This is a genomic window from Streptomyces sp. NPDC052910, assembly GCF_055585605.1.
Genome location: NZ_JBVJJR010000007.1, coordinates 1 through 227,284, shown reverse-complemented (window position 1 = coordinate 227,284; position 227,284 = coordinate 1). Strand labels below are relative to the sequence as shown.

At 72.4% G+C, this 227,284-nt stretch carries 191 protein-coding genes, 7 tRNA genes, 1 other RNA gene and 5 pseudogenes (1 of these 204 cut by a window edge); 99 read left to right on the top strand and 105 right to left on the bottom strand.

All coding sequences use genetic code 11. The features are described 5' to 3' along the window. Window positions 1-685, top strand: partial view of a metallophosphoesterase gene (locus ACZ6X9_RS25040; protein WP_469780236.1) — the 3' portion only. 245 nt of this gene lie to the left of the window's left edge; the window shows 685 of its 930 coding nt (coding positions 246-930); the start codon falls outside the window, past its left edge; its stop codon occupies window positions 683-685. A gap of 207 nt (window positions 686-892) precedes the next feature. Continuing rightward, a tRNA-Pro gene (locus tag ACZ6X9_RS25035) sits at window positions 893-966 on the top strand. A gap of 118 nt (window positions 967-1,084) precedes the next feature. Here ACZ6X9_RS25035 and ACZ6X9_RS25030 read toward each other — a convergent pair. The 12 genes from ACZ6X9_RS25030 to ACZ6X9_RS24975 form a co-directional block, all read right to left on the bottom strand. Further along, window positions 1,085-2,596 carry a LacI family DNA-binding transcriptional regulator gene (locus ACZ6X9_RS25030; RefSeq protein WP_469780235.1) on the bottom strand — a complete coding sequence of 504 codons (1,512 nt, stop codon included), beginning with the start codon at window positions 2,594-2,596 and terminating at the stop codon, window positions 1,085-1,087. 363 nt (window positions 2,597-2,959) lie between these two features. Beyond that, window positions 2,960-3,832, bottom strand: coding sequence for an AAA family ATPase (locus tag ACZ6X9_RS25025; RefSeq protein ID WP_469780234.1), 873 nt, complete (start codon window positions 3,830-3,832; stop codon window positions 2,960-2,962). 126 nt (window positions 3,833-3,958) lie between these two features. Beyond that, a complete protein-coding gene (locus ACZ6X9_RS25020) occupies window positions 3,959-4,846 on the bottom strand; it encodes a bifunctional DNA primase/polymerase (protein ID WP_469780233.1) in 888 nt (295 codons plus the stop codon). Window positions 4,847-4,937: 91 nt separating this feature from the next. Then, the gene (locus tag ACZ6X9_RS25015) at window positions 4,938-5,282 is read right to left on the bottom strand and encodes a hypothetical protein (RefSeq protein WP_469780232.1); all 345 of its coding nucleotides are present in this window, start codon (window positions 5,280-5,282) and stop codon (window positions 4,938-4,940) included. Further along, window positions 5,279-5,899 (bottom strand): hypothetical protein, encoded by a 621-nt coding sequence (locus ACZ6X9_RS25010; RefSeq protein WP_469780231.1) that lies wholly within the window; start codon window positions 5,897-5,899, stop codon window positions 5,279-5,281. Before ACZ6X9_RS25010 ends, ACZ6X9_RS25015 begins: the two co-directional genes overlap by 4 nt. Before the next feature lie 93 nt (window positions 5,900-5,992). Next, window positions 5,993-6,229, bottom strand: a complete 237-nt coding sequence (locus ACZ6X9_RS25005; RefSeq protein ID WP_351503556.1) for a hypothetical protein — start codon at window positions 6,227-6,229, stop codon at window positions 5,993-5,995. A gap of 25 nt (window positions 6,230-6,254) precedes the next feature. Then, window positions 6,255-6,449 carry a hypothetical protein gene (locus tag ACZ6X9_RS25000; RefSeq protein ID WP_469780230.1) on the bottom strand — a complete coding sequence of 65 codons (195 nt, stop codon included), beginning with the start codon at window positions 6,447-6,449 and terminating at the stop codon, window positions 6,255-6,257. 17 nt (window positions 6,450-6,466) lie between these two features. Then, on the bottom strand, window positions 6,467-6,718 hold the full coding sequence (locus tag ACZ6X9_RS24995) for a hypothetical protein (protein WP_469780229.1): 252 nt from the start codon (window positions 6,716-6,718) through the stop codon (window positions 6,467-6,469). Window positions 6,719-6,857: 139 nt separating this feature from the next. Next, window positions 6,858-8,936: a cell division protein FtsK gene (locus tag ACZ6X9_RS24990; RefSeq protein ID WP_469780366.1), complete on the bottom strand. Its 2,079-nt coding sequence runs from the start codon at window positions 8,934-8,936 to the stop codon at window positions 6,858-6,860. A 134-nt stretch (window positions 8,937-9,070) separates the two neighbouring features. Then, window positions 9,071-10,333, bottom strand: a complete 1,263-nt coding sequence (locus tag ACZ6X9_RS24985; protein WP_469780228.1) for a hypothetical protein — start codon at window positions 10,331-10,333, stop codon at window positions 9,071-9,073. Beyond that, window positions 10,303-10,590 carry a hypothetical protein gene (locus ACZ6X9_RS24980; protein WP_469780227.1) on the bottom strand — a complete coding sequence of 96 codons (288 nt, stop codon included), beginning with the start codon at window positions 10,588-10,590 and terminating at the stop codon, window positions 10,303-10,305. Before ACZ6X9_RS24980 ends, ACZ6X9_RS24985 begins: the two co-directional genes overlap by 31 nt. A 91-nt stretch (window positions 10,591-10,681) precedes the next feature. Then, the gene (locus tag ACZ6X9_RS24975; protein WP_469780226.1) at window positions 10,682-11,065 is read right to left on the bottom strand and encodes a hypothetical protein; all 384 of its coding nucleotides are present in this window, start codon (window positions 11,063-11,065) and stop codon (window positions 10,682-10,684) included. Between the two features lie 329 nt (window positions 11,066-11,394). On the opposite strand from ACZ6X9_RS24975, the gene ACZ6X9_RS24970 reads away from it, so the two are divergent. Next, window positions 11,395-12,183, top strand: coding sequence for a GntR family transcriptional regulator (locus ACZ6X9_RS24970; RefSeq protein WP_469780225.1), 789 nt, complete (start codon window positions 11,395-11,397; stop codon window positions 12,181-12,183). Beyond that, window positions 12,177-12,944, top strand: a complete 768-nt coding sequence (locus tag ACZ6X9_RS24965) for a glycosyltransferase family 2 protein (protein WP_469780224.1) — start codon at window positions 12,177-12,179, stop codon at window positions 12,942-12,944. The genes ACZ6X9_RS24970 and ACZ6X9_RS24965 overlap by 7 nt, the downstream gene beginning before the upstream one ends. Here ACZ6X9_RS24965 and ACZ6X9_RS24960 read toward each other — a convergent pair. Beyond that, the gene (locus ACZ6X9_RS24960) at window positions 12,934-13,674 is read right to left on the bottom strand and encodes a GntR family transcriptional regulator (protein ID WP_469780223.1); all 741 of its coding nucleotides are present in this window, start codon (window positions 13,672-13,674) and stop codon (window positions 12,934-12,936) included. The two genes, ACZ6X9_RS24965 and ACZ6X9_RS24960, sit on opposite strands and share 11 nt — an antisense overlap. Window positions 13,675-13,754: 80 nt before the next feature. Between ACZ6X9_RS24960 and ACZ6X9_RS24955 the strand changes: the two genes are divergently transcribed. The 9 genes from ACZ6X9_RS24955 (at window position 13,755) to ACZ6X9_RS24915 (ending at window position 19,732) form a co-directional block, all read left to right on the top strand. Continuing rightward, on the top strand, window positions 13,755-14,042 hold the full coding sequence (locus ACZ6X9_RS24955) for a hypothetical protein (RefSeq protein ID WP_469780222.1): 288 nt from the start codon (window positions 13,755-13,757) through the stop codon (window positions 14,040-14,042). 417 nt (window positions 14,043-14,459) lie between these two features. After that, window positions 14,460-14,666 (top strand): hypothetical protein, encoded by a 207-nt coding sequence (locus tag ACZ6X9_RS24950; RefSeq protein WP_469780221.1) that lies wholly within the window; start codon window positions 14,460-14,462, stop codon window positions 14,664-14,666. Then, the gene (locus tag ACZ6X9_RS24945; RefSeq protein ID WP_469780220.1) at window positions 14,663-15,439 is read left to right on the top strand and encodes a GntR family transcriptional regulator; all 777 of its coding nucleotides are present in this window, start codon (window positions 14,663-14,665) and stop codon (window positions 15,437-15,439) included. Before ACZ6X9_RS24950 ends, ACZ6X9_RS24945 begins: the two co-directional genes overlap by 4 nt. Next, on the top strand, window positions 15,408-16,013 hold the full coding sequence (locus ACZ6X9_RS24940) for a hypothetical protein (RefSeq protein ID WP_469780219.1): 606 nt from the start codon (window positions 15,408-15,410) through the stop codon (window positions 16,011-16,013). Before ACZ6X9_RS24945 ends, ACZ6X9_RS24940 begins: the two co-directional genes overlap by 32 nt. A gap of 408 nt (window positions 16,014-16,421) precedes the next feature. Continuing rightward, a complete protein-coding gene (locus tag ACZ6X9_RS24935; protein WP_469780218.1) occupies window positions 16,422-17,198 on the top strand; it encodes an FkbM family methyltransferase in 777 nt (258 codons plus the stop codon). Window positions 17,199-17,370: 172 nt separating this feature from the next. Further along, a complete protein-coding gene (locus ACZ6X9_RS24930) occupies window positions 17,371-17,742 on the top strand; it encodes a hypothetical protein (RefSeq protein WP_469780217.1) in 372 nt (123 codons plus the stop codon). 7 nt (window positions 17,743-17,749) lie between these two features. Beyond that, window positions 17,750-18,739, top strand: a complete 990-nt coding sequence (locus ACZ6X9_RS24925) for a hypothetical protein (RefSeq protein ID WP_469780216.1) — start codon at window positions 17,750-17,752, stop codon at window positions 18,737-18,739. Further along, window positions 18,736-18,954: a hypothetical protein gene (locus ACZ6X9_RS24920; RefSeq protein WP_469780215.1), complete on the top strand. Its 219-nt coding sequence runs from the start codon at window positions 18,736-18,738 to the stop codon at window positions 18,952-18,954. The genes ACZ6X9_RS24925 and ACZ6X9_RS24920 overlap by 4 nt, the downstream gene beginning before the upstream one ends. A gap of 223 nt (window positions 18,955-19,177) precedes the next feature. Beyond that, complete coding sequence (locus tag ACZ6X9_RS24915; RefSeq protein ID WP_469780214.1) at window positions 19,178-19,732, top strand: hypothetical protein; 555 nt, start codon at window positions 19,178-19,180, stop codon at window positions 19,730-19,732. A 767-nt stretch (window positions 19,733-20,499) separates the two neighbouring features. Here the strand turns inward: ACZ6X9_RS24915 and ACZ6X9_RS24910 are convergent. Continuing rightward, a complete protein-coding gene (locus tag ACZ6X9_RS24910) occupies window positions 20,500-21,441 on the bottom strand; it encodes an NADP-dependent oxidoreductase (protein WP_469780213.1) in 942 nt (313 codons plus the stop codon). 158 nt (window positions 21,442-21,599) lie between these two features. Here ACZ6X9_RS24910 and ACZ6X9_RS24905 point away from each other — a divergent pair, with 158 nt between their 5' ends. Then, entirely contained in the window at window positions 21,600-22,601 is a 1,002-nt protein-coding gene (locus tag ACZ6X9_RS24905; protein WP_469780212.1) for a GlxA family transcriptional regulator, read from the top strand. Between the two features lie 232 nt (window positions 22,602-22,833). On the opposite strand, the gene ACZ6X9_RS24900 is transcribed toward ACZ6X9_RS24905, so the two are convergent. Beyond that, complete coding sequence (locus ACZ6X9_RS24900) at window positions 22,834-23,289, bottom strand: MarR family winged helix-turn-helix transcriptional regulator (RefSeq protein ID WP_469780211.1); 456 nt, start codon at window positions 23,287-23,289, stop codon at window positions 22,834-22,836. A gap of 96 nt (window positions 23,290-23,385) precedes the next feature. Between ACZ6X9_RS24900 and ACZ6X9_RS24895 the strand changes: the two genes are divergently transcribed. Together ACZ6X9_RS24895 and ACZ6X9_RS24890 are read left to right on the top strand one after the other, a co-directional pair. After that, on the top strand, window positions 23,386-23,904 hold the full coding sequence (locus ACZ6X9_RS24895; RefSeq protein WP_469780210.1) for a phenolic acid decarboxylase: 519 nt from the start codon (window positions 23,386-23,388) through the stop codon (window positions 23,902-23,904). A 349-nt stretch (window positions 23,905-24,253) separates the two neighbouring features. Next, window positions 24,254-26,074, top strand: coding sequence for a S9 family peptidase (locus ACZ6X9_RS24890; RefSeq protein ID WP_469780365.1), 1,821 nt, complete (start codon window positions 24,254-24,256; stop codon window positions 26,072-26,074). Between the two features lie 43 nt (window positions 26,075-26,117). Here the strand turns inward: ACZ6X9_RS24890 and ACZ6X9_RS24885 are convergent, their stop codons facing one another. The 10 genes from ACZ6X9_RS24885 to ffs all read right to left on the bottom strand — a co-directional run bounded on the left by ACZ6X9_RS24885 (window position 26,118) and on the right by ffs (window position 39,435). After that, complete coding sequence (locus ACZ6X9_RS24885) at window positions 26,118-27,098, bottom strand: SURF1 family protein (RefSeq protein WP_469780209.1); 981 nt, start codon at window positions 27,096-27,098, stop codon at window positions 26,118-26,120. Between the two features lie 237 nt (window positions 27,099-27,335). Next, window positions 27,336-28,694 (bottom strand): hypothetical protein, encoded by a 1,359-nt coding sequence (locus tag ACZ6X9_RS24880; RefSeq protein ID WP_469780208.1) that lies wholly within the window; start codon window positions 28,692-28,694, stop codon window positions 27,336-27,338. Further along, entirely contained in the window at window positions 28,691-29,302 is a 612-nt protein-coding gene (locus tag ACZ6X9_RS24875) for a SigE family RNA polymerase sigma factor (protein WP_469780364.1), read from the bottom strand. Before ACZ6X9_RS24875 ends, ACZ6X9_RS24880 begins: the two co-directional genes overlap by 4 nt. Window positions 29,303-30,426: 1,124 nt before the next feature. After that, window positions 30,427-31,698, bottom strand: a complete 1,272-nt coding sequence (locus ACZ6X9_RS24870) for an aspartate kinase (RefSeq protein WP_152263168.1) — start codon at window positions 31,696-31,698, stop codon at window positions 30,427-30,429. 232 nt (window positions 31,699-31,930) lie between these two features. Next, window positions 31,931-32,185, bottom strand: a complete 255-nt coding sequence (locus ACZ6X9_RS24865; RefSeq protein ID WP_469780207.1) for a hypothetical protein — start codon at window positions 32,183-32,185, stop codon at window positions 31,931-31,933. A gap of 2,202 nt (window positions 32,186-34,387) precedes the next feature. Beyond that, window positions 34,388-35,044: a DUF5063 domain-containing protein gene (locus tag ACZ6X9_RS24860; protein ID WP_469780206.1), complete on the bottom strand. Its 657-nt coding sequence runs from the start codon at window positions 35,042-35,044 to the stop codon at window positions 34,388-34,390. Continuing rightward, a complete protein-coding gene (gene recR, locus ACZ6X9_RS24855) occupies window positions 35,037-35,636 on the bottom strand; it encodes a recombination mediator RecR (RefSeq protein ID WP_469780205.1) in 600 nt (199 codons plus the stop codon). The genes ACZ6X9_RS24860 and recR overlap by 8 nt, the downstream gene beginning before the upstream one ends. Window positions 35,637-35,981: 345 nt before the next feature. After that, window positions 35,982-36,320 (bottom strand): YbaB/EbfC family nucleoid-associated protein, encoded by a 339-nt coding sequence (locus ACZ6X9_RS24850; RefSeq protein WP_469780204.1) that lies wholly within the window; start codon window positions 36,318-36,320, stop codon window positions 35,982-35,984. Window positions 36,321-36,746: 426 nt separating this feature from the next. Beyond that, entirely contained in the window at window positions 36,747-39,221 is a 2,475-nt protein-coding gene (locus ACZ6X9_RS24845) for a DNA polymerase III subunit gamma and tau (RefSeq protein ID WP_469780203.1), read from the bottom strand. A 119-nt stretch (window positions 39,222-39,340) separates the two neighbouring features. Next, an RNA gene (gene ffs / locus ACZ6X9_RS24840) (signal recognition particle sRNA small type) lies at window positions 39,341-39,435 on the bottom strand. Window positions 39,436-39,568: 133 nt separating this feature from the next. Here ffs and ACZ6X9_RS24835 point away from each other — a divergent pair. Further along, window positions 39,569-39,656, top strand: a tRNA-Ser gene (locus tag ACZ6X9_RS24835). 419 nt (window positions 39,657-40,075) lie between these two features. Then, on the top strand, window positions 40,076-41,044 hold the full coding sequence (locus ACZ6X9_RS24830; protein ID WP_469780363.1) for a PP2C family protein-serine/threonine phosphatase: 969 nt from the start codon (window positions 40,076-40,078) through the stop codon (window positions 41,042-41,044). A 420-nt stretch (window positions 41,045-41,464) separates the two neighbouring features. Here ACZ6X9_RS24830 and ACZ6X9_RS24825 read toward each other — a convergent pair whose 3' ends face one another. The 3 genes from ACZ6X9_RS24825 to ACZ6X9_RS24815 form a co-directional block, all read right to left on the bottom strand. Then, entirely contained in the window at window positions 41,465-43,501 is a 2,037-nt protein-coding gene (locus ACZ6X9_RS24825) for a M6 family metalloprotease domain-containing protein (RefSeq protein WP_469780202.1), read from the bottom strand. 357 nt (window positions 43,502-43,858) lie between these two features. Next, window positions 43,859-44,707 carry a MerR family transcriptional regulator gene (locus tag ACZ6X9_RS24820; RefSeq protein ID WP_469780201.1) on the bottom strand — a complete coding sequence of 283 codons (849 nt, stop codon included), beginning with the start codon at window positions 44,705-44,707 and terminating at the stop codon, window positions 43,859-43,861. Window positions 44,708-44,899: 192 nt separating this feature from the next. Beyond that, window positions 44,900-46,336, bottom strand: coding sequence for a serine hydrolase domain-containing protein (locus tag ACZ6X9_RS24815; protein ID WP_469780200.1), 1,437 nt, complete (start codon window positions 46,334-46,336; stop codon window positions 44,900-44,902). A gap of 162 nt (window positions 46,337-46,498) precedes the next feature. Here ACZ6X9_RS24815 and ACZ6X9_RS24810 point away from each other — a divergent pair, with 162 nt between their 5' ends. The 3 genes from ACZ6X9_RS24810 to ACZ6X9_RS24800 all read left to right on the top strand — a co-directional run bounded on the left by ACZ6X9_RS24810 (window position 46,499) and on the right by ACZ6X9_RS24800 (window position 51,757). Beyond that, window positions 46,499-47,323: a TetR/AcrR family transcriptional regulator C-terminal domain-containing protein gene (locus ACZ6X9_RS24810; protein WP_469780199.1), complete on the top strand. Its 825-nt coding sequence runs from the start codon at window positions 46,499-46,501 to the stop codon at window positions 47,321-47,323. A gap of 1,525 nt (window positions 47,324-48,848) precedes the next feature. After that, window positions 48,849-48,971: a hypothetical protein gene (locus ACZ6X9_RS24805; RefSeq protein ID WP_469780198.1), complete on the top strand. Its 123-nt coding sequence runs from the start codon at window positions 48,849-48,851 to the stop codon at window positions 48,969-48,971. Window positions 48,972-49,393: 422 nt separating this feature from the next. After that, entirely contained in the window at window positions 49,394-51,757 is a 2,364-nt protein-coding gene (locus tag ACZ6X9_RS24800; protein ID WP_469780362.1) for a HelD family protein, read from the top strand. Window positions 51,758-52,040: 283 nt separating this feature from the next. Here ACZ6X9_RS24800 and ACZ6X9_RS24795 read toward each other — a convergent pair whose 3' ends face one another. Continuing rightward, window positions 52,041-52,916, bottom strand: coding sequence for an alpha/beta fold hydrolase (locus ACZ6X9_RS24795; protein WP_469780197.1), 876 nt, complete (start codon window positions 52,914-52,916; stop codon window positions 52,041-52,043). 241 nt (window positions 52,917-53,157) lie between these two features. On the opposite strand from ACZ6X9_RS24795, the gene ACZ6X9_RS24790 reads away from it, so the two are divergent. The 4 genes from ACZ6X9_RS24790 (at window position 53,158) to ACZ6X9_RS24775 (ending at window position 55,920) form a co-directional block, all read left to right on the top strand. Beyond that, window positions 53,158-53,910 (top strand): SDR family NAD(P)-dependent oxidoreductase, encoded by a 753-nt coding sequence (locus ACZ6X9_RS24790; protein ID WP_469780196.1) that lies wholly within the window; start codon window positions 53,158-53,160, stop codon window positions 53,908-53,910. A gap of 126 nt (window positions 53,911-54,036) precedes the next feature. Then, window positions 54,037-54,681, top strand: coding sequence for an HhH-GPD-type base excision DNA repair protein (locus ACZ6X9_RS24785; RefSeq protein WP_469780195.1), 645 nt, complete (start codon window positions 54,037-54,039; stop codon window positions 54,679-54,681). 93 nt (window positions 54,682-54,774) lie between these two features. Further along, window positions 54,775-55,071, top strand: a complete 297-nt coding sequence (locus tag ACZ6X9_RS24780; RefSeq protein ID WP_003986294.1) for a type II toxin-antitoxin system VapB family antitoxin — start codon at window positions 54,775-54,777, stop codon at window positions 55,069-55,071. A gap of 174 nt (window positions 55,072-55,245) precedes the next feature. Then, complete coding sequence (locus tag ACZ6X9_RS24775; RefSeq protein WP_469780194.1) at window positions 55,246-55,920, top strand: LytR C-terminal domain-containing protein; 675 nt, start codon at window positions 55,246-55,248, stop codon at window positions 55,918-55,920. A 127-nt stretch (window positions 55,921-56,047) separates the two neighbouring features. On the opposite strand, the gene upp is transcribed toward ACZ6X9_RS24775, so the two are convergent. Beyond that, window positions 56,048-56,683: a uracil phosphoribosyltransferase gene (gene upp / locus ACZ6X9_RS24770; protein WP_469780193.1), complete on the bottom strand. Its 636-nt coding sequence runs from the start codon at window positions 56,681-56,683 to the stop codon at window positions 56,048-56,050. Between the two features lie 897 nt (window positions 56,684-57,580). On the opposite strand from upp, the gene ACZ6X9_RS24765 reads away from it, so the two are divergent. From ACZ6X9_RS24765 to ACZ6X9_RS24755, 3 genes are all read left to right on the top strand, one after another. Continuing rightward, window positions 57,581-58,111, top strand: a complete 531-nt coding sequence (locus tag ACZ6X9_RS24765; RefSeq protein WP_469780192.1) for a tRNA adenosine deaminase-associated protein — start codon at window positions 57,581-57,583, stop codon at window positions 58,109-58,111. A 46-nt stretch (window positions 58,112-58,157) separates the two neighbouring features. Continuing rightward, window positions 58,158-58,652 carry a tRNA adenosine(34) deaminase TadA gene (gene tadA, locus ACZ6X9_RS24760; RefSeq protein WP_469780191.1) on the top strand — a complete coding sequence of 165 codons (495 nt, stop codon included), beginning with the start codon at window positions 58,158-58,160 and terminating at the stop codon, window positions 58,650-58,652. Between the two features lie 68 nt (window positions 58,653-58,720). Continuing rightward, window positions 58,721-58,807 (top strand) — tRNA-Ser (locus ACZ6X9_RS24755). 395 nt (window positions 58,808-59,202) lie between these two features. Here the strand turns inward: ACZ6X9_RS24755 and ACZ6X9_RS24750 are convergent. The 8 genes from ACZ6X9_RS24750 to ACZ6X9_RS24715 form a co-directional block, all read right to left on the bottom strand. Continuing rightward, on the bottom strand, window positions 59,203-60,084 hold the full coding sequence (locus ACZ6X9_RS24750) for an ABC transporter permease (protein ID WP_469780190.1): 882 nt from the start codon (window positions 60,082-60,084) through the stop codon (window positions 59,203-59,205). Continuing rightward, window positions 60,081-61,064 (bottom strand): ATP-binding cassette domain-containing protein, encoded by a 984-nt coding sequence (locus ACZ6X9_RS24745; RefSeq protein ID WP_469780189.1) that lies wholly within the window; start codon window positions 61,062-61,064, stop codon window positions 60,081-60,083. The genes ACZ6X9_RS24750 and ACZ6X9_RS24745 overlap by 4 nt, the downstream gene beginning before the upstream one ends. Then, entirely contained in the window at window positions 61,061-61,495 is a 435-nt protein-coding gene (locus tag ACZ6X9_RS24740; protein WP_469780188.1) for a lasso peptide biosynthesis B2 protein, read from the bottom strand. The genes ACZ6X9_RS24745 and ACZ6X9_RS24740 overlap by 4 nt, the downstream gene beginning before the upstream one ends. After that, window positions 61,492-61,752, bottom strand: a complete 261-nt coding sequence (locus tag ACZ6X9_RS24735; RefSeq protein ID WP_361885507.1) for a lasso peptide biosynthesis PqqD family chaperone — start codon at window positions 61,750-61,752, stop codon at window positions 61,492-61,494. Before ACZ6X9_RS24735 ends, ACZ6X9_RS24740 begins: the two co-directional genes overlap by 4 nt. Continuing rightward, window positions 61,749-63,575, bottom strand: coding sequence for an asparagine synthase-related protein (locus ACZ6X9_RS24730; protein ID WP_469780187.1), 1,827 nt, complete (start codon window positions 63,573-63,575; stop codon window positions 61,749-61,751). The genes ACZ6X9_RS24735 and ACZ6X9_RS24730 overlap by 4 nt, the downstream gene beginning before the upstream one ends. 112 nt (window positions 63,576-63,687) lie before the next feature. Then, window positions 63,688-63,819 carry a lasso RiPP family leader peptide-containing protein gene (locus tag ACZ6X9_RS24725; protein WP_469780186.1) on the bottom strand — a complete coding sequence of 44 codons (132 nt, stop codon included), beginning with the start codon at window positions 63,817-63,819 and terminating at the stop codon, window positions 63,688-63,690. Window positions 63,820-64,005: 186 nt separating this feature from the next. Further along, window positions 64,006-64,779 carry an ABC transporter permease gene (locus tag ACZ6X9_RS24720; protein ID WP_469780185.1) on the bottom strand — a complete coding sequence of 258 codons (774 nt, stop codon included), beginning with the start codon at window positions 64,777-64,779 and terminating at the stop codon, window positions 64,006-64,008. Beyond that, window positions 64,776-65,705, bottom strand: coding sequence for an ATP-binding cassette domain-containing protein (locus tag ACZ6X9_RS24715; protein WP_469780184.1), 930 nt, complete (start codon window positions 65,703-65,705; stop codon window positions 64,776-64,778). The genes ACZ6X9_RS24720 and ACZ6X9_RS24715 overlap by 4 nt, the downstream gene beginning before the upstream one ends. A gap of 164 nt (window positions 65,706-65,869) precedes the next feature. Between ACZ6X9_RS24715 and ACZ6X9_RS24710 the strand changes: the two genes are divergently transcribed. Next, a complete protein-coding gene (locus ACZ6X9_RS24710; protein ID WP_469780183.1) occupies window positions 65,870-67,087 on the top strand; it encodes a sensor histidine kinase in 1,218 nt (405 codons plus the stop codon). 66 nt (window positions 67,088-67,153) lie between these two features. Then, complete coding sequence (locus ACZ6X9_RS24705; protein ID WP_469780361.1) at window positions 67,154-67,828, top strand: response regulator; 675 nt, start codon at window positions 67,154-67,156, stop codon at window positions 67,826-67,828. On the opposite strand, the gene ACZ6X9_RS24700 is transcribed toward ACZ6X9_RS24705, so the two are convergent. From ACZ6X9_RS24700 to ACZ6X9_RS24675, 6 genes are all read right to left on the bottom strand, one after another. Further along, entirely contained in the window at window positions 67,806-68,489 is a 684-nt protein-coding gene (locus ACZ6X9_RS24700; RefSeq protein ID WP_469780182.1) for a response regulator transcription factor, read from the bottom strand. The genes ACZ6X9_RS24705 and ACZ6X9_RS24700 overlap by 23 nt on opposite strands. Window positions 68,490-69,484: 995 nt before the next feature. Beyond that, entirely contained in the window at window positions 69,485-70,282 is a 798-nt protein-coding gene (locus ACZ6X9_RS24695; RefSeq protein ID WP_469780181.1) for an ABC transporter permease, read from the bottom strand. Next, window positions 70,279-71,292, bottom strand: coding sequence for an ATP-binding cassette domain-containing protein (locus ACZ6X9_RS24690; protein WP_469780180.1), 1,014 nt, complete (start codon window positions 71,290-71,292; stop codon window positions 70,279-70,281). Before ACZ6X9_RS24690 ends, ACZ6X9_RS24695 begins: the two co-directional genes overlap by 4 nt. 217 nt (window positions 71,293-71,509) lie before the next feature. Then, window positions 71,510-72,346: a DUF4097 family beta strand repeat-containing protein gene (locus ACZ6X9_RS24685; RefSeq protein WP_469780179.1), complete on the bottom strand. Its 837-nt coding sequence runs from the start codon at window positions 72,344-72,346 to the stop codon at window positions 71,510-71,512. Window positions 72,347-72,555: 209 nt separating this feature from the next. Then, window positions 72,556-73,101 (bottom strand): hypothetical protein, encoded by a 546-nt coding sequence (locus tag ACZ6X9_RS24680; protein ID WP_469780178.1) that lies wholly within the window; start codon window positions 73,099-73,101, stop codon window positions 72,556-72,558. 347 nt (window positions 73,102-73,448) lie between these two features. Then, on the bottom strand, window positions 73,449-74,264 hold the full coding sequence (locus ACZ6X9_RS24675) for an STAS domain-containing protein (RefSeq protein WP_469780177.1): 816 nt from the start codon (window positions 74,262-74,264) through the stop codon (window positions 73,449-73,451). An 862-nt stretch (window positions 74,265-75,126) separates the two neighbouring features. Here ACZ6X9_RS24675 and ACZ6X9_RS24670 point away from each other — a divergent pair. The 4 genes from ACZ6X9_RS24670 to ACZ6X9_RS24655 all read left to right on the top strand — a co-directional run bounded on the left by ACZ6X9_RS24670 (window position 75,127) and on the right by ACZ6X9_RS24655 (window position 78,014). Then, the gene (locus ACZ6X9_RS24670; RefSeq protein ID WP_469780176.1) at window positions 75,127-75,291 is read left to right on the top strand and encodes a hypothetical protein; all 165 of its coding nucleotides are present in this window, start codon (window positions 75,127-75,129) and stop codon (window positions 75,289-75,291) included. Between the two features lie 79 nt (window positions 75,292-75,370). Then, the gene (locus ACZ6X9_RS24665) at window positions 75,371-75,664 is read left to right on the top strand and encodes a Dabb family protein (protein WP_469780175.1); all 294 of its coding nucleotides are present in this window, start codon (window positions 75,371-75,373) and stop codon (window positions 75,662-75,664) included. A gap of 439 nt (window positions 75,665-76,103) precedes the next feature. Beyond that, complete coding sequence (locus tag ACZ6X9_RS24660) at window positions 76,104-76,982, top strand: RNA polymerase sigma factor SigF (RefSeq protein WP_469780360.1); 879 nt, start codon at window positions 76,104-76,106, stop codon at window positions 76,980-76,982. Between the two features lie 198 nt (window positions 76,983-77,180). Beyond that, a complete protein-coding gene (locus tag ACZ6X9_RS24655) occupies window positions 77,181-78,014 on the top strand; it encodes an RNA polymerase sigma factor SigF (RefSeq protein WP_004943124.1) in 834 nt (277 codons plus the stop codon). A gap of 555 nt (window positions 78,015-78,569) precedes the next feature. Here ACZ6X9_RS24655 and ACZ6X9_RS24650 read toward each other — a convergent pair. Beyond that, window positions 78,570-78,791: a hypothetical protein gene (locus ACZ6X9_RS24650; RefSeq protein WP_469780174.1), complete on the bottom strand. Its 222-nt coding sequence runs from the start codon at window positions 78,789-78,791 to the stop codon at window positions 78,570-78,572. 262 nt (window positions 78,792-79,053) lie between these two features. Here ACZ6X9_RS24650 and ACZ6X9_RS24645 point away from each other — a divergent pair, with 262 nt between their 5' ends. After that, window positions 79,054-79,557, top strand: a complete 504-nt coding sequence (locus tag ACZ6X9_RS24645; RefSeq protein WP_469780173.1) for a MarR family winged helix-turn-helix transcriptional regulator — start codon at window positions 79,054-79,056, stop codon at window positions 79,555-79,557. 105 nt (window positions 79,558-79,662) lie between these two features. Further along, a pseudogene (locus ACZ6X9_RS24640) lies at window positions 79,663-81,225 on the top strand (MDR family MFS transporter); the annotation flags it as partial. Window positions 81,226-81,689: 464 nt separating this feature from the next. On the opposite strand, the gene ACZ6X9_RS24635 reads toward ACZ6X9_RS24640, so the two are convergent. The 6 genes and pseudogenes from ACZ6X9_RS24635 to ACZ6X9_RS24610 form a co-directional block, all read right to left on the bottom strand. Then, on the bottom strand, window positions 81,690-82,490 hold the full coding sequence (locus tag ACZ6X9_RS24635; RefSeq protein WP_469780359.1) for a TetR/AcrR family transcriptional regulator: 801 nt from the start codon (window positions 82,488-82,490) through the stop codon (window positions 81,690-81,692). A 40-nt stretch (window positions 82,491-82,530) separates the two neighbouring features. Continuing rightward, a complete protein-coding gene (locus ACZ6X9_RS24630) occupies window positions 82,531-84,108 on the bottom strand; it encodes an MFS transporter (RefSeq protein ID WP_469780172.1) in 1,578 nt (525 codons plus the stop codon). A 246-nt stretch (window positions 84,109-84,354) separates the two neighbouring features. After that, window positions 84,355-84,663: pseudogene (locus tag ACZ6X9_RS24625) on the bottom strand (winged helix-turn-helix domain-containing protein); the annotation flags it as partial. A gap of 237 nt (window positions 84,664-84,900) precedes the next feature. Continuing rightward, a tRNA-Met gene (locus ACZ6X9_RS24620) sits at window positions 84,901-84,974 on the bottom strand. 47 nt (window positions 84,975-85,021) lie between these two features. Next, window positions 85,022-85,094: transfer RNA gene (locus ACZ6X9_RS24615), tRNA-Arg, on the bottom strand. Between the two features lie 324 nt (window positions 85,095-85,418). After that, window positions 85,419-85,509: transfer RNA gene (locus tag ACZ6X9_RS24610), tRNA-Ser, on the bottom strand. A gap of 208 nt (window positions 85,510-85,717) precedes the next feature. Here ACZ6X9_RS24610 and ACZ6X9_RS24605 point away from each other — a divergent pair. Together ACZ6X9_RS24605 and ACZ6X9_RS24600 are read left to right on the top strand one after the other, a co-directional pair. After that, window positions 85,718-86,629 (top strand): SSI family serine proteinase inhibitor, encoded by a 912-nt coding sequence (locus ACZ6X9_RS24605; RefSeq protein ID WP_469780171.1) that lies wholly within the window; start codon window positions 85,718-85,720, stop codon window positions 86,627-86,629. Window positions 86,630-86,919: 290 nt separating this feature from the next. Continuing rightward, a complete protein-coding gene (locus ACZ6X9_RS24600; protein ID WP_469780170.1) occupies window positions 86,920-91,821 on the top strand; it encodes a PAS domain-containing protein in 4,902 nt (1,633 codons plus the stop codon). Between the two features lie 42 nt (window positions 91,822-91,863). Here the strand turns inward: ACZ6X9_RS24600 and ACZ6X9_RS24595 are convergent, their stop codons facing one another. The 5 genes from ACZ6X9_RS24595 to ACZ6X9_RS24575 form a co-directional block, all read right to left on the bottom strand. Next, window positions 91,864-92,115, bottom strand: a complete 252-nt coding sequence (locus ACZ6X9_RS24595; protein ID WP_469780169.1) for a hypothetical protein — start codon at window positions 92,113-92,115, stop codon at window positions 91,864-91,866. A 449-nt stretch (window positions 92,116-92,564) separates the two neighbouring features. Continuing rightward, on the bottom strand, window positions 92,565-94,235 hold the full coding sequence (locus tag ACZ6X9_RS24590) for a long-chain fatty acid--CoA ligase (protein ID WP_469780168.1): 1,671 nt from the start codon (window positions 94,233-94,235) through the stop codon (window positions 92,565-92,567). A gap of 399 nt (window positions 94,236-94,634) precedes the next feature. Further along, window positions 94,635-95,165, bottom strand: a complete 531-nt coding sequence (locus ACZ6X9_RS24585) for a SigE family RNA polymerase sigma factor (RefSeq protein WP_469780167.1) — start codon at window positions 95,163-95,165, stop codon at window positions 94,635-94,637. 589 nt (window positions 95,166-95,754) lie between these two features. After that, a complete protein-coding gene (locus ACZ6X9_RS24580) occupies window positions 95,755-96,591 on the bottom strand; it encodes a glycoside hydrolase domain-containing protein (protein ID WP_469780166.1) in 837 nt (278 codons plus the stop codon). A 626-nt stretch (window positions 96,592-97,217) separates the two neighbouring features. After that, window positions 97,218-97,544 carry a hypothetical protein gene (locus ACZ6X9_RS24575; RefSeq protein WP_469780165.1) on the bottom strand — a complete coding sequence of 109 codons (327 nt, stop codon included), beginning with the start codon at window positions 97,542-97,544 and terminating at the stop codon, window positions 97,218-97,220. Between the two features lie 750 nt (window positions 97,545-98,294). On the opposite strand from ACZ6X9_RS24575, the gene ACZ6X9_RS24570 reads away from it, so the two are divergent. Continuing rightward, window positions 98,295-98,963 (top strand): GGDEF domain-containing protein, encoded by a 669-nt coding sequence (locus tag ACZ6X9_RS24570; RefSeq protein WP_469780164.1) that lies wholly within the window; start codon window positions 98,295-98,297, stop codon window positions 98,961-98,963. Window positions 98,964-99,051: 88 nt separating this feature from the next. Here the strand turns inward: ACZ6X9_RS24570 and ACZ6X9_RS24565 are convergent, their stop codons facing one another. Further along, the gene (locus ACZ6X9_RS24565) at window positions 99,052-99,555 is read right to left on the bottom strand and encodes a carboxymuconolactone decarboxylase family protein (protein ID WP_469780358.1); all 504 of its coding nucleotides are present in this window, start codon (window positions 99,553-99,555) and stop codon (window positions 99,052-99,054) included. 245 nt (window positions 99,556-99,800) lie between these two features. On the opposite strand from ACZ6X9_RS24565, the gene ACZ6X9_RS24560 reads away from it, so the two are divergent. After that, window positions 99,801-100,742, top strand: a complete 942-nt coding sequence (locus tag ACZ6X9_RS24560; RefSeq protein ID WP_469780163.1) for an FG-GAP repeat domain-containing protein — start codon at window positions 99,801-99,803, stop codon at window positions 100,740-100,742. A 153-nt stretch (window positions 100,743-100,895) separates the two neighbouring features. Here the strand turns inward: ACZ6X9_RS24560 and ACZ6X9_RS24555 are convergent. Then, window positions 100,896-100,982, bottom strand: a tRNA-Ser gene (locus ACZ6X9_RS24555). A gap of 95 nt (window positions 100,983-101,077) precedes the next feature. After that, the gene (locus tag ACZ6X9_RS24550; RefSeq protein WP_469780162.1) at window positions 101,078-102,643 is read right to left on the bottom strand and encodes a S1C family serine protease; all 1,566 of its coding nucleotides are present in this window, start codon (window positions 102,641-102,643) and stop codon (window positions 101,078-101,080) included. A gap of 358 nt (window positions 102,644-103,001) precedes the next feature. Here ACZ6X9_RS24550 and ACZ6X9_RS24545 point away from each other — a divergent pair, with 358 nt between their 5' ends. Both ACZ6X9_RS24545 and ACZ6X9_RS24540 read left to right on the top strand, forming a co-directional pair. After that, a complete protein-coding gene (locus ACZ6X9_RS24545) occupies window positions 103,002-103,850 on the top strand; it encodes a glycerophosphodiester phosphodiesterase (RefSeq protein ID WP_469780161.1) in 849 nt (282 codons plus the stop codon). A gap of 243 nt (window positions 103,851-104,093) precedes the next feature. Then, window positions 104,094-104,748 (top strand): annotated as a pseudogene (locus tag ACZ6X9_RS24540) (ATP-binding protein). A 268-nt stretch (window positions 104,749-105,016) separates the two neighbouring features. Here the strand turns inward: ACZ6X9_RS24540 and ACZ6X9_RS24535 are convergent. From ACZ6X9_RS24535 to ACZ6X9_RS24525, 3 genes are all read right to left on the bottom strand, one after another. Continuing rightward, complete coding sequence (locus tag ACZ6X9_RS24535; RefSeq protein ID WP_469780160.1) at window positions 105,017-105,985, bottom strand: DUF5926 family protein; 969 nt, start codon at window positions 105,983-105,985, stop codon at window positions 105,017-105,019. A 2,167-nt stretch (window positions 105,986-108,152) separates the two neighbouring features. After that, entirely contained in the window at window positions 108,153-108,854 is a 702-nt protein-coding gene (locus ACZ6X9_RS24530) for a hypothetical protein (RefSeq protein WP_469780159.1), read from the bottom strand. Between the two features lie 479 nt (window positions 108,855-109,333). Next, window positions 109,334-110,113 (bottom strand): bifunctional DNA primase/polymerase, encoded by a 780-nt coding sequence (locus ACZ6X9_RS24525; protein ID WP_469780158.1) that lies wholly within the window; start codon window positions 110,111-110,113, stop codon window positions 109,334-109,336. A gap of 773 nt (window positions 110,114-110,886) precedes the next feature. Between ACZ6X9_RS24525 and ACZ6X9_RS24520 the strand changes: the two genes are divergently transcribed. Further along, window positions 110,887-112,974, top strand: coding sequence for a PP2C family protein-serine/threonine phosphatase (locus tag ACZ6X9_RS24520; RefSeq protein ID WP_469780157.1), 2,088 nt, complete (start codon window positions 110,887-110,889; stop codon window positions 112,972-112,974). Window positions 112,975-113,085: 111 nt separating this feature from the next. Then, complete coding sequence (locus tag ACZ6X9_RS24515; RefSeq protein ID WP_469780156.1) at window positions 113,086-114,540, top strand: aminopeptidase P family protein; 1,455 nt, start codon at window positions 113,086-113,088, stop codon at window positions 114,538-114,540. Window positions 114,541-114,727: 187 nt separating this feature from the next. Here the strand turns inward: ACZ6X9_RS24515 and ACZ6X9_RS24510 are convergent, their stop codons facing one another. The 3 genes from ACZ6X9_RS24510 to ACZ6X9_RS24500 form a co-directional block, all read right to left on the bottom strand. Further along, a complete protein-coding gene (locus ACZ6X9_RS24510) occupies window positions 114,728-115,156 on the bottom strand; it encodes an RNHCP domain-containing protein (protein WP_469780155.1) in 429 nt (142 codons plus the stop codon). Window positions 115,157-115,181: 25 nt separating this feature from the next. Next, the gene (locus ACZ6X9_RS24505; protein ID WP_469780154.1) at window positions 115,182-115,583 is read right to left on the bottom strand and encodes an RNHCP domain-containing protein; all 402 of its coding nucleotides are present in this window, start codon (window positions 115,581-115,583) and stop codon (window positions 115,182-115,184) included. 434 nt (window positions 115,584-116,017) lie between these two features. Continuing rightward, window positions 116,018-116,497 (bottom strand): ATP-binding protein, encoded by a 480-nt coding sequence (locus tag ACZ6X9_RS24500; RefSeq protein WP_469780153.1) that lies wholly within the window; start codon window positions 116,495-116,497, stop codon window positions 116,018-116,020. Between the two features lie 177 nt (window positions 116,498-116,674). On the opposite strand from ACZ6X9_RS24500, the gene ACZ6X9_RS24495 reads away from it, so the two are divergent. The 9 genes from ACZ6X9_RS24495 to ACZ6X9_RS24455 all read left to right on the top strand — a co-directional run bounded on the left by ACZ6X9_RS24495 (window position 116,675) and on the right by ACZ6X9_RS24455 (window position 126,630). Beyond that, window positions 116,675-117,466, top strand: coding sequence for a hypothetical protein (locus ACZ6X9_RS24495; protein WP_469780152.1), 792 nt, complete (start codon window positions 116,675-116,677; stop codon window positions 117,464-117,466). Window positions 117,467-117,564: 98 nt separating this feature from the next. After that, window positions 117,565-118,317, top strand: coding sequence for a YcnI family copper-binding membrane protein (locus ACZ6X9_RS24490; protein ID WP_469780151.1), 753 nt, complete (start codon window positions 117,565-117,567; stop codon window positions 118,315-118,317). Window positions 118,318-118,397: 80 nt separating this feature from the next. Beyond that, window positions 118,398-119,060, top strand: coding sequence for an SCO family protein (locus ACZ6X9_RS24485; RefSeq protein WP_469780150.1), 663 nt, complete (start codon window positions 118,398-118,400; stop codon window positions 119,058-119,060). Further along, complete coding sequence (locus ACZ6X9_RS24480) at window positions 119,060-119,524, top strand: copper chaperone PCu(A)C (RefSeq protein ID WP_469780149.1); 465 nt, start codon at window positions 119,060-119,062, stop codon at window positions 119,522-119,524. Before ACZ6X9_RS24485 ends, ACZ6X9_RS24480 begins: the two co-directional genes overlap by 1 nt. A gap of 6 nt (window positions 119,525-119,530) precedes the next feature. After that, a complete protein-coding gene (locus tag ACZ6X9_RS24475) occupies window positions 119,531-121,420 on the top strand; it encodes a copper resistance CopC family protein (RefSeq protein ID WP_469780148.1) in 1,890 nt (629 codons plus the stop codon). Then, window positions 121,413-122,771: an iron uptake transporter deferrochelatase/peroxidase subunit gene (efeB, locus tag ACZ6X9_RS24470; protein ID WP_469780147.1), complete on the top strand. Its 1,359-nt coding sequence runs from the start codon at window positions 121,413-121,415 to the stop codon at window positions 122,769-122,771. The genes ACZ6X9_RS24475 and efeB overlap by 8 nt, the downstream gene beginning before the upstream one ends. A 191-nt stretch (window positions 122,772-122,962) precedes the next feature. Continuing rightward, the gene (gene pheA / locus ACZ6X9_RS24465) at window positions 122,963-123,910 is read left to right on the top strand and encodes a prephenate dehydratase (protein ID WP_469780357.1); all 948 of its coding nucleotides are present in this window, start codon (window positions 122,963-122,965) and stop codon (window positions 123,908-123,910) included. A 633-nt stretch (window positions 123,911-124,543) separates the two neighbouring features. Continuing rightward, window positions 124,544-125,821: a serine--tRNA ligase gene (serS, locus tag ACZ6X9_RS24460; RefSeq protein ID WP_469780146.1), complete on the top strand. Its 1,278-nt coding sequence runs from the start codon at window positions 124,544-124,546 to the stop codon at window positions 125,819-125,821. Beyond that, on the top strand, window positions 125,818-126,630 hold the full coding sequence (locus ACZ6X9_RS24455; protein ID WP_469780145.1) for an HAD family hydrolase: 813 nt from the start codon (window positions 125,818-125,820) through the stop codon (window positions 126,628-126,630). Before serS ends, ACZ6X9_RS24455 begins: the two co-directional genes overlap by 4 nt. Before the next feature lie 122 nt (window positions 126,631-126,752). Here ACZ6X9_RS24455 and ACZ6X9_RS24450 read toward each other — a convergent pair whose 3' ends face one another. Further along, on the bottom strand, window positions 126,753-127,496 hold the full coding sequence (locus ACZ6X9_RS24450) for a rhomboid-like protein (protein ID WP_469780144.1): 744 nt from the start codon (window positions 127,494-127,496) through the stop codon (window positions 126,753-126,755). Between the two features lie 177 nt (window positions 127,497-127,673). Here ACZ6X9_RS24450 and ACZ6X9_RS24445 point away from each other — a divergent pair, with 177 nt between their 5' ends. After that, complete coding sequence (locus ACZ6X9_RS24445) at window positions 127,674-128,027, top strand: DUF6247 family protein (protein WP_469780143.1); 354 nt, start codon at window positions 127,674-127,676, stop codon at window positions 128,025-128,027. A gap of 77 nt (window positions 128,028-128,104) precedes the next feature. Continuing rightward, window positions 128,105-128,296: a hypothetical protein gene (locus ACZ6X9_RS24440; RefSeq protein ID WP_469780142.1), complete on the top strand. Its 192-nt coding sequence runs from the start codon at window positions 128,105-128,107 to the stop codon at window positions 128,294-128,296. A 104-nt stretch (window positions 128,297-128,400) separates the two neighbouring features. Here the strand turns inward: ACZ6X9_RS24440 and ACZ6X9_RS24435 are convergent, their stop codons facing one another. Further along, window positions 128,401-129,933, bottom strand: coding sequence for an MFS transporter (locus tag ACZ6X9_RS24435; RefSeq protein WP_469780141.1), 1,533 nt, complete (start codon window positions 129,931-129,933; stop codon window positions 128,401-128,403). 317 nt (window positions 129,934-130,250) lie between these two features. On the opposite strand from ACZ6X9_RS24435, the gene ACZ6X9_RS24430 reads away from it, so the two are divergent. The 5 genes from ACZ6X9_RS24430 to ACZ6X9_RS24410 all read left to right on the top strand — a co-directional run bounded on the left by ACZ6X9_RS24430 (window position 130,251) and on the right by ACZ6X9_RS24410 (window position 137,061). Continuing rightward, a complete protein-coding gene (locus ACZ6X9_RS24430) occupies window positions 130,251-130,823 on the top strand; it encodes an NADPH-dependent FMN reductase (protein WP_469780140.1) in 573 nt (190 codons plus the stop codon). Between the two features lie 153 nt (window positions 130,824-130,976). Further along, window positions 130,977-133,703: a helix-turn-helix transcriptional regulator gene (locus tag ACZ6X9_RS24425; RefSeq protein WP_469780139.1), complete on the top strand. Its 2,727-nt coding sequence runs from the start codon at window positions 130,977-130,979 to the stop codon at window positions 133,701-133,703. 219 nt (window positions 133,704-133,922) lie between these two features. Then, window positions 133,923-134,639, top strand: a complete 717-nt coding sequence (locus ACZ6X9_RS24420; RefSeq protein WP_469780138.1) for a FadR/GntR family transcriptional regulator — start codon at window positions 133,923-133,925, stop codon at window positions 134,637-134,639. 161 nt (window positions 134,640-134,800) lie between these two features. Continuing rightward, window positions 134,801-136,063 (top strand): CynX/NimT family MFS transporter, encoded by a 1,263-nt coding sequence (locus ACZ6X9_RS24415; RefSeq protein WP_469780137.1) that lies wholly within the window; start codon window positions 134,801-134,803, stop codon window positions 136,061-136,063. Between the two features lie 50 nt (window positions 136,064-136,113). After that, window positions 136,114-137,061 carry an aminoglycoside phosphotransferase family protein gene (locus ACZ6X9_RS24410; RefSeq protein ID WP_469780136.1) on the top strand — a complete coding sequence of 316 codons (948 nt, stop codon included), beginning with the start codon at window positions 136,114-136,116 and terminating at the stop codon, window positions 137,059-137,061. 221 nt (window positions 137,062-137,282) lie between these two features. On the opposite strand, the gene ACZ6X9_RS24405 is transcribed toward ACZ6X9_RS24410, so the two are convergent. Genes ACZ6X9_RS24405 through ACZ6X9_RS24390 form a run of 4 tightly spaced genes read right to left on the bottom strand, consistent with a single transcriptional unit; the run spans window position 137,283 to window position 140,856 of the window. Continuing rightward, on the bottom strand, window positions 137,283-138,002 hold the full coding sequence (locus ACZ6X9_RS24405) for an ABC transporter permease subunit (protein ID WP_469780356.1): 720 nt from the start codon (window positions 138,000-138,002) through the stop codon (window positions 137,283-137,285). A gap of 34 nt (window positions 138,003-138,036) precedes the next feature. Beyond that, window positions 138,037-138,948 (bottom strand): ABC transporter ATP-binding protein, encoded by a 912-nt coding sequence (locus ACZ6X9_RS24400; protein ID WP_469780135.1) that lies wholly within the window; start codon window positions 138,946-138,948, stop codon window positions 138,037-138,039. After that, entirely contained in the window at window positions 138,945-139,844 is a 900-nt protein-coding gene (locus tag ACZ6X9_RS24395) for an ABC transporter permease subunit (protein WP_469780134.1), read from the bottom strand. Before ACZ6X9_RS24395 ends, ACZ6X9_RS24400 begins: the two co-directional genes overlap by 4 nt. Continuing rightward, window positions 139,834-140,856, bottom strand: a complete 1,023-nt coding sequence (locus ACZ6X9_RS24390) for an ABC transporter ATP-binding protein (RefSeq protein WP_469780355.1) — start codon at window positions 140,854-140,856, stop codon at window positions 139,834-139,836. The genes ACZ6X9_RS24395 and ACZ6X9_RS24390 overlap by 11 nt, the downstream gene beginning before the upstream one ends. A 114-nt stretch (window positions 140,857-140,970) precedes the next feature. On the opposite strand from ACZ6X9_RS24390, the pseudogene ACZ6X9_RS24385 reads away from it, so the two are divergent. From ACZ6X9_RS24385 to ACZ6X9_RS24365, 5 genes and pseudogenes are all read left to right on the top strand, one after another. Beyond that, a pseudogene (locus ACZ6X9_RS24385) lies at window positions 140,971-141,480 on the top strand (MarR family transcriptional regulator); the annotation flags it as partial. A 102-nt stretch (window positions 141,481-141,582) separates the two neighbouring features. Then, a complete protein-coding gene (locus ACZ6X9_RS24380) occupies window positions 141,583-142,464 on the top strand; it encodes a M24 family metallopeptidase (protein ID WP_469780133.1) in 882 nt (293 codons plus the stop codon). Further along, complete coding sequence (locus tag ACZ6X9_RS24375; RefSeq protein ID WP_469780132.1) at window positions 142,461-144,269, top strand: SDR family oxidoreductase; 1,809 nt, start codon at window positions 142,461-142,463, stop codon at window positions 144,267-144,269. Before ACZ6X9_RS24380 ends, ACZ6X9_RS24375 begins: the two co-directional genes overlap by 4 nt. A gap of 239 nt (window positions 144,270-144,508) precedes the next feature. Next, on the top strand, window positions 144,509-145,414 hold the full coding sequence (locus ACZ6X9_RS24370) for a metal-dependent hydrolase (RefSeq protein ID WP_469780131.1): 906 nt from the start codon (window positions 144,509-144,511) through the stop codon (window positions 145,412-145,414). A gap of 91 nt (window positions 145,415-145,505) precedes the next feature. Beyond that, window positions 145,506-146,516, top strand: a complete 1,011-nt coding sequence (locus ACZ6X9_RS24365) for a MerR family transcriptional regulator (RefSeq protein WP_469780130.1) — start codon at window positions 145,506-145,508, stop codon at window positions 146,514-146,516. Window positions 146,517-146,570: 54 nt separating this feature from the next. Here ACZ6X9_RS24365 and pspAB read toward each other — a convergent pair whose 3' ends face one another. Both pspAB and htpX read right to left on the bottom strand, forming a co-directional pair. After that, window positions 146,571-147,155, bottom strand: coding sequence for a PspA-associated protein PspAB (gene pspAB, locus ACZ6X9_RS24360; RefSeq protein ID WP_469780129.1), 585 nt, complete (start codon window positions 147,153-147,155; stop codon window positions 146,571-146,573). 1 nt (window position 147,156) lies between these two features. Next, complete coding sequence (gene htpX / locus ACZ6X9_RS24355) at window positions 147,157-148,065, bottom strand: zinc metalloprotease HtpX (protein WP_469780128.1); 909 nt, start codon at window positions 148,063-148,065, stop codon at window positions 147,157-147,159. A 175-nt stretch (window positions 148,066-148,240) separates the two neighbouring features. Between htpX and ACZ6X9_RS24350 the strand changes: the two genes are divergently transcribed. Both ACZ6X9_RS24350 and ACZ6X9_RS24345 read left to right on the top strand, forming a co-directional pair. After that, window positions 148,241-149,158, top strand: a complete 918-nt coding sequence (locus ACZ6X9_RS24350) for an LLM class flavin-dependent oxidoreductase (RefSeq protein ID WP_469780127.1) — start codon at window positions 148,241-148,243, stop codon at window positions 149,156-149,158. Between the two features lie 75 nt (window positions 149,159-149,233). Continuing rightward, a complete protein-coding gene (locus ACZ6X9_RS24345; RefSeq protein WP_469780126.1) occupies window positions 149,234-150,133 on the top strand; it encodes an HAD family hydrolase in 900 nt (299 codons plus the stop codon). Window positions 150,134-150,305: 172 nt separating this feature from the next. On the opposite strand, the gene ACZ6X9_RS24340 is transcribed toward ACZ6X9_RS24345, so the two are convergent. The 6 genes and pseudogenes from ACZ6X9_RS24340 to hisC all read right to left on the bottom strand — a co-directional run bounded on the left by ACZ6X9_RS24340 (window position 150,306) and on the right by hisC (window position 162,182). After that, window positions 150,306-151,445, bottom strand: a complete 1,140-nt coding sequence (locus ACZ6X9_RS24340; protein ID WP_469780125.1) for a M23 family metallopeptidase — start codon at window positions 151,443-151,445, stop codon at window positions 150,306-150,308. A 592-nt stretch (window positions 151,446-152,037) separates the two neighbouring features. Next, a complete protein-coding gene (locus ACZ6X9_RS24335) occupies window positions 152,038-153,744 on the bottom strand; it encodes a GAF domain-containing sensor histidine kinase (RefSeq protein WP_469780124.1) in 1,707 nt (568 codons plus the stop codon). Window positions 153,745-153,951: 207 nt separating this feature from the next. Beyond that, window positions 153,952-157,833 (bottom strand): annotated as a pseudogene (gene cydD / locus ACZ6X9_RS24330) (thiol reductant ABC exporter subunit CydD); the annotation flags it as partial. A gap of 72 nt (window positions 157,834-157,905) precedes the next feature. Further along, on the bottom strand, window positions 157,906-158,907 hold the full coding sequence (gene cydB / locus ACZ6X9_RS24325) for a cytochrome d ubiquinol oxidase subunit II (RefSeq protein WP_469780123.1): 1,002 nt from the start codon (window positions 158,905-158,907) through the stop codon (window positions 157,906-157,908). A gap of 28 nt (window positions 158,908-158,935) precedes the next feature. Beyond that, complete coding sequence (locus tag ACZ6X9_RS24320; RefSeq protein ID WP_469780122.1) at window positions 158,936-160,558, bottom strand: cytochrome ubiquinol oxidase subunit I; 1,623 nt, start codon at window positions 160,556-160,558, stop codon at window positions 158,936-158,938. A 538-nt stretch (window positions 160,559-161,096) separates the two neighbouring features. Beyond that, window positions 161,097-162,182, bottom strand: coding sequence for a histidinol-phosphate transaminase (gene hisC, locus ACZ6X9_RS24315; RefSeq protein ID WP_469780121.1), 1,086 nt, complete (start codon window positions 162,180-162,182; stop codon window positions 161,097-161,099). A gap of 440 nt (window positions 162,183-162,622) precedes the next feature. Between hisC and ACZ6X9_RS24310 the strand changes: the two genes are divergently transcribed. From ACZ6X9_RS24310 to ACZ6X9_RS24300, 3 genes are all read left to right on the top strand, one after another. Then, window positions 162,623-163,735 (top strand): LacI family DNA-binding transcriptional regulator, encoded by a 1,113-nt coding sequence (locus tag ACZ6X9_RS24310; RefSeq protein WP_469780120.1) that lies wholly within the window; start codon window positions 162,623-162,625, stop codon window positions 163,733-163,735. Window positions 163,736-164,111: 376 nt separating this feature from the next. After that, window positions 164,112-165,308 (top strand): metallophosphoesterase, encoded by a 1,197-nt coding sequence (locus ACZ6X9_RS24305; protein WP_469780119.1) that lies wholly within the window; start codon window positions 164,112-164,114, stop codon window positions 165,306-165,308. Between the two features lie 179 nt (window positions 165,309-165,487). Next, window positions 165,488-166,408: a hypothetical protein gene (locus ACZ6X9_RS24300; protein WP_469780118.1), complete on the top strand. Its 921-nt coding sequence runs from the start codon at window positions 165,488-165,490 to the stop codon at window positions 166,406-166,408. A gap of 171 nt (window positions 166,409-166,579) precedes the next feature. On the opposite strand, the gene thiC is transcribed toward ACZ6X9_RS24300, so the two are convergent. Continuing rightward, complete coding sequence (thiC, locus tag ACZ6X9_RS24295) at window positions 166,580-168,445, bottom strand: phosphomethylpyrimidine synthase ThiC (RefSeq protein WP_469780117.1); 1,866 nt, start codon at window positions 168,443-168,445, stop codon at window positions 166,580-166,582. A gap of 190 nt (window positions 168,446-168,635) precedes the next feature. Between thiC and ACZ6X9_RS24290 the strand changes: the two genes are divergently transcribed. From ACZ6X9_RS24290 to ACZ6X9_RS24280, 3 genes are all read left to right on the top strand, one after another. Beyond that, a complete protein-coding gene (locus tag ACZ6X9_RS24290) occupies window positions 168,636-170,234 on the top strand; it encodes a YibE/F family protein (RefSeq protein ID WP_469780116.1) in 1,599 nt (532 codons plus the stop codon). Window positions 170,235-170,273: 39 nt separating this feature from the next. Beyond that, complete coding sequence (locus ACZ6X9_RS24285) at window positions 170,274-170,474, top strand: hypothetical protein (protein ID WP_469780115.1); 201 nt, start codon at window positions 170,274-170,276, stop codon at window positions 170,472-170,474. A 193-nt stretch (window positions 170,475-170,667) separates the two neighbouring features. Next, window positions 170,668-172,389: an SPFH domain-containing protein gene (locus ACZ6X9_RS24280; RefSeq protein ID WP_469780354.1), complete on the top strand. Its 1,722-nt coding sequence runs from the start codon at window positions 170,668-170,670 to the stop codon at window positions 172,387-172,389. On the opposite strand, the gene ACZ6X9_RS24275 is transcribed toward ACZ6X9_RS24280, so the two are convergent. The 3 genes from ACZ6X9_RS24275 to ACZ6X9_RS24265 form a co-directional block, all read right to left on the bottom strand. Further along, on the bottom strand, window positions 172,386-172,832 hold the full coding sequence (locus ACZ6X9_RS24275; RefSeq protein WP_004948386.1) for an SsgA family sporulation/cell division regulator: 447 nt from the start codon (window positions 172,830-172,832) through the stop codon (window positions 172,386-172,388). The genes ACZ6X9_RS24280 and ACZ6X9_RS24275 overlap by 4 nt on opposite strands. A gap of 527 nt (window positions 172,833-173,359) precedes the next feature. After that, window positions 173,360-173,581, bottom strand: coding sequence for a DUF5326 family protein (locus ACZ6X9_RS24270; protein WP_469780114.1), 222 nt, complete (start codon window positions 173,579-173,581; stop codon window positions 173,360-173,362). 569 nt (window positions 173,582-174,150) lie between these two features. Beyond that, window positions 174,151-174,468 (bottom strand): cupin domain-containing protein, encoded by a 318-nt coding sequence (locus ACZ6X9_RS24265; RefSeq protein WP_469780113.1) that lies wholly within the window; start codon window positions 174,466-174,468, stop codon window positions 174,151-174,153. Window positions 174,469-174,549: 81 nt separating this feature from the next. Here ACZ6X9_RS24265 and ACZ6X9_RS24260 point away from each other — a divergent pair, with 81 nt between their 5' ends. Next, window positions 174,550-174,930: a phage holin family protein gene (locus ACZ6X9_RS24260; RefSeq protein WP_469780112.1), complete on the top strand. Its 381-nt coding sequence runs from the start codon at window positions 174,550-174,552 to the stop codon at window positions 174,928-174,930. Between the two features lie 139 nt (window positions 174,931-175,069). Here ACZ6X9_RS24260 and ACZ6X9_RS24255 read toward each other — a convergent pair whose 3' ends face one another. Then, complete coding sequence (locus ACZ6X9_RS24255) at window positions 175,070-175,336, bottom strand: transposase family protein (protein WP_469780111.1); 267 nt, start codon at window positions 175,334-175,336, stop codon at window positions 175,070-175,072. Window positions 175,337-175,834: 498 nt separating this feature from the next. Between ACZ6X9_RS24255 and ACZ6X9_RS24250 the strand changes: the two genes are divergently transcribed. Continuing rightward, window positions 175,835-176,731, top strand: a complete 897-nt coding sequence (locus tag ACZ6X9_RS24250; protein ID WP_469780110.1) for a LysR family transcriptional regulator — start codon at window positions 175,835-175,837, stop codon at window positions 176,729-176,731. 42 nt (window positions 176,732-176,773) lie between these two features. Beyond that, window positions 176,774-177,334 (top strand): NUDIX domain-containing protein, encoded by a 561-nt coding sequence (locus ACZ6X9_RS24245; RefSeq protein WP_469780109.1) that lies wholly within the window; start codon window positions 176,774-176,776, stop codon window positions 177,332-177,334. A 194-nt stretch (window positions 177,335-177,528) separates the two neighbouring features. Here ACZ6X9_RS24245 and ACZ6X9_RS24240 read toward each other — a convergent pair whose 3' ends face one another. Together ACZ6X9_RS24240 and ACZ6X9_RS24235 are read right to left on the bottom strand one after the other, a co-directional pair. Further along, entirely contained in the window at window positions 177,529-178,305 is a 777-nt protein-coding gene (locus tag ACZ6X9_RS24240; protein ID WP_469780108.1) for a pyridoxamine 5'-phosphate oxidase family protein, read from the bottom strand. A gap of 77 nt (window positions 178,306-178,382) precedes the next feature. Further along, window positions 178,383-179,954, bottom strand: coding sequence for a globin domain-containing protein (locus tag ACZ6X9_RS24235; RefSeq protein ID WP_469780107.1), 1,572 nt, complete (start codon window positions 179,952-179,954; stop codon window positions 178,383-178,385). 255 nt (window positions 179,955-180,209) lie between these two features. Between ACZ6X9_RS24235 and ACZ6X9_RS24230 the strand changes: the two genes are divergently transcribed. Further along, on the top strand, window positions 180,210-180,758 hold the full coding sequence (locus ACZ6X9_RS24230; RefSeq protein ID WP_469780106.1) for a hypothetical protein: 549 nt from the start codon (window positions 180,210-180,212) through the stop codon (window positions 180,756-180,758). 430 nt (window positions 180,759-181,188) lie between these two features. On the opposite strand, the gene ACZ6X9_RS24225 is transcribed toward ACZ6X9_RS24230, so the two are convergent. Further along, a complete protein-coding gene (locus ACZ6X9_RS24225; protein ID WP_469780105.1) occupies window positions 181,189-181,827 on the bottom strand; it encodes an HAD family hydrolase in 639 nt (212 codons plus the stop codon). Between the two features lie 83 nt (window positions 181,828-181,910). Further along, a complete protein-coding gene (locus ACZ6X9_RS24220; RefSeq protein ID WP_469780104.1) occupies window positions 181,911-183,230 on the bottom strand; it encodes an MFS transporter in 1,320 nt (439 codons plus the stop codon). Between the two features lie 452 nt (window positions 183,231-183,682). On the opposite strand from ACZ6X9_RS24220, the gene ACZ6X9_RS24215 reads away from it, so the two are divergent. Further along, complete coding sequence (locus ACZ6X9_RS24215) at window positions 183,683-184,144, top strand: MarR family winged helix-turn-helix transcriptional regulator (RefSeq protein ID WP_469780103.1); 462 nt, start codon at window positions 183,683-183,685, stop codon at window positions 184,142-184,144. Window positions 184,145-184,174: 30 nt separating this feature from the next. Beyond that, window positions 184,175-184,627 carry a GNAT family N-acetyltransferase gene (locus ACZ6X9_RS24210; protein WP_469780102.1) on the top strand — a complete coding sequence of 151 codons (453 nt, stop codon included), beginning with the start codon at window positions 184,175-184,177 and terminating at the stop codon, window positions 184,625-184,627. 166 nt (window positions 184,628-184,793) lie between these two features. Here the strand turns inward: ACZ6X9_RS24210 and ACZ6X9_RS24205 are convergent, their stop codons facing one another. Further along, window positions 184,794-185,567, bottom strand: coding sequence for a TetR/AcrR family transcriptional regulator (locus ACZ6X9_RS24205; protein ID WP_469780101.1), 774 nt, complete (start codon window positions 185,565-185,567; stop codon window positions 184,794-184,796). 210 nt (window positions 185,568-185,777) lie between these two features. Between ACZ6X9_RS24205 and ACZ6X9_RS24200 the strand changes: the two genes are divergently transcribed. Next, window positions 185,778-186,128, top strand: coding sequence for an AfsR/SARP family transcriptional regulator (locus tag ACZ6X9_RS24200; protein WP_469780100.1), 351 nt, complete (start codon window positions 185,778-185,780; stop codon window positions 186,126-186,128). Window positions 186,129-186,388: 260 nt separating this feature from the next. Here the strand turns inward: ACZ6X9_RS24200 and ACZ6X9_RS24195 are convergent, their stop codons facing one another. After that, on the bottom strand, window positions 186,389-187,516 hold the full coding sequence (locus ACZ6X9_RS24195; protein WP_469780099.1) for a pyridoxal-phosphate-dependent aminotransferase family protein: 1,128 nt from the start codon (window positions 187,514-187,516) through the stop codon (window positions 186,389-186,391). 531 nt (window positions 187,517-188,047) lie between these two features. Beyond that, window positions 188,048-189,505, bottom strand: coding sequence for a serine hydrolase domain-containing protein (locus ACZ6X9_RS24190; RefSeq protein ID WP_469780098.1), 1,458 nt, complete (start codon window positions 189,503-189,505; stop codon window positions 188,048-188,050). A gap of 156 nt (window positions 189,506-189,661) precedes the next feature. Between ACZ6X9_RS24190 and ACZ6X9_RS24185 the strand changes: the two genes are divergently transcribed. Both ACZ6X9_RS24185 and ACZ6X9_RS24180 read left to right on the top strand, forming a co-directional pair. Beyond that, window positions 189,662-190,126, top strand: a complete 465-nt coding sequence (locus ACZ6X9_RS24185; RefSeq protein WP_469780097.1) for a MerR family transcriptional regulator — start codon at window positions 189,662-189,664, stop codon at window positions 190,124-190,126. An 89-nt stretch (window positions 190,127-190,215) separates the two neighbouring features. Beyond that, entirely contained in the window at window positions 190,216-190,611 is a 396-nt protein-coding gene (locus ACZ6X9_RS24180) for a thioredoxin family protein (RefSeq protein ID WP_469780096.1), read from the top strand. Between the two features lie 150 nt (window positions 190,612-190,761). Here ACZ6X9_RS24180 and ACZ6X9_RS24175 read toward each other — a convergent pair whose 3' ends face one another. Together ACZ6X9_RS24175 and ACZ6X9_RS24170 are read right to left on the bottom strand one after the other, a co-directional pair. Continuing rightward, the gene (locus ACZ6X9_RS24175; RefSeq protein ID WP_469780095.1) at window positions 190,762-191,928 is read right to left on the bottom strand and encodes a DNA polymerase III subunit beta family protein; all 1,167 of its coding nucleotides are present in this window, start codon (window positions 191,926-191,928) and stop codon (window positions 190,762-190,764) included. A gap of 137 nt (window positions 191,929-192,065) precedes the next feature. Beyond that, a complete protein-coding gene (locus ACZ6X9_RS24170) occupies window positions 192,066-192,566 on the bottom strand; it encodes a MarR family winged helix-turn-helix transcriptional regulator (RefSeq protein ID WP_469780094.1) in 501 nt (166 codons plus the stop codon). A gap of 87 nt (window positions 192,567-192,653) precedes the next feature. Here ACZ6X9_RS24170 and ACZ6X9_RS24165 point away from each other — a divergent pair, with 87 nt between their 5' ends. After that, window positions 192,654-193,541 carry an EamA family transporter gene (locus ACZ6X9_RS24165; protein ID WP_469780093.1) on the top strand — a complete coding sequence of 296 codons (888 nt, stop codon included), beginning with the start codon at window positions 192,654-192,656 and terminating at the stop codon, window positions 193,539-193,541. A gap of 63 nt (window positions 193,542-193,604) precedes the next feature. Further along, window positions 193,605-194,249 carry an NAD(P)-dependent oxidoreductase gene (locus tag ACZ6X9_RS24160; RefSeq protein ID WP_469780092.1) on the top strand — a complete coding sequence of 215 codons (645 nt, stop codon included), beginning with the start codon at window positions 193,605-193,607 and terminating at the stop codon, window positions 194,247-194,249. 133 nt (window positions 194,250-194,382) lie between these two features. Here ACZ6X9_RS24160 and ACZ6X9_RS24155 read toward each other — a convergent pair whose 3' ends face one another. Both ACZ6X9_RS24155 and ACZ6X9_RS24150 read right to left on the bottom strand, forming a co-directional pair. Next, entirely contained in the window at window positions 194,383-195,168 is a 786-nt protein-coding gene (locus ACZ6X9_RS24155) for an oxidoreductase (RefSeq protein ID WP_469780091.1), read from the bottom strand. Between the two features lie 213 nt (window positions 195,169-195,381). After that, window positions 195,382-195,960: a TetR/AcrR family transcriptional regulator gene (locus ACZ6X9_RS24150; RefSeq protein ID WP_469780090.1), complete on the bottom strand. Its 579-nt coding sequence runs from the start codon at window positions 195,958-195,960 to the stop codon at window positions 195,382-195,384. 411 nt (window positions 195,961-196,371) lie between these two features. Here ACZ6X9_RS24150 and ACZ6X9_RS24145 point away from each other — a divergent pair, with 411 nt between their 5' ends. Next, a complete protein-coding gene (locus tag ACZ6X9_RS24145) occupies window positions 196,372-198,021 on the top strand; it encodes a TlrC/CarA/OleB/SrmB family ABC-F type ribosomal protection protein (RefSeq protein ID WP_469780089.1) in 1,650 nt (549 codons plus the stop codon). 233 nt (window positions 198,022-198,254) lie between these two features. Here ACZ6X9_RS24145 and ACZ6X9_RS24140 read toward each other — a convergent pair whose 3' ends face one another. Both ACZ6X9_RS24140 and dnaB read right to left on the bottom strand, forming a co-directional pair. Further along, window positions 198,255-198,689: a VOC family protein gene (locus ACZ6X9_RS24140; protein WP_469780088.1), complete on the bottom strand. Its 435-nt coding sequence runs from the start codon at window positions 198,687-198,689 to the stop codon at window positions 198,255-198,257. Between the two features lie 61 nt (window positions 198,690-198,750). Then, window positions 198,751-200,247, bottom strand: a complete 1,497-nt coding sequence (gene dnaB, locus ACZ6X9_RS24135) for a replicative DNA helicase (protein ID WP_469780087.1) — start codon at window positions 200,245-200,247, stop codon at window positions 198,751-198,753. A gap of 505 nt (window positions 200,248-200,752) precedes the next feature. Between dnaB and ACZ6X9_RS24130 the strand changes: the two genes are divergently transcribed. Beyond that, complete coding sequence (locus ACZ6X9_RS24130) at window positions 200,753-202,093, top strand: MATE family efflux transporter (RefSeq protein ID WP_469780086.1); 1,341 nt, start codon at window positions 200,753-200,755, stop codon at window positions 202,091-202,093. A gap of 98 nt (window positions 202,094-202,191) precedes the next feature. On the opposite strand, the gene rplI is transcribed toward ACZ6X9_RS24130, so the two are convergent. From rplI to rpsF, 4 genes are all read right to left on the bottom strand, one after another. Continuing rightward, on the bottom strand, window positions 202,192-202,638 hold the full coding sequence (gene rplI / locus ACZ6X9_RS24125; RefSeq protein ID WP_185940371.1) for a 50S ribosomal protein L9: 447 nt from the start codon (window positions 202,636-202,638) through the stop codon (window positions 202,192-202,194). Window positions 202,639-202,656: 18 nt separating this feature from the next. Continuing rightward, window positions 202,657-202,893: a 30S ribosomal protein S18 gene (gene rpsR, locus ACZ6X9_RS24120; protein ID WP_004950692.1), complete on the bottom strand. Its 237-nt coding sequence runs from the start codon at window positions 202,891-202,893 to the stop codon at window positions 202,657-202,659. Between the two features lie 100 nt (window positions 202,894-202,993). Then, complete coding sequence (locus tag ACZ6X9_RS24115; protein WP_185940370.1) at window positions 202,994-203,578, bottom strand: single-stranded DNA-binding protein; 585 nt, start codon at window positions 203,576-203,578, stop codon at window positions 202,994-202,996. 81 nt (window positions 203,579-203,659) lie between these two features. Next, the gene (gene rpsF, locus ACZ6X9_RS24110; RefSeq protein ID WP_004950685.1) at window positions 203,660-203,950 is read right to left on the bottom strand and encodes a 30S ribosomal protein S6; all 291 of its coding nucleotides are present in this window, start codon (window positions 203,948-203,950) and stop codon (window positions 203,660-203,662) included. Window positions 203,951-204,253: 303 nt separating this feature from the next. On the opposite strand from rpsF, the gene ACZ6X9_RS24105 reads away from it, so the two are divergent. The 3 genes from ACZ6X9_RS24105 (at window position 204,254) to ACZ6X9_RS24095 (ending at window position 206,889) form a co-directional block, all read left to right on the top strand. After that, window positions 204,254-204,592 (top strand): hypothetical protein, encoded by a 339-nt coding sequence (locus ACZ6X9_RS24105; protein WP_469780085.1) that lies wholly within the window; start codon window positions 204,254-204,256, stop codon window positions 204,590-204,592. Between the two features lie 101 nt (window positions 204,593-204,693). After that, window positions 204,694-205,812, top strand: coding sequence for a lipid II:glycine glycyltransferase FemX (locus ACZ6X9_RS24100; RefSeq protein WP_469780084.1), 1,119 nt, complete (start codon window positions 204,694-204,696; stop codon window positions 205,810-205,812). A 45-nt stretch (window positions 205,813-205,857) separates the two neighbouring features. Then, on the top strand, window positions 205,858-206,889 hold the full coding sequence (locus ACZ6X9_RS24095; RefSeq protein ID WP_469780083.1) for an alanine racemase: 1,032 nt from the start codon (window positions 205,858-205,860) through the stop codon (window positions 206,887-206,889). A 46-nt stretch (window positions 206,890-206,935) separates the two neighbouring features. Here the strand turns inward: ACZ6X9_RS24095 and ACZ6X9_RS24090 are convergent, their stop codons facing one another. Both ACZ6X9_RS24090 and ACZ6X9_RS24085 read right to left on the bottom strand, forming a co-directional pair. Next, a complete protein-coding gene (locus ACZ6X9_RS24090; protein WP_469780082.1) occupies window positions 206,936-208,426 on the bottom strand; it encodes a glycosyltransferase family 87 protein in 1,491 nt (496 codons plus the stop codon). Between the two features lie 147 nt (window positions 208,427-208,573). Then, on the bottom strand, window positions 208,574-211,228 hold the full coding sequence (locus ACZ6X9_RS24085) for a transglycosylase domain-containing protein (RefSeq protein ID WP_469780081.1): 2,655 nt from the start codon (window positions 211,226-211,228) through the stop codon (window positions 208,574-208,576). A 385-nt stretch (window positions 211,229-211,613) separates the two neighbouring features. Here ACZ6X9_RS24085 and ACZ6X9_RS24080 point away from each other — a divergent pair, with 385 nt between their 5' ends. The 3 genes from ACZ6X9_RS24080 (at window position 211,614) to ACZ6X9_RS24070 (ending at window position 214,795) form a co-directional block, all read left to right on the top strand. Then, window positions 211,614-212,207: a PadR family transcriptional regulator gene (locus ACZ6X9_RS24080; RefSeq protein WP_223768171.1), complete on the top strand. Its 594-nt coding sequence runs from the start codon at window positions 211,614-211,616 to the stop codon at window positions 212,205-212,207. Window positions 212,208-212,256: 49 nt separating this feature from the next. Continuing rightward, entirely contained in the window at window positions 212,257-213,339 is a 1,083-nt protein-coding gene (locus ACZ6X9_RS24075; protein WP_469780080.1) for an inositol-3-phosphate synthase, read from the top strand. Window positions 213,340-213,451: 112 nt separating this feature from the next. Beyond that, on the top strand, window positions 213,452-214,795 hold the full coding sequence (locus ACZ6X9_RS24070) for an MFS transporter (protein WP_469780079.1): 1,344 nt from the start codon (window positions 213,452-213,454) through the stop codon (window positions 214,793-214,795). A gap of 19 nt (window positions 214,796-214,814) precedes the next feature. Here ACZ6X9_RS24070 and ACZ6X9_RS24065 read toward each other — a convergent pair whose 3' ends face one another. Continuing rightward, on the bottom strand, window positions 214,815-216,284 hold the full coding sequence (locus tag ACZ6X9_RS24065; RefSeq protein ID WP_469780078.1) for a CCA tRNA nucleotidyltransferase: 1,470 nt from the start codon (window positions 216,282-216,284) through the stop codon (window positions 214,815-214,817). Between the two features lie 208 nt (window positions 216,285-216,492). Between ACZ6X9_RS24065 and ACZ6X9_RS24060 the strand changes: the two genes are divergently transcribed. The 7 genes from ACZ6X9_RS24060 to trxA all read left to right on the top strand — a co-directional run bounded on the left by ACZ6X9_RS24060 (window position 216,493) and on the right by trxA (window position 226,172). After that, entirely contained in the window at window positions 216,493-218,832 is a 2,340-nt protein-coding gene (locus tag ACZ6X9_RS24060; protein ID WP_469780077.1) for a DUF6049 family protein, read from the top strand. Window positions 218,833-218,878: 46 nt separating this feature from the next. Continuing rightward, window positions 218,879-221,134 (top strand): murein biosynthesis integral membrane protein MurJ, encoded by a 2,256-nt coding sequence (murJ, locus tag ACZ6X9_RS24055; RefSeq protein WP_469780076.1) that lies wholly within the window; start codon window positions 218,879-218,881, stop codon window positions 221,132-221,134. 109 nt (window positions 221,135-221,243) lie between these two features. Then, complete coding sequence (locus tag ACZ6X9_RS24050) at window positions 221,244-222,950, top strand: protein kinase family protein (RefSeq protein WP_469780075.1); 1,707 nt, start codon at window positions 221,244-221,246, stop codon at window positions 222,948-222,950. Window positions 222,951-223,045: 95 nt separating this feature from the next. Beyond that, window positions 223,046-223,759, top strand: a complete 714-nt coding sequence (sigM, locus tag ACZ6X9_RS24045) for an RNA polymerase sigma factor SigM (RefSeq protein WP_469780074.1) — start codon at window positions 223,046-223,048, stop codon at window positions 223,757-223,759. After that, window positions 223,756-224,712 carry an anti-sigma factor gene (locus ACZ6X9_RS24040; RefSeq protein WP_469780073.1) on the top strand — a complete coding sequence of 319 codons (957 nt, stop codon included), beginning with the start codon at window positions 223,756-223,758 and terminating at the stop codon, window positions 224,710-224,712. The genes sigM and ACZ6X9_RS24040 overlap by 4 nt, the downstream gene beginning before the upstream one ends. Before the next feature lie 118 nt (window positions 224,713-224,830). Beyond that, window positions 224,831-225,799 carry a thioredoxin-disulfide reductase gene (gene trxB / locus ACZ6X9_RS24035; RefSeq protein ID WP_469780072.1) on the top strand — a complete coding sequence of 323 codons (969 nt, stop codon included), beginning with the start codon at window positions 224,831-224,833 and terminating at the stop codon, window positions 225,797-225,799. A 43-nt stretch (window positions 225,800-225,842) separates the two neighbouring features. Continuing rightward, on the top strand, window positions 225,843-226,172 hold the full coding sequence (gene trxA / locus ACZ6X9_RS24030) for a thioredoxin (protein WP_469780071.1): 330 nt from the start codon (window positions 225,843-225,845) through the stop codon (window positions 226,170-226,172). A gap of 72 nt (window positions 226,173-226,244) precedes the next feature. On the opposite strand, the gene ACZ6X9_RS24025 is transcribed toward trxA, so the two are convergent. Then, entirely contained in the window at window positions 226,245-226,862 is a 618-nt protein-coding gene (locus ACZ6X9_RS24025) for a GNAT family N-acetyltransferase (RefSeq protein WP_469780070.1), read from the bottom strand. Between the last annotated feature and the right edge of the window lie 422 nt (window positions 226,863-227,284).

The following is a 227,284-nucleotide window of genomic DNA, read 5'->3' as shown; positions in this document are numbered from 1 at the left end:
CGGTGACAACCTCTCCGACCCGGAGGGTGTCCCCGAGACCCTGGACGCGCTGGGGCCGCTGATGCAGTTCCCCGGCGCCTACGTCTTCGGTTCGAACGACTACTACGGTCCCAAGCTGCGGAACCCGGCCCGCTACCTCTTCGAGAAGGCCAGCGGGCGGCACGGCCTCAACGGCAACGCCCCGGCCGTCGGCGTGATCCACAACCCCTGGGAGGGGCTGCGGGACGCCTTCGACAAGGCCGGCTGGGTCAACCTCACCAACACCCGGGGCCACCTGAAGATCGGCAGCAACGAGATCGCGCTCACCGGGCTCGACGACCCGCACATCAAGCGCGACCGGTACGACGCCGTGCAAGGCGGCCCGGTCGAGGACGCCGACTTCTCCCTCGCCGTCGTGCACGCGCCCTACCTGCGCGTTCTCGACGCCTTCACGGCCGACGGCTACCCCCTGATCCTCGCCGGCCACACCCACGGCGGCCAGCTCTGCATCCCCTTCTACGGGGCCCTGGTCACCAACTGCGACATCGACACCGACCGGGTCAAGGGCCTCTCCACCCACCGCGCAGGCGGCCACCGCTCGTACCTCCACGTCTCGGCCGGCTGCGGCACCAACCGCTACACCCCCGTCCGCTTCGCCTGCCCCCCCGAGGCCACCCTCCTCACCCTCACCCCCCGCGACGCCTGACCGCACCCCCGCCGGGGCCGCCCGCCAAGACCGGCGGCCCCTCGGCCCCTCCTCCCACGTACACCCCCACCCCTGCCTCGCCCCTGTCCCATCCCGGCCCCTCACCTGCGCCTCCCGCCTGCGCCTCCCAGCCGCACCCCCGGGCACCTCCCCAAGAACCGGATTTCGTCTCCCGGCTCCCGTCCGCTAAAGTAGAGCTCGTTGCAGCGGGGTGTAGCGCAGCTTGGCAGCGCGCTTCGTTCGGGACGAAGAGGTCGTGGGTTCAAATCCCGCCACCCCGACTTGGTTGCACCAGGTCAAGGCCCTGATCTTCTCTGAAGATCAGGGCCTTGACTCGTTTTGCAGATCGTCCGGGAGAACTCCGGGAGAAGATCTTGGTTCTCGCCTTCGGCGCCTCCCTTACGGCCGGGACCGGAGCAGCCGATCAAGAACTCCCACGGGAGAGCGGGGGTTCATGGCCCGCCGCGCGTCGAGTGATGAGTGCCACAGTCGCGTAAGTCCCTCGCACAGTCGCCGCCGCATCTCGGGCGTGACGTGGGTGTAGCGGGCCGAGACCGAGCCGTCGATGTGGCCCATTCGCTCGTCGGCCAGCGCCTTCTCCGTGTTCAGGAGCCCCTTGTCCTCCATCCACGTCCGGTGCGCGTGCCGGAGACCATGCGGAGTGAGGCCCTTGGCGATCGGTACCCAGCACGCTTCCGCACGAGCCGCGGCTCCTCGGCCTCGCGCCGGCACCCCCGGCCAGGGTTCCGCGAGCAAGGGAACCGGCCGTCCCTCCTGGGGCGCCTTCCTCGGGTACCAGCCGTCCGCGGCCGGGCGGAACAGCCACGTTGCGAAGCCGTTCCGACGCCAGTGAGCCGCGTGTCCGTCCGGCACGCCGCCGCGGATGAACCCGAGATCGACGATCGCCTGCTCCACCCGAACCCGAGTCGGCTCGGCGACCCGGTCCGGACGGTTCAGCACGTTGGACACCGTGCCCGCGGACACGCCCGCCCGCCTGGCGACGTCCACCAGCCTCGCCCCGGAGACACCGTTACGGGCCACACCCTGCCCTCGGAAGACGTACACCCTGTTGTGGCACTGGCAAGGCTGAGGATTGGTGGCCGCTACGTGATCCAGCACCAGGCCCGAAAGCCACCTCGGGACATCGATGTCCCGGTAGCTGTCGTCCTTCGGCGGGCACCGCACCAGCTCCCCCGTGTCGAGCTCGTATAGCTGCCATTCGATTCGGATCGACTCCAGACGCACGAACTCCGGCTCAAGGCCGACGATCTCGCCCCACCGCTTCCCCGTATACGACTTGAGGACGGTGGCGACGAACTCGTCGTCCCTGCCCGAGAGCAGCGCAGCCCGTTCGGCCACCAGCAGGGCACCCAGCGGATCCGTCACGACCTTCTCCGGCCCACGGTCCCATCCTCGGCCGGCGCGCTTTCCGCGGCCCCTCCTCCTCGCTGCCGGGTTGGAGGTGATGAGTTTCTCCTCCACCGCGTCCTCAAGAATGAGGTGCAAGGTAGCGCGCCAGGTCTTCACGCTCGACGCTGCGTAGAGGGCGCGCTCAGCCTTCTCCCACGCGCTGACGTGCGACCGCTGGATATCCGCGAGCGCCTTCTCCTCAAAGGTGGGGAGCAGGTGCTCCTCGATGTGGTGTCGGTAGTTCTGCATTGTGGAAGCGGCGAGGTCCTGCTCGGCGTACCAGCGGCTCGCGTACTCGGCGAACGTGATCCGACCCGCCGCCGGATCCCGCCAGAGGCCCCCTTGCACCTTCGCCTCTTCGAGATTCGCGGCCTTCTCCGCGTCCCGCCTGGTCTCGTATTTGATCGTGTTTCCGGCAGCATCCGACACGGTCCCGTACTTGCCTGGCGCGATCTTGAAGCGCCCACGCCAGTACGTTCCACGCTTCTCAGCGAACCCCACTACTGGCCCCCGTCTCCGCCGACGAGACGGCCGACGCCCGCTCACCGCGTCCGCGACGAGGGGGTCGGGCGCGAAGCCGGACTACAGAGGGCGCCGGCTCTCGCCGCACCTTGGAGACTCGTGTCGCTCCCACGGGAGCCGTCTCCTGGGTGACGAGAGGCCGCTCCTCGAAGGTCTGAAGGATCGCCTCGTACTGCTCAGCAGTGAAGCGGTAGGCGCCGCCCGCCCGCGTGAAAGGAACACGGCGCCTCCGGGCCTGCTCCTTCACCCACCATTCCGAGCACCCCAGAGCCTCTGCGACCTCCGAGGGCCGGTAGAGGTGAGGCAGCGGGACAGCAGTGACACTGTGACGGCTGTGACTCGTCACGCCTGCCCCCCGTTCTCACTGGGAGCGGCGTAGCCGCCGGCGTCTCGGATCAGTTGGACGTCGTTGGCCATCCGGGAGCAGGTCTGCCGGACGAGGGCCGGGTCGAGGCCGATGCCCTCGGCGATCTGCTTGGGTTTGGCGCCCGGGTGGTCGCGGACGTAGCGGAGGACGGTGGCGCGGGTGTCGCCGATGGTGTGGGCGGCGGCGGGGCCTTCGAGGAGCTGCCAGGCGCCGGCTTCGGCGTGGAAGCGGAGGGCGTACTCGGCCTCGTCGACGTCACGGCCGGTGACGTGGAGGACGCCGTCGGCCTGGCCGCGAGAGCGCTTGAGAACGAGGGTGGCGTCGGCGGCGCCCGCCAGGCCGTTGGTGCCTGAGACCTCGGCGAGGAAGTCGTCCGAGCCGGCCTTGCGGACGTGGTGGACCAGGACCACGGCGATGCCGTAGTGGTCCGCGATCCGCTTGGCGTGACCGACCGCGGCGTAGTCGGCGTCATACGCCGAGGTCCCCGGGGCGGACGGGCCGCGCATCTTCGCGAAGACGTCCACGATCACCATCCGGGCGTCCGGGTTGCGCTCCACCCACTGGGCGATGGCCTCGTTGCCGCCCTGCGGGAGGGACGGGCAGGAGGTGGCCAGCGTCAGCGCGGCCGGCGCCGGCTCGCCGCCGAGGATCTTCCGCATGCGCGTCTGGAGCCGGCGTGGGGTGTCCTCCAGGGCGAGATAGAGCACCGGGCCGCCCTCCACCGGCACGGTGTCCATCGCCTGGCCGCCGGCGGCGACGGAGAGGGCCAGGCCGAGGGACAGCCAGGACTTGCCGACCTTCGGCGGACCGGCGAGGAGGTTCACGCCCTCGGAGATGATCCCGGGCACCGCCCAGCGCGGCTCGGGGAACTCGCCGCCATCAACTCGTCGGCGGTCCAGGCGGTGCGGATGCGCTGCTGGGCGGGTTGGAGGGGCTGAGGCTCCGCGTGGGTGGAGTAGAGGTGTGGCTGGGGTTCAGTCATGCCGCCCTCCGCGCCACGGTTCGCGGGCGGCGGCCTTCAGGCCCGACGCGATCGTGCGCCGGGCCTCGCGGTCGCCCTGGCCGACGCGGAGCGCGGCCACCACCAGCCACTCGGTCACGTCGGCGGCGCTCAGTTCTCCCCCGGCCACGAGCTGCCCGAGGGCGACGGCCGCGAGGTAGAGGGCGTTGTTGTGGCCGTGCGCCGGGGAGTTGGCGACCTTGGCTAGCTCCCCGTTCACGGCCGCCTTGAGGTAGCCACTGCGGCGGTCGGAGCCGAGCGTCACGGTCACGGGCTCCTGCGGGGGCAGGCTCGCCGGTCGGAGCAGGTCGAGCAGCCAGCAGGGCAGCGGGGCCAGGTCGACGTCGACGACGCGGGTGTACGGCTTGCCGTTGACGATGCTGCCGGCGCCGACGACGCAGCCGCCCGCCGCTCGCGTGTCGATCTTCCATCCGAGCGCGCCCGCGGTGTTGCGCAGCTCGACGCCCTGCGGCGCGGCGAAGTAGAGGTGGGTTCCCCCGCCGGCCGTCCGGACGGTGTGAGTGTCGGTCGGGAACGGCTGCCCGTGCTCCGCCGCGAGGTGGGACAGCGCGTCCGCCCCGGTGGTCACCTTCGACGGCGTTCCGGCGGGCGGCAGGTCCTGGCCGTGCTTGGGCACGTCCAGGTCGATCACGACCAGCTTCGACGGGCCGGTGGCGATGCCGACGTTGAAGGGGGACGCGGTCCACCAGCGGGAGATACGCGTGACGTCGGTCGTCGCCCGCCGCTCCCACGCTCGCACCGCCGGACACTTGCCGCCGTGCCGGAGCGGGAAGACCTTCCAGCCGCGCTCGGCCGCCGCAAGGGCGGCGTCCAGCAGCGGATGGAGGCTGTTCTGAGGCATGCTGGTGACACCTCCTGTGTCGTGGTTGGGATGGGAGGCCGGGGCAGCGGGCGTCCTTGACCCGTCGACCGCTGCCCCGGGATTCGCAGACCTACGAACGGCTCCAGGCCAGGTAGGCGTGGCGGACGTACTCCCTGTGGTCGTCTGCGGTGACCAGTTCGAAGCCCCTCGGACTCAGCCCCTCGTGCGTGGCGTCGTAGCGCACCAACTGGAGCGCCACGTCGGCGGCGGCCTCGATCGCCGGCGCCGCCACCTCCGGGGCGTAGTTCGCCGCCTCCTTGATCGCGATGCGGTCGAACACGGCGGCCTTGCGGAGCCAGAACTCGCGGTCCGACTCCGGGGTCCGCTGCCTGGCCACCCAGCCGACCTCGGCGATGATGCTGGGGGCGTCCGCGTACGCCGTGGCGGGGTCGGGGGTGGACGCTTCCGTGGTCACCAGATCTCCTCGTCGTTCCTGCTCGTGGTCATGAGGGCGAAGTGGAGGGCGCTCTCGGCCTGCTCGCCGAACGCGTACGCGGCGTCGGCGAGCCCCACCGCGAACTCGTCCGCCCCGCAGCGCGGCTCCGCCCGAGCCGCGTCGGCCTCGTCCTGGCGCTGGAGGAGCACGCGACGCAGCTCGACGAGGCGGGGGCCGCCGTTCCACCCGCCCAGGAGGCCGGTCGGGTCGGGCAGCCCAGTGGCCGGCAGCGCGTACTGGTTCTTCTCGCGCTGGAGTTCGGCGCGGTGCGGGCGCTCGCCCCGGAGTACGGCCAGCGCCGCCGCAGCCGCACCATGGGCGTAGGCGAGGGCGGTGTTCTCGTACAGCCGCTTCGTGCAGTTCTCCAACTGCCGGTACACGTCGGCCAGCTCGCACACCGCGGCGTCGTGCGGGCGGAAGAAGGGCGCCCCGGGGACGTTCAGCTCACCGTTGACGGGGAGCAAGCGGTGCGGGTCGACGCCCCAGGCGGCGACGCGGGCCGCGTCGTTGGCCATGCGCAGCTCCCTAGCCGCCGCGCCGAGGGCGAAGACGCTCTCGGTCAGGCTCTGGAACCAGGCAACAGCAGGCTTGGTCACGAATGGTCCTCCCTGCTCGTTCGGGCCGGGCTGTCCGGTCCTCCGCACGGCCTCACCTCCGGCGGAGGGGAGTTGAGGCCGCACGGGGGGCCGTCAGCGGAGGGCGTACCGGCTGGTGTCGCCCTCGCCGGCCGCGTCCAGCAGGGCGCGGAGGTCGCCGCCGACCGCGGCGAGGCGGTGCTCGATCGCCTGCCAGGACTCGGGGTCGATGGCCATCAGGGCGGCGATGGCGACCGGCCCCTTACCGCGTTCGAGGGCGCTGAGGACGTCGCGGAGTTCCGCGGCGGCCATCAAGGAAATGCGGGGGACGGTGGTCCGGCACTCGCACATGGGCGTCTCCTTGTCGGTTGGTCGGTCACTTGCCGAAGTCGCGGACCGCGCCGCTCAGGGCGGTCATGATCTGGTCGATGGAGCCGGCCGCGCCGGTCCGGGAGAGGTAGAAGCCGAAGAGGGCGGCCACCACGGCGGCGCCGATGCCCAGGGCCTTGAAGCGGAGGAGCAGGGCCAGGAGCACGCCGAACAGCGCGAGGGCCGAGATCGACACGAACACGGTGGGCTCCTTCGGAGTCAGCGGGTGCCGTCGCGGTGGACCCGCGAGGCGAGGTTGTAGAGGTGGCGGCCGAAGCGGACGCGCTTGCCGTGGCCGCGGCAGCGGCGGCAGTCGCGACCGCGGGAGATCCGGCCGCGGCGGTTCTTGCGAACCTGGAAGCCGAAGCCGCGGCACTTCCGGCAGGCGCCGAGGGGGCTGACGGCGCAGAGCGCGGCGTAGCACAGCGTGATGAGGAGCAAGGCGGGTATAGCGGAGAGGGCGGAGCTCATCAGGGGCCTCCCGGGCCGGTTCACGGACGTGCTCAGGGAGGGCCGCTAACCGCTAGCGGCCAGGTCACAGCAGCTTCTGGGTGCTAGCGGGGCCGCTAACGTTAGCGGGGTGCACTGCTAGCGCCGGCGGCCCCGGTGGTCATCCCGCTTCCTGCCTTCCGTCACGGTCGGCGACGGTTTCGACGATGTCGGCCCGGACGATGCCGCGCCGGTTGACGACCTTGCCGTTAAGGCGCCGGCCGATCTGCACGGTCTCGATCCCGAAGGGCTTGAGCGCGGCGGTCAGTTGCTCAGCCGCCCAGCCGGCGTAGACGTCGGGCCGCAGCTCCTCCAGGCGGCCGACGACCGTCTCGTTCCAGACCTTCGGCTCGTTCGCGGGGACGACGGCGAGGATGTCGCGGAGCAGGTCGAATGAGGTGACGGCTTCGGCGACGGGGTCCGCGCCGAGGGCGTGGCCGGTGAGGGTGCCCGCCGCTTCCCGCAGCGCGTACGCGCGGGCCACCACCACGTCGGCCGCCGGGGCGTCGACGTACGCCGCGCCGACGATCCGGGCGTCGGCACCCTCGCCGACGAAGTAGTGGATGCCCTTGTCACCCCACGCGAACATCGTCGCCCGGACGCCCCGCTTGTACGTGGAGGTGCCCAGCACCATGTCGTTCTCCATCTGCCCCATGACCTTGAGGCACCACCGGTTGGAGGCGTTCGCCGAGATGCCGGTGGGCAGGGACCGCGCGTCGGGCCGCTGGGTGGCGAGGAGGAGGGTGATGCCGAGGGCGGGTCCGCGCTTCGTCAGGTCGGTGCAGATCTCCTCGAACTCCTTGCCGTGCTTGGGGTGCTCGAACCACACCTGGCACTCGTCGGCGCCGATCACGATCGGGTGCAGGCCCAGGGACTTGTTGTCGGCGAGCTCGCTGGTGACCTTGGACTCGGGGCAGAGGTCCCGCGGCAGGTTGCGGATCACCTTCGCCCGGCGGCGCAGTTCCTCCCGGACGCCGCGGAGCACGGCCAGGGCATAGTCGATGTCCTCGTCCTCGTCGCCGGCGCGATAGCTGTGGGCGACGCGCTCCAGAGGGCCGAGGTCGCCGGTTCCCTTGAGGTCGAAGGCGTGCAGGGTGGCGCGCGGGTCCAGGGCGGCGACGAGCAGGAGCAGCCGGAGGAGGAACGTCTTTCCCATGCGCGGGATGGCGCCGACGATCCCCGAGATGTACATGAGGGTGACGTCGACCCAACGGCCGCGCTGGTCCGTGCCGTAGGGAGCCGGCTTGAACAGGTCGACGGCGCCGCCCTTCAGCAGCGGCCACGCCGGCTTCTTGGCCTTCGACATGTCCTGGTCGCCGACCCATAGCACGAGCCGGCCGGTGTGCTCCTCCGGAACGGCTTCGGGCCAGACGCAGCCGAGCGGCCGGCGGAGACCCGACGCGAGCCGGTCGCGGCGGTCGATCACGTCCGTGACGGTCACGCCGTACGGCAGGTCGCCCTCGGCCCGCCAGCCGGGGCCGTCCCGCGTGATGGGGGCCGTGAAGACGAAGCCGTCCTGGCCCTTGCTCTGCGCCTGGCCGATGGCGGAAATGCCCAGAGCGCCGAGGGCCCGCAGGACGATGTCGCTGGTGAGCTTCTGCGTCTTCGGCGTCTCCACGGCGCGAGTGATCACCGGGGCGTCCGCCGGGGTGCCGAAGTGGCCGAGCGCCAGCGCCAGGGCGCCGAGGGAGACGGCCTGGACCCAGCCGGGAGCCAGCACGTACAAGGCCAGCGCGGTCCCGAGACCGACGAGCGAGGCCAGGACGGCGACGAGCGTCCGCAGCCGCACCCGGCCGTCCCGCTGCCGGCAGAGCTTGAGGTACTCGCCGACGTCCTCCCGCCGCACCGCGGCGAGCCGGACCGGCTCCCCTTCGGCGTCGGACACCCACCGCATCGCCCCGCCGACGAAGCGGGCGGCGCCGCGCGGGGCCTGCAGGGTGAGGCGCGCGGCGTACACCGGGGAGCGCCACAGGTGGTACGCGGTGACGTGACCGTAGTGGCCGGCGGCCCAGGTCGCGGCGGTCTTCAGCTCCGCCCGGTCGCGCATCCACGACGGGACGATCGGGCGGCGCTTGGCGCCGGTGATCCGTGCCATGAAGCCGGGGGCCGCCGGGGCCGGACCGTCGACCATGACCGTGGTGTCGGGGTCCTGCGTGACCGCCTGGGAGCGGGCGGCGCGGACGTCGTTGAGGTGGTGCACCGTTCCCTCGTCGCCGGTGCGCTGGTCTCGACCGTCGTCCTTCTCGTGTCGCACTGACAGTCCTTCCTTGTGGGGCCCGGCGCAGCCCGTCAAAGGGCATGGCAGGACCGGGGTTTCCGCGTGCAGGAGGGGAATCAGGAATCGGCCGCGTCGGGCAGGGCTTCCCCTTGGCCGTTCACCAGGGCGAGCTGTCCGGCGCCCGGCCGCCGCCCGCGCTCGGTGTCGAGCTTCACGAAGACGCCGTGCACGTAGCTGGGCGCGCGGGTGGCCCGCTTGGCCGTCTCGCGGACGCTGAGGCCGGCGGCCCAACCGTTCTCGATGACCGCTTGAGCGTCGGCGGTGCTCAACTTCGCGGCCGGCTCGTCTCCCTCGGGACCTACGGGGTGTTCAGGTGAACGGTCCGGGCTGTTCACCCTCTGGCCTGCGGAGACTTCGGTGGTGCGGAGCAGATGCGGGTACCCCTGCCGGCGGATCGCTTCCGTCGCCTGGCGCATCTGGTCGCGCACCTGGGTGGCCAGGGCGGACGCGGCGGGGTCCGGCGCGGAGTCGGCCCACGGCGAGGGGAGTTCGACGGTGGCCAGCCCCGCCGCGTGCCGCCGGGCGGCGAGCTGTTCGAGCAGTCGGCGCCGCTGTTCGGCGTCGATGCCCACGGACGCCCGCGCCACCGCCACCGCGAGCCGCCGGTTGAGCCGCCGGCCGCGCCGCGTCGCGCGCTTCTCCGGTGCCGTGTCGGCCAGGCGGGCGGCGAGTGCGACCGCCCGGGCGGTGGCCCGGTCGCGGGTGATCTGCGCCGCGTCGCGGTTCCGCTCGGCGACACCGAGGTGCGAGAGGAGCCGTTCCCGAAGTTCCTTGCCCAGCACGGCGACAAGACCGTGTGACTTCGCTTCCGGGCGGCGGTGGCGGAGCTCGATACCCATCGCCAGGTGCCACAGCATCGCGGCCATGACCGGCCCGACGAAGGCCCGTACGGTCCCGCCGACCGCGCCGGATTCGGCGTACGCCGGGATGACCTGCACGCCGGTGATCACCCAGACGAGCAGTCCGGGGGCGCCGGGCGCTCGCGTCGGCCCGTTCAGGTTCTGCCGGGCCATGAGCGCGGTGGCGAAGAGGGCGAGTTCCGCGGCCGCGAACATCGCCGCCCGCTCGGTCGCGCTCCCCATGTCGAGGTAGTCGGCGGCGAACCGCCAGCTGGTGTCGGCGCTGTAGGCCGTGCAGCCGGCGGCGGCCAGCGCGGCCACGACCACGGCGGCCGAACCGCGCTTCCGGCCGGCTCGCCGACCGCGCAGCCCCCGCCACATCAGCCAGACGGCCGGGACGGCGGCCGCGGAGCCGACGGCGGGTGCCCAAGAGGGCAAGGACGCGATCATCACGCCGCCCTCTTGGCCCAGTTCGGCCACGCGTCGATCTTCACCCTCCACAGCGCGGTGCTGTTGAGGTGGGCTGCGTACAAGGCGTCCTCCGCCGCGACCTCGTCCGTCTCACCCAGCTCCAGGAGCTCCGTGAGGACGGCCTCGGCCACCGCCAGGCGGGCCGCCCGCTCCTCGGCGGTCTCGCCCGGGGTCCCGTGGAAGAGCTCCCTGAAACCGCCCGGAAACGGCTGGCGCCGGACCCGTAAAACCTCGTTGACCTGCTGGTCTTCTACGTACGAACGCATCGTCTCTCCTGCGCCGTCGGTGGTGGGATGGAGAGCCAGGCGGTGAGCCTCCGTTGACCCGTCGATCACCGCGCCGGCCCGAGTTGGGCTGTCAGACGCGGAACCGCCGGGGCCGCACGAGGCGGCGCGTGAACCCGTAGAGGTACGACACGGCCATGTAGCCGCCGAGGCTCGTCAGGCCGACGACGAGCCAGTCCGCGCCGAGCCCGCGGACGGTGTTGCCGCCGAGGTAGGCGACGAGCAGGGCGAGCGTGAAGACGGCCACGGCCACCACGGCGCGCCCGGTCGTCATCGGCTCGGACCGGCGGGCCACCATCTCGACGTCGTTCGGCTCGACGAGCCGGACGCCGCCGGTGACCTGCAGGGCAACGAGGTTGCCGGTCGGCTGGGCGGCGATGCCGGTCACCGTGCCGAGCGTCATGCTGCCGCGGTCGCGGACCACGTCACCGATCGAGAGCTTGATCGCGCGCTTCATCTGGGTCCCCCCATGGGATCAGAAGCCGGAGACCGGAGGGCGGTATGTGCCGCACCGGTGCGGTTCCACTGCGGCTCACCGGCCGGAAGGCCAGGAGACGCGCCCCTCCGTCGCCGCCGCTGGTGGCGGGCCCGAAGGGGATCACTCGTCGCCCTGATGCGCGCGCCGGTAGGCAGTCGTCACCAAGGGCCGAGCAACTCATCAGGAGGTCCTGAGGAGAACTCCTCTTTATGAGTTGCGTTGACTATGGCGGACGTCTCCCGACTCGTCAAGACCTCTTGATGACTCGTATGCTGAGGGCCATCGCACGACGGGATGGGTGAGCACCAATGGCCAAGGCGTACGAGCGCATCGCGGACGACCTCCGCCAGTCCATCCGCGCAGGTGAACTCGCCCCCGGCGACCGGCTCCCCTCCGAGGCCAAACTCGCCGAGCGCTACCGCCGGAGTGTCCCGACCGTCCGGGACGCCCTCCGGCTCCTCCAGGCCGAGGGACTGATCGACAAGGAGCACGGCCGGGGCAACTTCGTCCGGCGTCCGCGCACGTTGGTGCAGCGTTCGAACCTGCGCCACCAGTGGGAGAAGGACCGAGTCCGCGAGCCGGAGGAGAAGCGCGCGGAGACCGGAGCCACCGAGCACGACACCGGTCTGGAACTCCCCGACCTGGAGTTCCACGCGGCGTACAAGGAGATCCCGGCCGACGAGGAGCTCGCGGAGGCGTTCGGCGTTCCCGAGGAGACAACTCTCCTGGAACGCACCTACCGCACCCGTTACCGGGCCGAGAGCGCCCCTTTCACCCTCGTGACCTCCTACCTCGTCCGCGACATGGTGGCGGCGAACCCGGCCCTGCTGGACGCGGAGAACGAGCCCTGGCCGGGCGGCACCCAAAGCCAGTTGTTCACGGTGGGCATCGAGCTCGGGCGCATGGAGGAACGCGTCACGGCCCGCCCCCCGACCGCGGAGGAGGCGGAGGAACTCGATCTTCCGCCCGGGACCGCCGTCCTGGTCCTCCGGAAGACGTCGATCGACATCGACGACCGCCCCGTGGAGATCTCCGACGTCGTCCTGCCCGGCGACCGCACGGAAATGCTCTTCACCACTCCCCTGGAAAGGTGGTGACCGCCGTGCGCCGGCTCGTCATCATTACGGCCGTCCACGAACCCGCCGCTCCCTACCTGGCGGATGCCTACAAGTCGCTGTGTGCGCAGGAACTCCCGGACGGTTGGGAGTGGCACTGGGTGATCCAGGAGGACGGCACGAGCGACGCGGTGGCCCCGCACATACCGGACGACCCTCGCGTCACCTTCAAGCAGGGCCGGCCGGGCGGCCCGGGCGTCGCCCGGATGATGGCCCTGGCGCACGCGGACGGCGAGTACGTCAAGGTGCTCGACGCCGACGACCAGTTGACGCCGGGCGCTCTCGCCCGCGACCTGGCCGTCCTCGAAGGCGACCCCACCCTCGGGTGGACGACGTCCCGCGTGCTGGATCTGCTCCCCGACGGCTCGACGTTCGGCTTCGACCAGGACCCGGACGAGGGGCCGATCGAGCGCGGTGAAGTGCTGGAACACTGGCAGGCGCACAGCTACCGGGCCCAGGTCCACCCGGCGACCCTGTTCATCCGCCATGATCTGCTGCTGGCCCTCGGCGGCTGGATGGCGCTGCCGGCGTCCGAGGACACCGGGCTCCTGCTCGCCCTCAACAGCGTGGCCCGCGGCTACTTCACGCGGGAGGTCGGCCTTCTGTACCGCAAGTGGCCCGGACAGGCGACGAGCCAGGCGACCCACACCGACGCCGGCGAACGCGACGCCCGCATGGCCGTCATCGAGGCACGCGCCCGGGCCCTGTCGTACTCGAACTGGCGCTACCCCGCTACGGGTTGACCGGCACCTCGTACACGATCTCACCGATCGACACCGGGACGACGATGTCGGCGGTTTCCACCGGCCGACCGTCGTCGCCGTAGTACGTCCGCCGGACGCGGGTGACGAGCGCTCCCCGTTGCACGCCGAGGAGGTTCGCCTCCTCGGCGGTGGCCTGCCCCGCCTGCACCGCTTCCTCGGCGTGGCTGACGGTGACCCCGATCTCGGCCATGCGGGCGACCACGCCTTTGCCCGCCAGCGGCCCACCCTCGGGCAGCACGACGATTGTGGCACCGGTGAGGCTGTAGGGCTCCCAACTGGTCATGAGCTGAGCGGGCCGGCCGTCGACCATGAACTCGTAGGTGGTGCGCACGCACAACTCGGCGACGTCGATCGCCAAGCGGGCCGCGATGTGGGCGGGCACCGGTAGCTTCGCCTCGCTCTGGCTTTCCCACGTGACCCGTGGGCCGAGCCCGAACACGTCGCCGGGCTTTCCGCCCCGCCAGCACGAGCGCAGTAGACGCGCTCGCTCCCGCGGCTTCGCCACGTACGTGCCCGAACCCGCGCGCCCCTCCAGAACGCCCTGGGAGATCAGGAGTTCCTGCGCCCGGCGGACGACATTCTCGCCGACACCGCATTCCTGGGCAATCTGGGCGCGGGACGGAAGACGCGCCCCGGGCGTCCACTCCTGATCCGCGATGCGCTGCCGAAGCACGTCGGCGATGCGGAGGTAAGGCGGCTGCTCACGCATGTTGGAAATCTAGTCCACTAGCTCTAATCTAGTTAACTAACATCACGCCGTGTAACACCGCTGTGACGGAGGACCGCCTTGTGCCCTCACCCGAAGCTCGTGCCGAAGCGCTCGTACGCCGCTTCGCCGCAGCCGGCCTCACACCTCGCAAGAGGGACCGCGGCAACCACACGCTCATCGAGATAAAGGTCCCGGACTCGGCGTCGCGCTCGCGCCAGTCCTGGCAGGAACTTCTGACGCTGCTCGGAACGGCCGACTGGTTCGGCCTCGCCAGCAGCCGACGCGGCCTCGTCGCCTGGGCCGCCGTCCGCAAACCCCCCCGCCCCGCGGCCAACACCGCCCGGGGCTCCCACCGCGATCAGCCATAAGGAGCTGACAGGTGCTCGAACGACTTCGCGCCGCCTACGGGCGGACGCGGCAACGGCTGTTACCGCCGTCCAGCGCCGCCGGGACCCCGGGCCACCGCCGGGTCGGTCCGGCAGAGGAACGGGCAAACACTCCGGCGGGCCGTCCGCCGCGAGAAACGGCTCAAGGTGCGCCCGCCCCCACGCGGCCCTGCACGCGAGAGGCCGTACTCGCCCGCCCCATGTTGCCCGCCATGCTCGGCTGCGCTCAGCCCCGGCTGAAGCGCTACCCGGGCACGCTGCTGGCGGCCCGGTGCGACAACGCGCCGGAGGCATACCGATGATGCCGCCCGATCAGCGACCGGCTGCCTCGCCCCACCGCTTCTTCGACTGCGCGCCCCGCTTTCACGGCCAGACGCGGAGCGACGAGGGAGGCGGCGCGTGAACACCGTGTACACCCTCCTCGAAGTCACCGCGGCGACGGTACGGCGCGGGGACCTCATAGAAATCGGTAGCAAGCAGTTCAAGGTGCGGAACCTTGTCGACGTGCCGGGTGGCGGCAGGCGCGCCTACTTCGGCTCCGGCGAAGCCTTCGTCTTCCGCCGGGGGACCCGGCTGTTCGCGATGCGCGCCTTGAGGAAGTGGTGACGTTGACCCTTCGCTATCAGCAAGTCGTCGACGAGCTGCGTCACCGCATCAGCTCCGGTACGTACAAGCTCGGTGAACGTCTCCCCTCGGAGGACGCCCTCGCCGCCGCCTTTGACGTCGGCAGGCCCACCCTTCGGGACGCGTTGGAGGTACTCCAGGCCGAGGGCCTCCTGAAGAAGCGCCACGGCAGCGGCACCTACGTGACCCGCCCGATGGCGCCCGTCCGGTACTCCCCCGGCGGCCACACAGGGCAGGCACACGCCGGCACGCACAGCGTGCTCCGCACGACCATCAGCGTCACCCACATCAAGGCCACCACGGAGCTGTCAGCCCTCTTGGGCGTCTCAGCCGGAGCCCCGGTAGCCAGGTACCGGTACCTCAACCGCGAGGGCGAGATCCCGCACAGCGTGGCCCACGTCTACATACCCCAGTCCGTGGCGGACAGAGACCTTCGGGAGATCCGGGTGGTCCGCTCCCCGTGGGGCGAGGACGTCCGGCGGCTCCTCGCCAGGGCCGGAGTGCGCGTGGAGACCAGCGCACAGCGCTTGACGGCCCGCCTCGCGACGGCGGAAGAAGCCAACCTTTTGCAGATCACCATCAGGACGCCGGTCCTGTTCATCGAACGTGTCTCCACCGACGCCACGGGCCGGGTGGTGGAGGCCGCGCACCTGGTGCTCCGCGGCGAACGGTCCGAGGCCCTGTTCACCGCGCCCGTGCCCAGCCCGGATGAGGAGGCGACCGATGACGGAACCCGCGATGTCGATGCCGATTAGGGCCGACTCACCGAGGGACCACGGCGCCGGGGCCGAACTCCGTCTGCTGCCCTGGGCCGGCTTTTCGAACAAGCCTCTTTACCTGGTAGGAGGCGGCCACGCCAGCTTCCTCGGTCGTATGGCCGACATGGTCGAGGAGGAGCAACTCGCCTTGGCGGACACCCTGCTGAGTCACGTGGAGGAGATCACCAACGACCCCGATGAGGCACCGGAGGGGATGCACTGCATCGTCAACCCCTTGGCAACGGCGTTGCGCGACGTCCTCCGGGTGGCCGTCAGCAGGGGCGTCCGCCTCACTGCGGCCCGAGCGCAAGGAGGACCCGAGAGAAGGCCGACGCTCCTCCCCCCGGATGACGAACGCTGGGAGGTGACGGCCAGCGCCGCGGGCCCCGACCGCTTCCAGGGCACATGTGAGGACTGCGGCGAGAAGCAGCCGGGGAGCACCCCGAGCGCCAGGCGGGCCCACACCTGGTTCGTGCGGCACGCCGAATCGACGGGTGACAGCACCTTCACGGTGACGGCATCCGAGTCCTTCACCCTCGGCCCCGTGACTCACAGATCACCAGACAGGTAGATAGCACGGACCAAGAAGGACGGGCGGGCCGACTCCACACGGAGCCGGCCCGCTCGGCTTGTGCGGTGGTGCACACGGTGTTGGGGCACGTAAGCCGCCTGGTGATCCATGCCTCTTGCACCGACCGGCCCCTGTCTCCGGACGGCTCCGCACCGTACGGTCGCGCACATGGGCCCTTCCTTAGGAACGCGCTGTCCACCGTCCGAGACCCACCTGATTCCACCGCCGTGGCGTGCCTTGCTGGCAGCAGCCCGCTGCTATGTGCGGTACGGCCCGGGCACCGTGCTGAAGCGAGCGCTCCTGCGGGAATGGCTCGACGTCGGACTCCGTCAAAACCCGGCCGCGGCCAAGACGGTCACCACCCGGTACGGGTTTCGCGTCCGAATCCGTACGACGGAAGACCTCATCATGAGGTCGCTCTACACGTCGGGATGCTGGGAGCCGGTCATCTCCGCCTTCATCGCTTCACGGCTGAAGCCGGGCGACGGCTTCCTCGATATCGGAGCGAACCTCGGCTACTACACCGTCATGGCCTCACGACTCGTCGGCCCGGACGGCACCGTGGTGGCCATCGAACCGGCGCCGGCTCTCCACGCCGAACTCCAGGCGAACACCGCCCTGAACCACTGCGAGAACGTCCGTACCGTCCGCGCTGCCGTCACCGCTTCTCGGGGCGACGTGATCCTCTACGTCCCCCACACGGGCAACCTCGGCGCCACGACCATGGTCAAGCCGAACCACCACGAACGCCGGCTGACCGTCCCCGGTCTCCCCCTGGCGGACGCCGTCTCAACCGCGGAGCTCCAACAGGCCCGGATCATCAAGGTAGACGTGGAGGGAGCCGAGGGCACGGTACTGGACGGCCTCGCCGAACTCCTGCACCTCCAACGGCCGGACTGCGAGATCGTCGTCGAACTCAGCCCGGCCCGCCTGGCGGCCGGCGGTCGAACGGTCGACGAGGTCCTGGCCCCGTTCCTCCACCACGGCCTGCATCCGTACCGCCTGGTGAACTCGTACATGCCCGAGGACTACCCGATGATGCTGCGCCTGCCGCCCGCCCCTGTCCGGATCCGGGGCCCGATCACGACCCAGACGGACGTCGTTCTGTCCCGCGTCGACAACGACAACCTCGCCCTGTCACGGGCCCGTGGAGCACTGACGGTGCGTCGTCTGACGTCCAACTAACAAGTCGGCCCCCCTGAGTACACCGGTCCGACCGCAGGTTAAGGATCCGTATGAGGGAACGGATCCGTTCCTGACCTTAACGAGCATCTCAGTACGGTCAACTGTGGTGTACACGCACCTCAGAACGGAAAGCTTGCAGCGGAAGCAGTATACGGGAGAGAGGTAGATACGCATGTCAGTTTCCGGCAGATCACCGGACTTGGCGGTCCACGCCGACGACCTCGGCAGGATCGGCCACGAGGCTTTCATCCTGCAAGAACGTCTCCGTAAAGCCGGGGATGTAGGCCGTGGCACCGAAGGCGGTGGCTCGACCCACTCTGCGGCCGGAGAGCTGAAGCGGCACAATTTCGCCATTGGCGACGCCCTGACCACCACACTCCACAAATGGGAGTCACAGGTGACCAGCTTGCGCCAAGCGTGCGCAACGATATCCGACCACCTGGACTTCTCGGCCACTTCGAGCACCGAAGAAGACGCCAAGCTGGCCCACTCATTCGGCGGGCGACCGGCAACTGGCTCCGACATTTTGAAGTACTTCAAGTAGGTGCTCCGTGGGAAAGCTGACATACGCAGACGTCACCGGAGTCAGGCTGGACAGCCTGAATCGCGCAGTTTCGGACTGGAAGGAAATCGCCAATCAACTGAGCGAGGTGGCACGAGCCGCACGTGATGGCATGCTCAGGGAAGCGGAGAGAGCCAAGTGGGCCGGCGTGAACTCTGACGTCACAAGAGAAGTGATACGAAAGACAGTCAAGGAATTCGACGACGCTCACGTCGAAGCGACGAGCATCTGCAACTGTCTGGAACAGGCATATACCGATCTCGCTGCTGTCCGCGAGAGCATCCTCGGTGCCGTTGAGGCCGCGAAGAAGACCGTCGTGGTCATAGACAACCGCGACGGTACGGTCAGATGCGAGTTCCCCATGTGCACTGCCGGGGACGCCCAGCCAAGCCCAGCGGACCGGGAAGGCAAGCAACGGCTGGAAGATTTCATCAACGAACTTCTCTCCCAGGCGCGGGACATCGACGAAGGAGCATCGCAGGCTCTCAGAAAGAGCCACGGAGGCGAAGCTCACAACTTCGGCCACGTCAAATACGAATCGCTTGACGATGTCAGGAAAGAACAGAAAGACCGCAGAGTGTCTCTCGACATCGACGACGCGCCCAAGCAGTTCGGCGGCGGCACCCTGAAACCTGCGGCAGAGTTCCTCAGCTATCGGTCTTGGATGAACAGCGCGGATTCGGCGCTGCACGGCGACTTCGGCAAGGCGTGGGATTACTTTTTGGGAGGCGCGCCATCCGCTGCAGGGGGAGAGGCCAGCAAGGGGATGGAAAAGTACAAGGGGGGAGGGGGAAGGCACAGAAAACCATCCCCCATGAACCGGCTGGGGCGGGTAGGAGGCAAAGTATTCGGTTTTCCCGTCGCTCTAGTGGCGACCGGGATCGATTTCTATTACACCCCGCCGGGAGGAAACAAGGAGAAGGGTGACACCCGGGTAGTCGCACCACGGGAACCCGGGCGCGTGGAGTACAAGCCATGACCAAGCATCAGAGTCAGGGCCCTCGCCGGAGACCCGGAAACCTGTCATCACGCATGCTCATCCTCGGGATCTGCGCTTCCGTCGGCGGCATTGCGGGTTCGGTCCGTGCCATCGGCCGAGGCGACGGAGTGCTCGTCGTCCTGGCGCTGATGGCTGTCGGCTTGTTGGGGGCTGGCCTCGCGGTCGCTTACGTCATGGACTACGCAAAGCGGTGACCACCCAAGGCGGACGGGCTCAATCCCCGTGTACGGTCCGGCGCCTTGATGGCTGAAACAGCAGAGGTGTCACAGCAGTCACACCGTCACGCTCCTGCACATCGAGCGACGGTCGACCACCAACCCCTGCAGTGTTTCAGCCATTTGGCACGCTCCGATCCGTTTGCTCCGCCCGGCCTGCAATCCTCAAAGTCGTCAGAACGACTTGGGGAGGGCCGGCCCGGTGGAGAACAGCGAGCAACTGGTGACAATCGCTGCCGTGCTCCTGGGCGCGGTGACCACCCACCTGGCCAACCACAGAATGGAGAAGCAGCGGCACCGCCAGACCCTCCAGACCCGCTGGGACGCCAAGAAGCTGGACGCCTACGCGCACTACATCGACCAGATGCGCGCCTGCATCTTCATAGCGGTGCACCTCTACCACCACCGCGAGGGGATACGCCCCAGTGATCAGTCCGAGCCGGAGATCAGAGCAGAGATGTCCGAGGCCGGCCGCCTCCGCGGCCGAGCCTTCGAACGCGTCATGCTCCTGGGCGGCGACGTCGTCGTCGAAGCGGCCCACGACCTCAACGCCATCGCCCTCAAAATCGACTGGCAGGCCACAGGCGAAACCACCGGCACCCTGGAAGAGTGGCGCGCACTCCACCGGGCCACCTTCAAGGCCATCAACGCCTTTCACGAAGCAGCCCGCAAAGACCTCGGCGTCCAAGGCCGCGTCACCGGCGACAGCCACCCGGAGCGAGACCTGCTGCTACCGCCCACCCGCAGAGGAGAATGACCCATGAAGTGCCTCGCTGACCAACTGCCGGTGCGACCGAACCCAAAATGCCTGCGATGACCGCTTTGCCGGAATCTCAACTAGTGAGTAAAAACTGGCCCCTCGTCCGCTAAACCCGCAGGTGGCGGCCTGTGGTCCCCGCGCACGCGGGGGTGGTCCCAAAGAGTTCTTCACCTATCAGCCTACGTTTCTGTGGTCCCCGCGCACGCGGGGGTGGTCCCTCGTGAGGCAACCCCAGGCAGGTACGTCCCCCGTGGTCCCCGCGCACGCGGGGGTGGTCCCCGGGTGCTGCCCGGCCAAGTCGCCGATCACCGGTGGTCCCCGCGGTTCGCCCGCCTCTACGAGATCAACCGGGTGGTCCCCGCGCACGCGGGGGTGGTCCCAACAGCCGCCCGTACCTGCGCGGTGTCCACAAGTGGTCCCCGCGCACGCGGGGTGACCCCAGAGCCCCACCACCGAAATGTTGGGAGAATCCTGGGAGAGGATCTACCTCACCGCACCCAATTAGGCCAAGCCAAAACACCCCAGCCCGAGTCTCTGAGCTGCGCTGCACGCCACACCCCTGGATCCTCTGCTGCCCGAACCTCGTTCGGGACGAAGAGGTCGTGGGTTCAAATCCCGCCACCCCGACTTGGTTGCACCAGGTCAGAGGCCTGATCCACTTAGTGGATCAGGCCTCTGCCAGTTGTGCGTGGTGCCTGTGTGATTACGGAGGTTCCACGCGGGAGAACTCCCTTACCCGTCGCCGGACAGGTACCCGTCTCCGGTCAGGAAGTGACGGTGAGGACAATCTTGCCGGTGGTGTGACCGGCCTCACCTATCCTGTGCGCCTCGGCGGCTTCCTCCAAGGGGAAGACCTTGTCGATGACTACGCGCAGCCGCCCGTCTTCCACCAGGGAGGCGATCTCCCGCAGCGCCGCGTGGTCCGGCTCGACAAGCATGAACACCGCTCGCACGCCGGCTGCTTCGGCTTCCCGGTAGGGGAAGGTGTCGTCGAGGGGCAGGAGCGAGACGAGCGTGCCGCCCGGGCGCAGCGTGCGTAGGGACCGGGTCCAGTTGGAGCCTCCGACGGGGTCCAGGACGATGTCGACGTCGCGGAGCGTCTCGGTGAAGTCCCGGGTGCGGTAGTCGATCAGTTCGTCGGCGCCCAGCGAGTACAGCAACTCGTGTTTGGCGGCGCCGGCGGTGCCGATGACGTACGCCCCGCGGGCCTTGGCGATCTGCACGGCCAGGTGGCCGACTCCTCCTGCGGCCGCGTTGACCAGCACTCGCCGGCCGGGCCGGACGTCCGCGGTGTCGACCAGGGCCTGCCAAGCGGTCAGCGCCGCCAAGGGCAGAGCGCCGGCCTGGACGTGGGTGAGGCCTTGGGGACGCGGGGCGAAGTGCCGGGCCGGAGCGGCGACATACTCGGCGTAGGCCCCCGCCGGGTGCGGGAACCGCGGCATCCCGAACACCTCGTCACCGGGCCGGAAGAGGGTCACACCGTCGCCGACGGCCTCGACCACCCCGGCGACGTCGAAGCCGAGCGTGAACGGTGGCCTGGCACCGTCGGCGAACACGCCCCGCGCGCGGGTCTTCCAGTCCGCCGGGTTCACGCCCGCCGCGTGCACCCGGACCAGGATCTCGCCCCGGCCCGGCACCGGCCGTGGCATCCGAACGAGCCTGAGGACGTCCGGGCCGCCGGCGGCGTCCTGAGAGAGGGCTCGCATGGTCGCGGAGGGAGAGGTCGGATGCATGAGGGCGTTGCTCTTTTCAGCAGTGGGCTTCTTGTGAGGGGTGCGCCGGTCTTCCCGGGCCGCCCTCAGCCTCCCCGGCCGGCCCACCTCCGAGTAGTGGCCCGATGGTCATGAAGTGAAAGAATCGGGCCATGCACCGCGTCGGCGTTCTGGCCCTGGACGGCGTCGTCCCCTTCGAGCTCGGCATCCCGGCCCGGATCTTCGGCGCCGCCCGTGACGCCACGGGCAACCGGCTTTACTCCGTGGCCACCTGCAGTGTGGACGGCCAACCCGTCCGGGCGGAGGCCGATTACCGGCTCGCCGTCTCCCACGATGCGCACTTGCTGGCCACGGTCGACACCGTCGTCATCCCGCCCTCCCACGCACTGGGCCCCATCCGTGAAGAGGGGCGTCTGCCCGCCCCGCTGCGCGAGGCGCTGACCGCCATCCGGCCGGGAACCCGAATCGTGGCGATTTGCACCGGTGCGTACGTGCTGGCCGCTGCCGGGCTGCTCGACGGCCGCCCCGCCACCACACACTGGCGCGAGGCCGACCGCCTGCAGCGCATGTTCACCTCCGTACGCATCGACCCCGACGTCCTCTTTGTCGACGACGGTGAGATTCTCACCTCCGCCGGGGTGGCCGCCGGCATCGACCTGTGCCTGCACATCGTCCGCCGCGACCACGGCAGCGACGTCGCCAACGAGGTCGGCCGCTCCTGCGTCGTACCGCCCTGGCGTGACGGCGGTCAGGCCCAGTACATCCGGCGCCCCGTGCCCGCCCCCTCCACCCACAGCACCTCCCCCACTCAGGCATGGGCCATGGAGCGTCTTGCCGACCCCCTCACGCTGGCCGACATGGCCACCCACGCCAACGTCAGCGTGCGGACCTTCACCCGCCGGTTCCGCGACGAGGTCGGCACCAGCCCCGGTAAGTGGCTCGTCCGGCAGCGCGTCGACCTGGCCCGGCGCCTGTTGGAGACCACCGACTGGCCCGTCGACCTGATCGCGGAACGGGTCGGATTCGGCACCGGCGTCTCCCTACGCCGGCACCTTCACGCCGCCGTCGGCGTCACGCCCCAGGCGTACCGCCGCACCTTCCGTCCCCCGCTCGGCGGCGGATCGGCACGGGAGCGGCGCGCACCTCAAGGGTGACCTCGCACTGTCCATGGCACCGCCGGTCTCCGGGCAGCCCCGTGCGCCGGCGCCGGAAGCACACCTCGTGCTCTCCCGGCCCGCGCGGGCGGCGTTCGCGAATGCCGTCCGACGGGCTTCCGGTTCGGCCACTACCTCCGTACCGCGTGACGCGCCGCAGCTCACCACGCTGACCCATTCGGACCGGGCACGAGTCGCGGACGTCCGGACCGCCCGGACCTCCCGGAACCCTTCAGGCCCGGCGGCGGTCGGGCCCGTCCTGCCGTTCCAGGATGACCAGCAGGTCGGTCAGGGCGGGCAGGGCTTCGTCGATGGCCTGGCGGCGAGTCGGCGGCAGAGCGTCGAGGGCCCGGCGCAGGGCCGCGGTGCTGGTGCGGTCGTAGCGGTCCAGCATGTCGAGTGCGCGTGGGGTGGCGGACAGGTGGACCGTGCGCAGATCGGTGGCGGACGGGGTGCGCTCGACCAGTTCCGCGGTGGTCATGGTGCGGACGAGGTTGCTGATCGTGGAGGGCGCGGCGCGTAGGCGTACGGCAGCCTCCCGAGGGGTGATGCCGCCCGTTTCGGCGAGTACGCGCAGCAGCTCGATCTGCGCTTCCGGAAGGTCGGGGAGCCCTTCCGAGCGGCGGGTGCGCAGCACGGCGCGGCGCAGGGGGCCGAGCAGGCGCCCGAGCTCTGTCGCGGTGTCCATGTCTCCCATTGTGCCGTGACACCTGTTTTGCATCAAACATGTTTTGTTGCAAAATGAAGTTGTCCACTTCGTTCGCAACTCCCTTGGAGGCAGATCATGGGCACTCTCAGTGACCTCATTCCGGCGCAGGACCTCTCCGGGATCGTCGGCCACCGCTTCGTCTACACGTATGCCAACGGCTGGCAGTACGAGATGTACGTGAAGAACGACCACACCATCGACTACCGCATTCACAGCGGTCACGTCGGCGGCCGCTGGGTGAAGGACCAGGAAGTCGACCTCGTTCAGCTCGACGAGGACAGCTACAAGGTCTCCTGGACGGAGCCCACCGGCACCTCGGTCGCCGTCAATGTCATGCCGGGCAAGCGTCGCCTGCACGGCGTGATCTTCTTCCCGGACTGGATCCGGCAGCACGGCGAACGGACCGTCTGCTTCCAGAACGACCACTTGGACGAGATGCGCGCCTACCGCGACGCCGGGCCGACCTACCCCATCTACGTCGTCCCGGAGTTCGCCCGCATCACCCTGTTCGAGTACGTCGGCGCGGACGACGACTCGGTCGTCTCGGTGGCACCTGGTGATCTTCCGGAGGGCTGGACCGAGCGCGTCGGCTGACCGGCCGGCGCCCCGACACGGCCGGCGGCGACCCTCGCCCGAGGTTCGGCAGCCACCACTCCTTCCCCGTACGGGAGTTGAGCGAAGCGAGGGTCTCATCAGGCCCGGCCGGGCCCCATGTCGTCGGTGTCTCGTCCATGCCCCCACTATGAGTCGCACCACTGACAGCCCGCGGCGAAACACCCCACAAACGGCCGCATCGGAAGGACAATCACCCGCCAGGGGCACGGAGTTATGCACAAGCGGGAGGTTGTCCACAGACTCGGTGCCGTCCGGGCCGGATGTCGGTGGTTCGGCGCAGAATGGGGTCATGACTGAGAGCAACGGGGCCCTGCGGGGCGACGAGTCCATGCCCGACTGGGAAAAGCGCTTCCGGGCGCCCCGCACGGGGCTGCCCGGATGGGCGGAAGAGGCACCCGACCGCTCGCTGTTCACGTCCAACGCGACAGGCACCTACGAGGTGTACGCGTGGGACCGGGCGAGCGGCGAGCAGCGGCAGGTGACGGACCGCCCCAACGGCACCACGGGCGGGGTACTGACACCGGACGGCGAGTGGATCTGGTGGTTCTCGGACACGGACGGCGACGAGTTCGGCGTCTGGATGCGGCAGCCCTTCCACGGCGGCGCGGACGAGCCGGCGGTGCCCGGCCTGGAGCCCTCCTACCCGAACGGCCTGGCCCTGGGCCGGGACGGCACGGCGGTGATCGGCCGGTCCACCGACAAGTCCGGCTCGTCGGTCCACGTGGCGCGGCCGGGCGCCGGGCCGATGGAGATCTACCGGCACGACGAGTCGGCCGTGGTCGCCGGGCTCTCGTACGACAGCACCCTGATCGCGGTCGAGCACACCGAGCACGGCGACGCCATGCACTCGGCGGTCCGGATCCTCCGCCTGGACGGCACGACCGTGGCCGAGCTGGACGACACCCAGGGCGGCACCCAGGAGCTCGGGCTGTCGGTGACGGGCTTCTCTCCCGTCCCCGGCGACTCCCGGCTGCTCCTCGGGCACCAGCGGCGCGGCCGGTGGGAGCCCCTCCTGTGGGACGCGGTCACCGGGGAGGAGACGGTGATATCCCTCGACCTCCCGGGCGACCTGGAGGCCGACTGGTACCCCGACGGTTCGGCCCTGCTCATCGAGCACAGCCACCACGCGCGCAGCGAGCTGTGGCGCTACGACCTGACGGACGGCTCCCTGAGCCGCCTGGAGACCCCCTCGGGCACGGTGTCCGGTGCCATGGCACGCCCCGACGGATCGGTCGAGTTCCTCTGGTCCTCGGCGGAGAAGCCTCCCGTGGTCCGTTCGACGGCGGGGCACGTGGTGCTGGAGGCGCCGTCCGGGGCGAACGGTGTGATCCGGGCGCCCGAGTCGGTCCCGGTGGAGGACATATGGGTGGACGGGCCCGGCGGCAGGGTGCACGCCCTGTTGCAGAAGCCGGCGGGCGAGGGCCCCTTCCCGACGGTCTTCGAGATCCACGGCGGACCCACCTGGCACGACAGCGACGCCTTCGCCGCGGGCCCGGCGGCCTGGGTCGACCACGGCTTCGCGGTCGTCCGGGTGAACTACCGCGGCTCCACCGGCTACGGCCGGGCGTGGACGGACGCGCTCAAGCACCGCGTCGGGCTGATCGAGCTGGAGGACATCGCCGCCGTCCGCGAGCACGTCGTCGCCTCCGGGCTCGCCGATCCGGAGAAGCTGGTGCTGTCGGGTGGCTCGTGGGGCGGGTACCTGACGCTGCTGGGGGTGGGCACGCAGCCGGACGCCTGGACGGTGGGCCTCGCCGCCGTTCCCGTCGCGGACTACGTCACCGCGTACGAGGACGAGATGGAAGCGCTGAAGGCCCTCGACCGCACCCTCCTGGGCGGTACCCCCGAGGAGGTGCCGGAGCGCTTCGCCGCCTCGTCGCCCCTCACCTACGTGGACGCGGTCCGGGCGCCGGTCTACATCTCGGCCGGGGTGAACGACCCCCGCTGCCCCATACGCCAGGTGGAGAACTACGTGCGGCGGCTGGAGGAGCGCGGTCACCCGCACGAGGTGTACCGGTACGACGCCGGCCACGGCTCGCTGGTCGTGGAGGAGCGGATCAAGCAGGTCCGGCTGGAGATCGCTTTCGCGGAGCGCCACCTGGGGCTGCGGGACGACCGTCCGGAGCACCGGAGTCCCGCTCCGGCGTGACGCCCGACAAGGGCAGCGGCGGGGACGCCTCCGGCGGCGGTTCCTACTCCGGCGCCGAATCCTGTTCGGCAGCGGAGCCCCGCCCGGTCGCCGGGATCCGGACGGCCGCCTGGGTTCGAACGGCCGCCGGGGCCTGGCCGACGGCGGGTCGGCCGGCCGCGGGTCGGCCGGCCTCGGGTTCCTTCCCGGCCGCAGACGGCTGAACGGCCACCGGAGCCGGAGCCGGGACGGTGGCACCGACCGGGCCCGGGTCCGGTGCGAGGCCCAGTGCCGCGTCCCGCGCGGCCTCGACCTCGCGCCGGAACAGCCGGAACCACATGAAGAGCACGAAGCCTACGAAGACGAACCACTCACCGGTGTAACCGAGGTTCTGAAACGCCTTGAGGTCCAGGCCTGTGTTGGGCGCGGCGGCCGGGGGCACCGGGGTCAGCGGAGCCGGTGCGTCCGTCGCCGTGATCCAGGCGTCGTACACCGGGTAAGGAAGGAGGTTGACCAGTGAGGCCGCGCTGATCACGCCCAACTGGCCGGTGGGCAGGCCGCCGGTGCGAACGCCCTTCGACGTCGCGCTCTCCGACGACTGGAGCGCGCCGGCGACGGTGACCCGGCCGGGCGGCGGGGCGGGCACCTTGGCCGTGTCGGCCTTGGAACCGGCGTCGCCGGACACCCAGCCCCGGACCACGGGCAGCGCCTTGCCGTCGTCGGTGCGCAGCGGCGTCAGGACGTAGAAGCCCTTGCGTTCGTCGAGGTCCCGGTCGGGCACGAGGAGCTGGTGCTCGGTGTCATAGCGGCCGGTGGCGCTGGCCTTGCGCCCCGAAGTCTCCGTCGTCACCGGCAGCAGGTCGCGCAACGGCGTGGCGGCGGCGCGGCGCGCCTCGTCGGCCTGGGTCTGCTGTTCGTGGTGCGAGTCGACGCGGGTCTCGAAGCGACCGAGCTGCCAACTGCCCATGAAGAGGCAGAAGGGGATGGCCAGCACGGCGAAGACGTTGATCCCCCACCAGCGAGGAGTCAGCAGGAACCGGTACACGCCCCCACGGTACGGGGAACGCGGAGCGTGACGGCAGGCGGCCCTGGGATTGGGCGCGCCCCTCGGGCCGGCTCGGGGCCTGCGCCGCCGGGGCCGCGCGAGCCGGGCTACGTGGACGGGGGCCTACGTATGCGGGCCGGAACGGGACACGCGGGCGGCGCCTACGCGGGCCGGGCCTACGCGGACGGGACCTGCCCAGGCCGGGTCTACGCGGACGGGACCTACCCCGGGCCGGGCCTACGCGGGCGGGGTCGCGGCCGGGAGGGGGCCCGTGTGGTAGACGGTCCCGGCGCACGCGTCGGGGATCCGGGCCTCCGCCGCGGCCGGATCGCCGGCCACCGGGATGTTGGTGAGGGTGACGCTGCCTGTCGGCGCCGGCGGGGCGGGCGACTCGGACGGCACGACGGCGGGTGAGGAGGGTGCCGGTGCGGTGGTGGTGGTAGGCGCTTCGGCGACTCGTCCGGTGGCCTTGGTGGGGGCTCCGGCGGCGGGAGGCGAGGTGGGTGCGCTGCCGCCGGACTTGGTACAGCCCGACGTTCCGCCGGCCGCGGCCGGGACCCAGGCGAACTTCACCTCATAGGCCTGTCCCGGCCGGAGGAGCACCGCGCGGGGTGCCCGCTCCGGGTCGGGGAGGCCGGCCGCCGGATCCCCGGTGGTGTGGTCCACGACGGAGATGCGCGCCTTCTGCGTGCCGCTTCCCGCCTGCGCGACGAGCTCTCCGGCACCCGTGACCGCGCAGGAGGCGTGCGAGACGTTGACGATGCGGAACGCGCCGTAGACCCGGCCCGCGGCGTCGGCGGTACCGACTTCCCCGGAGCCCTTGCCGAGCTGGGCACGGTCACAGGTGGGAGCGGCGGCGCTGAGCGTGACACCGGGGGTCGGAGAGGAGCTGCCGACGGTGTCGCTGGGGCGGTTCGGTTCCCGGCTCGTCCGTGCGGTGCCGCTGTCGCCACCGCTCGGCTGTTCGACGCGGTGTTCGCCACGGGCGGCCGTGCCGCCCCCGGGCCGTTCGGGGTCGGCGGGGTCGGCGGCACGTGTCGTGTCCCCGACCGTTTCTTCGGCGTGCCGGTGGCTGTTGGCGGCGTTGGCGGGGCGGTCGTCGGAGCCGGTGACCCCGACGGTGTCGGCGACGTGCATCAGGGCGGGCACCGCCGCTCCCAGCAACACCACCGCCGCCACGACACCGCCCAGCGCCTGGCGCCGACGAGTACGTCGGGCGGGTACGGCGCGATGGAGGTGCTCCAGCGCGCCGTCGGAAGGTGTGAGGTTCTCGACGGCGCCCCGCAGCATGCGGCGCAGCGCCTGTTCGTCCAGGGGCTGCGTCTGTTCGTCCAGGGGCCGCGTCTCTTCGTCCAGGGGCTGCGCACCAGGGGGCTGCCCGCAGGGAGGTCGCCCGCCTCGTGTGCCGTGTGGCGGTATGGGGCGTGGCTGCGCGTCGTGCGGCCGTATGTCTTGATACTGCTCGTTCACGTGCTGCTGTTCGTCCGGGTGATGCTGATCGTTCTGGTGCTGCTGATCGCTTTGATGCTGCTGCTCGTTTTGGTGCTGGCGGTGCTGGTCGTTCTGGTGCTGGTCGCCCGGGTTGGGGTGGTTCATGCCGGAGCCTCCATGGCGACACGGAGCGCGGCGATGCCTCGTGAGCCGTATGCCTTGACCGAGCCGAGCGAGAGGCCCAGCACCTCGGCCACCTGGGCCTCGGTCATGTCGGCGAAGTACCGCAGCACGAGTACCTCGCGCTGCCGGCGCTGCAGGCCGCGCATCGCCTTGATCAACTGGTCTCGCTCGAGCTGTTCGTACGCCCCCTCCTCGGCGCTCGCCATGTCGGGCATCGGCTTGGAGAGCAGCTTCAGCCCCAGGATGCGGCGGCGCAGCGCGGAGCGGGACAGGTTGACGACGGTCTGCCGCAGGTAGGCCAGGGTCTTTTCCGGATCGCGGACCCGGTTGCGGGCGGAATGCACGCGGATGAAAGCTTCCTGCACGACGTCCTCACAGGAGGCTGTGTCATCCAGGAGCAGGGCGGCCAGGCCGAGCAGTGACCGGTAGTGCGCCCGGTACGTCTCGGTGAGGTGATCGACGGTGGTGCCGACGGCCGTCGTGTCATTCATCGCCGTGTCAGTGCTCGGCGCGAGAGTCTGCCACGTCGCTTCCCGACGGTCTCCGACGCTCGGCCCGACGCCCTCCAGAGGTGCCGTGGCGTGCGGCAACGCGGCCGGCGGCGCGTGGTCCGCGATGGTCCGGATCTCGCCGGTCCGCGTGTCGACGGCCTGGCCCCGAGTGGGCTGGGTCGGGACGCGGGCCGTCGTCCGCTCCGCCGCGGGAGCCGGGGCTGCGGCAGAGGCGGGAGTGGGCTCCGAGTCCGGAGTGGCGGGCGCCGCGTCCGGAGAGGCCGACGTGGGAGGCCAGGGGGCGATCACCGGCATACCGCCCGCAGCACGCGTACGCGAGCGCGCTGCGACGCTTGCGCGCCTCGGGACCGTTGCGATGCTGATGACCTCTGCCACGCCTGTTGGACACGCTTCCCCCCACCAGGGTTGTACGCGCTCGGCCCCCCGGCCGCCGACGTGCCACGGACCGCCGCGCCGTGTGCCGCCATGCGTACCAGCCCTCCTCATGCCGCGAAACGCCCTGGTGCCCGGCTTCCTTGAGCGAAGGCGGCAGGCGAGCCCCCGCCGGAACACCGGTTCTGGCGCCGCTCCCGTGCCACCGTCGGTCAGGGACGGCGGGGAGCACACGGAACGGTGAGCACCTGCTCGGACGGGACGTCCGCGCAGTTCAAGGGGCCCGGACCAATGGCTTGATCACAGAACCTTCACACGTTCCCCAGTATTGCGGAGCACCCGTCCCCGCCGCCACGAGTTCGGCGATCCGGGGGCGGTGGGATACGGACCCGGTGCCACCGGACGCGCTCGCCGACCTTGTTCTCCGCCGGCCTCCACGCCGTCGACCTCCATGCCGTCGACCTCGCACCATCGGCTTCCACGCCGTCGGCCTCCACGCCGTCGGCCGGGGTAATGCCCATCGGCGGCGGGCCGGTTGGCACCGCCCACTGAGTCGGGCACGACGGACGAGCGCATCGTCACCCCGCGAGCCGCGCCCACGGTTGGTGCGGCCCGGCGATCGGTGTCACCCCGGCCACACGAAGCCGAGGCGACACCGATCGGACACCAGTGCCGATCAGACACCAATGCCGATCCGAAACCGACGCCGGTCAGGAACCGACGCCGGTCAAAGGCGGTCGCCGGCCCGAACCGGTGCCTGCCCGGAGACCACAGCCCCCAAGCGGACCAAGCGGCTCAAGCGGACCGACAGGACCAATCGAACCGACCGCTCAGCGTCCGGTCCCGCCGTACACGACCGCCTCGTCCGTGTCGCTGTCCAGACCGAACGCGGTGTGGACGGCCCGGACGGCCTCGTTCACGTCGTCGGCGCGCGTGACGACCGAGATGCGGATCTCGGAGGTCGAGATGAGCTCGATGTTCACGCCCGCGTTGGACAGCGCCTCGAAGAAGGCCGCCGTGACCCCCGGGTTGGTCTTCATGCCCGCGCCGACCAGCGAGATCTTGGCGATCTGGTCGTCGTACCGCAGGTGCTCGAAACCGACGCGGCCCTTGGTCTTCTCCAGCGCCTCGATCGCCTTGCGGCCCTCGGCCTTCGGCAGGGTGAAGGAGATGTCCGTCAGACCGGTGGCCGCCGCCGAGACGTTCTGCACCACCATGTCGATGTTGATCTCGGCGTCCGCGATGGCGCGGAAGATCGTCGCGGCCTCGCCCGGCTTGTCGGGCACCCCGACGACCGTGACCTTCGCCTCGGACGTGTCGTGTGCGACACCCGAGATGATCGCCTGCTCCACCGGCTGACCTCCTGGAGGCTCGTTGCTCACCCATGTGCCCTTGAGCCCCGAGAAGGACGACCGCACATGGATCGGGATGTTGTATCGGCGCGCGTACTCCACGCAGCGGTGCAGCAGCACCTTGGAACCGGAGCTCGCCAGCTCCAGCATGTCCTCGAACGAGATCCACTCGATCTTGCGCGCCTTCTTCACCACGCGCGGATCGGCGGTGAACACCCCGTCGACGTCCGTGTAGATCTCGCAGACCTCGGCGTCCAGCGCGGCGGCGAGGGCGACGGCGGTGGTGTCCGAACCGCCCCGGCCCAGCGTCGTGATGTCCTTCTTGTCCTGGGACACGCCCTGGAAGCCGGCCACGATCGCGATGTTGCCCGCGTCGACCGACTGCTGGATGCGCCCGGGCGTGACATCGATGATGCGCGCCTTGTTGTGGACCGAGTCCGTGATGACCCCGGCCTGACTGCCCGTGAACGACTGCGCCTCATGGCCGAGCGTTTTGATCGCCATGGCCAGCAGCGCCATGGAGATGCGCTCTCCGGCGGTCAGCAGCATGTCGAACTCTCGCCCGGCAGGGATCGGCGATACCTGCTCGGCGAGGTCGATCAGCTCATCCGTCGTGTCACCCATCGCGGAAACCACGACGACGACCTGGTGGCCGTTCTTCTTGGCTTCCACGATTCGCTTGGCAACCCGCTTGATGCCTTCGGCATCGGCAACGGAGGAGCCTCCGTACTTCTGCACGACAAGGCCCACGTGCGCTCCTCGCAGCTCTGTGTAATGCGGTCGGCTCAGTCTAACGAGCGGCGGGATCGCGCCCCCGGGGAGCCGCATGCTGAGACGTCAGCGACGGATTTCCGGCACGGTTCCGGGTGTGCCCGTAAGGGGCGCGGGAATTTCCGGAGAGCCCCTTACGGGAACTCCAGGGCGCCCCTTACGGAAAAACGGGAGCTTTTGCGGTGGGTGGCCCGTCACGGGCGTGGTTCTTCTACGAGCGTCTGCCGGTGGCGGCGCGGCCCGGTCCGGTGCGCCTGGAACGGAACTCGGAACGTGCCCGCACCACGCCCTGCCGGATGTGAGCCATCAGGTCGTCGAAGTCGTCGGGCAGCGGCTCGGTTTCCTCCGGTGCGCTGGGCGGGGACGCGCACGTCGCGCAGAGACCGTTGCCCGACTCGGTGGCCGCGTCGGTGCCGTGACAGTCGGCACAGGCGGTGTGGCTCCGGACGACGATCTCGGAGGCCAAGGGCAGCGGTGATGACGCGGTTGGGGATGACGACGCGGATGGGCGTGACGACGCGGATGAGGGTGTCGGCGGGGATGGGCGTGAGGGCGGGGGTGGGAGTGGGGCCGGTGGCGGGGGTTGGAGTGGGAGCGGCCGGAACGGGATGGGCGGCATCTTGCTCTCCAGCCGTTTCCGCAGCAGAGCGGCCGGGTTGTAGACCTCAGGCGGCAGTCCGGTCGTCAGGGCCGCCAGCAGTTGCTCCTTGGACACCTGGCGCTCCAGCCATTCGGTGGCAAGGGGTTCGAGGGCGGAGCAGTCGGCGGCGGACAGGGTCAGGCGCGGGTCCCGAATCCCGAGGGAGGCGAGGGCGCGGTACGCGCGGGAAGGGCGTGATGCGCGGGATGGGTAGGGCGGATGAGGTGGTTGGGGCGGTTGCGAGCAGCCGGGTGGATGGGCGGGGCGGCGAGGGGCGGGGGGTACGGGTTCGGTGTCCCCTACGGGCGTTGCCGCGCCTACGGGGTCGGGCTCCCCTAGGGGGTGGGACTCCCGTACGGCTCCGCAGTTCCCGGCCCCGGATTCCTCTACGGGCCCGAAGCGCCCTACGCTCCCGAACTCCCATCCGACCCCGGAGTCCCCTATGGCCCCGAACTCCCCTCCAGGGCCGGAGTCCCCTACGGCCCCGGAGTCCCCTACGGGTTCCGCACCCGAAACGGAGTCCGCACCCGTTACGCATTCCGCACCCGGTACGGGAGCCCCGCCCGAAACGGGCAGCGCGGCCCCTACAGCATCAGCAACCCCTACGAGATCAGCGTCCCCTACAGAATCACCACCCCCTACGGGAGCCTCACCCCACGCAAGTGCCGTTCCCCGTACGGACTCTCGGAGCGCGTACGGGTCGCGTACGGCCTCCCACGCGCCCCCGTCGGGCAACAAGCCCTCTGCCACACGCTCCCACCACTCGGGCGACCGCGGGGTTCGAGAGAAGAAGGTGCAGGTGACCCAGCGCGAGCCGTGTTCACCGATCACCTGCATCCGCTTGCTGATCAGGTGCCCGGCGGCGACAAGGTTCCTCAGCGCCGTACGACACGCGGCCTGGCCGTAGTTCGGCAGCCACTTGGCCAGGGTTTTCGCGTCCATCGCCGCGCCCTCGGGGAGGCGGTCGACGAACGCCGCGATCGACGCCTCGCGGGCCGGCAGGTGCGTGAAGTCGGCGGGCGCGGGCGGGAGCTGGTCCGGTGCCTGACGTTTCCCGAACCCCTGGTTGGCCATGGGGTATGCGGGGGCGGGTACCACGGCACTAGCATGGGCCGTAACCACAGATCGAATCTCCTCGATCTCGTTGGCCAGACCCCGGACCCGGTGTTGGCGCACCGACCGGGGTCGTTTCTTGTCCCGAACGCTAGAGGGTACTCACCCACCGCCGCAAGCCGATCACCACGCGTCACCTTCCCTGTGGTATACGCGCGTTGCCGCGCGGACGCGCCCGCAGGAGGGGCGGGTGGGCGGGAAAACAACATCCCACCGCCCATTCATCAAAAAGAGAGCTCGGGTCTCGGAGCTCGGAACTCCGAAGCTTGAGCTCCAGGCGGCAGTCGGACAAATCGGGGCCCGTCGCCGAGCGCAATTCCCGCGCTTCAAGCCTGCCTTGAACTTCGAGCTCCGAGCCCCGGCTCCCCTCCGTCCGGCAACGGCCAGACACAGCGGACCCATCCGTCGAGTTGGGCGGCGAAGTCCGCGGCCGAGGTGAACTTCGGGGTGGGAAGACTTCCGTAATCCCCCTCTTCCAGGCTCGCGCAGAAATAGATGTCCGCCGAGGCGCCGCGGAACAGGACGACCTGGAGTTCGGTGCCACCCGGACCCGTAAGGGGGCGAGACCCACGGAGTCGGGGTCGTGGACTGCCGAGCGGTCGGTGAGAAGCGGCCGCGGCCGGCATACGGCCTCGTCACGCCACGTCAGGGCCTGCGCCGCGAGCCCCAGGGCGTTCCAGTAGGGGATCCGTTCGGTCACACGGCGGCGGCCTGGTCGAGATCGACCATCCGGTCCATGGGGCGCATCGTCCCAGGTGAAGGTGGTCCTGCTCCACGGATTTCACGGGGGTGCCGGAACCCGTTCCGTGCGTCGGATGACCGGGTGACCGAGCGGGTTCCGGGGCGTCGGATCGTACCGCCGCCCCTCACCCGGTCCGGCCGGACCGTCCGTCCGACCGCCCGTTCGTCCGTCCGTCAGAGCGAGCGCAGCCGCGCCGTCCCGCCGATCTCCGCGGCCATTACGCGGCCCGCCTCCTCCTCCAGTTGCTCCTCGGTGCCGACGGCGTCCGTGTCGAGGCCGTCGAGCTCGACGAGGGGCTGGTCGAGACGGACGTGGGCGACGAGGGACTGGAGGGCACGGAGGCAGGCGGAAGCCGTGGGGCCCCAGTTGGAGAGGTACGAGAACTGCCACCACCACAGGGCCTCGCTGACGCGGCCGTTCCGGTAGTGGGCCATGCCGTGCCGCAGGTCGGTGATGATGTCGGCGAGGTCGTCGGAGATCCGACAGGCGACGGGAGCGCTGCGCGGGACGTACGGGTCGAAGACCTCGGAGTAGACGTCGACCGGGTCGAGGAGCGTGGCGAACCGTTCGCGGAGCTCGTCGACGTCGGGCTCCGGGCCCACGTCGGGCTCGTAGCGCTCGTCGGGCAGGAAGTCCTCGTGCGCGCCGAGCCGGCCACCGGTGAGGATGAGCTGGGAAATCTCCAGCAGCAGGAACGGGACGGCACTGTCCGGTTCGTCGCCGCGCGACACCTCGGTGACGGCGACGATGAAGCTTTCGATCGAGTCGGCGACGGAGACGACGAAGTCGTCCGGTTCGCGCTTGGCGTCGTGGAGCGTTGCGTCAGACATCGAGAAGTCGTCTCCCTTCGAAGGCACGCCCGAGCGTGACCTCGTCGGCATATTCCAAGTCTCCGCCCACAGGCAGCCCGCTGGCGAGCCGGGTGACTTTGAGTCCCATCGGCTTCACCATGCGCGCCAGGTAAGTGGCCGTGGCCTCGCCCTCCAGGTTGGGGTCGGTGGCGAGGATCAGCTCGGTGACGGCACCGTCCGCGAGCCGGGCCAGCAGCTCGCGGATGCGCAGATCGTCGGGGCCCACACCCTCGATGGGGCTGATGGCCCCGCCGAGGACGTGGTAACGGCCGCGGAACTCACGCGTCCGCTCGATGGCGACGACGTCCTTGGGCTCCTCGACGACGCAGATGACGGCCGGGTCGCGGCGCGGGTCCTGACAGACCCGGCACCGCTCCTCCTGCGCCACGTTGCCGCAGACCGCACAGAACCGGACCCTGGCCTTGACCTCGGTCAGGGCCTGGGCGAGCCGACGGACGTCGGTCGGCTCGGCCTGGAGGATGTGGAAGGCAATCCGCTGCGCGCTCTTCGGACCGATGCCGGGCAGCCTGCCCAGCTCGTCGATGAGGTCCTGGACCACGCCTTCGTACACGGATCGAGTTCTCCTTCTCGGGTGGGGCTCGGGGGTCGAGCCCCGAGGCCTCGGGTCGTGGCCTCAGGCCTTCGGCTTCGGCCGTGAGCCCCGGTCTTGAAACTCCGGGATTCGGGTCTCGGCCTGCAGGGCCGGGGCCCCAGGGCTGGGGCTTCAGGGATCGGCCTTCAAGGATTGGGCCTCAGTACTTGAAGGCCTGCCCCGGTGTTCTCGAGTTTCCCCGATCGGGGCCCCTCCAGCGCGGGCCCCGGCGGGCCGAGGCCGGTTCGGTCCGATCCGGACCGGTTTCCGTCCTCGTCGAGTCACATCAGGGCCGGGCTACGGCCCGACCCGGTCGCGACCGAGTCAGAACGGCAGGCCGGGGATACCGCCGCCGAGCCCCTGGGTCAGCGGACCGAGCTTCTGCTGCTGGAGCTGCTGGGCAGCGTTGTTGGCGTCGCGAACGGCGGCGAGGATGAGGTCCGCGAGAGTCTCGGTGTCCTCGGGATCGACGGCCTTCGGGTCGATGACCAGGGCCTGGAGCTCCCCGGCACCGCTGACGGTGACCTTCACGAGGCCGCCGCCGGCCGAACCCTCGACCGGGGTCTCCGCCAGCTCCTGCTGAGCTGCGGCGAGGTCCTGCTGCATCTTCTGAGCCTGCTGAAGCAGCTGCTGCATGTTGGGCTGGCCACCACCGGGGATCACGGCTTCGCTCCTGTGCTCTCGCGACTACGGGTACGACACGGTACGACGGCGCGCCGTGCGGCACGGCTGGGCGTCGCGCGGTCCGACGCGGGGTCGGTAGCCCGAGCCTACGTGTTCACCGAGCGCGGCGCGCCATGCGAGGGGAAGAAGTCCGGGGCGGCCGGGTGGGCGAAGCGCGTGGGGGCGGGGCCGCCGAGGGGCCGGGGCAGCCAGGAGGGCTGGGGCCGCCAGGGAGACCGTAGAGCCCGTATCTGCTCAGCCGGCCCGGACGCCGACGGGGCTCCCCGCAAGTCCGGCCGGTGCACTCCGGCCTCCACGGCTATCGGCCCGCCCCGTCGCCTCCCGCTGACCCGTCCTCGGGACTGCTCCCCTCCCCCGCCACTCGTCGAGCCACTCGTCGAGCCGCTCGTTGGCGATCTCCTCGATCTACTCGTTGGCGATCTCCTCGATGACGGTCGCACCGAGCTCGCGAATGATCAGGTCATGGCCGGTGAGAGCGGTCTCGTCGAGATCGGGGTCGTCCTCGGCGGGCATGTCGTCCTCGAGGGCGACGGACGGCGGCTCAGGCGCGCGGTAAGGCTGCGCCGGGGCCGCCGAAGCGGCCTGGCGCGGTGCGGCCGGGCCGGAGGAGGCCTGCGGAGGCTGCGGAGGCTGCGAGGACTGTGGGGCGGGCGCGGAGGCCGGGGCGGCGGCCTGCGGGCGGGGAGCGGCCGGGGCGGAGGCGGTCGGGGCGAAACCACCGCCTCCGCCGCCGAAGCCACCCCCACCACCGCCGTACGCGCCACCACCGGCGTTGAAGCCGCCGCCACCGCCGCCGAAGCCCCCGCCACCGGAGCCGGCGGCCGGGCCGGTGCCACCGCCCCCGGCCCCGCTCGCGTCCACGACGAGCTCGACCTTCCACTGCACGCCGAAGGCATCGTTGAGCGCCTGACGGAGGACGTCCTCACTGCCGCTGTTGGCGAAGCTGTCCCGCGCTCCGACGTTGGAGAAGCCCACCTGGAGCGTGGCTCCGTCGAAGCCGCTTACATGGGCGTTCTGGCTGAGGAGGATCCACGTGAAACGTCGGCGGTTCTTGACCGCGTCGAGGATCTGCGGCCACATCTGACGAGCCTGGTCCACGCTGCCGCCGTGCCCCTGGGACGGCTGTGCCTGGGACGGCTGTGCCTGGGACGGCTGTGCCTGGGGCGCCTGGGGCTGAGCCGCCGAGGCGTACCCGGAAGCCTGGCTCGGCTGGGACGGGCGGGAGGGCTGGGGTGGCTGAGGCGCCTCCCCAGGGGTCGAAGCCGCGGTCGGCCAGCCACCGGGCCGCGCGGCGGAGGGCTGCCCGGCCCCCTGCGCCGGCGCGGCGGCGGACGGCCAGGCGCCGGGCTGGGCCGCGGGCTGGGTGGCGGGAGCCGCAGCAGCACCGGGCACGGGACCGGCACCCTGACCCGGTGTCGTGGCCGTCGGCCACGCACCGGGACGGGACGCGGCGGCGTCGGGCTCCGCGGGCACGGCGGGAGCCGGCGCCGGAGCGGCCGGAGGAACTGCGGGAGGAGCCGCCTGAACGGGAGCCGGAGCGGGCGCCGCGGCAGGCTGCGCGCCACCGCCGGGAGCAGCCCCCGCGACGGCCGCGCGGGCGGCGGCGGGCCCGGAAAGCCCCATGGCGGACGGGTCGTGGGCGTGCGGCCCGGGCTCGTAACCGGCGGAAGGGCCGCCCTGCGGCGCTCCCATGAAACCGCCGGCGGCAGGGCCGGCGCTCAGCCCCATCCGCTCCAGCTTGTCGAGCCGGGCGCGGACGGACCGCTCGTCGTCGTACGCGCCGGGGAGCAGGACGCGCGCGCAGATCAGCTCCAACTGGAGCCGGGGGGACGTGGCGCCGCGCATCTCCGTCAGGCCCTGGTTGACGAGGTCGGCGGCGCGGCTGAGCTCTCCGGCGCCGAAGACGGACGCCTGTGCCTGCATGCGTTCGACGACGTCGGCGGGCGCGTCGATGAGCCCCTTCCCGGCGGCGTCCGGAACGGCGGCGAGGATGACGAGGTCGCGCAGCCGCTCCAGGAGGTCGGCCACGAAGCGGCGGGGGTCGTTGCCGCCCTCGATGACCCGGTCCACGACCTCGAACGCGGCCCCGCCGTCCCCGGCCGCGAACGCGTCGACGACGGCGTCGAGCAGCGAACCGTCGGTGTACCCGAGAAGGGACGTCGCCATGGCATACGTCACACCGTCCTCGGCGGCACCGGCGAGCAACTGGTCCATCACGGACATCGAGTCACGCACGGACCCCGCTCCGGCCCGGACGACGAGCGGCAGCACGCCCTCCTCGACCGGAATCTTCTCCTGCTCACAAACCTGCCCCAGGTACTCACGGAGCGTGCCGGGCGGGACCAGGCGGAACGGGTAGTGGTGCGTACGCGACCGGATCGTCCCGATGACCTTCTCGGGCTCGGTGGTCGCGAAGATGAACTTGAGGTGCTCCGGCGGCTCCTCGACCACCTTCAGCAGGGCGTTGAAGCCCGCCGAGGTGACCATGTGCGCCTCGTCGATGATGTAGATCTTGTAGCGGCTGGAGGCCGGCCCGAAGAACGCCTTTTCCCGCAGCTCACGGGCGTCGTCCACACCACCGTGGGACGCGGCGTCGATCTCGATCACGTCGATCGAACCCCGCCCGTTCCGCGCCAGGTCCTGGCAGGACTGACACTGGCCGCAGGGAGTGGGCGTCGGGCCCTCCTCGCAGTTCAGACAGCGCGCGAGGATGCGCGCGCTGGTCGTCTTGCCACAGCCGCGCGGCCCGCTGAACAGGTACGCGTGATTGACCCGGTTGTTCCGCAGCGCCTGCTGCAACGGGGTGGTGACATGCTCTTGCCCGATGACCTGGGCGAAGGACTCGGGGCGGTAGCGGCGGTAGAGCGCGAGGGACGACACACCTACGACGATATCGGGCCCCACTGACAAGTGGCCTCGCTCACAGTTTCCGCCCCCGGCCACCCTCACCGTGGGCCCCACCCGCGCCCCGATGACCGCCCCCACGGCCCCCTGAAAACACAAGGGCCCCCCACGCACCCGCCAGAGCCCACTTACCCTTGCTGCCTTCCGGCCCTGGGGGAGTTGGGTGAGATAGCGCCACGTGAGGGGCTTGCCTCCCACCCTAGCGCACTCCACCGCCACCCCGGTCCCCCTCCCCCACCCGGGACCCCGCCCCGACCCCCAGCCCCACCCCGCCCCCGGATCGGGTTCGCGAGCACTGCTCCACGTCTTGTATTGTTTGCGGCGGAGGATTCGCCTAGAGGCCTAGGGCGCACGCTTGGAAAGCGTGTTGGGGGCAACCCCTCACGAGTTCGAATCTCGTATCCTCCGCCAGTGCCTCACCGGGCACGATGTCGAAGGGCCCCACCGTTCGCGGTGGGGCCCTTCGACGTTTTTCGGCTTCCGTTGTCCTCGTTTTTGTCCACACTTCATGGCCTCGCTTCCGTCGTTGATCGCCAGAAGGAGTACGGACTGACGCACCGACCGGTCGATCCCAGAGGTCGCCGACGGTCGGTCGCCGACGGTCGGCCCGGTAGGGAGCCCCGGGCCGCACGAAAACCGGGCCCACCAGGCGCGACCGGCCGGATCCGCCCGGAAAGCCATGTCCGGGTTGCCTGGCTATGCTATGGAATGTGATCAAGCCTCGACGGCTGTGGTTCCGGCGGCCGGCCGGGCGGGAGCTGTTTACCCTGCTGTCGCCGGTGCTGCTGACCGTGGTGATCGCGAGCCTGGCGTACAACACGCCGCGGAGCATGGCGTTCAGCCGCCTCCTGCCCGCGGCGCCCGCGCTCGCCGCGGCGATGTGGCCGGTGCTGCCCACGGTGCTGCTGGGGACGATCTGTCTGTTTCTGATGATCGGGCTGGGGATCGTGTTCCCGGACCTGGGGACGGGGTACACCGCGGCGGGGATCGTGGCGGTGACCGTGGCGGCGGCGTACGGGAGTCATGCGCGGTTGCAGCGGGAGCGGACGTTGTTCCAGGTGCGGCTGGTGGCGGACGCGGCGCAGCAGGTGGTGCTGAGTCCGATGCCGCGGCGCTGCGGGAGCCTGGAGATCGAGTCGCTGTACCTCGCCGCGGCGGCCGAGGCGCGGATCGGGGGCGACTTCTACGAGGTGGCGGACACCCGGTTCGGGGTGCGGTTGCTGATCGGGGACGTGCGGGGCAAGGGGCTGCCCGCGGTGGGGTCGGCTGCGGCGATGGTGAACTCGTTCCGCGAGGCCGCGTACGACGTGCCCGACCTGGGCGACCTCGCGCGCCGGCTGGAATCCAGCAGCACCCGGTACAGCGCCGCGTTTCCCCCCGACGACCTCATGGAGCGGTTCACCACCGCCCTGCTCGTCGAGATCCCGCACGAGGGCGGCCGGATCGGCGTCCTGAACTGCGGGCATCCCCCGCCGCTGCTGCTGGGTGACAGGGGGCTCCGGGTACTGGAGTCGTCCGCTCCGTCGCCGCTGCTCAACCTCGCCGGGCTGATCGGGGACACGTACCGCGTCGACGTCTTCGACGTCTCCCCCGGTGACCTGCTGCTGCTCTACACCGACGGGGTCACCGAGGCCCGTGATCACGACGGAACGTTCTTCCCGCTCCAGGAGTGGATGCGGCGGCAGACCCCCGCGCGGCCCCGGGCGCTGCTCGACGCCCTCCACCGCGACCTCCTCCGGTACAGCCGGGGAGCACTGGACGACGACATCGCCGCGCTGGCGGTGCGGCTCGGTTCCTGAGGGGCTTCCTGACGGCTTCGTTCTGGCGGCTTCGTTGCTGATCGGCTTCTTGGCGGTCTCGACGGTGCGCCCCCGGTTGTCGGCCCCCGCCCTGATCGAGCTTCGCCACCGCCCCGAGACGACGCATACCGCTGCCGCCAACCCGGCGATTCCCGAGTAGCCGGTGATGCACCGGCTACTCGACGGGCCCCCGGCGGTAAGTGACAACCGGTAAGGACAGCCGGTACGGGACAGGGATGAGCCCCGCCGGTAAGGGGAGGGGCGAGCCCCGTAGGGGAGCCGATACCCGTAGGGGAAGGGTGAGCCCCGAGGGGAGCGGTGTCCGTAGAGGGAGGTCCGAGGGCAGGCAGGGTCAGGACCCCGGCCAGGGTGGGAGCGGCGCCCGATCGGCCGCCCCCACCCCTCCTCCCCCGAAGAGGCCTACCGGCCGGTCTTGCGGAGTGAGCAGGTCGCCGTGGCCGTCCGGTTCGGGTCGCTCTCGGAGCGGGCCGTGAGGGTGATCTTGCCGTTCCGCTCGGCGCCCGCCGTGGCCGCGACGGCGACGTCGACGGGGACGGACGCTCCGGCCTTGGCCGTCGCCAGCCGGTTGGGCAGCCAGGCGGACCAGCCGCGGCCGGAGGCTCCGGCCGTCAGCCGGTACACGTCGGCTGAGCGGTACCCGTCGTCGGCCTCCGCGGGACGGCCCGTGTTGGCGAGGTCGAACGTGCACCGGGCCCGGCCGTCGACCGGCCGGCCCTGTGCCGTCCCGCGGCTCAGGGCCGCGCCACGCGCTTGCGGGCCGGTCCCGTCGAGAGACCTGACGCCGACGTCGTAGGAGAGGACGCCGGAGGCGTCGCGGCGGATGTCGAGGACGTAGAAGTGCAGGCGGTTGGCCCGGTCCACGTACTCGTAGGAGCTGCCGGAGTCGGCCCCAGCGTGGAAGAGGGCGTCGCTGAGCTGCCGGTAGTCCCCCATGGTGATCTTCTGGAGAGTGCCGTCGGGGCGCTTGAAGTCGACCATGCCGATGTCCTCGGGGTGGGCGTCGATCACCCAGGCGAAGGGGGCGCGGTCGGCGTTCTTGGTCTTGCTGATCAGTACGCCGTGGTCGGGGGTGAAGGAGTCCATGCCCATGCGGTCGACGACCTCGACGGTGTAATTGTCGTAGCCGCCGCCGTCGCAGAGCGGGTCCTTGGTCCGGTCGCAGGCCGGGGAGAGGTCGCGGCTCATGCCGACGTTGACGCCGGAGAGGCCTTTCTCGCCGGGTGGTGCGGACCGGGCGGTGACGCGGGCGACGACGAGCCCTTGGTTCTTGAGGTCGTCGCGGTCGAGGCGGAGGACGTTCTTGTCGTCCACGATGCCCAGCTTCATCTTGTCCCGCAGGACATGCTGGGCGCCCATGGAGCCGCCGGCGGTCGCGGGGACCCGCCACCGCGTGTGGGGGCCACCGGGCCCGTTGAAGGAGCCGCGCGAGAGCATCCCCCAGATGCCCGTGTAACTGCGGCTCAGGGGCGTCCCGTAGGGGTTGTTGTAGTTGTCCCCGATGCCCAGGATGTGGCTGAGCTCATGGGCGAACGTCGCCATGCCGGAGCTCTCGGCCTGCGTGGACGACCCGTCCGCCGCGTTCGGCCAGATCCGTGCGGCGGCCTGCCAGGATGTCCAGGGCACGTAGCGGGTCTTCGCCGCGTTGCCGCCGGACGCGAGCGGGGACGGCGGACCCCAGGCGGCCGGCACGTCCGCCGCCGACCGGAACTTCATCTGCCCGAACTCCTGCCAGGCGGAGGACTCGTCCACGCCCGCCGTCAGGTAGAAGACGAAGTCGAACTTCCCCGCCTGCCCCGCGCCCACGTCGGCGACCCAGGCGCGCTTCCCGTCGGCCCTGATGTCCTTCCCGCAGGTGTCGCCACGGGGGCAGGCCCCGGGGTTCATGTCGGGCTCGATCCCGTACTGGTACGACTTCCACGGCAGCCGGTACACCCCGAACGCCGTCAGGTCGACCCCGAAGCGGCCCCCGGAGTCCTCCATCCAGTATTCGTTGATCGTGTGCCCGTGGTTGAGGGTGCCGGGCTTGTTGAGGAAGTCACGGTAGAAGGCGGGCACCCGGTCGCGGGGGATGCCGGAGGCGGGCGGCTGCGGATTGCCGAACCGGCCGGCACCGGCCGGCTTGCTGACCGAGAACTCCTCGTCCGGGTAGTCGAGGAGGACCAGCGCGCCCTTGAACTTCCGCTGGGTGGGCTGGAGATCGGGGTCGGCCCAGCGTGTGCCCGGCACCGACCGGTACTCCGCCCAGGTCATGTCGTCGGGATTGCGCCAGTTCTGCGGGTCGATCGGACGGACCAGGGACTGCCGTCCCCGCGGGCCCGCGTCGGGCGTGGCGAGCGCGGGGCTCACGGCGACGGCGGTGGCCGTCAGCCCGAGGAGCGCGGCGGCGACGCGTAGACGACCCGGCCGTAACGGCCGTATCGGTCGTACCGACCGCATCAGCCGTATTCGACCGGGCCCGGTCCGTCGGGGCCGGCCGGAGCCTGAGCCGGCGGAGCGTCTGTGACGGTGGAGGAACAAGACTCACCTCTTGTCTGAAGTCGTCCCCTGACGTCAGGAGTTGACCGCCGGAGACGCGGCAAGCTGTTCGATGGGGGTGCCCACCGGGGCCAAGGTAAGGGCGAGGGGGGCGTGGCGCCAGGGTGACGCGGGCTCCGGCTTCGCCGCACGGGGAAACGGCGAAAACGCGGGACTGGGGGCATCCCCCTACGGGGCGCCCATGCACTACGGGCACTCATGCCCCTAAGGGCCGCCCACGCCTCGCGAGGCATCCACGCCTCGCGAGGCCCCCACGTCTTACGTGGCACCCATGGAAACGCGTACGTACTCGTGCAGCGCGTCCCGGACGAAGGCTGCGCCCTCCACCGACCCGTAGGTGGTGGCGAAGCCCGGGTCCGTGACGTACAGGTCCCCCAGTCCGCGCACCATCTCGGCGGACCGCTCGTGGTCACCGTCGGCCAGCGGGGTGCCGGGGATCGCGCCGAGCCAGGCGACGTGCCGGGCGGCCAGTTCCTGCGCGCGGGCCGAGAGCGGGGACGCGCCCTCGCGCCAAGCGGTGGCCCATGCCTCGATCAGCTCGTCGGTGTCCCGCTTCCAGGCGAGCTTCTGCCGCGTGGTCTTGCCGTGCCACCAGTCGTTGCTCACCCGGAAGGCTCGCTCGCCCCACCGGGCGACCACCTCGTCCTCGTAACGATCGTTGAACCCCTCCAGCATCACGTCCATCGTCGGGTCCTGCCCCGAGCGGCGGGCGTCGAGCGTGCGCCGGACGGCACTGATCCGCCGGTCCAGCCGGTCGCGTTCGGTCTCCAGCAACCGGATGTGGCGTTGCAGCGCCGCCACCTCGTCGGTCTCCCGGTCCAGTACCTCCGCGACGACCGGGAGACTCAGCCCGAGGTCCCGCAGCAGCAGGACGCGCTGCAGCCTGGCCACCGCGTCGGCGTCGTAGTACCGGTAGCCGTTGGCTCCGACGCGGGAAGGCGGGAGGAGGCCGATCTCGTCGTAATGGCGAAGCGTGCGGCTGGTGATGCCTGCGCTGCGCGCGACCTGCTGGATGGTCCACTCCGCGTGGCCCTCCACTTCCGCCCCCGTCACCCGCGTCACCCCCGTCACCCGCGTCACCCGCGTCACCTCCGTCGCCCGCGTCATCCGCGCTTCCTCCGCCGTGCCCCCGCGCGGCCGCCCACGCCCGTCCCATCCGACGCCGGACGTGCTGATTATTCAGCCCGTCCGGCGTCGGCGGGCAGCCACGCGGAGCGCGGCCGCCAGGTCGCGCTTCCCCCGCCTCACGCCGCTTTCGGCGCCGCCCGCGTCTCACGCACTTTCGGCGCCGCCCGCGCTTCACGCCACCTTCGGCGCCGCCCGCATCCCGATGTAGCAGCAGCCGGTGCCGTCGGCCAGTGTCGAGAAGACCACCGGCATCCAGTCCTCGCTGAAGGCCGCGCCGACCCCCGACCCGGCGAACACCGTCTCCGTCACCGGCCGCAGGGCGATCTCCAGCGGTTCGGAGAAGTCCTTCATGCCGTCGACGAATTCATACCGCAGGTGCCCGGCCCCGTCGCGTTCGGTGACGGTGATGACGACGCCCTCGCGCCGGTACGTGCCGACGAGCGGCGCGAGGTCGACGGCGGGCGGGGTCGCGGCCGGGGCGAAGGAGTCGGGCATCCGCACGCCGGCCAGCTCGTGGAGGAGCTCACGGAAGAGGGCCGCGTAGACCCGGCGCGCGCCGCCGCCGTTGGTCGTCATGGCGACGGCCACACCCGCGTCCGGGACCACCCGCAGGTACGCGTACTGGCCGATGGAGGCGCCGTCGTGGCCGAAGCCGGGGGTCCCGGACCAGTCGTACAGCGACCAGCCCAGACCCCAGCCGTCGGCACTGACCGTCCACTTGTCGGGGACGTCGACCTCGCGCCGGCGCATCATCGCGGTGGTCTCGGGGGTGAGGATCCGGGTTCCGTCAGGGGCGACACCGCCCGCCAGGTGCGCTCCGGCGAACCGGACGACGTCGCCGGCGCTGGCCAGGACCCTCCCGTAGGGGCCGGCCGACCGCGGCATGAGGTCCCAGGCGGGGGCCGGTTCCGGCAGCCGCCCCGGCTCGCCCAGGTGACTCATGGCCGTCCGGAAGGCGAGAGCCTCCTCGGGCAGGGTCATGGTGTGGGTCAGCCCGAGCGGGGTGAGGAGGCGCTGCTTCAGGGCCTCGTCCCACGTCAGCCCGGTCAGCACCTCGACGATGCGCCCGAGGACGTTGTAACCGACGCTGCTGTACGACGAGCCGGTGCCGGGCGGGCAGTCCAGGGCCACCCCCGCGGCGGCGGTGACGTACCGGGCGAGGCAGTCGTCACCGCGTCCCGTGTCCAGGGTGAAGTCACAGGTGAGGCCGCTGGTGTGGCTGAGCAGCATGCGGGGCGTGATGGCGGCGGTGGCCCCGGGGTCGGCGACCGAGAACTCCGGCAGTACCGCGGTGACCGGCGCGTCCAGGTCCAGTGCCCCCGCCTCCGCCATCTGCATCACCAGCGTCGCCGTGTACACCTTGGCGATCGACCCGAGCTGGAAGACGGAGTCGGGCGTGACCGTCACCCCGGTCCCCCGGTGCAGCACTCCGGTGGCCAGTTCGTGGACCTCGCCGTCCGCGAGCACCGCGAGCGCGGCCCCCGGCACGTGGTGCGCCGCGCAGAGTTCGTCGAGCCGGCGCTGCCAGCGGGCGGCGTCGAAGGCGGTGCCCGCCGGCCGCGCCGCGTCCCGGTCGTGAGCGGCGGTGGTGTTGTGGTCCTTCGACATGGCTCCCCCTGAGACGAGTGATCGCTGCGGCGGCGGGCCCTTCGACCCACCGACACCGCACACTGTACGGAGCTCCGCACACTGTTCGCAAGACCGTACGGTGTACGCCGTCGGGCTATCCTGAGCCGCGCAGGCATGGGAGAGCGGAAGCGAGGCGCACCCGTGAACACCGAGGAGAGGGACGACCGGATGGCGACCGACCGGCAGGAACACACCCCGGCGACGGCACCGGCCCGGCCGGCCGCCGCGGACCGGCCGATCCCCTCCGTCTGGACACGGCCGCGCCGCCCCCGCCGCGAGCAGCCCGCCCTCAGCCGGGAGCAGATCGTCTCCACCGCCCTCGACCTGCTGGACACGGACGGCCTCGAGGCGCTGAGCATGCGGAAGCTCGGCGCCCGGCTGAACGCCGGGGCCACCTCGATGTACACGCACGTGTCGACCAAGGACGAGCTGATCGAACTGGTCGTGGACGAGGTGTACGGCGAGATCGGCGTGCCCGCCGCGGACGACCCGGCCGGCTGGCGCGAGGCCGCCGGCCGCTGCGCGCACGACCTGCGGGCGACGATCCTCCGGCACCCCTGGCTGGCCCCCGTCCTGGGCGGTCTCGGGGTCACCCAGCTCGGCCCCAACGCCATGCGGCTCTCCGAGGGACTCCTGGCCCTGTTCGAGGCGGCGGGCCTCCCGGCGGACGAGGCCGACCTCGCCGTGTCCACGCTGAGCGCCTACGTCATCGGCATGAGCATCAGCGAGGCGGCATGGTTGTCGACGGTCGCCCGGAGCGGCCGGAGCGAACGCGAGTGGGTCGAGGGCCTCTGGTCCACCGCCGAGGAGGCGACCGGAGAGTACCCCCAACTGCACGCCCAGTACGCATCGTTGCGCGACCGCGATCCGCGTCGGACACGCGACGAGAAGTTCGCGTACGGCCTGCGGCGCGTACTCGACGGCCTGGCGACACGCGTCCCGGACGGACCGCACACCGGCGCGTGACCCCCCGTCCTCCACGCCCTCCCCGCCCCCCGCCCTCCGGCCCGAGGTCAAGGAAAGGGCGGGGAAAAACGCGGCGGGACGGAAGGAGCAGGCGGAAGCGGACACAAGGAACAGGCGGAAGGAACAGGCAGGCGGAACAGGCAGGCGGAGCGGAATCACGGCGGCGGCCGAAAGCTCGTGGATCACGCCACGGAAAACCCCGCGTCGTGCCCGGCAAAGTCATGCCGAGCACGACGATCCCGAGGCTGACCGCCAGGACCCACCGCCACGAGAAGGTGATCGATCCGGCCGCCGTACGGTCGGCCACCGACCATTCACACTGATTCCCTTCCGATGGCCACCCGCTTCCGAGCGGGCCGCCACCCGCTGCCGAGCGGACTACGGAGCGGTGGGCGTGCTTCTTCCCACCCGCCGGCGCGCACACGTACCGCACGTCCGGACCGCCTGCACGGCAAGGAGGTTCGCCGCAGGAGCCCGCCGGCCGGCCCGGTTGGGCGGTTGACCGACCCCGGCCGGACGGAAGCACGGGAAGCCAAACCTCCCTCGGACAAATCCCGGGTTTTTTCCACCCATCGGTGGAATGCCGCCCCGAACTCACCCGTAGCGCCGCGTCATTGGCCAGGCTGTACGGGTGCGGGGATGGCTGAGAGCGGGAAGGCTGACGGCGCTGGCGGCGTTCGCCGTCTTCGGGCTGGCGGGAGAGGCTGCCGCCGACGACCTGGAGGCGGACGCGACGGCCGGCAACAGTTCGCTGCACGCGGTCGTGCACCACGTGCCGAGGCTGCTGCCACCGCATCCGCCGTCGCACGTCCATGTGCGTGCGCTGGGTGGGGCGGTGCGCGCCACCGTGGACGACGACGGGGTCCGCTGCCTGGCGGTCGGGGCGGGCGTGCTCCGGGTGACCGCCCACGTGCGGCTGGGCTGCCAAGCCCAGCGCCCACCGGCGGCCGCCCCACCCGCGGCTCCGGCTCCCGCACCACCGGCACCGCCACCGGCCGCCCCTCCGGCCGCTCCCCCTGCGCCGCCACCGCCGGCCGCCCCACCGGCACCGGCGCCTCCCGCGGCACCACCCGCACCGGCACCCCCGGCCAACGCCCCTGCCCCCGCGGTACCAGCTCCGGCACCGCCCGCGGCGCCCGCTCCCGCCGTACCGGCTCCCGCCGCACCGGCTCCCGCGCCACCGCCGGCCGCCCCGGCAGCGCCGGCCGCTCCCGCACCACCCGCAGCCGCCGCCCCGGCCGCTCCACCAGCCGCCGCCCCACCGGCCGCCGCCGCTCCGGCTCCGGCCGCGCCCGCCCGGCCGGTGACCCCGGCCACCGTCAACCCGGCCGCCCCACCGCCCCCGGCGGCCGCAGCCGCAGCGCCGGCCCAGCGGCCCGCGCCTGCTCCTCCGTCCCCACCATCACCAGCGTCCCCGCCGGCGCCCCCCGCCTCGCGGCCTCCGGCGGAAAACCGCCCCCCGGCGCCGGTTCCGCCGGTCCACACCCCCATCCCGCCGCACCACCTCTACCGGAACGCGATGGCGATGGGGAGCAAGCCCCTCACACCTCACACCTCCGTGGTCACCCTCACCTTGATGCTCACCACTCCGGCGGTGCTGACCGCCGCCCTGCTGCGCCCCCGCTCCGGCAGCCGGCGCAACCGCTGACGTGGTGGTGACGGGCGTTCCCCACCCCGGGCCGTCACCACCCACCGGACGACACAGCGGAAAAGCCCGTTTCCTGACGCGTCCCGCGCCCCCGGCACACAGGCCCCGCCCGTCACACCGAATCCGGTCGGCGCACAAGCACCGGCGACGCAGAACGCTCCCCGATCCTGCCCAAGCCGTCGCCGACCGCCACCGCCACCATCCGCATCCGCATCCGCATCCGCATCCGCATCCGCATCCGCCAAAAGCCGATCAAACAGGCGGACCCGGAAACAACAAATGCCCCGGCCTATTGACAGCCGGGGCATTTTCTCGCGTATATTGATTGTTTCTGTGCCGCGCCAAAAGCAAGGCATAGAGAAGCTTTGTAAGGCCATGATATCGGGGCGGGAGTCACAGTGTCAAACGCGTCGGCCCAGGAATTGCGCAACGAACAGGAATTCATCGACAACCTTCACACACGCCTCGCGGAACTCCGCGACGAGGCGGAAGCCGGGATGAACGCCGCCCTCGCCTCGGGCGGCGGCACGTTCCAGGCCCGGCTGGAGCGCGATGTGCTGGTGGCCGAGCGGTCGGGGCTGCTGGCCGCGTTCAACGCCGGGGAGAACGGGCTCTGCTTCGGCCGGCTGGCGTTCCGCGACGGCCGCGACCACCACATCGGCCGGATCGGCATCCGCCGGGACGACGCCGACCGGACGCCCCTCGTCATCGACTGGCGCGCCGACGTCGCCCGGCCGTTCTACCTGGCCACGGGGCACACCCCCATGGGCCTGCGCCGCAGGCGTCACATCAGCACCGAGGGGCGCCGGGTCACGGCCCTCCACGACGAGATCCTCGACCTCACCGACCCCGAGCGCACCGGCTTGGAGGGCAGCGACGCCGACGCCGTCCTCCTCGCCGCCCTGGACGCCGCCCGCACCGGACGGATGCACGACATCGTGCAGACCATCCAGGCGGAGCAGGACCGCATCATCCGGGCCCCGCACCACGGCGTCATGGTGGTGGAGGGCGGCCCCGGCACGGGAAAGACGGTCGTGGCGCTGCACCGCGCCGCGTACCTGCTCTACGCCCACCGCGAGCAACTGGCCCGCCGCGCCGTGCTGATCGTCGGCCCCAACCCGGCGTTCCTCGGCTACATCGGCGAGGTGCTGCCGTCCCTCGGCGAGACGGGGGTGCTGCTCGCGACGCCCGGTGAGCTGTTCCCCGGTGTGACCGCCACCGGCACCGACAGCCCGCGAGCCGCCGAGGTCAAGGGCGCGGCGACGATGGCGGACGCCCTGGCCGCGTACGTACGGGACCGGCAGACGCTGCCAGACCCGGAACTGGTGATCCCACACGACGACGGCGACCTGGTGCTGGACGAGGCCATCGTGCGGGCGGCCCGCGACCGGGCACGCGCCACGCGGCTGCCGCACAACCTCGCGCGCCCCACCTTCGCGTTCGCCGTGATCGACGCCCTCACCGCCCAACTCGTGGACCGTATCGGGGCCGACCCCTACGGGGGCCCGAACCTCCTCGGGCCGGACGACGCCGCCCAGCTCGGCAAAGCCGTCGCGGCCGCCCCCGCAGTGCACTCCGCCATCGACCGGTTCTGGCCGGCGCTCACCCCGCAGCGGCTGGTGAACGACTTCCTCGCCGACCCCTGCCACCTGCCCGCGGCGGACGCCGAGGCCATCCGCCGGAGCACCGGGCCCTGGACGCCGGCCGACGTCCCCCTGCTGGACGAGGCCGCCGAGCTGCTCGGCGAGGACGACTCGGCCGCCCGCGCCGCGGCCGAGGCCGCCCGGCAGGAACGAATCGCCTACGCGCAGGGCGTGCTCGACATGTCGTACGGCTCCCGGACGCAGGAGTTCGAGGACCTGGACGACGAGGACTCCGAAGTCCTGGCCGCGCACGACGTCGTGGACGCCGAGCGGCTCGCGGAACGCCAGGAGGAGGCCGACCACCGCAGCGCCGCCGAACGCGCGGCGGCCGACCGCACCTGGGCCTTCGGCCACATCATCGTGGACGAGGCGCAGGAGCTGTCCCCGATGGCCTGGCGGCTGCTGATGCGCCGCTGCCCCACCCGGTCCATGACCCTCGTCGGAGACCCGGCCCAGACCGCCGAACCGGGTGGCTGCGGGACGTGGGAGGCGGCCCTCGCGCCGTACGTCGGTGACCGGTGGGAGCACGTCCGGCTGGGCGTCAACTACCGTACGCCCGCCGAGATCATGGAGGTGGCGGCGGAGGTGGTCCGGGCGTCCGGTGCCCCGGCGTTCCGGCCGCCGTGTTCGGTCCGTTCCACGGGCGTCCGGCCCTGGGCCCTCCGGACGGACGACGTGCCCGGTGCGGTCGCCGCTGCCGTGGCCCAGGCCGTCGCCGGCCAGGAAGCCGTCCAGGACACCGTCCAGGGCACCCGCCAGAACTCAGTCCACGACACCCGCCAGGGCTCCGTTCAGGGCGCCGGGCAGGACACCGCCCAAGGGGGCGGCCGGGAAAACGGCCAGGAGGACGGCCGGACCGCCGTCATCGCGCCGCGCGCCCTGCACCCCGCCCTGCTCGCCGCCCTTCCGGACGCCTCCGCCGGGTCCGCCCCGGACCTGACCCGGCCGGTGGTGCTGCTCGACCCCCGGCAGGCCAAGGGCCTGGAGTTCGACACGGTGATCCTCGCGGAACCGGACGGCCTCGGGACCAGCGACCTGTACGTGGCCTTGACACGGGCCACCCAGCGGCTCGGAGTCGTGTACTCGGGGGCGCTCCCGGCCGGATTGGAGACCCTGACAGGGGCGCCCGCGCCCGCTCGGTAAGCCCGCACGCGCCCCTTACGGCACGCCCTGACAGGTCCGGCACGGAGGTCCTTCGGACAGCACCGACCGGGGGGAAGGGGCGTGCCGTCCTCTCCCCTCCAAGGAGGACGGCACGCCGCCGGGCCACGGTTGAACCGGCGCGGAGCGTCCGGGTCACGCGGTCACCCGCCGGCGAATGAACCGCCGCGGGGCGGCCGCGTCACGCGATCACCCGACGGCGAACGGCCGTTCCGCGCGCGACGCGCACCGGGTCGAGCGAAGGACGACTTCGACCGGACGCGGCTCACTCCCCCGCAAGGAACGCCAGGATCCGCTTGTTGACCTCCTCCGGCGCCTCCACCATCGGGAAGTGGCCGACCCCTTGGAGCAGCGCGCCGTCCGACCCCTCGGGCAGAGCGGCGACGATGTCGGCCAGGATCTCCTCGTCGACGACCGGGTCCTCGCTCCCGTGCAGGTAGAGGGTCGGCTGCGACGGCAGCTCCGCGAGCAGACGGCCCATCTCCCAGCGGTCCGTCCCGAAGGCGTCCGCCGGGAAGTTCTGCCGGTAAAGGCCCAGCCCCATACGGAGGTTGGCCGGATCGCGCAGCGCGTCCTTGCCGGCCAGCCGGTCCTCGGCGGAGTCGAAGCCCGGGACGTCGCCGCTCCAGTGCTCCCACAGCCAGTCGAGATAGGCGAAGTCGTTCACGGGGACGAGCTGGTCGGCCACGCCCATCTGGAAGAAGTAGAAGTGGCTGTTCTTGTGGATCTGCTCGGGGACGGCGGCCCGGCGTTCGTAGAACCGCACCGGCGGAACGTCCGCCACGACCACTCTCGACCAGCGCTCCGGCGCGTGCGCGGCGGCGCCCCAGGTGGCGAAGCCACCCCAGTCGTGCCCGACGATCACCGCGTCGCCGGCGCCGCCGAGCGCCTCGTGCAGCGCGTTGGCGTCCGCGATCAAGTCCTTCATCAGCATGCTGCCGTCCGGCGGTACCTGGCTGGGCGCGAAGCCGCGCAGGTACGGCGCGACGGCCCGGTACCCGGCCTCGGCGAGCACCGGCATCAGGTGCCGGAACATCCCGGGTGTCTCCGGGAACCCGTGCAGGAGCAGGGCGAGCGGGCCCTCGCCCTGCTCGACGTAGGCGAGTTCGACGCCGTTCACGGTGATGCGCTTGGTTTCCACGTACTTCCCCCCACAGAGATCACTCACGAACACTCGCCTGGAATGAACGTTCTATCCAGGCAGGCGTCACACTAGCACCGCTGGAACGATCGTTCTAGCGACGTCGGTTTCGCGCCGCTTCCCCTCTCGGCGCAGTCGAGCGCGTCCCGCGCGCCGGCCCCGGCACGGACCGCGTCCGCAGGTGTGGGGCCCGCCCCCGCGTGGGTAACGAGTGGGTCGTCAGCCGACGTGAGGAGCCACTGTGCGAATCCGCGAGGCCGTCCCCTTGGTGACGGGTGCCAACCGCGGCATCGGGCGCGCCCTGGTGACCGAGTTCCTGTCCCGCGGCGCCGCCCGCGTGTACGCCACCGCGCGCGACCCCCGCACGCTGGAACCGCTGGTCGCGGGGGCTCCGGGCCGGATCGTCCCGCTCACCCTGGACATCACGGACCCGGCCACCGTCGCGGCCGCCGCCGAGACCGCGTCCGACGTGACGCTGCTGGTCAACAACGCGGGACGGCACGGCATGGGCCACCTGCTCGACATGGACCTGGCCGACGCCGAGGCGGTCATGCGGACGAACTGGCTGGGCACCCTCCACGTCCTGCGCGCCTTCGCACCCGTCGTGGAACGCAACGGCGGCGGCGCCATCGCCAACCTCATCAGCATCGGAGCCTTCGGCGGCACCCCCGCGATGGGCGCCTACCCCGCGTCCAAGGCCGCGCTCGCCCTGCTCACCCAGGCCGTCCGGGCGGACCTCGCCCCGCGCGGGATCACCGTGCACGCCGTCTTCCCCGGTCCCGTCGAGACGGACATGCTGCGGTACGCCGTCAGCCACCTGAACGGACTCGACGCCATCCCCGCCGCGTCCGCCGCCGAGGCGGCCGGGGCCATCGCCGAGGGCATCGAGGCAGGCGACGAGGAGATCTTCCCCGACCCCTTCGCCCGGCAGATCCGGGAGGGACTGCGGACGGATCCGAAGGGCGTGGAGCGGTTGCTCACCTCCATGGAATGAGTCCGGACGTCTGGGCGCTTGGATCCGTCCCCTGAGCGATCCGGCCATCCCCCGGAGCTGCGTGAGCCTCGAGAGCGACACAAGCCCCGCATGCGGAGCACCCGCCCCCGAGAGACCATCGATCCCATGGAGCACACCCTCCGGCTCGCCCAGCAGGAGGACGCCGACGCGCTGCTCTCCCGCAGCCCGCTCGCCGCCCTGATCGGGATGCTGCTCGACCAGCAGATCCCGATGGAATGGGCCTTCACCGGCCCGTACACCCTCGCCCGGCGTCTGGGTCGCGACGACCTCGACGCGCACGAGATCGCCGCGTACGACCCGGAGGCATTCGCCGGTCTCTGCGCCGCCAAGCCGGCCGTCCACCGCTATCCGGCCGCCATGGCCGAGCGGATCCAGCGGCTCTGCCGCCACCTCGTCGAGCGGTACGACGGCGACGCCGCCGCCGTCTGGCGGGACGTCCCCACCGGCCCCGAGCTGCTGCGCCGCCTCACCGACCTGCCCGGTTTCGGCCGACAGAAGGCACAGATCTTCCTGGCTCTGCTGGGGAAGCGGCTCGGGGTGCGCCCCGACGGCTGGCGGGAGGCCGCGGGCCCCTACGGCGAGGAGGGAAGCCGCCGGTCGGTGGCGGACATCACCGGCCCCGACTCGCTGCACGAGGTCCGTGCCTTCAAACAGGCGGCCAAGCAGAAGGCGAAACAGGAGAGGGAGCGGGAGAAGCAGAGGACGGAGGGGGAGGAGGGATGGGGAAGGGCAGCGGCGCCGAAGCGCTGAGCGAGCCGCGGTTCCCGGTATGCGGCTGATTGTCGCCTTCCCACTCCCGCGCCATGGCTGCGCTGGGCACCACCGGCCCGGTAGGCTTTCCGTGTGATCTTCAAGCGCATCGGAAACGGTCGGCCGTACCCCGACCACGGCCGGGAAAGCACCCGCCAGTGGGCGGACGTCGCCCCGCGCCCGGTACGCCTTGACCAACTGGTGACCACCAAGCAGCAGCTCGATCTGGAAACGCTGCTCGCGGAGGACTCGACCTTCTACGGCGACCTGTTCGCCCACGTCGTGAAGTGGCAGGGCGACCTCTACCTGGAGGACGGTCTGCACCGCGCCGTGCGCGCCGCGCTCCAGCAGCGCCAAGTGCTGCACGCCCGCGTGCTCGAGCTGGGCTGACGCTCCCGGCGCCGGTCCCGCTCCGGCCGGGTACCGCTCCGGCAGGGGTCTGTGGCCCCTCCGGCCCCTTCGCTTACGGCCGTTTCCGGCCGTCATTGGCCCTTTTGGGTTGGGGTCGGCGCAACCGTTGATCATCTAGTAGGCACCGGCTCCCGCCCGCACTACGCTGCGCCCATGAGCATGCTCACCCCTCCTGGCATGGGCGGCAAGTACCGCGTCACAGGCCGTCGGTTCCCGCATATGCGCCGGCCGAGGAATCCGCGGAGGGTCGTGCTCGCCGCGGTCGCCGCGGTGGCCGTCCTGGGGTTGGGCGGCTGGGGGACGCTCCAGCTCGTGGACGTCTTCTCGGGCGGCGGAAGCGGCTCACCGCAGGCGTCGCGGAAGAGCGCGGACTGCGGCCGGGACGGGCATGGCGACAAGACGGACGCCCGCGCCGCCGGTCACCCCGCGCCCCGAGAGGCACTGCCCCGGCCCGCCGACATCACCGTCAACGTCTACAACGCCACCCCGCGCAGCGGCCTGGCCAAGACGACGGCGGACGAGCTGAAGGCGCGTGGCTTCCGCATCGGCAAGGTGGGCAACGCCCCCGCGCCCTACGACAAGAACGTCGACGGCACGGCGCTGCTGCTGGGTTCGCCCGACGACGCCGAGGGGGCGATGCGTGTCCTGGAGGAGCAGGTCGGCGAGGCGGCGGTGAAGAGCGACGTCCGCAAGGGGAAGGACATCGATCTGATCATCGGCGCCGGGTTCAAGGAGCTCAGGCCCGCGCCGGACGCGAGCCGGGCACCGGCCGCGCCCCGGCCGGCCCCGTCGTCCCCCGCGCCCTCGAAGAGCGCGACGAAGTGCTGAGCGGAGACCGGGACGAGGCCGGAAGCGGCCGGAAGATCTCAGGGCAAGACCGGACGAGGCCGAGGCGAGCTCCGGAGGCGACCGGACGAGGCCGGGGCCGAGCCCCGGCGCCTGACGTGCCGACGGCTCAGCCGGCCGTCCCGTACATGCGGTCGCCCGCGTCGCCCAGGCCCGGCACGATGTAGCCGTCCTCGTTGAGCCGCTCGTCCACCGAAGCGGTGACGACCGTCACCGGGGTGCCGGCGAGCTCGCGCTCCATGATCTCGACGCCCTCGGGAGCCGCGAGCAGGCAGATGGCGGTGACGTCGTCCGCGCCGCGCTTGATCAGCTCACGGATCGCCGCGACCAGCGTGCCGCCGGTGGCCAGCATCGGGTCGAGCACGTACACCTGGCGGCCGGAGAGGTCGTCCGGCATGCGCGTCGCGTACGTCTCCGCCTTGAGGGTCTCCTCGTTGCGGATCATGCCCAGGAAGCCGACCTCGGCCGTGGGCAGCAGTCGGACCATGCCGTCGAGCATGCCCAGGCCGGCCCGGAGGATCGGCACCACCAGCGGGCGCGGGTGGGACAGCTTGACGCCGGTGGTCGCGGTGACCGGCGACTCGATGTCGACCTGTTCGGTCCGCACGTCCCGTGTCGCCTCGTAGGCGAGCAGGGTGACCAGCTCGTCGGCGAGCCGCCGGAACGTGGGGGAGTCGGTGCGCTTGTCGCGCAGCGTGGTGAGTTTGTGCGCCACCAGCGGGTGGTCGACGACGTGGATCCGCATGACATCGACATTATCCGAGCTTTCGGACACCGGCTCCCGGCCCCACGGTGGCATCACTCCACCACTAAGGGGGAAAGTGGGCACGTACGCCCGGCTCGCACACGCCGGGCGAGACCCTCGGCACGAGGTGGTGCTGTGCATGGCCGACCGTGACGAACGCGAATCCGGAGCCCGGAAAGCTCCGGAAAACCCGGCGGAACGAGCCGTTCCAGGGAAACGGCCCAGGGAGCGGCCCCGAGAGCGCCCCCGCGAGCGACCGGCCGAACGGGCCGGACAACCGACAGGACGGCAAACCGGACGACAAACAGGGCGGCAAACGGGACGTCCAAGCGGCGAACGCACCGGAGAACGCACGGGGGAACGCCCCGCGGAACCCCCGGCGGCCCCGGAGACCCCCCTGGACGACGACGCGGAGCGGCGGCGCCGCCGGGCGCAGTTCCTCCGTGAGCTGAACGAGGCCCGGGAGCTCCGCGACCGGGTGCAGCCGCGCCGCGCACGGGCGGCCAGAATGCGCCAGCAGATGCGTATGCGAACGTTCAGATGGTGATCGACGGCTCGCCACGCCGGACAGCCGGCACGGCGTGGTGACGGCCGTCACGGCGACGCTCGCATTCGTCCGGGACCCGGTTCCGGGCTTTCTCCGGGACGGCCCCCGGGACGCCTTCCGGGAAAACCCCGAAGGCGCTCCGGGGCGGGCCTCGAACGCACCCCGGATGGCGGTCCGGGGTGCGTTCGAGGGGCCGCGTCCCCCCGGAACGTCCCCCGAATCTCTCGGACTACTGCACGACGCAGCGCGGAAGACCTCTCGCAACGGCCGCATTTCTGCCACGATTCCGAGTGGGCGGGGTGCTGTCCCCGTCCGGCCCGGCACCGCCTATGACCAGTGGGAGAGTCACGGTGTACTTCGCCGCATTGCTCGCGCGCTCCGACGACGGGTGGGAAGCGAGCGACACAGACCTCGACAACGTGGAAACCCTGTCCGACCTCGTCGACCTGGCCCGTGACGCCTCGCTCGACGACGACACGGTCCTGGTGTTCATCGAGCAGGAGGACGCCTGGTTCGGCATCGTCCGGGTGGACGGCGAGGACGACCCGCGGATCTTCCTCTCGGACGCCCCGCCGGCCAAGCGGAGTTCCTACGGCTCCATGCTCATCGACGAACTCCTGGGCCGGGAGGAGGACGAAACCGACGACCTCGACGCCCTCGACCTCGACGGCACGGAAGACGGCGAGCCGGAGACCGTTGAGGACGAGCCCGACACCCCGGGCACCGCCGCCGGGACGGTGCCGAGCGGCCCGCTCGGCGACACCCGGCTGCTGGAGGACGTCGGCGTGGGCGAACGCCGGCTGCTGTCCCTCAACGGGGACGCCCTCAGCGAGATCGCCGACGCCCTCGGCTGCACCGACGTCCTGGAGGCCGTCCGCTGAGGGCCCGCGGGGGCGCCGGACGGCGGGGCTCGCCCACACTGGTCCCATGAACGACGCCGCCCCCGGCCGCCCGCCCGGTCCCGACCCCGTCCGCGATCCCTGGCTCCCCGCGATGCGGGCCGCCCTGGAGGAGGCGGCACGGGCCCCGGGCACGGGCGACGTCCCGGTCGGGGCCGTCGTCCTGGCCCCGGACGGCACGGTCATCGGCCGCGGCCGGAACGAACGCGAGGCCACCGGCGACCCCACCGGCCACGCGGAGGTACTCGCCGTCCGCGAGGCCGCCCGGGCCGTCGGCGAGTGGCGCCTGTCCGGCTGCACCCTGGTCGTCACCCTGGAACCGTGCACCATGTGCGCCGGCGCCATCGTCCTCTCCCGGCTCGACCGCGTCGTCTACGGCGCCGCCGACGAGAAGGCGGGCGCCGCCGGCTCCCTGTGGGACGTGGTCCGGGACCGGCGCCTCAACCACCGCCCCGAGGTCATCACCGGCGTCCTCGCCGACGAGTGCTCGGCCCTCCTCACCGACTTCTTCCGCACCCGCTGACCCCCTCCGCCCCCTCCTCCGAAGAACCGATTTCGGACCACGGCCACTCGTCCGCTAAGCTCTCTCTCGGTAGCGTGTCCGAGCGGCCTAAGGAGCACGCCTCGAAAGCGTGTGAGGGGGCAACTCCTCCGTGGGTTCAAATCCCACCGCTACCGCTCAAGAGAAACCGCCTCTGACCTGCGAAAACAGGTCAGGGGCGGTTTTTCGTCGCCCGGATTGTCAGCACGGCGTCAGCACAACCTCTGCCCGATATGTCCGGCATGGGGTGCATAAGACGACGTGAGCGCACCGACGGAAGCACTACCTTCACGGCCATCTGGCGCGCCGGGGGAACAAGCCAAGGGAAGCAAGAGTCCCAAGCTTCCCTGGCATTTCTTCCCCATCGACCCGCGCACTGCCGGTGGAATGGGTCAGGTCGGTCTACCACGGGGAACGCTACAAGTTCGTCGCGAGGCTGCGGCGGCCTTCGGAGTGACGGTGCCCCGGCCCCCGGGACGACACAGCGCCGGACGGGCTCTCCAGCCCGTCCGGCGCTGTGTCGTGTGGCCCGTCAGCCCGCGCGGGAGAAGCGGCGGGCCGCCAGCGTCAGTGCCGTCGCCGCCAGGAGGGCCACAAAGCCCATCTCCAGCGCGACCTGCGGCGTCCAGCCCGCGATCTGGACGGACCCCGCATAACCGCCCAGGTCCACATCGCCAGGAAGCGTCCGGCGGATACCGTCGATCGCGTACGTCAGCGGGTTGAGCGCCACCGCGATGCCCAGCCAGCCGGGCAGCCCCCCGGGCGGGAACATCGCGCCGGACAGGAACATGAGCGGCATCAGGGCCAGGCTGACCACGACCTGGAACGTCTGGATGCTCTTGATGGTGACCGCCGCGAGCATGCCGATCGTGGTGAAGGCCAGGGCCACCACGAAGACTTCGGCCAGGACCACCAGCAGCATCGGGTGGTACGGCACCCCGGCGAGCGGGGCGATGATCAGCACCATGAGACCGTAGACGGCCCCTGTCGTGGCGCCGCCCGCGCACAGGCCGAACAGCAGGCTGCTGCGCCGCACCGGTGCCACGAGGGCCTGCCGCAGGAAACCGACCTGGCGGTCCCAGACCACCGAGACCCCCACCGAGATCGCCGGTGCCTGGGTGGTCATCACGAGGATGCCGGGGAACAGGAAGCCCCGGTACTCGTCGTAGCCCTCGCCCACGACCCCCGAGGTGTCCAGGCCGGTTCCCAGGACGAGCAAGAACATCAGCGGCGTCACCAGCCCCATGACAAGCTGGATTTTGTTGCGGCTCAGCCGGATCATCTCGCGGTGCCACAGCATTCTGACGGCCCGTAGATTCCGGCGGGAGGACGCGCGTGGGCCCGTCCGGGACGGCCGGGCCGGGGTGGACGTGGTGAGGCGGGCGCGGGCCCGCACCGTGCCGGTGTCGGTCACCCCTGCCTCCTGACGAGGTCCTCGAGCGTCATGGGTCCCGCCTCGTCGTCGCGGATGCTGTGGCCGGTGTAGTGGAGGAAGACGTCGTCGAGCGAGGGTGGCGTGACACTGACCGAGTGCACGCGCACCCCGGCGTCCCCGCAGAACTTCGGGACGAACGCCGCGCCGTCGTCCACCCTCAGCCGTACTCCGTCCGGCCCCGCCTCGGCCTCGAACCCGTACCGCTCGCGCACCACCCGAGCGGTCTCCTGGTCGTCGTCCGTGCGCAGGACGACCAGGTCGGCTCCGACAACGGTCTTGAGCTCGGCCGGGGTGCCCTCGGCGACGACGAAGCCGTCGTCCATGATGGCGATCCGGTCGCAGTTCTCGGCCTCCTCCAGGTGATGGGTGGTCATGAAGAGCGTGACGTTGCGTTCGCGCCGCAGGCGGTGCAGGTGCTCCCAGATCGCCACGCGGGTCTGCGGGTCGAGGCCGGTGGTGGGCTCGTCCAGGAACAGCACCGCCGGGGTGTTCAGCAGCCCCCGGGCGATCTCCAGGCGGCGGCGCATGCCACCGGAGAAGTCCCGGACGGGGGTGTCGCGGCGGTCGGTGAGCCCCACGAGCCCGAGCACGGCGGCGACCTCGGACGCGCCCTGCCGGCGGGTGATCCCGAAGAGCTCGGCGTAGAAGCGGAGGTTCTCCTCGGCCGTCAGGTCCTGGTCGAGGGTGGACTCCTGGAAGACCAGCCCGATGTGGTCCCGGACCTCGTCCGGCTGTGCGACCACGTCGAATCCGGCGACCTCGGCCCGCCCCGCCGTGGGTGCGAGCAGGGTGCACAGCATGCTGATCGTGGTGGTCTTGCCCGCGCCGTTGGGGCCGAGGAACGCGAAGGCGGTGCCGGCGGGCACGGTCAGGTAGAGGCCGGCCACGGCCACGGTGTCGCCGTAGACCTTGCCGAGGTCCTCGGCGCGGACCGCGACGTCCGCGTCCGGGGCGCTCATGACGCCTCCTCCTGCCGCAGCCGTACGGCCATCACGGTGCGGAACCGGGACAGGTCCCCCGGCTCCCCCACGGGCACGCCGTCCACCTCGACCCAGGCGTGGGCGCCGAAGGGGTCGGTACGGAAGCCCGTGCACCAGTCGGGCCAGCGGCCGTGCATCCGGCACAGCAGGGCTGCGGCGACCGACCGTTGCAGGCAGCCGAGCCCCGCGCAGCGGGTGCTCACCATCACCGCCGCCTGCCGGGCGTACAGGGCCTGGTCACGGGTGGCCGGGCGGCTGCCGCGGCTGAGCAGGCGCAACACCTGGCGCAGCCGGCGCGGCGAGAGCCTTTTGGTCAGCAGCAGCGCCACGCCGGTGGCCAGCCGTGCGCCGATCTGCCCCCGCAAGGTCAGGCCGGCGCCGCGGCGTTCTCCGGTCACGGGAATCGTCATGCCGTCACCACCAACTTGGCCTTGCCGAGAGCGGCCACGAGCCGGCGTACGTCGGCGAGGGCCTGGGGGGCGGCGTCGGGCGCGTTCCGGGTCAGCTCGGCCGCGGCCTCCTCGGGGGAACGGCCGTCCAGGAGCAGCCGCAGCGTGACGGCGCCCGAGCCGTTGAGGTGCCAGTAGCGCCCGCTGTGCTCGTCCAGCAGTACCAGGCCCGCCTCGGTGTCGGTAGCGATCACGGTCCGGGCGAGTGCAAGGGTCATCGTGGATCTCCCACGGGGTGCGGGGCGGCGCTGGGCGAGCGCAGCCAGGCCTCGCACGCCACCGTGTTCTCGAACTGGGACAGGTGATGGCTCTCGGGAGACGGGGCGAGGAACGCGGTGCGCAGGGCCTCGGCGTTCACCAGGCCGCGCTCGGCGAGCCGGAGATCGGCGCAGAGGCCGAGAAAGCGGTCCCGGTTGCGACGGACGCCCTCGTAGAGTTCGGCGCTAAACTCGCCCTTGGAGCGGCGCCCGAGGATGTCGGCGGGCACGCTGCCGCGCATGGCCGTGGTCAGCAGGGGTTTGAACCGTCCGCGGACCATCCGGTCGGGCAGCCGTACCGACATCGCCGCCTCGACGACGCGGTCGTCGAGCATGGGCGCGTCCCACTCCACGCCCGAGGCGGCCATGGCACGCCGGGTCTGCCGGATGAGCCTGCCGTCGTATCCGGTGAATTCCAGCAACTGGTGGCGGAGCCGGTCGGGGTCGAGCGGCGCCGTCCTCGCCTCGGCCGCCTCGCGGTACAGGTCGCGTACGAGCGCCACGGCGGCCGGCGTGGCCCAGGGCGGCATGCGGGATCCGCCCGTCCAGCCCAGGTCGAGGTAGGGCGGACGCGGTGGTGGGGCGGTTAGCCGGCGTGCGCTCGCCATGAGGGCGTGCGGGAAGTCGTCGCGGTCGGCGAGCGCGCGGACGGTGGCGGCGAGCGGCCAGCGGTTGAGCAACCGGTGGCGCCGGATGACCGGCAGGGACCGGAACGGGTGCCGGCGGGCGAGGGACCAAAGGTAGGAGGGGGTGGAGCCGAAGAGCTCGTCGCCGCCCAGGCCCATCATGTGCAGCGACGAGCCGTCTTCGGCGGCGGCCCGGGACAGGTCCGTCAGGTGGGCCGCCCCCGAGGCCCACAGGGCCGGTCCCTCGCCCGTGTCCAGGGCCCGGCCCTGGTCGGTCTCGACGTCGAACCAGTTCGCCTCGCGGGACTTGGGGATCCAGTGGTGGCGGGCGCGCGGCAGCCGGTCGGCGGCGCGGCGGGCCCACAGGGTGTCCTCGTTGGCCTCGTCCAGGGGTGCGACGTGGTAGGTGGAGAGCTCGCCGGTCTGCGCTTCCGCGATGAAGCACAGGCAGGTGGAGTCGAGCCCGCCGGAGAGGTCGGCGCTCACCCTGCCGGGGCGGCCGGTCCGCAGGGCCACGGCCTCGGTGAGGGCGGCCCGTACGGCGGCCGCGGCGTCCGCTAGCGGGAGGTCGTCCGGTGGCGGCTGCCACCAGCGGATCTGGCGGCCGCTGCCGTCGGTGCGCAGGTGCAGCCAATGCCCCGGGGTCAGGGGCTCCACACCGGTCCATACGGAGCGCTGGGTGAGCGGCCAGGGCGGCAGGGGGTCGAGCAGGTGGAGGGCGAGCGCGCCCTCGTCGACACCGGCGCCGGTCAGCGCCGCCAGCAGGGCGGGGCTGCTGGCGGCCACCGTCACCCCCCGGGTGCGGGCGGTGAAGAGGTGGCGTGCGGTGGAGAGGGCGCCCTGGGCCCGTACGACGCCATCGAGGCTGGCGACGAGGTGGACGCTGCCGGGCACGCCGCGTGCCACGGCGTCCAGGTCGTACGGGGAGGTGACGCGCTCCAGCGCCCGGGCGAGCGCCGGGATGTCCTTGGGGAAGAGCCCGAACACCGCGATTCGGTAGGGCCCTTCGGTCACCAGCGAGAGGTCCCGGTCGGCCCACCGGCCGACCAGCCAGGGCCGTCCGGAGTGATGCGCTATCGAACGGGCTCCGGCGAACGCGGAATTCTCCCTTATGAGGTTTTCTGCTTCCGGGTGGTCCGGAAGGACGGTGAAGTCCATTTCCCCCTGCCATTGTTCCGGCCGCTGTGCGCGGGGCACACGGAAATCGACGGTGGCGGTAGGACGGTCGATGCCGTTCACCGCCACCGTCGGGTCATTCCGGCCTCAGGTGTCAGCCGACGCAGATGAACGCGCGGCCGCAGCCGGCGAAGTCGCGGCAGCTCCCCCACGGGCTGCAGAGAGTAAGCTCCTCGAAGTCGCCGATCTCGACGAGGGTCGGGGGCTCGTAGACGGTGTTCTCCATGGTGTCCTCCAGGATTCGGATAGGGATCGAATGCGAGCACCTGCTTCGCACTCGCTTTCGACCGAACATCGGGAATCTAACGTGGAAGTGGTCCCGCGCCGGAGGGACTCCGGGCCCTCCCGGGTCCCTATTGCGGGTCCCTGATCACGGTCCCGCGATAGGGACCGGGAAGGGCTTACGGATCACTCAGGCGTCACGGCGGCGGAGCATGAGGAGCCCGCCGGCGAGGGCCGCGGCCGTCCAGAGAGCCAGGACCAGCAGGCCCGCCCACGGCCCGAGCACGGAATCCGCCTGCTCGCCGACCGTCATGACCTGCGAGCCGGCCCGGTCGGGCAGATAGCGCGCGACCTCCCGGAGCCCGGGGACGGCATTGGCCACCGGGGAGAGGACGAAGACCACGGAGAACAGCAGCGACAGCGACAGTGCCGTGCCACGCAGCATCGTGGCGACTCCCAGGGAGAACAGGCACATCAGTGTGAGGTAGAGCGGGGCGCCGAGCACGGCGCGCAGGGCCTCCCCCTCACCGAGCGCGACGCCGTGCGGCCCCAACGCCTGCTGCGAGGCCAGGAAGCAGGCGAAGGACATGACCAGGGACAGGGGCAAGGCCACGACGGTGGCCGAGGCGATCTTGCCGGCGTAGAAGAGGCCGCGCGAGGGGACGGCTGCCAACGACACCCGGATCATGCCGCTGCCGTATTCGCCGCTGATCAGCAGCACGCCGAACGCGAGCAGTGCGAGCTGGGCGAACTGGACGCCCACGAACGCGGAGTTGACCGGGTCGAAGTCGTCCACGACCATGTCGCTTCCGGTGTCGATGGCATGCCGGACGGAGATGTTGTTGATCAGCGCGATGCCGATGCTCACGACGAGCGCCAGCGCCAGCGCGCCGAGCGTCGACCAGAGCGTACGGATCTTGGTCAGCTCGGCCCTGACGACGGCCGTGGGCGCGTTGCCGGTCATGACGCCCGCTCCCCCGCCACGGTTGCCGCCGCCCGGTACTCCGCCGCGTGCGACGTGAGCCGGAGGAACGCCTCTTCCAGTGAGGACTGCCGGGCGCTGAGCTCGTCCAGTGTGATGCCGTTGTCGGCCGCGAGCCTGCCGATGACGGAGGTGTCGGCCCCCTCGACGGTCATGGTGCCGTCCACTTCGCGGACCGCATGCAGACCGGCCTCTTCCAGCGCCGCCCGCAACAGCCCGGGCTGGGGGGTGCGAATGCGTACGGAGGGACGACAGTGGTCGGCGATGAAGCCGGTCATGCTGGTGTCGGCGAGCAGGCGCCCCCGGCCGATGACGATCAAATGGTCGGCGGTGATGGCCATCTCGCTCATCAGATGGCTGGAGACGAAGACCGTCCGCCCCTCGGCGGCCAGCTTCTTGAGCATGGTCCTGATCCAGCGCACCCCCTCCGGATCGAGGCCGTTGGCAGGCTCGTCGAGGATCAGGATCCCGGGGTCGCCGAGCAACGCCGCAGCCAGGCCGAGGCGTTGGCTCATGCCCAGCGAGAAGCCGCCTGCGCGCCTGACGGCCGCCGACTCGAGGCCGACGAGCTCCAGCACCTCGCGCACCCGCCCGCGGCCGATGCGGTTGGTCTGGGCCAGCCACAGCAGGTGGTGGTAGGCGGTGCGGCTGCGCTGCGCCGCCTTGGCCTCCAGCAGGGCTCCCACATGCCGGATCGGTTCGCGCAACTGCCCGTAGCGCTTTCCGTCGAGCAGCACCCGGCCCCGGAGCGGGTGGTCGAGACCCATCGTGATCCGCATGGTCGTCGACTTGCCGGCGCCGTTAGGGCCGAGGAAGCCGGTGACAGTGCCGGATTTCACGGAAAATGACAGGTCGTCGACGGCGACCGTGCTTCCGTATCGTTTCGTCAGCTCCTGGATTTCGATCACCCCTCGACGATCCCGCACCGGGGGCGCGCTGCCATCGGCCCGCCAACCGATCGCCCGCCTCCGCCCGGGGGCCGAGAAGAACGGCGCGGGCACACGAACTCCCCCCGCGGTAGGTCATTCCCGGGGCGGAGGTACCGCGGCAGGTCGCGCAGTAGGGTCACCGGGTGGTTGACGACCGTACCGAGCGGGCCGGGACCCGCCTGCCCGACGAGGGCGCCCGGGCCGTGCTCCGGCGGCTGCGCCCGCGCGAACTCCTGGCCCTGGACTGCGTGGCCGCGGTCGTGCTCACGGCGGCGTTCCTCGCGATGTCGGGCGCGCCCGCCACGGGCTCCGCGGCCCCGCCGGCGGCCCGGGTGACGCTGGCGGTACTGATGGGCCTGCCGGTGGCCGTTCGCAGGCTCTGGCCTCTGCCCGTGTGCGCGGTGACCGCCGTCGCCTCGCTGGTGGCGGCGCTGTCCGGCGTCGTGTCGGAACCGTTTCTCTCGGTGGCGCTCGCGCTGTACTGGGTGGCGGCCACCGCCCCGCGCGCACGGTGGGTGCCCACCGCGACCATCGGCCTGGTCAGCGTCGTCTTCCTGCTCGCCGTCATGCTGGCGGGCACGTCCACATGGGAGCCGCGCACCCTGCCCATGCAGGTCGTGGGGGTGGCCCTGGCCGGAGCGGCGTGGACGATCGGCCGTGCGGTGCGGGAACGGCGGGTCTACGCCGCACGGTCGGCGCGGCAGCTCGCCGACCGTGCCGTCGCGGAGGAGCGGCTGCGGATCGCCCGCGAGCTGCACGATGTCGTCGCGCATCACATCGGGGTGATCGCGGTGAAGGCGGGGGTCGCCCATCACGTCCTGGCCAAGCACCCGGAGGCGGCCGGCGAAGCGCTGGGCGTCATCGGGACGGCGAGCCGCGCCGCGCTCGCCGAGATGCGCCACATGCTCGGCATCCTGCGCTCGGACGGCACGACGGACGAGGAGGTCGCCGACCTGCGGCCCTCGCTCGGCCTGTCGGAGCTGTCCGGGCTGATCGAGCACGCCTCGGCGGCGGGTGTGCGGGTCGAGGTGCGGGCCCGGGACCTGACGGGGCTGCCCGGGACGGTGGACCTCTCGGCGTACCGGATCGTCCAGGAGGCCCTGACCAATGTCATGAAGCACGCCGGACCCACCCGCTGCCAAGTCGAGCTGGACACCGACGAGGACGGGCTGCGGATTCAGGTGACCGACGACGGCCCTCGCAGGCGGCCGCACCCCCGCCCGGGCGACGCGCCCGGCCACGGCCTGCTGGGCATGCGGGAGCGGGTGGCCCTCCACGGCGGTGATTTCCGCGCGGGCCCCCGGCCCGAAGGGGGCTTCGCGGTGAGCGTGCGACTACCCTTCACGCGGCGGACGGGCTGAGGGGAGGCGGCGGTGGGCGAACCGATACGGACGGACGGGACCGCGGAACACGTCGGGGAGCGGGTGCTGGCGGAACCCGTACGGGTACTGATCGCGGACGATCAGGCCCTGCTCCGGGGCAGCTTCCGCGTCCTCGTGGAGGCCGAGCCCGGCCTCACCGTGGTGGGCGAGGCCGGGACGGGCGCCGCCGCCGTGGAACTGGCCCTGCGCGCCAGGCCGGACGTCGTCCTCATGGACGTGCGCATGCCCGAGATGGACGGCATCGAGGCCACCCGGCTCATCCGCAACTCCCCGGAGACGTCCGGCGTCCGGGTCCTGATCCTCACCATGTTCGATCACGACACGTATGTGTTCAGCGCCCTGCGCGCCGGGGCGAGCGGCTTCCTCCTCAAGGACGTCTCCCCCGTCGAGCTTCTCCAGGCGATCCGCGTCGTGGCCTCGGGAGAGAGCCTGCTGGCCCCCAGCGTGACGCGGCGCCTGGTCGCCGAGTTCTGCCGACGGCCCGAGCCCGTGCCCCGGGTCACCACCGAACTGGGCGGGCTGACAGCCCGCGAGCACGAGGTGCTCACCCTGGTCACCCGCGGCCTGGCGAACGGCGAGATCGCCCGGCGGCTGCACGTCAGCCCCGCCACGGTGAAGACCCACATCGGCCATCTCTTCGACAAGCTCGGCGTCCGGGACCGCGTCCAACTGGTGATCATCGGCTACGAGACGGGAATCATTCAGCCGGGCAACCGCTGAGGAGGCCCGCCTCGGCGTCCCGCGCCCGCATCGCCGCCGACATACGGTCCTTGACCTCCAGCTTCCGGAACAGCCGGGTGACATGATTCTTGATCGTCTTCTCTGAGAGCACGAGCGAGCGGGCGATACGCCTGTTGTCCCAGCCCCGGGCGATGTACTCGAGAATTTGCAGCTCGCGATCGGTGAGCGAGGGAAAGGCCGCTCGGCCGGGCATACCGTCGGGCGGGGAGAAATACGTCCCCAGCCGCGCGGCGACGGACGGGCCGAATACGGCCCCGCCGTCGGCCACGACCTGAACGGCCCGGAAAAGCTCCTCGCCCGAGATGCCTCTGGAGATGTATCCCTGTGCCCCCGCACGTACCGCGGCGACGACCGCCGCCTCCTCCGCCCCCGACGACGACACCATCAGAACGCGCGGTGCCCGTCCTCCCGGCGTCGCGTTCCCGGTAACGGTCCGGACCAAATCGATGCAGGCGCCCGAATGCGGTACGCCGACCAGAACGACATCGATGCCGCCGGAGTTCCGCACGCACTCCAGCACGTCATTCCCGAAGGCCGGCCCTTCGCCTACCACCACCACGTTCTCAGCCTGTTCCGCGGCAGCACGGACGCCCATCCGGTACATGGCGTCCTCGTCGATGAGAAAGAGCTTTACGGTCACGCATTACCCCCTGTTGACCAGGAGCAGAACCACTGAGCTCCCGGGCCCGGCAGCTTTCCCGTATGTGCATCGGGAGGAGGCGAACGCACTCCGTCGACAAATCGGCTGATTGCCGCTGTCGTCCGTGTCACCGTGGCTCCCCCCCTCGGTCAACACGCGGAGCCAGCTTAGGGGATTGTTTCCGGAGCGTGAACCCTCGCGCCCGGTCCGCGACCGGATCTCCCCCGCTTCACGCGCCAACAGCACGGCTCACCTGTGCACTCGGCTCACCGCGCGTTTCGCGGCCGGCATTCCGCCTGCCGGTGCGCGGCGGCACTCGGCCGCGCCGACAAGGTGCTGGGGCCTCAGGAGACCGGCAACCCGTATCGTCGCTGCGTCGTCGTCTACGTGCACCACGCCGGCTACAACTACTGGCAGAACTGCTTCTACAACGGAGGCTGGCACGCTTGGGAGAAAGCTGGCTGAGCCGCAGGACGCACCCACCGCAGGGACATTGCCGAGCCCCTGGCCCCCCTGCCCTACGCCCTCTTGCCGTACAGCGCGGTCATCGCCTCCTGCCCTCATCGTGCGTTTCGGCGGGCGCCTGGTCGTACTCGTCGTCTTCGTCGCTGTCCGAGCCATCCGGCCCAAAGGGCCCGCTCTTCACGGGCCGGGAGGCGCCAGGACAAGGGCGCCGCCCTTCAGCCGATGCGGGCAGGGCATCACTCCTCCTCCTCGGTTGCATGAGCGGGGACCACTACGCCGTCGGCGAGCCGGAACTTGGCCAGGCACAGCCCGCACGCTCTCCAGCAAAACCGCAGGTGAGAAGCGCCTTCTTGACGGGTTCAAATCCCACCGCTACCGCTCTTCAGACGAAGGGCCCGATCTGATTCAGGCCGGGCCCTTCGTCGTGCTCGCGGTCACCTGCGTCAAGGACTACGCCAAGCGGTGGCTCCGGGGCGGGCACTGTCACGGCAGTCGCACTGTCAGGCCCTGTCGGGGACGTCGGCCCGCCGTCACGGACGGTTGGTGGCCGTGCCGCGGTGGAAGGCGGACCGGGCCCAGAGGTAGCCGGCCAGGGTGAGGGCGAGGCACCAGGCCAGGGCGAGGGGGCCGCTGGTGCCGACCTCCGTGCCGGTCAGAAGGCCGCGGAGGGTCTCGGTGACGGAGGTGAAGGGCTGGTACTCGGCGAACCAGCGGAGGCCCGGGGGCATGGACTCCGGGGGGACGACGGCGCTGCCGAGGAAGGGGAGGAACTGGAGGGGCAGGGGGATGTTGCTGGCGGACTCCGGGTTCCTGGCCACCAGGCCGATGCCGGCCGCGATCCAGGTGAGGGCGAGGGTGAGCAGGGTCAGGAGGCCCGCGGCGGCGAGCCATTCGAGGGGGTTCGCGTGCGGTCGGAAACCGGTGAGCAGCGCGACGGCGACGACGCAGACGATGCTCAGCATGGTCTGGATGACACAGCCGACGACATGACCGGTCAGGAAGGCGGACCGTGAGATGGCCATCGTCCGGAAGCGGTTGACGATCCCCTCGGTCATGTCGACGCAGACCCCGACGGCGGCCACCAGGGCGCCGGACGTGGCGGCCATGAGGATGATGCCGGGCGCCAGGTAGTCGACGTAGTGTCCGTCGGACGCCGGGCCGTCGATACCGGCGCCGAGAGCGCCTCCGAAGACGTAGGTGAAGAGGAGCAGCATCAGCACCGGCGTCATGACGACCGAGGCGGTCAGGGACGGGTAACGGCGGGCGTGCTTGAGGTTGCGGCGCAGCATCGTCCGGGAGTCGGCGACGGCGTGGGTGAGACCGGTCACCGGGCACACTCCGTTCGATGGCCGGCGTCGGCGCCGCCGGTGAGACTGAGGAAGACGTCGTCGAGGTCGGGAGTGCGCACGGTCAGCGACTCGGCCCGGACCGCCGCGTGGTCCAGGACGTCCAGGACGGCGCGGAGTGTCGGCACGCTGTCGTCGCCCGGGATGCGCAGCGTGAGCCCCTCGGGGTCGGCCGTGCCGGTGGGGAACAGCCGGGTGGCCGCCGTGAGTCCGTCGGGGTCGGTGAACCGGAGGCTGATGTGGGCTCCGGGCACCCGGCGCTTCAGCTCCTCGGCCGTACCTTCGGCGACCAGTCCGCCGCGGTCCAGGACGGCTATGCGGTCGGCGAGCCGGTCCGCCTCTTCCAGGTACTGCGTGGTGAGGAACACCGTCACCCCGTCGTCGTCCACCAGCTCGCGGATGATCTCCCACATGACGCGGCGGCTGCGCGGGTCGAGTCCCGTCGTCGGTTCGTCGAGGAAGACGACGCGCGGCGCCCCGACGAGCGTCATGGCCAGGTCCAGCTTGCGCCGCATGCCGCCGGAGAACGTGGCGGCGGTCCGGTCGGCCGCGTCGGTGAGCTCGAAGCGGTCCAGGAGGCGTTCGGTGCGCAGGCGGCCCTCGCGGCGGCCCAAGTGGTGCAGGTCCGCCATGAGCGTCATGTTCTCGTGGGCGGTGAGCAGGTTGTCCACGGCGGAGAACTGGCCCGTCACACCGATGCGGGCGCGTACCGCGTCGGCCTCCCGGAGCAGGTCGTGCCCCGCGATCCGGGCTTCGCCGGCGTCGGGGGCGACGAGGGTGGACAAGATCCGGACGGTGGTGGTCTTGCCGGCACCGTTCGGGCCGAGGAGCGCGAACACCGTCCCCTCGGGGATGCGCAGGTCGATGCCGTCCAGGACCGGCCGGCCGCCGTAGGACTTGCGCAGGCCGGTGGCGCTGATCGCCGGTGTTCCGGGTGGGGTGGAGAGGGCGAGTGGTGAGGTGGGTGAGGTGGGTGAGATGGGAGCGGTCATGACGTTCTGCCCTTCTCTTGGGTGAGAGGTCACGAGCGGGGAGCGGGGCGGTACTGTCCGCCGACGGGAACGGGCCGGTACTGTCCGCCGACGGGAGCGGTGCGTCGGGTGAGCACGGTGCGACAGGCGAGCACGGTCCCGTCAGGGAGCACGGGTCCGTCCAGGGGGCCACAGGTCCGTCAGGCGGCACACAAGCCCGCCAGGCGGGCGCAGCCCCTCACGAGCGGCGGATCTCAATGTCGCCGATTCCCGTGCGGGCACGGACCTCGACGGTGTGTTCCGACGCGCCGGGGCCGTCGGCCGGGGTGAGCAGGTTGCGGACGCTGCCGAGGCGGGTGTTCACGTCGAGCCAGGCGGCCGTGGACGTGCCGATGCCGACCTCCAGGTCGCCCGCCGATGACTGGAGCGAGACCCGGCCCCGGACCGCCTCGCCCAGGCGGATGCCACCGTTCGCCGACCGGGCGTCCACGTCCCCTCGCGCCACGCCGACGGAGATCGCCCCGTTGGACGAACTCGCCCGGAGATCGCCTCCGACCTCGCCGAGCACCGTCTCGCCGTTCAGGTTCTTGACCGTCGCCGCACCACCGATCACTCCCGCGTCGATCGGGCCCGCGCCGACGAGTTCGGCGTCGCCCGTCGTGCGGTCGAGGCGGATGCCGCCATGGCTCGTCCTGAGCCGCGCCGTCACCGTCTCGCCTGCCCGGACGTGCCCGGTCGAGGTCTTCAGCCGGCAGTCCCCGAGGCGGCCCTCGCAGAGGAGATCGCCGATGAGCGCGTTCGCGCTGACGTCGGATCCCGTCGGCAGTTCGATCCGTACCTCGACCGAACCGGTCGGGCCGAACAGGGCCCGCTGCTTTGGCCCTTTGACCAACAGCGCACCGTCCGAACAGGCCACCCGGGTCTGCCCGGCCGCCCGGACGTCCACCTCCTCGGAGGGGTCGGTCGGCAGGACCTCGACGACGGTGTCCACGCGGTCGCCGGCGATGACGTGGAGCACTCCGATGTCGAACTCGACGGTGGCGGAAACCGGTTCGGGCGTCTCGAAAAATGGCATGGCTGTGCCGTCCTCATGACTCGGGGGGAGGGACGCCGGCCCGCCGCGCGGGCGGGCGGCGCGTGAGAGTGGTGGTGGGCACGGTTGCCGGGGTAGGAGGCTTATGGTGCCGCCTTGGCGCCACCGTGGCGTCGAAGCCATCGAACGGCGTGGGGCCGCAAGCCCGGCTCCCTCTCGCCTCGCCTCGCCGTGCCGTGCCGTGTGACGGGCTAGCGGACCCAGCCCGTGAAGCTCTGGCCCCGGTGGCGCGTCGGGCCGGACGGGCGGCCGGCGCGCTCGCCGGTCTCCAGCGCGGCGGCGACGACCCGGACCAGCCAGGCGTTCACCGACAGCCCCTCCCGACCGGCCGCCTCCTCGGCCCGCGTCTTGAGGTGCGCGGGAAGCCGCAGGTTGACCCGGGCGGTGCCGCCCTCGTCGCCTTCTCCTTGGCCCGGAGCCGATGGCAGGGCGGCCCCCGAGGCACCATCGGACACGCTGGCGGACGTCTCGTCGTCCAGGCGGAGGCCCTGGTCCGGCGGCGGTGTCACCACGAACTCCGGGTCCAGACCGCGCAGTCGTACATCAACCGAGCCAGGCGCCAGGTCGCGGGTCACCTCCTCCATGGCGGTGGAGAGAGCGTTCAGCAAGGTGAGCCGGGCGGCCGACTCGAGCGGCGCGGTCAGCCGTTCGGCGAGCACGCGCGCTTCGTCCCCGCCCGCGCTCGCGGCGACCGCGAGCTCCCGCCGGAGGGTGTCGACGTAGGGGGTGAGATCCATGGCGCCACTATGGCGTCATAGTGGCGTCACCGCAAGGCATTTGACGCCATGAGACCGTGAGTGCCCCGCCGCGCGGGTGGGGTTGGAATTGCTTGTAGCCAAAAGCCCGTCGTTGTGCGCGGTTTGGGAGGCGGGCAGGGGCGCCAGCGCGGCACAGACGGGGGGTGGCGCGTCGTCCGGCCACCGTCGCACCACCATCGACCGCCTGTCCGACTGTCCGACTGTCCGACCGACCGGCTGCCCGGCTGCCCAACTGCCCAACTGCCCGACTGCCCGACTGCCCGACCAGCATCCGTCCTGTCGTCCGTCCGTCCGCCATGCCGGGCGGCCCCTACGCCGGAACGCTCTTACGCCGGGACACTCCCATGACGCGGCCCGCATGCCACCCCGTCCTCGCCGGGCGTGGCCGGGACCACGGCCGTCACGCCCGGTGGCAGGACAGAGGTCCCGGCGAGCACAGCGGCAGCGCCGGAAGCACAGGACGCTCGCGGAGCTCCCGAACCACCCGCGCCACTCAGGCCGCCCGAACCGCTTGGACCGCCCGGACCGCCCGGAGCAGGCGGAGCCACCGTTCCGCCTGCGACGCCCGGCCCATCCGGAGCGCTCGGCGTACGCCGGGCTCCCGGCGCGTTCGGTACCTCCGGCGCCGCGCCCCCGCCCGGGGCCGCCGCCCCCGGCGAAGCCCCGACGGCACCGGGGGCACCGGGAGCACTGGGGGCACCAGACGCACCGGAAGCGCCAACCCCACCCGCTCTCCCGGGCACCCCGAAGGCGACGGTGGGGCCCGGCGGGCCGGACGGTCCCGGCAGCCCCACCGGACCCGGCGGGCCCGGCGGCGCGTCCAGCCACTGGAACACCGGCTCCAGACGCACGATGCGGATCACCTTGGACACCCGGGGACCGCCCCGCACCACCCGCAGCCGCCCGCCGCCGCGGGCCACCCGGTTGCGGGCGCGGAGCAGCAGGCGAAGGCCGCTCGCGTCCAGGAAGGTCACTCCGCGCAGGTCGATGACGAGGTCGGCGTGGCTGCGGCCGGCCAGGGCCTCCAGCCGGGGGCCGAGCTCCTGCTCGGCCAGGATGTCGATCTCTCCGGACAGTTCAATGGTGACCGCTCCCCCCGCCACACGCTCCCGCATGGTGAAGGCGAGCTCGTACCCGCCCATGCGAACCTCACCGTTCTCCCTCACTCATGTACCGCACACCGGACCCCGTTCCCACGCACCGGGACGGCAGCTCCGGCAAGCCGGTGAGCGCCTCGGGCCGTGTGCCTTTCTGGTGCCCCGGCACCGGGCTCTTCTCACCTCAACTGACCCAGAGTTCATCCGTGTTGGGAACTCCTGCGGTACCACGGGGAAAGTTGCGCGCATATGGGCGGCGGAATCGCCGGAATCGCGCGGGAGAGGACGCCGGTACGGGCCCGAAGAGGATCAGAGCCGGGAAGGGGGACGGTGAACGGCAGGCGGTGAACGGCAGGCGGTGAACGGCAGGCGGCGCGGACGGCAGGTGGCGGACGGCGCGAAGCGGCCGGGGGGCGAAGACGAACGCCGTGCGAGCGCGGGAGAGAGAACGCCGGGCGCCAGAGAAGAAAGGGGAAAGAAGGTGGGGGGAAGCGGCATCGGGGGGACAAGCCGCTTCCCCCCATGAGGACAAGGACCCCGAGTACGGGCCGCAGTCAGGGGAAGCTCGCGGCCCGGACCCCGCAGAGGGGTTCCCTGTCCCAGGCCCGACGGATTCCTGCCAGATCCGGCGGGCGCTTCCCCCATCCTCCGCTCCGGAAGTGGGCGGACGGACGGGCGAAGGACCCCGTTCGCCGGGGCTTAAGTCCTTAAAGGTGGTGTGAGGAGCCACTGCGGGGAGTCTCGGCAGTCTCGGCCCCCTTCAGGGAAATGGCCGTGAACGCGCCGGAGGCGGCTCCTCCCGGCGCCTCCCATCTCCTCCCGAGGTCGTCCATGTGTGCGGTTAGACTCTCGCAAGCGCTACGGGGGACTTCACGAGAGAAGAAGGCGGACGGGGAGGCGGCACGGCATGACCCAAGCCAAGAAGATCACGTTCTGGGTACTCGCCGTTTTCATCGGTTACACGATCATCCATTCCCCGGCCAGGGCCGCCGAGCTCGTACAGATAGGCTTCGAGGGGATCTCGGACGCCGCCAAGAGCATCGGCGAGTTCATGACCGAGCTGATCAACTGAGCCCCTGCCGGCCGGATCCCCGCGGGCGCCGCAGGTCCCGCTCCCTCGTGAACCCTGTCGCACGGAAGGCGGCCATCCGATGATCCGTCACCTTGTCCTGTTCAAGCTCAACGAAGGCGTCGGGCGCGACGACCCCCGCGTCGTCGCCGGCGTCCAGGCGTTCGAGAAGCTGGGCGGGGAGATTCCCGAGCTCCGTTTCTGGGAGTGCGCGTGGAACGTCTCGGACCGTCCAATCGCCTACGACTACGCGATCAACTCCGCCGTCGAGGACACCGACGCCCTCCGGCGCTACCTCGACCACCCGGCCCACCAGGCGGGTGTCGCGCTGTGGCGGGAGTTCGCCACGTGGGTGATCGCCGACTATCCGTTCTGAGCCCCGTTCCCCACCGGAGCCTGGCCCCAGGCCCCTCGCCACCACGGCGGAGGGCCTTTTTCACGCGGTCAACACGGCGTTATGCGGTGCTTGCACACAGTGGACATGTCTTGTGATGCTATGACCGCTTTTGACGGATGAGTTGACCTGGAGCTGACCGCGAAGGGGTGGTGTGACCGTGCCGGCCCGTACAGCGTCAGAGGAGACGTCGGCGTCAGAAGAGAACCCCCCGCAACCGCGGGAGGCGCCGCGGGAAACACCGCGAGCGACACCGCGAGCGACGCCGCGGGAAGCCCTGCGGGGAGCACCGCAAGCCCCACGGGACGTTCCGCGAGACGTTCCACAGGACGCGCCTCGGCGCACTCCGCAGGAGACGCCGACGCGGCAGACGGCCGCGCAGGGGACGTCATCGCGGGAGACGTCGACCCAGGAGAAGTCGATTCAGGACACGTCGGCCCAAGACACGTCGGCCCAAGACACGACGGCCCAGGAGCCCTCGGCCCAGGACACGTCAGCCCGGGACACCCCGACCCAGGAGCCCTCGACGCGGGAGAGCCGGGGCGCCGACGCCCGGGCGCTGACGCAGGTGCTCTTCAAGAAGTTCGCCACCCTGGAGCCCGGCACGCCGGAGCACGCCCGCGTGCGCGCCGCCCTCATCGAAGCCAACCTCCCTCTCGTGCGGTACGCCGCGGCGCGTTTTCGCAGCCGCAACGAGCCCATGGAGGACGTGGTCCAGGTCGGCACCATCGGTCTCATCAACGCCATCGACCGCTTCGACCCCGACCGTGGGGTGCAGTTCCCGACCTTCGCGATGCCCACCGTCGTCGGCGAGATCAAGCGTTACTTCCGCGACAACGTGCGCACCGTCCACGTACCGCGCCGGCTGCATGAGCTGTGGGTGCAGGTCAACGGCGCCACCGAGGACCTGACCGTGCTGCACGGCCGGTCGCCGACCACCGCCGAGATCGCCGAGCGGCTCAGGATCGGCGAGGACGAGGTACTCGCCTGCATCGAGGCCGGCCGCTCGTACCACGCCACCTCGCTGGAGGCCGCGCAAGAGGGTGACGGGCTGCCCGGGCTGCTGGACCGGATCGGGTACGAGGACCCCGCGCTGGCCGGGGTCGAGCACCGCGATCTGGTGCGTCACCTGCTCGTTCAGTTGCCGGAGCGCGAACAGCGCATCCTGCTGCTGCGCTACTACAGCAATCTGACGCAGTCGCAGATCAGCGCGGAGCTGGGGGTGTCGCAGATGCATGTGTCGCGACTGCTCTCCCGGAGCTTCGCCCGCCTGAGATCCGCAAACCGTATCGATGCCTAACTCTTGTGGGTGACACGCCCTCCGGACTCCCCGGCAGATATGTCGACTTGACGCTACAGCGCGTTGCCGACATGTGACATTCTGCTGGAACTGCGTTTGCCACAGCGCAGCCTCCGGTATTCAGGTGGGGGCTGCCCCCTCGGCCGAATCCGCGGCCGGGGGTGTGCTGTGATCCGTCCGCGACCTCAAGGGGGTGGCATGTCCGTAGACCTGGGCAGCGCGAAGGTGCTCACCAACGACGCACCGCACGCCGTGCTCGACGACTGCGAAGCCATCGACACCCGCACCCTCTCCCGCTCCCTGTTCCTGCGGCTGGCGGCCCTGGACCGGGACAGCGCCGAGCGTACGTACGTCCGTGACACCCTCATCGAGCTCAACCTCCCCCTCGTGCGCTACGCGGCGGCGCGGTTCCGGAGCCGCAACGAGCCGATGGAGGACATCGTCCAGGTCGGGACCATCGGACTGATCAAGGCCATCGACCGGTTCGACTGCGAACGCGGGGTGGAGTTCCCCACGTTCGCGATGCCCACGGTCGTCGGCGAGATCAAACGGTTCTTCCGGGACACGAGCTGGTCCGTGCGGGTGCCGCGCCGCCTGCAGGAGCTCCGGCTCGCCCTGACCAAGGCCAGCGACGAGCTCGCGCAGAAGCTGGACCGCTCCCCGACCGTGCCCGAGCTGGCACTGTGCCTGGGCGTCTCCGAGGAGGACGTGGTCGACGGCCTGGCGGTGGGCAACGCCTACACGGCCAGTTCGCTGGACTCCCCCTCACCGGAGGACGACGGCGGCGAGGGCTCGCTCGCCGACCGGCTGGGTTACGAGGACACGGCGCTTGAGGGCGTGGAGTACCGGGAGTCGCTGAAGCCGCTGCTGGCCAAGCTGCCCCCGCGCGAGCGCCAGATCATCATGCTCCGCTTCTTCGCCAACATGACGCAGTCGCAGATCGGCGAGGAGGTCGGCATCTCACAGATGCACGTGTCCCGGCTGCTCACCCGGACCCTCTCCCAACTGCGCGAGGGGCTCATCTCGGACTGAGCCGCCCCGCCCCGGTCGGGGCCGGACGGACGACACCACCGCGACCGGAGCCACAGCAGTCAGGAAAGGCCACGGTCGACCGACCCCCGGTACGGCAGCGGCGGGCCGCGACACACAGGTCGCGGCGGGGGCCGCCGGGCCGTCCGGCTGACACACGGCGCGTTCGGCGCCGGCACGACCGGCCCGCCGCCCCGCCACCCGTGGACGGCCGCGAGGCCGACGCCTCACCCCGCCCGACGCCCCCACCCCGCCCGGCGGACACCCCGCCCCGGGGAGGCACCCGTCGACTGCGCGGGCACCGGAGCGAGAGGGAAGAACTCCGGGACGAGGGGGAGACCTCCGGGACGAGGGGGATAGCTCCTCGGCGAGCGAGACCTTCGGGGCGAGGGGAAGCCCCTGCGGCGAACCAGACTTCGGGGGCGAGGGGAAGGCCCCCCGGCGAGCCAGACTTCCGGAGCGAGGGGAAGCCCCCCCGGCGAGCGAGACCCCCGGGGCGAGGGGAAGCCCTGCGGCGAGCGAGACCCCCGGGGGCGAGCCGAGCAGCCGCCTTTGGCCTCAGCCGAGCGCGAGCCAGGCCACCGCGGCGACGACCGCCAGCGCCGCCACGACGCCGAGGATCACCCCCACCCGGGGCCCGGACGACGATGAACGTCCGTGGCTCGCCGGAGCGGCCGCGCGGGGACCGGAAGCGCCCTCGTCGACGAAGGCACGGAACATCTGAGTGCTGCCCGCGGGGTCGTAGTTGCCCTCGGGGCGCTGCTGATGGGGGTTGGCCATGGACCAGGACCCTAGCGAAGACGGCTCCGCCTCCGCGCGTGGGGCAGGGCCTCCTCCCTTCCTCCTCCCTCCCCTCCCTCCTCTTCCCCTCACCTCCCGCACACCCTCAGGTCTCTTCCACCCCTCTCGACACATGACGTCACCCCCCGGTCACTCATCGTTCAATAGGCGGATTTGACCCCTCCTTTACCGCTTTTAGTTTGCCTTCAGCAACCAACAACACCTATGGTTGCCCTAAGCAACTTAAAACCGGGAGGATCCGTTGGCCGCGCACCAGCAGTACCAGGAGCTCGCCCAGCAGCTCAGCGCCATCGGCGTGATCAAGCGCGGCCTCGCCCGGGTCCTTCCCGCCGACTGTCCGCCCACCTCGGTCATCGTGCTCACCCTGCTCAAGCGGTACGGCGAGATGCGGATGAGCAAGCTCGCGGAGCTGCTGGTCGTCGACATGTCGGTGACCAGCCGCCACGTGGCGTACGCCGCGGAACGGGGGTGGCTCGACCGGCAGCCGGACCAACTGGACAAGCGCTCCCGGCTGCTGCGCCTCACCCCCAGCGGCGAGGCGCTGCTGGACGACGTCAGCGCCCGCTACACCGAGGCACTGGCGCACTGCCTGGGTGACTGGAGCGACGCGGAGATCAATCAGATCGTCGGTCTGCTCGCCCGGCTCCGGGAGAGCTTCGGCGAGTGCCACCGGCCCGTCGCCCACGGCGGCGCCGCCCCGGCGCACGACCTCGCGGCCTGCCCGTCGGCCCGCGCACCCCACTGACCGCCCGACAGCATCACGAAAAGGAAGTTCATGGCCAAGACCACACCGCCAGGTGTGCGGGACAGCCACACCGATCACGCCCCGTCCGACGCGCCGGGCATCGACATGACGCACAGCCAGATCATGCGCGCGCTGTCCGGTCTGCTGCTCGGCATGTTCGTGGCGATCCTGTCGTCGACGATCGTCTCCAACGCGCTGCCGAAGATCATGCACGATCTGCACGGCAGCCAGTCCGCCTACACCTGGACCGTCACGGCCGCGCTGCTCTCGATGACCGCGTCGACGCCGCTGTGGGGCAAGCTGTCCGACCTGTTCAGCAAGAAGCTGCTGGTCCAGGTCGCGCTGGTCGTCTACGTCGCCGGTTCCGTGGTGGCCGGTCTGTCGCAGAACACCAGCATGCTCATCGGCTGCCGGGTGATCCAGGGCATCGGCGTCGGCGGTCTGTCGGCCCTCGCCCAGATCGTCATGGCCGCGATGATCTCGCCGCGTGAGCGCGGCCGGTACAGCGGTTATCTCGGCGCCACGTTCGCCGTCGCCACCGTCGGCGGTCCGCTGCTCGGCGGCGTGATCACCGACACGAGCTGGCTCGGCTGGCGCTGGTGCTTCTACGTCGGTGTGCCGTTCGCCGTGATCGCCCTGATCGTGCTCCAGCGCACCCTGCACCTCCCGGTCGTCAAGCGGCAGGTGAAGGTGGACTGGCTCGGCGCGTTCTTCATATCCGCCGCCGCCACGCTGTTGCTGATCTGGGTGACCCTGGCCGGCAAGAACTACGACTGGCTGTCCTGGCAGACCGCCGTCATGGTCGCCGGGTCCATCGTGCTCGGCGCGATCTTCCTCCTGGTGGAGAACAAGGCCGCCGAACCGATCATCCCGCTGCGGCTGTTCCGCAACAAGACGATCGCCCTGGCCTCGGCTTCGAGCCTCTTCGTCGGTGTGGCGATGTTCGCGAGCACGGTCTTCCTCTCGCAGTACTTCCAGCTCGCGCGGGGCGAGACGCCGACCATGTCCGGCGTCATGACCATCCCGATGATCGCGGGTCTGTTCATCTCCTCGACCGTCTCCGGTCAGATCATCACCAAGAACGGGCGCTGGAAGGCGTGGCTGGTCTCCGGTGGCGTCCTGCTCACCGCCGGCCTCGGCATGCTCGGCAGCATCCGGTTCGACACCCCGTACTGGCAGCTCGCCTGCTACATGGCCCTGATGGGCCTCGGCATGGGCATGATGATGCAGAACCTGGTGCTGGCCGCCCAGAACCAGGTTTCGCCCAAGGACCTCGGCGCCGCCAGCTCCGTCGTCACCTTCTTCCGCTCCCTCGGTGGCGCGGTCGGCGTCTCGGCGCTGGGCGCGGTCATGGCCAACCGGGTCAAGGACTACGTCGTGGACGGTCTGACCGCCCTCGGCCCGAAGGGCGTGGCCATCGCCAAGCAGGGCGGTGGCGGCGGCAGCATCCCGGACATCAAGAAGCTGCCCGAGCCGCTGCGTTCGATCATGGAGAGCGCCTACGGGCACGGTGTCGGCGACGTCTTCACCTACGCCGCGCCCTGCGCCCTGGTCGCCTTCCTGCTGACGCTGTTCATCAAGGAAGTGGCGCTCAAGGGCCGCCCGGGCGCGCCGGCGGACTCCTCCGCTCCGGCGAAGGACGCCCAGGCGACCGAGCCCGCGAAGGCGAACTGACGGAGCCGGACTGACGGCGGTAGGCCGGTACCGGCCGGTTGTACCGGTCGGTTGTACCGGTCGGCCGGTCCAGGCCGGCGGAGGCCGGCCCACAGACTCCGGCCGGGCGTCCACGAGCGGAGACGCCCGGCCGGTGGCCCGGGGCCGAACGGCATGAATGACCCCGGGCGAACGGCCCCGGAGGCGGTGCGCGCACAAGGCAGGGGACGGCCTGCGCACCGCCTCCGGGGCCGGGTACTTTCCCGGCACTCCTTCCTGATGCTTCTCCGGTGCTTTCCCGGAGGCTTTTCAGAGGGACTTTTCCGTGCGCTTTTCACGCCCTCCCTCACGCCTTCCGTCCCCGGAACGCCGAGCGCCCCCGTCCGCGAGGAGAATCCGATCTCCTTGCGGACGGGGGCGTTCCTCGATTCAACGCCTCGTTTCAACGCCTCGTTTCAACGCCTCGTCACGACGCTTCGCTACGAGGCCTCGTCCCGCGCCCGGTCGCGCATCACCTCGATGCCCGCGATCACCGTGTCCAGCCCGACGGCGAAATCGCGTTCCCACATGTCCTCGAGCGTCCCGGCGCGCACCCTGCGCGCCATCTCCACGCTCTCCTCGTACATGGCCGCGAAGTCCGGTCGCTCGGTCAGCGTGTCCGTGACTTCCTTGAAGTACTGATCCTGTTCGACGCCCGCCGCCCGGCAGCGCTCGTCGTAGAGCGTCTGGACGGTGGCGAAGCCGTAGACGAACTGGAAGAGGGCGCCCAGCGAACCCGCGATCCGGCTCGGTGCGACCCCGCTGTGCCGGATCACCCGGAGGGTGACGTCACCGAACCGCATCGCCTTCGGGCCGATGTTGAGGTACTGGCCGACGAGCCGGGCCACCCACGGGTGCCGGGTGAGGACCCCGCGGTACTCGCACGCGAGGTGCCGGAGCTGGTCGCGCCAGTCGGCGTCCGGGGCGTCCGGGTCGGGGAGCACGATCTCTCCGCTCGCCTCGTCCAGGACCAGTTCGAGGAGGTCGTCCTTGTTGTCGACGTACCAGTAGACCGACATGGCGGTCACCCCGAGCTCGGCGGCCAGCCGGCGCATCGAGAACTTGGCCAGTCCCTCGGCGTCCAGCAGGCGCGTGGCCGCGGCCACGATCCGCTCGCGGTCCAGCGAGCCCGGCTGGGGCTCACGGGACCGGTCCGCGGCCGCCCTGCGCCGCGGGGAGGGTTTCTCCTCGGCCAGCCAGATGCTGGTCCTCGGCTGCCCCGCGCCCTTGCCGCCGGCCATGCGTTCCCTCTCCACCACGTCGCTGCTCCGGTCCACGATGCTAGGCCCTGCCGGCCGTGCCGCCGCTTCCGGCGCCCGCCGGGTCGTCGGTTCCCGTTCCGGCGCCCGCCGCGGCGTCGGCCGTCTCGGCCCTGTGCAACAGGAACGCCGCCACGACGCCGCCCGCCAGCACCGCCACCGCGCCGACCGACTGGCCCGCCTGCACCCCGGACGCGAAGGCGTCCTGGATCTCGGAGCGCTGTGCGGCCGTCCGCGCCTTGCCCAGGGCCTCGGGCAGCGAGCCCGCGCCGGCGGCGACGGCCGGCAGCAGCGCGGCGAAGCGGGAGTTGAGCACCGCGCCGAGCACGGCGACGCCCAGCCCGTTGCCGAACTCCTGGAGCGTGCCGTTGACCCCCGCGCCGACCCCGGCCTTCTCCGGCGGGATGGCCGACATGATCGCGGTGGCCATGGGAGGCGAGGCCAGGGCGATGCCGACGCCCATCAGGACCAGGCCGACGAACATTCCTCCGTACCCGTGGTCACCGGTCTCGGCGATCACGGCCAGACCGGCGGCCAGCAGCGCCATACCGCCCGCGATCATGACCGGGGCGCCGAACTTCGTCATCAGCCGGGCGCCGACGCCGGTCAGGTTGAGCAGGACGATCATCAGGGCCAGCGGCGTCATCCGCAGTCCGGTCTCCAGCGGCCCGTAGTGCAGCACCAGTTGCAGGTGCGAGGTGAGCAGGAAGAACGAGCCGCCCATGCCGAGCGCCACCAGGATCCCGCCCATGACGGCCGCGACGAAACGGCGGTTGCGGAAGAAGTGCATGTCGAGCATGGGGTACGGGATGCGCAGCTCCCAGAACACGAACGAGGCCATGATCAGGACGCCGGCGCCACCGGAGAACAGCACCCGGCCGGACGTCCAGCCGTGCTCGGGACCGGAGATGATCGCGAAGACGATGCCGGTCATGCCGAGGGTGGAGAGCAGCGCGCCCAGCAGGTCCGGGCGGTCACCGGCCGGGTTCTTCGACTCGGGGACCAGCTTGAGCACGGCGATCAGGCCGATCACCGCCACCGGGATGTTGACCAGGAAGATCGAGCCCCACCAGAAGTGGTCGAGGAGGGTGCCGCCGATCAGCGGCCCGCAAGCGAAGCCGAGCGAGCCCACCGCTCCCCAGATGCCGATCGCCTTGGTGCGCTCGTCGTCGTCGAAGACCTGGACGACGACGGCGAGCGTGGTGGTCATCAGCAGCGCGCCGCCGACTCCCATGCCGGCGCGGGCGGCGATCAACTGGCCCGTCGTCTCCGACAGTCCGGCGCCGAGCGACCCCAGGCCGAACAGGGCGAGGCCGGTGGCCAGCATCTTCTTCCGCCCGTAGCGGTCGGCGAGGTTGCCGGCGGTGAGCAGCAGACCGGACTGCACCAGGGAGTACGCGTTGAGCATCCACTGGATGTCGGCGGTCGCGGCGCCCATCTCCGTCGTGAGCGACGGGATGGCCACGTTGAGGACGGTGTTGTCGAGCAGCACGGTGAGCTGCGCGAGGCATATGACACCCAGGATCACCCAGCGAGTGGGGTGACGAACGGGATGCGGAGTTTCGGGATGGGATGACGAGACGGAGGCGGATGCCGCCATGACGGGCTCCTCACAGGGCAGGCCGACGTGATCGGTCTACACCGTACAGGCGCCGGTTCTACGGTGTACAGGGTTTTGCCGTACGTCGTAGAAGACATGACGGGCGGTGGGTGTGAGGGGCGGTGTGGGGCGTGTGGGGCGTTGGGACGTCGGCTGGGTGTCGGGAGCGCGAGCGCTCCGGCGGCCGGGCCGGCCGGGACGCGGAGTGACGGTTGCCCCCAGGAGGCGAGCCTCAGGGGGCGGGCTTCAGGAGGCGGGCTTCAGGACGTACCCCATGCCGCGCCGCGTGTGGATCATCGGCGGCCTGCCGGCGTCGATCTTCTTGCGCAGGTAGGAGATGTAGAGCTCGACGACATTGCCCCGGTCGCCCGCGCCGCCCGTGCCGAAGGAGTGCGCCCAGACCCGGTCCAGCAGCAGTGTCTTGCTGAGCACCCGGCCGGGTTCCCGCATGAGCTGGCGCAGCAGCGCGCATTCCGTCGCCGTCAGGGGGATCGCCGTACCGCCCCGGATCGCCTCCCGGTTCACCTCGTCGAGGACGAGGTCGCCCACGGCCAGGCGCGGCCGGGCGCTCGGGGCGGCGAGGGCGGGGCGGGGGCGTGCTTCCGTCGGTGCGATCGTCATGTTCAAGAGGGTGTGCCGAAGCTCTGAGAACCGCCTTTTCCCCGTCTGGGAAACGTCTGAGAATCCGGACGGCGCGGGGAGAGGGCGGGAGGGAAGGGGCGTCCCGCTGAGGCCGGGAGCGTCCCGAAACGTCGAAGGCCCGGTACCTGAGTACCGGGCCTTCGATTCGAGTAGCGGGGACAGGATTTGAACCTGCGACCTCTGGGTTATGAGCCCAGCGAGCTACCGAGCTGCTCCACCCCGCGACGGTCGAGAGGCCGGGTCCAACACGTTGGCACCGGCTTCTCGGCTGTGCGCTCGGCAGGATTCGAACCTGCAACCTCTTGATCCGTAGTCAAGTGCTCTATCCGTTAAGCTACGAGCGCTCGGCTTCCCGGCGGTTTTTCTTGCCGGTCGGCGTTGCGGGAACAACATTACATGAACTGCGCCGTGAGGCGAAATCCATTGCCGCAACCCCACCTGACCTGCGGAAACGCAGAATCGAGGCGATTGCGGCACCCGGCCGCACCGCATGGCCGGGGGCCGCCGGCGCAGGCCGCGAGCGGCAGCGCATGCGAGCGGCAGCGGGCGGGAGCGACGGCGGGCGGAGTGCCGTCGGGGAACGAACGCAGCGCCGACCGGGAACGGCGGAGATCACCGGGCACGGAAAAGCCCCGGCCGTCATGAGCGACGGCCGGGGCTCCCGGCTGCGGAGGCGGAGGGATTTGAACCCTCGATGGGCTTTAAGACCCAAACCGCATTAGCAGTGCGGCGCCATAGACCGGACTAGGCGACGCCTCCAGCACACTCGCGCGTACGCGAATGTTGCGTGCAGATGATGACACAGCCTGGGGCCCCGCCACCAATCGCACTCTACGGTACCGGGCGTGGCGGCCCCCGGGCAAAGCGGTTTCGGGCGCGCAACGCACGGCGCATCCGGGCGTTAGAGGGGTGAGGACGCGGTCGGCCCGCCGTCCTCGCACCACCCCGCGACCCATGGAGTCCCCGCATGCCGCTCCACCGTCCCCGTCGTCCCCGCAGCCCCGGCTTCCCCACCATCGGCCTGCCGGCGACCGGCCTCCCCGAGGCCGGGCGCGCCGCCGACCGGCCGCTCGGCCGTCCCGGCGGCCCCCGTCGTCCCGGCCGGCCCGCCCTGGCGGCAGTTGTACTGGTTCCGCTGCTGCTGCCGCTGTTCGGCGCCCCTTCGGCCGCCGCCCGGCCGCTGCCATTCCCGCCGGGCCCGGGAGCGCTCACGGCGTCGCCGGGCGCGCCGACGCCGGAGAAACGGCAAAAACCGCAGGACCCGCAGGACCCGCAGAAGCGGAAGGGGCCGGGAGCGTGGAGGGACGCCGGCGCCGGTCCCATGCCCACGCCCGCGGACCACCTCACCGTCGTGATCACCGACAGCGGGCGGACCGACGGCCGGTACCGACTCCGCTGCCACCCGACGCACGGCACCCTCCCGGACCCCCAGGGCGCGTGCGACCAGCTCGACGGGCAGACGCGCTGGGACCGCGACCTCTTCGCGCCGGTGCCGTCCGACGCGCAGTGCACGATGGTCTACGGCGGGCCGGACCGGGCCCATGTGACCGGGGTCTGGGCCGGGCGTCCGGTCGACGCCAACTTCAACAAGGTGAACGGGTGCGAGCTGGCGCGCTGGAACAGGTTCTCCCGCCTCCTGGGCGAGCCCGCGCGCCCGGCCGAGGCCGGAGCCGGGTCCGGCGGGCCCGGTGGCTCCGGCCCTACGTCCTCCGCGTCTTCGACGTCTTTCCCGCGCCCCGCGTCCTCCGCGTCCTCCGCGTCCTCAACGTCTTCCCCGCGCCCCGGGTCCACGGCCTCCACCGGCCATGGGGCCGCATGCCGTCGTCCCGCCTCTTTCCGGTCATCTGCTCCCCTCCATATGACCGTCAACGACCAATAACGACCGCTTCGGTCGTTCTCGACCGCGGCCCCACCCTTCATCGGCCTCCGACCTCGGCTCCTCTGCGGAATGACAGGCTCCACTCACCCCCCAGGCCGACACACCGACCGCCCCGGACGCCGCACGACAGGGGGCGCCGCGCCCCTCGTCCGCCGTCGCGCCGGACTCCGCAGCCCGTAGACTTCCCCCCAGCAACACGCCGCAGGGGCGGCGGAACTCCCCCAGCCGTCGCTGGGGGTGCCCCCCGTCCCGCGGGTCGCACGGTGCGGTAACAGGGAGGAAGCGTCGCAGTGAGCAGCAGGCCATCCCGAGGCGCTGCTCGCCTCGCAGCCATACTCGACGCCCTTCCCGACGCGCTGTTGCTCGTCAACTGCAACGGCACGGTCGTCAACGCCAACCACATCGCGCTGGAGACGTTCGAGGTCCCCGGCACGGGACTGGTCGGGCGCGGCCTGCTCGACCTGCTGCCGGCGTTCGACTCGCGCCGCATCCCCGGTTCGATGCGCCTGCCCGAGGACCGGACGAACGGCGGGCGCACCAAGCCCACGCGCATGATCGCCCGGCGGACGGACGGCACCCAGTTCCCCGTCGAGGTCACCAGCGCCAACCTCCCCGACAGCCGCACCCCGTACGCCGAACAGGGTCCGTACACCGGGGACGAGCTGCTCATGCTCGTCGTCCGGGATCTGACCGGCACCCTCGACACCGAGGCCGAACTCGCCCGTCAGCAGCGCCAGACGGAGATGATCCTGCGCGCGGCCGCCGAGGGAGTGGTCGGCGTGGACACGGCGGGCAAGGTCGTCCTCGTCAACCCCTCCGCCGCACAGATCCTCGGCTACCGCGCCAGCGACCTCGGCGGACGTGAACTCCACCCGCTCATCCACCACTCGCGCGCGGACGGCACGCCGTTCCCGTTCGAGGACTCGCCGATCGCCGACACGCTGCGTTCCGGCCGCAAACACCGGGTGCGCGGACAGGTGCTGTGGGCGAAGGACGGGCGCGCGGTGCCGGTCGATCTGACGACGGCGCCGGTGCGCGACGGGGACCAGTTGGTCGGCGCGGTGATGACCTTCACCGACCGTCGCCCGTACGACGCGCTGGCCGCGCGGCACGCCCAGTTGGTGGCTGTGCTCGATGGTTCGCTGCACGGGCCGCTGGAGCGGCTGCGCGGCGAGCTCGGCACGCTGGCCGCCGACCCGGCCGGGCAGTTGTGGCCCGAGGCCAACCAGACCCTGCACCGCCTCGCCGCCGGATACGGGCGCATGGCCCGACTGGTCGAAAGCGTGCTCGCCTACCAGCGGCTCGAGGCGGGCGAGGGAGGGCTGGAGCGCCGGACGACCGCCCTGGACGAGGTCGTGGCGGCGGGCGTCGAAGGTGCCGTCGAGCTGATCGGTCCCGGGCGTGCGCAGTTCGCGGTGCACGCGCCGGCCATAGAGGCCGAGATCGACGCGGAGTGGCTGGCCCGGGCGCTCACCCATCTGATCGCGGACGTCGCGGGCGTGGACGCGACGGGCGAGGCGGCCCCCGGCACGGCGTCGGCCGGCGACTCGACGATCGTCGTCGCGGCCGCGAAGCGGGACACGGCCGTCCGGATCGAGGTCCGCGGCCCGCACCCCGGCGGCGACCCGGTGCACGGGCCGATCGTGCGGGGCATCGTCCGGCGGCACGGCGGCGTGCTCCAGACCCATGACGTACCGGGCAGCGGGGGCGGCAAGGCGTACGTCCTGGAGGTGCCGGTCTCGGCGGAGGCCGGGCCCGTCACGCCGTCCGACCGGCCCGACTCGCCGCCGAGCATCGGCAGCGGGACGACCATCATGCCGATGCCGGGGCAGCGGTCGGGGGAGACGGCGGCTCGGGGGACGGCGGGGCCGGGGGGCGTTGGGACGACCAGCACGGCTGGTGCGGCTGGTGGCTCCGGGATTGGTGGTGTCGCTTCGGGCGGTGCTGCGGGGGCCGGGAGGGCTGTCGGTTCTGCGGGTTCACCGGAGGTCGCGGGCTCTGCTGCTTCCGGTGGTGCTGTCGGAGGCGACGGTGTTCGGGAGCCCGAAGGTGCGGTGGGTTCCGCCGGGGTGACGATGCCGGGTGCGGGCGGGACGGGTGTTGCGGGCGGGGAGGGCCCGGCGGGCTCTGCTTCCGGTGGTCCGGCCGCTGGGCAAGGGGCCGACTCTCCTGCGCGGTCTGCCTCACCGGCCCACCAGGTTCACCCGTCTCAGCAGGCCCAGCAGGCCCAGCAGGCCCAGCAGGCCGGACAAGTTCAGCAGGCTCAGCAGGCAACAGCCGGGCATTCGACTGGTGCGCCTCATGCGGCTCATGCACCTCACGCGGTTCCGCAGGCGCGGCAAGGGAGTCCGTCCACCGGAGCCCCGTCCGTTCCGGGCGCGCCCACGCACCCCGGGAGCCCCGGCGTCGCGACGCCTCTCGGTCCCGCGCCGTCCGCCGGCGAGGGGCCGGGGAGCGCGGAGGCACGGCCGGTGCCGGGGCCTGATGTGACCGGCGCGCCGGGGTCCGGTGTGTCTGGGCCCGGTATGTCTGGGCCCGGTATGTCTGGGCCCGGTATGTCTGGGCCCGGTGCGCCGGTGCCCGCCCAGCCGACCGGGCGGCGGCGCGGTCCGGCCCGCCCGGACGAGGAGGAGGCGGCCGGCGCAGGGCGGAGCCGTGCCAACCGGCACGGCCGCGGCGCCGACCCGGTCCCCGCGCCGGGGCCCGGGCTCGTGCCGCCGCAGGTGGCCGCGCCCGCGCAGCCGACCGGGCGCCGTGCCCGGCGGGAGGCCGCGGCGGCCGAACCGGTGCAGGCCGCCGGCACGGAAGCGCGGCGCACGGCGTTCGCGCTGCCGCCCGCCGAGGCCGACCGCGGGCCCGACTCGGCCGCCGAGGCCGTCGCCGCGCCCACTGGGCGGCGCGCCAGGCGCGCTCTCGCCGAGGCGCCCGAGCGGCCCATTCCTGGTCAGGCCGACGCCGAACCCGACGTGCCGCGCGCCCCGTTCGCCCTGCCCCCGGCCGAGGCCGACCGCAAGCCCGCACCCGGCGCCGAGACCGATCACGCCGCGAGCCGGCCCGTACCGGCACAGGGTGGCCCGGCGACGGGCAGCGGACCGGTGGGCAGCGGTCCCGTCGGCAGTGGTCCCGTCGGCAATGGTCCGGTAGCCGGTCATCCTGTGGGCGCCATCGCCATGGGTGGCGGGCCGGCGGACGGCGGAGTGGCGGATGGTTCCGTGGGCCCGGCGGAGACCGGGGCCGGTGGGCCCGGCCATGGTGGCGGCACCGGTGGTGACGGCGGCGACGGCCACGGCCGGGCCGGCGTGCCGGTCGGCCCGGGTGGTCCCGCGCTGTCTCCCGGGCAGCTCGGGCACCCCGGGGCGCCCGCTGCCGTACGGCCGATGGAGGCTCCCGGGCCGGTGGGGCCCGCGCGGCCCGTCGGACCGGCCGCTCCGCCCGCCGCGTCGGGGCACTCCGGTCCGGCCGAGGCGAGCCAGGCCGGTCCGGCCGGTGTGGAACGTGCCGACGCCGGACGGCTCGGCGCGGGACACGTCGAGGCGAGGCAGGTGGGCGCGGGACATGTCGGTGCCGGTCACGTCGGTGCCGGTCACGTCGGTGCCGGTCACGTCGGTCATGCCGGGAGTGACGATGCCGGACATCCCGGAGCCGGTCAGACGGCCGTCCCCGGCCGGCCGGCGGTGGCCGGGGACGGCGTTTCCGCCGACCCCGGTGGTCACCTCGACCCAGTCGCCCCCGTCCCTCCCGTCGCTCCCGACGCCCCTGGCACTCCCGTCGGCGCCACCGGTGCCGTCGGACCGGCCGGGCAGCCGGGCTCGCCGACACCTGAGCCGTCCGCGCACGGGACCGAGGCCACCGGCCACGACGTCTTCAATTCTGCTGTTGCGCACGGCGGTTCGGGCAGTGCACCCGGCGCCGCCACCGACACGCCGCCCACCGGCCGCCGGCGTGCGCGCCGGGCGCTCGCCGAGGAACCGGGCGCGACGGCGCTGCCGGGCTCCGGTGACGTGGCCCGGGCCATCAGCGTGCGCACGCTCGGGCAGGGCGCGCCGTACGCCCAGCAGGCCGGGGACACCCCGCCCGGTGGAACGCCGGGCGGGGCGGGCGCCGGTTCCGGCCGGCGGCGCAAGCTGGGCAATCCCGCCGACAACGCCGGTGAGCGGGAGGCGCAGGCCGCCCGGGCGCAGACGCCTGCCGCCTCGCCGCGCCCCGGCCCGATCGGACCGCTGCGTTCCGGTCCTGCCGGCCCCGCCGGTCCTCCCGGTCCTGTCAGCCCGGCCGCTCCGGCCGGCCCGCTCGCCGGCGGTCCGCTCGGCCCCCGCCCGTCGCCCGCCGCGCCCGAGGGCCGCGCCTTCGCCATAGGAGCGCCGGACGAGGGCGCCGAGGGCCCGGAGCCGCTGGACGGCCCCAACGGAGCCGTGGAGGTCAGCCCGGGTGAGCCCGTCCCGCCGCCCGTGGACGACGAGTTGCCGCCCGAGCCGCTCGACAACCCGCGCCGCCTCCTGGTGTGGCCGGCCCCCGACACGTCCACCCGGCAGGCCCTGACCGAACGCGGCTACCGGCCGGTGATCGTGCACTCGCGCGAGGAGGTCGACGCGCAGATGGCGGCCTACCCGGCCGCGCTGTTCGTCGACCCGCTCACCGGGCCGATCACCCGTACCGCCCTCCAGGCGCTGCGCCAGGCGGCGGTGGCGGCCGGTGTTCCCGTCCTGGTCACGGCCGGTCTGGGACAGGCCACGCGGGAGGCGGCGTACGGTGCCGACCCGGCCGTTCTCCTCAAGGCGCTGGCGCCGCGCGACAGCGAGATGCACCCGGCCCGCGTGCTGCTGGTCGAGGAGCACGAGCCGATCGCCAACGCGCTCACCGCGACCCTGGAGCGGCGCGGGGTCCAGGTGGCCTGCGCCGCGACGGACTCCGAGGCCGTGGCGCTGGCCGGGCAGATCCGTCCCAACCTGGTGGTCATGGACCTGATGCAGGTACGGCGGCGCCGGGCCGGCATCCTGGACTGGCTGCGCTCGCAGGGGCTGCTGAACCGGACCCCCCTGGTCGTCTACACCTCGGCCGGGATCGACCCCGCCCAGCTCCCCCGGCTCGCCTCCGGCGAGACGGTCCTCTTCCTCGCCGAGCGCTCCACCAGCGCCGAGGTGCAGACCCGGATCGTCGACCTCCTCACGAAGATCGGCACGCATCCGGCGTGACGGCGGCCGGCGTCGCCGCCGGCGCCGATACCACCGTCGCCGTCACCGCACGATGCGCCGGGCCGCCGCACGGACCGACGCGCGGAGGCGGGCGCGGTCCTCGTCCGTGTCACCGGTCAGGATGCGGCGCATCTGCGGCTGGACGGTGGACCAGGAGACCAGCGCGATCAGCATGAACAGCAGGTCGGCGGGCGGGATTTCGGAGCTGATGACGCCCTTGCGCTGGGCTTCGGCGAAGACGGCGACCTTACGGTCGTAGTGCCGCTTCCCGCGCTCTGGGCGCCACCTCGACACCCGCGGCGGCCAACACCGCCTACGTCGTCTGCTCGTTCGCGAGCGGAGCGGTCACCTCGGCACTCGCCGGCCCGGCGTTCGGACGGTGGGGCTGGGACGGCGTCTGCGTGATCGCGGCGGCCTGCGCGGTGGCGGGCTGGGTCGGCGGGGCGGTGGTGGCACGGGAGCGGTGAGGCGGGACGGGGTGGGCAGGGTGGACGGGGTGTAGGGGAAGCAGGGGAACCAGGGGCCGACGGGGGCCGCCCGGCTCGGGTCCTCCCCGCCGGGCCTGATCCGACCTGATCTCACCCGGCCTGGCAAGACTCGACCTTAGGCCTGATCTCACCCGGCCTGGCCCGACTCGGCCTTATGTGACCTCGCGTGGCCCCATCCGACCCGGCCGGGCCCGGCCCGATGGGACCACCCCGTCCCGGCCCCGGCCCGATCCGTCCCCGCGAGGCCGGCGGATTTCACTCCCCCGCCCGCGCGGGCGGCAGTACCGTCACCTTCAGCTCCCCCTCCGCGTACCGCCGCCGCAGCGCCTTCTTGTCGAACTTCCCCACTGTCGTCTTGGGGACGGACGGCACCACCGTCCAGCGCTCCGGCAACTGCCAGCGCGCCACGCGCTCCCCGAGGAACGCGCGGAGCACCTCGTGCCCCGCTGACGAACCGTCGCGCAACACCACGACGGCCAGCGGGCGTTCACCCCACTTCTCGTCCGGGACCGCCACGACCGCCGCCTCGGCGACCTCGGGGTGGGCCATGAGGTGGTTCTCCAACTCGACCGAAGAGATCCACTCGCCGCCCGATTTGATGACGTCCTTCACCCGGTCCGTGAGCGTCAGGTAGCCGTCGGGGGTGATCGTGCCGACGTCACCGGTGCGCAGCCAGCCGTCGGGGCTGAACTTGTCGTCCGGGCGCAGCGGTTCGCCCTCCGCGCCGCCGTGGTAGGCACCGGCGATGTAGGGGCCGCGGATCTCCAGTTCACCGGCCGACACGCCGTCCCACGGGAGGAACCCGCCGTCCGGCGCGGCCAGCCGCGCCTCGACCGAGACCGGGATACGGCCCTGGGTGACGCGGTACGGCCACTCCTCCTCGGGCGTGAGGCCGGCCGGCGGGTAGGCGATCGCGCCGAGAGGTGAGGTCTCCGTCATCCCCCACGCCTGCACCACGCGCAACCCGTGCCGCTCCTCGAACGCCTTCATCAGGGACGGCGGACAGGGCGCGCCACCGCTGACGACCGCCCCCAGGGAGGACGTGTCGCGCGGGCGGGCGTCGAGTTCGGCCAGCAGACCCTGCCATATGGTCGGCACCCCGGCGGTGAGGGTCGGCCGCTCGCTCTCGATCATCTCGGCGAGGGGCGCGGGCTGGAGGAAACGGTCGGGCAGGAGCAGCGACGTACCCGACATGAAGGCGGCGTGCGGCAGCCCCCAGGCGTTCACGTGGAACATCGGGACGACCGGCAGGCAGGTCTCGCCCTGCTTCAGTCCGAACGCGGAGGCGGCGTTGATCTCCAAGGAGTGCAGGTAGAGCGACCGGTGGCTGTACACGACGCCCTTGGGGTCGCCCGTCGTCCCGGACGTGTAGCAGAGCGCGGCGGCCCGGCGTTCGTCCAGCTCCGGCCATGCGTAGGCGTCGGCGGGCTGCGCGGCGAGCAGTTCCTCGTAGTCGTGCACACGCGGGCGGCAGTCCGCCAGGACGGAACGGTCGCCGGGACCCGAGACGACCACGTGTTCCACACAGTCGAGGTGCGACAGGAGCGGCGCGAGCAGGGGCAGCAGCGAACCGTCGACGATCACCACGCGGTCCGCCGCGTGCCGGATGATCCAGGCCAGTTGCTCGGGAGGAAGCCGCAGGTTGAGCGTATGCAGCACGGCGCCCATGGAGGGGATCGCGAAGTACGCCTCGACGTGCTCGGCGTTGTTCCACATCAGCGTCCCGACGGCGTCGTCCTCGGCCACGCCCAGCCCCCGCAGCGCGTGGGCGAGCCGCATCGCCCGCGCCCCCGCCTCCGCGAAGCTCCGCCGACGCGGCGCGCCGTCCCCCGTCCAGGTCGTGATCTGCGCCCGCCCATGGATCACGGTCCCGTGCACCAGCATCCGAGTGACGGTCAGCGGTACGTCCTGCATCGTGCTCTGCACCAGGGGCCTCCCCATTTCGCGCCTCCGACGGCTCGTCGAGCCGTCACGCGAAGGTCGTCAGGTCGTTCCCGGGTGATTCTGGTGGCGTTTCCGGTGGTACGTCACTACCTCGGACGGGCTTGATCTTTTGGGGGCGGCGGGGAGGCGGGCCGATGCGGGTGTACCGGTGCTTGTGCCAGTGCCGGTGCCGGTGCCGGTACGGCGTCCGGAGTGTCGGGCGCGGGGCTGGGACGTTGGCTCGCGGCCCCTTGCGCTGTCCGTGGCTCGCGGTCCCTTGCGCTGTCCGTCGTCCCGGCCTGTTACTCGATTCGTCGTCCCACCCGTGCGCGGTCCGTCGCCCCGGTCCGTCACGCGACCCGTCACCCCCGCTCCGTCACGCGACCCGTCGCCCCCGCTCCGTCAGGCGGCCCGCGCCAGCTCCGGGTCCTCCCGCAGTTTGCCCAGGGCGCGCGAGACGGCGCTCTTGACCGTGCCGATCGAGACGCCGAGCAGCTCGGCGGTCTGCGCCTCGGTGAGGTCCTCGTAATACCTGAGGACGACCATGGCCCGCTGCCGGTCCGGGAGCCGGTGCACCGCGCGCCACATCGCGTCGCGCAGTGCCTGCGCTTCCGCCGGGTCCGGGGCGGGCGGCGTCTCGCGCTCGGGGAGCTCGTCGCAGGGGTATTCCTCGACCTTCCGCTTGCGCCACTGCGAGGTGCGCGTGTTGACCAGCGCGCGCCGGACGTAACCGTCGAGCGCCCGGTGGTCCTCTATCCGCTCCCAGGCCAGGTAGGTCTTGGTGAGCGCGGTCTGCAGCAGGTCCTCGGCGTCGCTGGGGTTCGCGGTCAGCGAGCGGGCGGTGCGCTGGAGCACCGGACCGCGTGCCCGTACATACGACGAAAAGGACGGGTACACGGCAGTGGATGCACTGGGGCACACGGTCGTGGTCATGACTCAACGCTAGGAGCGCCCTCGTACCCGGCGGATCGGCCGCAAGTGCCGAAGACCGATCCCCCTCAGGTCGTACTGGTGGGGCTGCCCCCACCTCCTGGAGGGGTAGACGGCGCGACGGCGGTATCGGTCCGGGCGGGCGGAACGGGGGCGGGGAGGCCACGAGGGGGCGGCGGACGGCCGGGGCCGGCGCTCTGACCAGGGCCGGGGCGAGGAGGGGAGGAGTCGGGGAGGGGAAGGAAACCGAGGAGGGGGGCGGAGTCGGGGAGGTGGCGGAACCGGGGTGGGGAAGGAAACCGGGGAGGGGGCGGAGTCGCGGTCGGGGTAGCGGTCGCGGTCACGATTGGGGTCAGGGTCGGGGCCCAGTGAGGCCTCTGCTCTGCGGCCCGGCCGGCGGGGCTGGCAGGGCCTGTGTGGTCGGCGGGGTCTGGACCGGCGAGGTCCGAGCCCGGGCCGGCGGGGTCGGCCCCCAAGGCCTCCGCTCCCTTGCGTCCCCGCTTCCCGCATCCCCACGTCCCGGTATCCCCCGCCTCCCCTGCGTCCACTCCGCCCTGGTCCCGCCCTGGTCCCGCCTCCCCCTCCGCCGCGATCACCCGATGACGGCCACCGGTGCGTCGACCAGGTCCCGGTCGATCGTCAGCTTCCGGCCCCCGTGGGTCTCCGTGACCTCGCCGGCGTACTGGTGGATGCGCCGGTGGGGCTGCCAGGCGTACCGGGAGAGGGTGCGCTCGTGTTCGGTCGAGGCGGTGACGCGCCAGCGGGCGAACCACATCACCGACGGCAGCGACTTGACGCCCGCGCGCCGGGCGCGTTCCATGTGCCGGATCCCGGACTCAGCGCTGCTGTAGAAGCCGGAGATGTAGCCGTTCCGGGTGACCGTGCTGCTCCAGGACCGGACGAACGCCAGGGTGACGGCGGCGCAGTCCTCGTCCCTGTCGTTGTACGCCTCCATGTCGAGGTAGATCGGGCTGCCCGGCAGGATCCCGAGCCGCCGCGCCTTCTCCACCGCCTCGACGGCTTCCTCCGCCCCCTGGTCCTCCGGCTCGTCGCCGATGGGGATGACCCTCTTGGTCTCCGAGCGGACGCAGGGCGACTGCGAGCCGACGTACAGCGGCAGCACGCGCCAGCCGAGATCACGGGCGCCGGTGAGCCACGTGTGACTGAGCCACCGCTGGCGGGGGCAGGCCCGCCCGTCACCGGCGAAGTAGACGCCGACACCACGGTAGGGGGACGTCTTCCACGCCCTCAGCGTCACGAGCGACGGGGCCTGGCAGGTGTCGAACGCCCGGCCCCGGAACACCGCGCGTGCCTTGGCCATCGGCGCCTTCGCGTCGGCCGCCGTGGCGGGCGCGTAACCGGCCGGGAGCTGGGCCATGCCCGCCATCAGGGCGACGAGATATCCGATGATCCTTCTTCGTGCGTCCATACGGCGAAGTCAAGGTCCAGGATCCCATGGGCCTTCGCTGACACGCCCTCCATTCATCCGTCTGGCCCGAGAAGCAGCCCGGACGTGGGAACTCCGGCTCCAGGGTGACGAAACCGTTGTTTCGGTACGTTCCGCCGTACGTTCCACCATCGACGACGAGCGACCGCGCGGCGAGTACCGGGGCACCCTCGCGCGGCCGTTCAGACCCTGTTCCGTTCCCTGTGCGCTCTCGTCACCTCACCCCTTGGCCCGCCGTTCGGCCACCTCAGCCCCCCTCGTCCCCCTGAACGCCTTGGGCTCTCTGATCTCCTCGAGTCTCTGTACTGCCGGAAGCCTCCGAACCTCCGGGTGTCCCCCGCCACTCCTGGGATCCACAGCCCGTGCCGCCCGCTCCCACACCTCTCGCCCTCGTGTGACGCCACCCTCGTTGGCCCTCCCTGGCCCTGTAGGCCCCCCGGGCCCCCTGGCCTCCCGGACCGCCCACCGCCCAGCCGCCACCGGTCACCACAGTCCCCCTCCCCCGGCCCCGCCCCGAAAACCCCTGTGGCTACAGTCGGCCGGTCACCTCTGCCGCTTCGGCCGCCAAGGGAGGTTCGGAGCGGGGCGGTGGCCCTGGTCGGCCGGGGTCAGTCGTCGTCGTGGATATTGGCGAAGACGACCCGGACGTTCTCCTGCTGGATGGCGGTATGGCCGGGGCCGGTGACACTCGCGGTGTTGTCCTGGTTCGTGGCTCCGGTGCCCGTGGCGACCTGTTGGGTGGTCGTCGAGTTCCCATGGTTGCTGCCTCCGACACCACTGCCGACGACACCGGCGATCGCCGCGTTGGAGCCCCTGTTAGCGAGTTGCCCCCGGGGACCGTCGTCGGCCTGCGCCGTGCCGGCGAAGAGGAGGGCCGCCATCGGGAGGGCGGCGACCGCGGCGAGGATACGGGCTGCCGTGCGGGTGCTTGCCATGTCATGCCTCCATACAGAACTGCTTGCCCTGGCAAGGCGGTTGGCCGGCCGCCCTGCGGATCATCGACGTCGCGACAGCAGATTTGCCCACCGAATTCCCACCGAACCCCCTGCTGCTCCCCATTCCCTCGCAAGCATGACGTTCCCTGGATAAACCTTCACCACCTCCACAGGTCCCCGCATCCCGCCGCACACCCTCACCCGGTCACCCCGATCGCCCGAAAACCCCACGGGACAAACCGTTTCCCTGCTGTTCCGCCCGGGCGTACTCCCCCGCCGCCTTGATCACGCCGACCGGTGAACACCGGGTAACGGCCACGGGCGGGGACCGTCGGCTCCCGGGCGCCGGGCTCCCTGGACGGCGGGGGACGCCGGCCTCGTTCGCCGAACGCCGTACAACCGGCTCTGTCCGACGGACGCCGCGCAACGGGCTCCGTTCGACGGAGGCCGTGCAACGGGTTCCGTTCGACGGCAACAGCCCTCCGGCTGCGGCCAGACGGTGAACAGTGACGGCAGGACCCGACCGATCCGCCCGCCCCGGGCCGGCCGGGTGAGCGCTCGGCGCCGAACTCCGCCGCGCGGCACGGACGTTGGGGACGCTCCGTTCGCCCCTCCCCTTCACAGCGCCCCGCAAAAACCGCACTCCACAACCCATAGACCCAAAGATCCAGAGGCCCGAAGCCCCGAAGCTGCCAAGCCCCGAAGCCCCGAACCTCCCGAAGAACCACCGATCGCACGGGAAGGCACCCCATGACGAACCTCATATTCCAGGTCCTGCCCATCGCCGCCCCGACCGTCGGCTGGGCCGCCCATGCCCTCTTCCTCGCCCGCCGCCTCCGTACCGCCCGCACCGACCCGCTCACCGGCCTGATGCGGCGGGAGGAGTTCACCTCCCGCGCCCAGCGCGCGGTGCGCCACCCGCAGGCCGCCGTGCTGCTGTTGGACCTCAACGGGTTCAAGCAGATCAACGACACGCACGGGCACGCGGTGGGTGACCAGGTTCTCGCCGCCGTGGGGCGCCGGCTCGCCGCGTGGTGCGCCGCGCGCGGCGGCTTCGCCGCGCGGCTGGGCGGCGACGAGTTCACCGCGGTCGTCCGCCTGGACCCCGACACCGACCCGGACGACGAGCTGACCTACGGCCTGTCCGCCCGGCTCTCCGCCCCTCTCGACGCGGGAACCGTCACTCTCGCCCCTCGCGCCTCCATCGGCCTCTGCCACACCGCACACCGTCCGGGGGCCGCCCTCTCCGAACTCCTGCGCGGCGCCGACGAGGCCATGTACACGGCCAAGCGTCTCGGCGCCCCGTGGCGGCCGGCCGGCCGCGTCGGCACGTACCCCACGGTGGCCGGACGGCGCGCCGGCCGGCCGGGTACGCACCTGACCCTGCTCACGCCGGTCCGGCGCAGGGCCGCCTCCTGAACCTCGCGGCGGCGGCCGCGCGCCGCGTCCGCCGGGCGGTGGGGGGCACACCACCCGGCGGACGGCGCGCCGTCACCCTCTCACCGCTTCACTTCCACTGCTCGGAGAACGTCCGCCCGGGCACCGGCTTGGCGATGAGGGCCAGCGGGATGAAGAAGCCGACCTGGCCGATCGCGACCGTCAGCGTCGCCAGCTCCTTCTCGTCGTAGTGCTCGGCCACCTGCGCGTACAGCTCGTCGGACACCCGCTCACCGTGCGTCGACGGCTGGAACACCGCCTCCGCGAGCGCCAGCGCGGCCCGCTCGGCGGGGGTGAAGTAGGGCGCGTCCTGCCACGAGGACACCGCCGTGATCCGCTCCTCTGTCTCCCCGGCCTTACGGAGCAGGTCCGTGTGCAGCATGGTCAGGTACGTGTTGCCGACGATCTGACCGGCCCGCAGGTGGACCAGGCTGATCGTGCGCCGCGGCACCGTCCGGTTGCCCACGGCCTTGAACAGCGCAGCCGACACCTCCGCCATCTCCGGAATCAGCTCCACCGGGTCCGACATCCGGGACTCCGCCGCCACCTCTGCCGTGATCGCGCGCTCCGCCATCGTCATCTCCTCCTCGATCCGCCACCACCGCGGCCTCGCCGCCGTGTTGTTCGCTGTCATCGCACTGACGGACCCGGCCGTACGAGTGTGACCGACAGGCGGCTGTGATCCGGGGCACAGGACGCACGGCACCACGCCACGCCCCACCCGCCGCTCCACCGGAACCCTTTGGGGCACCGGTATGAAGATCGGGAGAATAAGGCGGGCGCGTCCGCCCTCAGGAGGCGCCGCAGACATCGTTCCGTATGACCTTGGAGCCTTACGTGACCCAGTCCTCCCGGCAGGCGCGCACCCTGTCGCGTCTCGTCACCTCGGCGATCGTCGCCGCTCTGGCCGGCGTCGGTGCCACCGCCGGCACCGCGGCCGCCGCCGGTCAGGGCGGCGACGCCCCCGCGACGGCCGGGCCGAAGAAGAGCACGGCACGGATCACCGCCAAGGCCGGGTGGCGCGCACCGACGCCTCTCGCGCCGTCGTTCTTCCTGTCCGGCATCCTGCGGTCGGGCCAGATGTACGTCTACCAGAACAACGGGATGGGCGGATTCGAACCCCGCTCGGGTGGCTACGTCTGGCCCCACCTCAAGTACGTCGCCTCGGTCGACCCGGATTTGACGGGCTATCAGGACGGCGCGTACCACGTCATGGACGACGGGACACTGAACCTCTGGCGGGGCGGTGAGCTGAAGCGGGTGGCCGGCGGCTGGGGCCGGTACGACAACGTCTTCTCGCCCGGCACGCTGACCCACGCCGCCCACCCCGACCTGCTGGCCCGCGACAGGCAGGGTGCCCTCTGGCGCTTCCAAACCAAGGCGAACGGCTCGCTCACCCCCGGCACGAAGATCGGCCCGGGCTGGGGCCGGTACACGCGGATCACCGGCCTCGGCGACCTGAGCGGCGACAAGCGGGCCGACATCGTCGCCCGGGACAAGCAGGGTGTCCTCTGGCTGTACAAGGGCACGGGCGACGCACGGAAACCGTTCGCCGCCCGGACGCGCGTCGGTGGCGGCTGGAACCGGTTCGACCGGCTGGTGACCACGGGCGACGTCGACGCCGACGGCCACAGCGACCTCCTCGCCCGCGACCCCAAGGGCGTCCTGTGGCTCTACCGGGGCACGGGCAAGGCCACCGCGCCGTTCAAGGCCAAGACGAGGATCGGCACGGGCTTCAACCAGTACCGCGACCTCTTCTGACGCCCCCACCCGGCGGGCACCCTTCCGCCCGGCCGGGAAACGACACACGCCCGGAGAACGGCACCACGCCAGGAGAACCGCGAAGCTGTCGGACTCCGAACCCCACAAGCCGAAGCCCCCGGCCCGTTTCCCGGGCCGGGGGCTGTTCGACAGCGGAGGCTGAGGGATTTGAACCCTCGGTGACATCGCTGCCACGACGGTTTTCAAGACCGTTCCCTTAGGCCGCTCGGGCAAGCCTCCCCGCGCCGGGCTGTCCGCCGTGGCGCGGGGGAAAGCCTACCGGGTGCCGGTTGGGGCGGGGAGACCCAGAGGTCGGGGCGGGGGCGGTGGGCGGGTTACTTGTCCTTGTCGCCGGTGCGTTCGCCCAGGACGATGTCCGTCGTCGTCTGCTTGCCGTTGCGGATGTAGGTGATCGGGACCTTGGTGCCGGGCTTGTGCGTCCAGATCTCGCTGATCAGGGTCGGGCCGCTGTCGATCTTGGTGTCGGCGAGCTTGACGATCACGTCGCCGGACTTCAGGCCGGCCTTGTCCGCCGGGCCGCCGGGCGTCACGGCCGCGGTGCCGTCGGTGCCGTTGTCGGCGATGCGGGCGCCGGCGCCGGCGTCCTTCATGAGCACGGTGGCCCCGATGACGGGGTAGACCGGCTTTCCGGTTTTGATCAACTGCTCGGCGACGTTCTTCGCCTGGTTGATGGGGATGGCGAAGCCCAGCCCGATGCTGCCGGACTGGCCCTGGGAGCCGGGGAAGCCGCCGCCGCTGTTGGCGGACTGGATGGCCGAGTTGATGCCGATGACCGCGCCCTGGGCGTTGAGCAGCGGGCCACCCGAGTTGCCGGGGTTGATCGAGGCGTCGGTCTGCAGGGCGCTCATGTAGGAGGGGTTGCCGCTGCCACCTCCGTCGCTGGAGGCGACGGGGCGCTTCTTGGCGCTGATGATGCCCGTGGTGACGGTGCCGGAGAGGCCGAACGGGGCGCCGATCGCGACCGTCGCGTCCCCGACGGCGGTCTTGTCCGAGTCGCCCAGCGGGAGGGGGCTGAGCTTGGCCCCGGACGGGTTCTTGAGCTTGATGACCGCGACGTCGTAGCCCTGGGCGCGGCCGATGACCTCCGCGTCGTACTGCTTGCCGTTGGAGAACGTCACGGAGAGCCGGCCGCCCTCGGCGGCCGAGGCGACGACGTGGTTGTTGGTGAGGATGTGACCCTCGGTGTCGTAGACGAAGCCCGTGCCGGTGCCGCCCTCGCCGCCGCTGCCCTGCGCCTCGATCGTCACGACGTTGGGCAGCGCCTTGGCGGCGATGTCCGCGACGGAACCGGGCGTCCTGCTGGCGGTCTTCGGATCGCCGGGGGCCGAGACGGTCGTGGAGGAGGTGTCGCTCCGGTTCGCCGCCCAGTAGCCGATGCCGCCGCCGGCCGCCCCGGCGACCAGCGCGGCCACCAGGACCGCCGCCGCGAGGCCGCCACCGCGCCGGCGCCGCAGCGGTTCGGGGGCGCCCCAGGGGGCGGCCAGCGGTACGAGCGGGCCGCCGTGCCCGGCCGCGTCCTGCGGGACCGGGCCGTACGTCGTGGGGGCACCCGCCGTCGGGGCGCCCGCGGCGTTGAACCACTGGCCCTGTTCAGCCGACGGGTGAGGCGTCTCCGCGGACGGGTGAGGCGTTCCGGGGGACGTTTCGGGAGGCGTTCCGGGGGCCGGCGGAGCGGCCGGGGCGTGGGGGACGGCCGGCGGTTGCCCGGTCCGTCCGTCCCGGTCCTCCGGCGCCGCGGAACCTGCGGGCGGCGCGGCCGGCGCGGCCGGGGGAGAAGCCGGCGCGGGCGGCGTCGACGCCTCCGTGGCCCCCGGAGCCGGAGACCCCGTCCGCGAACCATCCGGGGAAGGAACAGTGGCGCCCTCGTTCTCGGTGCTCACGGTGGTCTCCTCATCACGTGCGTCGGTTCGTTCACGGCCGGAGCCGCTGCGGGACGGGCGGGGCCACGCCGGAACACCTACCCGGGTCAGCCTTTCCCATGGCCCGTCAGGCCGCCGTAAGCGGACCCTGTGCGCCGCCGCGCCACCCGCCCCGCCGCGCGGACCCGGGACCGGCACCCGGGCCTGGGCGGCCCCCGGTGGTGCACGGCACGGCGCGGGACGGCACGGACTGCGCGGACGAGCGGGATCCGCCGGAGCGGCCGGGCCGGGCGGCGCGGCGACCCGGACGGCGGCCCCGCCGGGGCGACCGGACAAAGGTCCCATGCGTGATTGTGCCAGGCGGTGGCACCATAACGCGGTGACCACTGCGTACCCGGCCCCCGCGCCCCGCCCGGGAAGCCGCCCGCCGGCCGTCGTCGCCCACCGCGGCGCGTCCGAGGACGCGCCGGAGCACACCCTCGCCGCGTACCGGAAGGCGATCGAGGACGGCGCGGACGCGCTGGAGTGCGACGTCCGGCTGACGGCGGACGGGCACCTCGTCTGCGTCCACGACCGGCGCGTCAACCGCACGTCCAACGGGCGCGGAGCCGTCTCGTCCCTGGAACTGGCCGACCTGGCGGCGCTCGACTTCGGGTCCTGGAAGGGCCGCGCGTCGGACGCGGAGGCGCCCGACACCGAGACGACGGGCCCCGGCGATCCGGCCGACACCGCCGTCCTCACCCTGGAGCGGCTCCTCGAACTCGTCGTCGACGCGGACCGCCGCGTCGAGCTCGCCATCGAGACCAAGCACCCGACGCGCTGGGCAGGCCGGGTCGAGGAACGGCTCCTCGCCCTCCTCGGCCGCTTCGGCCTCGACCGGCCGCCGCCCGGAGAACCCCCGGCCGTAAGGGTGATGAGCTTCTCCGCCCGCTCCCTGCACCGGATCCGGGCCGCGGCGCCCGCCCTGCCCGCCGTCTACCTGATGCAGTTCCTCTCGCCGCGGCTGCGCGACGGCCGGCTGCCGCCCGGCGTCGGCATCGCCGGGCCCGGCATCCGGATCGTGCGCGCCCACCCGGACTACGTGGCACGGCTGCACCGGGCGGGACACCAGGTGCACGTGTGGACGGTCAACGAGCCCGAGGACGTCGAACTGTGCCTGCGGCTGGGCGTGGACGCGGTGATCACCAACCGGCCGAAAGCGGTGCTCACGCAGGTCGGGCGGCGCTGAGGCGGGTCGGGCGTCTTCCCTGGGCAGCGCGGGCGTCACCCCGTGGGAGCGCGGGCATCTCCCCGGGGCAGCGCGGGCGTCTCCCCGGGGGAGGAGGAACGGGCCTCCGCCGGGGGCGGGAACCGGTGCCGTCCGGAAGCCGCCCGGAAGCCGTCCGGAAGACCGGAGCAGGCGTCCGCCGGAGGCCGGCCGCCGGGCCCGGTCACCGCGCGCCGTCGGACGCGTCCGCACGCCCCCGCGCTCATGACAGGGTGTGCCCCGGCGCGTTCGGTACGTGTTCGGCCGGTCCGAGTGACCCCACCGGACCCGGAGTGGCCGGTTTCCGGTCCAGGCCATTGGGGCATCCATCCCCTGACGTGGGGCAAAGGAGGTCTCGGGGGTGGCGTTGGTGGTGGCACAGGAGGTGCCCACGTCGTCGATCATGGCCGTACCCCATGGTCCCGCCGGTGTGGGCGAAGCGAGACACCGCATGCGTGAGGACCTGCGAACGAGCGGGGTACCGGATCCGGTCATCGACGACGCCGTACTGATTCTTTCGGAGTTGCTCAGCAACGCGTACCGGCACGGGCGCCCGCTGAGCCGGGAGCACGGCACGGCACGGGCCGACGGCAACGGCGGCGTCCTCGCCGCCTGGCGAGTGGACGAGCGCGGACGGCTCACCGTGGAGGTCACCGACGGCGGCGGGCCGACCCGTCCGTTTCCGGCCACGCCCTCGGTCACGGCCCGCGGCGGCCGTGGACTCAACATCATCAGCGCGCTGTCCCAGGAGTGGGGCGTACGCGACACGTCGGGCGAGGTGACGGTATGGGCCGCGCTCTCCGCCCGCGCCGGTTTCGCTACGCGCGTCGACCTTACGGCCGAGCTCGACTTCTCCGACCTGGACGGGCTGGCGGGGTGACGGGCTGAGGGCCTGAGGGGTCGGCGGACGACCGCATGGGCCGCCGGGTGGCGGGCCGACGTGAGGGTGTCGCCGCCGGGGCAGCGGTCCCGTCACTGACGCGCCGGCGGGCGCGGCAGGTCGGGGGCAGAGCCGGTGGGTCCGAGGGGGCCGAGGGACCTGAGGGACCCGGCGGGCCCGAGGGGACGTACGCCGGGCTCCGTGCCGTCCGGCCCCGGAGGGCCGGACGACGACGGGCACCGGAACGGGAAACAGCGTTCCGGAACGGTCAGTTGAGCGTGACCTGACGGCTGTTCAGGCCGCTGCGGGCCCGGCGCTCTTCGCCGGACAGGGGCGACTCGTCGGCGAGGGCCTTGTTCAGCCGCTCCGCGAAGGCCGCGGCCGGCTTCTCGACGTCCGCCGCGCCGACGCCGGTGGGCAGGTCCCAGACGGGCACGGTCAGGCCGTGGGCGCGGAACGAGCCGACGAGCCGGGTGCCCTCGCCGAGTGAGGACTCACCGGCCGCGTGCAGCCGCGCCAGCGCGTCCAGCAGCTTCTCCTCCGGGTGGGTCATCACCCAGCGCAGGTGGTTCTTCTCGGGCGTCTCGCACCAGTACGCGCCCTCGACGCCGGTGAGCCGGACGGTGGGGATCGCGGCGGCGTTGGCCCGCTCCAGCGAGGCGGCGACCTCGCCGGTGGCGTTCTCCGGGTTCTCGACCCAGAACTCGAAGCCGGTGTGCACCTCCGGCTCGAAGGGTGCCGAGAGGTCGAGCAGGTCCTGGAGCCGCGGCCCGTCGCCGCCCGTGCGGGAGCCGGTGACGGGGGTGCCGGGCTCGGCGGCGAGGGCGCGCCGGAGTGTGTCCGCGAGGTCGCGGCTGAGGTCACCGGTCGCGGTGTCGTTCTGCAGGCCGAGCAGGACGGCGCCGTTGTCGCGGCGCAGGGCCGGCCAGGCCATGGGCAGCACGGTCGCCAGGGTCACCGAGGGAACGCCCTCGGGCAGCCCGTCCTTGAGGGTGAGCGGCACGGTGGCGGCGGGCACCAGCTCGCGCAGGGCGACCCAGTCGGCCTCGCCCGGCAGCCCCTCGAAGGGCCGCTGAACCAGCTCGGCCGCGGCGTGCGCGGCCTGCTGGCCGTGGCACGCCTTGTAACGGCGGCCCGAGCCGCAGGGGCAGGGCTCGCGGGCACCGACGACGGGGATCGGACCGTCGACGGCCCGCGGCGTGGCGGCCTTCGTCTGGGGGCGGCGCTTCTTGGCCATGGCGTGCGTGTCTCCCGATCGATGCGTCCGACTCCGGACTTCCGGGCCCCGGCCCGTGGCGCTCCGTTCCCGGATGCCTCACGTCCGGATCTCCGGTACCGGATCTCCTGTCGCCGGAACGCCGACGTCCGGCCGCCCACCTGGACGCCCGGCCGCCGGTCCCCCGGCTGCCGGCCGGATGCCTCCGGCCCGTACGGGCGCGAGCCTAGCGCCCGGCCGGACGCGGACCGCCGCACGCACCCTCCGGGCGTCGGGAGTCCGGGCCGGACGACTGCCCGTCGTCGCACGTCGCACGTCATGCGCCACCCGCACAGACACCCGCATGGACACGGGCACAGGCGCCGGCCACAGGCACAGGCCCCGGCGCCGGATCCGGCGCGGTTGCCGGGGGCCCGGCCCGGCAACCGCCGCGTACGAGACGGGCGGCGCCCGCGCACCGCGACGGACGACCGCCGCCCTCGCATGACCGCAGCAGGAGCCCCCCGTTTCGGCCGCCCCACCCGGCTCCCGTCGGAGCGCTCGGCTCGCGAGGCCGCCGGGCGGCGAGCCGGACGTACCGTCCCGGCACGCGGCGTCGGCATCGACCGGACCACGGGCCGTCACGGCTCCCGCGCACGACCGCTGACACCCTGTACCCCTCGGGGCCGGCCGCGGCGGGCCCGCCCACCCGGCGTCACCGGCGGCATCGACGCGCCGGGGCCGGCGCACCACCCGTTCCCCGCACGCGGCACCGCGGACACCCGGCCGCGGCCTCGGTTCCCACATGTGCCGCGCTCGATAGCCCTCCCGAACACCGGACTCCGCACACCGGATGCGGCGAAGCAGGCCGCGTGCCGGTCGTCCCGGTGTCCCACGTCGACGCGTGGGGGCTACGACGCGCCACCCGCCCACCGATCCTTCGGCCCTCGCCCGGCCGCCCTTCGGCACTCCACGGACGGGGCGCCGACGGAACCGCCCGATGCCATACCGCACCACCGCGCGGGGCCGCCCGGGCACCACCGGCCCACTGCCTCCACAGCCTCGCCCGACCACCCATGGCACTCCCCAGCGGGACTCCGACAGAACCGCCCGACGCCGTACCGCACCACCCCGCGGGATCGCCCGGGCGCCACCAGCCCGCCGCCTCGACAGCCTCGCCCGACCACCCATGGCACTCCCGAGCGGGACTCCGACGGAACCATCCGTCACCGTTCCGCACCGCCAAGCGGGCGCTGCCACTTACCCGCCGCCCCCGGTTCCCGTCCGGCCGCTCATCGCTCCCCTCGGGCAGGGCGGCGCCGGGCGGAAGCGCCTGTCGCTGTTCCGCACCGCCGCCCGGGGCGCTGCGATCCGCCCACCGGCCTCCGGGACTCACCCGCATCCGGCCGGCCCTCCGCGCTTCCCGCGCTGGGCGCCGCCCGCCCCCCTTCCGCTCCCCACCCCCACGCGGGGCACCCGAATGCCGCCCGCCCTCCCTCCCTCCGGGCCCGGCGGCGCGGCCGTCCGGGTGTCGGGTCCGGTCCGGGGGGCACCGGTGCGCGTCTCTCCCGTGCTTCTTCCGTGCTTCTTCCGGGCTTCTCCGTGCTTCTCCGTGCTTCTTCCGTGCCCGGCGGGCGGGCGCTCGGCCGCAGGCGGCCTCCGTCTTCCCGTCCGCATCCCTCCGGACCCCGGCGACCCGGAGGGGTGGGGCCGGGAGACCGGTGGCCGGTGTGGTGGTCGGCGGGGCCGGGGGCTCGTGCCTCGGTCGGCGGTGGAAGGCTTGGTTCCGGGCTTCGGAGGGCGCCACTCGCGTGACTCCTGTCACAACTCCCGCTGTCAGACCGGAAATCGGCGTCCGGAAATCCACGATCGAATTTGCGAACCGCCGATCTCTTGTTACCGTTCTAGGAGCCCGGTCGCTGGTGCATCCCCCGTCGCCAGCGATCGGGCGCTTCCATGCCCGGATACCGGCGGCCGCAGCCGTGGATCATCGGGCGTCTCCGGGAGCCGAGCCCCAGGGATCCCCCGAGGAAGCCCCTCAGGCCGCCCCGCCGCCCCTCTCCGAGCGCCGCAGGCCGAGGCCACGACGTTTCTCCTGCGCGCGGGCGACAGCCGGCCACGACGCCTCCCCCGCGCCCCGGGCGAGCGGCCGGACGCGGCCGTGGCAACGCCGGCGCCCGCCGGAAGTGGGCGTTCCGCAGGTCTCGCGTCAATCCTCGCCGGGCTCCGCCGAGTTGCCGCCGGAGCGGAGGAGCAGCTTCCCATCGGCCGAGGCGATCTCCGCGACCGCCGCATATGCGCCATGTCCGCGCACGGTCCGCCGGTGGGGGGTCTCACAGGCGTCCGGGGAGTCCGTGGCGGGCATCGGACAGCGCGTCTGGAGCGACCCGCCGTCGGGCGCCATCAACGTCAGCACGCCGGTGACCGGGGCGTCGGTGCCGTTCCGGTAGTACGTCCGCGCCCAGGTCTCCGCGCCCTCGGTCAGGACGCACGTCTGGGCCTCCAGGCCCTCGGGAGTGGCGAGTTCGGGACCGCAGCGGGTCACGGCGGGGGACGGCTCGTCGGCCACCGGTGGCCGCGCGGGGAGCGACGAGGCGCCCGGGCGCGTCCGCCCGCCCCCTCCCAGGGCGCCGGCCGCCGCCGTGAGGGCGTCCGCGGCGCCCTCGTCCGTCACCTTGCCGGCCGGGGCCATGGGCGTCCCGGCTGCCGCCGGGCGGGGCCCGGCCGGTTTCCGGTCCGTTCCGGCCTTCGGCCGGCCCGCCGGGGTCGCGGGGCCCGCCGTCGCCGCCGCGAGCGGCAGGACGACGGCGAGCACCACAGCGGCCGCGAGCGCGACCATCCTGAGATTCGCTGCACGTTGCTGGGACACGCCGGGCTGGGACACGCCGGGCACACCGGACGCACGCTCCATGGGACCACCTGCGACTCGCCGCGGACACTGGACGCGGGACGGATTTCGAGCGCGTCCCGCCGGACCGGCGCGGCCTCACCGGCGTCCGGTCGGAACCCGCCGGCGACGACCGGCGTTCGACCGGCACCGCTTCCGACGCAGGCCCGGTCCCCGAACATAGCGGTCGTCACCCCCGGCACCCCGCCGTTCACCACCCGAATCCCGCAGTTCTCGGCGCGGCTTGCACCCGTACGAGTGAGAGCGCGTGCGTCTCCCGTCCGTACGCGCTCCACGGGCGAGCCGCGCCCGAGGTGTGCGGGACCTCTCGTGGTCCCCGATCACGGCTTCCGATCACGGCTACCGTCCGGCTTCCGACGGAGAGGTTCATTCCGTCGTCCGCAGTCGTTCCGCAGTCGTTTCGCCGTCGTTCCACGGCCGTTCGTCGTCGTTCCGCGGCCGTTTCGCAGTCGGCAGTCGGCAGTGGTCCGGCTGCCGGCCGCTCAGTACGCCAGCCGGCTGCCGCCGCCGGGCGACCCGGTGGCCGCGCTCTGCTCGACCAGGACGTCCACGACCGAGGCCACGTCCGGCAGCCACGGCCGCGCCCCCGCCGCCGCACCAGTGGCGACGCCGCCCCCGTTGCCCCCCGCGGCACCGGCGGCCCTCGCGAACGGCCGGGCCGTGCGGTCGCGCCCGGAGGACGCGCCGACCGGCTGCGGCGCCCGCTCCCAGCGGGCCCGGCCGGGGCCCGTGGTGGACGGGGGGAGGACGACGTAGCCGCCGTCGCCGTGGAAGCGGAGCGAACCGGGCACCCACTCCTGGTTGTGCAGCAGTTCGCCGAGGACCTCCAGCGAGTAGGGCGCCACCAGGAGCGTCCACCGCGTCGGTGTGGCCACCACCGGGCCGAGGCGCACGCCCGCGCGGTCGAAGGCCGCCAGCGCGCGCGCCCCGGCGATCGCCGGGAGGCTTACGGCACTCGCCGCGCGCCCTCCGGTGGCGAGCACGACCGGCGCTTCCGGACGGTTGGTCCACCACCAGCGGATCATCCGCGCGTCCGTGGTGGCCGCCAGCAGCCCGGGGTCGAAGGGATGTGCGCCCGGAACCGCGCAGTCCGGGTGGGAGCAGCCGCACTCGCGCACGCGGCCGATGCCGGGCCGGAGGCCCACACCGGGGAGTACGGGCCACTGCCACTCCGTGGCGTAGGTCAGGGCCGCGGTGACCACCGCGGACCGGCCGGGCCGCCGGAGCGAGAGCTTGCGTCGCCTTCCGAGGATCTCGCGCATGAGCGCTCGTTCCTTTCCGTGAACGCCGAAGGTGGGCCCCGGTCGGAGACCAGGGCCGTCAGGGCACTGCATTCGTTGCTTCGGGGCACTGCATTCGTTGCAGGTGCAGCACTGCGTGTCGCATTACATGGCACTACGGGCGCCGCTTCGCGCGGCACTCGACGCGCCGCCGCGCATCATCGTCGGCGCACCACATGGATCACAGGTCACTGCGCGTACAACGCAGCGCATCACGCCTGGGGCCGAGCGTGAAACATGGCGGAGGGTGGCGCACGCATGGCGCTTGGTGCTGGGGCCGGTACGCCCCTCGCCCACGGCATGGGTTCCCCCATGCCACTCGGGGACGGGCACGGCCGTTGCCGGGTAAGACGCCCGGGCGTTCCGCCGGGTTCCGGGGCGCCCCCAACTCCCCCTGCCCTTCCTCAAGTACGTACCCACCGCGGTGGCGGTGACGCGCTGTCGAGCACGGCCAGTCGACCGCAATTCGGCGAGCACAGCACTATTTTCCGGCCAACTTCAAAACCCCTCAGACACCATCATTCCCACTGGTCCAATGCTGGACATCGCCTTACCGGGGCGTGTACATGTGGAGTCACCGATAGCGCGCACCACGACAGGGGGTTTGCGGTGCTATTCCATGGAACGCGCAGGCCGACGGGCTGGTCGAAGCCGGTCGCCGGAGCTCTGCGGACGCCCTCGGGGGCGGACCCCGAGGCCGTCTCCGCACGGGTCCGGCGGAGCAGACGGCCATGAGCGCCCCCCACCTTCCGAAAGTGGCCGGAATCGATCCGCCGCTCCCCGCCCCGGCCGTGGCTTCTGCTTCCGCCGCGGGCCCCGCCACCGCGGGCCCCTCCTCCCTCGCCGCCACCGCGGACCCGTCCGATCCCACGGATCTCCCGGGCACCGGAGCCACGAGCGCCACGGATGCCACGGATGCCACCGGAACCTCCGGCGCCTCCCGCGGCCCCCGGAATCCCGATGCCCTCGTCCAGGACCGGCTCGCCAACTGTGTCTCGGACCTCACCACACTCCAGGAACTCACCGAACGCCTCACCCGCATCACGGATCTGGACGACGCGCTGCGCGAACTCCTGCGCGCCGGCGCCACTCTCCTGGGCGCCGGCCGCGGCCTGGTCACCCTCCACCCGGTCGACGACTCCGGGCGCACCGCGACCGCCACCCTCGGGCTCGGCCGCGCCGATCTCGGCCACCTGGAGACCATTCCGCACGTCCCGACGGATTCCGGGGCGTGGACGGGCTCCCAGGCGCCGACGGATTCCCGGGCGCGGAACGACTCTTCTTGGACGCGGAACGACTCTTCCCGGGAGCGGGACGGCTCGCAGCCGCGGAACCAGCGCCAGTCCCGGAACGACCGCCGAGCCGGGAACGCCTCTCAGATCCCGCAGGCCGATCAGACCCCGCAGGTCGATCAGCCCCCCAGGTCCCCTCAGGACCTCCGGAACCGTCGGGACCCTCAAGCCCCCCAGTCTCCCCAAGCACCGCAGGTTTCGCCGACCTCCCGGACCTCCCAAACCTCCCGGACCTCGCACGAAGCCCCGCCTCCTCCCGCACCCTCCGCTCACCCGTCGCCCCCCGCGCCTGCCCCCTCCGGTACGTCCCATCCGTACGTCCACCTTCTCGAGGGACTGCCGCCCGTCGGCTCCCGTTCCGGCACCGCCCGCCCCGACATCCCGGGCGAGAAGGACCTCGACCCCCGGCATCGCGAGGTCGCGGCCCGGCTCGGCTACGCCGCCAGTTACGCCGTGCCGCTGGACGCCGCCGCCCCACCCCGCTCCGCGCCGCCCACCGTCGTCCCTCCCCCCGTCGTCCCGCCGGACCTCCCTCCGCCGGAAGGCACCCCATCGGGCCCCATCCCGTCCGCCGTCACCGCCACCACCCCCGGCACCGGCACTGGCACCGGCTCCACCGATCCGGCTGACCACCGGATCGGCGCCGCCGTCTGGCTCTACGACGAACCGGCCGAACCCACCGAACGCCAGCGACGGCTGGCCGCCCGCTACTGCGCCCACGCGGCCGGGCACCTGGCCCGACTGCTGGAGCTCGCCCGGGCCAGGACCGCCCTGGCCGCCCTGCACGACGAGCTGCTCCCGGGCCGGCTGCCGCGCGTCGCCGGCATCCGGCTCGCCGTACGGCACCGCACCGGCCCGCGCGGCGGCGGCGACTGGTACGACGCGCTCCCCCTCCCCGAGGGCGCGCTCGGCCTCGCCGTCGGCGGCATCACCGGATCGGGTCCTTCCGCCGTCGCGGCGACCGGCCGGCTGCGCGCGTCCCTGCGGGCGTACGCCGTGATGGAGGGCGAGGATCCGGTCGCCGTCCTCTCCGACCTGGAACTGCTGCTGCGGCTGACCGAACCCGCCCGGTCCGCCACGGCCCTCTTCGCCTACTGCGACCCCGGCAGCCGCAAGGTCGTCGTCGCCGCGGCCGGCCACTGCTCGCCGCTGATCATCGGCGACCACCGCACCGAGTACGTGGAGACCTCGCTCTCGGCGCCGCTGGGCATGCTGGCCTGCTGGGAGGCGCCCAGCGTCGAGATCGAACCGGCGCCGGGGGAAACGCTCCTGCTCTACAGCGACGGGCTGCTGCACCGGACCGGCGACGCGATGGACCGGGCCTTCGCCCGGCTGCACGCGGCGGCGGCGAGCGTGCCCCGGGCGGCGCGGCGGGACCCGGAGGCGGTGGCCGACCACATCCTCCGCACGGTCCTGCCGGACGACGCCGCGCGGACCGGCGGGCCCGGCCGCACCGGGGACCTCGAGGCCGGCGGAACGGCCGCGTCCGACGGTTACGACGCGCACCGCTCCGGCGAGGACGTCGTCCTCCTGGTGGCGCATTTCGAGTGATACGTCCGGATTCGCCCGGTGGCGAATCCGGACAGGTGCTCCTCATCCGGCCTCTGCCGGTGCCGTTCGGCCCACCTACGATGGGGGACGGCCCCGTTCGAGGAGGAAAGCATGACCGAGCAGCCCGCGCCCGAGAATCCCGAAGGCGACGAGCCGATCAAGCAGCGGAAGAACGGCCTCTACCCGGCCGTCTCCGACGAGCTCGCCGAGAACATGAAGAGCGGCTGGGCCGACACCGAGCTGCGCGACCTGGAGCCGATACCCCAGGCCCAGGAGACCGCGCGGCGCCGCGCCGAGCTCTCGGCCCGTTTCCCGGGCGAGCGCCTGGTGATCCCCGCGGGGAACCTCAAGACCCGCTCCAACGACACCGAGTACGCCTTCCGCGCCTCGACCGAGTACGCGTACCTCACCGGCGACCAGACGCAGGACGGCGTCCTGGTCCTGGAGCCGGCGGCGGACGGCCACGACGCCACGCTGTACCTGCTGCCGCGTTCCGACCGCGAGAACGGCGAGTTCTGGCTCGACGGCATGGGCGAGCTCTGGGTGGGCCGCCGGAACAGCCTCTCCGAGGCCGAGCGGCTCTACGGCCTGCCGTGCGCCGACGTCCGCGAGCTGCCCGCCGCCCTCGCCACGGCCACCGGCCCGGTCCGCGCCGTCCGCGGCCACGACGCCGGCATCGAGGCCGCGCTGACCGACAAGGTCACCGCCGAGCGCGACGAGGAACTGCGGATCTTCATCAGCGAGCAGCGGCTCGTGAAGGACGCCTTCGAGGTCGCCGAGCTCCAGAAGGCCGTCGACTCCACCGTCCGGGGCTTCGAGGACGTCGTGAAGGTCCTCGACAAGGCCGAGGCCACCTCGGAGCGCTACATCGAGGGGACGTTCTTCCTCCGCGCCCGGGTCGAGGGCAACGACATCGGCTACGGCTCCATCTGCGCCGCCGGCCCGCACGCCACCACCCTGCACTGGGTGCGCAACGACGGCCCGGTCCGCGCCGGCGAGCTGCTGCTCCTGGACGCGGGCGTGGAGACCCACACCCTCTACACCGCCGACGTCACCCGGACGCTGCCCATCAACGGCACGTACACCGAGCTCCAGCGCACGATCTACGACGCCGTGTACGAGGCGCAGGAGGCCGGCATCGCCGCGGTGAAGCCGGGCGCCAAGTTCCGCGACTTCCACGACGCCGCCCAGCGCGTCCTCGCCGAGAAGCTCGTCGAGTGGGGCCTCGTCGAGGGCCCGGTCGAGCGCGTCCTGGAGCTCGGCCTCCAGCGCCGCTGGACCCTGCACGGCACCGGCCACATGCTCGGCATGGACGTCCACGACTGCGCGGTCGCCCGTACCGAGGCGTACGTGGACGGCGTCCTGGAGCCGGGCATGGTGCTGACGGTCGAGCCGGGTCTGTACTTCCAGGCCGACGACCTGACGGTGCCCGAGGAGTACCGCGGCATCGGCGTCCGCATCGAGGACGACATCCTCGTCACCGAGGACGGCAACCGGAACCTCTCCGCCGGCCTGCCCCGGACGTCCTCCGACGTCGAGGCGTGGATGGCGCGGCTCAAGGGCTGAGCCGGCCCCGGAACGACCGGCGGCGGCGCGGCCCGACGGAGAGCCCGGCAGGGACTCCCCTCGGCCCGCGCCGCCGCCGTGTGACACAGAGCCGTGGCACCGGGCCGCGGCACAGGGCCGTGACACAGGGCCGTGGCACACGATCGCGGCACACGGTCGCGGCACGGACCCGCGTCACGACGTCACCTCACAGCGCCAGGAGCGCTCCGCTCGCCTCCGTCCCGACGTCCCGGAGCGGGCGGAGCGCGAGGCGCATCAGGGCGAGGGCGTTGTCGTCCCCGGCGATGCGGTTGGCGCTCAGTTCGCCGCAGGAGCGGCACTCGTGGATGATCAGCCACTCGCCGTCCGGGCGGACGGACAGGCTCAGCGCCTCCATCCGGCCCCGGCAGGCCGAGGCCCGGTCGCCCGGCACGCGGCCGTCGACGTGCAGGCTGGCCAGGCAGTGCGGACAGTGGTTGCGGTGTGCCGTGCCGGGTGCCGTCATGGGCACGGCGAGCCGGCAGCCCACGCACCGGAAGTCGGCCGCCCGGTGGCCGCCCTGTTCGTGCGGGACGTCCTTGCGGCGCTGCGGGCGGCGCGAACGTCCGTCGTCGCGCGGGTTCTTGCGTCGCGGCATGGTCGTCTCCTCTCTCCCGCGCCGGTCAGAGGTCCCCGAAGGCCTCGAGGGGGAACGGGGGTTGGGCGAGGGGCCGGACCGCCATCCGCATCAGGATCAGCCGGTTGTCGTCCGTGCGGACGGGGGTGGAGGTGAGCTCGTCACAGCGCACGCAGCGGTGGACGACCATCCAGTCGCCGGTGCGCAGCACGGCGATGGAGATGGGCGTCATCCGGCCGAGGCACTCCGAGGGGCCGCCCTCGACGTGGTCGACGAGGTGGCGGGAGTGCAGGCAGGACGGGCAGTGGTCGCGCCGGCGCCCGTCGGCCGCGAGGGCGGAGACCGTCAGGCCGCAGTGGACGCAGGTGAAGGTGTCGGTCCGGCCGAAGCCGCCGGTGGTACGGGCAGGGGTGGATCCGCTCTGGCGAGCGTGGTGGTGGGTGGACACCCGGGTTCTCCTCGCTGGGAAGGTCTCACTGTCAGCAGGAGCAGGCCGAGCGGTCCTCGGGACGGGCCGCGGGTCGCGTCAGGGCTCGACGGTGGCGAGCCGGTGCGGGCGGCCGGGCACCGGGGGACGTCCGGGCGTCGCGCCGGGGGCGCGGCGGGACGGACGGGTCACGCGGTGCGGCGAGGCGCGCTCGGCGCGGGCCGGGTCGTCATACACACCTCTTCGGGGAACGCGGGGACGCGGGCCTTTGGCTCGGGGGCCCGGTGGGGACGGCCGGAACGTAACAGCGGTCGTCCCGCCGCCGCCAGTGAATTTCCGGGCCGCGCGGGGGCGGTGCGGGGCACGGCCCGGCCGGCGGCGGGGAGGCGCCCCGGTCCCTCGCCCGGGCCGCCACGCGCCGGAGCGCTCGGCTCCGGTGACCGGCCCCGGGCTCGTCAGGACGCCTTCAGCAGCGCGTCCTCCCGCCATTTGAGGATCTTGTCGAAGGTGACGACCGCCCCCTGCCGCCCCGGGCGGTTGCGGACGTGGACGTGGTCGGTGAGGGACTCGATGAGGAACAGGCCGCGGCCGTGCTCGTCGTGGGCGGGGGCGGGGCTCCGCGCTTCGGTGCGGTGCGGGGGGCGGCGGCGGTCCTCGACGGCCGGGGGGCTCGCGGCGGCGGTGAAGCCGGGGCCCGAGTCGGTGACCTCGATGCGGCAGGTGTCGCCGTCGATGCGGGCCGTCACCCGGTAGCCGGTGGAGGCGTCACCGCCGTGCTCGACGGCGTTGGCACACGCCTCGCTGAGGGCCACCGCCAGGTCGTAGGCGGTCTCCGGGTCGACCCCGGCCGTCTCCATCGCGCCGACCAGCAGCCGTCGGGCGAGCGGAACGCTCGCAGCCTCGCGCCGCAAATGGAGTGACCACCAGATGCTCATGCTCAGCCTCCTGGCTGCGGCTCGACATACCGATACCTATAGCCGTGCGCGACAGGTGGTAAGCCTGCCGGGCGTGTGAGTCCGCTCATTCGGCGGATGCGACGGGACGGCGCATTGGGGTATGCGGTGGACCCTGCCGGAGGGAGGGCGTGCGTCCGGTGGGATGATGGCGCGGCCATGCCTCACCCCGTCGCGCGCGCCGGCGCCGATCTGCGACTGCTCCGGGCCGCGGTGTTCACCGCGGTCTGCGTTCTGCTGTCCGCGGCCGGGCACGCGCTGGCAGCCTGCGCGCCGGTTCCGGTGTGGACGCTGGCGGCGGGCTTCGCGGTGGTGTTCGCGCTCGTCGCGCCGCTGGCCGGGCGGGAGCGCTCGCTGCCGGGGATCGCGGCCTGTCTGGCCGTGGGCCAGGTGGCGCTGCACGCCCTGTTCGCCCTGGGCCAGCGCGGCCCGGGGGCGGCACCGCGTACCGGACACGACGGGCCCCTGGTGTCCTTCGCCGGCCGACTGCTGTGCAACCGGCGGCCCCCGGCCTCCCCGGCCGAGGCGCGCCGGATCCTCACCGATGCCGGGCTGGGCCCCGGCGACGCCCCCCGGGCGGCTTCGGACGTCCACGGCGGCGACGGCCCGTGGAGCGCGGTCGCGCACGTCCTGGCGCCCTCGCCCGCCATGCTGCTCGGTCATCTGCTGGCGGCCCTGGCCGTCGGCTGGCTGCTGTGGCGCGGCGAGGCGGCGCTGTGGCGGGTGGTGCGGCTGTCGGAGCGGCCCGCGCGCGCCGTCGTGGAGGCCGCGCTGGTGCGTGCGCTGCGCGCGGCGGCGGGGCTCGTCCGCGCCCTCCTGGCCGGTGTCCCGGGGGAGCCGGCCGTGGCCGCGCGCCGGACGGGCGGGGACGAGGAGCGGCCGGCGCGTGAGCCGGAGCTCCAGCACGTCGTGATCAGGCGGGGACCGCCGCGGGTCGCCCTCGCGGCCTGAGCACGCGTCGCACTCCGCGCCACGGCGGGAGGGCGGGCGCGTGGTGGCCGCACGCGTGCCACCCCATCCGCCTCCTCCTGCACAGGGAGTGTTTCCGCATGACCGTTCACACCACGCCCACCGCCGTCCGCACCCGTCTCGGCCGCGTGGCCGTCGTCGGCACCGCCGCCGCGGCCGGGGTGCTGCTCCTCGCCGGGCCCGCCTCGGCGCACGTCAGCGTCCAGCCCGGGACCGCCCAGAAGGGCGGCTACAGCACGATCTCGATCAAGGTGCCGAACGAGAAGGACAACGCCTCGACGGTCAAGGTCGAGCTGGCCCTCGATCCCCGGCACCCACTCGTCTCCGTGATGCCACAGGCGGTGCCGGGCTGGGACGTGAAGGTCGAGAAGACCAAGCTGGACAAGCCGGTGACGATGCACGGCAAGTCGATCGACGAGGCCGTCAGCAAGGTCGTCTGGACCGGCGGCAAGATCGAGCCCGGCAACTTCCAGCAGTTCCCGCTGTCGGTCGGGAAGCTCCCCACCGACGCCGACGAGCTGGTGTTCAAGGCCCTCCAGACCTACTCCGACGACGACGTGGTGCGCTGGATCGACCCGTCGAAGCCGGGCGGTGACGAGCCCGAGCACCCCGCCCCCGTCCTGAAGCTGGTGGACAAGCCGGACGCGGAGGGCAAGAACGCCGGGAACGGCAAGGAGACCCCGGCCGCGGCCTCGGCCGCCTCCTCGGGCAAGGACGACGACGGCAACTCCACCGACACGACCGCGCGCGTCCTCGGCGTCGTCGGCATCGTCGTGGGCGTGGCGGGTGCCGCCTTCGGCGTGTTCGCCGGACGCCGCCGCACGGCGGCCTGACGCACGGAACGGCCAGGGCCGGCGCCGCACCGGGCGGCAGCCGGCCCCCATCCCCGAACCCACATCTGGAGAAGCACTCCATGCGCATGCGTACCAAGACCGCGAGCACGGTGCTGGCCCTCGTCGCCGCGCTCACCCTGTCGGCCTGCGGCGGTTCCGACGACAAGGCGGAGGACAAGCCGATCGCCGACGTGTCCGGCGGCGAGCCGAAGAAGTCGCCGCTCACGCTGGACGACGCCAAGGCCAAGCCGGACCTGGTCCTGAAGGACACCTCCGAGAAGAAGTACGAGCTGGTCAAGGAGACCGCGGGCCGGCCCGTGCTGCTCTACTTCGGCTACACCTACTGCCCCGACGTCTGCTCCACGGTGGTCTCCGACATGGCCGCCGCCGCGAAGAAGCTGCCGCAGGCCGAGCGCGGGAAGCTGCGCATCGTCTTCGTCACCACCGACCCCGAGCGGGACACCCCGGCCCGGATGCGGAAGTGGCTGGACGCCCAGGGCGGCCAGGACATCGTCGGCCTGACCGGCTCGTTCGACACCATCCAGGCGGCGGCCAAGCCGCTCGGCATCCTGGTCGACCCGCCCAAGAAGGAGAAGGACGGCTCGGTCACCGTCAGCCACGGCGCGCAGGTCGTCGGGTTCTCCCCCAAGGACGACAAGGGCCACTGGCTCTACACGGCCGAGAGCACCGCCGACCAGTACGCCAAGAGCCTCCCGAAGATCGTCAAGGGGGAGAACCCCTGATGCGCAAGACGACCGTCGCCGCGGCGGCGGCCCTCCCCCTGCTGCTGGCGGGCGGGCTGCTGCTGGTCACCGGCTGCGACTCGGGCTCCTCCGACAAGCCCGAACTGTCCGTCGGCGGCGCCTACATGCCCCGCCCGGCCATGGACGACATGGCCGCGGCGTACTTCACCGTCAGGAACGACGGCGGCAAGGCCGACCAGCTCACCAAGGTCACCACGCCGCTCTCCCGCGACGTCACCCTGCACACCACCAACGGCTCGCGGATGCAGCACACCGAGAAGCTGGACGTGCCGGCGAAGGGCAGCCTGTCCCTCGCGCACGGCGGCAGCCACCTGATGCTGGGCAGGCTCGACCACCTGCCGAAGGTGGGCGAGAAGATCGAGTTCACGCTGCACTTCGCCACGTCGGCGCCGGTGAAGGTCCAGGTGCCGGTCCGGGACGCGTCGTACCGGCCGAAGGACTGACGCGGCATGAGCACCACCCCGACCGTCCGCCGGCTCGCCGGGCTGCTGGGCGCGCTCGCCGCCGCCCTGCTCTGCCTGCTGACCACCGGCGCCGGCCCCGCGTCGGCGCACGCGGCGCTCACCGCCACCGACCCCCGCCAGGGCTCGGTGGTGCCGGTGGCGCCCCGGCAGGTCCGGCTCACCTTCTCCGAGGGCGTGCTGCTCGGCGCCGATTCGGTGCGGGTGCTGGACCCCCGGGGCGCCCGCGTGGACGACGGGCGGCCCGCGCACGCCGACGGCCGGTCCGAGACGGCGGCCGTCACCCTGCGGGACGGGATCGCGAACGGCACCTACACGGTGGCCTGGCAGGCGGTCTCCGCCGACAGCCACCCGGTGGCCGGGGCCTTCACCTTCTCCGTCGGCGCGCCCTCGGCGACCACGGTGAAGGCGGCGGTCGCGGCGACGGACCCGGTGGTCGGGGCGCTCTACGACACCGCCCGGTACGCCGCGTACGCGGGCTTCGCACTGCTCGTCGGCGGATGTGTGTTCGCCGCCGCCTGTCACACCACCCGCGGGGTGCGGCGGGTGGCGGTCGGCGGCTGGGCGGCGCTGTTCCTGGCGACGGCGGCCCTTCTGCTGCTGCGCGGCGCGTACACGAGCGGGCGGGGGTTCGGGTCCGTCCTCGACCTGTCGCTGCTCGGGGACGCGCTGTCCAGCCGGCCGGGCGCGGCCCTGCTCACCCGGCTGCTGCTGCTCAGCGCGGCGGCGGTCGCCCTGGCCGTGGTCTTCGGCGAGCACGCCCGGCCCGGCGGCGGGCGGCGGGCGTACGCCTGGGGGCTGGGCGCCGGCGGTGGCCTGGTGGCCGCGGGGCTGGCGGCGACCTGGGCGGCGGCCGAGCACGCCTCGGCCGGCCTCCAGCCCTGGGTGGCCATGCCCGTCGACGTACTGCACCTGCTGGGCGTCGGGGTGTGGCTGGGCGGACTCGCCGCGCTGCTCGCCGCGTTGCGGGCGGCGGAGCCGCTGCCCGCGGGCGCGGCGCGCCGGTTCTCCCGACTGGCCTTCACGGCCGTCTGCGTGCTCGTCGCGACCGGTGTCTACCAGGCGTGGCGGCAGGTCGGCGGCTGGGGCGCGCTGACCGGTACGGAGTACGGGCGGTGGCTGCTGGTCAAGGTGGGGCTGGTGGTGGTGCTGGTCGTCCTGGCGTCGTTCTCGCAGCGCTGGACGGCACGGCTCACCGACCGGGCTCCGGTGCGCGGACCCCGGCGGAAGGCGGCGCCGGAATCCCGGCGGAAGGAAGAGCCGGAACCGGCACCGCCCGCCGGCGCCTCGCCCGAGCGGGCGGCCCAACTGGCCCGGCAGCGGGCCGCGATGGCCAAGGCGGCCAGGCGGCGGGAGCGGGACGCGGACGAGGACCGGACCGGTCTGCGCCGCGCGGTGCTCGCCGAGGCGGCCGTGGCCGTGGTGCTGCTCGCCGTCACCACCGTCCTCACCACCACCCAGCCGGGCCGTGCCGAGACCGAGCAGAAGCGGGCGGGCCGGGAGGCCGGCGGCCCGTCGGCGTCCGCCGCCGGACCGGTCGAGGCGAAGATCGCGTACGACACCGGGGGGAAGAACGGCCGCGGCACCGCGCGGATCACCGTCGCCCCCGGGCGCTCCGGCGCCAACACCGCCGACCTCACCCTCACGGACCCCGCCGGCCGGCCGGTGGACGTCCCCGAGGCGGCGGTCTCGTTCACCGAGAAGGAGAAGGGCATCGGCCCGCTGCGGGCGCCGCTGAAGCGGCTGGCGGCCGGGCGGATGCGCGCCTCCGGATTCACGCTGCCCATGGCGGGTCGGTGGCAGCTCACCCTGACCGTACGGACCTCCGAGATCGACCAGGTCACCGAGATCGAAGACGTGAAGATCACTGATGGCTGAGACTTCCGGCAAAACCAAGCAGCAACGGGCCGAGCAGCAACGGGCCGAGCGGCAGCGCGCCGCGAAACAGCGCAGCACGCCGCGGCGGCCCGCGGAGAAGACGACCGGGGAGGAGGGGGGAAGCGGCGGACTGTCCCGGCGGCGGCTGCTCGGCACGGCCGGCGCGGTGGGCGCCGGCGGGCTCGTCGTCGGCGGCCTGGGCGGGGCCTCGGTCGCGGAGGCGGTCCGCAAGGACCCCGAGCCGCTGTCCGGCGTCGGCTCGGCGGCCGTCCCCTTCCACGGCGAGCACCAGGCCGGCATCGCCGACCCCGCGCAGGCCCACGGCCACCTGGTGGCCTTCGACCTGGCGCCCGGCGCGGACCGCAAGGCCGCCGCCGCCCTGCTGAGACGTTGGTCGGCCACGGCCGCGGAACTGGCGGAGGGCCGGGTGCCGAAGGGCGACGACACCGGCGTCGCGCTGGACGCCGGCCCGTCCTCGCTCACCGTCACCTTCGGATTCGGCCGCACCTTCTTCGACCGGACGGGCCTGACGGACCGGCGGCCCGCCGCCCTCGCACCGCTGCCCGCCTTCACCCAGGACGCCCTCGACCCCAAGCGCGGCGAGGGTGACCTGTGGGTGCAGATCGGCGCCGACGACGCGCTCGTCGCCTTCCACGCGCTGCGGCTGCTCCGCAGGCAGGGCGGCGACACCGTCCGGCCGCGCTGGCAGATGACCGGCTTCAACCGGACCCCGGGCGCCACCCCGCGCCCGATGACCCAGCGCAACCTGATGGGCCAGGTCGACGGCACCAACAACCCCAGACCGACGGACCCCGGCTTCGAGGAGAAGATCTTCGTACCGCGTGACCACAAGGGGCCCGACGCCTGGATGGCGGGCGGCTCGTACGCCGTGGTGCGCCGCATCCGGATGCTGCTGGACAGTTGGGACAACCTGTCGCCCGAGCGCCAGGAGCGGGTGATAGGGCGTCGCAAGTCGGACGGCGCGCCGCTGTCCGGCGGCACGGAGACGACACCCGTGGACCTGGAGAAGATCGGCCCGGACGGCGCGCTGGCCATCGCGGGCGACGCCCACATCCGCGTCGCCGCGCCCGCCTCCAACCGGGGCGCGACGATGCTGCGCCGCGCCTTCTCCTACGACGACGGCCTCCGGGACGACGGCGCCCCGGACGCCGGGCTGCTGTTCGTCGCCTGGCAGGCGGACCCGATGAAGGGGTTCGTGCCGGTGCAGCGGAAGCTGGACCGGGGGGACGGGCTGTCGCGCTTCCTGCGGCACGAGGCGAGCGGGCTGTTCGCGGTGCCGGGCGGCTGCGCGGAGGGCGAGTACGTGGGGCAGCGGTTGCTGGAGGGGTAGGCGGTGGCGGGTGAGGCCGGTGGTGGGCCAGATGCCTGGTGGGCGGGACGCCTGATGGGCGACGTGCCTGGTGGGTGACGTGCCTGGTGGGTGACGTGCCTGGTGGGGCGGGGGTGCCGTCCGTCCCGCTCGGTATCGTGACGGGGGAGCCCGCTCCCCCCGCAGCGGACCGTCCGGAGGAGTATCGCGTGATGTCGGCCAGCCGCTACACCTACCTCGGTCCCGAAGGCACCTTCACCGAGGCCGCGTTGCGCACCCTCCCGGAGGCGGCGACGCGCGAGCTCGTGCCCAAGGTCTCCGTTCCGGCGGCGCTGGACGCCGTGCGGGGCGGTGAGGCGGCGGCGGCCCTGGTGCCCATCGAGAACTCGGTGGAGGGCGGCGTCACCGCGACCCTGGACGAACTGGCCACCGGCGCACCGCTGATGATCTACCGCGAGGTGCTGCTGCGGATCGCGTTCGCCCTGCTCGTGCGCCCGGGTACGCGACTGGCCGACATCCGGACGGTGACCGGGCACCCGGTCGCCCAGCCGCAGGTGCGCAAGTGGCTGGCGGCCCATCTGCCGGACGCGCGGTGGGAGTCGGCGGCCTCCAACGCGGACGGAGCGCGGCTGGTGCGCGACGGCCGCTACGACGCGGCGTTCGCCGGGGAGTTCGCCGCCGCGACGTACGGACTGGAGCCGCTGGTCACCGACATCCACGACGCGCGCAACGCGGAGACGCGGTTCGTGCTGGCGGGCCGGCCGGCCCGGCCCGCGGCCCGGACGGGCGCCGACCGGACGTCGATGGTGGTGTGGCTGCGGGACGACCACCCGGGCGCGCTGATGGAGCTGTTGCAGGAGTTCTCGGCCCGCGGCGTCAACCTGACGTGGATCGAGTCGCGCCCGACGGGCGAGGGCATGGGGCGGTACTGCTTCTCCATCGACTGCGAGGGCCACATCACCGACCGGCGGGTGGCCGAGACGCTGATGGGGCTGAAGCGGGTCTGTCCGAACGTGCGGTTCCTCGGTTCGTATCCGCGGGCGGGCGTGGGCGGCGAGCCGGGCGGGCCCGCGGGGGCGGACCCCCGGCCGGGGACGTCGGACACGGATTACGTGGCGGCGGCGGAGTGGCTGGCGCGCTGCCAGGACGGGCGGGCCTGACCGCCGTCCTGCACAGAGGTCTCGGGCGATCATCCACAGAGTTATCCACAGGCCGCCCCACTCCTGGGGATAAGTCGACAGAGCGAGGTGCGTCCGGATGCCGCGAATCGGTCAACGTCGACAAATCTCTCTAGCCATCCACCGGATCGTCCACAGCCCCGGCCGCCGGGTTGTGGCATCGTCCACCACCCGGTGGTCAGCCGAAAGCTCTCGAACAACCCTTAAGGGCGGGAAATCTCCACCCGAAAGAGTGTCGGAACAAGGTTTATCCGTCAGAAAGCAGCCAAAGCATGGCTGATATCGAAAACAGCCGTGACGAGCCGGGCTCGACGTCCACAGATTGCACGCACACCCTGTGGACAACAAAGCGGAAGCACTTGCTCCTGTGGACAACTCCGGCGGGCGCCCACCGCAGACGGGACGGGCCGACGGATGCCGGGAGCACCTCCCGCCGCCCTCCGCCCTTCTCCTCGTTTCACGTGAATCGCGGAATTCACCGCGCTCCCCGCCCGGGCTTTCCCGTCTTTTCCGGCCAAGCCGGGAAAGCCATGAAAACCCCTCGGAACGGGGCAAAACCCACCGAAGAGGAATATCGCGTCGAGTGATCGCGACGGTCAACGGTAGCCTGGGGGGGTGATTGACCTTCGCCTGCTTCGTGAGGACCCCGACCGTGTGCGCGCCTCCCAGCGCGCCCGTGGAGAGGACGTCGACGTCGTCGACGCGCTGCTCTCCGCCGACGAGCGGCGCAGGTCGTCCGGCGTCCGCTTCGACGAACTCCGCGCCGAGCAGAAGGCGCTCGGCAAGCTGATCCCCAAGGCCACCGGCGACGAGAAGGCCGAGCTGCTGAAGAAGGCCGGCGAGCTGTCCGCCGCCGTCAAGGCCGCCGACGCCGAGCAGGACGAGGCCGCGGCCGAGGCCCAGCGCCTCCTGCTGCGCATCGGCAACCTCGTCCACCCCGACGTCCCGCGCGGCGGCGAGGACGACTTCGTCGTCCTGGAGACCGTCGGCACCCCCCGCGACTTCGCCGCCGAGGGCTTCGAGCCCAAGGACCACCTGGAGCTCGGCCAGGCGCTCGGCGCGATCGACGTCGAGCGCGGCGCCAAGGTGTCCGGCTCGCGCTTCTACTACCTGACGGGCGTCGGCGCGCTGCTGGAGCTCGCCCTCGTCAACGCCGCCATCGCGCAGGCCACCGCGGCCGGCTTCACCCCGATGCTCACCCCCGCGCTGGTCAAGCCGCGCGCCATGGAGGGCACCGGCTTCCTCGGCCAGGCCGCGCAGGACGTCTACCACCTGGACAAGGACGAGCTCTACCTCGTCGGCACGTCCGAGGTGCCGCTCGCCGCGTACCACATGGACGAGATCATCGACGCCGCGCAACTGCCGCTGCGGTACGCCGGTTTCTCGCCCTGCTTCCGCCGCGAGGCCGGCACGTACGGCAAGGACACCCGGGGCATCTTCCGCGTCCACCAGTTCGACAAGGTCGAGATGTTCTCGTACGTCGCGCCGGAGGAGGCCGAGGCGGAGCACGCCCGGCTGCTCGAGTGGGAGAAGCAGTGGCTGACCAGCCTGGAGCTGCCGTTCCAGGTGATCGACACGGCCACCGGTGACCTCGGCGCCTCCGCCTCGCGCAAGTTCGACTGCGAGGCGTGGATCCCCACCCAGGGCAAGTACCGCGAGCTGACCTCGACCTCCAACTGCGACGAGTTCCAGGCCCGCCGGCTGTCCGTGCGGATGCGCGACGGCAAGAACGTCCGCCCGCTCGCCACGCTGAACGGCACGCTCTGCGCGGTGCCCCGCACGATCGTCGCGCTGCTGGAGAACCACCAGCAGGCCGACGGCACGGTCCGGGTGCCCGAGGCGCTCCGGCCGTACCTGGGCGGACGCGAGGTCCTGGAGCCGATCGCCCAGTGACGTCCGCGCCCCCGCCTCCCTACCGTCTCGTCGCCACCGACCTCGACGGCACGCTGCTGCGGTCCGACGAGACCGTCTCCGAGCGCACCCGCGCCGCCCTCGCCCTCGCGGCGGCGGCCGGGGCCGCGCACATCGTGGTCACCGGCCGGCCGGTCGCGTGGACGAAGCACATACTCGACGCGCTGGACTACCGGGGCCTCGCGGTGTGCGGGCAGGGCGCACAGGTCTACCACGCGGGCGAGCACCGGCTGCTGACGTCCGTGACGCTGGACCGGCGGGTGGCCGCGCTCGCCGTGGAGAAGATCGAGGCGGAGACCGGCCCGCTGCACCTCGCCGCGTCCCGGGACGGACTCGACGGCGACCTGCTGGTCACCGCCGGCTACCGGCTCCAGGAAGGGCCCCGGCCGCCCCTCCCGGTCACCGACCGGGCGGAGCTCTGGGCCGAACCCCTGAACAAGCTCTACCTCCAGCACGCGCGGCTCGGCGACGACGCCCTCGCGGAGGCCGCCCGGGCCGCCGCGGGCGGGCTCGTGGACGTCACGATGGCCGGCGAGGGGATCGTCGAGCTGCTGCCGCTCGGGCTGAGCAAGGCCACCGGGCTGTCGCTGGCCGCGCGGCGGCTCGGGGTGAAGGCGGCCGAGACGATCGCCTTCGGTGACATGCCGAACGACGTGCCGATGTTCGGGTGGGCGGGGTACGGGGTGGCCATGGCCAACGCGCATCCCGAGTTGAAGGATGTCGCCGACGAGGTGACGGCGGGGAACGACGCGGACGGCATCGCCGTCGTCGTCGAGCGGCTCTTCGGCTGAGCGACGGGGGCGCCCGCGGCGGGCTGTGCCACCGGTCCCTCCCAGAGGGGGCACCCCCACCTTCGCCGCTTCCCGGGGGCTTCGCCCCCGGACCCCCTTTTCCGCGGCTTCGCCGCTCGTCCTCAGACGCCGGACGGGCCGGACCGGCCGGTCCGGCCTAACCCCGAGCCGTCCCACGTCGGCCGCCCCCGGACCAGCGGGCCGCAGGCCAAGCCGACGGCCGCCGCGATGGCGTGCCCGACATCGGTGAACGTGCCGCCGGTCACCAGCGGCGTCCCGAAGAAGAGGACGAGAGCCACCAGCCACCCCCACCGCCAGGGCCGCGGAATCCGGTAGCCGAGCAGCGCCGCCGCCGCGGCCAGCCCGTACGAGACCCCGACGTCCACCACGTGCCGCATCGCGCGCGGCGCCGCATGATGCTCGATGGCGACGAGCAGCACCTCCTGGCTGATCAGGGTGGCCGCGATGTGCGCGACGCCGACGGTGACCAGCCACCGCCAGGTGCCGGACCAACGCTCCACGTTGGCGTGGAACAGCTCGAAGAAGACGACGTAGAGCAGGAACGACGAGGGCGTCTCGATCCAGAAACCGCTGATGAGCAGGGACTGGAGCGGGTGTTTGTTCAGCTCGTGGATGTTGCTGCTGGTGCGATGGAGGAGAAAGGTCTCCAGCCCCTCGCTGGCCGCCGCGATGACGAGGCTGGTGACGCCGATGACGAGCAGGTAGATGTGGGTGCCGGGAGCGCTGCGAACCCAGGAGCGGACGAGGTCCCGGGCCCGGACGGTCTCCCGGCCGCACCGGCGCACCCGGACCGGAAACGCCGGGCGCCGGCCGCCCCCGGGTGCCTCGGGACCGTCCTGTTCCATCATTCGACGGTAATCGAGAGGGTGCGGACCGGACAGCGGACGGCCGCGGGCGCCACGGGACGGGCCGGGTGGTCGCGGGCGCTGAATCGCTTCCCCCTCACTCGATCGAGCGGCGGGAAACGCGCTCGTGCCCGATACGCTGAGGCTGGGATCAGAATCGCGCCCATGGGAGCAACCATGACCACCTCCGCCGCCGGGCAACCGCTCATCCCCCAGCCTCCTGCCACGGTTACCGCGCTGCGGCAGGCCATCAGCCAGATCGCGCCCGCCGCGCTGCCGGCTTTCACCAGAGAACTGGACCAGGCCGCCGACCAGTCCCGGCAAGGCTCCGATTTGGCGCCGCTCCAACGGTTCATCGCCCAGTGGGCGGTCTACGTCTATGTTCAGCGCCAGCCCGACTTGGCAGCGGACTTCCGCCGATGGGAGGACACCGCGCAGTCGGGCGATGCCGCCCAGGTGCGGGCGGCTGCCTCCGAGATCGGAAGGATTCTGGACGAAGCCCACGCAGCCATCGGCCTGTCGCCCCGGTGAGCGGAGACTGGCGCTGGGAGTACGACCCCGACTACGACCATGTCGCGGGTGGAGTCCCGGCACACGTGGTGGCGGAGGTGGAACGTCTGGCCGGCCAGCTCGTCGATCTCGCCGGGGCGGGCATCGACGTCAGCGATCTCGGCAATGGCCCTCGCCCCGGCGGTCTCCGCCGGATGGACGCCGTCGGCGGTTGGTTTTACTTCCTCGTGGCACCACGTGATCCATTGATCGTCATCGTCCGCATCGTGCCCCCATTCGGCGCGCTTTAGCGGGGCAACCGGGGCGGGACCTTCAGCGTGGCAACAAGCCCGCGGGCCCGGGAGGCGAATGCCTTCCCGGGCCCGTCGCGGAGTCGGCCGGCCGGCCGGCGTGCTCAGCGCGCGGAGGCCAGGGCCGCCGGGGTCTCGGCGGCCTCCGCCGTCGGCGTCACCGGCCGGGACGTGGCGCGCGGGGCGCGCAGCAGGGTGATCACCGTGATGCAGAGGAGAGCGGTGAGGCCGGCGATGCCCCAGAGGACCGAGTGCCAGACCTCGGTGTACTGCCGGGCGAGGTGGGCGTGGTCGGGGCCGGTGAGGTGGCCGGAGGCGACCTTGGCGGCGAGGCCGGCGGAGCCGAGGCGGCTCTGGAGAAGGCTGAGCATCACCGCGCCGAGGGCGGCGATCATCATGGCCTGGCCGCCGCCGCGGACGGTGTTGAGGAAGCCCGCCGCCGTGCCGGAGCGCTCGGGGTCGACGAGGCTCATGGCCTGGCCGTCGATGATGCCGTTGGCCAGTCCGGTGCCGATGCCGATCGTCAGCAGGGGGCCGGCCAGGGGGGCGATGCCGCCGTCCGGGGCGAGGACGGTCAGCCAGGCGTTGCCCGCGGCGACCAGCCCGATCGCGACGGCGATCACGAGGCGGGCGGGTACGCCCCGGTTGATCAACTGCCCGCTGACCAGCGGCGCGACGAGCACGGGGGCGGTCAGCAGCAGCATCGTCGTCCCGGCCTCGCCCGCCGAGACGCCGTTCACGCCCTGGAAGTAGGTGGGCAGGTAGGTGAGGGTGCCGGCGAAGCCGACGGCGCCGGTCAGTCCGGCGAGCGTCCAGGCCAGGTAGCGGCGGTCGCGGACCAGGGACAGGTCGAGGACGGGGTGGGCCGAGCGGCGCTGGAGGACCGCGAAGAGGACGAGCAGGAGTGCGCCGGTGCCGAAGGCGGCCAGGACGAGCGGGTGTGACCAGCCGTTCTGCGGGCCCTGGGTGACGCCCGTCATCACCAGGGCGAGGGCGGCGATGAACGTCACGGCGCCGGGCACGTCCAGGCGCGGCCGGACGGCCGCCCGTGACTCGGCGACGAGGAAGGTGCCGGCCAGCAGCACCGCGCCCACCGCGGCGAAGACCAGGAACCCGGCGCGCCAGCCGAGGCCGCCGACCAGCGCCCCGGAGATCGTCGGCCCGGCGGCCAGGCCGATGCCGCCGGTGGTGCCGAGGGCGGCGTACGCCTTGGTGCGGGCGGGTCCGGAGAAGGTGGTGGCCAGCAGCGCGCCGCCGCTCGCCATGACCCCGGCGGCGCCGAGGCCGGCGAGGGCCCGGGCCGCGTCCAGCACCAGGACGTCCGTGGCCGTCGCGCTCAGCAGCAGGCCGGCGGTGAAGAGGGCCGCTCCGGACCGGTAGACGCGGCGGCGGCCGAAGAGGTCGGCGAGTGCGCCGGTGACCAGCATGAAGCTGGACGCCGTCAGGAAGTACCCGGTGACCGCCCACTGGAGGCCCGCGCCCGAGGCGCCGAGGTCCTCGCCGATGTCCGGCAGCGCGACCGTGGTGCCGGACATCGACATGGCCAGGGTGAGCATTCCGAGCAGGACCAGGCCGAGGGTGACGGCCGGGCGGCGGGAGCGGGAATCGGAGCGGGGTTTGGGGGCGGTGTCGTCCATGGCACCGACGCTAGGTTCGCGGGCCGTCCCGCCACATCTGCCGGGCGACCGGGATCGGCGCCCCGGTCACCCGGTCACCGTGACCTGGTCATCCGACAGATGTGGGGGCGGGGGCCCGGCCCGTAGCGTCCTCGTTGTCAGCCGGCCGGGCCGGAACGCTCCGGACGCCCACCGCGTCCGGGGCGGCCGGACCGGTCGTGCCGGAGGGGAGCGGCCGTCCCCATGACACCCCCGAGGGGGCGGCCGCGCTCCGGGCGTCCTGCCCGCCGGCCCCCGGCCCACTCCCGTAACCCACCCCCACGTAAGGAAGCGTCACCATGGACACCGCTCCCCTCCGCGTCGCCGTCATCGTCGGTTCCACCCGTGAGGGCCGGTTCGGCCCGACCGTGGCCGACTGGTTCGTTCGCGAGGCCCGCGCCCACTCCGGGCTGGACGTCGATGTGATCGACCTGGCGGAGGCCGGTCTTCCGAACACCCTGTCCGGCGAGCCCACCGCCGAGGTCGCCGCGGTGAGCCCGCGGCTGGCCGCCGCCGACGCGTTCGTGGTGATCACGCCCGAGTACAACCACTCGTACCCCGCTTCCCTCAAGGCCGCGATCGACTGGCACTTCCCGCAGTGGCAGGCCAAGCCCGTCGCGTTCGTCTCCTACGGCGGGGTGAGCGGTGGTCTGCGCGCCGTGGAGCACCTGCGGCAGGTCTTCGCGGAGCTGCACGCCGTCACCGTCCGGGACACGGTGAGCTTCCACATGGCCTGGGAGCGCTTCGGTGAGGACGGCGAGCCGCTGGACGCCGATGTGGTGAACGGCGCGGCCAAGCGCATGCTCGACCAGCTCGTCTGGTGGGGCCGCGCCCTGCGGCAGGCACGGGCCGAGGTGCCCTACGGCGCCTGACCGCCGCGAGCGCGGGCCCGACGGCCGTCCTCCGCGAGCCCGGTACCCGTCCTTCGCGGGTCCGACAGTCGTCCCGCACCGGCCCGACGCCCGCCCGCGTCACCTTGTCGCCCGCCCGTGTCAAGCGGCTGACCGGCCATTACTGTGACCGTCATGCTGCATGGACGCTCCGCTGAACTCGACGCCCTCGACCGGCTCCTCGCCGACGCCCGCCAGGGGCGCAGCGGTGCCCTGCTGCTCCGCGGCGAGGCCGGCATCGGCAAGTCCGTGCTGCTCGACCACGCGGCGCGCGCCGCGGGGGAGGCCGGTATGCGGGTGCTGCGCGGCACCGGCATCGAGGCCGAAGGCGAACTTCCGTACGCCGGGCTGCATTTGATGCTCGCCGGGGTGCTCGACCGGCTCGACCGGCTGCCCGGCGCGCAGGCGGAGGCGCTGCGCTCGGCCCTCGGGCTGGCCTCCGGGGGCGCCGACGGCGACCGCTTCCTCGTCGGACTGGCGGTGCTCACCCTCCTCGACGGTCTGGCGGAGGAGCAGCCGCTGTTGTGTCTCGTCGACGACGCACACTGGCTCGACCGGGAGTCGGCGGACGCCCTGCTGTTCGCCGTCCGCCGCCTGGGCGTCGAGCCGATCGCGGTGGTACTGGCCGTCCGCGAGGGCAACGCCCCCGACTTCCCGGCCCCCGGCGTACCGGAGCTCCGGCTGTCCGGACTGGACGCGCCGGCCGCCGACGCCCTGCTGGACGAGCACGCCGCCGGCCTGTCCCGGCACGCCCGCGAGCTCATCCTGAAGGAAGCCGCGGGCAACCCGCTGGCACTGTGCGAACTCCCCGGCGCACAGCGGGACGAGGAACGGTACGCCTCGCCGTACGGCATGGCCGTCCTCCCCCCGCACAGCAGGCTGCTGCGGGCGTTCACCTCGGCCGTCGGGGCGCTGCCCGAGCCCACCCGGGCGCTGCTCCTCGTCGCCGCCGCGGCGGGCACGGCCGACCTCGCGACCGTGCTCGGCGCGGCGGAGCGCTTCGGCGCCTCCCTGGAGGACCTCGAACCGGCCGAACGGGCCCGGCTGCTGGCCCTCGCCGACGGGCGGCTCGCCTTCCGGCACCCGCTGGTACGGACCGCCGTCTACCAGGACGCGCCCGCGAGCCGCCGGCTCGCCGCGCACCGGGCGCTGGCCGACGCGCTCGCCGACCGCCCCGACCAGGCGGACCAGCGGGCCTGGCACCTCGCCGCCGCCGGCACCGGGCCCGACCCGGAGACCGCCCGGTTGCTGGTGGAGAGCGCCGAACGCTCCCGCGCGCGCGGCAGTTCGCACGCCGTCGCCGCCGCGTACGAGCGGGCGGCCGAGCTCACCCCGGACCCCGCCGGGCGGTGCCGCCGGCTGACGGCCGCGGCGCGGGCCGCGACGGACGCCGGCCGGCCGGCCCACGCCGAGGAACTGGCGGGCCGGGCCGCCGCCCTGGCGGACGGTCCGGACGCGGTGGCCGCCGCCGTACGGGCCCAGGCCGAGGCCGTGGACGAACAGGGCCGGTCCCGGGACGCGTACGCCCTGCTCGCCGGGGTCGTCCCGGACCTCGTCGGACCCGCCCCCGAGCTCGTCGGACCGCTGCTCTTCCAGGCCGCGCAGGCCGCCTGGCACGCCGCCGACCAGGCCGCCCTCGACCGCACCGCCGAGCAGGCCGCCGAGCTGGCCCTGCCCGAGGCCGGGCGGATCGCCGCGCTCGCCCGGCTCGCCGCCGGACAGCACCGCTGCGGCCCCGGCGACCCGGACGCCGGGGCCGACGCCGTCCGCGAACTCATCGGCGCCGACGGGGACTCGGCGGCGGACGTACGGGAAGCGGTGCGTCTCGGTTGGTGGCACCTGTTCGCGGGCGACCTGCCGGCCGCGCGGGACGTGGCCGTCGCGCTGGAGCGGCGGTGCCGGGAGAGCGGCGCCATCGGCACCCTGGCCCTGGTCCAGATGCTGCTCGCCCGGACGCAACTGCTGCTGGGCCTGCACCGCGAGGCGCTGGCCACCGCCACCGAGGGGATACGCGTCGCCGAGGACACCGGGCACGCGCGGGCCCGGATCCACCTGGCCACCGTCCTCGCCCAGCTCGCCGCCGCCCGGGGCGACGAGGACGGCGTCCGCGCGCTGACCGCCGAGGCGCTCGCCCTCGGCGTCGCCCCCGGCACGGTGCACGCCGCCTGCGCCCTCGCCCTGCTCGACCTGGGCCTCGGGCGCACCGAGGCGGCGTTCGACCGGCTCACCGCCGTCGCCGGGGGCACGGACCGGCAGGGGGTCATCGGCAGCCTGCCCGACCTCGTCGAGGCCGCGGCCCGGCTGGACCGGCCGGAGGGCGGCGGGCCCGCCCTGGCCTGGTACGAGCGGCACGCCGCCGCCTACCCGCGGCCCTGGACGGAGGCGCTCGCCGAGCGCTGCCGGGCGCTGCTCGCCCCCGACCCGGCCGTCGCCGGGGAGCGCTTCGCCCACGCCCTGCGGTTGCACCGCGAGGGCGGCTCCGGCTTCGAGCGCGCCCGTACCGAGCTGCTCTACGGCGAGCACCTGCGCCGGCGGCGGCAGACGTCCGAGGCGCGGCCCCTCCTGCGGTCCGCCGTCGACACCTTCGACCGACTGGGAGCGGTCCCCTGGGCCGAGCGGGCGCGCGCGGAGCTGCGCGCCACCGGGGAGAGCCTGCGGGTGCCGGCGGCGGCTCCCGGGCTGCTCGACCGGCTGACGCCGCAGGAGTCGCAGGTGGCGCGGTTGGCGGCGCAGGGGTTGAGCAATCGGGACATCGGGGCCCGGCTGTTCATCAGTCCGCGGACGGCGGGGTATCACTTGTCGAACGTCTACCCGAAGCTGGGGATCAGTTCGCGGACGGAGCTGGCGCGGCTGGGGTTGTGAGGCGAGGGCGCCCGGGGGGTGCCCCGGGCCCTCCCCTTCGCCGTTTCCCGGGAGCGAGCCCCCAGCCCCCCGTCTGACGGCTCCGCCGCTCGTCCCCAAACGCCGGATGGGCTGAAAGCGCCCGTTCAGGCACAATTCGGTCCGTCCGGCGAGGTTGTAGGATGACTGGGCAACCGGGCGACAGCCCGACGAAGCGGCACCCGGAGGACCGACCCCCACATGGCACTACAGGCAGCAGGACGCCAGTCCCTCGTCGACACCGTCGTGGAGCAACTGCGCGCACAGGTCGCCGCCGGCGAGTGGCCGGTCGGGGAGCGGATCCCCACCGAGCACGCCCTCGCCGAGCAGCTCCGGGTCGGCCGTAACACCGTCCGCGAGGCCGTCCGCGTCCTGGTGCACGCCGGAATGCTGCGTTCCAGGCAGGGCGAGGGGACCTTCGTCGTCTCCACCGCCGACCCGGCCGAGATCATGCGCGGGGTGCGGCGCGCCGGCGTACGCGACGTCCTGGAGCTGCGGATCGCGCTGGAGGCCGAGGCCGCCCGGCTCGCGGCCGTCCGCCACGAACCCGCGGACCTGGCCCGGATGCGCGCCGCGCTGGACGCCCAGGCGGCGCTGGAGGACGCCGACGGGCAGCCGGACTCCGGCAGCGTGGAGCTGTACGCCCACCACGACATCGAGTTCCACAAGGCCGTCGTGGAGGCGGCGCACAACACCGCGCTGACCGCCACCTACACCTGGTTCAGCAGCTCCGTGCGCGAAGCGCTGCTCACGGCGCTCGACGACCGGGACATGCCGCGCATCATCCACGGCGACCACCACGCCGTCATGGAGGCCATCGCCTCCGGCGACCCCGACGCGGCCGTGCGCGCCACGCGGGCCCTCCTCGAACGTCCGAAGCAGGCGGTCGAGGCGCTGCTGGCCGACCAGCGGCGGTGACGGCGGGGCACGGACCGCCACGGCGTGCCGCCCGGCCCGTCGCCGCGCCCGCCGCCGTGTCCGGTGCCGTGTCCGCCGCCGTGTCCGGTGCGACGCCCGTCGCGGTGTCCGTCGCGGTGTCCGTCCCCACCACCCCCGAGCTCCACCCGAAAGGCACACACATGTCCGAATCGAGGCCCCAGACACCCCTCATAGCCGCCGAGGAACCCCCCGCGGCGGCCCCCGCCCCCACCGCCGTCCGCCGTCTGCGGGCCCACCCCGCGCTGGTGCTCGTGGGGATCGTCCTCGCCTCGCTGAACATGCGGGCGGCCCTGGCCGGCGTCTCGCCGATGGTCGGCGAGATCAACGACCACTTCGGGCTGAACGCGACCGCGAGCAGCCTGGTCACGACCATTCCGCTGGTCTTCATGGGTCTCGGTTCGATCGCCGCGCCGCGGCTGGCCCGGCGGTTCGGCACCGAGTCGGTGCTGTGCGCCGCGCTCGTCCTGCTCTGCGTCGGCATCCTGGTCCGCGTCGCGCCTCCGGTCGTGGCGCTGTTCGTGGGCGGCGCGCTGGTCGGCACCGCCATCGCGTTCCTCAACGTCCTGATGCCCGGCCTGATCAAGCGGGACTTCCCGGACCGGGCCGCGAGCATGACCGCCCTCTACTCGACGGCGATGATCCTCGGCGCCACCGTCTCGGCCGCCTGTGCGGTCCCGCTGGAGGACGCCCTCGGCGGCTGGCGGGGTTCGCTCGCCTCCTGGGCGCTGCTCGCCGCCCTCGCCGTCCTGGTGTGGATCCCGCAGGCGCTGATCTCCCGGCGCGGCGGCCACCACCCCGCCGCCCCCGCGGCCGGCCGGCCCGCTCCCGAGGGTCCGAACCTGCTGCGCTCGGGCCTGGCCTGGCAGGTCACCCTGCTCATGGGCACCCAGTCGCTGATCGCCTACGTGTGCATCGCCTGGATGCCGACCGTCTTCACCGACCACGGCATGGCGAAGAGCGAGGCGGGCCTCGTCTACGCCTTCTACACGCTGGTGCAGATGGCCGGTTCGTTCGCCGTGCCCGTCCTCGCCGGGCGGCTGCGCGACCAGCGGCTGCTGGCCGTCGGCGTCGTCCTGCTGCTGGCCGGCGGCGCGACCGGGCTGCTGCTCGCGCCCGTCGCGGGCGCCTGGGCGTGGGCGACGATGATGGGGGTCGCGCAGGGCGGCACCCTGGGGCTGGCGCTGACCCTGATGGTGCTGCGCAGCCGCGACGCGCACACCGCCGCCCGGCTCTCCGGCATGGCGCAGACCTGGGGCTACCTGCTCGCGTCCGTCGGCCCGTTCGCCGTCGGCGCGGTGCACCAGGCCACCGATGGCTGGGAGTTGCCGATCTGCGTTCTGCTCGCCGCCTGTCTGGCCCTGGTGTTCCTGGGTCTCGGCGCCGGGCGCGATCGGAAGATCTGAGACGTTAGGGGTGGGTGAGACACCGTCCACGCCATGAGGAGCGCGCCACCGTGCCCAGCCCGTCGCCCCTGATCACCGTCCCGCCGAAACTCGCCGAACACCACGAGGAACACAACCCCGAGCACGCCGCCGAGTGGATCGCGGGGCTGCCCGACCTGGCGGCCGGCTTCCTGGACCGCTGGAACCTGCGGCCCGACGGGGAGCCGGCCCACGGCTACGTCGCGCTCGTCCTGCCCGTCCTGCGGGAGGACGGCACCCCGGCGGCGCTCAAGCTCCAGCCGGTCGACGAGGAACGGGCCGGCGAGCCGCCGGCGCTCCGCGCCTGGAACGGCGCCGGCGCGGTCCGGCTCCTCGAACACGACCCCGCCACGGCCACCATGCTGCTCGAACGCCTCGACGCCACCCGGTCGTTGGACGACGAGCCGGACGCCGAGTCCGCCCTGCTGACCCTGGCGGGCCTGCTGGCCCGACTGCACACGGCCCCCGCCCCGGACGGCCTGCGGCACCTGGGAGACGTGGTCCGCGAGATGCTCACCGACGTACCGGGGGCCCTGCCGGCCCTGGAGGACGCCGACGACCGCCGCCGGCTCGCCGACTGCGCCGCGGCGGTCCGGGAAGTGGCCGACGAACCCGGCGACCGGCTGCTCCACTGGGACCTGCACTACGAGAACGTCCTCGCCCCGCTGCCCGACGCCGTCGCCGACCGCGGGCCCTGGCTGGCCATCGATCCGGTACCGCTCGTCGGCGACCCCTGCTTCGACCTGATGCCGGCGTTCGACAACCGCTGGGACGATCTCGTCGCCACCGGTGACGTGGAGCGGGCCGTACGGCGGCGGTTCGACCTGATGACCGACGTGCTGAGCCTGGACCGGGGACGGGCGGCGCGGTGGACGATGGCCCGGGCGCTGCAGAACTCCCTGTGGACGGTCGAGGACGGGGGCTCCCGACTGGAGGAGGAGCAGGTGACGGTGGTGCGGGCGGTGAGCCGGTACCTCTGACACCCGGCCCGGGTGTGCCCGGCCGCAGGGCCGCCACGAGTGATCGTGACGGCCGGCTGTCACCGAGCAGCCGACAGCCCCGGCCTTCCGGGGAGGACGGGGATGGGCCTGGGCGGATCCCCCGGGGGAGCCAGTGGCGGGCGCGGGGGAAGAGCCCGTCGGCGGCCCCTCCCCCTGGGCCCCGGCAGCCCGCCGGGGCCCAGGGGGAGGGGCCGGGCCCCCTACTCCTCCCCCGCCAGCGTCAGCTTCCGCAGCTTCTCGCCCGCGTACCACGTGGCAGCCACCGTGACGCCCACCAGCAGTACCAGCGCCACCGGCAGCCCCACGTCCGACGACACGGCGCCCGGTGCGGCGATCCGCTCGGCCAGGGACAGGGCCCACTGCTGGACGCTGAGCGTCCGTGCGCCCGGGACCAGGCTGCCGAACAGCGACTCCCAGATCAGCGCGTACACCAGGCCCGCGACCACGGCGTGCCGGGTGACCGTCCCCAACAGCAGGAAGAGAGCGCTGTAAGCCACCGAAGCGACAGCCGCGGCGACCGCGTACGCGAGGGCGATGCGCTGGCTGTTGCCGTTGAGCAGCAGTCCGGCGATCAGTGTCGGGACGGCCGAGAAGACGGCGGTGACGCCGGTCGCGACGAGGAGTTTGGTGAAGATGATCGTGGGGCGCTTGACCGGCTTGGCGAGGAGGTAGACGACCGAGCCGTCGTCGATCTCCGGGCCGATGGCGCCCGTCCCGGCGATGACGCCGATCAGCGGGACCATGGTGGCGAGGGCGAAGCCGCCCAGGACCTTGGTCGCCGTGTCGTCGTCGGCGCCGGTCAGCAGGCGGACGGCCGCCGAGATGATCAGCAGCAGGGCGGGCAGGGTGAAGAGGACGGCGGCCCGGCGGCGGCCGAGGAGCCCCCGGTAGGTGAGCCGGGCGACGGTCGGGTGGTAGATCCGGTGCGTGGTTCCCATGGTGTGGCGCCTCCCTTCAGGCCGCGACGAGGTAAGAGAAGACCGATTCCAGGGACTCGTCGGAGGGCGAGACCGTGAGGAGGCGGATGCCGTGGGCGCGGGCCACGGCCGGGAGCAGGGTGGTGAACCGGCCGAAGTCCACGGCCTGGACGCGCAACGCGCCCTCCTGGATGTCCACTTCGATGCCGGACGTCGACGGGTCGGCGATGAGCGCGGCGGCGAGGGCCCGGTCGTCGCTGGAGCGGACGAGGTAGCGGTGCGGCCGGTTGGTCATCAGCCGGCGGATCTTGCGGAAGTCACCCGACGCGGCGTGCCGTCCGGCCACCACGACCTCGATGTGCGCCGCGAGCTGCTCGACTTCCTCCAGGATGTGCGAGGAGAACAGCACCGAGCGCCCCTCGGCCCCCATCCGCCGCAGCAGATCCATGAGTTGCATGCGCTGCCGGGGGTCCATGCCGTTGAACGGTTCGTCGAGGAGCAGCACGGACGGGTCGTGGACGAGGGCGGACGCCATCTTGACGCGCTGCCGCATGCCCTTGCTGTACGTGGAGATCTTCCGGTCCTGGGCGTACTCCATCTCGACCGTGGCGAGCGCTCGGCGGGCCGCCGCGTCGGGCAGTCCGTGGAGCTCGGCGTTGGCGCGGACGAACTCCAGCCCGGTGAGGAAGTCGTACATCGCCTCGCGCTCGGGGACGACGCCGATGTGCCGGTAGATCTCCTCGTTGCCCCAGATGACCGTTCCGTCGAGGGTGACCGTGCCGGTGGAGGGGGCCAGGAAGCCGCCCATCATGTTGATGAGCGTGGACTTCCCGGCGCCGTTGGGGCCCAGCAGGCCGGTGACGCCGGGGCCGATGGTCATGGAGACGTCGTTGACGGCCACCACGTTGCCGAACCAGCGGGAGACGTTGTCGATATGGATGGTGGTCACAGGCCCGCCTTCCGGTAGCGGCGCATCAGGACGGCGTACGAGCCGGCGATCAGCGCCAGGACGGCGAGCAGGTAGACGACTCCCGCGCCGGTGCCCGGGCCGTGCCCGCCGGGGAAGCTGGAGGTGGCGCCGAGGAACGCCGTCTGTACGCCGTCCACCAGTGTGACCGGCGAGAACAGGCCCAGCCAGGCGATGACCCCGGTGTTGTCCTGGGTGTAGGCGATGCCCTGGACGGTGCTCACGGCACCGTACGAGATGGTCATGACGGCGATCACGGCGGCGACGCCGAAGCCGCGGCGCGGGGTGAGGGCCGCGACGACCAGGCCGAGACCGGCGAAGAGGAGGGACAACAGGGCCACGGAGACCAGTCCTTGGGCGAAGGCTTTCGTCTGGGCGGCGAAGCCGAGCTTCGCGAGCAGGGCGCCCACGTAGAGGATCAGCAGGGGCGCCGCGGTGAGCAGGAACAGCGCCGAGGCGAGCGCCGCGTACTTGGCCAGTACGTAGTCCACGCGCTCCACCGGGCGCGAGAAGTAGAGCGGGATCGTCCGGAAGCGCAGGTCCCGGGAGACCGCCTGTGGGGCCTGGGCGGCGAGGTAGAGGCCGATGACCGCCTGGAGGAGGATCGCGTACCGCGTGTACTCCACGGGCAGGTCGTTCATCTTCGTGGCGACGGCGACGGCGACGATGATCGCGGCGGGCGCGCACATCACCGCGAACAAGGTCATCGGCAGGACCTTCGACTTGGCCGAGCGGCCCAGCCCGTAGGCGCCGCGCAGGCTCTGCGACCAGAGCGAGCGGCGCGCGTACGCGCGGCCCAGCCGGGGGCCGGTGTACGGCCGGTAGCCGATGTTGTGGATCACGTCCTGGGCGGGCGTGGTCCTGGTCTCAGGCGGCATGGGAGGGGCCCCGTTTCTGCGTGCTTCCGTGGTTCGCGGTGCTTGCGCCCTGCACGCCCGCATCGGCACCGCCTTCGGACCGGAACACCTCGGCGATGCGGTGCCGGCGCTGTTCCATCCGCACCAGGCCCAGCCCGAGCGCGGCCACGGCGTCGCGGACGACGTCGTACGTCTCGTCCCCGGCGAGGTCGACGAGCAGCACGTGCCCGCCGCCCGCCGCCGGGTACCCGCCGGTGCCGCCGGCCGCCCGCACCGCGAGGCCGGCGGCCGTGAGGGCCGCGCCGAGGGCGCCCGTCCCGTCCGGGTGGGCGTCGGTGTCGGTGACCTCGACCGCGAGGGAGCCGGTGGCCTGGGTGAAGTCGCTGGTGGCGGAGGAGCGCAGCAGCCGGCCGCCGTCGATGACGACGACGTGGTCGCAGGTGCGCTCCAGTTCCCCGAGCAGGTGTGAGGTGACCAGCACCGAGATGCCGAAGTCGGTGTGGACCCGGCGGATCAGGGCGAGCATCTCGTCGCGGCCGACCGGGTCCAGACCGTTGGTCGGCTCGTCGAGCAGCACCAGGCGCGGGTCGTGGACCAGGGCCTGCGCGAGTTTCACCCGCTGTTTCATCCCCGTGGAGTAGCCGCCCATCGGGCGGTAGCGCTCCTCGTAGAGGCCCACGTGCCGGAGGGTGTCCGCGGTGCGCTCGCGCGCGGCGGACAGCGGCAGCCCGGACATCCGCGCCATGTGCACGACGAACTCGGTGGCCGAGACGTCGGGCGGCAGGCAGTCGTGCTCGGGCATGTAACCCACCCGCTCCCGGATGGCCGCCCCCTCGGTGGCCACGTCCAGGCCGAGCACCCGGGCGCTGCCCTCGGTGGCCGGGGAGAGCCCCAGCAGGATCTTGATCAGCGTCGACTTGCCGGCTCCGTTGGCACCGACCAGGCCGGTCACGCCCGGGGTGATGTCGACGGAGAGCCGGTCGAGCGCGGTCACCTTGGGGTACCGCTTGCTGAGGCTTTCGGTGGCGATCACTGTCACGTCATCGACGGTAGTGGCGCGGACCACAACCGGCGTCCGTCTCGATGACGGCTTCCGCGTACTCCTCGGGTCTGACCGACCCGTAGGGGATGGGCCGGAAGTACGGCACGAGGAGCCGCCGCGCGAGCAACCGCTACCGGCCGCGGGCGGTGCACCGTCCTCGTGCAGTCCGGCACGCCCCGGATGACGGCGCGGGTGATGGCCTGCCTCTGCCTCGGCGACACGGGCAGACTCACCGCGTCCGACCTGGTCCGGCGCCTCCGGGTGAGCCCGGCGTCCGTTTCCGAGGCGGTCGCGTTCCCGGAGGGGCAGGGCATGGTCCGCCGGGAGCGCGACGAACGCCGCCGCGAGCGGTACGTCGTCGACGACGACGTCTGGTACCAGTCCATGCCGGCCGGCGCCCGCGGCACCGTCCAGGTCGCCGAGACCGCGCGGCAGGGCGTCACCGTCCTCGGCCGGGGCACTCCGGCCGCCACCCGCCCGGAGAACATCGCGCGTTTCCTCGACTTCGTCAGCGAGAGCATCGTCCGGGCCGCCGAGCAGGCCCGCGAAGTCCTGCACACGAGGCCCGCGACGGCCCCGGACGGCACCACCGGAGAGGCGCCCGGCCCCGCGTAGGCGGCGGGCGACGGACCCCGTCCGTCACACCCCTTGACGCAGCCGCCGAAGATTGTCACATTCATCGGTGTCAACTTCCGCACCGGCAGGGACGGTTGCGTCATGAAGAACGCCACGTCACCGCACGTCACCGAGGCCCTGGCCGGATACCGGGAGGTGCAGCGCCTCGCCTACGCCTGCGCCGAGGCCGTCGCCGCGCAGCTCGTCCCCGGGATGACGGAGCGCGACGCCGCCCGACTGCAACGGGAGTGGCTGCGGCGGCGCGGGGTGCGCGACTGGTTCCATCTGCCTTTCGCCTGGTTCGGCGACCGGACGGCCTTCACCGGCTTCCGGGTGCCCACGCAGTTCTTCCCCTCGGGGCGGCGGCTGGCGCCCGGGATGCCGTTCGTCCTGGATCTGGCGCCGGTGTACCGGGGGTTCACCGCCGACGTCGGCTACTCGGGCTGCCTCGGCCCGGACCCGCTGCACACCAGGATGCTCGACGACCTGCTCGCCCACCGCGACCTCGTCCTGCGCGGCGTCCGCGAGCGCCGCCCGCTGCGCACGGTCTACGAGGACGTCGACCGGCTCATGATGCGCCAGGGCTACGCGAACCGGCACCGCGCCTACCCCTTCGGGGTGATCGCCCACAAGGTCGGCCGGGTACGGGACCGGCGCCGGTCGCCGCGGGTGCTCGGTTTCGGCACCCAGGCGCTGAAGGGGCTGGCCTCCGACGCGCTGCGCGGGCACCGGGAGGGCTGGTCGCCGCTGTGGAGCCCGTACCGCTTCTCCGACCACCCGCCCACGCCCGGTCTGTGGGCGGTCGAGCCACACCTCGGCTTCCGCGGTACGGGTGTGAAGTTCGAGGAACTGCTGGTGGTCACCGACTCGCGGGACCCGGAGGAGAGCGCGTTCTGGCTGGACGACGACCTGCCGCACGTACGGCGGGCCGTGAGGCATGAGGGACGACAGGGACACCGCGGACAGGAGGGAACCGGACAATGAACGCCTTCGGCACGGAGCTCGAGGGGGCGCGCGAGCGCCGGGTGCGGTCGGGCGGGGTCGAGCTGTGCGTCGCCGAGCTGGGCGACGCCGCCGACCCCACCGTCGTCCTGGTGCACGGCTACCCCGACAGCAAGGAGGTCTGGGCACCGGTCGCCCAGCGCTTGAAGGAACGTTTCCACGTGGTGCTGTACGACGTGCGCGGCTGCGGCCGGTCGACCGCGCCGAGCCCGCTGCGCGGCGGCTTCACGCTGGAGAAGCTGACCGACGACTTCCTCGCGGTCGCGGACGCCGTGAGCCCGGACGCCCCGGTGCACCTGGTCGGGCACGACTGGGGGTCCGTGCAGGGGTGGGCGTTCACCACGGTCCGCCGTACCGAGGGCCGCGTCGCCTCCTTCACCTCCGTCTCCGGGCCCTCGCTCGACCACTTCGGTCACTGGATCAAGGAGCGTGCGGCCCGGCCGACCCCGCGCCGGGCCGCCCAGTTGCTCGGGCAGGGCGCCCGCTCCTGGTACGTGTACGCGCTGCACACACCGCTGCTGCCGGAGGCCGCCTGGCGCGGGCCGCTCGGGAAGCGGTGGCCGGACGTCCTGGAGCGGTCCGAGAAGGTGCCGAAGGGCCCGTACCCCACCGCGTCCCTGCCGGACGACGCCGCCCACGGCGCCTGGCTCTACCGCGACAACGTCCGGGAGCGGATGCGCAGGCCGCGCCCCGACGCCTACGCGCACGCCCCCGTGCAGCTCATCACACCGACCGGCGACGCGTTCCTCTCCGAGCACCTCTACGACGGCCTGGAGCGCTGGGCTCCCGGCCTGGTGCGGCGCACCGTACGCGCCGGACACTGGGTCCCGCGCACCCGGCCGGGCCAACTGGCCGACTGGATCACGGATTTCGTCACCCGGCGGACGGATTCCCCCGCGCACGCCCCGGTACGGCGCGTACCGGCGGGCGGCAGGGCGCGCGCGGAACGCTACGAGCGGTACGCGCGCCGCTTCGCAGGGCGGCTCGTGCTGGTGACCGGTGCCGCGAGCGGAATCGGCCGGGCCACCGCCTTCGCCTTCGCCGAGGCGGGCGCGCGGATCGCCGCGGTGGACCGCGACGCGGAGGGCGCCGCGCGCACGGCCGAGCTCGCCCGGCTCCTCGGGGCGCCCGAGGCGTGGGCCGAGTGCGTCGACGTCTCCGACGAGGGGGCCATGGAGAAGTTGGCCGTCCGTACCGCCGAGCGCCACGGGGTCGTGGACGTCCTGGTCAACAACGCGGGCGTCGGCGTGGCCGGGCCGTTCCTCGACACCCCGCCGGAGGCCTGGCGGAAGACCCTGGACGTCAACCTGTGGGGCGTGCTGCACGGCTGCCGCCTCTTCGGCCGCCAGATGGCCGAGCGCGGCGAGGGCGGCCACATCGTCAACACCGCCTCCGCCGCCGCCTTCCAGCCCTCGCGCACGCTGTCCGCCTACAGCACCTCCAAGGCCGCGGTGCTGATGCTCTCGGAGTGCCTGCGGGCCGAGCTCGGGGACCGGGACATCGGCGTCACCGCCGTCTGCCCCGGCATCGTCGCCACGGGCATCACGTCCGCCACCCTCTTCACCGGCGTCCCGGAGGAGGAGCAGCGCCGGATGCGGGACCGTGCCACCCGGCTGTACGGGCGGCGCAACTACCCGCCGGAGCGGGTCGCCGACGCGATCCTGCGGGCCGTCCACGACGACCTGCCCGTCGTCCCCGTCACCCCCGAGGCGCACGGCCTCCGCTTCCTCGCCCGCTTCGCCCCGAAGCTGCGGCAGGCCGTGGCCCGCGCCGAACCCCGGCTCTGACGGCGTCCCCGGCTCTGACGGCGTCCCCGGCTCTGACGGCGTCCCCGGCTCTGACGGCGTCCCCGGCTCTGACGGCGTCCCGGGCTCTCAGGGTGTCCCGGCCCAGGCGGTGTACCGGCCCCGGCGGTGTACCGGCCGCGCGGTGGGCCGGTGCGCCGCCCGCACGACCGCGGTCACCGCACCGCCGCGAAAGACCACGGCCGCCCCCGCTCGGCCGGCCCCTCGAAGGAGGACCCCGCATGACCACCGACCACCACCACCCCATCACCCCCCGGCGCGTCTCCTTCGACTGGCGGGAGACGCCGCTGCACTGGATCCCCGACGAGCCGACGGCCACCCACGTCATCAACGTCCTGCACCTGCTGCTGCCCGCCGGGGAGCGGTGGTTCGTCAAGGTCTTCAAGGAGGCCCTGCCGCTGGTCCGGGACCCCGGACTGCTGAAGGACGTCAAGGGGTTCATGGGCCAGGAGGCCACCCACAGCGTCCAGCACTCGCACGTCCTCGACCACCTCGCCCACCAGAAGCTGGACACCGGCCCGTACACCGGACAGGTCGACTTCCTCTTCGACGTACTGCTCGGCGAACGGCCGCCGTTCGGGCTGCCGCTCTCCGACCTGGAGTGGCTGCGGTTCCGGCTGTCGGTGATAGCGGCGGTGGAGCAGTTCACGGCCGTCCTCGGCGACTGGGTGCTCCGGGCCGACGCCCTCGACGCCGCCCGGCCCGACCCGGTCATGCTCGACCTGCTGCGCTGGCACGGCGCCGAGGAGGTCGAACACCGGTCGGTGGCCTTCGACATGTACCAGCACTGCGGCGGCGACGAGCCCGGCCGCTACGCCCGGCGCGTCCTCGGCATGGCGGTCACCGCGCCCGTCCTGACGTACCTGTGGGGGCGCGGTGCCGCCTACCTGATCCGGCACGACCCCCGGCTCGCCAAGCGGCTCCGCTACACGCTGCGGCACCACAAGCGGGCGGTGGAGAAGGGGCTGCTGCCCACCTGGCGCGAGCTGGGGTCGGCCATCCCGCGCTACCTCCGGCGCACGTACCACCCGTCCCAGGAGGGGTCGTTGAGCAGAGCCGTCGCCTACCTCGCGGCCTCCCCCGCCGCCACCGGCGGACGGGCCCCGGGCGGGGCCGTCGCGTCGTGAGGGGCGCCGTGGACCGCGCGATGTCACAGGGGCGGGGACAGGGACAGGGGCAGCGGCGGGGGCGGGAACGGTGTCGGTGAGGAGTACCCCCGTGAACGAACGGCCGGCGTACCGGATCGAGGACCTGGCCCACCTCAGCGGCGCCACGGTCCGCACGATCCGCGCCTACGTGGACCGGGGCCTCCTCCCCAAGCCCGAGCGGCGCGGCCGGGCGAACGTCTACGGCGAAGCACACCTGTTCCGGCTGCGACGGATCGGCGGGCTCCTGGAGCGCGGCTACACGCTCGCCAGCATCAAGGAACTGCTCGACGCCTGGGACGCCGGGCGGGGGCTCGGCGGGATCCTCGGCCTCGTCGCCGAGGTGGACGGCCCGTGGTCGGACGAGCGGACCGCCCGGGTCACCCGTGCCGAGCTGGTCGAACGGTTCGGGGGCGTCCCGGACGACGCCGCCGTCGAGGACGCCGTGGAACTGGGCGTCCTCGAACCGGTGCCGGGCTCCCCCGACACCTTTCTGGTGCCCAGCCCGCAGGAGCTGGCCGTCGCCGCGGAAGTACACGCCGCCGGCGTCCCCCTGCCGGCCATCCTCGCCCATCTGCGGGAGGTGCGCGTCCAGGTCGAACGCCTCGCCGGCCGCTTCGTCGACTTCACCACCGAGCACGTCTTCCGGCCCTGTCTCGACCACCCGCCGACCGAGGAGGAGGCGGACCGGGCAGCCGCGCTGGTCCGGCGGCTGCGGCCGCTCGCCCAGCAGACCGTGGACGCCGAACTCGCGCGCGCCATGCGGCTGCTGGCCGTCCGCAACCTGCGGCGGCACCTGGAGGAGACCGATCACCGCACGCCCGGGCCACGGCTCGCTCCCGCGCCCGTGCCCGCTCCCGCCCCCGCACCCGTGCCGCCCGTGCCCGCTCCCGCCTCCGCGGACGAGCCACGGGTGGCCGTCGAGCTGCCCGCCGCCACGGTGGACGCCGTCCGGGACCTGGTCGGCCCGGACGGCGTCGGCGCGTTCCTCGCCGCGGCGGCCGAGCGGGAGGTACGGGCGCGGGTCATGGACGGTCTGGCCGGCCGGCACCGCCGGGGCGGAGCACCGGAGCGCGCGCCGTAGGGCGGTCGTGGGCCGGGCGCCACAGCCGGTCGCGGGCCGGGCGCGGCGGGCCGGTCACAGGCCCGGCGCGCCCCACACGGGGAACCAGCGGCTCAGGTCGTCCTCGATCCGCAGGTCGTCGGCCAGCAATCCGCGTACCTGGAGCTCCAGTTCGTGGTCGCGCCGTTCGCGGGCGCCCTCGACGGGCGCGAAGGGGTAGAACGTGCCGCGCTTGTAGAGGTAGACGAGGGCGAGCGGGCGGCCGCGCCGGTCCCGGAAGCCCATCAGGGAGCAGAGCAGTTGCGGCCCGAACCCGGCGTCCTGGAGCAGGGTGTTGACCGCGTGCAGGTCGTTGACGAGGGCCGGGGTGTCGTCCGGGGGCTGCTGGGCGAGCAGCCAGGTGTACCCGTAGGGGTCGCGCCGGAACTCGACGGGCGTCCCGCCGCGCGCGGTGTCCGCGTCGAGCAGCCGCCGGACGTCCTCCCGCAGCCCGTCGAACGTCCCGCCCTCCACGCTGGCGAAGCAGACCGAGCCGAGGCCGGTCGGTTCCAGTCCGGCCCCGGCCCGGAGCGTCAGGGCGGCGGACGGCAGGGCGAAGAGGCGGTCGAGGTCGGGGCGGACCGGTCTGGTGCGCCCCAGGATGACGTCCAGGAAACCCATGTCACCCCGCCCGTCCCAGACCCGCCGCGATCCTCCCGAGCTGGTCCAGCCGCCGCTCCAGCGGCGGGTGCGAGGAGAGCAGGCCGCTGAAGGTCTCCTTGGAGAGGGCGGGCGCGAACCAGAAGGCGTTGAACGGCTCGGCCTGCCGCAGGTCGCGGGTGGGGATCCGGGCGAGCTGCCCGGTGACCTTGGTGAGGGCGGACGCGAGCGCCGAGGGGCGGCCCGTCAGCAGGGCGGCGGCCCGGTCGGCGGACAGCTCCCGGTAGCGCGACAGCATCCGGGTGAGCAGGAAGCTCACGGCGTAGACGACGGCGCTGACCAGCGGGACCACCACCATCAGCAGGGCCGTGTTGGCGTCCCGGCCGCCCACCCTGCGCAGCCCGCCCCACAGCCCGATCCGTGTGATCAGGCCGGCCAGGACGCCCAGGAAGGAGGCGATGGTCATCACCGCCACATCGCGGTGCGCGACATGGCTCAGCTCGTGTGCCAGCACCCCTTCGAGCTCCTCCGGCTCCAGCCGGCGCAGCAGCCCGGTCGTGGCGCAGACCAGGGCATTGTTCCGGTTGCGGCCGGTCGCGAAGGCGTTGGGGACGTCGGTGTCGGCGATCGCCACGCGCGGTTTGGGCATGTCCGCGAGGGCGCACAGCCGGTCCACGGCGCCGTGCAGCTCCGGTGCCTCCCGGGCGGTCACCTCCCGGGCGCCCATGCCGAACTCGGCGATGCGGTCGCTGAACCAGAACTGGGCGACGAACAGCCCTCCGGCCAGGACCAGCACGATCGGCCACGCCCCGCGCAGCAGCACGATCAGCACGCCCACGAACACCACGTAGAGCAGGCCGATGAAGAACATCGTGCCCACCATGCGCGTCGTCAGCCCCCGGTCGGGGGCGAAACGTGTGGTCTCCCGCACAGCGGCCTCCCACCAGTCCTCACGCCGTCCTCACGCCGCCCTCGCGACGGCGCCTCGTGCGCCCGGGAAAGGTTCCTCTGTCACGATTCTCCCTCTCGTCTCACCCATTGCGCCGTTCGCCGGTTTCGTCACCCGTCGTTCTTCACAAGCGGAAGGGGCCTTAGGCTCTGGAACCATGGCTACCGCGCACCGTCTGAGCACCTTGATCCTGCCCCTCCACCGCTGGTCGGAGGGCGGGCGCGACCGGTGGGTGGGCGCCGAGGAGCTGGGGTTCCACGCGGCGTACACCTACGACCACATCTCGTGGCGGACCTTCCGGGACGGGCCGTGGTTCGGCGCGGTCCCCACCCTGACGGCCGCCGCGGCCGCCACCGGCCGACTGCGGCTGGGCACCATGGTCACCTCGCCGAACTTCCGGCACCCGGTCACCCTGGCGAAGGACCTGGTGGCGCTGGACGACGTGTCGGGCGGCCGGATCACGCTCGGCATCGGCGCCGGCGGCAACGGCTTCGACGCCACCGCCCTGGGCCAGGAGCCCTGGTCGCCGCGGGAGCGGGCGGACCGCTTCGCCGAGTTCGTCCCGCTGCTCGACCGGCTGCTGACGGAGGGCGCCGTCACCCACGAGGGCAGGTTCTACTCGGCCGTCGAGGCCCGGACCCTCCCCGGCTGCGTCCAGCGGCCCCGGCTGCCGTTCGCCATCGCCGCCACCGGGCCGCGCGGGCTGCGGCTCGCCGCCCGGCACGGGCAGGCGTGGGTGACGACGGGCGACCCGAAGCTCTACGAGACCGGCACCCCCGAGCAGTCCGTGGCGGCGATCCGCGGGCAGCTCGCCAGGCTGGAGGCCGCCTGCGCGGAGGCCGGCCGGGAGGCCGCCGGGCTCGACAAGATCCTGCTCACCGGCTTCACGCCGGAACGGAACCGTCCGCTCCAGTCGGTGGAGGCGTTCGTCGACTTCGCGGGCCGCCACTTCGAGCTCGGCTTCACCGAGATCGTCGTCCACTGGCCGGTGCCCGACTCCGACTTCGCCGCCGACCGGCGGGTCTTCGAGCGGATCGCCACGGAGGCCCTCGGCAAGCTGGGGGCCCGGAGCTGACCGACGGGCCGGGCCCTGGCTCAAAAGCGCGCCGCCGCGCCCACCCGTGCGCCGTGGCACGGTGGGTCACCGACAATGGGAACCGTGACTTCAGCTACCGAGCAGCCCGACACCCCGGCCGTCGGCCGGACCGCCCCGATACCCCGGCTGATCGCCACCGACCTCGACGGCACCCTGCTGCGCGACGACAAGACGGTGTCCGACCGGACCGTCGCCGCGCTGGCCGCCGCCGAGGCGGCCGGGATCGAGGTCTTCTTCGTCACCGGCCGCCCGGCACGCTGGATGGACCTCGTCAGCGCCCATGTGCACGGCCACGGCCTGGCGATCTGCGCGAACGGCGCCGCCGTCGTGGACCTCCGGGGCGGCGGCCGGTTCGTCGAGGTCAGACCGCTGGAGCGGGCGGACGCGCTGACCATCGTGGAGCGACTGCGCGTCGCCGTACCGGGCACCACCTTCGCCGCCGAACGCACCACCGGGTTCCACTACGAGCCGCAGTACCCGCCGTACCACCTGCACCCGGGCGCGACCATCGCCCCCGCCGAGGAGTTCCTCGCGGAAGGCTACGCCTGCGAGGAGGGGGCCGGCGGCGACTCCTGCGGCCCCATCCTCAAGCTCCTCGCCCACCACCCCGAGCTCGCCCCCGACACGTTCCTCTCCCTGGCCCGCACCGCGGCCGGCGAACACGGCTCGTTCACCCGCTCCAGCCCCACCGCGCTGCTGGAGATCAGCGGCCTCGGCGTCAGCAAGGCGAGCACCCTCGCCGGGTACTGCGCCGACCACGGCATCGCGCCGGAGGAGGTCGTCGCCTTCGGCGACATGCCCAACGATCTGGAGATGCTCGGGTGGGCCGGTACGGCCTACGCCATGGCGAATGCTCATCCGGCGGTGCTGGCCGCCACGACGCGGCGGGCTGCCGGGAACAACGAGGACGGGGTGGCGGCGGTGATCGAGCAGATCCTGCACGGTCGCGGGTGAGGGCGTCCCCGGCCCCTCCCCTTCGCCGGTTCCCGGGGACTGTGCCCCAGCCCCCCTTGTCGCGGCTGTGCCGTTTCGTTCTCAAACGGCTGTGCCGCTCGTCCTCGAACGCCGGACGGGTCATGCCCCCCGGTGGGGTGCCCCTCCGGGGGGGGAGGGGCCGGGACGCCCCTCACACCCCGACCCCCCGCCGCCGCAACCACTCCACCGGATCGACCGCCGACCCGAACTCCGGCGACGTCCGCACCTCGAAGTGCAAGTGCGGCCCGGTGGAGTTCCCGGTCGTCCCCGACAGCCCGATCCACTCCCCCGGCCGCACCCGGTGCCCGGGAGACACGAACGGCACCGCGAGGTGCGCGTACTGCGAGTACCAGCCCCCGGCGTGCCGCACCACCAGGCTGATCCCGAAAGCCCCGCCACACCCGGCGGACACCACCGTCCCCGGTCCGACGGAGCGCACGGGCGTCCCGGTGGGCACGGCGAAGTCCTGGCCGGTGTGCGTCCCGGACCAGTTCGCGCCGGAGCCGCCGTAGCCGGCGGAGAGGCGGTAGCCGAGCACCGGCCGGGTCCACTCGTGGTGGGAGGGGTCGCCGCCGGGTTTGCCGCCGGCATCGCCGGTGTCGGGGTCGAGCCCGTCGCGGTCGGCGGTACGGCAACGGCCCTCGGCGACCTCGGCGGCGGCCAGCGCGTCCAGCCGGCCGCGGGCGGCGGCCAGCCGGTTCCCGACGGCGTCGAGGGTGGTCCGCAGCTCGGTGGCGTCCCGGTCCAGCGCCTGCCAGGACAGCGCCGTGGCCCGCGCCTCGGCGGCGAGGGCCCGACTCCGGTCGTCCGTCTCACTGAGCCGCCGGGCCAGCCACTCCCGCCGACCTGTGTCGTCCTCCTGGACGGACAGCAGCTCCAGCGGGTCGTCCAGCAGCCGGGGGCTCTCCCGGGCGGTGAAGCCGCCGGTGCGGTACTGCGCCCGGGCCGCGACCCCCGCGTCCTCCCGCAGCACCCCTGACACGAACCGCAGGCCGCTCAGCCGCTCGGCGAGCCGGTCCGCCTCCCGGCGCCGCTCCCGCGCGGCCGGCAGCGTCCGGGCGTAGCGCTCCCTGACCAGGGCCTCCTCACGGGTCAGCCGGTAGACCTCCGAGGTGGCGCGGGCGAGCAGGCCCGGGGCCGCGTGGGAGTCGGACGGCCGGGAGACGAGCACGGGCGTCGCCGTGACGGCGAGCGCGCAGAGGACCAGACAGCCGTCGCGGCGGAAGCGGCGGCCGGTGCGGTGCGGGCGCGGCCGGCCGCCGCCGGGATGGGAACGCTGAAATCGGCGCATGGACGCGATCGTGACCCGGGAGCCGGGGGCTCCGCTTCCGCAGGGGGCCCGTTCAGGGGACCGCCGGACGGGCCTGCGGACCGGCCGGAAGGTGTGACGGGGAGCGTGACGGAGGCGGGGGCGGTATCGCGACGGAGACCGCGAGGGACGCAGCGGCGGGGGCGCAGCAGAGGTTGTGACAGAGGCTGAGGCGACGGTGGTGACGGAGGCTGCGGCGGGGCCACCACGGGGCCGCGACGAAGGCTCAGGCGAAGGTCGCAGCGGAGGCCGTGACGGAAGCTGAGGCGACGGTCGTGACGGAGGCCGCGACGGGGCCGCGACGAAGGCTCAGGGGAGGGCCGTGGCAGAGGCCGCGACGGAAGCTGAAGCGACGGTCGTGACGGAGGCCGCGACGGGGCCGCGACGCAGGCTCAGGCGAGGGCCGCAGCGGAGGCCGCGACGGAAGCTGAGGCGAGGGCCGTGGCAGAGACCGTAGCGCGGCCGCAGCCCTCGCCCCGCCTCACCCGGCCTCACCCGGCCTCATCCGGCCTCGCCCGCCACTTCCAGCCCCGCCACTCGCAGTCCGCCACACCCGCACATCCGCCCCGCCCCCCTACAACGGTGCCTCCCACACCACCCGCGTCCCGCCGCCGTCCTCGCCCAGCCCCGGCCCGCACACGCACGAACCGCCCAGCGACTCCGCCCGCTTCGCCAGGTTCCGCAGGCCGCTGCGCCGGCCGCCCTCCGGGAGGCCGATCCCGTCGTCGGCCACGGTGAGGCGGACCGCCTCCCGGCCGTCCGGCAGCCGGGCCGACGCGTCGACGACGACCTCGATGCGGGAGGCGTGCGCGTGCCGGAAGGCGTTGGACAGGGCTTCCCGGAGCGCGGCGATGAGGTTCTTGCCCGTGCCCTCGCCCACCAGCGCGTCCACCGGGCCGACGAAGTTCACGGAGGGCTGGAAGCCCAGCGGAACGGCGGCCGTGCCGACCTCGCGCAGGACGCGGGTGCGCAGCCCGGCGGGCGCCTCGGCCGGGCCCTGCTGGAGGGCGAAGATCGCCGTCCGGATCTCCTGGATCGTCCGGTCCAGCTCGTCCACGGCCTGCCCGACGGTCGTCCGCACCTCCGGGACCACGGCCCTGCGCTGGGCGCTCTCCAGCAGCAGGCCGGTGGCGAACAGCCGCTGGATGACCAGGTCGTGCAGATCACGGGCGATCCGGTCGCGGTCCTCGTAGACGGCGAGCCGCTCGCGGTCGCGCTGCGCCTCGGCCAGGACGAGGGCGAGCGCGGCCTGGGCGGCGAACTGCGCGGCCAGCGTCCGTTCGGTGGCCGTGTACCGCCGGGCGCCGCGGCGGCGTGGGATGGCGAGGGTGCCCAGCACCCGCCCGCCGCTGCGCAGCGGCAGCAGCATGCTCGGGCCGAAGCGCGGCGCCACCGCCGTGACCATGCGGGGGTCGGTGGCGGAGTCGTCGATGAACACCGGCTCCCCGGCGAGGAGCCGGGACACCACGGGACTGTGCGGCGGCATCACCGTGCCCAGCAGCCCCGTCGGATCGTCGGCGGAGACGACCACTATTTCCAGGCCGCCCTCGTCGTCCGGCAGCAGCACGATCCCCGCGTCCGCCTCCGCGAGCCGGCGGGCCTGCTCGGCGACGACGGCGAGCGCGTCCTCGGCGTCGCCGCCGGAGAGCAGCGCGGTGGTGACGGCGACCGAGCCGTCGATCCAGCGCATCCGCTGCCGGCCCTGTTCATAGACCCGCGCGTTCCCGATCGCGATGCCCGCCTCCGTGGCGAGGATCCTCACCATGTGCAGGTCGGCGACGCCGAACTCGCCGCCCCCGCGCTTCCCGGCCAGGTAGAGGTTGCCGAACACCTCTCCCTCGACGCGGATCGGGACACCGAGGACGTCCCCCGGGGTGCCGGCCGGGGCCGGCCGGCTCGCGTGCCGCAGCAGGGCGTCGAGGACGTCGCGGTCGGCGGCCGGTTCGCCACTGTGAACGTCGGACTCCTCGGGGAGGCCGTAGGTGACGAAGTCGGCGAGCCCCTCACCGGACGGGTCGGCGGCGCCGTTGACGGCGATGGCGGCGTAGCGGGCGCCGGCCAGCTCGGCGGCGGTCTCGGCGATCCGGTCGAGCGTGGAGTGCAGCTCCAGCCCCGTGCCCACCGAACGCATGGCTTCCAGCAACTGCGGGACCCGGCCGGTGAGCTCGGCGGACATGCCCTGGAGGCCGCGCGTGGCCTCCGTGGCGACGGCCACCGGGTCCATCGGCCCGAACGGCGGCGTCGGGGGCGGGGTGCCGTTGGGTTCCTCGGTGGCGGACATAGGCAGAGCCTAATAAGTACCTTTTGCCAGGGAAAGCGGCGGATGCACCACGTCGTGACGTGCTTCGTCGCGACACGCTTCGCCGCGACGCGCTTCGTCGTGACGCGCTTCACCGCGACGCATCTCATCGGGATACGACGCCTCGCCCTGACGCACCTTGTCGAGACGTACCTCGCCGACCTTGCCGAGACGCGCTTCGCCGCGACGCACCAACGCGTCCTCGGCCCGTTCACGTTCCAGCATCAGACGAAACGTTCCGTCCGCCTCCGCCAGTTCCCGGTACGTGCCCCGCTGCGCGATCCGACCGCCCTCCAGGACGATCACCTCGTCCACCGCCTCCAGCCCGGCCAGCCGGTGGGTGATCAGCACGGTGGTCCGGCCTTCCGTCGCCGCCAGCAGGTCCGCGGTGAGCGCGTCCGCCGTCGCCAGGTCGAGGTGCTCGGCCGGCTCGTCCAGCACCAGCACGGGGAAGTCGGCGAGCAGCGCCCGGGCCAGTGCCAGCCGCTGCCGCTGACCGCCGGAGAGCCGGGCGCCGTGTTCGCCGACCGGTGTGTCGAGCCCCTGGGGCAGGGAGTCCACCCACTCCAGCAGGCGGGCGCCGGCCAGCGCACGGCGCAGTCGCGCGTCACTCGCGCCGGGGCGCGCGAGGCGCAGGTTCTCCCGCAGGGAGCTGTCGAAGATGTGCGCGTCCTGGGCGCACAACCCCACCAGCCGCCGCACCGCGTCGCCGTCCGTCCGGGCCGCGTCCCGGCCCGCGAGGGTGTACGTGCCGGACTCGGCATCCAGGAAGCGCAGCAGCACCTGCGCGAGGGTCGACTTGCCGGCCCCCGACCGGCCGACGACGGCCACCCGGCGTCCGGCGGTCAGCTCCAGGCCGACATCGCGCAGAGCGGGGACCGAGCGGCCCGGGTAGCGCGCGGTGATCCCGTCCAGCCGCAGCGGGAACGGCGTCGGAGGAGCCGGTTCCGTCCCGTCCCGTACCGGCTCCGGCGCGTCCAGCACCTCATACACCCGCTGCGCGGCACGGCGGACGCGCTGCCGGTGCTGCACGGCGAGCGGCAGCCCCGTCACCGCCTCGAACGCGGCGAGCGGCAGCAGGACGACGACGGCCAGTCGGACGCCGTCGAGCCGTCCGTCGTGGACCGCCGCCACACCCGCCCAGGCCGCGCCCGCCACCGTCAGTCCGCAGGTCAGGGCCGTCAGACCGGCGCCGAGCGCGGTCGCCGCGGCGGCCCGGCGGGCGATGCTTGTGAGGACGCCGTCCGCCCGGCGCAACCGCGCCAGCCGGGCGGGCAGGGCACCCGCGACCGTCAGTTCGGCCGTGCCGGCCAGCAGATCGACCACCTGGGCGGACAGCTCGCCGCGCGCCGGCGCCAGCCGCCGCTCCGCGCGCCGCGCCACGGCCGCCGACAGCAGCGGTACGGCGACGCCCGCGGCCAGCAGGCCGGCGGCGAGCACCGCGCCCGCCTCCGGCAGCAGCCAGGCGGTGAGGCCCACGGAGGCCGCCCCGACGAGGACGGCCGCGCCGAGCGGCAGCAGCCACCGCAGGAAGTAGTCCTGGAGCGCGTCCACGTCGGAGACCAGCCGGGACAGCAGATCACCCCGGCGGACGTCCCGCAGCCCGGCGGGCGCCAGCCGCTCCAGCCGGCGGTAGACGGAGACCCGCAGCCCGGCCAGGGCACGCAGGACGGCGTCGTGCGAGACCAGGCGTTCCGCGTAACGGAAGACCGAGCGGCCGATGCCGAAGGTGCGAGTCGCGGTGACGGCGACCATCAGGTAGAGAACCGGCGGCTGTTGGGAGGCGCGCGAAATCAGCCAGCCGGAGACCGCCATCAGGCCGGTCGCACTGCCGAGCGCGAGGCTGCCGAGGAGGAGGGCGAGCAGGAAGCGGGGACGGAAGGGGCGGCCTTCGGCGCGGACTCGGGTGAGGGGGGAGGTCCTGGAGGTGGAGGTCGGGGAGGTGGAGGCCGTGGAGGTGGAGGCCGTGGAGGTGGAGGGGGCGACAGGGGCGGATGGCGTCGCCGGGGGCGGCGATGTCGTCCGGGCAGAAGGCGTCACCGGGGACGGCGGGATCGTTCGGCCCGGCAGAGGCACTTGAGTTGAGGGTGCCGCCTGGTCCGAGGTGGACGGCGGGTCCGCTGGTGACGCCTGAGCGGGGGCAGGCCGCAGGGCCGAGGGAGACTCCAGGGCCGAAGGAGACCCCAGGGCTGAGGAGGGCTCCGGGACCGAGGAGAACTCCAGGGCCACGGAGGGCTCCAGAGCCGAGGAGGACTCCAGGGCCGAAGCAGGCCGCAGGGAAACGGCACACTCCGGCGCGCCGCCCGGCTCCTCCGCCGCGGCGGACTGTGCGTTGCCCTCCGGCTCCCTCCCCCCGGCGGGTTCCGAGCTGCCGCCCGGCTCCCTCCCCCCGGCAGGCTCCGAGCTGCCGTCCGGCTCCCGGCCGGCGGGCTCCGTGGCCCCGGCCGGTTCGAGGCGCACCACCCGGTCCGCCACCGCGAGGAGCGCGGGCCGGTGGACGACCAGCAGCACCGTCCGTCCGGCGGCGAGGCGGCGGACGGCCTCGACGACGGCCGCCTCCGTCTCGCCGTCCAGGTTGGCGGTCGGCTCGTCGAGCAGCAGGACGGGCCGGTCGGCGAGGAACGCCCGGGCCAGCGCAAGGCGTTGGCGCTGACCGGCCGACAGACCGGCGCCGTCCTCGCCGAGGCGGGTGTCAGTGCCGTGGTGCAGCATGGAGACGAAGTCGAGGGCACCCGCCGCGCGGAGTGCCTCGGTCACCTGTGCGTCGGTGGCGTCCGGCCGGGCCAGCCGGACGTTCTCGGCGACCGTGCCGGCGAAGAGATGAGGCCGTTGCGGGACCCAGGCCACCTGGTCCCGCCAGCTTTCGGGGGAGAGCGATGACAGATCCGTGCAGCCGACCGACACCCGTCCGCTCGTGGGACGGGCGAAGCCGAGGAGGACGTTCAGCAGGGTCGACTTGCCGGCGCCGCTGGGGCCCGTCAGGGCCACCGTCTCCCCGGGGCGCACCTCGAACGAGGTCTCGGCCAGGGAGGGCCGTTCCCGGCCGGGGTGGCGGACCACCAGCCGGTCGACCGTGAGCGCCGCGCCGCGGGCGTCGGGCGCGGGCCGGGTGCCCGCCGTGGGCGGCGCGGTCTCCAGCACGGCGAAGACGCGGTCGGCGGCGGCCAGACCCTCCGCCGCCGCGTGGTAGTGGGTGCCCACCTGGCGGAGCGGGAGGTAGGCCTCCGGGGCCAGGACGAGCACCAACAGGCCGGTGTGAAGATCGAGTTCGCCGTGGACGAGCCGCATGCCGATGCCGACCGCGACCAGAGCGACGGAGAGGGTGGACAGCAGTTCCAGGGCGAAGGAGGAGAGGAAGGCGATGCGCAGGGTGCGCAGTGTCGCGCGCCGGTAGTCGGAGGTGATCGCGCGGATCGACTCGGCCTGGGCCTTGGCCCGGCCGAAGACCTTCAGCGTGGGCAGCCCGGCGACGACGTCGAGGAAGTGTCCGGAGAGCCGCTCCAGCAGGCGCCACTGGCGGTCCATCCGGGACTGGGTGACCCAGCCGATGAGGGCCATGAACAGCGGGATGAGGGGAAGGGTGAGGACGATGATCAGAGCCGAGAGCCAGTCGGCGGTCGCGATACGGGCCAGGACGGCGACGGGCACCACGGCCGCGAGGCCGAGCTGGGGCAGGTAGCGGGCGAAGTAGTCGTCCAGCGCGTCGACCCCCCGGGTCGCCAGGGTGGTCAGCTCGCCGGTGTTCACCGCGCCCGGGCCCAGCCGGGCCGCGTGATCGAGCAGCCGGGTGCGCAGCCGGGACTTGACCGCGGCGCTCGCCCGGTGCGCGGCGAGCTCGGTGAGCCAGGCGACCATGGCCCGGCCGGCCGCGGTGGCGGCCAGCAGGGCGAGAGGGACGGCCAGGTCGCCGGGTGAACGGCCGTGCCGGAAGGCGCCCGTGACGGTGTCCGCGATCAGCATGGCCTGGGCGACGACCAGGCCGGCCCCGGCCAGCCCGAGGAGCACCGAGGCGGCCAGGAAGAACCGGGTCGCGGACGCGTGGCGGAGGAGGCGGGGGTCGACGGGCTTCATGGGCTGCCGGTCCTCTGGTGCTCTCGTGGCTGCTTTGGCGCTCTGGTGCTCTGGTGCTGCTCTGTGGCCGCTCTAGTGCGCCGCGGGGATGTGCTGGGTGCCGATCCGCTTGCGGAACACCCAGTACGTCCACGCCTGGTAGGCCAGGACGACGGGCGTCATGAAGCCCGCGACCCAGGTCATGATCTTCAACGTGTAGGGGCTGGAGGCCGCGTTGGTGACGGTGAGGCTCCACCGGGCGTCGGTGGAGGAGGGCATGACGTCCGGGAAGAGGGCGAGGAAGATCATGGCGAAGACCGCCACGACGGTCAGCCCCGACAGGCCGAACGCCCAGCCCTCCCTGCCGAACCGGTTCATGACCAGCGCGGCGGCCAGGGCGGCCACGGCCACGACGAGCGCGGGCAGACTGCGGCCGTTGCCGGACTCCGCCTGCGTCCAGGCCAGGAAGGCCACCACGAGCGCTCCGGCCGCCAGGCCGGACGCCCCGGCGAACCGCCGTGCCCGGACCCGGATGTCGCCGACCGTCTTCAGCGCGGCGAACAGGGCTCCGTGGAAGGTGAAGAGGACGAGCGTGAGCAGGCCGCCCAGCAGGGCGTACGGGCTCAGCAGGTCGAGGAGGCCGCCCGTGTAGTTCTTGTCCGGGCCGATCGGTACGCCGCGCACGATATCGGCGAAGGCGACGCCCCAGAGGAAGGCGGGGAACAGCGAGCACCAGAAGATGGCGTGTTCCCAGTTGCGCTGCCAGCGCTCCCCGGTGCGCTTGTGGCGGTACTCGAAGGCGACGCCGCGCACGATCAGGCAGACCAGGACCGCGAGCAGCGGCAGATAGAAGCCGCTGAAGAGGGTGGCGTACCAGTCGGGGAAGGCGGCGAAGGTCGCTCCGGCGGCCGTGATCAGCCACACCTCGTTGGCGTCCCAGACGGGACCGATGGTGTTGATCAGCACGCGCCGCTCGGCGCGGTCCCTGGCCAGCGCCTTGGTGAGCACGCCGATGCCGAAGTCGAAGCCCTCGAGGAAGAAGTAGCCCGTCCACAGGACGGCGATCAGCAGGAACCAGAAGTCGTGGAGGTGCATGGTCGGTTCTCCGTTCTCCGCCGGCCGCTCAGTAGGCGAAGGTCATCGGCTTGTCGGCTTCCTCGGCGGCCTCGGCGGGCCCGCCCGCCCCGCCGGGACCGCCGGCCCCGCCGGGACCGCCGGCCCCGCCGGACGGGAACCGCAGCCGCGGGTCCTTCGCCGGAGGCTTCTCGTCCGTGTCGGGTCCGGCCTTGGCGTACTTCGTGAGGAGCTTGACCTCGACCACGGCGAGCACCGCGTACAGCGCGGTGAAGACCAGCACCGAGGTGAGCACCTCGCCCTGGCCGACGCCGGGCGACACCGCGTCGCCGGTCTTCATCAGGCCGTAGACGGCCCAGGGCTGGCGGCCCATCTCGGTGAAGATCCAGCCGAAGGAGTTGGCGATCAGCGGGAAGCCCATGGTCAGGATGCCGATCCGCCAGGACCACTTGGTGAGGAACGGGCTCATCTCACGGCGCTTGGTGAGCATCAGCCGCGGGATCTCGCCCTCGCCGGCGCGGTACTCGGGAGCCAGCCAGAACTTCTTGCGCGTCGTCCAGAGCCCGACGAGACCGGCGACGAAGGACGTCATCCCGAAACCGATCATGAGGCGGAAGCCCCAGAAGGTCATGAAGATGCTCGGGATGTAGTCGTCCGGCTCGCCGCCGTAGAGCGCCGCCTCCTTGGCGGCGGTGTCCTTGATGCCGGGGACGGTCTCGGTGAAGTTGTTGTGGGCGAGGAAGGAGAGCAGACCGGGTATCTCGATCTCGACGCTGTTGTGCCCCTTGGACACGTCGCCGACCGCGAAGACCGAGAACGGCGCGGGCGACTGACTCTCCCACAAGGCCTCTGCGGCGGCCATCTTCATCGGCTGCTGCTCGAACATGACCTTGCCCAGTTCGTCACCGCTGATCGCGGTGCCCATGCCGGCGATCACCGCCACGACGAGGCCGACGCGGAGCGAGGCGAGCATCGCGGGGAGCTGCTTCCGCTGCTTCTCGCCGAGCTCCTCGCCCTTGATCCGCTTGCGCTTGGCGCGCCACAGGTGGAAGGAGGAGATGCCGACGATGAAGGCGGCACCGGTGAGGAACGCGGCGGTCAGGGTGTGGAAGACCACCACCATGGTGGTGTTCTGGGTGAGGACGGCCCAGATGTCGGTGAGCCGCGCCTTCCCGGTCGCCTTGTCGACCGCGTAGCCGACCGGGTGCTGCATCCAGGAGTTGGCGGCCAGGATGAAGTACGAGGACAGGACCGTGCCGAGGGCGACGATCCAGATGCAGGCGCAGTGGATCTTCTTGGGCAGCTTGTCCCAGCCGAAGATCCACAGACCGATGAAAGTCGACTCGAAGAAGAACGCCAGCAGCGCCTCCATCGCGAGCGGCGCCCCGAAGACGTCACCGACGAAGCGGGAGTAGTCCGACCAGTTCATGCCGAACTGGAACTCCTGCACGATGCCGGTGACCACCCCCATCGCGATGTTGATCAGGAAGAGCTTCCCCCAGAACTTGGTGGCGTGGAAGTACTTCTCCTTGCCCGTACGCACCCAGGCCGTCTCCAGGCCCGCGGTGATCGCCGCCAGGCTGATCGTGAGGGGGACGAAGAGGAAGTGGTAGACGGTGGTGATGCCGAACTGCCAGCGCGCCAGCGTCTCCGGCGCCAGAGCCAGGTTCACTCGGTCCCTCCTTGCGTCTTGCGTCACCGGCACCCCGTACCGGCGCTTCACCGACGCTGCCCGTCGGCGTTTCGCCCCGCTATGCCCGGGTGAAAGGGCACATAAAGGGCGAGCTTGTGAACGCGTTCACATTCACAAGCAATTATGACGCACACGATTTTCGGACAAGCAGCGGGGGTACCCCCTTCGGCCCTTGCGATCGGCGCGGGGAGCTCGCCACGCTACGACCCTGACCTCTTCAGCCACAGAAGCATCAGTAGTCACAGGCACCCGGCACCGGAACGCGAAAGCGCCGCGCACCCCGTGGGGTACGCGGCGCCGTGAACGCGAGCCGACGAACGGCCGGCATGGACCGGGGCCATCGGACTCCGGCCCGGGCCCGGAATCCGTCCCGGGCTCGGGCTCGGACTCGACCCCGGGCTCAGGCTCCGTCCCGACCCCGGGCTCAAACTCGGACTCGGGCTCAGACTCGGGCCCAGACTCGGGCCAGGGCCGGAACCGGAGGCTCGGGCTCGGGCTCGGGCTCGGGCTCGGGCTCCTAGAGCGACATCTCCTTGCGGAACTCCCCGGCCACCTTAAGGAAGATCGTGTTGGCGTCCGCCTCGCCGATCGTGATGCGCACCCCGTCCGGCGGGAACGGCCGTACGACCACGCCCGCCCGCTCACAGGCCGCCGCCAGCGCCTCGGAGTGCTCGCCCAGCCGCAGCCAGACGAAGTTCGCCTGCGTCTCGGCCATCGGCCAGCCCTGGGCCAGCAGTCCCTCGACCACCCGGTTCCGCTCGGCCACCAGCGCGTCCACCCGCTCCCACAGCTCCTTCTCGCTGCGCAGCGAGAGGATGGCTGCCTCCTGCGCCACCTGTGTCACGCCGAACGGGACCGCCGTCTTGCGCAGCGCCGCCGCGACCGGGTCGTGCGCGATGGCGAAGCCGATCCGCAGCCCGGCGAGGCCGTACGCCTTGGAGAAGGTCCGCAGGACGCAGAGGTTGGGGCGGGTCCGGTAGAGGTCGATGCCGTTGGGCACGTCCGCGTCCCGGATGAACTCGATGTACGCCTCGTCCAGCACCACCAGGACGTCGGAGGGCACCCGGTCCAGGAAGGCTTCCAGCTCGGCGCGGCGCAGCACCGTGCCGGTGGGGTTGTTGGGGTTGCAGACGAAGATCAGCCGGGTCCGCTCGGTGATCGCGGCCGCCATCGCGTCCAGGTCGTGCCGGTCGTCCTCGGTCAGCGCGACCGGCACCGGGGTGGCGCCCGCCACCTGGACGATGATCGGGTACGCCTCGAAGGACCGCCAGGGGAAGATCACTTCGTCGCCGGGGCCGGCCGTGGCCTGGACGAGCTGCTGGGCGACGCCGACCGAGCCCGTACCCGTCGCCAGGTGGGTGACCGGCACGTCGAAGTGGTCCGCGAGCTCGGCCATCAGCCCCGCGCAGGCCATGTCCGGGTAGCGGTTGAGCTGCCCGACGGCCGCCACCGCGCCCTCCAGTACGCCGGGCAGCGGCGGGTACGGGTTCTCGTTGGCGGACAGCTTGTAGGCGACCGGCCCGTCCTTCGCGGCCGGCCGGCCGGGCTTGTAGGTGGGAACGTCGTCCAGGGCCGGACGCAGCCGGGGGGTCTTCTCGGTCACCGCGGGTCCTCCTCCGCATCCCGTGCGCTTCCGGCCACCCGGGAATCCGCACTTCTCGGCACACGTGGGCACGTGGGCACATGGACCGGCGCACAGGCCGGCGGCGTCCCCGTGGCACCGCCGCGTGGACGCGAATACTGCACACCTTATGAGGATTGCCCCCGGTGGCGTCCAGAGCTGTGGGCGCGCCAGTCCGGCGAGCGTGCGCCGTGGCGGGCGCCGTGGCGCGCGTCCCCCGTGAAGGTGAGTTGAGACCTCTTCGAGACCTGACACCTTCATCAGACGTAGATATGCCAGGGGCCAACGGTTCACTGCGACCCGGGACAACCACCTCTGCTTCCATGGTCATTGGGCGCTTCCCGCCTTGCAGAAACGTACCTGTCAACTCCGAAATGTGGACCCCCGCCCGGGCACCGGCCGAGCCCTACTATCGGCTCGCCATGACAGCAGCAGGGAAGCACCAGGTGAGCCGGACGGAGACCACCCGGCGAGGCACCCGGCAGGGGCGGGCGGGCATCCGCGATGTGGCCGCCGCCGCCGGTGTCTCGATCACGACCGTCTCCGACGCGCTCAACGGCAAGGGCCGGCTGCCGGACGCGACCCGCCGCCACGTCCGCGAGGTCGCCGACCGGCTGGGCTACCGGCCGTCCGCGGCGGCCCGCACCCTCCGCACGGGCAAGTCGGGCCTCATCGGCCTGACCGTGACCACGTACGGGGATGAACCTTTCACCTTCACCGAGTTCGCCTACTTCGCCGAGATGGCCAGAGCGGCCACCTCCGCCGCGCTCGCCCGCGGCTACGCCCTGGTGATCCTCCCGGCGACGTCGCGGCACGACGTCTGGTCCAACGTGGCCCTGGACGGCACGGTGGTGATCGACCCGTCCGACCACGACCCCGTCGTCTCCGAGCTGGTCCGGCAGGGCATCCCGGTGGTCTCCGACGGCCGGCCCGCGGGCACCCTGCCCGTGACGGCCTGGGTGGACAACGACCACGAGCAGGCCGTCCTGGGCATCCTCGACCACCTCGCCGCCGCCGGCGCCCGCCGGATCGGGCTGCTCACCGGGACGTCCACCGACACCTACACCCGCCTGTCCACCCACGCCTACCTGCACTGGTGCGAGCGGAGCGGGCAGGACCCGGTGTACGAGGAGTACCCCGCGCACGATCCCTGCGCCGGCGCGGTCGCGGCCGACCGGCTGCTCGCCCGCCCGGACCGCCCCGACGCCGTGTACGGCCTCTTCGACCCCAACGGCACCGACCTGCTGGCCGCCGCCCGCCGCTACGGCCTGCGCGTCCCCGACGACCTGCTGCTCGTCTGCTGCAGCGAGTCCACGGTCTACGCCACCACCGAGCCGCCCATCACCACCCTTTCCCTCAAGCCGCGGCGGATCGGCACGGCCGTGGTGCAGTTGCTGATCGACGCGATCGAGGGACTGGACCACGGGCGGCCGGTGGAGCAGGTCATATCCACCGAGCTGATCATCCGGACCTCGTCGGAGCGACGGCCGCCCCGCGGCACGGTCGGCGCGCCGCGGGGGCCGGGCGGCGGCTGATCCGCGGCGCGGGCGGTCCCCACGTGCCGGACGGGCCGGAGAGGAGCCGTCGGGGGCGCCCTCTCCGGAAAGGGGCCGAAGTGCCCCTGTCCGGTCCCGTCAACCACGCTCCCTCTATGGGTCACCACACACGAGCAGCTCGACAAGAGGGAACGAAACCGGCAATACCCGCCAAAACACCGGCGATCCCGGGTTCCGTCCCCGATTGACGGCCCCTGGTGCGTCACAAGCCGCGACGGTCATTCCTATGATGGGCGCACGACACCACGGGCCGCCATGACCAGGCAGGGTCCACAAGGTGCACTGCGGCGCGACGGTGGAGGGGTCGATGGCTCAGGGGGCCGGACAGGGACCTGCGGGACGGACCACGGAGGCGATGTCGCCCTACCCGGGGTACGCCGCTCCCCCTCCCCTGCCCGGATACACCCATCCGCTGCCCCCTCCGCACCTCGGCGCGGAGGACCACGGGCACCACCTCGGCGCGGAGGAGCACGGGCACCACCTCGGCGCGGAGGAGCACGGGCACCACCTCGGCGCGGAGGAGCACGGCCTTCACCTCGGGGACGACCACGGGCACCACCTGGGCACGGACGACCCCGGCCACCTCGACGGCTACACCCCCACCGAGCGTGACCTGCCGGTCATCGAGCGGCCCGCGCAGCCGTACGGCGAGGTGCACCAGGACGTCCCGACCGTCGAGCTGACGCCGATCACCGTTCCCGCCCCGCAGCACCACCCCGTCCCCGGCGGCCCGGGCCCGCTGTACGTCGTCGGCGACGTCCACGGCTACCTGGACGAGCTGTACGCCGCGCTCGCCGCCCAGGGCATCGTCGACGCGCACGGCCACTGGGCGGCCGGCAACACCCGTCTGTGGTTCCTCGGCGACTTCACCGACCGGGGCCCCGACGGCGTCGGTGTCATCGACCTGGTCATGCGGCTGTCCGCCGAGGCCGCGGCGGCCGGCGGCTACTGCAAGGCGCTCATGGGCAACCACGAGCTGCTGCTGATCGGCGCCAAGCGGTTCGGCGACACCCCCGTCAACTCGGGTGCCGGCACGGCCTCCTTCCAGGCGGCGTGGCTGCTCAACGGCGGCCAGCGGACCGACATGGAGCGGCTGGAGGACCACCACCTCCAGTGGATGTCGCGGCTCGACGCGATGGCGGAGGAGGACGGCCACCTGCTCGTCCACTCCGACACCACCGCCTACCTGGAGTACGGCGACTCCATCGAGGCGGTCAACGACGCGGTGACCGAGGCCCTCCAGCGCAACGACCCGGACGAGTGCTGGGACCTGTTCCGCAAGTTCACCAAGCGCTTCGCCTTCCGCGACGAGTCGGGTTCCACGGCCGCCCGCGAGCTGCTGGAGACCTACGGCGGCAGCCGCGTGGTGCACGGCCACAGCCCCATCCCGTACCTCCTCGGCGACGTGCCCGGCGAGGACGCGGACGGCGAGGAGAGCACCCCCGTCGTCGAAGGTCCGCACCTTTACGCGGACGGCCTGGCCCTCGCCATGGACGGCGGCGTCACCATGGCCGGAAAGCTGCTGGTCGTGCAACTGCCGCTCGGCGACTGAGGATTATCCGACCGGTTCATGGGCAGATGGGGAATCCCACCGCCGCGGGGGAATTCGCGAAACGCACTGTCACCCCGCGCCGGTGCGGCTCTACCATCGGCTTATCCGTAGCAGGCTCTCCTCCGTTTCCGCCCCATGCAGGCGCCGTCGGCGCCAAGGGCCCTACGGAGCATCGGGGGATGCACATGAACAGCGCTCCGCACCTGCTGGCCGAGGACCACCCGGAGTTCGAGCGGGTCCTGGACCTGGCACTGCGCTCGGCGGACCGGGATCCGGAGATCAGCGCACTGATCGCCGCGGAAGGACGGCGACTCGACACCGAACGACTGCGTACTTCGGCCCTCCGGGCCATGGCCGCCATTTCGGCGCCCGCCCTGACGGAATACCGGAATTACGTCAGAGCGCGTGAGGAACTGCGCCACCGTTCCGCCGCGGTCGGTTCCCGGCCCGCGGGCCCGGGAGGCGGGCACCACGAGGCGGACGACATCGGTGGCCCCGACGGCGCCGACGCGGACCCGCACCATGGCGCGCCCGGCCCGGGGGCGGGCGCGGGAGCCGTGCTCACCGTGCTGGCCCCGCTCCTCGCCGGAATCGCCGCGTTCCTGTTCCTCCTCATCGGCTACGCGCTCGAGGCGGTCGGCACCAACGGCTCGGTGGCGCGGCCGATGGTGACCGCGGGCTGGTGGTTCGCCGGCCTGACGGCCGCCGGCGCGCTGATCGCCATGGGCGCACTGCTGCTCACGGCGTTGCGCAACGGCCGCCCGGGCGCTCCCGGAACCGGAGCATCCGGCCCCGGTACGTCCCGCCTGTCCGGTCCGGCCCCGGACGTCGACCGGGCCCGGGACGCCTGGCACGAGGCGCTGCTCCACCGCGGCGTCCTGCCCTTCCTCCGCCGGTCCCTGGCCGCCGCGCCCGCGGAGCCCGACTCCTCGTACGTCCCCGGACCGCGGGAAAGCGGGGGCCGCACGCCACGGCTCGGCTTCTCCAGCCCGGGCTTCTCCAGCCACGAGGAACAGCCGGGCCCCCAGCTCCGCCCCCGGTTCACCAGCCCGGACTTCACGGGCCCGGAGTTCGGGGGATCGGACGGACGGGCCGAGTGAGGCCCGAGTACAGCACCGCGGGCCGCCGGATCCCGCGATCACGACGGTCTCCGCCCGACCGCCGGCCTCGTACGACCGCGGCACCGCACCACAAGGGGGAGCCCCGCCAAGCGGAGCTCCCCCGTCCGTGGCCCGCCCGCAGCACACCGGCGCGCCCGCCACCCGCCCCCGTCAGTCGGCGAGCGGCAGGTACACCCGGTTGCCCGACGCGGCGAACTCCTCGGACTTGGCCCGCATTCCGGCCTCGACATCGACCGCGCCCAAGTCCCCGCCGTGCTCGCGACGGATGTCCTGGGAGATCTTCATCGAACAGAACTTCGGCCCGCACATCGAGCAGAAGTGCGCGGTCTTCGCCGGCTCCGCGGGCAGGGTCTCGTCGTGGAAGGCACGGGCGGTGTCCGGGTCGAGGGCCAGGTTGAACTGGTCCTCCCAGCGGAACTCGAACCGCGCGTCGGAGAGGGCGTCGTCCCACTCCTGGGCGCCCGGGTGGCCCTTGGCGAGATCGGCGGCGTGTGCCGCGATCTTGTAGGTGATGACGCCGGTCTTGACGTCGTCGCGGTCCGGCAGGCCCAGGTGCTCCTTCGGCGTGACGTAGCAGAGCATCGCCGTGCCCCACCAGGCGATCATCGCCGCGCCGATGCCCGAGGTGATGTGGTCGTACGCCGGAGCGACGTCGGTGGTCAGCGGGCCGAGGGTGTAGAACGGCGCCTCCTCGCAGATTTCCTGCTGGAGGTCGATGTTCTCCTTGATCTTGTGCATCGGGACATGGCCCGGGCCCTCGATCATGGTCTGTACGTTGTGCCGCTTGGCGATCGTGTTGAGCTCGCCCAGCGTGCGCAACTCGGCGAACTGCGCCTCGTCGTTGGCGTCCGCGATCGAACCGGGGCGGAGGCCGTCACCGAGGGAGTACGTCACGTCGTAGGCCGCGAGGATCTCGCAGAGCTCCTCGAAGTTCTCGTACAGGAACGACTCCTTGTGGTGCGCCAGGCACCAGGCGGCCATGATCGAGCCGCCGCGGGAGACGATGCCGGTCTTCCGGCGCGCGGTGAGCGGGACGTAGCGCAGGAGCACACCGGCGTGGACGGTCATGTAGTCCACGCCCTGTTCGGCCTGCTCGATGACCGTGTCCTTGTAGATCTCCCAGCTCAGTTCCTCGGCCTTGCCGTCCACCTTCTCCAGCGCCTGGTAGAGCGGCACGGTGCCGATGGGGACGGGCGAGTTGCGGAGCACCCACTCGCGGGTGGTGTGGATGTTGCGGCCGGTGGACAGGTCCATCACCGTGTCGGCGCCCCAGCGGGTGGCCCAGGTCATCTTCTCGACCTCCTCCTCGATGGAGGAGGTGACGGCCGAGTTGCCGATGTTGGCGTTCACCTTGACCAGGAACTTCTTGCCGATGATCATCGGCTCGATCTCCGGGTGATTCACGTTGGCCGGGAGGACGGCCCGGCCCGCCGCGATCTCCTCGCGGACCGTCTCCGGGGAGACGTTCTCCCGGAGGGCGACGTACTCCATCTCCTCGGTGATCTCCCCGCGCCGCGCGTAGGCGAGCTGGGTCACGGCGGTGCCGGCCCGTCCCCTGCGGGGCTGCCGGGGGCGGCCGGGGAAGACGGCGTCGAGGTTCTTCAGCCCGCCGCGCGGCGAGGTGTGCTTGATGCCGTCGTCCTCCGGGCGCATCGGCCGGCCCGCGTACTCCTCGGTGTCACCGCGACCGATGATCCAGTTCTCGCGCAGCGGCGGCAGGCCCCGTCGGACGTCGGTGACGACGTCCGGGTCGGTGTAAGGGCCCGAGGTGTCGTAGAGCCGAACGTCCTGCCCGTTGGTGAGGTGCACCCGGCGCACCGGGACCCGGAGGTCGGGGCGGGAGCCGGTGACGTAGTCCTTGTGCCAGCCGATCCGTCCGGCGAGGCCGTTCCCCCCGGCGCGGTCGGCGCCTTCCGCCGTCGGTCGTGTGGCGGACGGGTCGGTGGCGGACGGGTCCGTGGTGGACAGGTCCGTGGTGGACAGGTCGGCAGACGTGCGTGCGTCCTGCGAGGTCATCAGACCGTAACTCCCTACGCCGGCATTACCCGGTAACAGGTTCAGCGGTCGACGCAGCGGTTTCCGTACCGTTCGTACGGAGGTCAGCGCCCTCTCAGCCCGGTGCTCCGAGCTCCCGCGATTGCAAAGGTGACACAACGCTAGCGCTTTCCGGCGCCGGAGTGCCAGGGGGGCTTGCGATGATCGGGCGATGACCGCCAGCGACGCCGTTCCCCCGCCCCGGCCGCCCTCGAACACGCCGGAATCCGGCCATGGTCGAGGGCGTGGGGAGCGCGGTGAGCAGGGTGGCCGCGGTGGTGGCGGCGGCCCCGGGGGAGGCGGTGGCCATGGGGGAGGTGGTGGCCATGGGGGACGCGGTGGGCGTCGTGGGCGGGGGCGCAGGCGCCGGAGCGAGTCCGGTCCCGCCCTGGGATCCGGCGGGCGGCACGCGGACGGCCATGGTCCTCCTCACGGACAGGGCCACGGGCACGGTCATCACGGACACAGTCATGCTCACGGCCCCGCCGCCCCCGTCTCCGACCGGCTGCGCAAGGTGATCGCGGCGGTACTGGTCCCGTTCGCGGCGGCGGTGCTCACGGGGCTGGTGGTGCTCTGGCCGGGGGACGCGCCCTCGCACCGGCACTCCGGACTCGGCCTGGACCGGCACACGGAGTCGGGGCGGGTGGTGAAGCTGGAGGAGGTGTCCTGCGCGGGGGGCGGGGGCGCGGACGGTTCGGGTCCGCCGCCGGCGGACGCGCCTCCTCCGGGCGCGGTGCCGGGCGGGCCGGCCCCCGCGGCGGGCCCTTGCCGGTCGGCCGTCATCGAGGTCGCCTCGGGGCCGGACAAGGGCCGGACGTTCACCGAGATCGTGCACCCCGGGGCGTCCCGGCAGTACACGGTGGGGCAGCGGGTCGTCCTGGCCTACGCCCCCAAGGCGCCCGAGAACCTGCGCTATTCGGTCACGGACGTGGACCGTGACCTGCCGGTCGGCCTGCTGGCCGGGCTGTTCGCCGTCGCGGTGGTGGCCATCGGGCGACTGCGCGGCGTCTTCGCGCTGGTGGCCCTGGTCATCAGCTTCGGCGTGCTGACGCTGTTCATCCTCCCGGCGGTGCTCCAGGGTTCCGACCCGCTGCTGGTCGCCGTGGTCGGCGGCAGCGCGATCATGCTGATCGCGCTGTACCTGTGCCACGGCCTCACCGCCCGCACCTCGGTGGCGGTCCTCGGGACGCTCACTTCCCTGCTGGTCATCGGCCTGCTCGGGTCGTGGTTCATCGACTGGGCGCGGCTGACGGGGAACACCGACGACCAGACCGGTCTGGTGCACGGTCTCTACCCGGGGATCGAGACCCGGGGACTGCTGCTGGCGGGGATCATCATCGGCTCGCTGGGCGTCCTGGACGACGTGACGGTCACACAGACGTCGGCGGTATGGGAGCTGAAGGAGGCGGCCCCCTCGGCGAGTTGGCGCAAACTGTACGGTGCGGCGATGCGCATCGGGCGGGACCATATCGCCTCTGTCGTCAACACGCTCGTGATGGCGTACGCCGGTGCGTCACTGCCGTTGCTCCTGTTGTTCTCGATCGCCGACAGCGGCGTGGGAACGGTGGCCACGAGCGAGATCGTCGCGGAGGAGATCGTACGGACGCTGGTCGGCAGCATCGGGCTGGTGCTCTCGGTGCCGGTGACGACGCTGCTGGCGGCGCTGGTCGTGAGCGCCGACCGGCGCACGGGGGACGGGGACGGCGAGGCCGGACCCGCGGGCGGCGGCACGCGGTCCGGGGGCGGGCGGCGGCGCCGGGCGAAGCGTTAGCCCGCCGCCTGGCGGCGAGGGACGGACGGGGGGCTGCCGGTGATCGGGGAGACGGGCCGGGTGACGGGTGCGATCGGACCCGGGCTGGTCGGTGAGGTGATGCTGCGCGTACGCGGAGGCGCCGAGGCGTTCCTGGCGTACGCGATGGAGCCGGACGAGCGGATCGCGCGGGGGACGCTCGTGGTGGTCGTGGAGTACCAGCCGCCCCGCACGGTCTATGTGATGTCCGCCTACGGATGACCCGCCTGACGACGGTGACGTGCGCGACGTCAGCGGCGAGAGCGACGTCAGCGGCGAGAGCGACGTCAGCGGCGAGAGCGACGTCAGCGGCGAACGCGACGAGCGCGACGTCAGCGGCGACTGCCGACCACGGCCGGCCACCACCGGCCACCACCGGTCGGGGCCGGTCACAACACAAAAGGGGGAAACGTACATGTTCATCGGGATCGTGGCGGGGGCCGTCGTAGTCGCCCTCGCCCTCGCGACAGGACTGTTCAAGCTGATGTGGCGGGTCGCGGAGCCCAACGAGGCCCTGGTCATCTCCGGCTCGAAACACCGCACGGAGGGCCTCGGGGAGGGCATGGGATTCCGGATCGTCACGGGGCGGGGCACGCTGGTGCTGCCCGGGGTACAGGTGGTGCGCAAGCTGTCCCTGGACCTCAACGAGGCCCAGTTGCACGTGGATTGCGTGACGAACCAGGGCATACCACTCAAAGTCCATGGCGTGGTGATCTTCAAGGTGGGCGACGACTTCGTCTCGATCGCCAACGCGGCCCGCCGCTTTCTGGATCAGCAGAAGTTCATGGCGGAACGGGTGCACAACGTCTTCGCCGGGCATCTGCGGTCGATCGTCGGCGGGCTGACCGTGGAGGACATGATCCGCGACCGGGAGCGGCTGACGGGCGAGACGCGGGCGGCCTCCGGCACCGAGATGGAGAAGCTGGGCCTGATCATCGACTCCCTGCAGATCCACGAGATCCAGGACCCGACGGGCTACATCAAGAACCTCTCCGCGCCGCACGCCGCCGCCGTGCACCGGGACGCCCGGATCGCCCAGGCCGAGGCGGACCGGCTGGCCACCGAGGCAGAGCAGGCGGCGGCCGCGCGGATGGCCGAGGCCACCCGGGACAGCGAGATCCTCCAGGCCGGCTACCAGGCCGAACGGGACGGCGCCGCGGCCAAGGCGCGGCAGGCCGGGCCGCTGGCCGAGGCGGCGGCGCAGCAGGAGGTCGTTGTCCAGGAGACGCGGGTGGCGGAGCTGGCGGCCCGGCGCCGGGAGCAGCAGCTCCAGGCGGACGTCCGGAAGCCGGCCGACGCGGCCGCGTACAAGACGCGCACCCTGGCCGAGGCGGAGCGGGACGCCCGGATCTCGGCGGCGCAGGCGCTGGCCCGGGAGACGGAGCTGGCGGCGGCGGCCGACGCGACGCGGGTGAAGACGGAGGCCGCGGCCGAGGCGGAGGCCACCAAGGCACGCGGACTGGCCGAGGCGGCGTCGACACGGGCCACCGGCGAGGCGGAGGCGGCGTCCGGGCAGGCCCAGGGCGTCGCCGAGGCCGAGGCCGCCAAGGCCCAGGGTCTGGCCGAGGCGGAAGCGGCGCGCGCCCAGGGCCTCGCGGAGGCCGAGTCCACCCGGGCCCGGGGGCTGGCGGAGGCCGAGGCGGCCAAGGCCCGGGGCCTCGCGGAGGCGGAGGCGGCCCGGGCCCGGGGGCTGGCGGAAGCGGAGGCGATCAAGGCCAGGGCGGCGGCGCTGGCGGAGAACCAGGACGCGGTGGTCGCCCAGCAACTGGCCGAGAAGTGGCCCGAGATCGTCGGGGCCGGCGCCCAGGCGTTCGGGAGCGTGGACCACATGGTGGTGCTGAACGGCGCGGACGGGCTGTCGGAGGCGTTCGCCAAGGCACTGACGCTGGGGGGTACGGGCCTGGGACTGGCGCGGCAACTGCTGACGGCCCTGGCGAGCGGTGCCGACGGCGCCGGCGGTACAGGACGCGGGGACGGCCGGGTGCCGGGGGGCGCGGGAGGCGCCGAAGGGGCCGGGGACCCCGACCGGGGCACGGCCACCGCGCCGGGCGGCCCCGTCCCGCGCACCGAACGGGTGCCGGTCGAGCGGCCCGCCGGGGGCCCGGCCGGGGGCGGAGGTGCGGCACCGGCGCGTTAACCGGCGTTCTGACCCTCGGTGTTGCCGGCGAGGATGCTCTCGAGCGCCGCGGCCAGGTCGTAGTCGAAGTCGGCGACCGAGCGCTCCTCGCCGAGCGGGGCGACCCGGTCCGTCCGGTCCAGGAAGGCCACGAGGGGTGCCGCCCCGGCCCGGAACAGCGCGCCTTCACCGCCCACTTGCAGACGGATGAAGACGTCCGAGAGGTGCTGCGCGGAGGCGGGGGCGATGTGCACATCGCCCTCACCCGAGGGCTGGCTCAACCCGTCCAGCAGCAACTCCCTTGCGAAAGCCCAGGTCACCGGGGCGTCGCCGGGCAGATGAAAGGTGAACTTCACCGCGTAGGGATCGCTGCTGTCATAGGCCAGCTCCACCGGGATACGGAAGGACAGCTCCTCGGAGACGAGGAACGTCATGATCACTTCTGCCTGAACTGTGTCGCGCATCGCCCAATGCCCCGTCTTTGTCGGTTTGGCCGGGATTGGATCCTCATGGCCCTACTCATGACGCCATAGTCTGACAACAACGTCCTGCGGATCACAAGGAGTGATTTTTCAGTTACCGATAGAGATTGAGAGGGAGCTTACGGCTCTTCGACTCTGGAGAGTAGCGACTCGACTACGCCGTGGAGTCGTTCCATCGGATTCCGGGCGGACATAAGCAGAGAACTGGCCAAAGTGCGGGGCCGCCCACCGCCGGGGCGAGGCGGCGGGAGGGCGGCGCGGCGGCGGCGGACCGTCCGCTCGCGCGGCCGGAACGACGCTGGGACGACGGGGAAACGGGCGGCCCGGGCTCGGCCTACTCCTGCCCCGCGCAAACCGGTTGGAATCGTCCCGGGACGTGCCGGAGGGGCGGAAATCCCGCCCCTCCTCGCACACTCGGTGCCGGGGTGAACCGGCCGTACCGGCTGACGGCCGAAGTTACTCCCCGCGTTCCGATTCGTTGAGTTGACGAATTCGCCGGAGCGACGGGCCTACCAGTCGCCGCCCTTCGACGACGAGGACCCCGTGAACTTCTTGACGACGAAGATCAGGCCGCCGATCAGAGCCACCAGCAGCAGCCCCTTGAACAGGACGTCGATGACGATCCCCAGCACGCTGATGATCAGGCTGCCGAACACCACGCACACGAGCACCGGCAGGGCGATCCACTTCACCCACCACGGCAGTCCCGCGAGTATCCCCTTCTGAGCCATGTCGTTCCCTGCTCTCCGCTTCGCGCGTCGTTGTCGGATCGCTCCGGGACCCTGTCGGACCCCGTCCGGATCACGGCCGCCACGCCACACCGCGGTCCTCAGCGCGAGCGGCTGGCGGATCGTATGCCTTCGGTGTGACCGGCCGTCCGGAGCGGTCGCCCCGGCCTGCTTCGATGCTAGGGCGGTCCGGGGTGCGAACGGGGCCGCCGCGACCCCCGAACGTCCCTGAACCTTCCCCTACGGGTCGGGCGCGGACGACCCTGAGAACCCGGTCCCCGCAAGGGCTCGGGCGCCCCGGGACCCGGGGGCACCGGCGGATCACCCGGGCCGCACCGACCGGCGGTCCCCGGCGGGAGCGGTCCGAACGGCGGGGGCGCGGCGCCGGGCTGCTCGGCACTCCGGCCCGATCCGGCTCCGTCGGCTCGGCACTCCGGCCCGCATCATCTCCCGGCCCGCGTCAGCTCCCGGACCGCGTCAGCTCCCGGACCGCGTCAGCTCCCGGGCCGCCGTCAGCTCCCGGGCCGGGTCCGGAAGCCGAACCGGCTTACCGGCTCGGCACCCGTACCGGGTCAGCTCTCCGGCGGGGAGAAGACGACCAGGACCCGGAGATCCTCGCTGATGTGGTGGAACCGGTGGGTCACGCCCGCCGGCACGTAGACGACGCTGCCCCGCCCGACCTCCGTCGTCTCGTCCCCGACGGTGATCGACGCCCGGCCGCTCACGACCACGTACACCTCGTCCTGGCCGTGCGGACCCTGCGGGTCCACGTCACCGGCGTCGAGCGCGTAGAGGCCCACCGACATGTTCCGCTCCCGCAGGAACTGCAGGTACGCCCCGTCGTTCGCGGCCCGCTCCGCCTCCAGCTCATCCAGCCGGAACGCCTTCATCCGCCGTCTCCTCCTCCGGGCGCCGGCCGTACCGCCGATCGCCGATCCCACCTGTCGGTCGCGTCTGCCACGATCTCACGTATGAAGAATTTCGTAGTCAAGACGATCGCCAATGCGGCGGCCCTCGCAGTCGCGATCTGGCTGCTCAAGGGCATCACCCTGGCCGGTGAGACGACCGCGTCCAAGGCGATCACGCTGCTCGTCGTGGCGCTCCTGTTCGGCCTGGTCAACTTTGTCGTCAAGCCGGTCGTCAAATTGCTGTCGTTCCCGCTCTTCATTCTCACGCTCGGCCTGATCACCCTGGTGATCAACGCGTTGATGCTGCTGCTGACCAGTTGGCTGGCCGACAAGTTCGATCTCGCGTTCCATGTGGGCGGGTTCGGCCCCGCCCTGGTGGGCGGCGTGATCATCTCGATCGTGGCGTGGGCGATGCACGTGATCCTGCCGGACGACAAGGACTGATCCGGCACGGGCGTGACGACCACCGCCGGAAGGCGGGTGAACGTTCCGCCGGACGCATCGGCGCACGGTCGGGTGAGCCGGCCGCCGGGCGTTCCGGTGAGCGGCCGGACGGGCGGGGAACGCGTGGTTCCCCGGCGGGTCACCGACCGGCCTGCGGCGGGTCGTACCCCACCGTGTTGGCGGCCAGCTCCTCCGCGGTGATCTCCGTGGACCAGCCTTCCGGAGGCTCCTGGTACGGGCTGCACGCCCCGCACGCGGCGCAGGTCCAGCGGCCGTGGATGCCGTGCACGATGGCGCCGCAACCGGCGCACGTGTCCGTGGTGTAGTACGGCGGTTCACCGGGCAGGGCGGGTGAACGCCAGGGGTACGGAGGGTCCGGGGCCGCACCGGCGGAGAACTCGTCCATGCGCCCCAGACTGCCATGGGCGCACCCCGGCGCACACCTTGTCGACGCAACGCGTCGCCCTGGGTTTCGTGCGCCGGGAGACACCAGGGAGGGCGACCGGGAAGGGCCGCCGGAACAAGCCGCCAGGGCGCGCGATCGGGGGGCGGCGGGACGGCGGGAGACATCGACAAAACGACCGGCAGACGCCTCCGCCCGGACCGCCCGTCGACATAGTGACACCCGCAAAGCCCGTCGGAACCAGGCGGTTCGGCGCACCGGCGCGGGCCGGCCCCGACCTGCCGTGGCCGGCCGTGCCCGGCCGGAAAACGTCCGCCGACAGCGCGAAGACGGCTCAAGCCTCCCCCCTCATGGCTTGAGCCGTCACGGTTCGCGTGAAGAAGAACCGCCCGACCAAGGCTAGTTGACTCAACGTCAGTGTCCAATCACCCTGGCGACACAGCCCTATCGACTTATTTATAGTTCCTCTACGGTCGGTGGCGGACCTCCCGGGGAGACGGCATGGATCTGACCCTGTTGCGTACGTTCGTCACCGTCCACCGGGCGGGCTCCTTCACCCGCGCCGCCGCCCTCCTGGGCCTGTCCCAGCCGGCGGTCACCGGGCAGATACGCACGCTGGAGCGTCAACTCGGCCATCCCCTCTTCCTCCGCCGGGCGCGTGGCGTCACCCCCACCACCCTCGGCGACGAACTGGCCCACCGGATCGCCCCGCACGTCGACGCCCTGCTGGAGATCACCGAGTCCGGTCTCGACGAGCAGTGGCCGCACCGCACCCTGCACCTGGCGGGGCCGCCGGAGTTCACCGCGCTGCGCGTCCTGCCCGCGCTCAGCCCGCTGATCACCCAGGGGCTCACCGTGCGCGCGGCCCAGGGCATGTCGGAACCCCTCTTCGAAGGGCTGGCCGCCGGTCACCACGAGCTCGCCGTCACCACGTCCCGCCCCCGCGGGCGGCTGCTGACCGCCACGCCGCTCTGCGACGAGGAGCACGTCCTGGTCGCGGCGCCACGCTGGGCCGCCCGGCTCGGCGGCGCGGCCGTGGTCCGCGACAAGGGGGTCGCCGTCCTGGAACACCTGCCGGTGGTGGAAGTGGACGAGAGCCTGCCGTTCGTCACCCGTTACTGGGCCGCCGTCTTCGACAGCAAGCCCGTCACCACCGGTGCCGTCATCGCCCCCGATCTGCGGGCGGTGCTGTCCTGCGTCGCCGCGGGGGCGGGCATCGCGGTCCTGCCCCGCTACCTGTGCGAGGACGCGCTCGACACCGGGGAGGTCGTGGCCCTGCTCAGCCCGCCGGTGCCCCCGCTGCGCACGTACTTCCTCGTGGTCCGGACCGGCACACTGGCCCACCCGCATCTGGCCCGGGCACACGAGTGGCTGCTGCGAGCCGCCGTTTCCTGGTGAGGAAAGGGTTTCGCGACGGTCGCCACGCGGCAGATGTCGCTTATGACCGTACGACCGGTGGTCAAACGCACCGCCCGCGCCATTCTGCTGGAAGACGACCGGGGGCCGGGGCCGGGCTCGGCCTCCGGCACGGCCCCGGAATCCCCCTCCGGCGACCCGCGCCTCATCCTCATCAAGCGCACCAAACCCGGGCAGGACCCTTACTGGATCACCCCGGGTGGAGGCGTCGAAGCCGGCGACGAGACCGTGATCGCCGCCCTGCACCGGGAAGTCGACGAGGAGCTCGGCGCGAAGGTCGTGGACGTCGTGCCCGCGTTCGTCGACACCGTCCTCCACGTCCCCGACCCCGCCGACCCCGACGACCGGACCGTCCCCGGCGGCGTCAAGGTCCAGTACTTCTTCGCCTGCCGGCTGGCCTCGATGGACCTCGCCCTACGCCACGGCCCGGAGGTCGACGAACCGCGCGGCACCTACGAGGTGGTCCGGGTGCCGTTCACCCGGGAGGGCATCGAGTCGGTGGAGATCGTGCCGCCCTCGCTCCGCGCCTACCTGCACGAGAACATCGAGGGGGTACGGGCGCTGCTCGCCGACGATCTCGGGTAGGGCGGCGGCCCGGAAGCGGGGGCGGGGAGGGACGGGTCCTGGTTTCCCGGAGGGGACGGGTCCGGGCCTTCTTGGAGGGACGGGTCCGGGTTCTTCCCGGAGGGACGAGTCCGGGTTCTTCCCGGAGGGACGAGTCCGGGTTCTTCCGGGTCGGACGAGTCCGGGTATTTCCGGAGGCGCGGATCCGGGTCCCATCAGGGACGTCCGGCCGCCACCCCGAAGTAGTCACCACCCTTGCGACGGCGGTCGTCCGCCGGGCCGGAGATGCTCAGGGTGCCGGAGGTGCCGGACGCACCGGTCGGAGAAACCCGGGCACCGGCCGCCTCCCCCGTCCCTCGTACTCCACCTTCCGCTCTTCCTCCGCCTCCGGCTCCTTCTTCGTCCCGCACCCGGCTCAGCCGGGGGATGTACTTGCCGCAGTGCACGTACGCCTCCTCCACGGTGATCTCCACCCAGACCGGCGTGCGGCGGCCGGGTGCCTCCTCGACGGGCAGCCCGGGGTGAACGGTGCGCATCTCGGCGTCCTCGACCACCCTGGCCCGCCCGTTGACGTGGAGCCCGACACGGTCCCGGAAGAAGTCGACGAGCAGGATGCCGACCCGGGGGTTCTCCTCGATGTTGCCCAGGCTGGCGAGGACGCCGTTGCCCCGGTACTCGGGGTAGGCGAGGGTCCGCTCGTCCAACGCCCGGAGGAATCCGGGGGGTCCGGCCCGGAAGCTGTTGTCGCAGGCTCCGCTCGCGTCGGCGGTGGCCAGGAAGAACATCTCCTGCCGGGAAAGGAAGTCGCGCATCGCGGAGTTGACGTGCGTCAGCGTCTGGTCGGCGTAGAAACGGTCGGCCCGTTCGACGGTGCCGAACCGCTTCTGCAGGGCGTGCTCGCCCGCGCTGCCGGGGCGCGGAGCCGGCGGTTCTAGGCTGGTGACGCCCGCCGCCGCCGTCACCACTCGGTCTGCCGCTGTCACATTGTCCACCGATGTCACCCTGTCCGTCACCGCCACCCTGTCCGCCGTGACCACAGCGTCCGCCACCGCCGGCCGGTCCGTCCGCATCAGCCCCTCGCCTCCGCAGGAAGTCCTTCGATCGAGTCGTGTCGTATCCGGTGGGTCGGGATGCCGATCCCGACCAGGGTGTCCAGGCCGCTGCGGATCAGCCCCGGCGGGCCGGACAGGTAGGCGTCGTAGGCGTTCCACGGCCCGTACGCCCGGACGACGTTGGGAAGTTGGCCGCTGAGGGCGCTCGTGGGCCCGTCCGAGACCACCGGGCGGACGGACAGCCAGGGGTGGGTGCGCTCCAGGTCCCGCATGGTGTCCATGTCGTAGAGGTCGCCGTCGTGCCGGGCGCCGTAGAACACCTCGACCGGCCGGCTGCCGCCGTGCTCGGCGACGTCCTCGACCAGCGCCTTGATCGGGGCGATGCCGGTGCCACCGCCGAGGCACAACAGCCCGTTGTCAGTGGTGTGGTCCACAATCATGGAACCGGCGGGAGGACCGAGTCGCAGGACGTCCCCGGGGCGGGCGCGGTGGACCAGCGCACCGGACACCCAGCCGGCGGGCACGGCTTTGACGTGGAGGGAGAGCAGCCCGTCCGGGCGGGGGGCGGAGGAGAAGGAGTAGTGCCGCCACACACGTGGCCACCAGGGGGTTTCGACGCTGGTGTACTGACCGGCGAGGAAGGGGTACGGCTGGTCGGGACGGAGTGTGATCACGGCGATGTCCGGTGTGCGCAGTTCGTGAGCGACGATCTCCGCGTGCCACCAGGGCGGTGAGGTCAGTTCGTCCTCGGCGGCGGCGTCGATCATGATCTGTGAGATCGCCGTGTAGACCCGCACCCAGGCGGCTTCCGCCGCCGGGCTCCAGGTGCGGGTCGCGTAGCGGGTGAGAGCACCGATGAGGCTCTCACCCACGGCGGGATAGTGCTCGGGCCGGGTGCCGTACTTGCGGTGCCCGCGCCCCAGCCGGGAGAGGTACGCGGTCAGGGTCGCCGTGTCGTCGACGTGCCGGGCCGCCGTGAGCAGGGCCTTGAAGAGCCGGTCGCGCTGGGCGTCCATGGCCGGGGGGAAGAGGTGGCGGAGCGGGGGGTGGTGGAGGAAGAGCAGCGCGTAGAAATGCGAGACGGCCTTGTCGGCGACCGGCTCGATCTCGTCCAGGGTGCGGCGGATGAGAACGCCGTCGGGGGTGCTTTCGGCGCCGTCGCCCTGCGGTGCGGCCTCGGCGGCCGCCGTACCGGCGTGACCGCCGCCGCCCTGCCGCGCGCCGCGGCCGGGGGTGCCGGGGGTGGGGGTGGGAGCGGGGGTGGGCGGGTCGCCAGGCCGGGTGGAACCGCGGGTGAGGGGTAAGTCGGCGCGTAGAGCGTGGGGTTGGATCGTGACCCCACCTGACGTGACCTGCCCCGGGGCGCCCGGCCCGTAGCCGGGCGGGCGGGCCGGACCGGCGCCGGCCACCGCCCCTGGCCCGACGCCCGTCGGCCCGTACGCACCGGTGGGGCGCCGGCCCGCCGGTGCCGCGCCACCACCGTCCAACGCGCCGTCCCGCTCACGCGCCGGCCCACCGATCGCCGCTCCGGCCGACGCGACGGACGCCCCTGCGCCCGCCGAACCGATGCCGGGAGGGTACGGGGGCATGGGCGGCACGGGGAAAGTCCGGGCGTCCGCGCGCGGTTCGGGGTGGCCACCAGGCCGTTGCGACCCTTCGCCGTCTTCCGGCTGCGACCGGGCGCCGCCGGTCCCGCCGCCGTCGGCTCCGCGGTGCGCCGGTGTCCGGCGCCAGGGGCCGCTCCCGGCGGAACGGGCGGCGCCGGTGCGGTCCGAGGTGGCGCGGCCGGCTTCGGCATGGCCGCTGCCGGCAGCGGCAGCGGCAGCGGTACGGGAATTGTCGACATGAACGTCGTGGACACAGGCGGCATCGGCATGGCTGTTGCCGACCCGGCCGTGGTCGGCACGGACGTCACCGGCATGGCTCTTGTCGACACGACCACTGTCGACATGACCGCTGTCGGCACGGACGTCACCGGCGCAGGTGTCATCGGCACGGGCGCCATCGGCACAGGCGTCATCGGCACGGACACCGGCCGAACCACCACCGCTGCCGGCACGACCACCGCCGGCGCGTTCCGTGGTGGCCCGAGGCGTGCGCGTGGTGTCGACGTGGTCGTGGCCCGCGCGTCGCGCCTCGCCTGGGGTGCTCCGGCCGCCACGGCCGTCCGGGGTACCGGCCGCCTCGCCGTCACCGTCGTCGTCGCGCCATGCGGCCCTTTCGGGGGCGGCCTCCCGTGCCGCGGCCGCGTCCTCGGCGGTGGGGGAGGGCCGGGTGCGGTGGTGGATGCCCGCGCGGTGTGCGCCGCGGATGGCCGTGGTGGCGTCGGAGCGACGGGAGCGGGGGGAGCCGTCCGGGTCGGGAGGCGAGGAGGGCCGGCCGCCTGCCGGTGACAGGGCTTGGTGGTCCGGTGCGGGCGGGCCGTCGGCCGTCGGGGGCCTGCCGGGTGGGGTGAACCAGCCCCAGTCACCTCGCCTGCCGTGGGTGCCGCCTTCGGGCGACGGGCGGCTCGGAGCGTCCATTCGTCTCTCGCCTCGACCATCTCTCGTCGGTCCGCGCACCCCGGCCGAGCCGGACGGTGCCCGCGATCCCCTGGGGATGATGGGGTGTTCGGTGCCGGGTAGCTTGCCAGCCCGCGCTGCCGCCACGGCCGATTCGCCGAACTTCGCCCTGCGGCGGGGTGATTGCGGTTATGGTTCCCGGTTCGAACGAACGGATGGATGGGCGACGCACGGGCGGGCCGCCGTCCCCTCCCGAGCGCCCTCTCCCAAGCAGCCCCTCCCGAGCGACCCCTCCCGCACCGGCCCCGCGCTCGCGGCGCCGCTACGCGCGCCCGCCACCGACGAGCGCGTAGGCGTCCCTGAGGTCGAGGCCGTCGTAGGCGTACGAGGCGACGTCGCGGACGTGGTGGTCGGCGTTCACGGCGACGGACACCGGGACGGCGGCGAAGAGCCGGGCGTCGGACATCGAGTCGCCGTACGCGACGCAGTCGGCGCGCGTGAGCCCGTACGCGGCGCAGAGCTCGTCCGCGATGCGCACCTTGGCGTCGGCGTCGAGGATGCCCGCCGGGTCCACGGGGGTGCGGAACGGCACCGCGGGCCACCTCGATCCGTGGGCGGCGTGGGCGCCCCAGCCGGTCAGGCGCTCCACGAAGAAGTGGGGGGACAGGGAGATGACCGCGCAGCGTTCGCCCCGGGCCGCGATGTCCGCCCAAACGTCCCTGATCCCGGTCAGCCACGGCGCGTTCTCGAAGGCGGCGGTCACCACGGCCTCCGTCAGCGCCTCCCCCCACAGCGCGCAGGCGGCCGTGGCGAAGCCCACCGGGTCGATCAGTCCGGCGGCGAAGTCCCGTTCCAGGGCGTCGATCTCGTGCTCGCAGCCGAGTTGCCGGGATATCTCGACCGCCGCCGCGGAGCCGTGCAGGAGTGTGCCGTCGAGGTCGAACAAGTGCAGTCTGCTCATGCCGGGAAGCGTAGGCGCGGGCGGGGCCGCCTTCCGGGGAGTTTTCTCTCGGAAGGCGGCCCCGCCCGCGCCGGCCGGCCTCGTCAGCGGCCCGCGACGGCGGCCGGCCTGACGCCGGAGGTTTCCGGCCCGGCGGTGTTTCCGGAAGAACCGGCCGGGGCCCCCGCCGGCCGCACGGCGATACGGCCGCCGGCACCCGCATCGGCACCCGCACCCACACCGGCACCGGCACCGGCACCGGCAGCGGCGCGACCGGCGTCCGTCCGCCGTTCCAGGCCGGCGGAGACGAGGGCGAGGACGAGAGCGCCGGCGGTCATCGCCGCGCCGACCCAGGTGGGCGTCGTGTAGCCGAACCCGGCCGAGATGACCAGGCCGCCGAGCCAGGCGGCGATGGCGTTGCCCAGGTTGAAGGCGCCGATGTTGCCGGCGGAGGCCAGGGTCGGGGCGGCGGCGGCCTGGTCGAGCACCCGCTTCTGCAGCGGCGGCACGGTCGCGAAGCCGAAGCCGCCGATCAGGGGCAGGGCGATGGCCGCGGTCACCTTGTTCTCCGCGGCCAGCGGCAGCAGCGCGAGGGCGAGGGTGAGACCGCCGAGTGCCGTGAAGAGCATGGGCATCAGGGCGCGGTCGGCGAACCGGCCGCCGATGAGGTTGCCGCCGAACATGCCGACGCCGAAGAGGACCAGCAGCCAGGTCACGGACGAGGGCGCGTACCCGACGACGTCCGTGAGCACCGGCGCCATGTAGGTGCTGAGGGTGAAGACGCCGCCGAAGCCGAGGATGGTCATGGCCATCGCGAGCAGCACCTGCGGGTTGCGGAAGGCCGCGAGCTCCCCGGAGACCGGGGTCCGCTCGGGGTGCGGCAGCCGCGGGACGAGGGTGGCGATGCCCAGCATGGCGAGCAGTCCGAGCCCGGCGATCACGGCGAAGGTGACGCGCCAGCCCGCGCTCTGGCCGAGCAGGGTGCCGAACGGGACGCCGACGATGTTGGAGACCGTCAGCCCCGAGAACATCATCGAGATGGCGCCCGCCTTCTTCTGCGGGGCGACGAGTCCGGCGGCGACGATCGCGCCGATGCCGAAGAACGCGCCGTGCGCGAGGGAGGCGACGATCCGGCCGGCGAGCATCACGCCGAACGCCGGGGCCACGGCGGACAGCGCGTTGCCCACGGTGAACAGGCCCATCAGCGAGATCAGCATCTTCTTGCGGGAGACCCGGCTCCCGACGATCGCGAGGATCGGGGCGCCGAGGACGACGCCCAGCGCGTAGCCGGTGGTCAGCCAGCCTGCGGTGGGTACGGAGACGTGGAATTCCTCCGCCACCTCGGGGAGCAGGCCCGAGGTCACGAATTCGGTGGTGCCGATACCGAAGGCGCCTATGGCGAGCGCCAGCAGGGCGAGGGGCATGAGGGGTCCTTGGGTCGGGGGCTTCCGGCGGGGCTGCGTTCGGGACGGCGTCCGGCATCGGTGCGGGCGCCAGCGCGGGCGGTGCGGGCAGTGCGCGTACGGGGCCGGGCCGCGTGTCCGGCCGGCATCCGCGTTCACGGCCGAGCCGCACGCCCCGGACAACACGCTTCCATGCACGCAGCTTCAACCGGCGTTCACAATAATTGCAGACGCCTTCTATTTGCAAGCGCGGGCTATTGCGCCCGGGGGATATCCTGGTGTCGGTGGCCTTCGAGGCCCGCCTGCGTGGCCATGAGCCGTCACGCCCGGGCGCTCGTCGGACCACACCGCGCGGAGCGCCGCCGGACGCCGGACAACGCACGACGGACACCGAGCACCGAACGCCGCACGACACACGACGCACGACGCACGACGCACGACACGCAACGGACGACCGCTCGAAGGAGGGCCCCATGACCCGCACCCTGGACCCCGCACTGGCCGGCCTGGCGCAGGGCTGGTGTGCCCTCTCCGCGCTGCACGGCCGGATCGAGGCGCACATCGAACGCGCCCTCCAGGCCGCGCACGGCTTGAGCGTCCGCGAGTTCTCCGTCATGGACGTGCTCAGCCGGCAGCACAGCGGCGAGGGCGGCCACCTGCGCATGAACGAGGTGGCCGACGCGGTGGTGCTGAGCCAGAGCGCCACGACACGGCTGGTCAACCGCCTGGAGGACCGCGGCCTGCTGACCCGCTACCTGTGTCTGACCGACCGCCGCGGCATCTACACCGACGTCACCGAGGCGGGGCTCGCCCTGCTGGCCGAGGCCCGTCCGACCAACGACGCGGCCCTTCGCCGAGCACTCCGGGAAGCCGCCGCCAGGCCCGAACTCGCCCCGCTGGTCGCCGCCGTGGAATCTCTCGCTCCGGCCTCGTGAAGACGCCGGACCGCACATAAGGTCACGATCATGAGCGACATCGAGTTCCGCCGCGCGACCGCCGACGACATCCCCGCCATCGTGGCCATGCTGGCCGACGACCCGCTCGGCTCCCGCCGGGAGTCACCCGACGACCTGGCCCCCTACCTGGAGGCGTTCCGCACGCTGGACGCCGACCCCAACCAGCATCTGACCGTCGCCGTCCGGGACGGCCGCACGATAGGCAGCCTGCAGCTCACCGTCATCCCCGGCCTCTCGCGACGCGGAGCCAAGCGCGCGCTCGTCGAGGCGGTCCGCGTCCACGCCGACGAACGCGGGAACGGCATCGGCGGCCGGCTCATGCGATGGGCCCTCGAGGAGGCGCGACGCCAAGGCTGCGTGCTGCTCCAGCTCACCTCGGACGCGACCCGAGTGGAGGCACACCGCTTCTACGAGCGACTGGGCTTCGAGGCGTCGCACCTCGGGTTCAAGTACCACCTCTGAGGCGTCCGGGCCCGCCGCTCAGAGACGAGCGGGCCCTCTGAGACGTCCGGGCCCGTAGCTCCATCCAAGGCGCCGGGCCCGTCACGCTCCCCGCCGCCCTCCCCCGCGTTCTTCCTCGGGGAGACCACGGTCTCGGAGAAACCACGGCCTCAGCGAAGCCGCGGCCTCAGGGCGACCACGGCGACCGCCGCTCCCGCAGGCGCTCGCGGTGGGCCTTCTGACGGCACGCCCCGCCGCAGTACCGGGCGGGTCGGCCGGTGCGGGCGGCGGGCAGCTCGGCCCCACACACCGGGCAACCGGTTTCGTCACGCCGTACCGGGCCCGGGGCGGGGAGTTTCGTCACGTTCCGGCCCGGCCGCAGCGCGTCGCACACCAGGGCCGTCATCCGGCCCGGCTCGCCGCGGCCGCCCCGCCGCTGTTCCATCGCGAGGCAGCCCAGCAGGAGGGCCAGGACGTCGTCCACGGTCACGTCTCGCCGTACCGCACCGGCCAGTTGAGCCCGCTCCAGCAGCACGGCCAGGGCCTCGCGGAAGTCCCGCTCCACCCCGGGTGACGGTTCGAACCGGCCCTCCGCGCTCGCCTCCAGGGCGTCGCACAGGCCCTTGTTCCGCACCGACAGGCGGACCACCGACGCGAGGTAGCGGAAGAACACCGGCCCGGGGTCTGAAGCGTCGGCCAACTCCCATGCCGTGTCCGTGAAAAGGCGCACCCGGTCCACCACCGTCGCCCTGAACAGCGCCTCCTTGGACGGGAAATGCCGGTACACGGTCCCCGCACCGACCCCCGCCCGGCGTGCGATCTCCCCCAGCGGAACGCTCAACCCCGCCTCCTCGAAGGCGGATCGGGCCGCCTGAAGCACGAGTTGGCGATTCCGGCGCGCGTCCGCCCGGAGCGGGGCGGAGCGGGCGGACGAGGGCTCCGGAACGGGAATCCGCGACATGGCGGCGGGCCTCACAGGAGAGCGAAGAGGAAGCGGGATAGGGATTCCGATTCTAGACCGGGGGATCGGAAAGGCAGCCGAAGCCGAGTAAGTCGGCAATTACGGCAATCAGCACTACTCTCGCAAAACTTTGATTTCGCTTATCGGATAGCGCGAAAGAACCGCCGCCCGACCCCCGGCGCCCCCGAACACCCATGGCAAAGTCAGCGGGTGCAGATCGGGATGCCGGGTCCGTTCGAGGTACGCACGGACGACGGCGGCCTGTCCGACGTTGCGGGGGCGCGGCTGCGCGCGCTGCTGGTCGCCCTCGCCCTCGGACCGGGACAGGTGGTCCCCAAGGCGTCGCTCGTCGACTGGATCTGGAGGGAGCACCCGCCCGCCGACGCGGCCAACGCCCTGCAGCGGCTGGTCTCCCGGCTGCGGAAGGCGCTGCCGGACGGGGTGGTCGAGGGGCGGACGGACGGCTACCGGCCGGCCGTGGAGCCCGACGCCGTGGACGCTGTACGGTTCGAACGCCTCGTCGGCGCGACCTCGAAGTCGATGCCGTCGAGCACGACCTGATCGCCGTATACCGTGCGCAGCTCCGAGACCACGATCGCCGAACCATTCATGGCCCCACCGTCGCCGCCGGTCCTGACATCGGCCTGTCACGTCCCTGACACGGGCCCTGACCATGGCCCTTACACAGGCCCTGCCCCGGCCCCGGCCCCGGCCCCGGCCCCGGCCCCGGCCCCGGCACGACAAGGAAAGCGGCCGGTGCGCGTCACGCCGCACCGGCCGCTCTCTCCCCCGGCGGCAGCCGGGGTCTCTCCGGGCGCGGGTCAGCCGCGCACCGCCGTGTTCCACTCCGACGCGGCGGCCGCCAGCGCCTCGTCCGGGTCCGCGGTCGCGATGCCGAGCGTCCGCAGGCCCGCCGCGAGCGCCGTCAGGGACGCCAGCACGGTGGCACGGGAGGCGGCCGTCCCGTAGTGGTTCACCCGGACCATGTCCTTGGCGAGCGCGCCCCCGCCCGCCTGGAGTGGCACCGAGGGGTCGGCGGCCAGAGCCGCCGCGACGATCTCCCGCGCGTCGACGCCCTCGGGTGCGCGCAGTGTGGTCGCGGCGGGCGCCGCGTGCTCGCGCCGGACGACGTACGGGGTAAGGCCGCCCAGCGCGCGGACGCCGGTGCGGGTGGCGGCCCGGGCGGCCACGTGCCGGCTGATCACCGTGTCCAGGCCCTCGGCGGCGATCCGGTCGGCCGCCTGCTCCAGGGCCAGCATCTCCAACTGGGCGGGCGCGTGCGGCAGAACCGCGCGCCCACCGTCGATCCAGCGCTCCTTCCAGTCCAGCAGGGACAGGTAGGAACGCCGGGGCGCGCGCTCATTGGCCGCGATCCGCTCCCACGCCCGCGCGCTGACCGACACCGTGGACACGCCCGCCGGACCGGCCATCGCCTTCTGCCCGCCGATGACGCACAGGTCCACCCCCCACTCGTCGGTGAGCAGCGGCTCGGCGGCGACGGAGGCGACCGCGTCCAGCATCAGCAGCGCGCCGTGCTCCCGCACCACGCGGCCGATCTCGGCCACCGGGTTGGTGTTGCCGGTGGCCGCCTCGGCGTGGACGAGGCTGACGAACTGGATCTCCGGGTGGGCGCGGAGCGCGTCGGCGATTTGTTCCGGGCTCACCGCGCCGCTGAACGGCGCCGACACCGTGACCACGTCGGCGCCGCAGGACCGCAGCCATCCGCCGAACGTCTCGCCGTACGGCCCGGTGATCACGTTGAGGGCGGTGCTGCCGGGGCGGACGGCCGAGCGGATGCAGGCTTCCAGCGGCAGCAGCGCCTCGCCCTGCATGGTGACGACGGTCTCGCGGGTGCGCATCAGCGCGGCGATCTTGTCCTCGATACGGGCGAAGTGGTCCGCGCCCAGCGGCGCGAGGTCGAGCAGGTCCGGTGCGGTGTTCGCGGTCACGGTGCCTTCCAGGATGTGGTGGCGCCGCCTCGCGACGCCCGCCGGTCTCTGGCCCCGACCCTACGCCGGGCCCGCTCCGGCACCGTCCGCGCTCCGCCGGGCCCGGTTCGGCACCGACCGTCCTCCGCCGGGCCCGGTCTCACACCAGCCGTCCTCCGTCACGCCCGCTCGGGACCGACGTCCCTCCGCCACACCCGCTTCGGCACGGACCGTCCTCCGCCGGGCCTGGTTCGGCACAGGCCGTCCTCCGCCGGGCCTGGTTCGGCCCGGGCCGTCCCCCGGGGACCGATCACCCTCCGCCGGGCCCGGTTCCGCACCGACCGCCCTCCACCGGGCCCGGTTCGGCACGGACCGTCCTCCGCCACACCCGCCCGGGACCGGCCGCCCTCCACCACACCCGCTTCGGCACCGACCGCCCTCAACCGGGCCCGGTTCCACGCCGACTCCGGGTCCACGCCGGCGCCCGGATCCACTCCGGCGGCCGGTTCCATGCCAGCGGCCGGCCGCCGGGCGCCGGGCTCCGGGTCACGCTCAGCGCCAGCCTCCCCCCTCCACTCCGCCCGGCACCACGTCCCCCGGCGCGTAGGGCTCGCGGGTCAGGACGAACGTGCCGAGGTCCAGGTGGCTCACCGTGCCGTCCGCCCGTCGGACGACCCGGAGTGTCTCGCCCGCGTAGTAGTCGTCGAGGCCGGTCCACGTTCCGTCGGCCTCGGGCCGGAACCGTGAGGCGCGGCCGCCCGGTCCGCCGAGCGGCGCCAGGTCCAGCATCCGGTCCGCCTTCAGGCGGATCGCCAGCGCCCGCGGCCCCCAGTACCAGGGGCCGGTGAGTTCCAGCAGCGCGAGGTCCGCGGCCGCGTCCGGGCGCCACGGCTCCGGGATGCGAGGCTCCGCCTCCGCGACGTCCCCGACCAGGCCGGCGGCGAGCGCGACGATCCCGGGCATGGACGTCTGGTTGGTGAGGGCGACGGCCGCCAGCCCCTCCTCCGGGCTCGCGAGCACCGTCCCGACGAAGCCCGGCATGGACCCGGTGTGTCCGACCAGCGTCCGCCCGCCCGCGCGGACCGACTGGAGGCCGAGGCCGTAGGACCCGCTCCAGTCCGGGTTCTGCGGGTCCACGGCGGGCCGCCGCATCTCCGCCAGGGTCGACGCGGGGAGCACCCGGTCGTCACCGGAGACCAGGAAGGCGGCGAACCGGCCCAGGTCGGCGGCGGTCGACCAGAGCTGACCGGCCGGGGCCATCAGGCCGGTGTCCACGGCCGGTTCCGGAAGAACGACGTCCGCCCAGGGGTGCACGGCCCAGCCCTCCGCGGACGGGGGCCGCGGCGCGAACGTCGTCCCCGTCATGCCCAGCGGCAGCAGCACCTCACGGCGCAGGACCGGGTACCAGCCCTCGCCCCGCAGCTTCTCGACCAGTGCGCCGAGCAACGCGTAACCGGTGTTGGAGTAGTGGAACAGCTCGCCCGCCCGGTGCCGCTGGGGACGCTCGCCGAACAGCTCGTCCGGCGTGGGCCGCAGCGCCCCGTCCGTCCGCTCCCACCACGGTCCGCGCGGTTCTGCGGCCAGCCCGGAGCTGTGGGAGAGGAGTTGGGCGACGGTCGCCTCGCCGCCGGCCGGTGTGTCCACGTACCGGCCGAGCCGGTCGTCCAGGTCGAGCAGCCCCTCGTCACGCAGCCGCATGACGAGCACGGCGAGCAGGGACTTGGTGATCGACCCGATGCGGTACTGGGTCCGCTCCGGGTCCGGCTCACGGCCGTCCACCGTCCCCCGCCCGACGGCCCACACCGGCCGGCCGTCCCGGACGAGCGCCGCCACCAGGGACGGGGCACGGCCCTGCGCCTGGGCGGTGGCGACGCGATGCAGGAGCGCCCTGCGGGTCGCGGGCAGCAGCTCCGCGAAACGCTCGGTCTCCGTGATGCCGGAGGTGGCGGGCGTGACGGGGGTGGCGGGCGTGGCGGGGACGCCTGTGATGTCCTCATGATCGCTGGTCATTTCCGCAGCCTAGGCAGAACGGTCCGGTGCGGCGCGACCTCGGCGGTCAGCGCGCCGGACCCGAACCCCGCGCCCGAACCACCCCTCCTCCCCTCCGTCCCTCCGCCCCTGCCCAGGGCTGGCCTTGACGTCCGCGTCAACGTTTACGGTCGGGTCATGCGGATCGGGGAACTGGCCGAACGAGCCGGCATCAGCACGCGCGCCCTGCGGCACTACGAGTCGCTCGGGCTCCTGCCCGCCCGCCGCGCGGGCAACGGGTACCGCGACTACGACGAGGCCGACCTCCGGCTGCTCCGCCAGATCCGTATGCTCCAGGACTTCGGTTTCGGCCTGGAGGACACCCGTCCGTTCGTGGAGTGCCTGCGGGCCGGCCACCCCGCCGGGGACTCGTGCCCGGCGTCCCTGGACGTCTACCGGCGCAAACTCGCCGAACTGGACGAGTGCATCGACCGGTTGTCCCAGGTCCGCGCCGAGGTGAGTGCCCAACTGACACGCGCCGAGCTGGCACGTGCCGCACTGCGGGCGGAAGCCGAGATCCCGGGCGGCCCGCCGCCTCGGTGCGAACTCACCCCGTGCGAGACGCGGGACGCACCACGGGACAGCTCCTCCACGCCCGCCTGAACGACCGAGTCCGGGCTCCTGCCCCTCACCCGACCCCCAACACCGCCCCAACACCACCCCGTCACCACCTCACGGAGGTCCGACTCCCCATGACCACCACCGCCCCCTCTGCCACCACTTCCCCCACCACCACCAAGGCCGCGGCCACCCCGGTCGCTTCCGTCACCGACGCCACCTTCCACGACGAGGTCCTCACCTCCGACCTGCCGGTCCTGGTGGAGTTCACCGCCGACTGGTGCGGTCCCTGCCGCCAGATCGCCCCGGTACTCGCCGAACTGGCGACGTCCGAGGCGGACCGGCTGAAGGTCGTCGCGCTCGACGTGGACTTCAACCCCGCAACGGCGGCGGCCTACCGCGTCCTGTCGGCCCCGACCCTCACGCTGTTCCGCTCCGGCGAGCCCGTGCTGACCGTCGTCGGCGCCCGTCCCCTGCGACGCCTGCGCCAGGACCTCGCCGCCGAACTCCCCTGGCTCGCCCCCCGATAGCCGCCACGGCTCACATCCGTCACGCCCGCTCCGTCAACCCCTTCCGCCCCAAGGCACCTGGAAACCTTCCCGGTTCTCACCACCGATGTATCGGGAGGGCCCGGCCGAGTCCGGCCCACTCCTCTGGGCCTCCTGCCCGCTCCCCGGGGCTCACCGCGCCGACCCCCGTCCCTGTCCCGGCCCCGGCCCCGATCCGGATCCCGGCCCCACCGGCATGACGAGCCTCGTGAAGCTCCCCTGGTCGGCCGAGCGAACGACGACCGGACCGACCGGTGACGTGATCTCCAGCAGCGCGTCCGGGCCCACCCCCGCGTCCAGGGCGGGGAGGAGCACCGCCGGGTCGAAGGCGATGCGCAGCGGAGGGCCTGTGCACACGGCGCGCAGCGCGACGGTGTCGGCGCCATCGCCGTCCGGGAGGCGGGTGAGGACCAGCCCGTCCCGGTTCGCCCGCAGTTCCACGGGCCCCGGGCCGAGGCCGCCCGCCCGGTCACCGTGGAGCGCGTGACAGAGGGCGGCGCGGTCCACGATCACCCGGTGCGCCGGGGCGGGCAGCTCGTCCAGGATCAGCCGGTAGGAGGGGAACTCCCCTTCCGTGTGAGGGGCCACCGTCAGGGTGTCGTCGTCGGATCGCAGCCGCAGCCCCCGTCCGTCGGCCTCCACCGTCACCTCCGCCCGCCGAACCGCCCAGGACGCCGCCCGCCGCAGCTCGGGGACGTCGACGAGAACGTGGCGGCGGCACCCGTCCGCGTCCTCCGCGCGCAGCGCCCGGACGGCGAGGCGGTACCGGTCGGTGGCCACCAGCCGTACCTCGTCTCCCTCCAGCTCCACCAGTACCCGGCCCAGTACCGGGAAAGCCTCCCGGATCGCGCCCTCGGCCACGGCGGGCACCACCTGCCGTACGGCGGCGGCGAGTTCGGCTCCGCCCACGCGCGCCGACGCCTTTCCCTTGTCCGTGGCCAGAGTGCCGAGCAGGTCCTCGACCGCCGCCCGCGCCGCGGCGGCGGCGGCCTGCGTCGTGCGAAGGTGGCCGCGCAGGATCCGTTCGGCCTGTTCCGGGGGGCCGTCGAGCACGGTCACCGCGTCCACGAGGGGCAGTCCGGCGGCGCGGAGCCGGCGGATGAGCCGGGCGCGGGGTTCCTGGTCCGGGCGGTAGGAGCGGTAGCCGGTCGCGGCGTCCACGTGGGCGGGTCGCAGCAGGCCGCAGTCGTCGTAGAAGCGCAGGGCGCTGGGGGCCAGTCCGACCTTGCGGGCGAAGGTCCCGATGCTCAGCAGGGGTGCGGGGACGGTGGAGTCACGCCGGGGGTCCTTGGGATGCATGTGGGGGATCCTCGGCCTTCGAGCGGCTTGAAGGTCAAGATCGGCACGTCACGCCCGCAGCTCTCGGGCGTCCCACGCCCCTCATGCGGCGCGGACGGTCGCCTTCCCGTGCCCGGGGTCGTGGCGGCACACCGCTCTCACCGGGCCGCCGGTCCCTCCAGGTCCGCCAGGAGCTCCCGCAGGGTCTCGACGAACCGGTCCCGCTTCTCGCCCGACAGTGCGCGCAGCAGCCGCTCCTCGGTCGCGAGGTGTTCGGGCAGCACCCGGTCGATCAGCTCCCACCCCTCGTCCGTCAGGGAGACGCGGACTCCCCGGCCGTCCGCCTCGTTGGGGGTGCGGACCACCAGGCCGCGCGCCTCCAGGCGGTCGAGGCGCTGGGTGATCGCTCCGGAGGTCACCATTCCGGCCCGCATCAGCTCGGTCGGCGTCAGGCGGTGCGGGGGCGCGCTGCGGCGCAGGGTGGCGAGGACATCGAAGGAGGCGCCGTCGAGGCCGTGGGCGGCGAAGGTCCGCCTCAACTCGGCGTCGACCACCCGCTTGAGCCGGCTCAGCCTGCCGAACACGGCCATGGGCGAGACGTCCAGGTCAGGCCGTTGAGCGGCCCACTGTTCCAGCACGAGGTCGACGTGATCTGCCACGCGCCCAGCCTAGCAATGCCTTAGCGGTGAGGTAGATCACGCCGCACCGACGCCCCATTTAGCTTAGCGGTGAGCTAATTTACCTTCGTGCTAAACAAACGACTGCGGGTCCTCCTCCTCACCGCGCTTGCGCCGGCCCTCTGGGGCACCACCTACTACGTCACCACCGAGTGGCTGCCCCCGGGCCGCCCGCTGCTGGCGGCGGTCCTGCGGGCGCTGCCCGCCGGTCTTTTCCTGGTGGCCCTCACCCGGCGGCTGCCGCGCGGCGACTGGTGGTGGCGCGCACTCGTTCTGGGGACGCTGAACATCGGCGCCTTCTTCGCCCTCCTCTTCGTCGCCGCGTACCGCCTCCCCGGCGGCGTCGCCGCCACCGTCGGCTCCGTCCAGCCCCTGATCGCCGCCCTCCTCTCCACCGGCCTCCTGGGCAAGCGGCTCACCTCGCGCACCCTGATAACCGGGGTGGTGGGTGTCGTCGGAGTGGGCCTGCTCGTCCTCCGGGCCGAGGCACGGCTGGACGCGGTCGGTGTCGCCGCCGCCCTGGGCGGAGCCCTCCTGATGGCGACGGGGGTGGTGCTGAGCAAGCGCTGGCCGTCCCCGGCGCCCCTTCTCGCCACCACGGGCTGGCAGTTGGTCGCCGGCGGCGTGCTCCTGGTCCCGGTCGCCCTCCTCGTCGAGGGTCTCCCGCCCGCCGGCCTGACCGCCGGCAACCTCACGGGGTACGCCTACCTCACCGCCGTCGGCACCGCGCTGGCCTACGCCCTGTGGTTCCGCGGCATCCGCGAACTGCCCGCGACGGACGTGACGTTCCTCGGACTGCTCAGCCCGCTCGTCGCCACGGCCATCGGCCTCATCGCACTCGGGGAGCGGCTGACCGCGCTCCAGGCGGTGGGCGGACTGATCGTCCTCGGCTCTCTCGTCGCCGCGCAGCTCCGGCCGTCGGGGGCCGGGCGCGAGGCCGCCGCGCCGACCCGCTGACCCCCGCCCGTCCCCAGCACATCCACACTCCCGGCTCACTCACGATCCCCAAGGAGAAGCATCATGCGCATCACCGTCTTCGGCGCCGCGGGCAACGCGGGAAGCACCGTCGTGGCCGAGGCACTCGCCCGCGGCCACCAGGTCACCGCCGTGGTCCGGAACCCGGCCCGCTTCGACCGGCTGCCCGCGGCGGCCGAGCACCGCACCGGCGACGCCGCCGACCCGGCCGACGTGGCGCGGCTGGCGGCCGGCCAGGACGTCGTGGTGAGCGCGGTCCGGCCCGCGCCGGGTCACGAACAGGACCTGGTCACCGCCACCAAGGCACTGCTCGCCGGCGTCGCGGGAACCGGCGCCCGGCTGCTGGTCGTCGGCGGTGCCGGCAGCCTGACCGTGCCGGGCGGCGACGGCCGGACCGTCCTCGACGACCCCGCCTGGGTACCCGACGCCTGGCGGCCCATCGCCCAGGCGAGCACCGACCAGTTCGCCCTCGTCCGCGCCGCAGGACCCGACGTCGAGTGGACGTACGTCAGCCCGCCGGCCCTGCTGCGGAACGGCGAACGGACGGGCCACTACCGCTCGGGCACCGACGAACTGCTGGTCGACGCCGACGGCAACTCGGCGATCTCGTACCAGGACTTCGCCGTCGCCCTGCTGGACGAGACGGAGCGGCCTGAGCACCGCCAGGCGCGCTTCACGGTGGCGTACTGACCGGCCGCCCGGCTCGACGTCGCCAGCCGCTCGGCCCGACATCGTCATCCGCCCGGCTCGACGTCGCCAGCCCCCCGGCCCGACGTCGCCAGCCGCGCCCACCGCCGTGACCGCCTTCGACGGCCACCGTCCGTCACAGCACCTTGACCGTCCCTCCGTCGATCACGTAGTCCGCGCCGGAGATGTTGCCTGCGACGTCGGACAGCAGGAACGTGATCAGCGCCGCGACCTCCTCGGGCTCGGTGATCCGGCCGGTGGTGACGGCGAACGCCGCGGGCAGGTCGCGGAGGAAGGCGTCGTAGTCCTCGACCCCCGCGGCCCGCGCGACCTTCCCGCCGAACCCGTCGGGACCGGCCCAGATGCCGGTGCGGACGACGCCGGGGGACACGGTGTTGACGCGCACGCCCCGCGGCCCGAACTCCTCGTTGAGGGACTTCCCGAACGCGGCGAGCGCGGCCTTAGCCGCACTGTAGGCGATCGGACCGGCGGCGGGGAGGCGGGAGTTGACGGACGAGACGTTGACGATCGATCCGCGGCGCTCGACGAGGCTCGGCAGGGCGAACCGGGAGACCCGCACCGCGCTCATGAGGTTCAGGTCGAAGACGGCCCGCCACCGGTCGTCGTCCACGTCGAAGAAGCCGCCCGGCTCGACGTCGTCACCGGCGCCGACGTTGTTCACCAGCAGGTCGACACCACCGAGTTCGGCGAGGACGCGCTCCTCCAGGATCCGGACGCCCTCGGAGGTGCCCAGGTCGGCGGAGACGGCCGCGGCACCCGTGGCGCGGAGCTCGGGGGTGATCGTCCGGGCCGCGCCGACGACGCGGACGCCCTCGGCGACGAGCGATCGGACGGTGGCCAGGCCGATGCCCCGGCTGGCACCGGTGACGACGGCGGTCTTGGCGGTGAGGTGGAGATCCATGGTTCCTCGTTCTCGCTTCGCAGGCAGGCAGAAGTTCGCGGGTACGGAAAGTGGGGTGAAGACAGTGCGGGTACGGAGAGTTTTTGAATTGCAGGTACAGAAAATGGGCAGGCCAGGCCACCGGACAGCGGCGACCCACGGCCGGCTTTGCTCAGGCGGCCGACAGGGTGCCGACCCGGGCCGGGACCCGGTTCCGGCGGCGGCGACCGGTGCTCAGAGCCCGTCGACCACGGCGTCGATCACCCGGTCCAGCCGGTCGGGACCGTCCACGACGCGGGCCATGAGCCGTAGGCCGATGACCGTGTTGAGGAGGAGGCTTCCGATGTTCCGGGCGTCACGGCCGGCGGCGATCTCGCCCGTCCGCCGCCCCTCTTCGATCAGCGCACGGAAACCGTCCTCCGTGCGGTCGAACATGCGCCGGACCAGATCGACGGCCTCCTCGTCCTTCCCGCCGAGCTCGGCCGCCACATTGACGGCCATGCATCCACGGCGGGACGGGTCCGCGAGGTCCATCTCGGCGAGGAAGCGCAGCGCGCGGCGCAGCCGCTCCTTGACCGGCCCACCCTCCTCCAGCATCGCGATCAGCGCACGCGCCTCCTGGTCCCGGTACCGGCACAGCGCCAGCTCGAACAACGCCCGCTTGCTGCCGAAGGCGTTGTACAGGCTGCCCTTGCCGATGCCGAGCGCGTCGACGAGGTCCTGTGGCGTCGTGGCGGCGTAGCCCTTGCTCCAGAAGACCTCCATGGCCCGCTGGACGGCGGCGTCCGGATCGAACTGCTTCGGCCTTCCCATGATCGCCAAGCTAGCGTGTTCTTGACCCGGAGGTCAAGAACCGATTTGCGGCCGGCCGTCTCTCCCGACCCAGCAGCCTTTCCCGCCCCAGCCGCCTATCCCACCCCAAACCGTCTGCCCCACTCCGACCGTCCATCCCGACGCCCAGCCGCCTCTCCCGACACTCAGCCACCTCTCTCACCTCTCCCGCCTCACAAAAACCTCTCGTCACCCCCACCCCTACCGCTTTAAGGTTTTTCCCCATGGGTTCCCTGTGACCGTCCCCGCGTGACCGCGTAGAGCTCCGCTCCGCCGTCGCGCGTCCCCGTCCGCGCTTCTCCCCACGCCCGCCACGGGCGGCCCCGGCACGCGCGGACGCGTCCTCCCACCACCCGTTCCGCACGGCCTCGGCCGAGAACAGGGGACTCCCGTATGCACACCGCGCAACTCACCCTCCGGCACGTCACCCGCCGCTTCGACGACCACGTCGTACTGGACGACGTGTCCCTCACCGTCCGGCCCGGCGAGAAGGCCGGCATCATCGGCGACAACGGCGCCGGCAAGTCCACCCTGCTCCGCCTCCTCGCCCGGCAGGACGTACCGGACGACGGCGAGCTCACCGTCGTCGCGCCCGGCGGCGTCGGCTACCTCGCCCAGACCCTGGACCTGCCGCCCGAGGCCACCGTCCGGGACGCGGTGGACGCGGCCCTCGCCGACCTGCGCGCGCTCGAAGCGGGGATGCGCCGCGCCGAGGCCGGGCTGGCGGGACAGGCCGGGCCGGAACTGGCCGCCGCCCTCGACGTCTACGCCGGACTCGTCGCGCGTTACGAGGCGCGGGGCGGGTACGAGGCTGACGCCCGGGTGGACGCCGCCCTGCACGGGCTCGGCCTGCCCGGCCTGGACCGGAACCGGACGCTGGGCACCCTCTCGGGCGGCGAACGGTCCCGGCTCGCACTCGCCGCGACCCTGGCGTCCCGGCCGGAACTGCTGCTGCTCGACGAGCCCACCAACGACCTGGACGACCAGGCCGTGGCCTGGCTGGAGGACCGGCTGCGCGCCCACCGCGGCACCGTCCTCGCGGTCACGCACGACCGGGTGTTCCTGGAACGGGTCACCACCACGATCCTGGAGGTCGGCGAGGGCCGCGTGACGCGGCACGGCGACGGCTACGCCGGCTACCTCGCCGCCAAGGCCGCCGAACGGCGGCGCCGCCTGCGGGAGTACGAGGAGTGGTGCGCCGAGCTGGACCGCAACCGGGAGCTGGCCGCCCGGAACGTGGCCCGACTGGGGGAGATCCCCCGCAAGGTGCCGCTCGCCGTGTTCGGCCACGGCGGCTTCCGGGCCCGCGGCCGGGGCCATGGAGCGATGGTCCGCATCCGCAACGCCAAGGAGCGCGTGGCGCGGCTGACGGAGAACCCGGTCGCGCCACCGCCCGAACCCCTCGTCTTCGCGGCCCGGATGACCACGACGGGGGACGGTGCCGGGCACCCGGCGGCCGAACTCACCGACGTCCGGGTCGGAGACCGGCTGCACGTGCCGTCCCTGCGCGTCGCGGCCGGGGAACGGCTGCTGATCACCGGGCCCAACGGCGCGGGCAAGACGACGCTGATGCGGGTCCTGGCGGGCGAACTCCGGCCCGACACCGGACAGGTGAGGACGATGGGACGGGTCGGGCACCTGCGGCAGGAGGAGACGCCGTGGCCGTCCGGGCTGACGGTCCCCGAGGCCTTCGCCGCCGGGCGCGGGGGCGACCTGGACGAACACACCGACCGGCTGCTGTCCCTCGGCCTCTTCGGCCGCGCCGACCTGCGCCTGACGGTCGGGGAGCTGTCCTACGGGCAGCGCCGCCGCGTCGAACTGGCCCGTCTGGTCGCCGACCCCGTCGACCTGCTGCTCCTCGACGAGCCCACCAACCACCTGTCCCCGGCCCTGGTCGAGGAGTTGGAAGGGGCCCTCGCCGGATTTCTCGGCGCGGTCGTCGTCGTCACCCACGACCGGCGGCTCCGCGCCCGCTTCACCGGGACGCCCGTCGCCCTCCGCGCGGGCCGCCTCGTCACGCCGCGGGAGGCACCCGTGGAGTGAGCGGGAGTATGCCTGCGGGGAAAGGGGGCGGCGGGTTCGTCTCGACCGGCCCCCGGCTTGCCGTGAGCCGGGCCCGGCCCGGGCTTCGTCCGAACGTCAGCCCTCGCCGGACGCGGGCCGAACGCCGGCCGGTCCCCGGACGGGCCCGCGGGCGAACCCCGCCGGCTCCCGGCCGGCCGGGAGCCGGCCCCAGGCGGGCCGTGAACGAACCCGTCCGCCCCCAGTCCTCCCCCTCAGTCGAGGCAGAACTCGTTGCCCTCGATGTCCAGCATCGGGATGCACGACTCGTTCTCCTCGTCGGCGACCAGCACCTGTACGCGCACCGCGCCAAGTGCCATCAGCCGCTCGCACTCCGCCTTGAGCACGGCGAGCCGCTCCTCCCCCACGAGCCCGGTGCCGACCCGTACGTCGAGGTGGACCCGGTTCTTGGCGACCTTCCCCTCGGGAACCCGCTGGAAGTACAGCCGAGGGCCCACCCCCTGGGGGTCGACGCACGCGGCCCACGCCCCCCGGTCCTCGGCCGGCAGCGAGCGCCGGTACTCGTCCCACGTGGCGAACGCCTTCGGGGGCGGCGGCACGACGTACCCCAGCACCTCGCACCAGAAGCGGGCGACGCGCTCGGGATCCGCACAGTCGAAGGTGACTTGGAACTGTCTGATCGCGGCCATCGGCCCACCCTAGAGCCACGCTCCGGGAAGGGCACGGGAATTTCGGGCCCCTGCCCGCCCGTCAGGTCTGCGCCATGTCCACGAACCGCGAGTAGTGGCCCTGGAAGGCCACGGTGATCGTCGCCGTGGGGCCGTTTCGGTGCTTGCCGACGATGATGTCGGCCTCGCCGGCCCGCGGGGACTCCTTTTCGTAGGCGTCCTCGCGGTGCAACAGGATGACCATGTCGGCGTCCTGCTCGATCGAACCGGACTCACGGAGGTCGGAGACCATCGGCTTCTTGTCCGTGCGCTGTTCGGGTCCACGGTTGAGCTGGGACAGCGCGATCACCGGGAGCTCCAGCTCCTTGGCGAGGAGCTTGAGGTTACGGGACATGTCCGAGACCTCCTGCTGGCGGCTCTCGGCCCGTCGGGAGCCGCCGGACTGCATGAGCTGGAGGTAGTCGATGATCACCAGCTTGAGGTCCTGGCGCTGTTTCAGGCGGCGGCACTTGGCCCGGATCTCCATCATCGACAGGTTCGGGGAGTCGTCGATGAACAGCGGCGCCTGGGAGACGTCCGGCATGCGGCGGGCGAGCCGGGTCCAGTCCTCGTCGGTCATGGCGCCGGAGCGCATGTGGTGCAGCGCCACACGGGCCTCCGCGGAGAGCAGGCGCATCGCGATCTCGTTGCGCCCCATTTCCAGGGAGAAGATCACGCTCGGCATGTTGTGCTTGATGGAGCAGGCCCGGGCGAAGTCCAGTGCCAGGGTCGACTTGCCCATCGCGGGACGGGCCGCGATGACGATCATCTGGCCGGGGTGCAGGCCGTTGGTCAGCGCGTCGAGGTCGGTGAAGCCGGTGGGGACGCCGGACATCTGGCCGCTGCGCGAGCCGATGGCCTCGATCTCGTCGAGCGCGCCCTCCATGATGTCGCCCAGCGGCAGGTAGTCCTCGCTGGTCCGCTGTTCGGTGACGGCGTAGATCTCGGCCTGGGCGCTGTTGACGATGTCGTCCACGTCACCGTCGGCGGCATAACCCATCTGAGTGATGCGCGTCCCCGCCTCGACCAGGCGGCGCAGCACCGCCCGCTCGTGGACGATCTCGGCGTAGTACTCGGCGTTGGCGGCGGTGGGAACCGTCTGGACCAGGGTGTGCAGATAGGCCGCGCCGCCGACGCGAGCGATCTCGCCGCGCTTGGTCAGCTCGGCGGCGACGGTGATCGGGTCGGCCGGCTCGCCCTTCGCGTACAGGTCGAGGATGGCCTGGTACACGGTCTCGTGGGCGGGCCGGTAGAAATCGTGGCCCTTGAGGATCTCCACGACGTCGGCGATGGCGTCCTTGGACAGCAGCATGCCGCCCAGTACCGACTGTTCGGCGTCCAGGTCCTGCGGCGGGACGCGCTCGAAGCCGCTTCCCTGCGAGCCCCGGTCGCCGTGCGAGCCCTGCCAGTCGCCGTCGTCGTCGCCGCCGCGCTGCTCGCCACGGCCCTTGCCGTCGGCACGGCGGGTGCGGGGGAACGGCAGCCGGTCGCCCGGGCCCTCCTCGCCCCACGGGCCGTCCATGGGCTCGTGGACGCTCACCCCGCCACCTCCTCCCGTCCGCGGTGCGGACCTCGCCGTGCACCTCTTTCTTACGGCACGGCACCGACAAACAGGACGCCCGACTCCGGTTCCGGCACATCGGGTTCGACGCGGTTTCCGACGGTCCGCGCGGTGCCGGACGGGGTGGTCCGAAAGGCGCGGGACGGGACGGGAACGGGCGGCGGGCGCCGGTCCACGGTAGGGCCGCGGGCACCGTCAGCCAATCTGGTTATCCACAGGCGGTGTGGATGAACGGCCTCAACCTGTGGAGAACTCCCCCGATCCTGTGCACGAGCCGGGGGAAACCACTGTGGACAACCCCACACCCCTGACACACAACCGGCCCTGACCTGCGCTTTTCCCATCCACTGGCTGTTGAGGAGAAAAAGTTCTGACGCCGGGGCCGGATCGCGACAAACGGCGCAGAGAAGATCACACCCCGCCACCTCAAGTAATAGACAACGTCCAGTTGCACTCATTACCTGTGGAAGATTGAATGGTACCCATGAGCGACGCACGCGTACGCCGGCCGCGCACCGGCCGCCGGCACGACCGCGAGATCCTCGCCCTGGCCGTGCCGGCCTTCGGCGCCCTCGTCGCCGAACCGCTCTTCCTCCTGGCCGACACCGCCATCGTGGGACACCTCGGCACCGACCGCCTCGCCGGCCTCGCCATCGCCGCCCCGCTCCTGACCACCGCCGTGGGCGTCTGCGTCTTCCTCGCCTACGCCACCACCGCGGCCGTCTCCCGCCGGGTCGGCGCCGGCGACCTCCCGGCCGCCATCCGGCAGGGCATGGACGGCATCTGGCTCGCCCTGCTGCTCGGCACCGTCCTCGCCCTCGCGATCCTGCCGGGCGCCCCCGCCCTCGTCGACGCCTTCGGCGCCTCCCCGGACGCCGCCCCGCACGCCGTCACCTACCTGCGCGTCAGCGCCCTGGGCGTCCCCGCGATGCTGGCCGTCCTCGCCGCCACCGGTGTACTGCGCGGCCTGCAGAACACCCGCACTCCGCTGTACGTGGCCGTCGCCGGCTTCACGGCCAACGCCGTGCTCAACCTCGTCTTCGTCTACGGGGCGGGCTGGGGCATCGCCGGCTCCGCCTGGGGCACCGTCGTCGCCCAGAACGCCATGGCCGCCGCCTACCTCGTCGTCGTGGTCCGGGGCGCCCGCCGGCACGGCGCGTCGCTGCGCCCGGACGCCGCCGGCATCCGGGCCTGCGCCCGGGCCGGCGTCCCGCTGCTCGTCCGCACCCTGGCCCTGCGGGCCGTCCTGCTGATCGCCACGGCGGTCGCGGCCCGCCTGGGCGACCGGGAGGTGGCCGCCCACCAGATCGTGCTCTCCCTGTGGAACCTGCTGGCCTTCGCCCTGGACGCGATCGCCATCGCCGGCCAGTCGATCATCGGCCGGTACCTGGGCGCGGGCGACGCCGACGGCGCCCAGGCCGCCTGCCGGCGGATGATCCAGTGGGGGATCGGCACCGGCGCCGTGCTCGGGGTCCTGGTGGTGGCCTCCCGGCCGCTGTTCACCCCGCTGTTCACGGCCGATCCGGACGTACGGCGGACGCTGCTGCCCGCCCTGCTGGTGGCCGCCCTCAGCCAGCCGGTGGCCGGGGTCGTCTTCGTCCTGGACGGGGTGCTGATGGGCGCGGGGGACGGCCCGTACCTCGCGCGGGCGATGCTGGTGGTGCTCGCGGTGTTCGCGCCCGTCGCGCTGCTCGTCCCGCCGCTGGGCGGGGGCCTCACGGCCCTCTGGTGGGCGATGGCGCTGATGATGGCGGTCCGGATGGTGACGCTGTGGCTGCGCATCCGCTCCGGTCGCTGGCTCGTCACGGGTGCGGTCCGGGCCTGAGGAGCCCTTGCCGAGACCTCTCCCCGTACGCCGGAAGGGCCGCACCCCGAGGGGTACGGCCCTTCCTCCCGCCACTCCACTGGGAAGCGGCGTTCCGCTTACGCGGCGACGACCTCGATGCCGAGCTTGGCGACGACGTCGGCGTGCAGACGCACGGACACCTGGTGGGCACCCAGGGTCTTGATGGGCGAGCCCACCTCGACACGGCGCTTGTCGACCTCGGGACCACCGGAAGCCTTGATCGCGGAAGCGATGTCGGCGGGGGTCACGGAGCCGAACAGGCGGCCGGCCTCGCCGGCACGGGTGGCCAGGCGGACCTTGACGCCCTCAAGCTGACCCTTGACCTCGTTGGCCTGCTCGATCGTGGCGATCTCGCGGATCTTGCGGGCGCGGCGGATCTGCGCCACGTCCTTCTCGCCGCCCTTGGTCCAGCGGATCGCGAAACCGCGCGGGACCAGGTAGTTGCGGGCGTAGCCGTCCTTGACGTCGACGACGTCACCGGCGGTGCCGAGGCCGGAGACCTCGTGGGTGAGGATGATCTTCATTTTCCGGTCACCCTTCCCTTATCGCGCGGACGAGGTGTAGGGCAGCAGCGCCATCTCACGGCTGTTCTTCACGGCCGTGGCGACGTCACGCTGGTGCTGGGTGCAGTTGCCGGTCACGCGGCGGGCACGGATCTTGCCACGGTCGGAAATGAACTTCCGCAGCATGTTCGTGTCCTTGTAGTCCACGTACGCGGTCTTGTCCTTGCAGAAAGCGCAGACCTTCTTCTTGGGCTTGCGCGGAGGCGGCTTAGCCATTGTCTCTCTCCAGTGTGATCAAGAAGTTGTTGCTGTCGCCCACGGGCCGCCGCGGAGGACGGCCCGGGCCCCGGAGGGCCTGGCTCCAGACCCTGCGGGCCTAGAAGGGCGGTTCGTCCGAGTAGCCGCCGCCGGAGTTGCCGGAGCCGCCGCCCCAGCCACCTCCGCCGCCGCCCTGCTGGCCGCCGGACGGAGCGCCGGTCGCCCAGGGGTCGTCGGCGGGAGCCCCGCCGCCCTGCGGAGCACTGGGGCCGGAGCCCCAGCCGCCGCCACCCTGGCCACCGCCGTTGCCGCCGCCGTAGCCACCCTGGCCACCACGACCCGTGGTCTTGGTGACCTTCGCCGTCGCGTTCTTCAGGCTGGCGCCGACCTCTTCGACGTCGAGCTCGTAGACCGTGCGCTTGACGCCCTCGCGGTCCTCGTAGGACCGCTGCTTCAGCCGGCCCTGCACGATGACGCGCATGCCTCGCTGAAGCGACTCGGCGACGTTCTCCGCCGCCTGCCGCCACACCGAGCACGTCAGGAAGAGGCTGTCGCCGTCCTTCCATTCGTTGGTCTGGCGGTCGAAGGTGCGGGGGGTGGACGCGATACGGAACTTCGCGACCGCCGCACCGGACGGGGTGAAGCGCAGCTCGGGGTCGTCGACGAGATTGCCGACGACCGTGATGACGGTCTCGCCTGCCATGGGTGAACCTCTCGGCGGGTGTGCTGCTGGCTGCTTGCTACTCGTTGCGATACAGCCCGATTACCTCTGAACCGAAGGGGTTCAGTGGGTCTCGGGACGGAGGACCTTGGTCCGGAGGACCGACTCGTTCAGGTTCATCTGGCGGTCGAGCTCCTTGACGACCGCAGGCTCGGCCTGCAGGTCGATGACCGAGTAGATGCCCTCGGGCTTCTTCTTGATCTCGTAAGCGAGACGACGACGGCCCCAGGTGTCGACCTTCTCGACCTTTCCGTTGCCCTCACGGACGACGGAGAGGAAGTTCTCGATCAGGGGAGAGACAGCGCGCTCCTCCAGATCGGGGTCGAGGATGACCATCACCTCGTAGTGACGCATGTGGAACCCACCTCCTTTGGACTCAGCGGCCACGGTCGATCCGTGGCAGGAGGGTCGTGATGCGTGAACAACGGTATCGGCTGACACTGACACCGAGGCCGATGCCAACCGCACGGACGATCAGCGGAAAGTCCCTGGGTCGCCCCCGGGACGGAAGCCGGGTCCGGGCAGATACCGATGCAGACCGTCCAGAGTACCCGCACTACGGCGTCCGGTTGAAATCCGGTCGCCCGCCCCCTCACTCTGGACGCACCGGGTGTGACCGGCGCTACACCGCGCCGCCTGCCTTCAGGAGGTAGCCCCATGACACAGGCAATCCGCCGGACTCCCACGTCGAAGAACCCGCGCGGGCTGATCAACACGGTGCTCAACAGCGACGGGAAGCCGCATCCACGGGAGAACACCCTGGTCGCGGTGACGGTCGTGCTGGGCCTGCTGGCCTTCGTCTCCGCGGCCTTCCACAACCTCCACCTGCTCAGCTCGTGGAGCGGCCTGGTGGGGATCCTCACCGGGGCGTGGGGCCAGTTCATCTCGGCCACCACGGGCGAACGCTTCCTGCTGATCATCGGCCTGGGCGCCGCCGCCATCGGCTTCTTCCTGGGCATGGCCCACGGCGGTCTCTTCGGCGGTGTGATCGGATAGCGGACCGTACGCCCAAACGGGGCGCTCCCCGGTCGCAGTAGGCTTCGGCGCGAGAGCCGGAGCCCCGACCCTGGGGACACACCTGCCGAGGAGCGCCCCGCATGAGCCTGACCCTGAGGACCATCAGCCGACAGCAGCATCTGGCATACATCCAGAGCCTGCGCGCTGCCAGTCACATGCAGGTGCCGGCCTGGGCGGACGTCAAGGCCGAGTGGCGCTCGGAGAGCCTGGGCTGGTTCGACAAGACCGGCCAGATGGTCGGCGCGGGCCTGGTGCTCTACCGCCAGTTGCCCAAGATCAAGCGCTACCTGGCCTACCTGCCCGAGGGCCCGGTCATCAACTGGTACGCCCCGAACCTCGAGGAGTGGCTCCAGCCGATGCTGGCCCACCTCAAGAAGCAGGGCGCGTTCTCGGTGAAGATGGGCCCGCCCGTCGTCATCCGCCGCTGGGACGCCAACGCCATCAAGGCCGGCATCGCCGATCCGGACGCCAAGCGCCTGCGCGACGTCGAGCCCACCTTCATCGAGCCGCGCGCCTTCGAGGTCTCCGACAAGCTGCGCCGCATGGGCTGGCAGCAGGGCGAGGAGGAGGGCGCCGGCTTCGGCGACGTCCAGCCGCGCTACGTCTTCCAGGTGCCGCTGGAGAACCGCTCGCTGGAGGACGTCCACAAGGGCTTCAACCAGTTGTGGCGCCGCAACATCAAGAAGGCCGAGAAGGCCGGCGTCGAGGTCGTCCAGGGCGGTTACGAGGACCTGGCCACCTGGCAGCACCTCTACGAGATCACCGCGGAGCGCGACAAGTTCCGCCCGCGGCCGCTGAGTTACTTCCAGCGCATGTGGACGGCCCTCAACACCGAGGACCCCAACCGCATGCGGCTGTACTTCGCCATCCACGAGGGCGAGGCCGTGGCCGCGGCGACGATGCTGATCGTCGGCGGGCACGTCTGGTACTCCTACGGCGCCTCCGCCAACCACAAGCGCGAGGTCCGGCCGTCCAACGCCATGCAGTGGCGGATGCTGCGCGACGCCTACGCGCTCGGCGCCAGCGTCTACGACCTCCGCGGCATCGGCGACTCGCTGGACGAGAACGATCACCTCTTCGGCCTCATCCAGTTCAAGGTCGGCACCGGCGGGCAGGCCGCCGAATACCTCGGCGAGTGGGACTTCCCGCTCAACAAGCTGCTGCACAAGGCCCTCGACATCTACATGTCGCGCCGCTGATCCGACAGCTCCATCCACACTCAGGGAAAGGTTCCGGGACCGGCCATGGCGCTCACGCTCTACGTCGACACCCAGCGCTGGCGGGCACACCAGCAGTCCGTCCTCCAGCAGTTCCCGGGCATCGTCCCGGTCTGCAAGGGCAACGGCTACGGCTTCGGCCATGAACGGCTCGCCGAGGAGGCCATCCGCTTCGGGGCGGACATCCTCGCCGTCGGCACGACCTACGAGGCGGCCCGCGCCAAGGACCTCTTCGGCGGTGACCTGCTGGTGCTCACCCCCTTCCGGCTCGGCGAGGAGCCGGTGCCGCTGCCCGACCGGGCCATCCGCTCGGTCTCCTCGGTCGAGGGGGTGCGCGGCCTGGTCGGCGCGCGCGTCGTCATCGAGGTCATGAGCAGCATGAAGCGGCACGGCATCAGCGAGGAGGACCTGCCCAAGCTGCACGCCGCCATCGAGGACGTGCGCCTGGAGGGCTTCGCGATCCACCTGCCCCTGGACCGCGCCGACGGCACCACCGGCGTGGACGAGGTCTCGGCGTGGATGGAGCGGCTGCGCGCCGCCCACCTGCCGCTGCACACCATGTTCGTCAGCCACCTGAAGTCCGACGAGCTGGCACGGCTCCAGCAGATGTACCCGCAGACCCGCTTCCGGGCCCGGATCGGGACCCGGTTGTGGCTGGGCGACCATGACGCCACCCAGTACCGCGGCGCGGTCCTGGACGTCACGCCGGTCTCCAAGGGCGACCGCTTCGGTTACCGCCAGCAGAAGACGGCCGGCGACGGCTGCCTGGTCGTCGTGGCCGGCGGCACCTCGCACGGCGTCGGCCTGGAGGCACCCAAGGCGCTGCACGGCATGATGCCGCGCGCCAAGGGCGTCGCCCGCGCGGGCCTGGCGACCATGAACCGCAACCTCTCGCCCTTCGTCTGGGCGGGCAAGCAGCGCTGGTTCGCCGAGCCCCCGCACATGCAGGTGTCGATCCTGTTCGTGCCGAACGACGCTCCCGCGCCGCAGGTCGGCGACGAGCTGGTGGCCCACCTGCGGCACACCACCACCCAGTTCGACCGGATACTCGATCACTGAGCCCCCCCCGTCGGCTCTTCCGTGGTGACCGGCCCCGGAGCGGCGGCTAGACCGTGCCGCCGCTCCCGGAGCCCCATTGGACCCGCAAGGTCTCCGGACGCTCCTCGTGCCGCTCGTGCGGTCGCGTCCGGCCCAGGACGCGTATGTCGGGGGCCCGGTCGAGCGGCCCGCCGGACGGGTCGTCCGAGCCGTCCCGCCGGATCACGTCCCGGTCGGGCCTGAGGATGTCGCGCACGACCAGCGCGCACAGGTACAGCGTCCCCAGCAGGTGCAGGACCAGCGCGAGTTGATAGCCGTCCTGCGGCAGCCCCTGGTGCTTGTCGCCGTCGCCCGTGTACGCGAGGTGGAACCAGATGCCGAGGAAGTACAGGACCTCGCACGCCTGCCAGACCAGGAAGTCCCGCCACCGCGGCCGGGCGAGCACCGCCAGCGGCACCAGCCACAGCACGTACTGCGGCGAGTAGACCTTGTTGGAGAGGACGAACAGCGCGATCTCCAGGAAGGCGAGCTGGGCCAGGCGCGGCCGGCGCGGCGCGTACAGGCACAGCGCGCCGATCGCCAGCGACCCGAGCGCCATCAGCACCGTGGCGTAGGTGTTCACGTCGTCCATCGGGTCTCCCGTGCGCTGGGAGACGAGCAGCCACAGCGACCCGTAGTCGACCGGCCGTTCCTGGCTGAACGTGTAGAACTTCGCCCAGCCGGCCCGGATCGGCGCCATCGGCCCGTCGACGACCAGCATCAGCGGCACGTTCACCACCAGCCAGGCGACGACGGCCGAGGAGAGCGCGGCCCGGAACTCCCGCCATCGGCCGGCCCGCCAGCACAGCAGGAACAGCGGCCATAGCAGCAGCACCGGATACAGCTTGGCCGCCGCCGCCAGCCCGATGAACAACCCCGCCGTGCCGGCTCGCCCGCGCGACCAGGCGAGCATCGCCACGGCCGTCAGCGCGACCGCGAACAGGTCCCAGTTGATGGTGGCCGTGAGCGCGAAGGCCGGAGCCAGGGCCACCAACAGGGCGTCCCAGGGCCGGCGCCGATGCGTCCGGGCCACGCAGAAGGCGATCACCACGGCACAGACCAGCAGCATTCCGGCGTTCACGAACCAGTAGAGCTGGGCCCGGTGCTGGGCGCCGCCGCCCGGTGTCAGCAGCGCCGCGACCTCCATGAAGGCACCGGTGAGGACCGGGTACTCCAGGTAGTCCATGTCGCCCATGGAGCGCGGGATCTCGTCCAGGTACGGGATGAGCCCCTGGTCGAAGCCGCGGCCCGTGAACAGGTGCGGGATGTCGGAGTAGCAGGCGTGGGTGTACTGGGTGGTGGCGCCGAAGAACCAGCCGTGGTCGTAGCACGGGACCTTCTGCACCATGCCGAGCGCGAACATGCCGATCATCACCAGCACGACCACCCGTACCGGCGTCCGCCACCCGCCGGGCAGCGCACGCCGCCCGGCCGGCCCGCCGATCAGCTCACTGCCGGCCGCGGCGACCTCGTCCTCCTGGGTGGGCCGCACCATCCGGTCGTCCCGCACGCTCCTCATGCGCCCATCCTGCCGTACGTCTCCCGGGCCCGCTGGCGGCTGTGGACAAGCCGGGGACGAGCCCGTGCTTGTGGAAAACCTCGGGACCGTTCCGAGTGAACGGAACGGTCCCGAGGTTTCCGGGACGCCCTGACGGGCGCCGGACGCTCAGCCGAACGGCCCGCCGAAGAGGCCGCCGCCCTGCCGACGGTTCTGGCCCGGCGGCATCTGCTCGTCGCCGCCGGGGTCACCCTCCTGGCCGCCCGGCCCGCCGGGCTCGCCGCCCGTGGCCCCCGCCGGGCCACCACCGGGCCCGCCGTCGTCCTTGTGCCCGTGGTCGCCGAGCCGGCACCGCGGATCGAGCAGCCCGCAGGAGTGGGTGGGCCGCGGGGACGGCGACGGCGGTGCGGACGGGGACGCCGGTGCCGACTCCGAGGGCGACGCGGAAGGCGACGCCGACGGCGCGGGGGCCGGGGACGGGCTGGCCCCGTCACCGAAGATCTTCTCGCCGATGGGCTGCGGCGGGTCGAACTGCCGGATGGGGACGCCCTTGAGCGCCTTGCCCATGTAGTCGGCCCAGATCTCCGCCGGGAACGACGCACCGTGGATGGTGGGCTTCCCGCCCACACCCCGCATCGACAGGAACTGCTGGTTCTTGGCGTTCGGATTGACGCGGTACATGCCGACGGCCGTGGAGAGCTGCGGGGTGTAGCCCGCGAACCACGCCGAGCGGTTCCCGTCCGTCGTCCCCGTCTTGCCCGCCGCCGGCCGCGCGCCGAGCCGGGCCGCCGTACCGGTGCCCGCGTCCACGACCGTCTTCAGCACGTCGGTGACGTTGTTCGCGACGTTGGCGCTGAACGCCTGCGCGCTCTTCTTCTCGTGCCGGTAGACCGGCTTGCCGCTCTTCTCCACCTTCTCGACGGAGTACGGGTCGATCTGCCGGCCGTTGTCCGCGAACGTCGCGTAGGCGCCCGCCAACCGGATGGCGCTCGGCGCGGAGGTGCCCAGCGAGAAGGTCGGGGTGATCGAGGCCAGTTGCTCCTTGTCCAGCCCCGCGGCCAGGGCCGCCTCCCTGACCAGGTCCGTGCCCACGTCCATGCCGAGCTGGATGTAGGGGGTGTTCACCGAGAACTGCATGGCCGTGCGGAGGCTGATCAGGCCCTTGTCCTCGTCGCCGTCGTTCTTCTGGTGCCACTCCCGGCCGTCCTGGTCGTGCCAGACGGTCCCGTTGTACATCCGCAGCGTCAGCTTGTCGTCACCGTTGTAAATGCTCTCCGGAGAGACCAGCGTGCGCTGGCCGTCGCTCTGCTGCGGGCCCAGCGCGGGATTCCGCTTCCCGTGCGTCATGGCCGCGGCCAGCACGAACGGCTTGAACGTGGACCCCACCTGGACACCGGTGTAGTCCGCGTTGTTAGTGAAGTGGGTGAGGGCGTTCTCGCCACCGTAGATGGCCTTGATCTTCCCGGTTCCGGGCTCGACGGACGCCCCGCCGAACTGGACGTACTTGTCGACGTCCCGCACGTCCGGCTTGAGGTTCGCCTTGCGCACGTCCTCGACCGACTTGGCCAGGGCGTTGACCTTCTTCCGGTCGAACGTGGTGTAGATCTGATAACCGCCCTTGTCCAGCTCGCCCTTGCTGATCACGGAGTGGGCGGTGATGTAGTTGTCGGCGAGGTCGGTGAGGTAGCCGATCTGGCCCGCGCGGTTGGTCGCCGGCTTCGGCTTCTGCGGCTGCGGGAAGCCCTGGCCGACCCACTTGTCCCGCTCGGCGGCCGTCATGTGGCCGACCTGGACCTCACGGTCCAGCGTCCACTTCCACCGGTCCATGGCCCGCCTGGTGTTCTTCTCCGGCGTCGCCGCCGGTCCCTGGCCCCCGTAGGGGTCGTACAGGTTCGGCCCGTTCAGCGTCGCCGCCAGGTAGGCGCTCTCGCTCGGCGTCAGGTCCGCGCAGTCCTTGTCGTAGTAGGCGCGCGCCGCCGCCTGGATCCCGTAGGCCCCCCGGCCGTAGTAGGCGGTGTTGAGGTAGCCGGCGAGGATGTCGTGCTTGTCCTGGGTGGCCCCGACCTTGACCGAGATCAACAGCTCGGTGGCCTTGCGTTTGAGCGTCTGTTCCTGACTCAGGTACGTGTTCTTGACGAACTGCTGGGTGATCGTCGAACCGCTCTGCGTCTCGCCGCCCTGCGCCATCTTCACGACCGCCCGGGCGATGCCCATCGGGTCCACGCCCCAGTCCTTGTAGAAGCTGGCGTTCTCGGCGGAGATCACCGCGTTCTGCATGGACTTCGGGATCTGCGAGATGGGCACGATCTGCCGGTTGAGGCTGCCGCCGCCGGCCACGACCATCTGCTTGCCGTCGGACCAGTAGTAGACGTTCTTCTGCACCTTCGAGGCCAACTGGGCGCTCGGCACCTGCACCACGGCCAGCGCCACGCCCACCGTTCCCACGATCAGGCCGACGAACGACGCGATCGAACCCGTGACCAGGCGCCAGGAGGGGATCCAGCGCCGCCAGCCGTCACGGCCGGCCCGCGGGTAGTCGACGAGCCGCTTCCGTCCCGGTCTGCCACCGTCCCGCCGGGCCCGGCCCGGGCCTCCGGCGCCGGGCGGACGTCTGCGCCCACCCGCGCCGGCCCCGCGCCGGTCCGCCCGGCGGGCGTCGGCACGGCCCCCTGACCGGGGCTCCTCGGCCCGGCCACGGCCGGGCAGGTCGGGGCCGCCGCGTGGTGCGGCGCGGCGGCCGGGCGTCGGCTGCTGCGCCGCCCGCCTGGCCGCGGCTCGTCCGCCGCCCTGCGGCTGGGGCGGCTTACGGCGATGCTCGCTCATCGAACGACTACTTCCTCGGGCAGGCGCTATCGCCTGGAAGCGGCAGGTGGCTTGCGTTCCCCCCGGTGCGGTCCGGCCCCCTGAACGGCCGGGCGCACAGCGTCCGGGACGAGGACGTCAGGTCGCGTCACCCGGTTCCCGGTGGTCTGCATGGCGCACAGAGTACGCACGGTCAAATCCCGACTACTGGGGATGTTCACTCCAATTCAGGCCGCGCGTGTCCCACGAACCGGTGATGTGACCTCGTTCACCGTTCCCCCTCTTGTCGACTCAGGACGCTCGCTCTATCGTCTGGATGTATCGAGTCGATACATCAGCTCGGCATAAGTGACCAGTAAAGACACAGGAGCAAAGGACTAGGCTGTGGGGGACAAGGAGGCGAAACATGAGCAGACGCTCCGGCATCCTCGAGTTCGCCGTCCTCGGCCTGCTCCGCGAGTCCCCCATGCACGGCTACGAGCTGCGCAAACGCCTGAACACCTCACTCGGGGTGTTCCGGGCGTTCAGCTACGGCACCCTCTACCCCTGCCTGAAGTCCCTGGTGGCGAACGGCTGGCTGGTGGAGGAGCAGGGGAGCGCTCCCGACGACGCCAAGGCGGCGTCCCTGGCCGGACGGCGGGCGAAGATCGTCTACCGGCTGACGGCAGAGGGCAAAGAGCACTTCGAGGAATTGCTCGCGCACACCGGTCCGGACGCGTGGGAGGACGAGCACTTCGCCGCCCGCTTCGCGTTCTTCGGACAGACCTCGCGGGACGTACGGATGCGGGTCCTGGAAGGCCGCCGCAGCCGGCTCGAGGAGCGGCTGGAGAAGATGCGTGCCTCTCTCGCCCGTTCCCGCGAGCGCGAGCGGCTGGACAGCTACACCCTCGAACTGCAGCGCCACGGCATGGAGTCGGTGGAGCGCGAAGTCCGCTGGCTGAACGAGCTGATCGAGAGCGAGCGGGCCGGGCGTGACAAACGCACCGGTCCGGACCAGTGAGCCCTGCACACAGCAGGGCTTCGTCGAGAACGAACAGGGAGCAACCGGAATGGGTTCGGTTCGCGTAGCCATCGTCGGCGTGGGCAACTGCGCCGCCTCGCTGGTGCAGGGCGTCGAGTACTACAAGGACGCCGACCCGAACGGCCGCGTGCCGGGTCTGATGCACGTGCAGTTCGGCGACTACCACGTGCGGGACGTCGAGTTCGTGGCCGCGTTCGACGTGGACGCCAAGAAGGTCGGTCTCGACCTCGCCGACGCCATCGGTGCCAGCGAGAACAACACGATCAAGATCTGCGACGTCCCCGCCACCGGCGTGACCGTGCAGCGCGGTCACACCCTGGACGGTCTCGGCAAGTACTACCGCCAGACCATCGAGGAGTCCCCCGAGGCCCCGGTCGACGTGGTGCAGATCCTGAAGGACCGCCAGGTCGACGTGCTCGTCTGCTACCTGCCGGTGGGCTCCGAGGCCGCCGCGAAGTTCTACGCGCAGTGCGCCATCGACGCCAAGGTCGCGTTCGTCAACGCCCTCCCGGTCTTCATCGCCGGCACCAAGGAGTGGGCGGACAAGTTCACCGAGGCCGGTGTCCCGATCGTCGGTGACGACATCAAGTCCCAGGTCGGCGCCACCATCACGCACCGCGTGATGGCCAAGCTGTTCGAGGACCGGGGCGTCATCCTGGACCGCACGATGCAGCTCAACGTCGGCGGCAACATGGACTTCAAGAACATGCTCGAGCGTGAGCGCCTGGAGTCCAAGAAGATCTCCAAGACCCAGGCCGTCACCTCCCAGATCCCCGACCGGGACCTCGGCGAGAAGAACGTCCACATCGGCCCGTCCGACTACGTGGCCTGGCTGGACGACCGCAAGTGGGCGTACGTCCGCCTCGAGGGCCGCGCCTTCGGCGACGTCCCGCTGAACCTGGAGTACAAGCTGGAGGTCTGGGACTCCCCGAACTCCGCCGGTGTCATCATCGACGCCCTCCGCGCCGCGAAGATCGCCAAGGACCGCGGCATCGGCGGCCCGATCCTGTCCGCCTCCTCGTACTTCATGAAGTCGCCGCCGGTGCAGTACTTCGACGACGAGGCCCGCGACCAGGTCGAGAAGTTCATCAAGGGCGAGGTCGAGCGCTGAACCCTCGGATGACCGGGCGCCGACCCCTCGCGTAGAGGTCTCGCACAGGTCCCGTACAGGCCCTCGGGGGGAATCCCCCCGAGGGCCTGTCCCGTGTGTGAGGCTGTGCTGCATGCCCGTTGTGCGTGATCTCCGCGTCCTGCTCCGACTGCGTGATTTCCGCCGTCTGCTGACCGTACGGCTGCTCTCCCAGGCCGCGGACGGCGTCTACCAGGTCGCGCTCGCCGCCTATGTGGTGTTCTCCCCCGAGAAACAGACGTCTCCCGCCGCCATCGCCTCCGCGATGGCCGTCCTGCTGCTGCCGTACTCGCTGCTCGGGCCCTTCACCGGCGTCCTGCTGGACCGCTGGCGCCGCCGCCAGGTGCTGCTCCACGGCAACCTGGTCCGCTCGGTCCTGGCCGTCGGCACCGCCGTCCTCATCCTCGCCGAGGTTCCCGACTGGATCTTCTACGCCTCGGCCCTCTCCGTGACGGCCGTCAACCGCTTCGTCCTGTCCGGCCTCTCCGCCTCCCTGCCACGTGTGGTCGACAGCCGCGAGCGGCTGGTGATGGCCAACTCGCTCTCGCCCACCGCCGGCACCCTCGCCGCCACCGCCGGCGGCGGCATCGCCTTCGCGGTGCGCCTCGCGGCCCCGGAGGGAAGTGCCTCCGACGCCCTGGTCGTCCTGGTCGGTGCCGCCCTCTACCTCTGTGCGGGCCTCAGCGCCCTGCGGCTGCCCTCCGGCCTGCTGGGGCCCGGTACCACCGGACCGCGGGTCACCCTGCGTACGGCCATCGGAGTGACCGTCCACGGCCTGACGGACGGGCTCCGCCATCTGGCCCACCGCCGGCCCGCCGCACGAGCGCTCGCCGCGATGACCCTGATGCGCTTCTGCTACGGCGCGCTGACCGTCACCCTGCTGATGCTGTGCCGCTACGCCTGGACGGACACCGACTCCGCCGGGCTCGCTCTGCTGGGGCTCGCGGTCGGGGTGTCGGGGGCCGGCTTCTTCGTGGCGGCGCTGATCACCCCGTGGGCCGTCGGCAGGTTCGGACAACTGGGCTGGATGGTGGTCTGCGCAGGTGCCGCCGCCGTGCTCGAACCGGGACTGGGGCTCCCCTTCGAGCCGGTCCCGATGCTGATCGCGGCCTTCGTCCTGGGACTCATCACCCAGGGCGCCAAGATCTCCACGGACACGGTCGTCCAGGCATCGGTGGACGACACCTTCCGCGGCCGGGTCTTCTCCCTCTACGACGTGCTGTTCAACGTCGCCTTCGTCGGGGCCGCAGCCGTGGCGGCCCTGATGCTGCCGCATGACGGCCGGTCCGCGCCCCTGGTCGTCACCGTCGCCGTGCTCTATGGAGCGACGGCCGCCGCCCTGGCGGCCCGAGGGCCGGTTTCACGTGAAACATCGACTGAAGCCCCGACGTCCGAGGACGGGACCGCGCCCACCGACGACCCCCGACGTTTCACGTGAAACGGAACCGGCCGCACGCTCAGCCCTGGGCGGCCCACCACTCCTTCAGCGCGGCGACGGCCTCGTCGCGCTCCATGGGACCGTGCTCCAACCGCAGCTCCAGCATGTGCTGGTACGCCTTGCCGACCTGAGGACCCGGGGGAATGTCCAGGATCCGCATGATCTCGTTGCCGTCCAGGTCCGGACGGATGGCGTCCAGCTCCTCCTTCTCCTGAAGGTCCGCGATGCGCCGCTCCAGCCCGTCGTACGCCTGGGAGAGCGCCTGCGCCTTGCGCTTGTTGCGCGTCGTGCAGTCGGACCGGGTGAGCTTGTGCAGCCGGTCGAGCAGGGGTCCGGCGTCCCGGACGTAGCGACGGACGGCCGAGTCCGTCCACTCTCCCGTGCCGTAACCGTGGAAGCGCAGGTGCAGCTCGACGAGGCGCGAGACGTCCCTCACCAGCTCGTTCGGGTACTTGAGCTTGGTCATCCGGGACTTGGTCATCTTCGCGCCGACCACCTCGTGGTGGTGGAAGGAGACCCGGCCGTCCTTCTCGAACCTGCGCGTCCGCGGCTTGCCGATGTCGTGCAGCAGGGCCGCCAGCCGCAGGGTCAGGTCGGGGCCGCCACCCGGCTCATCGCGCGGGGCCTCCAGGTCGATGGCCTGCTCGAGGACGATCAGGGTGTGCTCGTAGACGTCCTTGTGCCGGTGGTGCTCATCGCGCTCCAGCCGGAGGGCCGGCAGCTCGGGCAGGACCAGGGCGGCCAGTCCGGTGTCGACCATGAGGCGGAGGCCCTTGCGGGGGTGGTCGGAGAGGATGAGCTTGTTGAGCTCGTCCCGGGTCCGCTCGACGGAGACGATCTCCAGGCGTCCGGCCATCTCCGTCATCGCGGTGACGACCTCGGGCGCCACCTCGAAGTCGAGCTGGGCGGCGAACCGGGCGGCCCGCATCATGCGCAGCGGGTCGTCGGAGAAGGACTCCTCCGGAGTGCCGGGCGTGCGCAGGACTCGGGCGGCGAGGTCCTCCAGGCCGTTGTGCGGGTCGATGAACTCCTTCTCCGGGAGCGCCACGGCCATGGCGTTCACGGTGAAGTCGCGGCGGACCAGGTCCTCCTCGATGGAGTCACCGTAGGAGACCTCCGGCTTGCGCGAGGTCCGGTCGTAGGCCTCCGACCGATAAGTCGTGATTTCGAGATCGAATCCGGACTTGCGGCAGCCGACGGTCCCGAAGGCGATACCGACCTCCCAGACCGTGTCGGCCCAAGGCCGGACGATCTTCAGCACGTCGTCCGGACGGGCGTCGGTGGTGAAGTCGAGATCGTTGCCGAGCCGGCCGAGCAGCGCGTCCCGTACCGAGCCGCCGACCAGGGCAAGAGTGAACCCGGCGGCGCGGAAACGCCGAGCGAGGTCGTCTGCCACGGGGGACACCCGCAGGAGCTCGCTCACGGCGCGGCGCTGCACCTGGTTCAGTTCGTTCGGCGGCACGGAGTCACTGTTGTTGGCGTTCGGCACAACAGGAAAGGGTACGTGTCCGGACGGCGATAGCCCTCCTCTCACGGCGGAACTGTATGAGGACCGTCATAAACCGCCACAGCCTGGGCATCGACCCGCTGCCGTGATCTTGCGCTGCGGTCCGCAGCACTTCGGCACAGCGCGCCTCGTTACCATTCGTGGACGCACATCCGACGACCACTGACGACGACGAGGGACGGGCGAGCGCGTGGCCGAGGCGGCAGAGTTCCAGGAGACGTTCCGGGGGACGACGCCTCCTGCCGCTTTCCACCGGATCCGGCCGGTCCTGACCCTGCTGGCCGCCCTGCTGGTGGTCTTGGGCCTGATCGAGTTCTCCACGTTCTCCGCCGCGCCCCCGGCGCGTGCCGACGGCACCGGTTCCCGCACGGTCTCGATCTCCATCGATTCCCTGACGCCCGTCGCGCCCACACAGAGCGACAAGATCACCATTTCGGGGACGGTGACCAACAAGGGCCGGTCCACGGTCAGTGCCGGACACGTCGGACTGCGCATCGGGGGGCTGCTCTCCACGCGCAGCGAGATCGACGACATCGGCGACCGGACCGCCTTCTCCCCGGGTGGTGACGGCCCTGAGCTGACCGGCCACACCCAGAAGATCGACAAGCTCCAGCCGGGCATCTCCCGCGAGTTCCAGCTCACCGTCCCCGCGAAGGACCTCAACCTGGACCGGGACGGCGTCTACCCGCTGGGGGTCTCGTTCTCCGGACAGACCGCCGACCAGCAGTACGAGCGGGTGCTCGGCATCCGCCGCACCCTGCTGCCATGGCAGCCCTCCGGCGCGGAGGGCAAGAAGACCAAGGTCACCTTCCTCTGGCCGCTGGTCTCCAACACCCACCTCACGGCCCGCACGGAGTCGGACCAGCAGCAGACGCCGATCTTTCCCAACGACGACCTCGCGGCGGAGCTGGCCCCGGGCGGCCGTCTCCAGCAGTTGGTGGCGCTGGGCAAAGAGCTGCACGTCACCTGGGTGATCGACCCCGACCTGCTGGCCACCGTCGAGGCGATGACCAAGAGCTACCAGGTCGCGCAGCCGAGCGGGAAGGTCATCCCCGGCCGGGGCCAGGCGGTCGCCAAGCAGTGGCTCAGCCAGTTGCAGACGGCGGTGTCCGGCAAGGAGGTCGTCGCCCTGCCCTTCGGCGACCCGGACCTCGCCTCGCTGGCCCACCACGGCGCGGGCGTGGGCGGCGCGCTCAGCCACCTCCAGTCGGCCACCGAGCTCGCCGGCATGACGGTGGACACCATCCTCCAGGTGAAGCCGCGTACGGACTTCGCCTGGCCGGTGGACGGCGCCGTCGACTCCTCCATCGTCCAGGTGGCCACCTCGGCGGGCGCGCACAACATCATCGCCCGCAGCGACAGCCTCCGGGAACCCGACGGCTCCCCGTACGCCCCCACCGCGGCCCGCCAGATCGGCGGTGGGACCACGGCCATCGTCGCCGACGCGCGCCTGTCCACTGCCTTCGAGGGTGATCTGTCCCGGGCGGGCGAGGCCTCGCTCGCCGTACAGCGGTTCCTCGCCCAGAGCCTGATGATCAACGAGCAGGCGCCGGAGAACGAGCGCAGCATCGTCGTGGCCCCGCAGCGCATGCCGACCACCGGCCAGGCCCAGGCGATGGCCACGGCCCTGGGCGGGCTGTCCGCCGGGCGCTGGACACAGCCGCTCGACGACCTGAGCGACGCCGCCAAGGTCAAGCCGGATCCCGCCGCCGGCCGCCGGGTGCCCAGCCCCGGCTCCTACCCGGACGCCCTCCGCGCCCAGGAACTGCCCACCGAGGCGTTCACCGAGATCCAGAGGACACAGGACGAGCTGTCCTCCTTCAAGACGATCCTCACCTCCCCGGACCGGGTGGTCATCCCCTTCGGCAGCGCGATCATGCGCGAGATGTCCACCTCGTGGCGCGGTGACCCGGCGGGCGCGTCGGACTTCCGCGCGGCCGTGCAGTCGTACCTCGCCACCCTGCAGAACACGGTCAAGCTGGTGGAGAAGTCCGACGCGACCCTCTCCGGCCGCAGCGCGACGATCCCGGTGACCGTGAAGAACGGCCTGCTCCAGGGCATCGACCACCTGTATCTGCAGCTCGAGTCCACGCAGCCGAACCGTCTGAAGGTCACGGACAAGCAGCCCGTGAAGATCGACGGCGGGCACAGCCAGTCGGTGAAGTTCGAGACCAGGGCCTACGCCAACGGTCCGGTCACGGTGAAGGCGCAGCTCTACACTGCCGACGGCCAGCAGGTGGGCGAGCCGATGCGCTTCACTGTGCATGTCACGTCCATCACCCCTATGGTGCTGCTGGTCATCGCCGGTGGTGTCCTCCTCCTCGTCCTCGCGGGGCTCCGCATCTACCTCAAGCGCAAGCGGTCGGGCAACCGAGACGGCGCCGGGAACGGTCCGGAGACCGGTGGTGAGGGCCCCTCGGACGGCGGCGACGACGGCGGCGGCGAGCCCGAGCGGCCGGGGGACCCGGCGGCGGACACCGGAACCGGGAGCACTGAGCCCTCCCGCCCGGGTGAGAAAGTGGAACGTTGACGTGTCGTGGGGCCGGTCGGCCGCGGACGGATGAGGTGGGCTAGGGATGAACGCGCCGTACGACGGTGACCGCGGCCGGGGCGCGGGAGGTGACCGACGGGACCAGTACCCGCCGGCGCCGCCCGGTGCCCAGGAGCCGCCGCAGCCGGGCCCGTACGCCCCGGACCCGTACCTCGGAGACCCCTACCCGGCCGAGCCGTACCCCGGCCGGGAGCCGGCCGACGACGCCGGCGCACGGCAGGGCTTCCCCCAGGGCGGGCAGCCCCCGTACGGCCGGCAGCAGTACGGGCAGCCCCAGGGCGGCCCGCCGGTCCCGCCGCCCGCGCCCGCGTACCCGCAGCAGCAGGCCCACCAGCAGCAGCCCTGGCCGCCGGCCCCCGCGTCCGGTGACGACGAGGCCACCCAGCTCATCGGCAGCGTGAGCGGCTTCCCGGACCGGACGACGCCCCCGTCGCCCCAGCGCGACGCCTTCGCCCACCTGTACCGGGACCAGCAGCAGCCCTACGAACCGCAGAGGCCCTCGGGCCGGCAGACCCCGGCACCCGGACAGCACCCGGTGCCGCCGTCGATGGAACACACCCAGCCGATGGTGCCCGCGGTGGAGCCGCCGGCGGCCGAGCCGCTGGTGGAACCGGAGCCCGCGCCGGCTCCGGCCGCTTCGGCGGCCAAGGGCGGCAAGGCGGCGGGGCTGCTGAAGTCGAGTGCCCTGATGGCGGCGGGCACGATGGTGTCGCGGCTGCTGGGCTTCATCAAGCAGGCCCTCGTCGTCGCCGCCCTGGGCACCCAGGTGCTGGCGGACACCTACACGGTGGCGAACCAGTTGCCCGCCATGGTGTTCTTCCTGACGATCGGCGGCGGCCTCAACTCCGTCTTCATCCCGCAGTTGGTGCGCTCCATGAAGGAGGACGCCGATGGCGGAGAGGCCTACGCGAACCGGCTGCTGACGCTGGTCGGGGTGATCCTGGGCGCTCTCACCCTGCTGACCGTGCTGGGGGCGCAGTACCTCGTCCCCCTGATGTCGAACGACTTCGCCAACAAGCCCGACGCCAACTCGGTGACGGTCACCTTCGTCCGCTACTGCATGCCCACCATCTTCTTCATGGGCGTGCACGTGGTGATGGGGCAGATCCTCAACGCGCGCGGCCGCTTCGGCGCGATGATGTGGACGCCCGTCCTCAACAACGTCGTCGTCATCGCCACCTTCGGCCTGTTCCTCTGGGTGTACGGCACGGCGGGCAGTTCCGACCTTCAGGTGAGCACGATCCCGCCGGAAGGCATCCGCCTGCTGGGCATCGGCACCCTGCTCGGTCTTGTCGTCCAGGCCCTGGCGATGGTCCCTTACCTCAAGGCCGCGGGATTCAGGATCCGGCCGCGCTTCGACTGGCGCGGTCACGGCCTCGGGAAGGCTGCGAAGCTGGCCAAGTGGACGGTGCTGTTCGTCCTCGCCAACCAGGCGGGCAACCTGGTCGTCACCCAACTGGCCACCGCGGCCGGCGCCGACAGCGGGCAAAAGGGCACCGGCATCACCGCCTACATCAACGCCCAGCTCATCTGGAACATGCCGCAGGCCATCCTCACCGTCTCGATCATGGCGGCGATGCTGCCGCGGCTGTCGCGCTCGGCGGTCGACGGTGACACCAGCGCCGTCCGGGACGACATCTCCCAGGGTCTGCGCACGTCGGCCGTGGCGATCGTGCCCATCGCCTTCGCCTTCCTCGCCCTGGGCGTCCCCATCTGCACCCTGCTCTTCGGCTCCGGTGGGGTCGGAGGCGCCCGCTTCTTCGGCTACGCCCTCATGGGCTTCAGCCTCGGCCTGATCCCGTTCTCGGTGCAGTACGTCGTCCTCCGCGCCTTCTACGCGTACGAGGACACCCGCACCCCCTTCTACAACACGGTCATCGTCGCCGCGGTCAACGCCTCCTGCTCGGCGCTCAGCTACTTCCTCCTTCCCGCCCGCTGGGTCGTGGTCGGCATGGGCGTCTCCTACGGCCTCGCCTACGCCGTCGGTGTCGGTGTCGCATGGCGCAGGCTGCGCAACCGGCTCGGCGGCGACCTGGACGGCGCCCGCGTGGTGCGTACGTACGCCCGCCTCATCGGCGCGTGTGTTCCCGCGACGCTCATCGGCGGTGCCATCGCCTACGGCATCGGCCAGGTGCTGGGCAGTGGTGTCCTCGGTTCGCTCGCCGCCCTGATCGGCGGTGGCGTGATGCTGCTCGGCGTCTTCTACATCGCCGCCAAACGCATGCGCGTGGAAGAGGTCACCGCCATGGTCGGCATGGTGCGCGGACGCCTGGGACGCTGACCGGAGCACAACCATCGCCCGTCGTCGCGTGTCGTGCAGGGCGACGGAGTGTGGGCACAATTGTCTTGGCTGCGGACAGGGTGCAACGGACGGGGAGGCAGGAGCGACGGTGGCGGAACGGAGCACGGCTGCCGTCGACGTGGCAGGCAGCAGCGACACGCAGGACGAACCGTCGCTGACCGCCAAGGCGGACCAGGCCACGGCCGACGGGACGGAGGCCGGGATCACCGAGGAAAGCGGCGCCGGTGCGCCCCTGGACACCGGGCGCACGACGGACGGAAAGGCCCCGCGCGGCGACCGCGCACCCGAGCTGCACAGCGGACACAAGCTCGCCGGAAGGTACCGCCTGGAGGAGTGCGTCACCCGTCTGGAGGGATTCAGTAGCTGGCGCGCTGTCGACGAGAAGCTGCGCCGGGCCGTCGGCGTCCACCTGCTGCCGGCCGATCACCCCCGGGCCCGCACGGTGCTCGCGGCGGCCCGCTCCGCCGCGCTGCTGGGCGACCCGCGCTTCGTCCAGGTCCTCGACGCCGTCGAGGAGGACGACCTCGTCTACGTCGTCCACGAGTGGCTGCCCGACGCCACCGAACTGACCTCGGTACTGGCCGCCGGCCCGATGGAGCCCTTCGACGCCTACCAACTGGTCAGCCAGGTGTCGCAGGCCATGGCGGCCGCCCACCGCGAGGGCCTCGCCCACCTGCGGCTGGGCCCCGGCTGCGTACTGCGCACCGGTTCGGGGCAGTACCGCATCCGCGGCCTGGCCGTGATGGCGGCGCTCCGCGGCATCACCTCCGACTCCCCCCAGCGCACCGACACCGAGGCCATCGGCGCCCTGCTGTACGCCGCCCTCACCCAGCGCTGGCCCTACGAGGGCGACGCCCACGGTCTGGCCGGGCTGCCCAAGGGCGTCGGCCTCATCGCCCCCGACCAGGTGCGGGCCGGGGTCCACCGGGGCCTCTCCCAGTTGGCGATGCGGGCGCTCGTCAACGACGGCGCCACCGCGTCCCGCCAGGAACCGCCCTGCACCACACCGGAAGAGCTCGCCAAGGCCGTCTCCGCCATGCCGCGGATCCGTCCCCCGGAGACGGCCTTCTCCGCCGCGCCGGCCTACTCCCGTCCCCAGCCGGGCGGTGGCTACGGCCCCCAGCCCCTCCACCCCGTCGGCCCTCCGCCGCCGCTGCAGAGCCGTACCGGCACGGCCATCAAGTGGATCGTCTCCTCGTTGCTCATCGCCGCGCTGGGGCTGGGTAGCTGGCAGCTCGCGGACACCTTGCTGAAGCACTCGGACTCGGACGACGACCCCCAGCAGTCGCAGCTCACGGACAACGAGGCCAAGAAGAAGACCGACAGCCATGCGCTGAAGATCCATGGGGCCCAGGAGTACGCCTCGGACGGCAAGCTTCAGCACCCCGGGCAGGTGCCGAACACCTACGACAAGCAGGACGAGACAGCCTGGCGGTCGCTCTCCTACAACGACCAGTTGGCGCCAGGTTCCTTCAAGGACGGTGTCGGCATCGTCTACGACCTGGGCAAGGAGGAGCAGGTCACCAAGGCGGAGATCGAAATGATCCACCGGGGCGGGACCACCATCTCGCTGTACGCCTCCGACGGCCTCACCCCCTCCGGCCCGCCGAGCAGCCTGAAGAAGCTGTCCGAGGTCACCGAGAACGGCCTCACCGCGCAGCTCTCCGTCAAGAAGCCCGCCAAGACGCGCTACGTACTGGTGTGGATCACGGCCATGCCCAACGCCCCGCAGGAGGAGTACAGCAAGGCCGGGCACAAGCAGGGCATCACCGAGGTCCGCTTCCGCGGCCGTTGACCGAGAGACCCCCTGGCCCCTACCCAGTCGTTCCTCCTCCTCTCTAAGTTGGTCTCGACAACGGATCGCGCGCGAGACAGCGCTCTCAGGGCGGGGTGAGTGCCATCGCAGAGGACGGACGGCAGCAGCGGACGCCGACGGCCGGCAGTGACAGCGAGCTGCTCGCCCTGCATGTCGCCGGAGACCCCGACGCCTTCAGCGAACTCGTACGGCGCCACCGGGACCGGCTGTGGGCGGTGGCCCTCCGGACCCTCGGTGACCGAGAGGAAGCGGCTGACGCCGTGCAGGACGCGCTCGTCTCCGCCTACCGCGCGGCCCACACCTTCCGCGGCCAGTCGGCCGTCACCACCTGGCTGCACCGCATCACCGTGAACGCCTGCCTGGACCGGGCTCGCAAGGCCGCCGCGCGCCGTACGTCACCTCTCGCCGAGACCGAGAAGCTCGAGCACCTCCTGGAGCCGCACGAGTCCGCCGCCGAGCCGGCCGAGCGGAGCGACCTCCACAGAGAACTGCTGCGGGCCCTCGCGACTCTCCCGCCCGATCAACGGGCCGTCCTCGTTCTGGTCGACATGCAGGGTTATCCCGTGGCCGAGGCCGCGGCCGTATTGAATGTTCCCGTGGGCACAGTGAAGAGCCGGTGTGCCAGAGCACGGGCGAGACTGCTGCCGATGCTCACCCATCTGCACCCCGGCGGCAGGGGTAGCCCTCGTTCCGAGAGGGAAAGGAACCGGTCGCAGGCAACGTCCGTCCCACCACCGGCTGGACGGAGTGACGTGGACCCAGTGAAGGGCGGAGGTGGGCGAGCGTGACCTCGACGACCGGCACGGACGGGCACCCGGAGGTCGCGGAGATCTCCGCACTCACCGAAGGGATGCTCTCCCCCGCGCACAGCGCGGACCTGCGGGAGCATCTGGCCGACTGCACGGTCTGCGACGACGTCCGGGCTTCCCTCGACGAGATCCGCGAGCTGCTGGGCACTCTGCCCGGCCCCGCCAGGATGCCGGCGGACATCGCGGGCAGGATCGACGCGGCCCTCGCGGCGGAAGCACTCCTCGATGCGACGGCTCCGCAGGAGACGGCCGCGACCGTTTCACGTGAAACCACGACGGTGATCCCCGACCATGTTCCACGTGAAACACCGCTTGAACCGATCCATGGCGTCAAGAGCTCGGTTTCACGTGAAACATCGCTCGCCGACCGACCCACCCGCCGCCCGCGGGGCCCTGTGGGCCCAGGTCGCCAGACGACCGCCGGGAAGCCCTCCGGGAAATCGGCCGCCACTCGCGGTCGCCGCTGGCGCCGCACACTGCTGGGCACTGCCTGTGCCGCCGCCGCCATCGGTGTGAGCACGTTCCTGCTCCAGGGTGCGGGAGACGACGGGGGCGACCGCCCCACGCTGCGAGCGGACAGCCCGAGTCCCTCCGCGTTCGCCGTGTCCGAGCTGACGACACGGGTGCACAACGCGCTGTCGAATCACAAGCCCGCCGAGACGCACGGCATGCGCGCACAGGACGGTGCGGAACCCTTTGCGGGGTCGGACAGCACCACCCCCTACTGCGTGCGCCAAGGCATCGGTCGCACGGATTCCGCTCTCGTGGTGCGCCAGGAGCGCTTCACCGGAACGGACACCTACCTGGTGATCTACCCGCACTCCCGTGACGCCGCGCTCGTTGACGCTTATGTCGTCGCGGCGGACTGTGTCGCCACCTCCTCCGGCAGGCCGGGGAAGGTGCTGGTAAAGGAGACGGTTCCGCGCTCCTGAGCCGTTTCTCCGGCCGCTGCGATGTCCCTGGGGGAATGCTCGCCCCGTAGGATCCGTTGGGTGGGGTGAGACCCAGCAAGGACCCAGTCAGCAGTCGGCAGAGACAAGGAAGACACCCGTGAGCGACGTCCGCAACGTGATCATTATTGGCTCCGGGCCCGCGGGCTACACGGCCGCGCTCTACACCGCCCGCGCTTCGCTGAAGCCGCTGGTGTTCGAGGGCGCCGTGACCGCCGGTGGTGCGCTGATGAACACCACCGATGTCGAGAACTTCCCCGGCTTCCGCGAGGGCATCATGGGCCCGGACCTCATGGACAACATGCGGGCCCAGGCCGAGCGCTTCGGCGCCGAACTGATCCCGGACGACATCACGGCCGTCGACCTCACCGACGAGATCAAGACCGTCACGGACTCCGCCGGCACCGTCCACCGGGCCCGGGCCGTGATCATCGCCACTGGTTCCCAGCACCGCAAGCTCGGCCTGCCCCGTGAGGACGAGCTGTCCGGCCGCGGTGTGTCCTGGTGCGCCACCTGCGACGGGTTCTTCTTCAAGGACCAGGACATCGCCGTGGTCGGCGGTGGAGACACCGCGATGGAGGAGGCCACCTTCCTCTCGCGCTTCGCCAAGTCGGTCACCGTCATCCACCGACGTGACGCGCTGCGCGCCAGCAAGGCCATGCAGGAGCGGGCCTTCGCCGACCCCAAGATCTCCTTCGTCTGGGACAGCGAGGTCGCCGAGATCCACGGCGACGCCAAGCTCTCCGGTCTGACCCTGCGCAACCTGAAGACCGGCGAGACCTCCGAGCTGCCGGTGACCGGCCTCTTCATCGCCATCGGTCACGACCCCCGCACCGAGCTCCTCAAGGGCCAGCTCGAGCTGGACGACGAGGGTTACCTCAAGGTCGACGCGCCGTCCACCCGCACCAACCTCACGGGCGTCTTCGCCGCCGGTGACGTCGTCGACCACACCTACCGCCAGGCGATCACCGCGGCGGGCACCGGCTGCTCCGCGGCCCTGGACGCGGAGCGCTACCTCGCCGCCCTGGGCGACGGCGAGAACGTCCGCGAGCCCGAGCAGAGCGCCTGATCCCCTTCCCGCCCCCCCACAGAGAAGAATCAAGGAGACCGCAATGGCTCTCAAGGCCGTGACCGACGCGTCCTTCGACGAGGACGTCCTCAAGAGCGACAAGCCCGTGCTGGTGGACTTCTGGGCCGAGTGGTGCGGCCCCTGCCGCCAGATCGCTCCCTCGCTCGAGGCCATTGCCGCCGAGTACGGGGACAACATCGAGATCGTCAAGCTGAACATCGACCAGAACCCGACCACCGCCGCCAAGTACGGCGTCATGTCGATCCCGACCCTCAACCTCTACAAGGGTGGCGAGGTCGTCCAGACCATCGTGGGCGCCAAGCCGAAGGCCGCCCTGGAGCGCGAGCTGTCGGACGTCCTCCACGTCAAGTAAGCGAAGCGCTGACGTTTCACGTGAAACAGGGTCCGTTCCCCCTCGGGGACGGACCCTGTTCCGTATCCCGGGCTACAACGGGCGCAGCGCCGGCTCCTTCTGCACCGCGCCCAGCAGCCGGTCCAGGGCCAGCTCCACGTCCTCCTTCCAGGACAACGCGGAGCGCAGCTCAAGCCGGAGCCGGGGATAGCGCGGGTGCTGACGCACCGTCTTGAAGCCCACCGCCAGCAGGTGGTCGGCCGGGAGCACGCACGCGGGCTCCTTCCACCGGGCGTCACCGAACGCTTCGATGGCCTTGAACCCCCGCCTCAGTACATCCTTGGCGACCGTCTGCACCATGACCCGCCCCAGCCCCTGGCCCTGGAACCGCGGTGCCAGCCAGGCGGTCATGAGCTGGACGGCATCAGCGGCCACCGGGCTGGTGGGAAAGGCCGTCGCCCGGGGGACATAGGCCGGCGGAGCGTAGAGCACGAACCCCGCCGGCTCGTCGTCGACGTAGACGACCCGGCCGCAGGATCCCCATTCGAGGAGTACGGCGGAGATCCACGCTTCCTTCTCCAGCTCGGGCCGGCCCGCCCTCAGTGCGGCCTCGCCGCTGACAGGGTCAAGCTCCCAGAACACGCACGCCCGGCAGCGCTGGGGAAGGTCCGGCAGATTGTCCAGAGTGAGCGGTACGAGGCGACGCCCCATGGAGCCAGTTCCTCACTTCCTACCCGTGCCGCGCCGCGGGCGGCGCTCAGCGCACTGCGCTCCCTGAGCAGGCCGCCGACGAATCCGCCGACCGCGCCCAGACCCAGGCCCGTCGCCACCAGTCCGGTCCGGCTCACCGTTCGCATGGCCTCGTTCCTCCGTCAACCGCATCCGCATGTCCGACGTGGTGGTGCCATACCTCAACGCATCGTATCCACCGGTGGTTTTGGCGGACACCGGACCAAGGCAAAGGGGCGGGGCGTGTTCCACGGGAAACCCGTTGTTTCACGTGGAACACGCCCCGCCCCGAATGATCCCGGCCGGGACCTAGGCCGTCTCTTTCGGATCACTTTCACTGGCGTGCGATAGGTTGCCCGCCATGACTGGACTCGGATCCGTTGCCTGGCCACCTGCCCCGATAC

Excerpts from the sequence above, each read along its gene's own strand:
- ACZ6X9_RS24160 (WP_469780092.1), top strand. The coding sequence starts at position 193,605 with ATGCGCATCACCGTCTTCGGCGCCGCGGGCAACGCGGGAAGCACCGTC.
- ACZ6X9_RS24655 (WP_004943124.1), top strand. The coding sequence starts at position 77,181 with ATGTCCGTAGACCTGGGCAGCGCGAAGGTGCTCACCAACGACGCACCG.
- ACZ6X9_RS24140 (WP_469780088.1), bottom strand. The coding sequence starts at position 198,689 with ATGGCCGCGATCAGACAGTTCCAAGTCACCTTCGACTGTGCGGATCCC.
- pheA (WP_469780357.1), top strand. The coding sequence starts at position 122,963 with ATGTCGGCCAGCCGCTACACCTACCTCGGTCCCGAAGGCACCTTCACC.
- ACZ6X9_RS24305 (WP_469780119.1), top strand. The coding sequence starts at position 164,112 with ATGTCGCCCTACCCGGGGTACGCCGCTCCCCCTCCCCTGCCCGGATAC.
- ACZ6X9_RS24900 (WP_469780211.1), bottom strand. The coding sequence starts at position 23,289 with ATGGACACCGCGACAGAGCTCGGGCGCCTGCTCGGCCCCCTGCGCCGC.
- ACZ6X9_RS24275 (WP_004948386.1), bottom strand. The coding sequence starts at position 172,832 with ATGCGCGACACAGTTCAGGCAGAAGTGATCATGACGTTCCTCGTCTCC.
- ACZ6X9_RS24735 (WP_361885507.1), bottom strand. The coding sequence starts at position 61,752 with ATGACCCTTGCACTCGCCCGGACCGTGATCGCTACCGACACCGAGGCG.
- ACZ6X9_RS24970 (WP_469780225.1), top strand. The coding sequence starts at position 11,395 with ATGGCCAAGGCGTACGAGCGCATCGCGGACGACCTCCGCCAGTCCATC.
- ACZ6X9_RS24220 (WP_469780104.1), bottom strand. The coding sequence starts at position 183,230 with ATGCCCCTCGCCCTGCTGGCGCTCGCCATAGGCGCCTTCGGTATCGGC.
- ACZ6X9_RS24530 (WP_469780159.1), bottom strand. The coding sequence starts at position 108,854 with ATGGAGCGTGCGTCCGGTGTGCCCGGCGTGTCCCAGCCCGGCGTGTCC.
- ACZ6X9_RS24130 (WP_469780086.1), top strand. The coding sequence starts at position 200,753 with ATGAGCGACGCACGCGTACGCCGGCCGCGCACCGGCCGCCGGCACGAC.
- ACZ6X9_RS24730 (WP_469780187.1), bottom strand. The coding sequence starts at position 63,575 with ATGGACTTCACCGTCCTTCCGGACCACCCGGAAGCAGAAAACCTCATA.
- ACZ6X9_RS24225 (WP_469780105.1), bottom strand. The coding sequence starts at position 181,827 with ATGAGCAGACTGCACTTGTTCGACCTCGACGGCACACTCCTGCACGGC.
- ACZ6X9_RS24585 (WP_469780167.1), bottom strand. The coding sequence starts at position 95,165 with ATGACCACGACCGTGTGCCCCAGTGCATCCACTGCCGTGTACCCGTCC.
- ACZ6X9_RS24960 (WP_469780223.1), bottom strand. The coding sequence starts at position 13,674 with ATGCGTGAGCAGCCGCCTTACCTCCGCATCGCCGACGTGCTTCGGCAG.
- ACZ6X9_RS24515 (WP_469780156.1), top strand. The coding sequence starts at position 113,086 with ATGACCGAGCAGCCCGCGCCCGAGAATCCCGAAGGCGACGAGCCGATC.
- ACZ6X9_RS24245 (WP_469780109.1), top strand. The coding sequence starts at position 176,774 with ATGACCGTACGACCGGTGGTCAAACGCACCGCCCGCGCCATTCTGCTG.
- tadA (WP_469780191.1), top strand. The coding sequence starts at position 58,158 with ATGAACGACGCCGCCCCCGGCCGCCCGCCCGGTCCCGACCCCGTCCGC.
- upp (WP_469780193.1), bottom strand. The coding sequence starts at position 56,683 with ATGCGGATCCACGTCGTCGACCACCCGCTGGTGGCGCACAAACTCACC.
- ACZ6X9_RS24630 (WP_469780172.1), bottom strand. The coding sequence starts at position 84,108 with ATGGCGGCATCCGCCTCCGTCTCGTCATCCCATCCCGAAACTCCGCAT.
- ACZ6X9_RS25020 (WP_469780233.1), bottom strand. The coding sequence starts at position 4,846 with ATGCCTCAGAACAGCCTCCATCCGCTGCTGGACGCCGCCCTTGCGGCG.
- ACZ6X9_RS24740 (WP_469780188.1), bottom strand. The coding sequence starts at position 61,495 with ATGACGATTCCCGTGACCGGAGAACGCCGCGGCGCCGGCCTGACCTTG.
- ACZ6X9_RS24190 (WP_469780098.1), bottom strand. The coding sequence starts at position 189,505 with ATGACCAGCGATCATGAGGACATCACAGGCGTCCCCGCCACGCCCGCC.
- ACZ6X9_RS24980 (WP_469780227.1), bottom strand. The coding sequence starts at position 10,590 with ATGCGTTCGTACGTAGAAGACCAGCAGGTCAACGAGGTTTTACGGGTC.
- ACZ6X9_RS24690 (WP_469780180.1), bottom strand. The coding sequence starts at position 71,292 with ATGACCGCTCCCATCTCACCCACCTCACCCACCTCACCACTCGCCCTC.
- ACZ6X9_RS24745 (WP_469780189.1), bottom strand. The coding sequence starts at position 61,064 with ATGAGCGCCCCGGACGCGGACGTCGCGGTCCGCGCCGAGGACCTCGGC.
- ACZ6X9_RS24775 (WP_469780194.1), top strand. The coding sequence starts at position 55,246 with ATGAGCATGCTCACCCCTCCTGGCATGGGCGGCAAGTACCGCGTCACA.
- ACZ6X9_RS24250 (WP_469780110.1), top strand. The coding sequence starts at position 175,835 with ATGGATCTGACCCTGTTGCGTACGTTCGTCACCGTCCACCGGGCGGGC.
- ACZ6X9_RS24895 (WP_469780210.1), top strand. The coding sequence starts at position 23,386 with ATGGGCACTCTCAGTGACCTCATTCCGGCGCAGGACCTCTCCGGGATC.
- ACZ6X9_RS24830 (WP_469780363.1), top strand. The coding sequence starts at position 40,076 with ATGGCGTTCAGCCGCCTCCTGCCCGCGGCGCCCGCGCTCGCCGCGGCG.
- ACZ6X9_RS24525 (WP_469780158.1), bottom strand. The coding sequence starts at position 110,113 with ATGCGCGAGATCCTCGGAAGGCGACGCAAGCTCTCGCTCCGGCGGCCC.
- cydB (WP_469780123.1), bottom strand. The coding sequence starts at position 158,907 with ATGCACCTCCACGACTTCTGGTTCCTGCTGATCGCCGTCCTGTGGACG.
- ACZ6X9_RS24975 (WP_469780226.1), bottom strand. The coding sequence starts at position 11,065 with ATGAAGCGCGCGATCAAGCTCTCGATCGGTGACGTGGTCCGCGACCGC.
- ACZ6X9_RS24270 (WP_469780114.1), bottom strand. The coding sequence starts at position 173,581 with ATGGCTCAGAAGGGGATACTCGCGGGACTGCCGTGGTGGGTGAAGTGG.
- ACZ6X9_RS24825 (WP_469780202.1), bottom strand. The coding sequence starts at position 43,501 with ATGCGGTCGGTACGACCGATACGGCCGTTACGGCCGGGTCGTCTACGC.
- ACZ6X9_RS24565 (WP_469780358.1), bottom strand. The coding sequence starts at position 99,555 with ATGGCGGAGCGCGCGATCACGGCAGAGGTGGCGGCGGAGTCCCGGATG.
- rpsR (WP_004950692.1), bottom strand. The coding sequence starts at position 202,893 with ATGGCTAAGCCGCCTCCGCGCAAGCCCAAGAAGAAGGTCTGCGCTTTC.
- ACZ6X9_RS24725 (WP_469780186.1), bottom strand. The coding sequence starts at position 63,819 with ATGGAGAACACCGTCTACGAGCCCCCGACCCTCGTCGAGATCGGCGAC.
- ACZ6X9_RS24860 (WP_469780206.1), bottom strand. The coding sequence starts at position 35,044 with ATGTCTGACGCAACGCTCCACGACGCCAAGCGCGAACCGGACGACTTC.
- ACZ6X9_RS24920 (WP_469780215.1), top strand. The coding sequence starts at position 18,736 with ATGACCAAGCATCAGAGTCAGGGCCCTCGCCGGAGACCCGGAAACCTG.
- ACZ6X9_RS24185 (WP_469780097.1), top strand. The coding sequence starts at position 189,662 with ATGCGGATCGGGGAACTGGCCGAACGAGCCGGCATCAGCACGCGCGCC.
- ACZ6X9_RS24665 (WP_469780175.1), top strand. The coding sequence starts at position 75,371 with ATGATCCGTCACCTTGTCCTGTTCAAGCTCAACGAAGGCGTCGGGCGC.
- ACZ6X9_RS24935 (WP_469780218.1), top strand. The coding sequence starts at position 16,422 with ATGAGGTCGCTCTACACGTCGGGATGCTGGGAGCCGGTCATCTCCGCC.
- ACZ6X9_RS24420 (WP_469780138.1), top strand. The coding sequence starts at position 133,923 with ATGGCACTACAGGCAGCAGGACGCCAGTCCCTCGTCGACACCGTCGTG.
- ACZ6X9_RS24805 (WP_469780198.1), top strand. The coding sequence starts at position 48,849 with ATGGGGAGCAAGCCCCTCACACCTCACACCTCCGTGGTCACCCTCACC.
- ACZ6X9_RS24425 (WP_469780139.1), top strand. The coding sequence starts at position 130,977 with ATGCTGCATGGACGCTCCGCTGAACTCGACGCCCTCGACCGGCTCCTC.
- ACZ6X9_RS24415 (WP_469780137.1), top strand. The coding sequence starts at position 134,801 with ATGTCCGAATCGAGGCCCCAGACACCCCTCATAGCCGCCGAGGAACCC.
- ACZ6X9_RS24995 (WP_469780229.1), bottom strand. The coding sequence starts at position 6,718 with ATGAGCTCCGCCCTCTCCGCTATACCCGCCTTGCTCCTCATCACGCTG.
- ACZ6X9_RS24815 (WP_469780200.1), bottom strand. The coding sequence starts at position 46,336 with ATGTCGAAGGACCACAACACCACCGCCGCTCACGACCGGGACGCGGCG.
- ACZ6X9_RS24215 (WP_469780103.1), top strand. The coding sequence starts at position 183,683 with ATGACCCGCACCCTGGACCCCGCACTGGCCGGCCTGGCGCAGGGCTGG.
- ACZ6X9_RS24095 (WP_469780083.1), top strand. The coding sequence starts at position 205,858 with ATGGCGCTCACGCTCTACGTCGACACCCAGCGCTGGCGGGCACACCAG.
- ACZ6X9_RS24570 (WP_469780164.1), top strand. The coding sequence starts at position 98,295 with ATGACGAACCTCATATTCCAGGTCCTGCCCATCGCCGCCCCGACCGTC.
- ACZ6X9_RS24445 (WP_469780143.1), top strand. The coding sequence starts at position 127,674 with ATGACCACCTCCGCCGCCGGGCAACCGCTCATCCCCCAGCCTCCTGCC.
- ACZ6X9_RS24880 (WP_469780208.1), bottom strand. The coding sequence starts at position 28,694 with ATGAACCACCCCAACCCGGGCGACCAGCACCAGAACGACCAGCACCGC.
- ACZ6X9_RS24145 (WP_469780089.1), top strand. The coding sequence starts at position 196,372 with ATGCACACCGCGCAACTCACCCTCCGGCACGTCACCCGCCGCTTCGAC.
- ACZ6X9_RS24905 (WP_469780212.1), top strand. The coding sequence starts at position 21,600 with ATGCACCGCGTCGGCGTTCTGGCCCTGGACGGCGTCGTCCCCTTCGAG.
- ACZ6X9_RS24650 (WP_469780174.1), bottom strand. The coding sequence starts at position 78,791 with ATGGCCAACCCCCATCAGCAGCGCCCCGAGGGCAACTACGACCCCGCG.
- ACZ6X9_RS24685 (WP_469780179.1), bottom strand. The coding sequence starts at position 72,346 with ATGCCATTTTTCGAGACGCCCGAACCGGTTTCCGCCACCGTCGAGTTC.
- ACZ6X9_RS24290 (WP_469780116.1), top strand. The coding sequence starts at position 168,636 with ATGACCGCCAGCGACGCCGTTCCCCCGCCCCGGCCGCCCTCGAACACG.
- ACZ6X9_RS24910 (WP_469780213.1), bottom strand. The coding sequence starts at position 21,441 with ATGCGAGCCCTCTCTCAGGACGCCGCCGGCGGCCCGGACGTCCTCAGG.
- pspAB (WP_469780129.1), bottom strand. The coding sequence starts at position 147,155 with ATGGGTTTCCTGGACGTCATCCTGGGGCGCACCAGACCGGTCCGCCCC.
- ACZ6X9_RS24350 (WP_469780127.1), top strand. The coding sequence starts at position 148,241 with ATGGCTACCGCGCACCGTCTGAGCACCTTGATCCTGCCCCTCCACCGC.
- ACZ6X9_RS24255 (WP_469780111.1), bottom strand. The coding sequence starts at position 175,336 with ATGGACGAGTTCTCCGCCGGTGCGGCCCCGGACCCTCCGTACCCCTGG.
- murJ (WP_469780076.1), top strand. The coding sequence starts at position 218,879 with ATGAACGCGCCGTACGACGGTGACCGCGGCCGGGGCGCGGGAGGTGAC.
- ACZ6X9_RS24150 (WP_469780090.1), bottom strand. The coding sequence starts at position 195,960 with ATGGGAAGGCCGAAGCAGTTCGATCCGGACGCCGCCGTCCAGCGGGCC.
- rplI (WP_185940371.1), bottom strand. The coding sequence starts at position 202,638 with ATGAAGATCATCCTCACCCACGAGGTCTCCGGCCTCGGCACCGCCGGT.
- ACZ6X9_RS24395 (WP_469780134.1), bottom strand. The coding sequence starts at position 139,844 with ATGCCGCCTGAGACCAGGACCACGCCCGCCCAGGACGTGATCCACAAC.
- ACZ6X9_RS24080 (WP_223768171.1), top strand. The coding sequence starts at position 211,614 with ATGAGCAGACGCTCCGGCATCCTCGAGTTCGCCGTCCTCGGCCTGCTC.
- ACZ6X9_RS24930 (WP_469780217.1), top strand. The coding sequence starts at position 17,371 with ATGTCAGTTTCCGGCAGATCACCGGACTTGGCGGTCCACGCCGACGAC.
- ACZ6X9_RS24720 (WP_469780185.1), bottom strand. The coding sequence starts at position 64,779 with ATGACCGGCAACGCGCCCACGGCCGTCGTCAGGGCCGAGCTGACCAAG.
- ACZ6X9_RS24310 (WP_469780120.1), top strand. The coding sequence starts at position 162,623 with ATGACAGCAGCAGGGAAGCACCAGGTGAGCCGGACGGAGACCACCCGG.
- ACZ6X9_RS24890 (WP_469780365.1), top strand. The coding sequence starts at position 24,254 with ATGCCCGACTGGGAAAAGCGCTTCCGGGCGCCCCGCACGGGGCTGCCC.
- ACZ6X9_RS24340 (WP_469780125.1), bottom strand. The coding sequence starts at position 151,445 with ATGCGCCGATTTCAGCGTTCCCATCCCGGCGGCGGCCGGCCGCGCCCG.
- ACZ6X9_RS24500 (WP_469780153.1), bottom strand. The coding sequence starts at position 116,497 with ATGAGCATCTGGTGGTCACTCCATTTGCGGCGCGAGGCTGCGAGCGTT.
- ACZ6X9_RS24300 (WP_469780118.1), top strand. The coding sequence starts at position 165,488 with ATGCACATGAACAGCGCTCCGCACCTGCTGGCCGAGGACCACCCGGAG.
- ACZ6X9_RS24675 (WP_469780177.1), bottom strand. The coding sequence starts at position 74,264 with ATGGGCGGGTACGAGCTCGCCTTCACCATGCGGGAGCGTGTGGCGGGG.
- ACZ6X9_RS24575 (WP_469780165.1), bottom strand. The coding sequence starts at position 97,544 with ATGGCAAGCACCCGCACGGCAGCCCGTATCCTCGCCGCGGTCGCCGCC.
- ACZ6X9_RS24450 (WP_469780144.1), bottom strand. The coding sequence starts at position 127,496 with ATGGAACAGGACGGTCCCGAGGCACCCGGGGGCGGCCGGCGCCCGGCG.
- trxA (WP_469780071.1), top strand. The coding sequence starts at position 225,843 with ATGGCTCTCAAGGCCGTGACCGACGCGTCCTTCGACGAGGACGTCCTC.
- ACZ6X9_RS24115 (WP_185940370.1), bottom strand. The coding sequence starts at position 203,578 with ATGGCAGGCGAGACCGTCATCACGGTCGTCGGCAATCTCGTCGACGAC.
- ACZ6X9_RS24430 (WP_469780140.1), top strand. The coding sequence starts at position 130,251 with ATGGACACCGCTCCCCTCCGCGTCGCCGTCATCGTCGGTTCCACCCGT.
- ACZ6X9_RS24370 (WP_469780131.1), top strand. The coding sequence starts at position 144,509 with ATGACCACCGACCACCACCACCCCATCACCCCCCGGCGCGTCTCCTTC.
- ACZ6X9_RS24820 (WP_469780201.1), bottom strand. The coding sequence starts at position 44,707 with ATGACGCGGGCGACGGAGGTGACGCGGGTGACGCGGGTGACGGGGGTG.
- ACZ6X9_RS24435 (WP_469780141.1), bottom strand. The coding sequence starts at position 129,933 with ATGGACGACACCGCCCCCAAACCCCGCTCCGATTCCCGCTCCCGCCGC.
- ACZ6X9_RS24480 (WP_469780149.1), top strand. The coding sequence starts at position 119,060 with ATGCGCAAGACGACCGTCGCCGCGGCGGCGGCCCTCCCCCTGCTGCTG.
- ACZ6X9_RS24495 (WP_469780152.1), top strand. The coding sequence starts at position 116,675 with ATGCCTCACCCCGTCGCGCGCGCCGGCGCCGATCTGCGACTGCTCCGG.
- ACZ6X9_RS24475 (WP_469780148.1), top strand. The coding sequence starts at position 119,531 with ATGAGCACCACCCCGACCGTCCGCCGGCTCGCCGGGCTGCTGGGCGCG.
- ACZ6X9_RS24375 (WP_469780132.1), top strand. The coding sequence starts at position 142,461 with ATGAACGCCTTCGGCACGGAGCTCGAGGGGGCGCGCGAGCGCCGGGTG.
- ACZ6X9_RS24635 (WP_469780359.1), bottom strand. The coding sequence starts at position 82,490 with ATGGCCGGCGGCAAGGGCGCGGGGCAGCCGAGGACCAGCATCTGGCTG.
- ACZ6X9_RS24605 (WP_469780171.1), top strand. The coding sequence starts at position 85,718 with ATGCCGCTCCACCGTCCCCGTCGTCCCCGCAGCCCCGGCTTCCCCACC.
- rpsF (WP_004950685.1), bottom strand. The coding sequence starts at position 203,950 with ATGCGTCACTACGAGGTGATGGTCATCCTCGACCCCGATCTGGAGGAG.
- ACZ6X9_RS24345 (WP_469780126.1), top strand. The coding sequence starts at position 149,234 with ATGGGAACCGTGACTTCAGCTACCGAGCAGCCCGACACCCCGGCCGTC.
- ACZ6X9_RS24265 (WP_469780113.1), bottom strand. The coding sequence starts at position 174,468 with ATGAAGGCGTTCCGGCTGGATGAGCTGGAGGCGGAGCGGGCCGCGAAC.
- ACZ6X9_RS24485 (WP_469780150.1), top strand. The coding sequence starts at position 118,398 with ATGCGCATGCGTACCAAGACCGCGAGCACGGTGCTGGCCCTCGTCGCC.
- thiC (WP_469780117.1), bottom strand. The coding sequence starts at position 168,445 with ATGACCTCGCAGGACGCACGCACGTCTGCCGACCTGTCCACCACGGAC.
- ACZ6X9_RS24105 (WP_469780085.1), top strand. The coding sequence starts at position 204,254 with ATGACACAGGCAATCCGCCGGACTCCCACGTCGAAGAACCCGCGCGGG.
- ACZ6X9_RS24490 (WP_469780151.1), top strand. The coding sequence starts at position 117,565 with ATGACCGTTCACACCACGCCCACCGCCGTCCGCACCCGTCTCGGCCGC.
- efeB (WP_469780147.1), top strand. The coding sequence starts at position 121,413 with ATGGCTGAGACTTCCGGCAAAACCAAGCAGCAACGGGCCGAGCAGCAA.
- ACZ6X9_RS24680 (WP_469780178.1), bottom strand. The coding sequence starts at position 73,101 with ATGGATCTCACCCCCTACGTCGACACCCTCCGGCGGGAGCTCGCGGTC.
- ACZ6X9_RS24205 (WP_469780101.1), bottom strand. The coding sequence starts at position 185,567 with ATGTCGCGGATTCCCGTTCCGGAGCCCTCGTCCGCCCGCTCCGCCCCG.
- ACZ6X9_RS24180 (WP_469780096.1), top strand. The coding sequence starts at position 190,216 with ATGACCACCACCGCCCCCTCTGCCACCACTTCCCCCACCACCACCAAG.
- ACZ6X9_RS24235 (WP_469780107.1), bottom strand. The coding sequence starts at position 179,954 with ATGCCCCCGTACCCTCCCGGCATCGGTTCGGCGGGCGCAGGGGCGTCC.
- ACZ6X9_RS24785 (WP_469780195.1), top strand. The coding sequence starts at position 54,037 with ATGGAGCACACCCTCCGGCTCGCCCAGCAGGAGGACGCCGACGCGCTG.
- ACZ6X9_RS24280 (WP_469780354.1), top strand. The coding sequence starts at position 170,668 with ATGTTCATCGGGATCGTGGCGGGGGCCGTCGTAGTCGCCCTCGCCCTC.
- ACZ6X9_RS24025 (WP_469780070.1), bottom strand. The coding sequence starts at position 226,862 with ATGGGGCGTCGCCTCGTACCGCTCACTCTGGACAATCTGCCGGACCTT.
- ACZ6X9_RS24230 (WP_469780106.1), top strand. The coding sequence starts at position 180,210 with ATGAACGTCGTGGACACAGGCGGCATCGGCATGGCTGTTGCCGACCCG.
- ACZ6X9_RS24210 (WP_469780102.1), top strand. The coding sequence starts at position 184,175 with ATGAGCGACATCGAGTTCCGCCGCGCGACCGCCGACGACATCCCCGCC.
- ACZ6X9_RS24175 (WP_469780095.1), bottom strand. The coding sequence starts at position 191,928 with ATGCATCCCAAGGACCCCCGGCGTGACTCCACCGTCCCCGCACCCCTG.
- ACZ6X9_RS24335 (WP_469780124.1), bottom strand. The coding sequence starts at position 153,744 with ATGTCCGCCACCGAGGAACCCAACGGCACCCCGCCCCCGACGCCGCCG.
- ACZ6X9_RS24560 (WP_469780163.1), top strand. The coding sequence starts at position 99,801 with ATGACCTTGGAGCCTTACGTGACCCAGTCCTCCCGGCAGGCGCGCACC.
- ACZ6X9_RS25005 (WP_351503556.1), bottom strand. The coding sequence starts at position 6,229 with ATGTGCGAGTGCCGGACCACCGTCCCCCGCATTTCCTTGATGGCCGCC.
- ACZ6X9_RS24155 (WP_469780091.1), bottom strand. The coding sequence starts at position 195,168 with ATGGATCTCCACCTCACCGCCAAGACCGCCGTCGTCACCGGTGCCAGC.
- ACZ6X9_RS24670 (WP_469780176.1), top strand. The coding sequence starts at position 75,127 with ATGACCCAAGCCAAGAAGATCACGTTCTGGGTACTCGCCGTTTTCATC.
- ACZ6X9_RS24085 (WP_469780081.1), bottom strand. The coding sequence starts at position 211,228 with ATGAGCGAGCATCGCCGTAAGCCGCCCCAGCCGCAGGGCGGCGGACGA.
- ACZ6X9_RS24940 (WP_469780219.1), top strand. The coding sequence starts at position 15,408 with ATGACGGAACCCGCGATGTCGATGCCGATTAGGGCCGACTCACCGAGG.
- ACZ6X9_RS24260 (WP_469780112.1), top strand. The coding sequence starts at position 174,550 with ATGAAGAATTTCGTAGTCAAGACGATCGCCAATGCGGCGGCCCTCGCA.
- ACZ6X9_RS24075 (WP_469780080.1), top strand. The coding sequence starts at position 212,257 with ATGGGTTCGGTTCGCGTAGCCATCGTCGGCGTGGGCAACTGCGCCGCC.
- ACZ6X9_RS24535 (WP_469780160.1), bottom strand. The coding sequence starts at position 105,985 with ATGGCCAAGAAGCGCCGCCCCCAGACGAAGGCCGCCACGCCGCGGGCC.
- ACZ6X9_RS24580 (WP_469780166.1), bottom strand. The coding sequence starts at position 96,591 with ATGGACGCACGAAGAAGGATCATCGGATATCTCGTCGCCCTGATGGCG.
- ACZ6X9_RS24100 (WP_469780084.1), top strand. The coding sequence starts at position 204,694 with ATGAGCCTGACCCTGAGGACCATCAGCCGACAGCAGCATCTGGCATAC.
- ACZ6X9_RS24070 (WP_469780079.1), top strand. The coding sequence starts at position 213,452 with ATGCCCGTTGTGCGTGATCTCCGCGTCCTGCTCCGACTGCGTGATTTC.
- ACZ6X9_RS24380 (WP_469780133.1), top strand. The coding sequence starts at position 141,583 with ATGAAGAACGCCACGTCACCGCACGTCACCGAGGCCCTGGCCGGATAC.
- ACZ6X9_RS24090 (WP_469780082.1), bottom strand. The coding sequence starts at position 208,426 with ATGAGGAGCGTGCGGGACGACCGGATGGTGCGGCCCACCCAGGAGGAC.
- ACZ6X9_RS24510 (WP_469780155.1), bottom strand. The coding sequence starts at position 115,156 with ATGCCGCGACGCAAGAACCCGCGCGACGACGGACGTTCGCGCCGCCCG.